The organism is Terriglobia bacterium (assembly GCA_020072845.1).
In the GTDB taxonomy this organism is placed as follows: Bacteria; Acidobacteriota; Terriglobia; order Terriglobales; family Acidobacteriaceae; genus JAIQGF01.
In genome coordinates, this window is record JAIQGF010000004.1 from 105,316 (window position 1) to 317,507 (window position 212,192).

The following is a 212,192-nucleotide window of genomic DNA, read 5'->3' on the forward strand; positions in this document are numbered from 1 at the left end:
ACCTGCCGCCGGTCGAGAGCTACAACGTGATCGGCGACCTGAAAGGCAGCGAGCATCCCGAGCAAGTGGTGATCGTCTCCGGCCATCTCGATTCCTGGGACCTGGGCACGGGCGCGATTGACGATGCCGCTGGCGTGGCCGTCGCCATGCAGGCGGCGCAGGTCATGAAGCAACTCGGGCTGCGGCCCAAGCGCACCCTGCGTGTCATCGCCTGGATGGACGAAGAAGGCGGGCTGCTCGGGGCGCGCACTTACGTCAAACAGCACGCCGCCGACATCGCCAATCATTTCGCTGCCGTGGAAAGCGATCTTGGAGCTGGGCACGCCATGGGCGTTAATTTTGCCGGTCCGCCGCAACTCGAACCCCTGCTGCGTCCCGTGGCCGCAGTGCTGCAAAGTTCAGGCGCAGGTACGCTGCGCTCGGCCCAGGACGTCGGGTCCGACATTTCGCCCCTCACCGCCGCCGGTGTGCCCAGCTTCAGTCCCATCCAGGATGCACGTTTCTATTTCGATTACCACCACTCCGCCGCCGACACCCTGGACAAGATCGTCCCGCGCGAGTTGCAGGAGAATGCCGCCGTCATGAGCGTCCTGGGCTACGCTCTGACCAACATTCCGGTTGACTTGCCGCGGTCGGCGCCGCGTTAAGCCCTTGCCGGGAAGTGTGCGTGGGCACCGTCTGCGGTAGGGGGGACGAAAGAAATTCGGGGCGGCCTCACGACCGCCCCGTCGCCTTGCTCGCGCAAGCGGAATCAGAAGGTGTACTTCAACGAAATAGTTCCAACGTTCGCGTGGAAATCACGAGGAGTGGTTACCCTGAGCAGTGCCAAGGCTGGGACCTCGTCCTTCGAGTTGTAGTCGTAGTAGTTCCACAGGCCCTTGAACTGGACTCCCTTGGCAACGTCAAAGGCAATCCCTAAATGAGCCTTGTGCCAGTTGATGGCCTGGGGACCGAGAGGCTGGTCCGCGAACGGACCGGGGTAGGCGCAGCCGACGTTGACACCCGCTGCTGATTTCACTTGCGTGCCTGCAGTACACGCCACGGAGTTGCCAGCGATCGGCGGTACGTTGCCGAACACGTCTCCCATCACTTGCAGAGATGCTCCCGTATCGGGACGCAGCCAGTTGGTGCGCCCGTTGTCGCCAGTAACGTCGTAACCCAGGGTCAGCGTCACGTGCTTGACCGGCCGGTAGGAAATGTTTGCGTAGCCGGAGTTCGTTCTCTCCAGATAGTCCAGAAGCAACGCCCACGACTGGGTGCCGGTAGCACACGCGTTAGCCGCTGTTGGAGCCGTGAGACCGGCGGGCGTCGACCCGGCGGGGGCGAACGAGGTGGCGGCTAAGGGCATGCAGGTCGTCGACTCGATATGCTGGTCCAACAAAGTCCACCCAAGATCGAAGGTGAACTTCGAGTTGGGGTTCAGACTCAGTCCGAGGGTGTAGTAGCGCCAATGGTCTTTGTGGCCGTAGAAAGGCCCGAGCACGCCCGCGGCCGGAAACAGCGAAGTGGTGGTGTTTTCCACGGTCTCTGATGGGGCAAAGCTATTGTGCGACTCGACGAAATGCATGCCGCCATTCACGCTCATCCAAGGATTCACCTTGATTCTGCTGTAAACCCGGGCCCGTTGCTGGTTACGCGGACTGATGTCGGTGAAGGAGTTGTCGGCACTCAGCAACTCCAGATCGCCATTGATCCGCCATCCTTCGGTCGGACGAAGAACCGCACCGAACAGAAGCGTGTGCTGGTTGATCTGCTCGGTGTCAACGCCGGCGCCTCTACTCAGGGTGGTCGTGGCACAGGTAGCAGGGGAGCCGGTTAGTTGGCAGACATTAGTAATGGTTGTGGTGTTGGTGAGGAAAATGTTGGGAGGGGGGGTGAGGCTGGCGCCGGCGGCGGTAAGGCCAGTGCCCGTGTTCAGTTCACGACGCCCGTAGCGATACCCGGCGTAGGCGCTGAACCAACGACTCTGCTGCCAATTCAGCTTCACCGTGTTGAAATACGAGCGCTCACCGATGAGCGTCCCGTAACTGGTTATGGTCTCGAAGTTTCCACTCGCGGCACCTGAAACAGTCGCGCCCGAATTAACGGCTGTAATCAGAGCCCAAAGGGGCGACCCTGCGGCGTTGCAAGCGGGCAGGAATGCACTCAGCAGAGTGCTGCCGGAAGCGTGGCTGCAGCTAAACGTTGTCAGATTGAGAGCGCCCGGCTGGCGCCAGTTCACCCAACGGAACTTGTCGGAAACGCTCCAATGCTTGCCGAGGTGGTAGGTCACGCCCAGGTCGGCGTTGGTCGAAACCCGGCTGGTGCTCGCCGGACCCGTCAACAAAGTGGGGGCTGAGCCGTAGTAGAACTCCTTAAAGTTCAGGAAATCGGAGCTCGACGAACTGTAGATGCCACTGGCGGCGATATCCAGGTTGCGGAAGTAGTTCGACGCGAACGACAACTGCCCGGTCGGAATATCGGTGCGGACGTTACCACTCTTCGTCAAGCGCAAGGCAGCAGCGGTACAGGCCGTGGTGAGGGCGAACACAGGAGGAGGGCCGGCGCTGGTGATGCACGCCGGGTTCAGCGTCGACGGTAAGAAATTCAGGCCAATGTCAACCGGGAGCCCACTGGCGCCGAGCACGAATCCAGGATCGTTCTGGTAGGCAAAGTCGTTTTTGTCGTGCTCGTAGAATACGTCGGCGCTGAACGTGGTCCGCGGAAGCATCTTCAGGTCCACACCGAACTGGTAACGGTCGGAACGCCATCCGGAGTCCTCGGTCAGAATCGTGACAAAGGGTTGGCCGGCAGTGGTGTCCATCGTTCCACTGGTGTTGTTGCGCGCGTAACCGAGGCGGAAGCTAATGGCCGACTCCGGCAACACCGTCAGCAGGAAGTCGCCCATGTTGCGCGTGGTGGTTTGCAGGTGCGGACTATCGGTGTACCACGGCAGGGAGGATGCGGTGACGGCCTGCGCGCAACCGGCGGCACATGTGGTGACACCCGCGTTCAGGTTCAGCGGATTGGCGAACAGGTTGTAGTCGAAGTAATTCTTGTCGCGCCGGTAGAGGGCGACGAAGTTGTACCACTTGTTCTTCGCGATACGCAGGCGGGCCAGGTTTTCCGGGTCGCCGCCGAATCCGAAGCTGCTCATATACAGGTTGTCGAAGAGCACGCCCGCATGATTCTTCGATTGCATGGACAGTTCCTGGCCGAGAATACGCGGACCGGTCCCCAGGTTGACGAAGGTGGAGTACATCTGCGGATTGCCGTCGGCGCCCACGATGTGGCCCCCGAGTTCGATGGACTGGCGCACGGTGTAGCCGCCCCAGTCTTGGCCCTTGTCGTCCTGGTCCTGCGCCAGGACGAAGAGCGGCAATACTGCCATCAGGAAGGCGACAAGAATTGCATGTTTCCGGTTCATAGGTCCGCTCCCATGCGACGGCTCTTCCCCCAGAAGGAGAGGCCGTGGCGAATTCTGATTTCGTTTTGCCATGGTTGTTCTCCTTCCTTCACCTGCGAAGAGTCGTGCTGACGTTGGAGCCGTGAATGCTCGCGTGGCACATGATGCAAGTCTGCACTCTCGGATTGGTGTGCGGGCCTTGCGGGATTTGGACATGGCACTGGAGGCAAAGTGTGTCGACGCGCGCGGTGAGCAACATGCGCGGATAGACCGAGGAGTGCGGGGTGTGGCAGGCCATGCAGCCCTCAACCCGGACGGGTTCGTGCTCAAAGACGAACGGTCCACGTTTGTCGGCGTGGCACTTGTAGCAGACCAGGTCCTGATTGGGCGCTGACCGCACTTGGCGATCGCGCAGCGCGCCGTGCACATTGTGGCAATCGGTGCACTTGATCAAGCCCTCGTCCACGCGATGGCGGAACGTCTTCTGGAAATCGGCCCTCTGTTCCGTGTGGCACGAGTAACACAGCGCGGGCTGCTTGCTCGCCAGTAGATATTCCGTCTTGGTGTGGTGGATGGAGTGGCAGCTCGTGCAACTGACGCCGTTCTCGTTGTGCGGTGAACGCATGAATTCGCGCTGTTCAGGCTTGGCTTCGTGGCAGGTCAGGCAGCGCTTGGTGATGTCGTTGCTCTTGGCCCCGACGAAGGTGAAGATCTTGGTCTTATCACCGCCGCCTTCCACGTGCGCCGCCCCCGGACCATGGCACGCTTCGCAACCGTGCGCGCCGTGGGTCATCTTGGTTTCCTGTGTGGTAATCCAGTGCGGCGACGACTCGAATCCCTTGTACAGTTCGTCGTGGCACCCCTGGCAGGTGGTCGCGCCAACATATTGGCCCGAATCGGCTCCCTGCGCGGATGGCATTGCGGCTTTAGCTTTGTCCTGCGCGGCATTGGCGCTCAACGCCAGAGCCGCAACAAAAGCAAGTAGGGCTGCTGTTCGAAATCTCATGGCCGGCTTCGCCTGCCCCCTTTAGGTGAAATTCGCTGGTAAGTCCGGTTGTAACGGGTGCTGCAGGTGTCCAGGCCGCCGCTGCTGTCGTCAGGCTTGGACGAAGGTATTGTGGTCGCGGCCTTGGTTGGACAGCAGATAAATTAGCCCCCGTATTTTGTGGCGGTTCGGAGCGAGCAGCGGGAGTCGCCAGAAAAACGGCCGCTAGAGTACAGATCGCAACGACTGGAAGACGCCGAACCAGAGCTATGCGGCCCTGCGCGGGGAAGAACCTGTTTGGGGTCACAAGTTTCCTCCGTCATACTGCGGTTGTGCGGGCCCGTGCTGCGCTGTTCATAGAACCGGCCTGAGTATCTGTAGGTTGTCTGGCGACGATTGGGTGCGTCAAAGTGCGCCACCAACCCGGACAGGATAGACAATTTTCCGATATTGGGAAGTGATTTGAATCACACATTTAACATTATTTTTGCGGGCACCAAATGACCCGGGCATATGGCACAAAACGGGAGCACGCGAGGCCTTGAGCGGATGCGCTAGGATAACGGTCCGAATCACTGCCTTTAATTCGCGAACCGGACAGGCGAAGCATGGAGACGGCAGACGTAGTCATCGTCGGAGGCGGAATCGTCGGGTCGAGCATTGCCTACCACCTGACGGCGGCGGGATGCCGCAATGTGCTGGTGATCGAGCGCGGGACGTCGCTGGGTAAAGGCTCGACCGGCAAAAGCATGGGCGGCGTGCGGGCGCAGTTCGCCACGCCGGTCAACATCCAGATGTCGCTGTACTCGATTCCCTTTTACGCCGCATTCGAAGAGACGCTGGGATATCCCTGCGGCTACCGCGCGCAAGGTTACCTGTTCATGGCCACGCGAGAATCGCATATGAATTACTTGCGCGCCAACCTGGAGCGGCAAGTGGCGCTGGGATTGAAGACGGCGCGGCTGGTCTCGGCCGACGAGATCAGGACGCTGTACCCGCAGTTGCGCGGCGACGATATTGTGGGCGGGAGTTATTGCTCGACCGACGGATTTGTCGATCCCTACAGCGCGATGAATGGTTTCATGAGTTGGGCCGCGGACCACGGCGCGCGCCTTTGGAAAAATACGGCCGTGACGGAAATCAAAGTCGAGCGGAGGCGCGTCACGGCGGTGGAAACCACGCGCGGTACGGTTCAGACCAACACGGTGGTGAATGCCGCGGGTGCTTGGGCGGCCGAGATCGCGAGCCAGGTGGGAGTCGAACTGCCGGTCGTGCCGCTGCGGCGGATGCTGGTCCCGACCGAGCCGTTCGATCAATTCCCGCACACCGCCCCGATGATCATTGACATGACCAATGGCTTTCATTTCCGGCCCGAGTCGCTGGGATTTCTGCTGGCGTGGAACGATCCGGAAGAGACCCCGGGGTTCAAGACGGAATTCGAGCCGTCGTTTATTGAGAAGGTGTTGACGCGGGCGGCGGACCGCGTGCCCGTATTCGAGAATGTGGCGGTCAATCCCAAGCGCGCCTGGGCCGGACTGTACGAAGTGACCCCGGACCACCACTGTATCCTGGGCGCCGTGGACGAGGTGCGCGGGTTCTTCCTCGCCAATGGATTCAGCGGGCACGGGGTGATGCACGCGCCGTCGACGGGGAAAATCCTGAGCGACCTGATTTTGACCGGGAGCACCAGCGTGGTGAATCCGGAGTTGCTGAGCGTGAACCGGTTCGCGACGGGAAGACTCCTGGAGGAAACAGCGGTTCTGTAAGACAGTGGCCAGTGCATGAGGATTGCAGTTGATACCGGCGGGACGTTCACCGATTGCGTGTACCTGCGCGACGGGAAGGTTCACGTCCTGAAAGTCTTTTCGACACCGGCAAACCCGGCGGACGCCATCATTGGCGCGCTGCGCAAGATTGTTAAGGCTGGTGGCCAAACTTCGAGAAAGCAGATTCCTCGCTCCGCTCGGAACGACAAGCGTGAAGTTTTGGAGGTCCGTCACGGGACCACAGTAGGAACGAACACCCTGCTGGAGCGCAAGGGAGCGCGGGTGGCGTTCGTCACCACCGCAGGGTTCGAGGACACGATCGCCATCGGGCGGCAGGCCCGGCCGCGGCTGTACGACTGGTTTGTAGTTCCCGATCCGCCGCTGGCGCCGCCGGAGTTGCGGTTCGGCGCCCAGGAGCGAACGTCGGCAACCGGCGAGATTCTGAAGGCGCCGAGCGCGGAGGATCTGCAAACTCTGTGCGCTGCGGTGGCGGCGGCGCGGCCGGAGGCGGTCGCGATTTCGTTGCTGTTCTCCTTTGCCAATCCGAAAAATGAGCAGACGCTGGCCGCCGCGCTGCAAAAGCTGGGCTTGCCGATATCACTCTCGCACGAGATCCTGCCCGAATTTCGCGAGTACGAACGCGCGTCCACGGTGGTGGTGAATGCCTACCTGGCGCCGAAAATGGGGCGCTACATCAGCGGGCTGCAGCGGGCACTCGACGACGAGTTCGCGGGCGGGCGGTTGCAGGTGATGCAGTCCTCCGGCGGGATCGTCTCCGCACAGTTGGCCGCGAAAGAACCGGTGCGCACCGTGCTGTCGGGACCGGCAGGCGGCGTGGTGGGCGCGTACGCGGTGGCGCGCATGGCCGGATTCGAAAAGATCATCAGCTTCGACATGGGCGGAACCTCGACCGATGTGGCGCTGGTGGATGGCGGCGACCACCCCAGCGCGCGCCGGGGACCCCGGACCGAAGGCCTGCGCACCACCAACGAGTCGTTCATCTCGGGGCTGCCGATCAGTGTGCCGACGCTGGACATCCACACCGTCGGCGCAGGTGGAGGATCGCTGGCGCGGTTTGACGCCGGCGGCGCGCTGCGAGTGGGGCCGCAATCGGCCGGCGCCGATCCCGGACCGGTCTGCTACGGGCGCGGCACCGAGCCAACGGTGACCGACGCGAACCTGGTGCTGGGGAGGTTGGACCCGGAGTTTTTTCTCGGCGGAGAGATGTCGCTCGACGAAGCTCGCGCGCGCCAGTACCTGGAGCAGGCCAAGGGGCCGCTCGCGTCGGTGGAGGAATTCGCGGCGGGGATTGTGCGGCTTTCAGAAGCCGCCATGGAAAATGCGATCCGGGTCATTTCAGTGGAGCGCGGGCACGATCCGCGGGAGTTCACGCTGGTGAGCTTCGGCGGGGCAGGGCCGCTGCACGCCTGCGCGCTGGCGCGGGCGCTGAGGATTCCGCGTGTGCTGGTGCCGCAGATGCCGGGAGCGCTCTCAGCGCTGGGAATCTTGATGTCGGACGCGGTGAAAGACTATTCGCGCACCGTCATGCTGGCGCCGGAAGCAGCGCGGCTGGAGCGATATTTCCGCGAATTGCAACAGCGCGGCGAAAAAGAGATGCGCGCCGAGGGACTGAAGGCTCTGGCCATGCGTTATGCGGATGTGCGCTATGCGGGGCAGGGATTCGAATTGAGCGTGCCCTTCGGGCGCGATTTCGTGAAGCGCTTTCACCAGGCGCACCGGCGGCGCTACGGATACGCGGACGAGCAGCGGCGCGTGGAAGTGGTCAACGTGCGTGTGCGCATGGTCGCGTCCAGCGAACCGGTGCCGTTTCCCAGGAAGAAGGTCGCGCCCGGCAACGGCGAACAGGCGGTAGTGAAGCAGGGGCGAGTGGTGTTCGACGGACGCACGTCGAAGGCGCCGGTGTACGAGCGCGCGAGTTTGCGGCCCGGCGACACCTTTGCGGGCCCGGCGATCGTGGCGGAGTACAGCGCCACCACGGTGCTGCCGCCGCGATGCCGGGCGCGGGTGGACGAGCGCGAGAACATTGTGATCGAGGTGCGGTGATGGCGCGGGCGAAAAAAGTTGATCCCATCGAGCTGGCGATTTTCCGCAGCGCGTTTCATTCCATCGCGGAAGAAATGGGCGCGACGCTGCGGCGGACCGCGTTTTCGCCCAACATCAAGGAACGCCGCGATTACTCCTGCGCCGTGTTCGACGGCGCGGGACAGGTGATCGCGATGGGCGACCACATGCCGGTGCATCTGGGATCCATGCCGATGTCGGTCAAGGCCGCGGTGCAGGCGCTGGAGTTCGATCCGGGGGACATTGCGATCCTCAACGATCCGTACGCGGGGGGAACGCACTTGCCGGACATCACCATGGTGCTGCCGGTGTATGTGCGGAAATCGAAATCTCCTGCGTTCTACGTGGCGAGCCGGGCACACCATGCCGATGTCGGGGGGACGTACCCGGGCTCGATGGGACTGTGCCGCGAGATTTACCAGGAGGGCATCCGGATTCCGCCGGTGAAAATCGCGCACCGGGGCGAGATTGACCGCAATGTCATGGCGCTGCTGCTGTGCAACGTGCGCACGCCGGCGGAGCGCGAGGGCGACCTGACGTCGCAAATCGGCGCCTGCCGCGTGGGCGCGCAGCGGCTGGAGGAGATGACGTCGAAGTACGGGCTGGCGCGCGTGCACAGCAACATGCGCGAGTTGCTGGATTATTCCGAGCGGCTGGTGCGCGCGGAACTCGCAAAGCTGCCCGCGGGCGAGTTTGCCGCGGAAGATTTCATGGACGATGACGGGGTGAGCGAACGCCCAATCCGGATTCGCGTCACGCTACGCATCGATCCGCGACGTAAGCATGCGCAGGTGGACTTCACCGGCACCGACCCGCAAGTCGCCGGGAGCATCAACGCGGTCGAGGCGATTACTTATTCGGCCACGTACTACGTCTTTCGCTGCCTGCTCGGCGACGACGTGCCCGCGACCGCGGGGATCATGCGGCCGATCGAGCTGATCGCGCCGCCGGGCACGAGTGTGAATGCGCGGCCTCCGGCGGCGGTGGCCGGCGGCAACGTCGAGACCTCGCAACGCACGGTGGACGTGCTGCTGCGCGCACTGGCGCAGGCGGCGCCGGAGCGCGTGCCGGCAGCGAGCGCGGGGACGATGACCAACGTGACTGTCGGCGGTATTGATCCGCGCAGCGGACAGCCGTTCGCGTATTACGAAACCACCGCCGGCGGGATGGGGGCGCGGCCCGGGATGGACGGCGTGGGAGGCGTGCACACCCACATGACCAACTCGCTGAACACGCCGGTGGAGGCGCTGGAGTATGCGTATCCATTCCGCGTGCGGAAATATGGATACCGGCGCGGCTCCGGCGGCGGGGGCCGGTACCGCGGTGGAGATGGCCTGGTGCGCGAGATCGAGTTGCTCACCGATTCGCAGGTCACCATCCTGGCCGACCGCAGGAAATTTGCGCCCTATGGCCTGGCGGGCGGCGAAGCGGGCGCGACCGGCAAGGCCTCGCTGATCCGCAACCACGGCCAGACGGAAGAACTGCCGGGCAAATGCAACCGCGAGGCGCGTGCCGGCGATGTGGTGAGGATTGAAACACCGGGTGGGGGAGGTTGGGGAAAACCGGTGGCGGGTGGTTAGTGGCTGGTAGCTGGTGAAAATATGCCGCTTTCGGCGGTTCCGCGCATCTTAGTTATCCGTGCCCTGAGTGTGGGGAAGCTATGGCGACACGCGGAATCGAAGCCGGGGAGAGCACGCGAGCGCTGGCGCGCCAGTACTCCGAGGTGCGTGCGACCACGGTGCGGCTGGCCGCGCCGCTGTCGGCTGAAGACCAGATGCTGCAGTCCATGCCCGAGGCCAGCCCGGCCAAGTGGCACCTCGCGCACACCACGTGGTTCTTCGAAACTTTTCTCCTGACACCGCACGCACGGAACTACCGCCCGTTTGACGGCCGCTTCCGCCAGCTCTTCAACTCCTATTACAAGCAGGTGGGCGGACATCCGTATCGCGGCGCGCGCGGGCTGATGTCGCGTCCGTCATTGGACGAGGTGCACGCCTATCGCCGGGGCGTGGACGAGGCGATGCTGGCGCTGATCGAGCGCGCCGGCGATCCCGTGCTCGCGCTGGTCGAGTTGGGATTGAATCACGAGCAGCAGCACCAGGAATTGATCCTCACCGACATCAAGCACGCGCTGTGGTCGAGCCCGATGCGCCCGGCGTATCGCGCGCGGCCGGCACAACTGAGTTCCCCGGCAACACAGGTCCCAGACCCGTGGGACACGAGGTCGTACATTTGGCAAGAGTTCAAGGGCGGGATTCACCAGATCGGGCATGCCGGCCAGGGATTTGCGTTCGACAACGAAGGGCCGCGGCACGAGGTACTGTTGCGGCCGTTCCGCATCGCGTCGCGCGCGGTCACCAGCGGCGAGTGGCTGGAATTCATGGCCGACGGCGGATATCGAAATCCCGCGTTGTGGCTCTCGGACGGCTGGGACGCAATCTGCGCACAGAACTGGGAGGCGCCGCTGTACTGGGAGCGCCGAGACAAAGAGTGGTGGCAGTGCACCATGAGCGGCACGCGGCGCGTCGAGGAAAGCGAGCCCGTTTGTCACGTCAGCTACTACGAAGCCGACGCCTACGCGCGCTGGGCGGGAGCGCGTCTGCCCCTGGAAGCAGAATGGGAAATCGCGGCCGATAGGAACCCGAGCCGCGGAACCATGCTGGAGGATGAGGTGTTTCATCCGCGGCGAACTCGAGTCGCAGACTCGAGCCACGCACTTCAGCAGATGTTTGGCGACGTCTGGGAATGGACGGCCAGCCCCTACGTGGCCTATCCCGGATTTCGTCCGGCGCCCGGCGCCCTCGGCGAGTACAACGGCAAGTTCATGTGCAACCAGTTTGTGCTGAGGGGCGGGTCGTGCGCGACGCCGTCGGGCCACATCCGCGCGACCTATCGAAACTTCTTCCCGCCGCAGGCGCGGTGGCAATTTTCAGGAGTGCGGCTTGCGAGCGATAGCGACTGATCCACAACGATTGTCTGCGATCGCGGCCGACGTGCTGGCCGGCCTGCGTGCGACGCCGAAGACGCTGCCGCCCAAGCTGTTCTACGATGCGGCGGGTTCGCAGCTATTCGAAGAAATTACGCGCCTTCCCGAGTATTACCTGACCAGGACCGAAACCTGCATTCTGCGGGCGCAGGCGCGATCCATGGTGATGGCGGCGGGTCTGCCGCCCAGCGTCATCGAGCTGGGCGCAGGCACGGCAACCAAGACTCGCCTGATCCTTGCGGCCCTCGAGGCGCAGCGCGGAGCGGTGCGCTTCTGTCCGGTTGACGTGTCGGAAGCGGCGCTGGCGGAGGCGGAACAAAACCTGCATGCGCTGTGCGAGGTCACAGTAGAGCCGCTGATCGCGGATTACACCAGCAGCATGGACTTCATCGCCGACGTTCCCGCACCGCGCCTCATCCTCTATTTGGGATCGAGTATCGGCAACTTCGAACCGCTGCACGCCTCGCGGCTGATGGCCCGCCTGCGCGCGCGCCTGTCCGCCGGCGACACGCTGCTGCTCGGCACCGACCTGGTGAAGCCCGCATCGGTGCTGCTTCCCGCCTACGACGACGCCGCGGGCGTGACCGCTGCCTTCAACCGCAACCTGCTGGCGCGGATCAACCGCGAGCTGGGAGCAGACTTCGATCCGGAGTCATTCGCGCACGTTGCCCGCTGGAACCCGATGGCGTCGCGCATGGAGATGTACCTGGAAAGCCTGCGCGCGCAGGAGGTGGAAATACCGGCGCTGCGCATGCGCGTGCATTTTGCGCGCGGCGAAACCATTCACACGGAAAACAGCTACAAGTTCACCGCCACCATGGTGGACTCCATCCTGCAAAACGGCGGTTTCACGCGCGCCTGCACCTGGCTGGATCCGCGCCGCTGGTTTGCCGTGCACCTGGCAAGAATTAGCGGCTAGCCACAGAGGACACAGAGGAAAAACCTGGCCACGGATGTGCACGGATAAGCATGAAACCGTGTCCATCAGTGGCTGCCTCTTGGCTCCGCTTCGAGTTCCAAGCTTATTACCTTGGTCGCTAATAACATTGGTCGCCGAGTGTTGCTAACCCCCTCCCCCTCCCTCCACTAGAGATCAACAACTTACGCTCGGTATACCGAGGTTTGTCCCTCGGTTACCGAGAGGAAGAGGCAGTTACCGCGAAGGCAACTTTTGGCGGTGTTGGACCGCAGCAACTTGTTGGCACAGTTGCAAACAGCTGGCGACGGGCCACGATTGTCAAAGAGCCGGAAAGGCGCTGGACACACAACAACGCCTCGTGCCCTAGGGCACAAATGCATAGTAAGCGCGGCGTGGGTGAGCGTATGTGAGCCGGGTCACGGATGAATGTGACAAGCACTTGCGCGTTCGCCGCCCGATGGTCATTGCTGGTTCAGCCGGATGGCGACTTCGACGATCGGTTTTGCCCAATCCGGTGTATCGGGAGCACACGAACTGACGATTTTTCCGGCACGGAAATGAAGGACTGCCCTTGGCTGCGGAGCGATCTGCTTGGCGAAATCAGCCTCGAAACTATTGTCGTAGAGCCGAAGCTCGGTCAATTTTGGCAGTAGTCGGAGGAGATTCTCTCTGCTTCGCCGATATCGCTCTCGGATCTTCTGTTCCGGTATGTCATGCCCGCCGCGCACGACTCGGGCACGAACTCTCTCGATGTGAAGTTCCGGAGTCGCGAGGCACACAAACCACATTCGAACTTCGAGCCCTTGCTCCAGCGCTCGCGCCAGCAAGGAAGCGATGGTGCTGCCGCCGAGAGTAGTCTCGAAAGCGAATGTCTTCCGCTCCTGGATGACCCGTTCCAACAGGTCCCGGCCCATGTTCCAAGCGATGCTGTTGGCTTCCTGCCGGGACAGATGAGGATGTTGTTTCTGGAGCCGGTTGGCTTCGAGATCGGGATTGAAGTAATCGGCGCCCGACTGCAGCATCATGGCGCCCATGATGCTGCTCTTTCCGCCACCATTGGGGCCGGCGAGCACGTAAATGCAGGGCGTTCGCGGTGCCGGCGTGACATTCACCGGGAGCGGAATTGCTTCAAGGCCGCGCGACCGAGTTCGCCCGGAGACGCATCAAAGGCCGCTTGGATCGCTCGGCTAACCTTGGGAGTCTGCATGCGAGCAAGGCGAGCATCGAAATCGGCTGCCAGAGCAGTGAGATCGGGAGACGAAGCCCTGGCCAAAGCGCTGAACCGCTCGACAGACATGACGACAGCCTTGGGCGAGTTGTGCTTGGTGATGACGACGTCACGTCCCCGCATAACATCATCCAGAATGCTGCCGAAGTTGTTCTTCGCGACCGTGGCAGGAACGCGGGACGCCGTGTCGGGCGAGGCGTTGAATCCGGCATTCCCCCCGAGTGGATGGTGCTCTCTTCTCTTCTTCTGAAGGTGCTTCTGCGGCATGTGGCAAACCCTCTCCTGGGCCAATTATAGCTTAATTGTCTATATTAGCCAATATAGTTGAAATTTAACATATTCTGGAATTATTCGGTAGGGTGACGCGGCCCTGGGTTGAGGCGGTTTCTTTAAGGCGCTCCGCCGCAAGCGGCTGCGCGAGCCTTCGGCAGAGTGGAGTTGATTCGTTTCTGCTCCCTACCCCGGGCTTACGCCCGGGGCTACTATCTGCCGCCGCTGCGCGGCTGGTTTTCGGTGTAGGCATTCGGTGATTCCCACCCTTCGAAAGCCCCGAAGGGTGGGCCACCCGCGATTCCTGTTTTGTTGGGAAAAGAAAGGCGTCGGCCACCCGCCCCGCCTGATTGCCTATGAGTCCGATTTCGGCAACTTGTCTGCGTCCGCGAGAAACATAACTGCGCGAATGCCCGCCTCCTTCGTGATGAGGACGCCAGGGCCGTGTACCGGGTATTCAGTTCCGTCCTCATCGATCCATGACGCAGATTCCAGAAAAATGGTCGAGTCCTCCGCCTCGTCCGAGTAGCAACGGAGCCATCCTCGGATCATCCTTCCATCAACCAGTTCGACTTGAACTGTGCGACCGAGAGTGTGGAAGACATCACTCCACACCGACTTCCGGCTCGTTCGTTGTGTGAGGCCAACCCTCCGCAGCCATTCGGTCGCAACATCGCGGTTGACGGCCCATGCCGTAAAAAGCCCGAACGCGACCGCGTATCCAATGAGGACGGCTAATCTGGCGCGCTGGATCGTTACTGAATAGCGCATCGTCGCGGCATCTGTCCTGCCGGACCACGCCAGCGGCATTTCTGTCCCGAAGGTCAGCGCATAGAGGACGAAGATGAAGAAACTGAAGGTCAGGGCTTCGACTAGTTTGTCGAAATCCGTTTGCTTCGGCCGAGTACACAGACCTTGGACAATGCGCGCCGTCAGAAAGCCGGGTAACAGTATCAGCAGGACAGCAAATGCCTGCAAACCCTGCGGCATACGTCCCTACTTCCGATCCTTCGGTGGCGGCGGCACCTTTGCCGGTGGCGGTGGCACGTAGTCCGTAGGCACGGAAGGCTTGAAATTTGCGTTTTTGTCCGACATGTTACGATCTTGCCTATCGTGGGGCTGCGGCCCTTGTTTTTTCTCCAAGAGTGCTCCTCCATTCTTTTCTTTCGACGACTTAAACCGCATAATGCAGCAAACAAAAAGCGAATGCAAGGTGAATTTGCAGTACACTTGCCATGATACGTTGCGTCAAGTAACCAAGGGGATTTGCTTATGACCAACAAGCGTATTTTCGTTAGTTTTGCAAAAGAAGACATCCGGTATCGCGACCTTTTCTCCGCCATCACACAAAGGGTTTGTCAGTCAAACGGCCCCGTGCCGCTCGCTCGATGTTCGAAGCGTGTTGAACTCTCAGTTTAGCGGGTAAGGCAGGATGCTGAACCCTAGGAGGTAGGTCATCGTACGTCCTCCCCTGAAGTAGTCGGCCGCTCGTCTCTTTTCGAACACCGCCCCATTGCTTAAAGAAGAACGGGATATGTGCTCGTTCGCACTGCTCGCGAATCGAATATACCCACTCCGGTTGCATGGGTCGTGCACCAGGTCCGCTCTCACCGCCGACAATTACCCAGGAAATGCCTTCGAGTGGCACAGTTCCAAGGTCCTCAAGAAGTGGTTCGATCGAGAGAAAGCGAACAGCCGCCGGCACGGCTTGCAGGTCGGCGATTCGCGGAAAGCCGTGCTCGCGATCTTCAACGGAGACACCCCACCAGATGTGCGTCTCTGCGGCCGCTTCTCGTAATGCGCCGGAGAGCAAAAGGCACATGCGCCCCGATCGTTTTGTGAGCACCTGATAAGTATGCCACCGCGCTACGCGCATTACTGAAACCACGCTCAGCAGATATTGCTCCGGTACGCGCTCGTGAAACAGGTCGCTCATGGAATTGACAAATATCGCCTTCGGAGTAGCCCACCGGAGCGGATCTGCTAATTTCTCCGGCACCAAACGAAGATCGAAGCCTTGTTCGAATGGATGTCCTCTCACACCCCGAAAGCGCTCCGCAAATCTCTCGGCATAGCAGTGTTTGCAGCCCGGGCTGATTTTCGAGCAGCCCCGGACCGGATTCCACGTTGCGTCGGTCCATTCGATTTTTGTAAGCAACGCCATAGCTATTCCCAAGGCAAGCTTGGCTGGTCTGTTCCGTACTTCAGCACATCTTTCCAGAACCTGTACGCTATGTCGTTCCGCGAAAAAAGCGCGAGGTAATAGAGCAGCAGGTTCTTTTCGACCGATCGAACGAGTTTCATTTGGTCCAGCTCCTGGTGCAGGTAGTGCAGGGATTCCATGCTGCTCGCGAACTCAGCCGCAAGAAATGCTCTGAAGTCTTTCCGCCGTGCCCCGCTCTCCTTCCATCGTTTGCGCCACTGCGTATTCCCCAGGGCATCATCAATCTTCGTGGAGTTTCCGTCGACATAATGGTCGTAGTTGCGGTTCGCGTCCATGCCTACAGCAAGTAGGACGAGAAAGTCTACGTAGAACGAAGAGAGTGTCCGCAAGGTCTCGAACTTGATCCCGAAGTCAAATGGATCTACGAAACAAAGCGAAAGCACGGTGTTGCTTGCAGACGGTCGCGGAACGAGGGCCAAGATGCGTTCAATCTCCACGTCGCAGTCGCCGTTGACAAAGTTGATGTCAGCACTTGGCGCAATTCGATTAGCACGTGTCTTTAGCGCTTCGAACAATTCGGGGGCCTGCTCGCAAAAAATATACTTGTCGAACGGGTGCTGCACCGTGAGCGCTAATATCGGCGAGCCTTTTAGTACGGTCGACGTGCCTTGAATGCGACTGTAACCTGCGCCCGCGTATAGGTCGATGTAGACTCGCTTTCCCCACTTGTCTTTCATACCTGTCGCGAACAACTCGTCGTACATGGCGACGAGTCGGTACTTGGTCTCAGCCCACCGCCCGACCTCCTGGCAAATGAGCCCGTCGTCCTCGACCCGAAGCTTTTCGAGTGGCGTGCTCATTCTGCGTGATTGTACTGCGGCTTTGATCGCCGGTATGGCGCGGCAGCCAACTGATCAACAGTGCGCCGCATCGGGGCCGCCGTCCGTATCCTGAAATTGCCCCACCACAAAAACCCTGTTGGCTGGTATAGAATTCGGGCCAGTTCGCGAGGGGAGGCAACCATGGCGACCAGCGCAGTTTCAGCCGATCTGAAGAAGGTTTCCATCATCATCGGCGGCAAGCCGCGGATGTCCAGCGGCAAGACGGCCGTGCAGACCAATCCTGCGACCGGCGAGGCGGTGGCGCTGGTTCCTTACTGCACCAACGACGAGATTTCCGCGGCGGTGGAAGCGGCGCAGCAGGCGTTTCCCGCCTGGAGCCAGACGCCGGTGCTGCAACGCGCGCGCGTGATGTTCAAGTACCGTCAACTGCTGGAACAGCACGCCGACGAATTGATCCGCCTGTGCACGGAAGAAAACGGCAAGACGCTGGAAGAGTCGAAGGGCTCGTACCAGCGCGGCATCGAGTGCGTGGAATTTGCCGCCGGAGTGCCGTCGCTGACCATGGGCGAGACCGTGGAGCGCGTTGCGGCGGGCATCGACAGCGCGTTGCACCGGGCGCCGCTGGGCGTGTGCGTCGGCATCACGCCGTTTAATTTCCCGCTGATGGTGCCGCTGTGGATGTTCCCGCTGGCGATTGCGTGCGGCAACACCTTCGTGCTGAAGCCGTCAGACCGCGTGCCGCGTTCGGCGGTGCGCGCGGCGGAACTGCTGTGCGAAGCCGGACTGCCCGCCGGCGTCTTGAACGTGGTGCACGGCGCCAAAGACGCAGTGGACGCGCTGTTGGCCGATCCGCGGGTGAAGGCGGTCTCGTTCGTGGGCTCCAGCCCGGTGGCGAAGTACATCTACCAGACGGCATCGGCCAACGGAAAACGCGTGCAGTGCCTGGCGGGAGCGAAGAACCATTCCGTGGTGATGCCGGATTGCGACATGAAATCCACGGTGGAGTCCATCATGGCCTCGTCGTTCGGATGCGCGGGCGAGCGCTGCGTCGCCACCAGCGTTGTGGTCGCAGTAGGAGAGGTTGGCGACCGCCTGGTCAGCGAACTGGTCAAGGCCGGCGACGCCACGAAAATCGGCCCCGGCGACCGGCCCGGCTGCGGCATGGGCCCGGTGATTACGCCGGAGGCGCGCCAACGGATCGTCGGCTACATCGACGAGGGCGTGAAGCAAGGCGCGAAGCTGGCGCGCGACGGCCGCAAGGACTCCAGCGACGCGGAAGGCTATTACCTCGGCACCACCGTCTTCGACAACGTGAAACCCGAGATGCGGATTGCGCGCGAGGAAATTTTCGGCCCGGTGCTGTCGGTGATCCGCGCCCGCGACCTGGACCACGCCCTGGAGATCGTGAACCACTCCGAGCACGGCAACGCGTCCTCCATCTATACGAAGTCGGGCGCAGCGGCGCGGCACTTCTCGGCCAACACGCAGACCGGCATGGTGGGCGTGAATCTCGGCGTACCCGCGCCGGTGGCGATGTTCCCGTTCTCCGGCTGGAAGAACTCGTTCTTCGGCGACCTGCATGCCCTGGGCAAGGACGGCGTGCGGTTCTACACGGAAACCAAGGTCGTGACGTCGCGCTGGCCGGACTGAACGAGTTTCCAGTTTCTGGTTTCTAGTTTCTAGAGGTTTTCGGTTCTCGGTTTTCGGTTCTCGGTTAAACGCGGCAGGACCGACTACCGATAACCGAAAACCGACAACGCTTTCGCGGAGGGCTTATGCCTCGCAACGTGCGGTGTGGACTGATACAGGCGACGAACGTGCTCGGGCCGGATCAGCCGCTGGCGAAGATCAAAAAGGCGATGGTGGACAAACACCTGAAGATGATCGCGCACGCGGCCAGGCAGAAAGTTCAGGTGCTCTGCCTCCAGGAACTGTTCTACGGCCCATATTTCTGCGCCGAGCAGAAGGAGCGCTGGTACGAACTGACCGAGCGCGTGCCCGACGGGCCAACCACCAGGCTCATGCAGAAAGTTGCGGCGCAGCATCGCATGGTGCTCGTCGTCCCCGTCTATGAAGAGGAGATGACCGGGCTCTACTACAACACCGCCGCCGTGATCGACGCCGACGGCAAGTTTCTCGGCAAATATCGCAAGAACCACATCCCGCACTGCCACCCCGGTTTCTGGGAGAAGTTTTATTTCACGCCCGGCGACCTCGGTTATCCGGTGTTTCAAACCAAGTACGCCAAGGTCGGCGTGTACATCTGCTATGACCGGCACTTCCCCGAAGGCGCGCGCATCCTGGGGCTGAACGGGGCGGAGATCGTCTTCAACCCGTCGGCCACCGTCGCCGGCCTTTCCGAATATTTGTGGGAACTGGAGCAGCCGGCGCACGCGGTGGCCAACGGATATTTTGTGGGCGCGATTAACCGTGTCGGCGTGGAGAAGCCGTGGGCCATCGGCGAGTTCTACGGCAAGAGCTACTTCTGCAATCCGCGCGGCAAGATCGTGGCCCAGGCGGGCCGCGACAAGGATGAACTGGTGGTGGCCGACCTCGATCTCGACATGATCGAAGAAGTGCGCCGCACCTGGCAATTCTTCCGCGACCGCCGACCGGAGACGTATCAGCCGCTGACGGCGCAATCGGGACACGGGCGCACGGCCGCAGCGGCAGATTGAAAAAAGGCAACCGCGGATTTCACGGATGCACGCGGATCGCCGCGGATCTGAAATTGCTCAGTTCAGATCCGTGTAAATCAGCGTAAATCAGCGGTTAGTCTTTTCCGGGGATTCCTACTCGCGATTCCGTACATCCTCGCCGCACACGCCCTTCGAGTAAGGATTAGGTCCTCATGCGACGGAAAAGCGAGGCGGTCATTTTCGGGTACTTTGCGGGGGTGCTGGGCGTTGAAGTACTCTTGCATTTGCTTCTGGCGAGCCATGCCGTACCCGCCCTTAGTTCGTTCTATCTTTCAGAAAGCAAGCGGGACAGCATTACGACGCTTCTCGACAATTTTCTTCCAGGAATCGTCTTGGGAATCGTGAACGGATGGTACGCCTGGGAGTGGTCCGCCCGAAAACTCGTCGTGTCAACGATCCTTCTCTGCGGTGGCGTTGTGGCTTCGGAATGCTTGTATCAGCTCTTCTTCCCGCCTGGGAAGCTGTGGTGGTGGCCGCCGGAAGTGGGGGACGTTATTTTTCGAGTTGCGACAACTTCTGTGTTCCTCGGGCTGTTCACATACGCGGGTGTCCGAGGAAGAAGAAACAGCAAATAGTCTCCCGCTCGGCATAGCCGAAAGCCACGATTTCAGGCAGGCCAGGTGTGGCCCCGGCGAGGCGTCGGGACCTACGTTTTGCAACTGGGGTGCAGTTTCTGCCGATTCGATTTGCAATTTGCGCCACTCGCGATTCCGTGCATCCTCACCGCACGCGATCCCATCTCTTGATCAGGTGCAAGTTTTGCCAACTGACCACTAGAAGCCATCTCATAAATGCCTGAGCAGGACCAAGACGCACGCGAGTTGGACCATGCCAAGGAAGTTGGCCGCATGGTATTCCCAACGGGTGACCACGCGGCGGTAGTTGTGCAACCAAGCGAACAGCCGCTCGATGTGCCAGCGGCGCCGGTAACGGCGCAGCACACGGCCATCCTGGGTTGCGGGCCGGCTGCGCCGCAAGTTGTGGGGCGCAATCAGTTCGACGCCGTACTGCTGGCGCAGACGCTGATCCAGCGGATCGCTGTCGTAAGCCTTGTCCCCGATCAGTCGCGGCGGTGTGGCCCGGCAGAACCGGGCGCGGATGGTTTGCTCGACCAGTCGGCTTTCATGTGGCGAAGCACTGCTAATCCAGAGGGCGAGAGGAAGACCATGGCGGTCCGCAATTGCCATGATCTTGGTCCCTTTTCCGCGGCGCGTTGGACCAACACAATCGCCCCTTTTTTGGCACTGCTGAAGGAAGCATCGATGAAGGCTTCCTCCAGATCGAGGGCTCCGCGGAGCAGCAGATCTTCGGCCAAGGCGCGCAAAATGCGCTCCAGACGGCCTTCCCGCACCCATTGCTGGAATCGGCGATGGCACGTCTGGTAGGGCGGATACTCGCGCGGCAGGTCTCGCCAGCGTGCGCCCGTGCGCAGAATCCAGAGCACGCCGTCGAGCACCGCGCGGGCCTCGCGCCAGGGCCGACCGCGTCCGTCGGCTCGTCGCTTTTCGCGCAGCAGCGGCTTGATCACTTCCCACTGCGCATCGCTGAGGTGCATGCATTGGGTTTGCTCCAAGTCGCTGTTGCATCAAAGTGTTAAACCGGATTCCGTATTTATGAGATAGGTTCTAGCCACTACTTATGACAAAAGACAATTTATGACAAAAGAAAATCGCTCTCCTAACCAACCCGCGATGAAACAACGCCGCCTGGACCGCACCACGGAAATGATTTCCGCCATCGGCCTGGGGTGCATGGGCATGTCGGAGTTCTACGGCGCGCGCAACGACGACGAGAGCATCGCCACCATTCACCGCTCGCTGGATCTCGGCATCACCTTTCTCGACACTGCCGACGTGTACGGCATGGGTCACAACGAAGAGCTGGTCGGGCGGGCGATCAAACGCCGCCGCGGCGAAGTGTTTTTGGCCACCAAGTTCGGCAACGTGCGCGCCGCCAACGGCGACTGGATCGGCGTCAACGGCAGGCCGGATTACATCCGCCAGGCGTGCGACGCCAGCCTGAAGCGGCTCGGCATGGAAAAGATCGACCTCTATTACCAGCACCGCGTCGATCCCGAGGTGCCGATCGAGGACACCGTCGGCGCCATGGCCGACCTGGTCAAGCAGGGCAAGGTGCGGCACATCGGATTATCGGAAGCGGCGGCCGCGACCATCCAGCGCGCGCAGAAGGTGCATCCCATCGCCGCGCTGCAAACCGAGTACTCGCTGTGGACGCGCGATCCGGAAGCGGAAATCCTGCCGCTGTGCCGCGATACCGGGATTACGTTCGTGGCCTACAGTCCGCTGGGGCGAGGTTTTCTAACCGGGCAGATCAAGCGTCCGCAGGACGTGCCCGATGACTATCGCAAGAACATGCCGCGGCTGCAGCATGAAAACCTGCGCCGCAACCTGGAACTGGCGCAGCGCGTGGAGGAGATCGCCAAGCAGAAGGGCTGCACTCCGGCGCAGCTCGCGCTGGCGTGGCTGCTGGCGCAGGGCGAGTTCACCGTCCCCATTCCCGGCACCAAGCGGATCAAGTACCTGGAAGAGAACGCGCAGGCGGTGAACATCCCGCTTACGCCCCAGGACTTGGCGCGGATCAACCAGTTGCTGCCGCGTGGCGCCGCATCCGGCGAGCGCTATCCCGCGCACGCCATGAAGCGGGTCAATTTGTGATCTAGTGATTTGTGATTTGGAGCCTGCACCAGAACCACTCCTTGGATCACCTCAACGGTTTGTACTGCTTCGGGGTTCTGCTTAGCGCGTCAGGATAATTTCGGACCGTCCTGTTGCTCACTGGCTGGCTGCAACCCGAACTTCTCCATGCGGTAGATCAAAGTCTTGCGGCTGATGTTCAGATACTTGGCGGCCTGCGTTCGGTTCCAAGCGTATTTCTCCAAGGCGCGCAGAAGGAGTTCTCTCTCAACACCTTCAAGGTCGATACCATCGTCGGGCAACTTGAGGCCGATGCTTGCAATACGCGATTCGCTCCGCCGCATCTCGGGCGGCAAGTCTTCTTCTCGGATTACGTCGGTCTTGCCGAGCACCACCAAGCGCTCGATCACGTTCTCCAACTCACGAACGTTACCCGGCCAGCCATATTGCGAGAACTTCTCCATGGCTTCATCGGAAGCAGTGACGGCCGGCAAGTCATAACGCGACCGGAACTTCTGAAGGAAGTGTTGCACGAGTAGAGGAATGTCCTCCCGCCTTTCACGGAGTGGCGGTATATCAATCGTGACGACACTGAGCCGATAGTACAGGTCGTCTCGAAACTGGCCGTCCTCCACGAGGTTCTTCAGGTTGCGGTTGCTCGCGGCAACAATGCGGACGTTGACCTTGATGGGGCGCGGATTCCCGATCTTGTCGATTTCGCGTTCCTGGATGACTCGCAACAACTTGACCTGTAAGGTGAGCGGCAAATCGCCAACTTCATCGAGAAAGACTGTGCCCTCGTTCGCCGTCTCAAATTTGCCGGCTTTATCGGCGGTGGCGCCGGTGAAGGAGCCCTTGCGGTGGCCGAACAGTTCGGATTCAGCCAGCGTCTCGGGGAGCGCTCCGCAGTTCACAGTGATGAATGGCTTACCGGCACGAAGACTGTTCTGGTGGAGAGCCTTGGCGAGCAGTTCCTTGCCGGTTCCGGATTCGCCGGAGAGCAATACGGTAGAGTCGCGGCGGGCGACCTGGCCGGCAATCTCAAGCACATTGCGCATCTTGCGTGACTGCGCAACCATGTTGTCAAAACGAAAGGAGCTGCCGGCCAAGTCGCGCAGATAGCGGTTTTCATCCACCAACTGCTGCCGTTCGAGAGTCCGCCGGACCGTTACTTTGAGTTCGTCCGCATTCAGCGGCTTGAGTACGTAGTCGGCCGCTCCGAGCTTCATCGCCTCCACGGCGTCCGTGACTGTTCCGAATGCAGTGATCAGGATTACAGGCGCCTCGGCGCTCACCGCCTTAATCCGGTTGAGCAGGTCAAGACCGCTCATGCCGGGCATGCGAATGTCTGCAATGACCAGCGACGGGGCGTGCTGTTCAAAGGCCTGGAAACCGGCAACACCGTCGTTCGCTGTGACGGTGGCATACCCTTCTTCCTGCAACCAAAACTCAACCAAGCGCCGCTGGCCGGCGTCATCGTCCACAACGAGGATCACGGCCCTGGCGCTCACTTTTCTGTCTCCACTGTTTCCAGGAGTGCCGACTTTGTTGTGGGTAAAATCACACTAAAAGTCATACCATTTGCCGGATTACGGCGCGGCTCGATGTGGCCACCGTGCTGGGTTACGATCCTTTCGGCAATCGAGAGGCCCAGTCCCGTTCCTTCCTGCCTGGTGGTGAAGAATGGGTCGAATATTCTCTCCAAGTTTTCCTCGCCAATTCCGACTCCATGATCTTGAACTTCAAGCCGGATCCTGCAGTCCTCCGAGACAACACGGAGGACAACTTCACCGCCCTTCGGCATGGCCTGCACCGCATTGATGACCAGATTCAGAAGCACCTGCTTGATCTGTTCCGGGTCTAGGGTGATTGCAGGAAGATGGCCGGAGTCCTCGACGCGGATGGTCACGCCCGCCATTTTGGCGGTCTCTGCCGCAAGCTTGGCAACCGAATCGAGCAGCAGCATAGGGTCGCTGGTCAGCCGGCGAGGCGGTTGTGGCCGCGCGAAGTCAAGAAACCGGGTAACGATCCCTTTCAGACGATCGAGTTCGCGTTGTGCCAGTTCTCCGAACTCCTTCTTCGTGTCGGCCGGCAGTTGATCGCGGCGAAGAATCTGCACCGCGCCTTCAACCGAACCCAGCGGATTGCGAATCTCGTGTGCGAGGCCGGCCGACAACTCACCCATGGCTGACAGCCGGTCGGCGCGCCGGAGTTGGTCGAAGGATGCCTGCAATTCAGCGTTGGCTCCAGCCAGCTCATGCGCTACTTGTTCCGCCTTGTGGCGCTGCGCACGTTCGTGGTCCGCCAGAATGCCTGTCAAGACGGTGATGACGAAAAACATCCCGACCTCGACTTGTTGGGTTGCGCTGTATTCTGGATTCGCCCCCCACGACATCCTGATGTGCGGAATGTACAGAACGCCGGCGACAGCCGAGGCCAACACTCCGCCGCGCCAGCCATACCAGATCGCCATGAGCAGCAATGGTATGTAGTAAAGGCGCTGCAGGATGGGATGCGCCCAGATGTGAGTGGTTGGCGTTTCGTAGTGCAGCAGGGAAATCAGGAATATCGCCGCGAGCAACACCGCCACGCGCGCTGATAAATAACGGCGCATGAATTTGACCTGCCCAGGATTCTAGCACCGGAGATCGCTGCTTCGGTGCTGCCTCATTTCGTCCAGGCGTGCCCGAAAGGGCTCAATCTTCGGCCATTCGTCTCGCGCGCTTCTACTTCCAACCTGATGAAAATACGTTGTCGTTATGCCCGATCCCCGGTTGGCATGCAGCGTGCCCTTGTGTGAAGCGAGCATCGGACACGATGTCGAACGAATAAGAAATGAGAAGGCAAAGGAGCACTGACGTGAAAACCAACTATTACTTGGCCGCGCTGGCTACGATCATCCTGGCAATGGCCGGCTTGGCCTATGCGCAACAGGAATATTACGACGATTCTGGCGTCCACTATCTGGAGACGGCCCAGGTCACGTCCACGCCGGTAATTCACGAGCATGCCGGCAAAACCGGCAAGTTGAAGATCGCGACTCCAGCGAATTTGGGGGGAGTCACCTTGAAACCGGGAGAGTATCTCGTCCGCCACATCGACGCCGGCAAGGAGCACTTCGTCGAGTTCTCCCAGATGGTGGACAGCAATTTTGTGCCCGAGGGCATGTCGCCCTATCAAGAACAGGTCATTGCGCGCGTGAATTGCACGCGCGAACCGCTGAACACTGTGGTTGCTCGCACCGAACTGACGCCGAAGACGAACGGCACGATGGCAAGTTTGGAAATTCGCGGCGAAAAAGTCGGGCACCGGTTCTGAGCCGTCTGCAAGGGTTATGACCGGGTGCGCCCGCTGTCGAACCGGAGTCACAGCGGGCGCGCCGTCTATAATGGTTGGCTTGGAGTTCATGAGGTCACCGCTGAGCGTGATTTCCGTCACATCCCGAAGTACATCGCACGTTTACTATTTGTCCCGAAGGGTTGAATGACCTCGGTCTTCAAATTCGTAGCTCTGGTACTCGCAGTTGCGCTACTCGCCGCGCCGGCAGCAGCGCTGTCCACATGCTGGACCAGCTCTGATGAGGCACGGCACGGCTGCGTTCCCGACTGCGCAATGATGGCGACAATGAACGCCCATCATGCTGCCTACACAGTTCAGGCGGTCACAAGCGGCCCGTCTTGTTGTGACATCTCCTCAAGCAAACCCAATCCAAGCACGCAACTGCAAGTTCCGACTGACAGCTCGCGCACAGCAGTGACTCCGCCGCAATCGCCGGGTACGTTCGCCGCTGTGATCGTTCCGGCGAGATGCGACTCGCCCGCCTCGACGCCTCCTTTGCCTTCCGGATCGCCTCAGGCCGTACTCTGCACCTTCCTCATCTGATCCCGTCCCTTTTCTCTCGCGATCCATTCAGGCGCTGAAGCCTGTGTATCCAATCGCTGTTTAGTCAAAGAGAGATTGCGATGATCAAAAGAGGATTCATCCTCATCCTGATCGCCTTGGTCTCCGCTGCCTCGGTCGCGGCGGATGACGCTAGGGGGGCGAAGGTCACAGCACAGATCGTCAACGATCAAGCCGCACCAGCAGCCGATCAGGGCGTGCTGATATTAGACGACGCGGTCCGGACTGCACTGGCGAAGAATCCCGCGGTGCAGAGTGCCGCGCACACGACAGCCGCCCAGCGCGCCAAGGTGTCGCAGGCGAGAGCGCTGCCTGACCCGAGTTTCGGAATAGGCTGGATGGGCAATATCCAGCCGTTCAGCGTGCAGACGGGAGATCCGTCGAGCTACCGCGGCGTGAGCGCGATGCAGATGCTGCCGTTTCCCGGCAAGCGCAACCTGCGCGGGCAGATCGCCTCGAAAGAAGCCGATGCCAGCCAGTGGGATGTGGAAGCGGTGCGCCGGCGCGTTGCTGCCGACGTAAAGGCGGCCTATTACGACTACTGGTTTTACGACAAGGCGATCCGGACCACCCAGCAAAATCGCGACCTGCTAACGAAGCTGTCGCAGATCTCCGAAGCCCGGTACCGCGTTGGCAAAGGCATGCAGGCAGACGTCCTGCGCTCCCAGGTCGAGATCTCGATGTTGCTACAGAAGCTGACGGTTCTGGAGCAGCAGCGGGCCACAGCGCAGGCCCGGCTCAACGCACTCATGGCGCGCGGCCCCGATGCGCCGCTGCCGCCGGCAGCCGACGTTGCGAACCAGTCGCCGCTGAACTATTCCCTCGACGACTTGTACAAACTCGCCCGGCAAAACGATCCCGAGTATCAGCGGATGCAGAGGATGGTCGAGCGCAATCAGCTGGCCATCAACCTGGCGCAGAAGGATTCCCTGCCCGACTTGAGCGTCGGCTACATGTACCAGCAACGTCCGATGATGCCGGACATGCACGGGCTGACGTTCACGGTAAATATTCCGGTCTTCTACAAGACCAAGCAGCGCGAGGAAGTCCGGCAGGCAAAGGAAGAAGAGCTGAGCGCGTCGAGCGCCCGCGATAACCGGCAGAACGAACTCTATTTCGATCTGAAACAGAACTACCTGGCGGCAAAGGCCTCCGACAACCTTCTGAAGCTTTTCTCGCAAGGCGTGGTACCGCAATCTTCGCTCGCCCTGGAGTCCTCGATGTCCGCCTACCAGGTCGGCAACGTGGACTTTCTGACGGTCATTGGGAACTTCACGACGGTTCTGAATTACGAGACGGATTACTACCGCGAACTGGCGAATTACCAGACGGCGCTGGCTCGCATGGAAGCGCTGACCGGCGCTGAGCTGATCGGTGCGCAGTCGCTGCCTGCGACGAGCGCCCCGCAGCGGCGCGACAGCAAATAAGGAGCACGCAATGGTTCAGACAAAGAACACTTTCGTACGCATCGTTGCACTAGCAGCCGCGATCGCCGTTGTCCTCAGTGTCCTGTACGGCGGCAAGGTGACCGCCGCGTTTCAGCATGACCATGACCGACAGCAGGCCGCAAGCGGTGAGCGCAAGGTCCTTTACTGGTACGACGCGATGAATCCACAGCACCACTATGACAAGCCTGGAAAGGCCCCGGATGGCATGGACCTCGTGCCCATGTACACGGATCAAGCGACGCCACCTGCTCCAAGCGCCGCGGCCCCAGCGCCCAAAGACGAACGCAAGATCCTCTACTGGTACGACCCCATGCACCCACAGTACAAGGCCGACAAGCCGGGCAAAGCGCCGGATTGCGGCATGGACCTGGTGCCGAAATACGCCGAGGAGCAGACCACAACCATGGCCCCTGGCTCGGTGATGATCTCGTCCGAGAAGCAGCAACTGATTGGCGTTCGTACCGCTGAGGTGAAACGCGAGACCTTGATTCGTGACGTGCGCACGACCGGGCAAGTCACCGCCGATGAGACGAAGATTGCCCACGTTCACGTCAAGATCAACGGCTTCATCGAGAAGGTATTCGTCGATTACATCGGCCAGTTGGTGAAGAAGGGCCAGCCGCTATTTACGCTGTACAGCCCCGACCTGGTCTCCACGCAAGAGGAATACCTGATCGCCAAGCGCGGCGAGAAGACGCTCGGCGCTTCCGCATTCGCGGAGGTGGCGCAAGGCTCGGAGTCTCTGTTGCGCTCGACCCGCGAGCGCCTCAGGCTGTGGGACATCAGCGATGAGCAGATTAAGAAGCTCGATGAAACGGGACAGGTCAGTCGCACGCTCACCTTCTATTCGCCGATCGCCGGCTTCGTGACTGACCGCAAAGCCTTCCCGAATACCTCGGTGAACCCGGACACGGAGCTGTACACGGTTTCGGACTTCTCCACCATCTGGGTGAACGCGGACATTTTCGAGTACGAGGTCCCATTCGTGAAGATCGGCCAGCATGCGGAGATGCAGCTCAGCTACTATCCCGGCAAGAAATGGAACGGTCGCGTGTCGTTCATCTACCCGACCGTCGATCCGACGACGCGAACGGTAAAGGTACGCCTGGAGTTTCCGAATCCCGACTTCCAGTTGAAGCCGCAGATGTTTGCCGATGTCGCATTGAAGGTCAGCTACGGCGACCAGATCGTCGTTCCACAAGAGGCGGTGCTTGATTCCGGCAAGGAACAAACCGTGTTCGTGGCCCATAAGGACGGCTACTTCGAGCCGCGCAAGATCACGACGGGCGCCAAGCTGGACGGCAAAGTATTGGTGCTGTCGGGGCTCAAGGCTGGTGAGACCGTCGTCACCTCGGGCAACTTCCTGATCGATTCCGAGAGCCGGCTGAAGAGCGCCACGGGCTCGATGCAGCACTAACAGCCCCACAACGCGCAAAACCGGCGCGTTGCGGGGGCCCCGAACGGAGGAATGATGGCACGCAAATTTTCAATCGCTGCGTTGGTGCTGCTGGTGTTCGTCGCCGGATTGCTGATCGCCGGACAGTGGAGTTTGCATCGGCACTCGGAAGAGTTCTGCAACATCTGCGCGCGCCACATCAACCCCAAAGCGGGGGTGATTGCCGAGATCGGAACGCGGCGCCAGCGGGTGTGCTGTGCGCACTGCGCGGTGACCGAAGGTCTTCAGGAACACAAGCTGGTTCGGCTGATCGAAGTGACCGACTACGGCACCGGCCGCAAGCTCGATCCACGCCAAGCCTGGTACGTGGACGGCAGCCGCATCAACGCCTGCGCGCACGACATGACCCACCTCAATGAGATGAAGCAGGTGGAGAAAACCGCGTTCGACCGCTGCTCGCCAGGGACATTCGCTTTTGCCTCTCGTGGTGACGCCGACACGTTCGCTGCTAAGAATGGCGGGACGGTTCTCGCCATGAACGAAATGCTCGCCGGCGTTAATGCCGGGGAGGCAAAGCCATGATTGACCGCATTATCGAAATCTGCGCCAAGAACAAGTTCCTGGTCTTTCTCTTTATCGCCGTGGGCGTTCTGTTCGGCTGGCATTCGTTGAAGAACACCAAGATCGATGCCATCCCCGATCTGTCGGACACGCAGGTCATCGTGTACGCGAAGTGGGACCGCAGCCCGGACATCATGGAAGACCAGGTCAGCTACCCCATCACCTCGGCTCTGCTCGGCATGCCCAAGGTGAAAGACATCCGGGCCTTCAGCGACTTCGGGTATTCCTACGTCTACATCATCTTCGAGGAAGGCACTGATATTTACTGGGCTCGTTCCCGCACCCTGGAGTACCTGAACTCGGTTACGCCGAGGCTCCCCAAGGGCGTCAATGTCGAGTTGGCCAAGGACGCGACCGCGGTCGGCTGGGTCTATCAATACGCGCTCGTCGACGAAACCAGTCAGTACTCGCTTGACCAAATGCGCAGCTACCAGGACTGGTACTTGCGTTACGCGCTGCAAGCGGTGCCGGGTGTAGCCGAAGTCGCGCCCATTGGCGGCTTCGTGCGGCAATACCAAATCAACGTCGATCCCAACAAGCTGCTCGCCTACAAGATCCCCATAAACATGGTTGTGGATGCCGTACAGAGGTCGAACAACGATGTAGGCGCACGCCTTGTCGAGCAGACCGGCCGGGAATACATGGTGCGGGGACGCGGCTATATCAAATCGCTCGCTGATATTGCGAGTATCCCGCTGATGGTCAACCAGCAAACCGGTACCCCGGTGCTGGTGCGCGATGTGGCCACGGTGACCTACGGCCCGGACATGCGGCGAGGCGTTTCAGAGATCGACGGCAGAGGCGAAGTCGTCGGGGGCGTGGTGATCATGCGCTTCGGCGAGAACGCCCAGAAAGTAATTGAGCGCGTCAAGGCGAAGATCTCCGAGATTGAACCGACGTTGCCCAAAGGGCTGAAGATCGTGCCCACCTACGACCGCTCCGATCTGATCGACCGGTCGGTGGACAACCTGAAGCGCACGCTGTTGGAAGAGTTGATCATCGTCAGCCTGGTGATCCTGATCTTTCTGTGGCACTTCCCGAGCGCCATCATCCCGATCACCGCCATTCCGCTCACCGTGATCCTGGCGTTCATTCCCATCCAGATGTCGGGCATGACGGCCAACATCATGTCGCTGGGCGGCATTGCCGTGGCAATTGGGGCGATGGTGGACGCCGCCGTGGTCGTCGTCGAGCAGATTCATAAGAAGCTGGAACGCTGGGAGGCGGAAGGCAAGCCGGGGAATCGTTCGGCTGTGCTGCTGTCGGCCATCAAGGAAGTCGGTGGGCCCAGCTTCTTCGCCTTATTGGTGATTGCCGTTTCGTTTCTGCCGGTGTTCACGCTGGAGGCGCAGGAAGGACGGCTGTTCAAGCCGCTGGCATTCACCAAGAACTTCGCCATGGCGATTGCCGCCGTGCTGGCCATTACGCTCGTGCCGGCGACCGTTGGTTTGCTATTTGGACGCACACGTCCCTTCAGTTTCCGCCCGAGGTGGCTGGCCCGCATGGTGAGTGCCGTCGCCATAGGGAAGATACACAAGGAAGAGAACCATCCCATCAGCCGGCCCTTGATGAAGATCTACCATCCCGTGTGTGAGTTTGCCCTGGAGCACAAGTGGAAGACGATCGCAGTGGCTGTCATTGCGATGGCGCTGACCGTTCCGGTGTTCTTCAAGCTCGGCTCCGAATTCATGCCGCCGCTCGACGAAGGCACGCTGCTCTACATGCCGACGACGCTGCCCGGAATGTCGGTCACCGAAGCCACCAATCTGCTCCAGGTGCAGGACAAGATCATCAAGAGGTTCCCCGAAGTTGATCGTGTGTTCGGCAAAGCCGGTCGCGTTGAAAGCGCCACCGACCCGGCGCCGTACTCGATGATGGAAACCGTTGTCGTGCTCAAGCCGCAAACGCAGTGGCCAAGGCGTGAGCGGTTTTACTCGAAATCGGCGCCCAACTGGGCACAGAACATCCTTCGCCGCTTCTGGCCCGACCACAAAACCACGCAGGAATTGATCTACGGTCCGGGCGGGATGAATGAGGCGCTTTCGATTCCGGGTGTCGCCAACGCTTGGACCATGCCGATCAAGGCCCGCATTGACATGCTGACCACAGGGGTGCGCACCCCGCTCGGAATCAAGGTCCTGGGCTCCGACCTGGGCGAGATCGAAAAGATAGGCGAGCAGGTCGAGACCGCGCTGAAGAGCATCCCCGGCACGACCAGCGTGTTCGCGGAGCGCACCACCGGTGGCTATTTCCTCGATTTCGACCTCAAGCGGGATCAGTTAGCAAGGTACGGACTGAAGATTGATGATGCCAATGAAGTGCTGATGTCGGCCATCGGCGGCGAACCGGTCACGACGACGGTGGAAGGGCGCGAACGCTACAGCGTGAACGTCCGTTACCTTCGCGACTACCGTTCCGACCTGGATGCGCTCCAGCGGGTGCTGGTCAACACGCCGTCGGGAGCGCAGGTTCCGCTGGCGCAGCTCGCTGACATCTCGCTCAAGACCGGCCCCGGCATGATCCGCGACGAGAATGGCCGGCTGAGCGGCTATGTCTACGTCGACGTGAGCGGCCGCGACATCGGCAGCTACGTCACCGATGCGAAGAATGCGGTCCGGCAGAAGGTCGGTGTCCCTGCCGGCTATCAGCTGGTTTGGAGCGGGCAATACGAATCGATGCAGCGCGTAAAGGAACGGCTGAAGATCGTTTTGCCGGTCACGCTCTTCATCGTCTTCCTGCTGCTCTACTTCAACACCGGCTCCGCCGTGAAGACGGGAATCATCCTGCTCGCCGTTCCGTTCTCCGCCATCGGCGCCATTTGGTTCCTCTACTTGCTGAACTACAACATGAGCATTGCCGTCTGGGTCGGCCTCATCGCCCTGCTTGGCGTGGATGCCGAAACGGCGGTCTTCATGTTGCTGTACCTCGACCTCGCGTACCACGACGCGATCAACAAGGGGCAGATGAACAGTTGGGACAATTTAAAAGAAGCGATTGTGAACGGCGCGGTCAAGCGCTTGCGTCCCAAGGTGATGACCGTTGCCTGCATGCTCTTCGGCCTTCTCCCGATTATGTGGTCGGTGGGCGCCGGTGGCGACGTGATGAAACGCATCGCAGCGCCCATGATCGGCGGCATCCTGACCTCATTCCTGATGGAGCTGATGATCTATCCCCCGATCTTCGCCATCTGGAAGTGGAACTTTGAGGTGAAACCGGGACTAAAGAAGAACCAGCCGACGCAGCTCACACCGGAGCCGCAGCAAGAGGTGGTGCATGTTTAACGTACTTCATCGCCTCGTGGGACCCGTGCGCGCATTGATAATTCCAATGCTGTTGTCCGGAACGATCTGGGCGCAGGGGTCGCAGCCGGTGCCGGAATCTGTTCAGGCGCAGGACGTGTTCGCAGGGTGGCACGCCAGTCTCAGCGATGCTGCTGACAGGGCACTGGCGGCAGCGGTAGCCGACAAGCCATGGATGAAGACTCCGGAAGTGGCCGCGGGTGCCGCCGGCCGCTCATCAACCACGACGACGATCGACTCTCTCGTGCGGGTGCGCGCTGCTGTTCAGCGCGTCCAGCAACTCCGGCCGACGATAGAACCCATCCTCCGGCAGGAAGGTGTGCCCTCGGAGCTAAGCGCGATTGTTTTGGTCGAGAGCGGCGGCCAACCTACAGCACTCTCCCCCAAAGGCGCGCGCGGCCTCTGGCAGTTCATGCCGGGCACCGCGCGGCGCTACGGTCTGGCGGTTACCGCCGAGCATGATGAACGGATCGAAGCCGTGAAATCCACGCGTGCGGCTGCCCGCTATTTGCGCGACCTGCACCAGCAGTTCGGTGATTGGCAATTGGTATTCGCCGCCTACAACGCTGGAGAGCAGGCAGTGGAGCACGCGGCGGCGCGTACCGGCCAACACAGTTTTTCGAGCATCCAGCGCGCGCTGCCGAAGGAAACCCGCAACTACGTCCCCGCCGTATTGAATGCGATGGCAGTACTCGGCGGCAACCCGGAGGCAGCCTTGCGTGCCGTCAATTCCAGCAGGCCGCCAAATGCTCGGTTGCTCTACGCCTCGGCGGATGCTACCGAATAGACAAGCATTGCAGGCAATTATTATGGGCCGCTCAAGGGCGCCTTCCTTTTGTGACCTGGAGCACTACAATGGTAGCGGCACGAGCGTATGATTTGCCGCTGCAGCATGGGAAATCACCAAATCACGAACTGCTGAATCACCAATGATTAAGACCATCATCGAGCCCTTCCGCATCAAGAGCGTCGAGCCCATCCGCTGGACCACCCGCGAGCAGCGCGAGGAGCTGCTGCGCGCGGCGCACTACAACCTCTTTCTGCTTCCGGCGGAAGACGTGCTCATTGACCTGCTCACCGACTCCGGCACCGGCGCCATGTCCACCGACCAGTGGGCGGCCATGATCCAGGGCGACGAAAGCTACGCCGGCAGCAAGAGCTTCGACCACTTCCGCGACTCGGTGCAGGACATCTTCGGCTACAAGCATGTGATCCCCACCCACCAGGGCCGCGCCGCCGAGCGCATCCTCTTCCACGTCATGTGCAAGAAGGGCGACGTGGTGCCCAACAACACCCACTTCGACACCACGCGTGCCAACATCGAGTACGTCGGCGCCGAGGCGGTGGATTTGCCCATCCCTGAAGGGCGTCAGCCCTCGTTGCAACATCCCTTCAAGGGCAACATGGATGTCGGCGCGTTGGAGGAGTTAATCGCGCGCGTCGGGCGCGAGCGCATTCCGCTGGTCATGCTTACGGTCACCAACAACTCCGGCGGCGGCCAGCCGGTGTCCATGGAAAACGTGCGCGCCGTCAGCGCGGTCTGCCGGAAGCACGACATTCCGCTGTACTTCGACGCCTGCCGCTTCGCCGAGAACTCCTACTTCATCAAGCTGCGCGAGCCGGGATACGCCAACCGGGAGCCCAAGCAGATTGCGCAGGAGATGTTTCGCTGCGGCGACGGCTGCACCATGTCGGCCAAGAAAGACGGTATGGCCAATATCGGCGGCTTCCTGTGCACCAATGACGACCTGCTGGCGCAGCAGGAAAAAGATCTGCTCATCCTGACCGAAGGCTATCCGACCTACGGCGGTCTGGCGGGGCGCGACCTGGAGGCGGTCGCCGTGGGATTGCAGGAGGCGCTGCACGAGGATTACCTGCGCTACCGCATCACCTCGACCGGGTACCTCGGAAACCATATCGCTTCGCAGGGCGTACCCATCGTGCAGCCGCCCGGCGGACACGCCATTTACCTCGATGCGCGCGCGTTCCTCCCGCACGTTCCGCCGGAGCAATTCCCGGGCGTGGCGCTGGCGGCCGAGCTTTACCTGGAAGGTGGAATCAGGTCGGTCGAGATCGGCACGCTGATGTTCGGCGCGGCGGCGAAAATGGATTTGGTGCGGCTGGCAATCCCGCGGCGGGTGTACACCCAGAGCCACATTGACTACGTGGTGGAGATCATCCTGGAAGTGTGGCGCCGGCGCGAGCAAATTCGCGGCCTGAAACTGAGCTACGAAGCGCCCTTCCTGCGTCACTTCACGGCGAAGCTGGAGCCACTTGCGCTGGCAGTGGCGGTGAAGGCTTAGCCGCGGATTCCCGCGGATCAAGACGGATCGTGAATTGTTCCTTTTCCGATCCGCGTTCATCCGTGGAAATCCGCGGTTGATGCTGTACCATAGCCAGTTTTCATCCCGAGCCATTCATCTTCGGAGGACTAGCATTCATGGGCAAGATTCGCGTCATCCAGTACGGCGTTGGCCCCATCGGCGCAGGCATGGTGCGCCTGATGCTCACCAAGCCCGCCATCCAGATCGTCGGCGCCATTGATGTGGACCCGAAAAAAGTCGGCAAGGACCTCGGCACGGTCGCCGGCGCCGACCGCGAAATCGGCGTCAAGATAAGTTCCGACAGCAAGACCGTGCTGCGCTCCGGCGCCGACGTGGTCGTGCACACTACCTTGTCCCACCTGAAGTCGGTGGCCGGCCAACTCACCGACTGCCTTAGCGCCGGGCTGCACGTGGTCTCCACCTGCGAGGAGCTGTCGTACCCCTTCCGCAAGCACCCTGAACTCGCCAAGCATCTCGACGAAGTGGCGCGCCAGCACAAGGTCGTGCTGCTCGGCACCGGCGTCAATCCCGGCTTCGTGCTCGACAAGCTCATCCTGACGCTCGCCACCGCCTGCCAGAATGTGACGCACGCCAGCGGGCATCGCATCGTGAACGCCAGCAAGCGGCGCCAGCCGTTGCAGGCGAAAATCGGCTCCGGCATGACGGTGGAACTGTTCCAGGCGCAGGTGAAGGCCGGCGTCATCAAGCACCACGGCCTGCCGGAGTCGGTGGGCATGGTCGCCGACGGCCTCGGCCTCGAGGTTGTCAAGATCGAAGAAGTGATTGAGCCGGTGATTGCCAAAGAGCGCGTCAAGACCGACTATTTCGACGTCCCCAAGGGCAGGGTGGTGGGCGTCCGCCAGGTGGCGCACGGGATTTCGGCGGCGGGCCAGGTGAACGTGGACCTGAAGCTGGAGATGTACCTGGGCGCGCCCGATTCGGTGGACACGGTGAGCATCAAGGGCACGCCCGATTTGACCCTCACCGTGCCCGGCGGCACCCACGGCGACCTGGCGACCGCCGCCATCACCGTGAACTGCATTCCCGCGCTGTTCGAGATGCGTCCCGGATTGCGCACGTCGAAGGACACGCCGATGTGCTTCTTCCCGGGAGTGAGTTCGGCGAGTGGCAAGTGCCTTTAGTTGCTGCGGTGTAACTTGCGATAAGTGCCGCTATCGCCAGTTACCAGAAGCTTCCAGAACTCCTCCGCTTCAGCTGGCAAACGCTCTTTTCCCTTCGTGGGAGGAAAGCGCGACCAAAGCGTAAATACCCAGAGCCGTACCTATGGGAAATGCGGGCAAAGATACGGCGCCGATAACCAGCGCCAGAGGTCGGCCCCATTTTTTTCTCTTCCCGATACTCCAAGCAGCTACGCTGAAGAGAACCATGACCGTCAAGCCAATGCTAAGCAGAACAATGGCGAAGATTTTATTCTCTGGGTGTTTCTCAGTCGAGACTCCGGCATAACCGACTAACGCAAGAAAACCGTTCACTGTCGCCGCGGTGTAATAGAGCCACTTGAGAGTGGTCAACCGCCTCCGCGCTGTTGCCTGCTGAGCTCGAGCTATCAGGGGGGCCCGATCGGCCTCAAGACCTTCCCGCTGTAACGACGTCTGTCGCTGCACTTCATCGGGAGTAAAGCCGTGTCCGCAGAACCGGCAGACCACCGCCTCAAGCTGGATCCACTCAGCGCAACGCGGACACTTTCTCCGCGACTCTATCGGCGCGGGGGGTGACGGACGCTTGCGAGCTTCCCTGACCAGAGCCCACGTAAGTCCCAGTTCCTTTTGCAAACGGTACGACGGGCGACTGACGAGGGCGGAAACGACCAACAGAAGAAACAACACGCCTAGGCCGATTAGTGGTGCTGGCAAAAACAGAAAGAAGCTCACGACCATGATAATGAAAATTATTTTGGTTTTTGGCCTCGCGCGGATGACTGCTTCTTTCCACTCCGTGAACTTCTCGGGATCAACACCCGGAAACTCCGATGCTTGCAGCTCCTCGATGCTCCGCGTCCTCATAAAGCCTCGCTTCCTGCGGCCAAACACATCGGCTCGAGAGACGCTCCCTTTGCAGCGGGAACGGCAGCGGGCACGGAGGCTTGTTGCGAGAATGCCAGAGCGGCGAAGGCAGTGGCGACGAGGAGCAGCGATCGTGCAGGCATGTAGCCTCTTCAGGCCGGAATGCGAAATTGCCTTAGCGAAAGGATACGGCAGCGCGCAGGAAATTCAATCGTCAACAAGAGCCTGTTGAGGGAAGAGTTCCGGAATGGGCCTGCGTTTAATGTGCGAGTATGTGTGTGGAAGAGGTGATTGTCGATTATCGGCTAATCGCAAGTAACCCAAAAACTCCGCCGATTCGCCAGCACCCCCCTCCCCGCGATTTCCCTCCTCTTAGGCCCGCCCACGGCCCCCGCTATCGAAAAAACCGATTGCTCTAATCACAGAAACACGTGATATGCCTCACTGCCAATTCGCCCGTCGGGGGATGTAATCACCTGTTAAGCGGACGGCGCACGCGCCGCGAGGGACCCCTAATGAGTGACCAGCCGAAAGGCTCTAAGTACCACCTGCTCAAGTGCCCGCTGTGTGAAGGTCGCGGGGAACTACCTCAAAAAGAAATGTTGGACCGGCTGAAGGAAACCGACCTTGGCCATAAGCTCGCCAGCTACGTTGAGAATTTCATCGTGGCCGACGAACAAGCCGCCGAACCCGCTGAGCCCGAGTCCGTAAAAGCGGGCCAGCCCGATTTCAAGCAGCACGTTGACGTGTGGAACTGCACCCACTTCCTGTGGCGCCGCAGTCCGAAAGAGTGAAGCTGGTGTAACGCAGAGGGAAACCTATGGCGACGGAGACTGAAGTCATCCCGGAAATATTGGCCCAATTTGACCAGACGCGTTCCAGCCTGATTCCCATCCTCCAGGAAATTCAGAACAAATACCGGTACTTGCCGCAGCCCATGCTGCGCCAGGTCGCGCTCAAGTTGGACGTGCCGCTGCCCGACGTTTACCACGTCGCCACCTTCTACAACTGCTTCAGCCTGGAGCCGGTGGGCCGCAACCTGGTGCAGGTATGCCTGGGCACCGCCTGCCACGTGCGCGGCGCGCCCAAGGTACTGGACCGCGTGCTCACCGACCTGAAGCTGCCCGCCCCGGGCACCAGCGCCGACATGGAATTTACGGTGCGCACAGTGCGTTGTGTCGGCTGCTGCGGGCTGGCGCCGGTGGTGCGCGTCAACGACAGCACTCATCCGGCCATGACCCAGGCGAAGGTGAAAGGCATGCTGAAGAAGTATTACAGCAAGCCAGCGGTGAAAGCAGAAGCAGCGCAGTAGCGCGAGGACATCCGATGCCAAGGCTGAATTCAATCGAGCAACTGGAGAAACTGCGCGCCGAGTGTGTCGCCGGCAAAGATAAAGACGCGCAGCGTCCCTGCCTGACGGTCTGCGCCGGCAGCGGTTGCAGCGCCGCGGGCGCCGAAGACCTGCTGACCGCGCTGCGCAAGGCGGTCGACAAGGCCGGCATGCAGGACAAAATTGACGTCAAGAGCACCGGCTGCCACGGCTTCTGCGAGCGCGGCCCGGTCATGCTGGTCTGGCCCGAGGGCACTTTCTACAACCGGGTCACCGCCGTCAGCGCCGCCGACGTCGTCGCCAGCGTCTGCAACGGCCACAAGCCGGTCGAAAAACTGCTCTACAAGGACCCGGTCAGCGGCAAGAAGTGCCTGACGGAAGAGGAAGTCCCGTTCTACGCCCGCCAGACCCGCGTGCTCTTCGCCAACAACGGCCGCATCGATCCCAAGCAGATCACCGATTACCTGCGCGTCGGCGGCTACGCGTCGGTCGCGAAAGTTCTCGGCGGCATGACGCCGGAGAAAGTGGTGGAAACCGTCACCAAATCCGGCCTGCGCGGACGCGGCGGCGCCGGCTTCCCCACCGGATTGAAGTGGAGCCTGTGCCGCGCCAACGGCAAGCCTAACGGCCACGGCGAAATCGAGCGCTACATCATCTGCAATGCCGACGAAGGCGATCCCGGCGCGTTCATGGACCGCTCGCTGCTGGAAGGCAATCCTCACAGCGTGATCGAGGGCATGATCATCGGCGCCTTCGCGCTCGGGGCAAGGCAGGGCTTCGTTTACGTCCGCGCCGAGTATCCGCTCGCGGTCAAGCACCTCGATATCGCGCTCAAGCAGGCGGAAGAACTGGGCCTGCTGGGCGACAACATTCTTGGCACCGGGCTGAGCTTCCGCATCCGCCTGGTGCAGGGTGCGGGCGCATTCGTGTGCGGCGAAGAAACCGCGCTGATCGCGTCTATCGAAGGCCGCGTCGGGGAGCCTCACCCCCGTCCGCCGTATCCGGTCGAAAAGGGTCTGTTCGGCAAGCCCACGGTCATCAACAACGTGAAGACCTGGGCCTCGGTCGGCCACATCGTGAACCGGGGCGCCGACTGGTATTCCGCCATCGGAACGGAAAAGAGCAAGGGCACGATGGTGTTCTCGCTGGTGGGCAAGATCAACAACACCGGCCTGGTCGAAGTGCCCATGGGGATCACGCTGCACGAGATGATCTACGACATCGGCGGCGGCATTCCCAACGGCCGTTCGCTGAAAGCGGTGCAGATCGGCGGCCCCTCCGGCGGGTGTATTCCCGCCGACCTGGTGGACCTGAAGATTGACTACGAGCAACTCCAGAAGGCCGGCAGCATGATGGGTTCCGGCGGCATGGTGGTGATGGACGATTCCACCTGCATGGTGGACGTGGCCCGCTACTTCATGGAGTTCCTCGAAGAGGAGTCCTGCGGCCAGTGCTTCCCCTGCCGCCAGGGCACGCAGGAAATGAAGGCGATCCTGACGCGCATCTGCGAGGGGCGCGGCAAGGAAGAGGACCTCGACATACTGCAGGATCTTGGCTGGCTGATGAAGGAAACATCGCTGTGCGGCCTCGGCCAGACCGCCGCCAACCCGGTCCTGACCACGCTGCGCTACTTCCGCAACGAGTACCTGGCGCACATCCGCGACGAGGTCTGCCCGGCCAAGGTGTGCAAGAAGCTGATCATGTATGAGATCAGCCCGACCATCTGCGACGGCTGCGGCGCCTGCGTGAAGGTCTGCGCCGGCACCGCGATCCTTGGCGAAAAGGATCACGCCCACAAAATTGACCAGGCCAAGTGCACGAAATGCGGCGCGTGCATGGAAGTGTGTCAACCCAAAGCCGTGCTGGTTTCTTAGGAGCGATCTCGTGCCGAAGCTGAGGATCAACGGCATTTCGGTGGAAGTGGAACCCGGCACTACCGTGCTGGAGTCCATCCGCTTCCTCGGTCTTCCCATCCCCACGCTGTGCCACGACGACGGCCTGCGCGACATCGGCGCCTGCCGCTTGTGCGTGGTGGAAGTCAGCATGGGCGCCAACGGGCGTACCCGCCTGTTGAGTGCCTGTACGCTCCCGGCGCAGGACGGCATGGAGGTCCGCACCAACTCCGCCACCGTGCAGCGGGCCCGCAAGCTGCTGCTGGAGCTTTACGTCGCCACCTGCCCGCAGTCCAAGACCATCCAGGACCTGGCCAGCGAGTATGGCGTGCGCCAGTGCCGCTACGACACGCACAACGAGCACTGCATCCAGTGCGGGCTCTGTGTGCGCATCTGCGAGCAGCAGATGATGGCCGGCGCCATCGGATTCTCCGGACGCGGCCACCACCGCCGCGTCTCCCGACCCTTCGACATCACCAGCGACAAGTGCCGCCAGTGCGGCGCTTGCATCTATGCCTGCCCCGTCTGCGAACTGCGGTGCCAAGCCTCCACGGCCACCACCGCGCTGTGCAGCGGATGCCTGAATTTCGCGCCCGTCTGCTTCCAAAGCTACGACGACGCTATGTGCTTTCTGGAACCGTGCCATGCCTGCGAGCTGACCGGTCCGATTCGCAGTGAAGTCCCAATCAAGCTTCGCGCAGGAAAAAATTAGGAGAAAACCGATGACTTATACACGCCTCAACGCTTCCGCGGCCACGCTGACCAAGAACCGCACCGCAGACTCGGTTAGCTCGCTCAGCGGAATGTGCACCACCTGCATTGACGGGTGCATCGGGATGTGCGAGATCGGCAAGTCGGCCTACCGCGGCCCGGAGATGATCTACCCGCAGCCGTTCGGGATCATCACCACCGCCTCGCAGAAGGATTACCCGGTCGACCTGTCGCATTTCACCATCCTCGGGCGCTGCGCAGGCGCGTGGGGCTGCGAACCGGACAGCAACAAGGCGCTGTTCCCCAACGTCAACCTCGAGCAGACCATCGGGGCCGACAAGAAGAACGGCATCAAGTGCCGCCTCCCGTTCATCGGCGCCGCCATGGGTTCCACCAACGTCGCCAAGAACAACTGGCCGGAATACGCGGCCGGCCTGGCGATCAGCGGCGTGCCCATGGCCATCGGCGAGAACGTCACCGGCATGGACATGAACTCGCAGTTTGCCAATGGCAAGGTCATCTCCGCGCCCGAGCTGAAGTGGCGCGTGGATTCCTACCGCGACTGGCAGCTCGATGACTTCGGCGAGGTCATCCTCCAGGCCAACGTCGAGGACACCATGCTCGGCGTGCAGGAATACGCCATCAAGAATCTCGGCGTCAAATCGGTCGAGCTGAAGTGGGGACAGGGCGCCAAGGACATCGGCGGCGAAGTCAAGATCCGCGACCTCGCCAAGGCGCAGGAACTGCAAAAGCGCGGCTACATCGTGCTGCCCAACCCCACCGATCCTCTTGTCGTCGAGGCCTTCAAGCGCGGCGCCTTCCATGAATTCGAGCGCCACTCCCGCGTCGGCATGGTCACGCAAGATGGCTTCGTGAAGCGCGTCGAGGAGCTGCGCAAGTGCGGCGCCAAGCGCATCACGCTGAAGACCGGCGCGTATCGTCCCGAGGACACCGCGCGCGCCGTCAAGTACGCCTCCATCTGCGAGCTCGACCTGCTCACCGTGGACGGCGCCGGCGGCGGCACCGGCATGAGCCCGTGGCGCATGATGAATGAGTGGGGCATCCCCACCGTCGAGCTGCACTCGCTGGTCTACGAGTACTACTGCAAGCTGGCCAGCAAGAAGATGTTCCTGCCCGACCTGGCGCTCGCCGGCGGCTTCACCTTCGAGGATCAGATGTTCAAGGGCTTCGCCCTCGGCGCTCCGTTCGTGAAGCTCATCGCCTACGCCCGCGCTCCGCTGGCCGCGGCCATGGTCGCCAAGAACATCGGCAAGGCAATCGAAGCGCAGAACCTGCCCATCTACATCCAGCGCTTCGGCCTCGGCGTGGACGAGATCTTCGTCACCGCCCACGAGCTGCGCCACATCCTCGGCGACCGCTTCAAGAAGCTGCCCACCGGCGCCATCGGCGTCTACACCTACAACCAGCGGCTGGCACAGGGTCTGCGGCAGTTCATGACCGGCGCGCGCAAGTTCGCGCTGAAGTACATCACCCGCGACGACATCTGCAGCCTCACGCCCGAAGGCGCTCGCGTCAGCGGCCTCGACTACATCATGGACGTGGACAAGAAGCAGGCCGACGCCATTCTGTTCTCGAACGGCACCTCCAAGGCCGCCGGGAAGCATGTGGCACTGGCGGGCAAGAACGGCAAGGCACGGAGATAGGGACCGCTCGCGACGCGCTCAAAACAGGGACGCGCGAGCAAAGTGAACCCGGGGCGGCGCAGCCCCGGGTTTCTTTTTGACTGCGATCCTCAAGCCGCACGACGATCCACAGATGTTCCACGTAGAACATTTGTGGATAAGGTATCCTTAGCGGTTTGGCCTGGAGGCGCTGACCATGCCTGACGCGGCTGCCAGCACGCTGCACGACGCCGTCCGCCGGCTCTGGCCGGAGCTGGAGTGGATTCAGAATGTTGGCCTACGCGAGCGGGTCGCGCGTACTTGGGAGCGCGCCTTTGAGCTGTCGCCGCTTGCGCCCGACGACCTCAGCCGCATCCCCTTCACGCTGCTGGTGCCCAACTGCCCGGCGACTTTCATGGAGCACAAGCGCTGCGTGGTGCATATCGCGCGGCGGGCGGCGGAAGCCATGCGGGAACACATGGGGCGCGCGCTGGCCATCGACATGGACGTGGTGATCGCGGGCGCGATCCTGGCTGACGTCGGCAAGCTGCTCGAATACGAAAACGTGAACGGCAAGACGCGCCAGTCGAAGCGCGGCGAGATGCTAAGGCATCCGTTCACCGGCGTGGCGCTGGCGATGGAATGCGGCGTGCCCGACGCGGTCTGCCACGTCATCGCCGCCCATGCCGCCGAGGGTGACCTGGTGAAACGCTCCACCGAAGCCACCATCGTGCACCACGCGGACTTCATGGCGTATGAGCCGTTCAAGAATTTGAAGTAGTCGACGGTCGACGGCTGACGGTCGACACTTTGGACCTTTGCCGCCGTCGACCGTAGACCGTCGACCGTAGACGAGCCTATGACGATCACCGGACCCATCTCAAAATTCGCGGCCTCGCTGAAATTCGAAGACCTGTCGCCTGACGCGATCTACCAGGCGAAGCGTTTCCTCCTGGATTCGCTGGGGTGCGCGCTGGGCGGATACCGGCAGCATGACGTGATCATCGCGTTGCAGGTGCTGGACGAAATCGCCGGGCGCGGGCCGTGCACGGTGATCGGCAGCGGCAAGCGCGTGGACGCGGTGTCGGCGGCGCTGGCCAACGCGCTGATGATTCGCTGCATGGATTACAACGACATCTACTGGAAGCAGGACCCGTCGCATCCCTCCGACATTTTTCCCGCGGCGCTGGCTTGCTGCGAGCGCGCCGGGAGCGACGGGCGCGAGTTGATCGTCGGGCTGGTGCTGGGGCACGAGTTCGAGTGCCGCTTCTGCGAGGCGGCGTTTCCCGGCATTCGCGAGCGCGGCTGGCATCACGCCACGCTGACCGCGTTCGTTTCGCCCATCGTCGCCGGGCGCGCGCTACATCTTTCGGCCGAGCAAATTCAGCACGCCATCGGCATCTCGGCCTCGCGCCATGCCACGCTGGGCGCGGTCACGGCCGGCAAGCTGACGATGATGAAGAACACGGTGGACCCGATGGCAACGCAGTCAGGCGTGCTGGCGGCGCTGATGGCGGAGAAGGGCTACACCGGGCCCGAGCACGTGGTGGACGGCAAGGAAGGGCTCACGCATTGCTTCGGGCCGGAGTGGAAGCTGAACGTGCTCACGGATGGACTCGGCGAATCGTGGCGCATCACGCAGTGCGGGATGAAGTTCTTCCCCACCGAGGCGTTGACGCACGCGCCGATCTCGGCGGTGCTCGACCTGGTGCGCGAGCACGATCTCAAGCCGGAGCAGGTGGAGAAGGTGCACATCCGCTCGCTGGCGCGCGCCGCCGACATCCTGAGCGATCCCAGCAAGTACGATCCGCACACGAAAGAAACCGCCGATCATTCGCTGCCCTACGTGATCGCCGCCGCGCTGGTGGACCGGCAGGTGACGCCGGCGCAGTTCACGCCGGAGAAGATCATGGACCCGCAGATCCGCGCGCAGTTGCGCAAGGTGGAAGTGGTCGGCGATCCGGAGATCGAGAAAGTTTTCCCGGCGCTTCAGCGCGTGATCGTGACCATCCGCACGACCTCGGGACAGGAGTTCACCAGGCAGCTCGATTATCCCAAGGGCGATCCGCGGAATCCCTTGTCGGACGCGGAGATTGAAGAGAAGTTCGCGGCGCTGGCCGGCCCGGTACTGTCGCGCGCGGCGCAGAAGAAGGTGCGCGAGGCAGTGTGGAACTTAGAGAAGCTGGAGTCGGTCACAGCGCTAATGAAATTGCTGAAAGCGCGGCGAACGGCGAAGGAGAAGAGAACGGTCGAGCAGGCGAGCACGGCATAGAGAATGCATAGATCCTGAGCTCGCGCAAACCGGGCGCGAGCTCAGGATGACGCCGATCTAACATTCGAGCTGTTGAAAGAACGTAATGGGCCAGACAATCACTGAAAAGATCGCGCAGGCGCACCTGGCGGAGGGACCGAAGCGGCCGCTACGGACGGGCGACTTCGTCTCCATCCGGCCGAAGCACGTCATGACCCACGACAACACTTCGGCGGTGATGAAGAAGTTCAAATCCATCGGCGCGCGGAAAATCCACGACACGCGCCAGCCGGTGTTCGCGCTCGACCACGACATACAGAACCAGAACGAGGACAACCAGAAGAAATACCGCGCCATCGAGGCGTTCGCCGGCGAGCACGGGATCGATTTCTACCCGGCGGGCACGGGTATCGGGCACCAGATCATGTGCGAGCGCGGCTACGTGACGCCGGGCTCGTTCGTTGTCGCCTCGGATTCGCATTCCAATATGTATGGCGCGCTGGGCGCGGTGGGAACGCCGGTGGTGCGCACCGACGCGGCCGCCATCTGGGCAACGGGCGAGTTCTGGTGGCAGATTCCGCGCACCGTGCAGGTAGTGCTGGAAGGCGCGCTGCGTGAGGGCGTCACCGGCAAGGACGTGATTATCGCGCTGTGTGGCGCGTTCAATGTCCACGTGCTGAACGCGGCGGTGGAATTCAGCGGGCCAGGCGTAGCTTCGCTGTCGATGGACGCGCGTATGACCATCGCCAACATGACGACCGAGTGGGGAGCGCTGGTGGGATGGTTCCCGGCGGATGAGATCACCATCAAGTGGCTGCGCGAACGCAGAGAAGAACGGATCAGAAGAGGCGAGCCAGAGCGTTACACGGAAGAAGATTTGCGGCGGTGGGCGGAAGAATGCACACGCGAGGGCGCGTGTGCCACAAAACCAGATGCGGATGCCGACTATGCCGCGCGCATCACGCTCGACCTCTCGCACCTGACGGCGCATGTATCGGGACCCGATACAGTGCAGGAGATGACCTCGCTGGCGGAGCTCGAAAAGAAGAAAGTCGCGATCCAGAAGGCGTACCTGCTCTCGTGCGTGAACTCGCGCGTCGAGGACCTGGAAGAAGCGGCGCTGGTGCTGCTGGGCAAGAAGGTAGCGCCGTCGGTGAAGTTCTACCTGGGAGCGGCCAGCAAGCTGGTGAAGGAAGAGGCGGAGCGGCGCGGTATCTGGCGGACACTGGTGGAATCCGGCGCGCAGACGTTGCCGGCCGGATGCGGGCCGTGCATCGGGCTGGGCGTGGGATTGCTGGAGCCGGGCGAAGTCGGCATCTCGGCCACCAATCGCAATTTCAAGGGACGCATGGGATCGCGCGACGCGCAGTGCTATCTCGCGTCACCGGCGGTAGTAGCGGCGAGTGCGGTCGCAGGCTACATCTGCGGGCCGGAGGCGCTGAAACGGCCGCTGAATGAGCATGAAGACCGCAAGAAGCAAGGCGGCATGCTGGCGAGATACAAGAATCTGCAAGCTGGGCGCAAAACGGAACAGGCAAGCGAAACCGTGGAGATTGTTCCCGGATTTCCCGAGCGCGTTCGCGGGCGGCTGGTGCTGGTGCCCAAGGGCAATCTGAACACCGACGCGATTTATCCCGGCAGCTACACCTATCGCGACGATGTGACGCCCGAGATGATGGCCGAGGTGGTGTTCTCCAATTACGATCCGCAGTTTCCGCAGATCACGCGCGCTGGTGACGTGGTGGTCGGCGGCGCGAACTTCGGCACCGGATCCAGCCGCGAGCAGGCAGCAACCTCGCTGAAGGCGAAAGGATTTCCGCTGGTGATCGCCGCGTCGTTTTCGCAGACGTACCTGCGCAATGCGTTCAACAACGGGTTCCTGTGCATCGAAATTCCGGAACTGGTGAAGCGGCTGAAGGCGGATTTTGCGGCGCAGATCGCGGCCGGCGAGAAGACGATCATTCCGGGCGACGAGATCGAAGTGGACTTCACCATCGGGGCGGTCACATGGCGGGGTGACCAGTTCCATTTCCCGCCGCTGGGCAGCGTGCCACAATCGCTGGTTGTCGCGGGCGGGGTGGAGAATCTAGTGGCGAAACGCCTGGGCTTAGCGTGACGACAAAATCATTTCCGATTGTCGATTGTCGATTGTCGATTTCCAGCGCTCGCGGGTTTGCAATCGACAATCATCAATCGACAATCGGCAATTCTTTTAGGTGATCCATGGCGAAATACACGGTCGTATCCATGCCCGGCGATGGGATCGGGAACCAGGTTTTGCCTGAGGCGATTCGCGTGCTCGATGCGGTCGGCTTCGACGCGACCTACGTGCACGGCGACATCGGCTGGGAGTTCTGGAAGACACAAGGCAATGCCCTGCCCGACCGCACCATCGCACTGCTGGAAAAACATAAGCTCGGGTTGTTCGGCGCGATCACGTCGAAGCCGAAGAAGGAAGCGGACGCCGAGCTTTCGCCCGCGCTGAAAGGCAAGGGCTACACGTATTATTCGCCGATCGTGACCATGCGGCAGCGGTTCAACCTCGATATCTGCGTGCGACCGTGCATCGGGTTTCCCGGCAATCCTCTGAATTTCGTTCGCAAGAAAGTCGCCGGCGGATTTGAAGAGCCGCGGGTCAACGTGGTCGTGTTCCGCCAGAACACCGAGGGGCTGTACTGCGGCGTCGAGTGGACCAACCCGCCGGCGCTGGTGCGGCAGGCGCTGGAGTCGCACCCGAAGTTCAAGCCGTTCGCGGGGACGAAGGGCGAGGACCTGGCGATCTCGGTGCGAATCATCACGCGGCGCGGGGCGGAGGGCATTTGCCGCGCGGCGTTTGAGCACGCCAGGAAATACGGCTACAAGAACGTGACCATCTGCGAGAAGCCCAACGTGCTGCGCGAAACCAGCGGCATGATGGAAGAGGCGGCAAAGCAGGTGGCGAAGGATTATGCCGGCATTCCGCTGTGGTCCACTAACATTGACGCGCAGACGATGTGGCTGACCAAGAACCCGGAAGACTACGGCGTGATCGTCGCGTCGAACCTGTTCGGCGACGTGATTTCCGACGCGTTTGCCGGACTCGTAGGCGGGCTCGGCTTTGCGGCGAGCGGAAACATCGGCGACGAGGTCGCGGTTTTCGAGCCGACGCACGGATCGGCGCCGAAGTATGCCGAGCTGAATCCGCCGATCGTCAACCCGATTGCGATGATTCTCTCGGCGGCGATGATGCTGGACCATGTCGGGGAGCACGACAAGGCGGAGCGCGTGCGAGGCGCGATTGCTGCCGTCGTGAGTGAGGGAAAAGTCCGCACTTATGACATGATGCGCATACCCGGGGGCGCAAAGTCCATTGCGCAGGGCGCGGCAACAACGCCGCAGATGACGGATGCAATTTTGAAGAAGCTGAAGTCAGCGAAGGTTGGAACTGCGGCGGATTAGCTTATGGCTACAACAGCGAATGTGAACACGACGGCATTCGAGGCGGGCAGGAGCGGTCCGGACGTGCGCTCGGATTGCCGAGTCGTGTTCGTGCCTCGCTCCGCCGGCGGCATTGATATCGAGTTGCAATCAAAGGTCGCGGCGTACTACGGCGATTCGATTTTGACGCAGGCGCGGCAGGTGCTAGGCGATCTCGGAGTTGAGCACGCGCGGCTGCTGATTGAAGACCAGGGCGCGCTGCCCTTCGTGATCGCGGCGCGCATCGAGGCTGCGGTGCGGCGGGCCGGTTTGGGCGAGGGGCGGCGGTCACTGCCCGAACCAGTCACGCTGCCGGCGCCGTCGGCGCGCGATCGCCTGCGCCGGTCGAGGCTGTATCTGCCGGGCAGCGAGCCGAAGTATTTCATCAACGCCGCGCTGCATGCGCCCGACACGATCATTCTCGATTTGGAAGATGCGGTCCACGCCCATGAAAAAGATGCGGCGCGCGTGCTGGTGCGCAATGCGCTGCGCGCGGTGGATTTCGGCGCGTGCGAGCGCATGGTGCGCATCAACCAGCTCCCGCTCGGGCTGGCGGATTTGGACGAGGTGGTGCCGGAATCGCCCGACCTCATCCTGCTTCCGAAAGCCGAGCACGCCGCGCAGGTCACGGAGGTCGAACAGAGGATTGCGCGCGTGCAGTCGCGCTGCGGCGTACATCGCGACATCTGGCTGCTGCCGATCCTGGAGACCGCGCTGGGAATTGAGAATGCGTGGGCGATCGCAACTGCATCGCCGCGCAATGTGGCGCTGACCATCGGGCTGGAGGATTACACTGCCGACCTGGGCGTGGCGAAGACGGCGTTGGGGGCGGAGTCGCTGTACGCGCGCACGCGCCTGGTGAATGCCGCGCGGGCCGCCGGTTTGCAGGCGAACGATTCGGTGTACGGCGATGTTGGCGACCTGGAAGGACTGGCAACCTGGGCCCGCAACGCACGCGCGCTCGGGTTTGAGGGCATGGGGTGCGTGCATCCGCTGCAGGTCGCGGTGATTCACGAAGCGTTCGCGCCGACGCCGCAGGAAATCGAGCGGGCGCTGCGCATCGTGACGGCGTATGAAGACGCACAGGCGCGCGGGCTCGGCGTGGTGAGTTTGGGGTCGAAGATGATCGACGCTCCCGTGGTGCAGCGCGCGCTCAAACTGGTACAGAGGGCCGAGCGCATGGGGGTGGTCACGCAGGAGATGCGCGCTGCGGCGGCGGTGCGCGCGGCGGCGCCGCAAGCGGCATCGGAGGGCGGAGAGGGATGAGCACCACCGCGAGTTCGATTGAACTGGTCACCAACGCCGCCGGACGTGTGGTGCCGACGAACGTGAATGGCGCGCCGCAGCGGCCGTACGCGGGCGTCAACAACGATCATCCGCAGGGACGCAAGGCCGCGCAGCCGATCCGCACTGCCGCCGATTACCCGAGGAACGGCGACAAGCGCGTCGCGGATCTCGAAACCGCGTTGCGCCAATGCGGGCTGAGCGACGGGATGACCATCTCGACGCACCATCACCTGCGCGACGGTGACCAGGTTGCGCTGTGGGCGCTGCAGACGGCGGCGAAGATGGGCAGGCGCGAGCTGATGTGGTTTCCGAGCGCGTCATTTCCCGCGCACGCGCCGGTCATCGAGCTGATGGAAGCCGGCAACGTGCATCACATCGAGGGCTCGATGAACGGGCCGCTGGGCGACTACTGCACGCAGGGGCGGATGCGCGGCATGGGCGTGCTGCGCTCGCACGGCGGGCGCTGGCAGGCGATCCAGGACGGCGAGGTGCACATTGATATCGCGGTGATTGCCGCGCCCACCGCCGACGCGTTCGGCAACGCCAACGGATCGCACGGGCCGTCCGCCTGCGGGTCGCTGGGGTTCGCGCTGGCGGATTCGATGTACGCCGACCGTGTGATCGTGGTCACCGATAACCTGGTCGAGTTCCCCTGCGTGCCGTGGCAGATCCAGGGCAACAACGTGGATTGCGTGGTGCCGGTGGATTCGATCGGCGACCCGGCGAAGATCGTGTCGGGCACAACGCAGATTACGCGCTCGCCCGACCGGCTGCTGATCGCGCAGTACGTGGCGCAGTTCGTGCGCGACGCGGGCATCATGCGCCCGGGCTTCTCGTTCCAGGCAGGAGCGGGCGGCATCGCGCTGGCGTTCGCGGATTATCTGCGGCGGTACATGAAGCAGAGCGGCGTGCGGGCGCGGTTCGTGCGCGGCGGCTCCACCCGCTACCTGGTCGAACTGCTCAAGGAAGGGCTTACCGATTACATCCTAGACGGGCAGACCTTCGACCTGGACGCGGTGCGCTCCATCGCCAGCGATCCGCGGCATGTGCCCACCTCGCCGTTCACCTCGTACAACTACCACGGCAAGGGATTTTTCAATTCCCTGGTGGACGTGGTGGTGCTGGGCGCGACCGAGGTGGACGTGAACTTCAACGCCAACGTGGTGACCCACTCCGACGGCCGCCTGCTGCACGGCATCGGCGGCTGGCAGAACTGCCTGTTCGCGGGGTGCACCATCCTGGCAGTGCCCTCGTTCCGCGATCGCATTCCGGTGATTGTGGACCAGGTGACAACGCTCACCGGGCCGGGCGAGCTGATCGATGTTGTCGTCACCGAGCGCGGGATCGCAATCAACCCGCGGCGCAAAGACCTGCTGGATGCGATGAAAGGCTCCTCCCTTCCCATTCGTCCAATCCAGGAAATGCAGCGCGAGATTGAGAAGATCTGCGGCGGCAAACCGCAGAAGCCGCGCCTGACCGAGAAGCCCGTCGCGGTGGTGAAGTGGGTGGACGGCACGGTGCTGGACACGGTGTGGCAAGTCCGCACCTGAATTTTCCGCGCAGCAGGTTGCCCCCGCTCAAGGCGCTGGCGTAGTCTCCACTGCTTATGACAACTTCACCGCGATATCGCCACCGTGCTTTCGCGACCGCCGTCCTCTCTGCTTCACTGCTGCTCACCCCGGCGCTGCACGCGCGCTTCACGCTCGAACAGGTGATGGGTTCCCCGTTCCCCAGCAACTTGACCGCCGCCGAACGCAGTCCCCGCGTGGCTTGGGTATTCGACGAGAAGGGGGTGCGCAACATCTGGGTGGCGGAAGCGCCCAATTTCGCTGCACGCCAGATGACGCATTATTCGGCGGACGATGGCATGGCGTTGTCGAGCGTGCGATTGACGCCGGATGGCCGCACCGTGGTTTACGTGCGCGGCAGCGAGACCAACAAGAAGGGTGAAGTCGCCGACCCGACCAGCAATGTCCAGCAGCCCCACCAGGAAGTGTGGGCGGTGGATGCCGACAAAGGCGAACCGCGCCTGCTGGGCACGATGGAGTGCAACGAGGAAGACTGCGAAGACGCGCAGATTTCCCCGGACGGCGAACGGGCGGTGTGGTCCGGCGCTAAAGGGCAGTTGTGGTTCGCGCCGGTCTCGGGAGCGGAGAAGGCAAAGCAGCTTACCTACGTGCGCGGCGAGAACAGCAGCCCGCGCTGGTCGCCCGACGGCAAGCGCATCGCGTTCACCAGCAACCGCGGCGATCACAGCTTCATTGCGGTGTATGAATTTGGCGGCGACACACTGCGCTACGTGGCGGCCTCGGCCGATCGGGACATCATGCCGCGCTGGTCGCCCGACGGAACCCGGATCGCGTTTGTTCGCCTGCACGGCGCCGAACGCGGCCTGCCGATCATCCCCGTGCGTCCTGTGCCGTGGGCCATCTGGGTCGCCGATGCCGCGACGCTGGATGCTCGCGAAGTTTGGCATAGCACGAATGATGCCGCTGGATCCTTCCCCGAACTGGTAGCCGAGCAGGCGTTCATCTTCGCCGCCGGCAACCGCGTGGTGTTCGCCAGCGAGCAGGACGGCTGGGCCCACCTGTATTCCGTTTCCGACGGCGGTGGCAAGGAAACGCTGCTCACGCCGGGGCAGTTTGAATTCGAGGATGTGGCCCTCAGCACGGACAAAAAGTCGGTGATCTACACCTCGAACCAGGGAGACATTGACCGGCGTCACGTGTGGCGCGTGCCGGTGGAGGGCGGCACGCCGCAAGCGCTTTCGCGCGGCGAGACCATCGAATGGGCCCCAGTGGAAACCAGCGGCGGCAAGTTCGTGCTCTGCCTGGGCTCGACTGCAACCTCGCCGGCAATGCCGTACTTGCTTACGCCACAGGGCAGGCAGATGATCGCCAAACAAGCGCTGCCCGCCGATTTTCCCAGCGCAGAACTGGTCACGCCGAAGCAAGTGATCTTCAAATCAGACGACGGACTGGAAATTCACGGCCAACTGTTTGTCCCGCCGGGAAGGACGGCTCCCGGTCCGGCGCTCATCTTCACCCACGGCGGCTCGATGCGCCAGATGATGCTCGGCTTCCACTACATGTACTACTACCACAATGCGTACGCCGAGAATCAGTACCTGGCGTCGCTGGGCTACGTGGTGTTGTCTGTGAACTACCGCACCGGGATCATGTATGGGCGCGCGTTCCGTATGGCGCCGAAAACGGGCTGGCGCGGCGGAACCGAGTACAAGGACGTGGTCGCCGGGGCGCAGTATCTGCGATCGCTGCCGTACGTGGACGTGAACAAGATCGGCCTTTGGGGCGGCTCCTATGGCGGATATTTGACGGCGATGGGGCTGGCGCGGAACTCCGACCTGTTCGCCGCCGGTGTGGACATGCACGGAGTACACGACTGGTTTTCGGAGGCGCGGCACTGGCACCCCACGCTGGGCGAAGATGCGCCCGACTTGGCGGAGGCGAAGAAGCTGGCGTTGGAGTCGTCGCCGATCTCGACGATTGCGCAGTGGCGCTCGCCGGTGCTGCTGATCCAGGGCGACGACGATCGCAACGTTCCCTTCAACCAGACCGTGGACCTGGTGCAGCGCCTGCGCGCGCAGAAGACTCCGTTCGAAACGATCGTCTTCCCCGACGAGATCCACGATTTCCTGCTGTGGCGGAGCTGGGTGCGCGCCTACGCGGCGACCGCAGAATTCTTCGATCGCGTGTTGAAGCGCGGCGAGAAAATCGGCGTGCCGCACTAGCGGCGGGGGTTCAGCGGATCGTGCGGCGCGGTCGTGTAGCGGAAGCGGTATTCCGACTCCGCCTCGCCGGAATAAAACCGCGTGTTGAACTCCAGCAGCGGCACGTCGGTTGTGTGCACGCGAATTCCGGGCGCAGTCCGGTCCACCAGAACCTGGTCCCAGTAAATCTGGAGATTGGTCGCGATGCGGATGCGCCGCGTGCCCGGCGGCAATCTGCCGGTGAGGTCGGCAATGGTGGTGCGCGCCAGGCCCGCCGGGAAGCCCATATCCTCGACCACGCGCACCCAATCGCGCTCTTGTTGTCGTTCAATCCCTGGAGGGAGACGCGTACCGAGGAATTCTTATTGCCGCCGTCATTGCGCAATAGCACCGGCGGGCCACCTGCTTGCGTGATCAGGATGTCGTCATCGCCGTCGCCGTCGTAATCGGCGATGGCGAGCGCGCGGGGATTGGTGAGCAGAATCTTGTCGAGCCCGACTTGCGCGGTGACGTCCACGAACGCGGCGCCGGTGTTGCGCAGCAATCGGATTTCGGCGCGACCCGGCGCGGTTTCTCCGACCGCGACCAGGTCCATCCAGCCGTCGTTGTCGTAATCGAAGGCGGCGACGCCCCAGGCACGGACCCAGCGCAAATCGGCCAGCGACACCGGCTCAAAGCGCTTGCCATCCACGTTCCGCCAGAGGCTCAACCCGGGCGCGGCGCTGTGCGTGAAGGCCAGGTCCATCCATCCATCTTTGTTGTAATCGAGTACAGCGACACCTTTGGTCGCAGGCATGGGAGCTGCCCAGGGCTCAGACCCGGACCACCTGCCTTCACGTGGATTATTGAAAATGCGAGTCGGTGAACCGGTGACGAGCAAATCGATTGCGCGATCGTCGTTGTAATCGGTGGCTACGGCGGCGAAGCCGCCACCACCTAAACCGATTTCTGCGGTGACATCGGTGAATGTGCCATTGCCGTTGTTACGCCACAGCATGCTAGCGGTGCGGCCCGAGACGTAGAGACTGCCGGTAACGTATAGATCGAGGTCGCCATCATGGTCATAGTCCACCCACATCAAGCTGGCGACCCGGCCGGAGGCGGTGATGTGCAGTTCGCCGGTAACGTCCTTGAAAGTGCCATTGCGCTCGTTGTGGTACACGAGGACGCGACCATCCGCCACCTCACCTGAGATGGCGAGGTCCGGGAAGCCATCGTTGTCGTAATCACCGGCAGCACAACTGAGCGCGTGAAACGCGGGATCGAACCCCGCTTGCTGCGTGACGTCGGAGAAACGGCCGTTACCGAGATTGCGGTACAGCGTCAGCCCGCCCTGCCCACCACCGTCGGCGAGCAGTAGATCAGGACGCCCCTCGCCGTCGAAGTCGAAAAAACAAGCGCCCGAGCCGATTGTGTCCGGCAAGCTGGATTGCGGCGATTGCGTCCCAGCCGCAATTCCGGCTTACCGCTTGCGTCACCTGGCGATGAGCGCGCCCGGCGGGCAGCTTGAAGATGAGCGGCACGTGCAGGGTGGAGTTGTAGATGAAGAAGCCGTGAGTCTTCTCGCCGTGTTCACCCAGGCCTTCGCCGTGATCGCCCAGCAGTACGATCAAGGTGCGCCCGTACACGGCCTTGCTTTTGAGAAACGCGAGAATGCGTCCCAGTTGCGCGTCGGCAAAGGCGATCTCACCGTCGTAAGGATGCGCCTTGTAGGTCTCGCTGTAGGGCGCAGGCGGATGGTAAGGATGATGGGGATCGTAGAGGTGAACCCAGAGCAGAAAACGCTTCTGGTAATTCTGCACGAGCCAGCGCAACGCTTCGTCGACCACCTGGTCTGCCGGACGCTCCATGCTGTCGAGATTGGTTTCGAGCAGGCGATTGAAGTCGAAATGATCGTAGTAAAAATCGAAGCCGCGATTCAGCCCGAAGCGCGAATCGAGCACGGCGGAGGCAATCACCGCGCCGGTGGAGTATCCATTCTGGTGCAGGATGGAGGCGAGCGTCGGCTGCTCCGCGCCCAGGCGGTTGCCGCTGAAGTCGTGCATGCCGCTCAGCATCGGGTAGGTGCCGGTGAAAATCACGGTGTGCGACGGAAGCGTGATCGGAACCGGGGTGTAGGCCTGGCGGAAGAGCACGCCATCGCTGGCGAGGCTGTCAATGTTCGGCGTCCGCACCTGCTGATAGCCGTAGCATCCGACATGGTCGGCGCGCAGGGTATCAATGGTAACGATCAGGACATTGGGCTTCGCCTCCGCGCCCGCCCAGGCGGCGGTTGCGGCAAAACAGCACAGACAAGAGATCAGCGTGAACTGGCGGAAACGCATGCTGGGGAACACGGCAAGTGGCCCAATTATATATGCTCTCACTTGCCGGCAATCAGAACCACGGCGACCAGCGCTGCCATCAGGCCAACGATTTGCAGCCGCGAAAGACGCTCCTTCAGCACCATGCGCGCGAGCACGACCGTACTGGCCGGATAGAGAGAGGACAGCACGGCGGCCACATCGAGGCGGCCCCGTTGCGCGGCGGCGACGTACAGTGCATTGGCGCCGGAATCCAGAATTCCAGCCAGCAACATCCAACCCAGCGCGCCCCGCCCTGCCTTCCATGAGCGGCCGGCCAACAGGACGATTCCCAGCATGAGCAGACATGACGCCGTGCGGGCCGAAACCAGCGGCCAGAAGATGGAGCGTGATCCGGCCAGTTTCATGCACAGAAGAAAGCCGCCGAACCCAACTCCGGCGAGCACGGCCAGAGGCAGGCCTTTCGATTGCGTGGACATGCCATGGGGCGTGGCGATCAGCCAGATGCTGACCATGGCGAGCGCGATGCCGGCGATCTGGATGGCATGCGGCCGGCCTTCGGTACGGAAGCTGAACAGCAGCGGTACGAGCGCGGTGATCACTGCCGAAAGCGGCGCATTGAGACCCATGGTGCCGACCGCCAGCGATTGATAGAACGCCGCCAGCCCGATGCCGCCGACGAGACCTGCGACCGCTCCCCAGAGCAGCGCGCTCCAACCGGGAACCGGTTCGCCCGACAGCAGGGCCAGAGAGACCATGAACGCCAGTCCGGTGGCATGCGCGACGACCACGACGTGAAAGGCGTTGGCGGTTTTGGTGGCCATGCCACCACTGAAATCGCCGGCGCCCCAGGTGACGGCAGCGGAAAGGCTCAGAGTGGGAAAAATGAGGTTGGGCACGCGTCAGATCGTTCCGTGATTGAGGTACGGCAGTATAGCGCGCTGGGACGTGAACGGACGCGTTTGAGGCGACTGCCGCGGTTCAGGCAAGACCCCACTCATGCGTGCGGCCATGCTTTCAACGAGGGCCTCAAACCTACGCGCCGGGAGCGGGCAAGCTCCACAATTTCATATAAACATGTTCCGCCATATGACATTTGGAACAGAACCTGTAGAGCGCCTTCCTGCAGCTTGCAATTCATTGACTTATTTATCATTTACTGCTATCCGTTCCACCGTGGATTGGCAAACCGCGTGCTTCTCCACAAGTGAAAGTGTTAATGCATGTTCCTCAGCAGCGCTCCCAGTACAGGGTTCCTCAGTTTTTCCACGCTCATAAGAGTACTTAGGACTTGCGGGTTCGGGCCGTTTCACCGACAACCGGGTGAGGGAGGACAGTCAAGATGAGCACGAACTGGAATCGTTTCGCGTGCGTTTTTGCAATCATCGTGTCGCTCCTGCTGTGCGCATCGCCAGTCGCGGCGCAGCAGACGACAGGAAAGATCGTCGGCACCATCAGTGACCCCCAGGGGGCGGTCTTACCCGGGGTCACAGTAACCGTCGCCAATTTGGCGACCGATTCGAAAACCGTCACGCAAACCGACAAGGACGGTTACTTCCAGGCATTAAACCTGCCCATCGGTACCTACAAAATTACCGCCGTCCACAGCGGCTTCCGCGAGTTGGTCACGACCACAGCCCCATTGCAGATCAACCAGGCGATGCGGTACGACCTCCGCATGCAGATCGGGGCGCGCGAAGAAGTGGTGGAAGTTGGAAGCACGCCAGCCGCGGTGGAGACGGTGAATGCGACCATCGGGCAGTCGGTTACGTCGCGTCCCATCGTGGACATGCCGTTGAACGGCCGCAACGTCCTGGACCTTGCACTCTTGCAGCCGGGCGTGACGGAAGCCAACCCGGGCGCGGCTGACAATGCCCAGCAGGGAACTTTCGGGATCTCGGGCGGCAAGTCAGATTCGGTGACATTCCTGCTCGATGGCGGCCTCAACAATGACCTGCTCGGCAACGAGGTGGTCTACAACCCGAGTCCCGACACCGTCGCCGAGTTCCGCATTCTCAGCAGCAATTATTCGGCGGAATACGGGCGCAATGCCGGCGGCATTGTCAGCGTGGTCACCAAGTCGGGAACCAACACCCTGCATGGCAGCGCTTACGACTTCGTGCGCAACGACGCCTTCAATGCCAATAGCTTCTTCAATAAGCGCGATGGCCTGCCAAAGGAAATCCTGAAACGGAACCAGTTCGGCGGGACCCTGGGCGGCCCGGCCATCAAGGACAAACTGTTCTGGTTCGTCAGCTACGGCGGGCAGCGGCAGAGCAAGACGCAGACCACGACCGAGCTTCCAGTCTTCACGCCGGCAGAACTTACGGGCGACTTCTCCAAGTCCGGACCGGGCGGTACGCCGGACTTGACTGTGGCATGCTTTCTCGCTGGTTCGGCTCCCCTTCCAGTCGGTGCGTGCGGGTATGACGACGATGCCCATACCATTCCGCACGTGGCCGCTGCTCACCCCTTCTACCAGTCCAACGCGCTCTTGGCAGCGCAAGGGATCATCGATCCCACCAACATCAATCCGACGGCGAAAAAGTACATCGCGGCCGGCCTGGTTCCGACCTCCCCAAGCGGCGGCAAGATCGCGCAGGCCAGCAGCACCGACATCAACGATCAAGTCACGGCGAAGGTCGATTACGTGATCGGCGCCAAGGACAAACTGATGGCCACGCTCGGCTGGGGCCGGGCGCCCGTACTGAATCCGTTCAGTTTCGCGTTCGGATCTACGCCGGCGGATGCGTTCGGCTACGGCAGCACGGGGGACCATCGCCGCCGATTCGCCAACATCGCATGGGACCACACCTTCTCGCCCACCTTGTTGAACGAGGCCCGTTTCACGGCGCAGCGGGTGGCCATTGCCCAGGCCATTCCTGCCAGCAAGCTTCCGACCGCTGCCGATCTCGGCATCGGAACCACTCCGGATGAGTCCACCGGGCCGCCGATCATCGGCTTTTACCGCGGCTTGACGCTGGGATTCAGCCCGCAGGGTCCGACCAGCGAAGTCAACAACACCTATGCCCTGTCCGACACGTTGACCTGGGTGAAGGGCAAGCACACGCTGAAATTCGGGTTCCTGTTCTCGCCCTACCAGAACAATACCCATTACGATTTCTACGTGAACGGCGAGTTTGACTTCTACGGATCAACGGGCTGCATCGCGGGCTCGTGCAACGACTTCGCCGACTTCCTGTTCGGCTTGCCCGACGAGTACTACCAGTTCGGGGCGGCGCCTTCCAACATCCGCAGCCGCTCCTACCACGCTTTCGGACAGGATGAGTGGCACATTGCCAAGAACCTCGTGCTCTCGCTCGGCTTGCGCTACGAGTACAACGAGCCGAAGTACGACACGCAGGGCCGGTCTTTCTCGATTTGGCCCGGACATCAGTCAACACGCTTTGCGAATGCGCCCCTTGGGCTGACGTTCCCCGGCGACGCGGGCGCTCCGAGAGGCGCAAACTTACCCGATCGCAACAATTTTGCCCCGCGTTTCGGCTTTGCCTGGGATCCTTGGAACAATGGCAAGACCTCGGTGCGTGGCGGCATTGGCGTGTTCTATGACATCCTGAAAGGGGAAGATAACCTGCAGTTCAACGGCCAGGCCCCGTTCTTCGGGTACACCGACTTCAACTTCCCCGCCCTGGCGGGAAATCCCACCTCAGACCCGGGGTACTTTTCCCAGCCTTTCGCGGTGGCCGGTGTTGTCAACCCATTCCCCTCGAAGCCTCCCGCCGCCAACATCGACTTTGGCGCCGCCGGGTTCCTGCCGGCCGGCGGCGGCGGCGTGTACTTCGTCGATCGCAATCTGCGCACCCCGTACACCTACCAGTACAACCTCAGCATCCAGCATGAACTCGCGCCGAGGCTCGCCCTCGAACTCAGCTACGTGGGCAGTATTACCCGTAAGCAAACCGCGCTGGCCGATGCCAACCCGTTCATTCTCGGCACCAACAACCGCATCGTCAACACCCTGCCGGGAGTCGCGCCGGACTCGTTCAGCTACCTCTTAACGTTTGGCAACGTTGTCAACGCGAACTACAACAGCTTGCAGGCCAGTTTGACCAAGCAGCTCTCGACTAACCGCACCATCGGCACCAGCTACTTCACGCTGGCGTATACCTGGTCGAAATCCATCGACAATGCTTCCGGTTTCCGCAACGTGAACTCCGAGGTGCCGGCCTACAATCACGGGCAGTTCCGCTCCGTTTCCGATTACGACATCCCGCACCGCCTGGTGTTCAGCGGTGGCTGGGATCTTCCCCTCGATCACTGGGGAGGGCCGAAGCGGCTGGTTCAAGGCTGGAGCCTGTACCCGATCTTTTCCTGGCGCAGCGGGTTCCCGATTGACATCTTCTCCGGGTTCCCGACGCGGCGCACCGATCCGTCTCCTTCCGGCGCCGGCGACGGGGTGATAGTCAGGCCCGACCTGTCCGGTACCGGCGTGCCGACGTTCGATGCGCATAACGTGCAAACCTTCACCCCAGGAGGTACCGGCGTCGCGGCCAGGGGAAATTTCTGGTTCAACCCGGAGGTCTTGAATACCAACTATCCGGCCGGCGCGTTCACTTACGGCACTCTCCCACGGAACTTCTTCCGTGGCCCGACTCGTGGCAACCTCGACCTGTCGCTGGCGAAGAAGACCGCGATTGTGGGCGAGCGGCTGAACATCGAACTGCGGGCGGATTTCTTCAACATCTTGAATCACACGGAGTTCCAGATGCCGACGTTGACCTATGCCGACCCTGCCTTTGGCCAGGTCACGTCAACCTATGATCCGCGCATCATCCAGTTGGCGGTCAAGTTGACCTTCTAGTGAATCGGAGCGCATCACAAGGGCTGGGGTTTATCACCCCAGCCCTTTTTTCATGTACGGATTCACTTGCCGGAGGACTGGCGGCGCATCCAGTCGAGGAACATTTCCTCAAACGGCTTGTCGGCGGCGCGGATCAGGTGACGGACGCTGCGCCCGGTCACCAGGTGGCAAACTTCCTCGGCCAGGTTCTTGGCATGATCGCCGGCGCGCTCCAGCGTCTGCGTCATGAAAACCAGGTGAAAGCTCTGATGGCGAGGCTCTTTCTCGGGATTATCAATGTGGCGGACGAACAACAGGTTGCGGAGGCGGTCCATCTCGGCGTCGGCACGAAGGATGGCAAGCGCTCGCTGCAGGTCGCGATTGCGAAAAGCGGCCAGCGCGTCAGTCAGCATCTGCTCGAGCAGTTCGGCCATGCGCTTGAGATCGCCGCCGTCCTGCCCGCCAATCTTACCCGCGACCATGGGAGCGCGGTTGGCCACGTTGAGCAGCAGGTCGCCCACGCGCTCGAGTTCGAGAATGTATTTCAGGCAGGAGAGCAACTCCCGGGCGTCGGACTCGGAGGCGCCCGCAATTGCCGCGGTGACGCCCTCGTTAATCTGGCGATCGAGCTCGTCCAGCTCTTCCTCGCAGCCGCGAATGAAATCCAGCGCATCGGCGGAGCCGGTGGAGACGCCCGCCGCCGTCGCTGCGGCGGCCATGCGCGCCACCTCGCAGCCGCGCAGGGTCAACTCGCGCATCTGGGAGGCAGAAGGTCGGAGTTGCTCGGGGGATGTCGCCGCGTTCATCAGGTTCTCCAGGAAGTGCTTTCAGGGTTCACAGTATGCGATGCAATTGCCCGGGATAGGTCGCGGGAGGGAAATTCTCCCGCAGGTGCAGAGCCCAAATTGGAACGGGTCGGGTGACGAAGCGACGCCAGCTTGGGGTGATTGCTAGTTGGGCTTAGCGCCGTCGTCCATACCCGTACCATTCCCGCCCACGCGGGCGATCTCGATCAGGCTGCCGTCGCCGCGGGAGCGGACCTTGATGGTGATCATCCCCTGGTCCGTGCTGAAAACCATGCTGCTGTCGGCGCCGATCACGCGGATCGCCGCCTTGGGATACCGGCGCTGGTAAAACTCGAGGATCTTCTCCGGCGAAGCATCGCTTTCAAATTTCCCCGCCGCCACCTGCATGCCGCCGAAGCCGACCGCCGCACTGCCCTTGATGGCGCGCGCCCCGGGATAGAGGTCTACGCCGAGCTGCTTGGCCACCGCCGCCGGATCGTCGGCGGTGACGCTGCCGAACGGGGTGGTGACCACCGCCGAATTCGGGCCGGCCTCGACGCGCACTTTGCGCGCCATTTTCTTCAGCGCGAACACGGTTCCGATGGTTGCCAGCACTCCCAGCGCGATCACCACCACAAGAACAATGAGAACAATGCTCACCGCATTCCGGCCGGTGTTTTGCCGCGCTATGGACGCCGCCGGAGCCGGAGCCGGTGCCGCCGCGCTGACGCCGGCGCCACACTTCGGGCACACATGCGAAGCGGCCTCCATCCTCGCGCCACAAGCAGTACAGAAGGCCATGAATTCACCTCGGGATCAGTCCATGATAACTGAAGATTCCAACTGCCGGAGGGGCGCTAATGCCCAACCACGCCCAGGGAGCCACGGCTCACGTAATCGGTCATGGTCAGGGTCAGCAGGATTGCCAGCCAAAAGAACCCGGCCACGACGAAAACCCATGCCATCTTCTGGCTTTCGTAGCGAACGTGCATGAAGAACAGGACGACCAGCAGGGCCTTGATGGCCGCGATCGCCAGCGCGACGACGGTGCTCCACTCGCCCAGGTTGATGCGCGATAACCCTGCGGTCAGAATCATCAGCACCATCAGGGCGCCCCAAACCACAATGTAGATCTTGCGCGATACAACGTGCTCAGCCATGCGTTCTCTATGCCTTCTTGTGCGCGATCAGGTAGAGGAGCGGATAGAGGAAAATCCACACCACGTCCACGAAGTGCCAGTACAAACCGCTGACGTGCACCGGGTTGTGATACGCCGGCGAGTAGGCCCCTTTGGCCGCGTACCATCCGATGACGGCCAGCAGGACGATTCCGATGGTCACGTGCAGGGCATGCAAGCCGGTCATGACGAAATAGATGTAAAAGAACATCTGCACTGCCTGCGGGTCCGGTACCGCCAGCTTCCATAGTGCGCCGGGAACCGCGCCCTCCACGAAGTGCGCGTGGTACTCGAAACCCTTCAGCACCAGGAATGCCACGCCCATGGCGGAGGCGATCCACAGGTAGAGCCCGCATGTTTTGTTGTGCCCGGTCTGTACCGCATGCACTGCCAGCGCCACCAGCAAGCTGCTGCACAGCAGGATCACGGTGTTGATGGTGCCAATCCAGAAATCCATGTGTTCGCTGCCGATCACCCAGGCGTCGTAATGCGCGGTGCGATACACCAGGTAGGCGGCGAACAGCCCGCCGAAGAACATGATCTCGGTGACCAGGAACACCCACATGCCCAGCGTGGCGCTTTCGCGCTGCTGGTCCAGGTCGGCGAAATGGTGCCGCAGGCCGTGCGTGGCGGCTATGGCTCTATCGTGCAACAGGGACCTCCGACACGGTGGAGTAGTCGTACGCTTCCCAGGTCACCACCGGCGTTTCGAGGAAATTTTCGGTGGGAGGCGGCGAGGGCGTACGCCACTCCAGACCGGTTGCGCCCCATGGGTTATCGGAAGCCACTTCGCCGTAGCGCAGGGACCACAGCAGGTAAATCAGCGGCAGGACGTAGCCCACCGCCAGGATCGACGCGCCGGCGCTCGACATGACGTTCAGCACCTGGTACTCCGGCGGATACGAGTGATACCGCCGCGGCATGCCCAGGTATCCGAGCACAAACTGCGGGAAGAACGTCAGGTTGAATCCGATGAAGATGGTGGCGGCGGCGATTTTTCCCCACGCCTCCGGGTACATGCGCCCGCTGATTTTCGGCCACCAGAAGTGGATGCCGGCCAGATAGCCCATCACCGCCCCGCCGACCATGATGTAGTGGAAGTGCGCGATCACGAAATAGGTGTCGTGCACATGGACATCAATGCCCAGCGCCGCCAGGTAGAGGCCCGTCATGCCGCCCATGGTGAACAGCCCGATGAATCCCATGGCGTAGAGCATGGGCGTGGTCAGCGACACCGAGCCCTTGTACATGGTCGCCGTCCAGTTGAACACCTTGATGGCCGAGGGCACCGCCACGAAGTAGCTCAGCAGCGAGAAGACGAGCGCCGCGTAGGCCGAGATTCCGGCGACAAACATGTGGTGCGCCCACACCAGGAATCCCAGCACGGCAATCGCGATCGAAGCCAGCGCTACCGCCATGTATCCGAAGACGCGCTTGCGGGAAAACGTCGAGACCACTTCCGAGACCACCGCCATCGAAGGCAGGATCATGATGTACACCGCGGGGTGCGAGTAGAACCAGAACAGGTGCTGGAACAGCACTGGGTCGCCGCCCATCCTGGGATCGAAGATGCCGAGGTGGAAGGCCCGCTCCAGCGCCACCAGGGTGAGCGCGATCGCCACCACCGGCGTCCCCAGCACCTGAATGACCGAGGTCGCGTAGTGGCCCCAGATGTACAGCGGCAGGCGTCCCCAGGTCATCCCCGGCGCGCGCATGCGGTGGATGGTCACGATGAAATTAAAGCCGGTGAAGATGGACGAGAATCCCGCCAGGAAGATCGCCACAATCGCCGTGATCACTTGCGTGTTCGAGTAGGTGCTGCTGTACGGCACATAGAAGGTCCACCCGGTGTCAATGCCGCCGGTCAAAACCACGTACATCATCAGCCCGGCGCCGACGATGTACAGGTACCAGCTCGCCAGGTTGATCCGGGGAAACGCCAGGTCCCTGGCTCCGACCATCATCGGCACCAGGAAATTGCCCAGGGTGGCGGGAATCGACGGGATCAGGAAGAAGAACACCATGACGACCCCGTGAATGGTGAACATCTTGTTATAGGTATCCGACGACATCAGGTCGCCCGCTGGGGTCAGCAGTTCCAGGCGGATCATGGTGGCCGCGAAGCCGCCAACAAAGAACATGGCGGTAATGGAAAGCAAGTACAGGATGGCAATGCGCTTGTGGTCGGTGGTCAGCAACCACGACTTCACGCTGAAATCGGTGTTCAGGTAATTCTCGCGTTCGACCGCCGGTGCGGCAATGGTGGCCATGATGATTCGCCTTAACGACTCCTTGTTGCAGGGGCGGCCGCCCTCGGCGGCGCGGCCGGACGATGGCTCGCCGGCTCACGCTGCTCGGGTTGAGATAACGACCGGATGTATGCGACCAGGGACAACAACTGCTCCTCGTTGACGATCCCCTGGAACGTGGGCATGATCGGCTTGAATCCCGCCACTACCTTCGCTCCCGGATTGAGGATGGATTCGCGGATGTAATTGTCGTCAACCGTAACCGTGCGCCCGTCATCCAACAGCACCGGCTTGCCGTACGCGCCCACCAGGTTGGGTCCACGACCCTGGGTGTCGAAGCGGTGGCAGGTGGTGCAGCCGAGCTGTTGGAACAGCTTCTGTCCGGTCGAAGCCAGCGACCCTTCCGCGTTCCCGCCCGACAGCCACGCCTGGTAACTGGCTGGTTCCATGACCACCACCTCGCCGATCATGCCCGCGTGCATGGTGCCGCAGTATTGCGTGCAGAACAGGTGATAGCGGCCCGGCTGCGTCGTCTGAAACCACAAGGTTGTGTAGCGACCGGGCAGCACGTCCTGTTTCACCCGGAACTCGGGCAGAAACAGGCTGTGAATCACGTCCTGGGAAATCATCGTCAGCCGGATGGCGCGACCCAGGGGCACGTGCAGTTGGTCAATCTCGCGCTGGCCCTCGGGGTGCTGAAACTTCCACATCCACTGCTTGCCGACGACAAAAACCTCCTCCGCGTCCGGCGGCGGTTGCGCCCAGGTCATGTAAATCGACGCACTCCAAACGAACATGACCATGAAGATGCCGAAAGGGATCAGCGTCCAAATGGCTTCCAGAGTGTTCGATCCTTCGATCTGGGTGGCGATGGGGTTTCTGGCGCGCCGGAATTTCATCGCGAAGATGAAAATCAGCACGAAGATCATCACCGTGAAGAAGCCGGTCACGGCGATCATGAAGATCATGAGCGCGTCGGTTCGGTTCGCCAGGGTGGAGGCGCGCACCGGCCAGAACGGCAGGGTTTGCCACATAGGCTAACGCCCTCCCGTCCGCGCGGCGCGGTCGCGGGTGATCCGGTTGTCCCTGGGCTCGAGCTTGAACATCGCGATCAGGAATCCGCCCAGCAGCAATACCGTGATCGCGCCCCCGATCTGCATCACCCGCGAGATGATGGCGCCATACTTCCCGGTGCGCGGGTCGTAGTGGTAGCAGTACAACAAGACCTGGTCCACCACGGTTCCGATGTGTCCCTGCGAGGCTTCCACCATGCCGAGCCGCAGGTCCTTCGGCGAATACTCCACGCCGTAGTAGTACTGCGCGATCTTGCCCTGCGGCGTGAGCACCATGAGCGCCGTGGCGTGCGCAAACTGCTGCGTCTCTGTGTCCCACTGGTAATGGAATCCCACCGCCCTGGTCAGCGCCGCGATCGCCGGTTGCTCGCCGGTCAGAAAATGCCAACCCTGCTCCGCCCCCGGACGACCGTAGCGCCGCAGGTAGGTCGTCTTCTTGGCGCGCGCAAGTTCAGGCTGCTCGCGTGGATCGAAGCTGACCGTCACCACCTCGAATTCTTTGCCGATGTCGAATTTCAGCACGGAAAATGCGCTCACCATGCCGTTCAGCACTTCCGTGCACAGCATGGGACAGTCGTAGTACACCAGCGCCAGCACCACCGGCTTTTTGCCGAAGTAGTCACCCAGCTTCACCGCTTGCCCGCTCTCATCCCTGAAGGCGAGGTCCAGCGGAACCGGGGCATTCAGCTTCTGCTCGATCTCGATGTTGTTCAGGATCTGCGGCGGGGGCGTGGCCGGCGTCACCGCCGGCGGTCCCATCCCTTGCCCGGCCGCGATCACGCTTCCCAGCAGCATGCAAGGCGCAAGCGCTCTGCGAATTATTCCGACTGCACAAATCACGATCGCTCCCAGTCGTTCTCGGTTATCGGTTGTCGGTTTTCGGTAGGCGGCGACATAACCGAGAACCGAATACCGAGAACCGACGACGCTAACTCCTAACTGCCAACTCCTAACTACAGGTTCCCCTTTGGTTCCGTTCCTCCGCCGCCGCCGGCGAGCGTGCCATCGCCGCTCCCGAAGCGCGCACGGGGCGGCAGCACCGGTTGTGGTCGAACCGGGATGCCATTCTTCGCCACCGCCTCCATCGCCTGCTCGATCGGGATATGCCCTGTGCCCGCGGTATCCAGTTGCTTCTCGGTGGCGGCGCGGAACTTGTTCAGATCCCCGACCTCATCCGGCTGTAGTTGCGGCGCCGGAAAGATCAGCGCCGGGGTGCCTTTCGCGCTGGCCTGCGCGGAGGGCATGATGACGGCGGCGTTGCGCGGCGCCGGGGCCACCCGGCTACCGGCGAAGTACCGCTCCATCCCCCACGAAATCAGGTGAATCAAGACCACGGTAATGGCCAGCGCGATCATGAAATACACGATGCCGCGCGCGCTCAGGTCGCTGCGGTCGTACCTCGTCGACTTGTCTTCTGCTTCACTCATGCTGTTTGGCCAGCAACGCGGTCAGGTGCGGATCGTGCAGCGCCACCAGGGGCCGCCGTTTCAGGTTGTGAAAGAAGTACGCCAGCCAGAACGCAGACATCGCGATCGGGATAACCGCATCCAGCCAGCTCGCGTGCAATTTTGCCCGGCTGAAGTTGGGCTCGATGTTCCAGTACAGGTCGAGGTAGCGCATCGCGATCAGCCACACCGCAATCCACATCAGCTTGCGCGATTTCTGCTTCAATCCGCGCGACAGCAGCAGCGCGAACGGAATTGCGAAGTGCCCCACGATCAGCACCAGCCCCAGCGCGCGCCAGTCGCCCCGGATGCGGTCCGCGAACCAGTGGATCTCCTCCGGCAGGTTCCCCGACCACACGATCAGCCACTGCGAAAAACTGAAGTAGGCCCACAGCATCACGAAGGTGAGCGTCAGCTTTCCGTAATCGTGAAAATTGGAGGCCGTCAGCACCCGCGCCATCGGTTCGTGCGCCTTCAGCATGTGCCCGACAATCACCGCCAGGCACAGCGCGAGCAGCGCCTGTCCCACCATGAAGATCAGCCCGTAAATGGTGGAGGTGAATTCCGGCGCCAGCGACATCACCCAGTCCACCACCGCAAACGTCAGCGTCCAGCCGTAGACGATGATCCCCACCGCGCTCAGCGCCTGGAAACGCTTGTCCGGCGCGTGTTCCGGCGGATGGTCCTGCGCCTCCGACCACGCCAGCAGGAGATACGCCATCACGCCCCACGCCACGAAGAACAGGATTCCGCGCACCAGGAATAGATTCGGGTTCAGGTATCGCGACGCCTGGTGCGCCATGTGCTCGTTGCGCTTCAGTTCCTCCGGATTCGCCCACGGATAATTCATGTGCCGGTAGGCGCCGAGGACGATGGGGACGAACGCCGCCGCCAGCATCGGCAAGGTGCCCACCGCTGCTTCCCAGATGCGCCGCACCCCCACGCCCCAATCGCCGCCCGTCAAGTGCCATACCATCAGCAACGCCATCGCCCCCAGCGTCGGCCCGAGGCAGAACATGAACGCCAGCAGGTACGAGTGCATGGCCTGTTGCGGCTCGACGATGAACCCAATCACGGCCGCGATGGCGAACACGACCCCGACCAGGAGCGCGCGCCGCTGCAATGCCGGCACGATCGCAGGCGCCGTGAAGTCCCGATTCTCGATGGGCGCGTTGCTGCTCACTTCTTCCTCTCCGCTGCGCCGGGCGCTGCGTTCGCCGGCGCGTTCTGGCTGAGCTGCAGCGCCCGTATGTAGGCCGCAATCGCCCAGCGGTCCTGGGCGTTGACCTGCGCGGCATAATCCGGCATGGCGCCGAACCCGTTGCTCATGACGTCATAAAAATGTCCCAGCGGCGCCTGCCGCAGCCGCGGCTCGTGGAACGACGGCGGACGCCGGAAGCCGCGCTGCACGATCATTCCATTGCCGTCGCCCAGCCGCGAATGGCAGGGCGCGCAGTAGATGTCGAAACGCTCCCGCCCGCGTTCCAGCACTTCCCGCGTCGCAGCAAACGGCATCGCGTCGCCCGGCTTCCCGTTCATCATGCCGGTGTAAAGATAGGTGTCGTCGCGCAACTGCCCGCGCGCAATCGTGCCCGCAGGCGGCGTCCGCGACCCGCGCCCGTCGTCGAAGAAATCGCTGTGGCTCAAGGGCAGGATCTTGGGCTGGACATGCATGTCATTGCGGCACGCCACAATTGTGAGGCAGGCGATCACGGCAGCACCCATGCCGGCAAACCGCATGCGTCTGGTGGCGGAGCGACCGGGTTGTCGGTTGTCGGTTGTCGGTTGTCGGTCTATCACCGCCGATAGCCGATCACCGACCACCGATAACCGAAAACCGAGAACGCAATTCACCATTTCGGCGGCAGAGCCTGCATAAAGCCAATTTCGGAACTCGGCAGCGGCGTTAATGCGGCACCTCCGTGATGGTCCGCGGTTCCAAGCTCGCCAGGAACGTATAGGTCGCTTCACGATCGAATTTCGGGTCCACCGCCTCGATGCAAAGGAAGAACTTGTCGCGTGAGGCCAAGCTGAAACTGGGCACGTTGAAGAGCGGGTGATACGGCATGGGCAGGCCATTCATGGCCAGCATGCCGAAAGCCGCTGCCAGCCCGCCGAACAGGATGGTCATCTCGAAGCACACGACGATGAACGCCGGCCAGGAGTGCAGCGGCCGGCCTCCGACGTTCACCGGATAAGCGATCACGTTTATCCAGTACTGCATGGCATAGGCCGTCGCCAGCCCGAGAATTCCGCCGACCAGGCAGATCAGCGCCACGTTGTCGTGATGAAAGCCGACGGCCTCGCTCAGCCCCTCCACCGGGAACGGGCTGTAGGCGTCCATCTTGCGGTAGCCTTGCTGGTGCGCCTTGCGCGCCGCCGCCACGATCTCCGCCGGCGTATCGAACTCCGCCACTAACCCATAGATCGGCGTTCTCATGATTCCGACTCCAGCGGCGCCTTCGCCTCGGACCGGGGCAGCAGCGTCTTCATTTCCGCGATGGAAATCATCGGCATCACGCGGATGAACAGCAGGAAGCAGAGCGAGAAGAACCCGATCGTCCCGATGAAGGTCGCCCAGTCCCACCGCGTGGGCACGTAGATGCCCCACGACGACGGGAGGTAGTCCTGCGTCAGGCTGACGATCACGATCACGAACCGCTCCAGCCACATCGCCACCAGCACGACCAGCGACACCAACCACAGCAGCTTCGGCGTAAACCTCACCTTCTTGGTCCACAGCACGTTCACAAAGCCGACGTTGATCGCGATCAGCGCCCAGTACGCTGCTCGGTACGGACCGTGCATGCGGTTCCACATCAGGTGCTTGTCATAGAAGTTCCCGCCGTACCAGGCCATGAACGTTTCCATGACGTAGCCGTAGGCCACGATCAGGCCGGTGGCCAGCATGATCTTGGCGCAGTTGTCCAAGTGCCGGTCGGTAATCATGTCTTGCAGGTTGTAGACGGCGCGGATCGGGATGGCCAGGATGAGCACCATGGCGAAACCGGAATAGATGGCGCCCGCAACGAAGTACGGTGGGAAGATAGTGCTGTACCACCCAGGCACGATGGCGATGGTGAAATCGAAGCTGACCACGGTGTGCACCGAGAGCACCAGCGGCGTGGCCAGTCCGGCCAGCAGCAGGTATGCCGTCTCGTAGCGATGCCAATGCCGCGCCGATCCGCGCCAGCCCAGCGCCAGCATGGCATAGATCATGCGCGCCGCCCGGTTCTGCGCCCGGTCGCGCAGGGTCGCCAAATCCGGAACTAGGCCGATATACCAGAACACCAGTGAGATGGTGAAATAGGTGGAGACCGCGAACACATCCCAGACCAGCGGGCTGCGGAACTGCGGCCACGTGGTCATCGTGTTGGGATACGGAAACAGCCAGTAAAACAGCCACGGGCGTCCCAGGTGGAGCAGCGGGAACAGGCCCGCCTGCATCACTGCAAAAATCGTCATCGCCTCGGCGAAGCGGTTGATGGAATTGCGCCACGACTGCCGCAACAGCAGAAGGATGGCGGAGATCAGCGTTCCCGCGTGGCCGATTCCCACCCACCACACGAAGTTGACGATCGCCAGTCCCCAGGCGACGGGGTGATTGATGCCCCAGATCCCAACCCCCTGGTACATCAGGAAGCCGATGGCGTAAAACAGCACTGCCGAAAGCAGCCCAGCCAGGCCCACGCCCAGAAACCACCCCAGCGGCGTCTGCTTGGTCAGCACGATGGCGCTGATCTTGTCGGTGATGGTGGCGAAGGTGTGCCCCGGCTCCAGCACCGGCGGCTGGACCGCCATCGCCGCGGTTGGATCTTTGCTTTCCATCAGAAGTGCTGCTCCGGCTGCTGCTGCTTCGCTAGGTCCGGCATCTCCGGATTGGGGTTCAACACTGCGGCCAAATACGTCGTCCGCGGCCGCGTGTTCAGTTCCTCCAGCACGCCATAGTTGCGGGGATTCTCCTTCAACCGGCGCACTGAGCTGTTGGGGTCATTGATGTCGCCGAAGATGATGGCGTTAGCCGGGCAGACCTGCTGGCATGCAGTCAGGATCTCCTGATCGCGTACCCGCCGGTCTTGTTCTTCCGCCGCGATGCGGCCTTTGGTGATCCGCTGCACGCAATACGTGCACTTTTCCATCACGCCGCGGCTGCGCACCGTGACCTCGGGATTGCGCACCATCTTGGTCTGCGGCGTGTTCCAGTCCTGGAACAGCAGGAAGTTGAATCGCCGCACCTTCCACGGGCAGTTATTCTGGCAGTAGCGCGTGCCGACGCAGCGGTTGTAGACCATGTCGTTCAGGCCCTCGCTGCTGTGCACCGTCGCGCCGACCGGGCAGACGATTTCGCACGGCGCATCCTCGCACTGCATGCACGGAAGCGGCTCGAAGTACATCCGCGGGTTTGCCGGGTCGCCCTCGTAATAGCCGTCCACCCGCAGCCAGTGCATCTTGCGCCCGCGGAGGGTCTGGTTCTTGCCAACCACGGGAATGTTGTTCTCGGCCTGGCACGCGATGATGCACGCGTTGCATCCCACGCAGGAATTCAGGTCGATTTCCATTCCCCAGGCGTACTCGTTGTACTGGTAATCCGGGTACAGCGTGTCAGCGCGAGGCGGCGCAACATTGTTTTCGTGCGCGAAATTCGGGTTCTCCTTGTAGGTCTCCAGAGGCGCTGAGCGCACGATGTTGCGCCCCTCCAGCGCCTGATACCCCTGCAGCGACGCCACCTTGTACGTCGCCCCCGTCTTGCTGATCTTGGCTCCGCTGCCGAAGTTGGCCGTATCCAAGCACCGCACCTTGTAAGCGTTGAATCCATGGTCGTTGCCGGTACGCCCGGCGCGCGTGCGGCCGTAACCGAAGAATGCGGTCAGACAGCCGTCCGGTTGGCCGGGCTGCGGCCACAGCGGCGCCTCCACCTCTTTGCCGCGGAAGCTCAGCTTGACCACCGTCGTATCCTGACCTTCCTTCACCCCAAGCTTCTTCGCGTCCGCCGGGCTGATGTACACCACGTTGTCCCAGGTCAGCTTGGTGACCGGCTTTTCCAGTTCCTGCAGCCATCCATTGTTGGCGAATCGCCCGTCGTAGATGGTGGGATCGTGGCGGAAGATCAACTCGAACTCGTCCGGGTGGCCCACCCTTGTCGCTCCCTGGTTTGGAGCGACAGGGTGGGGATTTTCCATGGGCACACTCCGCAGCGTTACCTTCAGGTTTTTCGGCTTGAGTTCCGTGCCTTCCATGAAGCCGTCGTGCACCGCGCGCCGCCAGAATCCTTCGAAGTCAGCGCCCGTGTATTGCGACTTCCAGTACCCGCGGACTAGATCGTATGCCGATATATCCGGCTGGCCGTCGAACACCGCCAGCACCTCGTGCGCACTCCGCCCGCCGTACAGCGGCGCGATCAGCGGCTGCACGATGCTCACCATCCCGTTGATGGCGCGGGTGTCGCTCCAGTCTTCCAGGAAGTGCGCCGCGTTGACGTGCCAGTGCGCGTACACCGAAGTCTCGTTCTGGTAAATACCGTGATGGATGCGCAGCGGCACCTTGCCCATGGCCGAGGTGATGTCCAGGTCTGCCGGCGCATCGAAGACAGGGTTGCCGCCCAGGATCAGCAGCATCTGCACCTTGCCGGCGTTCATGTCGCCGACCAATTCCTTGACCGACTCGGCGTGGCTCACCGGGCCTTCCACCACCGCATCGGTATAGATCACGGTCGAGCCCGGCGCGCCCAGCGCTTCATTCATGGCGTGCGCCAGCGCGTGCACCACCGGCGGCTGGTATTCGCCCGGAATGATCACCGCCTTCCCGCGGTGCTTCTGCAGATCTTTCGCCAGCGCATCCAGCCACCCGTTGTGCTCCGGATGAACCTGGGGTCCGAAAGACTCGCCGAATCTGTTCGTCTGGGCAGTTGTTGCGTTCAAGCCCAGGCGCGAAGCCAGTGCCCGCGCGTATGGCTCCAGCTCCGAAGCCCGCACCGGCAGCCGGTGGTCCGCCTTGAATCCCGAAACCGAGGGCGTGCATTCAATGGCGTAGGTCCGGTTCATGCCCGCCGGATTGTCTGGGTTGCGCCGCTTCGCCCACTGGCGCGTGTGCATGGTGAATCCGGGAAAGCCGGCCATCAGGAAGTCGGCGTCGAGGGAGACCACGACGTCGGCGTTCTCCAGCAGGTAGCGCGTTTCCACCGGCTGCCCGAAGGCCATCTGCGCACCGCCGCGCGCGCCGTCGCGGTTCACCGGCTCCCACTGGTGCCACTTCATCTGCGGAAAATTCTTTTGCAGAGTCCGGATCTGCGCCAGCAGCGTCGGTGACGATACGGCCTGCGTCAGCAGGCGGAATCCCGCACCGCCCGCCGCCTTCTGCGCCGCCATGGGGCCCTGTACTGCGCCCACGAACGCCGGCCACGGCCGGACCTCGCCGCCATAGGTGCAGGTCTGCGACCGGTCAGGATCGTACAGATCGAGCAGCGCGCCCTGGGCGTACAGATCGGTGGCGCCTTGGCTCGCCGGATGTTCGGGATTTCCTTCCAACTTCGTCGGACGTCCCTCGTGGCTGCGCGCCAGCAGCGGCAGCGAGTACCCGCCGAGGTCCATGGCTGTGGCGTAGAACAGCGGGCGTCCGGGAATGATCTCCTCCGGCTGGCGGACGTAGGGCACAATGCTTTCCACCGGCAGCTTGGTGCAGCCGCTCAGCCCGGCCAGCGCCAGCGATGCGCTCATCAGCTTCAGGAAATTCCGGCGCGATCCGTCGCCGCCAACCCATTCGCTCGCCTGGCGCGGGAATTCGCGCTGCAGCAACTCGTCGAATCCCTTGCTGCCGGCCAGCTCTTCCAGGCAGCGCCAGTATTGCGGACCCTTCGCCGCCTCCAGTTTGGCGCGCACCTCTTCCAATCCGAGGCGCTTCTCGCCCGCGGCCTGAATCTGTACCAGCTCGTCTTGTCTTTCTTCTCCCATCCGCTTTTCGATTCGTTCCCAGTTACTAGCTACGAACCACCATGTACTCGACTCGCTCTTGCCATCGACCAACGACCATCGACCAACGACGCCTCTACCGATGACACGTATTGCAACTCGTAATGTCGGCCGCGCTGCGCAGCCGGTACTTCTTCACCAGGTGCGTCCCCAGTGAAATTTGGTCTGTGAACCTCTTCCCATCCATCTCCATAGGCGTGCGCTCGCTGGGCTGCTGGTAACGCATGTTGAAAACCTCCGCCCGCGGCCGCAGGAATTTTTCCGGCGCGCGGTGGCAGTTCAGGCACCACTCCATTTGCAGCGAATACTCCGCCGCCATCAGCGGCATGCGGTCCACCCGCCCGTGGCAGGATTCGCAGCCCACGCCCTTGTTGATGTGAATGCTGTGATCGAAGTACACGAAGTCGGGCAGTTCGTTAGCGCGCTCCCACACCAGCGACTTCCCCGAGCGGAAGCTCTCGCGCACCGGCGCCAGCATCTCCGCGTTCGTCCAGATCTGCGCGTGGCAGTTCATACAGGTCTTGGTCGGCGGGATCCCGGCGAAGCTGGAGACCTCCACCGAGGTGTGGCAGTAGCGGCAGTCGATGCCCAGGCCGCCGACGTGATGCTGGTGGCTGAAGGGCACCGGCTGGGTGCGCGCCACGCCGGCCCAGCTCGCGTAAGGCGAGCGCTGCAACTGTTCGGCGGCGAAGAAGAACACCGCCACGCCAATCACGGCGAGCGCGATCGACAACCACGAAATGGTGTTGGTGCTGCGGTGGAATACCTGGGGCATCTAATTGCCCGTCCCTCGCCTTGCTGGGCCGCGGGTTGACGACACCATGTAGCGTGACTCACGTCACGAAATCGTGTGATTGCAACAAAGCGATCCGCGAGCCTTCGCCGCCGCGCAATCGCCCCATGCCCGGAGTAGAAGCGTTGCGTGGCCAATGTTGCCGCCCCGCAAACGCCCTTGGTGCACCTTTAGGAGAGCCGCTGTCCCTATTGCCGCTACTCAAACCGACACTGCGAATGAAAAAAAGACCGGGTACTTCGATTACCGATTAACCGCCGATGCGCCGTGCGCATCGTACGGTTGTATTGACCCAGATGTTCCAAGACGCTCTCGCGCACCAAAATAATTTCATCTGCCATCCCCACGCACCGAATCTGATCCGGGCAGCGGCGTCCCTGAAGGGGGCCGCGGAGAGCGGGATTCAGCCAAAATTGTTGTCAAAGCGGTAAAGAACTAGGCGGGGCAGGTCGGACCAGTAACCAATTTCCGACTTACTTGTCATGCATCGTATCCGGCTGGTAGGATCACCAGCGAGCGAAATTATGGACACCAAACAAATCCTCACCCAACTGCATGCTGAACGTAACCGCATTGACCGCGCGATCGCTGCCATCGAAGCGATTCACTCGAATGGCGTCGCGCGGTCCGCATCCGCCGGGCCCCACAAGCGCCGGCGCCGCCGCATGTCGGCCGCCGGCCGTAAGCGCCTCTCGGAACTGATGAAGAAGCGCTGGGCGTCCGGAAAGATGAAGGGCAGAACCAAAGCCGCCTAGCGCGCATCAGAGGCGCTACTGCACGTTCATCACGAGCAGCTTTCTTTCTGTCATCTCCTCGATCGCGTACTTCAAGCCCTCGCGGCCGGCGCCGGAGTCTTTCACTCCGCCGTACGGCATCTGGTCCATGCGCCAGGTGGGTATGTCGCCGGCGATCACGCCGCCCACCTGCAGTTCTTCAAAGGCGCGGAAGATCAGGCGCGCATCGCGGGCAAACAGTCCGGCCTGCAGTCCCCAAGGGGAATCGTTGACGCGGCGGAGCGCGTCATTGAAATCGTCGTACGGCTCGACGGTCACCACCGGCGCGAACACTTCGAGACAGTTCACGCGCATGTTGGGCTTGGTTTCGGTGAGCACGGTCGGTGTAACGAATGGCCCGTTGCGATGGCCGCCGCACAGCAGTTTCGCGCCCGCGGCCACAGCCTCGTCGATCCATGCGACGGCGCGCACCGCGTCCGCTTCGCGAATCATCGGCCCGACATCGGTGTTCGGGTCGCGGGGATCGCCGAGCTTTAATTTCGCCGCGCCCTCGACCAGGCGCTCGGTGAACTTCCCCATGGCCTTGCGCTCGACAAAAATTCGCTGCACGGAAATGCAGGTCTGCCCGGCGTAGCCGAAGCCGCCGGCGACGCAACGATCGGCCGCCTGCTTCAGGTCGGCGTCGCCGTGCACGATGCAGCCGGCATTGCCGCCCAGTTCCAGCACGACGCGCTTCTTGCCCGCTTTCTTCCTCAGTTCCCAGCCGACGGCCGAGCTGCCGGTGAAGCTCAGCAGCTTGACGCGCTCGTCGGTGACCAGCGGCGCGGCGTCCTCGTTGCTGAGCGCGAGTACGTTGAGCGCGCCGTCGGGCCAGCCTGCCTGCTGCACCAGTTCGGCGAGCATCAGCGCGCTGAGCGGATCCTGCGGCGGCGGTTTCAGCACCATGGTGCAGCCGCAGGCGATGGCGGGCGCCAGTTTGTGCGCCACCAGGTTGAGCGGAAAATTGAACGGCGTAATGGCCGAGATCGCGCCCAGCGGAAAGCGCTTGACCATCCCCCAGCGTCCGGTGGCGGGGGGCGCGGTGTCCAGCGGCAGGACTTCGCCGGTGATGCGCGTGCTCTCTTCCGCCGCGATCTGGAAGGTCGAAATCGCGCGCTCCACCTCGGCGCGTGCCTGCTTCAGCGGCTTCCCTGCTTCCCGCGCCAGGACGTCGGCGAATTCGATGCGCCGGGCGATGAGGCCGTCGGCAACGGACCGCAGGACGCGCTGGCGCTCGTAAGCGGGGAGGCGGCGCGTGGTCTCGAACGCCTTGACGGCTGCCGCAATCGCCGCTTCGGCGTGCTGGCGCGTGCCGTACACGACGGTGCCGACCACCTCGCCATCATACGGAGCGCGGATTTCGCGGAGCTCTCCCTCGGAGATCCAGCGTCCGTCGAGGAGAAATCCAAAGGTCTTGACTGGGGTGAGTGTGGTGCTCATGGAGGGATTGTAATCCGCCGCCAAACGTGGCGTGGTCATTTCGAGCGCTTCGTCCCTGCTATTGGATGGTGACTTTCTTCAGTAGCCGCCCCACGCGCACCGTGATCTCGCCAGGAACTTTGACCTTCAAAATCGGCTCGGATCTGACCTCGTTATCCACCCGCACAGCGTTCTGCTTGATCTTGCGCAGACCATCACTGACCGAGCTTGCCAGCCCGGCGCGCGCCAGCAACTTATCCAGCCTCACCGCGTCGGCATGATTCCCCCCGGCAGCGACGTCGGCGTACGACACCTTCACGTGCTCTATGTCCTCCGGCGCCTCGTCGCGCTGGAACTGCTTCGCCCAATCCTCTTCCGCGCGTCGAGCCGCTTCCGCGGAATGGAAATCGGCGACGATCTTGCGTGCCAGGTCTTTCTTCAACTGCATCGGGTGCGCGCGCCCGGCAGCCGCATCGGACTTCAGGCGCTCGATCTCCTGCGCGCTCACGTCGGTCAGCAGCTCGTAGTAGCGCCACATCAGCGCGTCGGAGATGGACATCACCTTGCCATACATTTCCAGGGGCGGCTCGGTGATGCCGATGTAATTGCCGTACGACTTCGACATCTTCTGCACACCGTCGAGGCCCTCCAGCAGCGGCGTGGTCAACACCACCTGCGACGGCTGTCCATGGGAGCGCTGCAGCTCGCGTCCCACCAGCAGATTGAATTTCTGGTCGGTGCCGCCCAACTCCACATCCGCCTCCAGCGCCACCGAGTCGTATCCCTGCGCCAGCGGGTACAGCAGTTCATGCAGCGCGATCGGCTTTTCTTCCTGGAAGCGCTTATGGAAGTCCTCGCGCTCCAGCATCTGCGACACCGTGTATTTCGCCGCCAGCCGGATCCATCCCTCCGACCCCAGCTTGTCCAGCCACTCGCTGTTGTAGCGAATTTCAATTTTCTTGGGATCCAGGATCTTGTGCGCCTGCGCCAGGTAGGTCTCGGCGTTCTGGTTGATCTCCTCGCGCGACAGCGGCGGACGCGTGACCGAGCGGCCCGTGGGATCGCCGATCATCCCGGTGAAATCGCCGATCAGGAAGATGACCGTGTGCCCCATATCCTGGAAGTGTTTCAGCTTGCGCAGCACAACCGTGTGGCCCAGGTGAAGGTCGGGCGCGGTGGGATCGAGGCCGATCTTTACCCGCAGCGGCTTGCCGGTTTCGTAAGACTTCTTCAGCTTGTCGCGCAGCTCGTCTTCGCGGATGATCTCCGCCGCGCCCTTCTTGATGTAGGCGAGCTGCTCGTCAACGGGTCGGAACGCAGGCATAAGCAAACAAGATTACCGCAAACGACCCAAAGCAACGAAAACTAACCGCGGATTCACGCGGATTTTCGCGGATTGATTTTTCCTTTTTTCTTATCCGCGCTTATCCGCGTTGATCCGTGGTTAATTTCTACTTGCGCCCCGTGGAGCCGAAACCGCCGGCCTTCCGCTTCGACTCCGCCAGCTCTTCCACGACGCGCACTTCTCCGGTCAGCACAGGATAAGGAATCAGGTTGGCGATCTTGTCGCCGGCGTGAATCGTGGCCGGCCCATCGCCCAGATTTTCCATCAGGACCTTGATCTCGCCGCGGTAGCCGGAATCAATCACGCCGCCGGTCAGCACCATGCGCTTGGCAGCCATGGACGACTTGTCGCGCAGCAGCGCCCCCATGGGCCGGCCGTGATCGTCGGTGATCTCGATGGCAATCCCGGTGGAGACGACGCCGTGGTTCCGTCCGGAAACCGTGATCGTTACCGCCGCATAGACGTCGTATCCCAAGTCCTCGCCTGGGTGGGCAACGGTGGGCGCCTTCGCCGTGGGGACCAAGAGCTTCACTTTGAGCATGGGAACAGAATACGATGTCGCGCTTGTGACGCGAACCGCCGCCGCGAAAACGACATGAGTTCAGCCGTCCCTACGGGACTCCGGTGTGTGGCTGCACGGTTCCCGGCGCTGAAGCGCCGGGCTATTGTCATTCGCCCCTTCGGGGCTGGTTTGACGAGCCGGGGACATTCGCCCCTTCGGGGCTGGTTTGACGAGCCGGGGACATTCGCCCCTCCGCGGCTGGTTTCAAATTATCCATTCGCAGTGAGCGAGCGCCGGACATATGCCGCCAAACTACTACGGAACTGGCGCCGCCACCGCCTTCCTCTCCACCACGCGCCGGCCCGCGATCTCGTAATTGCCGCGCAGCACGATGTTGATCGCCTCGGTGTAGGCGAGGTGCTCCTGAACCAGGATCCGCGCCGCCAGCGAGTGATCGTCGTCCGTATCGAGCACCGGCACCGCCCGCTGCACAATGATCGCGCCGTGGTCGAGGTCCTCGTCCACGAAATGCACGGTGCAGCCGGAAACCTTCACGCCGTGCTCGATCGCCTGCTTCTGCGCGTCCAGGCCGGGAAACGAGGGCAGCAGCGACGGATGAATATTCAGAATGCGGTTGGGGAACGCGCGGATGAACAGCGGCGACAACAGCCGCATGTAGCCAGCCATGCAGATGAGGTCAACCTGCTTTTCGTTGAGTGCGGCCACCACGTCGGCGTCGTGTTCCTCGCGCACACGTCCCTTGCTGATGATGACGCGCGCGTCGAGGCCGAGCTGGCGCGCGTGCTCGATGCCCGGCGCCTCCGCGCGGTTGGAAATGACAATCGTAATTTCAGCCAGGATGCGGCCTTGCTTCACCGACTCCGCGATGGCGGCAAAATTAGTCCCGCGTCCGGAAAGTAAAATGCCGAGCTTTTTCATGCGAGGTATTTTGTAGGGATTTGGGTCAAAAATCTACCACCGAAGCACCGAGGTTCACCGAAAAAAGCCTCATCTTGAAAACGAGAAACTCGGTGGGACTCGGTGTCCTCGGTGTCTCGGTGGTGAAAACTCCTAGGTGTACAGCACTTTCCGCTCGCCCTTGACGATTCGTCCGATGGTGTACCCCTTCTCGCCGGCGCGTTCCAGGACGGTCTGCACTTTCTTGAACTTCTTGGGCGGAACCACCAGGATCATCCCGATGCCCATATTGAAAGTGCGCATCATCTCGTCCTGGGGGATGCTCCCGAGCTGTTGCAGGTGCTGGAAGATCGTCTGCACCGGCCAGGAGCCCATCTCGACCACCGCCGCCGTTCCCTTGGGCAGCACGCGCGGCAGGTTTCCGGTGATGCCGCCGCCGGTGATGTGCGCCATCGCCGACACGGCGTCGCCCTCCACCAGCTTCTTCAGCAACGGCCAATAGCTCTTGTGCACCCGCATCAGCTCGTTGCCGACCTTGTTCTTCAGCTCGTTGACATAGGTTTCCGGCGAGTAGTGTGCGATCTCGAACAGCAGCTTGCGCGCCAGCGCGTATCCGTTGGTATGCAGGCCGTTGGACGGCAGGCCGATCAGCACATCACCGACCTGCACGTCCTTTCCGGTCAGAACCTTTTCTTTGTCCACGACTCCGACAATGAACCCCGCCAGGTCATACTCGCCGTGCTCGTAGAAGTCCGGCATCTCCGCGGTTTCGCCGCCGATGAGGGCGCAGCCGTTGTGCTTGCACGCGTCGGCGATGCCGGCCACCACCCGTTCCGCGACCTCCGGGTCCAGCCTGCCGGTGGCGAAGTAATCCATGAAGAACAGCGGCGCGGCGCCCTGCACGGCGATATCGTTGACGCAGTGGTTGACCAGGTCGCTGCCGATGGTGTGGTGCAGGTTCATCTCAAACGCGACCTTCAGCTTCGTCCCGACCCCGTCCACGCTCGCCACCAGCACCGGGTCCTTGTACTTCTTCTTGTCGAGGGCAAACAGTCCCCCGAAGCCGCCGATCTCGCTGAGCACGCTCTTGGTAAATGTTTTATGGGCGAGGTACTTGATGCGCTGCTTGGCGCGGCCGGCGCGCTCCAGGTCAACCCCGGCATCGGCGTAAGTGACAGGCGTGCGGTTAGGACCGTTGTCGGTCAAGGCATTGACGTCCGTAAAGAGGGATTCAGAGCCGGGGTGAAAGCTTCATTCTAGCATTGCACACTGCCGCCGACGCGTGTCGCGGGACCTCGAGAATGCGCTCGGGCCGGGCGCGATGCGGCGTTCCGGCCACGTCAGGCCTCCGCCTACTTCAGCAGATACCCGGAGAAGTGATAGGCCAAGACTCCCAGCAGGCCCAGTGCCGTTGCTACGTATCCCGTATAGATCCAGAAATTCCGATTGCTTTCCGCCTTGGGCGCCGCCGACGGCGGGTTGTTGGGTGAAGTTACCTGCTCCATCCGGCCTCCAACTTCATGAAACTTCCCCGGATATTTCGGGGAACCTCGCTATGAGGCCCTATGACTGCTTGCGATCAATCCGCGCCCGCAACGGGAAGAATGAAGCTCAGGCACCCCGCATGAATGCAACGATCTTACTCCTGTTTCCGCGCTTTCGGCGCCGGAAAACCTCCGTATCGGATGCTTTTTCGAGGGCGGGGGGCGCAAACCTTTCGGCTTGGTACCGGGCACGCAACAAAAAACCCCGCAGCGCGCTACCGCCCGTCACATAGGTTTGTGACCACGCTTGCTCCCTGGCCGCCCTGGAAACGATTACACTTAGGGCCGCACCAACAGGAGATGCCGCCGCGATGGATCACGTGGCCCAAGCCGCTATGAAGACTTCCACCACCGACAAGGCGCACGATGTCCTTCACACCGAGGGCCATCCTCTCGACGCGCTCTTCCATCCCAAGACCGTCGCCGTGATTGGCGCCACCGAGCGTCCCGGCTCCATCGGACGCCGCGTCCTCTGGGCCCTTGTCAGCAGTCCCTTCGGCGGCACCGTGTATCCCGTCAGCAAGGACCGCGCCAGTGTCCTCGGCATCAAGGCCTACCCCAACGTCGCCGCCGTTCCGGAAGCGGTGGACATGGCCGTCATTGCCACTCCGGCCGCCACCGTGCCCGGCATCATTGGTGAATGTGTGCAGGCGGGCGTGAAGACCGCGGTTGTCATCTCCGCCGGCTTCAAGGAGCACGGCGAAGATGGCCTCGAACTCGAGCGCCAGATCGCCGACCGCATCCGCGGCACCCGCCTGCGCGTCGTCGGCCCCAATTGCCTCGGCGTCATGAACCCGCTTACCGGGTTGAATGCCACCTTCTCGCAACAGATCGCGCGCCCCGGCAGTGTTGCGTTCCTCAGCCAGAGCGGCGCCCTCTGCACCGCCATTCTCGACTGGAGCCTGCGCGAATTGGTCGGCTTCAGCGCCTTCGTCTCGGTCGGCTCCATGCTCGACGTCGGATGGGGCGACCTGATTGACTACCTCGGCAACGACACTGGCACCCAGTCCATCCTCATTTACATGGAATCGATCGGCGACGCGCGCACATTTCTCTCCGCCGCGCGCGAGGTCTCGCTCAACAAGCCGATCATCGTGATCAAAGCCGGCCGTACCGAAGCCGCCGCCAAGGCCGCCGCCTCCCATACCGGCGCCATGGTCGGCAGCGACGAAGTTCTGGACGCCGCCTTTCGCCGCAGCGGCGTGCTCCGCGTCCACTCTATCTCTGACATCTTTTACATGTCGGAAGTCCTGGCCAAGCAGCCGCGCCCACGCGGCCCGCGTCTTGTCATCCTGAGCAACGCCGGCGGCCCGGGCGTGCTCGCCGCCGACGGTCTCGCGGCCCAGGGCGGCGAACTCGCCGAGCTTTCCCCCAGCACGCTCGAACAACTCGACAAGATCCTGCCGCCGCACTGGAGCCACGGCAATCCCATTGACATCCTCGGTGACGCCGGACCCGAGCGCTACGGTAAGGCGCTGGAAATCGCGCTCAACGATCCCAACGCCGACGGCATCCTTGTCCTGACCGCGCCCCAGGGCCTGGCCGAGCCGACCAAAATTGCCGAACTGCTGAAGCCCTACGCCACCTCGACCGGAAAGCCGATCCTGGCTTGCTTCATGGGCGGCGCGGAGATCGTCGCGGCCAACGAAATCCTCAACCGCGCCGGCATTCCGACCTTCCAGTTTCCCGACACTGCCACCCGCGCTTTCACCTACATGTGGCGGTGGAGCTACAACCTGCGCGGTCTCTACGAAACTCCCGTCCTGCGCAGCCAGACGGAGCAGGAGCCCGACCGCGCCACCGCCGACCGGCTGATCCAATCCGCGCGCCAGGCCGGCCGCTCGCTGCTCTCCGAAGCCGAATCCAAGCAAATTCTGGCCGCGTATTTCATTCCCACGGTTACTACGCGCGTCGCCGCGACCGCCGACGAAGCCGTCGCGCACGCCGACGCCATCACCTATCCCGTCGTCGTCAAGCTGCACTCGCTTACCCTGACACACAAAACCGATGTCGGCGGGGTTCAGCTCGACCTCAAGGATGCTGCCGCCGTTCGCGCCGCTTTTCAGACCATCGAGAACGCCGTGGGCGCCAAGGCCGGCCGCCAGCATTTCCTGGGCGTCACCGTGCAGCCCATGATCTCGCGCGACGGTTTCGAGCTGATCCTCGGCAGCAGCATTGATCCGCAGTTCGGCCCGGTGCTGCTGTTCGGCCGCGGCGGCCAGTTGGTGGAAATCGAGCAGGACAATGCTCTCGCGCTGCCGCCGCTCAACACCACGCTCGCCCGCCGCATGTTCGAGCAGACCAGGATCTACAAGGCGCTCCAGGGCGTGCGCGGCCTGCCCCCGGTGGACCTGGCGGCGCTGGAAACGCTGATGGTGAATTTCAGCCGCCTGGTCGTCGACCAGCCATGGATCAAGGAGATCGACATTAACCCGCTGCTTGCCTCCGGCGACCGCCTCCTCGCCCTGGACGCGCGCGTCGTCCTCCATCCCGCCGACACCCGCGAAGACCAGCTCCCGCGTCCCGTCGTCCGCCCCTATCCGCAGCAGTACGTCAGCGATTGGACAATGAAAGACGGAATCCAGGTCACCATCCGGCCCATTCGTCCCGAGGATGAGCCGCTGATGATCGACTTTCACGGCCGCCTCTCCGACCGCAGCGTTTACCTGCGCTACTTCCAGCCGCTGAAACTCACGCAGCGCACCGCGCACGAGCGCCTCACGCGGATCTGCTTCATTGATTACGACCGCGAAATGGCGCTGGTCACCGAGTTCAAGCACCCCGACGGTTCCAGCGAAGTCCTTGCCGTCGGCCGCCTCAGCAAGCTGCACGGCACAGAAGGGGCCGAAATCGCCGTCCTGGTTCGCGACGAGTTCCAGCACCGCGGTCTCGGGACCGAAATTGTCAGCCGCCTATTGCAGATCGCCCGGGACGAAAAGCTGAAGTACGTCGCCTCCACCATGCTCGGCGTCAACCGCGAGATGCGCGCCATCTGCAAGCGCCTCAACTTCCAGCTCAGCGTGGACATGGAAGACGACCTGGTCAACGCACGGGCGACGCTGACGTAGTCCGCAGGCCTTCGACTGGACGCGTCGTGTCACCGATGTTCACTGGGCACCGGCCACTGGCCACTGGCCACTATTTGCGATACAACTGACCTATCCCCATGAAGCTCCTCGCCGTAATTCTCCTCCTCGCGTCAGCCGCTTTCAGCCAACAGCTTCCCGCGGCGCCTAGCACTGCAAAAATGGAAGACAAGGCCGCCGACTACTCGCAGGAGGCCTACGTCGTCGAGTCCCAGCGCACCGTGTACCGTTTCGAAAACGACGGCACCGGGCGCAAAGAAATGACCGCCCGCATCCGGGTGCAGACCGAAGCCGGCGTCGAGGTGTTCGGACAGCTCATCTTCGGCTACAGCTCCGCCAATGAATCTGTCCAGATCCCGTATGTCCGCGTTCTCAAGTCCGGCGGCGTCGTGGTCACGGCGCCGGCCTCGGCCATTCAGGACCTCAACCCGCCCGTGGCTCGCGAAGCGCCTGTCTACACTGATTTTCACCAGAAGCACGTCACCGTTCCCGGCCTGCGTCCGGGCGAAATTCTCGAATATCAGGTCGTCACCATCACCCACACGCCGCTGGCTCCCAACGAATTCTGGATGGAGCACCGCTTCCTCGACGCCGGCGTCATTCTCGATGACCAGCTCGAGGTCAGTATCCCGCGCAACCGCGCCGTCAAGCTGAAGACCAGCCTTGGCCACGACGCGACGATCAGCGACGAAGGCGAGCGCCGAATCTATCGCTGGTCTTCTTCTCACAAACAGCGCGACGAAGACGACGTTGACAAGAAGAAACGCCGCCGCGCCCAGCCCGAGCAACCGGACGTGCAGATGACCACCTTTGCCTCCTGGGACGCCGTGGGCCGTTGGTACGCCGGACTGGAACGCGACCGCCGCGCGCCCTCGCCCGAAGTCCGCGCCCGCGCCGAGGAACTGGTGAAGGGCCGCAACACCGAGATGGAAAAGCTGCAAGCCATCTACGATTACGTCGCCAAGAATTTCCGCTACGTCAGCCTGTCGTTCGGGGTTGGCCGCTATCAGCCGCACTCCGCTGCCGAAGTCCTCGCCAACCAGTACGGCGACTGCAAAGACAAGCACACGCTGCTGGAAGGGCTGCTCGACTCGGTGGGCATTCACGCCTCCTCCGCGCTCATCAATTCCAGCCGCAAAATCGATCCTGACCTGCCTTCGCCCTCGCAGTTCGACCACGTCATCAGCGTGGTGCCAATCGGCAAGGAAATGGTCTGGCTGGATACCACCACGGAGATAGCGCCCTTCCGCCTGCTCACCTACAACCTGCGCAAGAAGAAAGCGCTGGTCATCCCGCCCAGCGGGGCGGCCCAGCTCATGGAAGCCCCCGCCGACTCGCCCGTGCCGAATACGCAAGTCATCGAGACCGAAGGCAAGGTCAGCGATCTCGGCAAGCTCACCGCCCATGTGCGCCTCTCCTTCAGCGGTGATAGCGAGCTGCCGTTGCGCGTCGGCTTTCGCCAGGTGCCGAACGCGCGCTGGAAAGATCTGGCCAAGGTGGTGGCGCAACTCGAAGGTCTGCGCGGCGACGTCACCGAACTCAAAGTGGACGATCCTACCGACAACCGCGGCCCGTTTCACCTCGAGTTCGATATCGCGCAGCCCAACTTCCTCGACTGGTCCAAGCACCAGTCGCAACTCGATCTTCCGCTGGCCCGGCTGCGCCTTCCGGATCTCTCCGAGTCCGACGAAAACTCCGCTGAGCCCATCGAAATCGGCGCGCCTGGCTCCATCACCGTCCGCCTGAAAATCCAGTTGCCCGCCACCTTCAGCGCGCGCGCCCCGCTGCCCTTCGAGATGAAGCGCGATTATGCCGAGTACCACGCGGTGTACGACCTGAAGGGCAACAGCTTCACCGCCGAGCGCTTCATCAACCTGCGCGCGCGCGAAATTCCTGCCGCCCGCCTGCGCGATTACGCCGCCTTCCGGCGCGCCGTCGTCGCCGACGAGGCCCAGCAGCTTGCCCTCGACAATACTCAGCAGGGCACGCCCAAGCCGCCCGAGAACGTCAAGTCCGAAGAGCTCTACGAGGCCGGACTCAGCGCTCTGCAGGCGCAGAACTTTCGTGGCGCCGCCGACCTGCTGCAGCGCGTCGTCGAACTGGAGCCCAAGCACAAATCCGCATGGAACGACCTGGGCAACGCCTACCTGGCGCAGCGCCGCACCGCCGACGCCATTGCCGCATTCCAGAAGCAGATCGAAATCAATCCCTTCGACGAGTTTGCCTACAACAACCTCGGCCGCGCCTGGTGGGAGAAGCGCGACTACGCCAAGGCCGCCGAGGCGTTCCACAAGCAGATTGAAGTCAACCCGCTCGACAAATTCGCCCACCGCAACCTCGGCATCATGTACCTGGAGGAGCACAAGGACCGGGAGGCGCTCCCCGAACTGGAAAAGGCGACGTCCATTAATCCGCAGGATGCGCAGGCGTTCATCAGCCTGGGCCAGGCGCAACTCGACCTCGGCGACGACGCCAAGGCCCTCGCCTCGTTCGATCGCGCCGTGCAGATCGCCCCTGCGCCCGGCGCCTGGAACAACATCGCGTACCAGCTCAGCCTCAAGGGCGTGCACCTCGATCTGGCGCAGCAGTACGCCGAATCAGCCGTCGCCTCCACCGCCGCCGCCCTGCGGAATCTCAATGCCGACAGCATGCAGTTGGAGCAGCAGGCGCTCGTCATCTCGCTGGCGGCGCAGTGGGATACCCTGGGCTGGGTCCATTTCCAGCGCGGCCAGCTCGATCAAGCCGAGCAATTCATCCGCGCCGCCTGGCTGCTCGGCCAGCACGGCGAGGTCGGCGACCACCTCGCTCAGGTCTATGAAAAGCGCGGGGAAAAAGAAAAAGCCATCCAGACCTATGCCCAGGCTCTGGCCGCGTACAAGCCGCTGCCCGAGACGCGCCCGCGGCTCGCCGCCCTGCTCGCTGGGAAACCGGACAGCGCGTCCACGGCGGCGGATCAGACTGCGGAAAAGGCGGTGAAGAAAGCCGCGAACAAGACCGCGGGCGATAAGGGCGCGGTGCAAAGCAAGATGCTGGACCTGAAGATTGACGGCCTGGTGGACAAGGCCCGCCGCGATCTCGAAGCCTTGCGCACCGTCGGGCTCGGCCCTCTGCTCCAGGAATCCGCCCAGGCCGATTTCTATCTCGTGCTCGGCCCCGGTGCGAAGGTGGAAGAAACGCGTTTCATCAGCGGCAGCGACAACCTCAAGCCGTTCGCCGACGCCCTGCGCCGCGCCAAAGTTGAATTCACATTCCCCGACACCACGCCCACCCGCCTGCTCCGCCGCGGCACCCTCTCCTGCGTTCCCGCCGGCGGCTGCAACTTCGTCCTGCTACCCGCCGATGACCTCTCCGGCGCACAATAGTTCAACCGTTAATGCGCGCCGCCGCCATCCTCGGACCGAAGGCCACCCTGCGCGAACTCCGCCGGTTTCAAGCTCCTGGGGTGGATATTGCCGCCATTTCCGACCTGCATGCCGATGCAGCGTTGGACGCCGTGCTGATCTTCGGCGGCGATGGCAGCGTTCACCGGCAATTGGCGGGGGCGGTGGCTTCGCAAGTGCCGGTGCTCTGCGTTCCTGCCGGCAGTGGCAACGATTTCGCGCGCGCTCTGGGCCTGGGAACCGTTCGCCAGGCACACGCGGCATGGCGACGGTTCTGTTCCGCAGCGGACAACGTGCGTTCTATCGACGTCGCGCAAATCACACTCGGCGCCGGCGCCCGCAACTCGCAACTCGAAACTCAGAACTCGCTCTATTGCTGCGTTGCCGGTGCGGGCCTGGATTCGGAGGTCAATCGCCGCGCCAACCGCCTGCCCTCGTGGCTGCGCGGCCATGGCGGTTACGTCTTGTCGCTTCCCGCCGCGCTGTTGGCTTTCGAAGCCCCGGAGGTCACGCTTGAACTGTTCGATTCCGACAGCCGGAGCCGCTTTCACCAACCGGCAACGCTGGTCGCCTTCGCCAACGCGCCCTCGTACGGCCACGGCATGCGCATCGCCCCGCGCGCGCGCCTCGACGACGGCAAACTCGACGTCTGTTTCGTCCGCCGCACCTCCAAGCTGCGGCTCCTCCGTCTTTTTCCCACCGTCTTTTCCGGCGCGCACCTGTCGCTCCCCGAAGTCGAGTACGCGCAGTGCTCGGCGCTGAGAATCGAGAGCGAGCGCCCGCTCGACATCTTCGCCGACGGCGAGTTCATCGGCTGCACCCCGGCGGAAGTCCGCGTATGCCCGCGCGCGCTCCGCGTCATCGTGCCCTGAACCGCATCGCGCCTTTCAGTGCCAAATAGGGTCGCTGTTCCGATTGAGGATTCAGATTCTATCCAACATGAACATGCAGCATTCGCAGGCAGCCAGACATTCAGTGCCAATTGGGGTTGCTGTTCCGGTTGAGGATTCAGCTTGTATCCAACATGAAGATGCAGGATTCACAGGCAGCCAGACATTGAATAATAACGACAGGTCAGCAGCCAACGGGAACCTGAGGTGACTTCATGTCAGAACCTCGGCGTGGAATCGTGGTGGAAAGCGAGATCACCGCACCCGACCATGCCTGGTTAGCACGGGTGTCAGCGTGACTATCTGCAACCGCGATCGCGCACTGTGCTCCTCGGCTCTTGACACCGGCCGTGCGCCGAAATCTCCGCTGGCAGGAGGGAACCTTTGAGACATTTTCACCTGAAGTACTTCCCTCGCACCGGGAAGCCGACGATAAAGTACGGCGCTTCGTTCTTCTCCGAAATTGAAGCGGTGCAAGCCGCCGGATTGGCCAATGCCACCCGCGGCGCCGAGGCCGGGTACTACAGCATCCAACACTGCCTTCGCGGAGCCTGCGGGCCCGAGCCTCCGGACATGGAAATTGCGCGGCGCCCCACGCCTGCTGCGCCGCCGCGCGCCCCCGCGTCCGATGGCCTCCCCGGGATGTTAAACTAGCGCCTTCTATGGCGAACGGTGGCCGATCGCGAACGGGACTGTGGGTGCTGATCGGGGGTGGAGCTTTTTTCATCTTCGTGCTGGCGGTGTACACGCTGGTGTACCTGACCCTCCGCGGCCAGCCGGGCACGCAATACGTCGTCACCGGCAGCGGGGACAAAATCGCGGTGGTGGAGATCGAGGGCGTCATCCTCGACCCGCAGCCCACGGTGCGCGACCTGAAGAAATTCGGCGATGACAGCTCCATCAAGGCCATCATCGTCCACCTCAACACCCCCGGTGGAAGCGCCGCCGCTTCGGAAGAGATCTACAAGGAGGTGCGGCGCATCCGCGACGAGAAAAAGAAGCGGATTGTCGCCGACATTGCCATCGTGGGCGCCAGCGGCGGCTATTACGTGGCTTCCGGAACCAACAAGATTTTCGCCAACGATGCCAGCGTGGTCGGCTCCATCGGCGCCATCATGGATTGGTACAACTACGGCGACCTGGTGCGCTGGGCCAAGCTCAAGGAAGAGGTCATCAAGTCGGGCGAGTTCAAGGATACCGGTGATCCCATGCGTGAGCTGACCCCGGCCGAACGAGCCTACCTGCAGGGTATGGTCAACAATATGAAGGACCAGTTCGTCGCCGCCATCGCCAGCGGACGCGGCCTGAAAGTCGAGGACATCGTGCCGCTCGCCGATGGCCGCGTCTGGACCGGCCAGCAGGCCATGACGCTCAAGTTGATTGACCAGATCGGCGACTTCGAAGCGGCGGTGAAGGACACGGCCAACGCGGTGGGCATCAAGGGCGAGCCCTCGCTGGTTCGCCCGGCCAAGGACCGCCACAGCCTCCTCGACCTGGTTTTCGGAGACGCCTCCGCCTGGCTGCCCGACCGCGCCAAGCTCCTGCAAAAGAATCCCGGCTTCTATTTTCTCTGGAAGTGAGTACCACGAATCCGGTACATTCAAGACGGGTCCAACCTAGAGACGGCCTCGACTTGCGCAAACCGCGTACGATCTGAGATGTTATGCGTTCCTAACCCACAGGGAGAGAGATCATTATGACCAAAGCCGACCTCATCGATGAAGTGACGCGGCTGGCGGAACTGACGCGCAAGGACAGCGAGATCATCGTCGAGACCATCTTCGACAGCATCGTGCGCTCGCTCCGCACCGGCGACAAGATCGAGATCCGCGGCTTCGGCAGCTTCCGCACCCGCCAGCGCAAGCCGCGCGTCGGACGCAATCCCAAGACCGGCGACCGGGTTGAGGTTCCGGCCAAGAAGATCCCCTTCTTCAAGCCCAGCAAGGAACTCAAGGACCTGGTGAACACCGGTCATAGCGGCGGCGGCGCGGTGATCACCCCGCCTAGCGCGAGCTAGGAAAATTAAGAAGTAAGAAGTCAGAAGTAAGAGAAAAACCTAAGAACGGTAAACGCCGCGTGCGTCCGTGTCATTCTTCATTCTGACTTCTTAATTGCTATCGCCCCCACCATCCTGCCCGTCACTCCCTTTTCCCTGCGGTGGGAGAACAGCAAGTCCGTCCGGCAGGACGTGCACAAATCCGAAGTCCAGATGTTCTCCTGGCGCACTCCGGCTGCCAGCAACTGGCGCCGGTTCGCCTCGACCAGGTCCAGGTGAGGGGTTCGCGGTGGTTCCCCGTGGCCCGGCGCACGCATGTTCATGAACAGCAGCGGATACTTCCGCCGCACCGGGTCGGACGAAAAGACCTCTTCGAATAGATCGCGGACATACTCAAACTGCGACTCAAACTTGTCCCGCAGCTCTTCGCTAACCTCATAGCAGCAGCGGTGAATTCCCGGACCAATCGCCGCCTTCATGTCCGCGGGATCGCTGCCGAATTGGCGCCGGAATTCGCCCACTCCCTTCTCGACAACCCGCGCCAGCGTGCCGCGCCAGCCGGCATGAAACGCGCCCACCGCGCGCCGCACGGGATCGGCCATCAGCACCGGAAGACAATCGGCAACCCGCACCGCCAGCACGATCCCCGGCCGGTTGGTGACCAGCCCATCACCTTGCAGGGGCTGCGCCGGAAGCTCATCGACTCGGTGAATCACGCTGGAGTGGACCTGCCGCATTCGAATCATCGGCCAAAGTGTGTGGCGCGGGTCTTCGACCCGCGTACCCGGGCTGGAGGCCCGGGCCACACTCGCGCCGTCATCGCTCGCTCCGATGGCTTGAAGAAACAAGTCGCGATTGCGTTCGACGGCTGCGCGACTGTCCTGGGGCGTGATGCCCAGATTCAGCGCCTGCCCGCCGTAGGCTTCCGACACGCCGCCGCACCGCGTGCTGAACCCGTGCAGGAGCCAGGGAATACCCGCCAATGTGTCCGACCTGAGTATGCTCAGGTCATCAATCCGCTTCTGTGACTTTGTCCGCGTCGCCATCCCACTCACCACTTAAATTACCAACTTACCAAATTACCCAATTACTAAATCGGCTTTCCTGCCGCCGCCCGCCTCATTTATAGTTTCTCATTCGCCATGTACTCCGATTTCCGCTGTGTCGAACGCTGGTCGGGAAAGGAAATCCACTGCATGTACCAGGCGCTGATCGTGGCCATCGCCACGCGCCACGCCGATGCCGTGGATATCAAGTTTCTGGTGGACGGCCATCCCGTATGGATCGCGCTGCCGCATCCCGCCTGGGTGGAGTACCACCAGCGCACCGGCAAGATTCTCACCGACCCTCTCGCCGTCGAGGCCGCCGGTTATTACCTGAAATGGGCGGTTGAGGCGGGCGAAAACGGCGGCCGCGAAATGCACACCCTGAGCGTCGCCGAGACTTTGCGCCACGTTGACGCCGTTCTCGAGGCCGAACGCGCTGCTCTCCAGCGCTAGTCATCCGCCGAAAATGGTACGGCATCACAGTTCAGAGTGACCGCGGGCACATCGGTACCGCCGTCCCTTCCTCACAATCGTACTTTTACCCGTCGTGCCGGGGCGTGTTGATCTGCTGCACGGCGCAATTCTTTTGAAGTCGTCCCGCGGTTGGTGCACAATACTTGATTCGCGGGTCGAAGGAGACGCCATTATGTCCAGTCCTACGATGGAAGCAGTTGACGTTACCGGCGGCGAGATCAGGAATCGCAAGCTGGCCGCCTGGGTCGAGGATGTCGCGCAGTTGTGCAAGCCCGACAAGGTGCACCTCTGTGACGGCTCGCCCGAGGAATACCAGGCGATGCTGCGCCTCATGATCACCGGCGGCACCGCCATCGCCATGAATCCACAGAAGCGCCCGAACAGCATCTTCGTGCGCTCCAACCCCGCCGACGTCGCCCGCGTGGAAGACCGTACCTTCATCTGCGCCAAAACCAAGGACGAAGCCGGCCCCACCAACAATTGGGAAGATCCGGCGAAAATGAGGGAGCGGCTCACCCAGCTTTACAAGGGCTGCATGACCGGCCGCACCATGTACGTCATTCCCTACAGCATGGGCCCCATCGGCTCGCCCATCGCCAAAGTCGGCGTCGAGATCACCGATTCGCCCTACGTCGTCGCCAACATGCACATCATGGCGCGCGTCGGCACCCGCGTCATGGAAGTGCTCGGCGCCGACGGCGAATTCGTCAAGGGCCTGCACTCCGTCGGCGCACCGCTCGGCCCCAACGATCAGGATTCTCCCTGGCCGTGCAACGGCGAACACAAGTACATCTGCCACTTCCCCGACACCCGCGAAATCTGGTCCTTCGGCTCCGGCTACGGCGGCAACGCCCTGCTCGGCAAGAAGTGCCATGCGCTCCGCATCGCCTCCGTGCAAGCCCGCGATGAGGGCTGGATGGCCGAGCACATGCTCATCCTCAAGCTCACCAATCCCGAGGGTCAGGTGAAGTACGTCACCGGCGCCTTCCCCTCCGCCTGTGGCAAGACCAACCTCGCCATGCTCATCCCCACCATTCCCGGCTGGAAGGTGCAAACCATCGGCGACGACATTGCGTGGATGAAGTTCGGCGCCGACGGCCGCCTCTACGCCATCAACCCCGAAGCCGGTTTCTTCGGCGTGGCGCCGGGTACCAGCATGAAGTCGAATGCCAACGCCATGCTCTCGGTCACCAAGAACTCCATTTTCACCAATGTCGCCCTGACGCCCGACCTGGACGTCTGGTGGGAAGGCATGACCGATCAAAAACCCGCCGAGCTGACCGACTGGCTGCGGCGTCCGTGGACTCCGGAATCCGGCCGCAAGGCGGCGCATCCCAATGCGCGCTTCACCGCGCCGGCCAGGCAGTGCCCGGTGATCGCTCCCGAATGGGAAGATCCCAAGGGCGTGCCGATTGATGCCATCCTGTTCGGCGGGCGCCGCTCCAGCATCGTGCCGCTGGTTGTCGAATCATTGGACTGGCAGCACGGCACCTTCCTCGGCGCCACTGCCAGCAGCGAGACCACCGCCGCGACCACCGGCAAGGTCGGCGTCCTCCGCCGCGATCCCATGGCCATGCTGCCCTTCTGCGGATACAACATGGGCGACTACTTCGGCCACTACCTCAGTATCGGCAAGAAGGCGGGCGCGAAGCTGCCGAAGATTTTCTACGTCAACTGGTTCCGCCAGGACGAAAACGGCAAGTTCCTGTGGCCCGGCTACGGCGAGAACAGCCGCGTCCTACGGTGGGCTTTCGAGCGCTGCGCCGGAACCGGCAAAGCGGTAGAAACGCCGATCGGCCGCATGCCGTCGCCGAATGACATTGACACGCGCGGCCTCGACATTCCGGCCGACAACCTCGCCAAGCTGCTGAGCGTGGACGTGGACGGCTGGCTGGCGGAAGTGCCACTCATCCGAGAACACTTCGCAAAGTTCGGCTCCCATTTGCCGCAGGGCATGAAAGAGGAAGTCGACAAGCTGGAAGAGCGGTTGAAGAAAGCGAAGGGATAGTTTCAGTTTCAGTTTCAGTTTCAGTTTCAGGTTGCAAGAGGGCAGCGCGAGCTGCCCTCTTTTATTTGTTCGTCGACGGTGGCTCACATCTGCTTGGTTTTGGCAGATGTGGGTCTTCTCGCGGTTACCAATGTAATCACTCTCCACCTGCAAGCTGCGCCAACCATCGCGTTCTCTCCTCGAAAGCCAAGGAGAGCAACCCGCATGAAACGCAAACTCGCGATCACCGTAACCGTTCTGCTGACGATGTGCTTCCTGGGAGCGGCGATGGTTACCGCCATTCCCGCCCAACCCGCCGACGAAGGCGCCTCCGGACCCGCGCTCACCATCTACAACCAGAACTTCGCGGTCATCCGCCAGCCGCTCCACCTGGAACTGCATCCTGGCGTCAACGAGATCCATTTCACCGAGACCACCAGCTTCCTCGAACCTGATTCGGTGATGCTGCGCGACCCGCTCGGCCGCCGCCAGCTCCAGGTGCTGGAGCAAAACTTTCGCAACGACCCGGTTTCGCAGGAACTGCTGCTCTCCATGTACGAAGGCAAGACGATCCAGTTCCGCGTCAAAGACGACAAGATCGTTCCCGGCAAGATCATCCGCAGCGGATACGTGCCGCGCATCTACGACTATCGCAACGCTTACGCCAATCAGTACGCGCAGGGCGGGACGCAGCCCATCATCGAGGTGGACGGCCACCTGCAATTTGGATTGCCGGGCCAGCCGCTGTTTCCCGCGCTCGGCAGCGACACCGTGCTCAAACCGACGCTCAACTGGCTGCTCGCCACCGACAAGCCCGGCAAGCTCGACGCCGAACTGTCCTACGTCTCCGGCGGCATGCGCTGGGAGGCCGACTACAACGTGGTCGCGCCGGAGTCGGGCGACGTTCTCGACGTGATGGGCTGGGTCACGCTGGATAACACCAGCGGCAAGACGTTCGAGCACGCGCGCGTCCGCCTGATGGCCGGCGACGTCAACAAGATCGCGCCGGGGATGATGGCCATGAGCGCGCCCAGGTCGATGGCGAAAATGGCCGACGAAGTCATGCAGCCCGCCGTCACCGAGCGCTCCTTCGACGAATATCACCTCTACACCCTGGAGCGCGCGGTCACCCTGCGCGATCACGAAACCAAGCAGGTGGAATTCGTGCGCGCCACTGGCGTTCACTCCCAACGGCTGTACGTCTACGACGGCGCCAACATCAATTGGAACCAGTACCGCGGCTGGTCGTTCGAGAACATCCGCAACGACCCCAGCTACGGCACGCAGTCCAACCCCAAGGTCTGGGTCATGCAGGAATTGAAGAACTCGAGCGCGAACCATCTAGGCATGGCGCTGCCTCGCGGGCGCATGCGCTTCTACCGCCGCGATGAGGACGGCCGTCTCCAGTTCACGGGCGAGAACCTGATTGACCACACGCCCAGCGATGAGACCATCCGCCTCTACACCGGCAACGCTTTTGACGTGGTGGGCGAGCGCCGCCGCATTGACTACCGGGTGGACAACTCCAAGAGGACGATTGACGAGTCCTTCGAGATCAAGCTGCGTAACCACAAGAAGGAAGCGGTGTCGGTGCGCGCGGTCGAGCACCTCTACCGCTGCAACAATTGGGAGATCGTCAACCGCAATCACGATTACCGCAAGCTGGACTCGAGCCAGATCGAGTTTCCGGTCGTCGTCCCCGCCAATGGCGAGGTCACGATCACCTACGCAGTGCACTACACGTGGTAGGCGCTCGTGGCGGGAATCTATTCCTCGGTTGCCCCACCCTTGTCTCGCCCGATTTTGGCGAGACAGGATGGGGCATTTACACTGACCACTGACCACTGACCACTGGCCACTGGCCACTGACCACCATGTTTGCCCGCAAGGTCCACGTCGAGTACGAATCCAACGGCCGGCGCCAGCCCGCGCCACTGAAGTGGCTGGACAGCTTCGCCATGCGCAACTTCACCAACGACCAGGTCTTCGACGACACGCTGCCGACGGCCGATGGCGTCATCGAAATCGGCGCGCGCGTGCCGCTGGACCGCCTGAAAATGGCGATGGAGGATTGGTTCCGGCGCAAAGGCTATCTCGCGAAAGATGCAGCCCTGCTGGTGAGCGAATCCTAGCGGGAGTGCCTCGGGTGGGCGGGGGGAGTGTTTAGGGTCGCGCTGTCGATCCCGCCTTCGGTGACCTTCAGCAGCATCAATACCTTGTCATCGGTGTGGACGCCGCCGAAGGAGAAGGCGTTCACCTCTGCGTGCACCGCCGCAATGATCTGATCCGCCGTCTTGTGGCGGTTGCGCGACACGCACTCGGCAAGCCGCTCGCTGCCGAATTCCTCTTCCTCCAGGTTGCAGGGTTCGGTGATGCCGTCGGTACACAGAACGAGGATGTCGCCCGGCTTCAGCTTGGCCGAGCCGCGCGCGTACTCCGAGTCGGGGAAAAGTCCGACCACCGTGCCTCCCGCATGCAGCAGGCTGTACTCGCCGGTCTCGCCGTTCACGATCACCGGCGGCACGTGCCCGGCGTTGATGTAGTGCAGGCCGTTGCGGCGCGTATCGAGCAGCCCGAGGAAGATGCTGAGGAACTTCTTGGACTTGGTGTCGTTGCAGATCATCTCGTTCAGCGACAGGGCCAGCACTTCCAGCGAGTGCAGGTGCGTGACCAGCGCGCGCAGGGTGGCCTGGAGGTTCGACATCACCAGCGCCGACGAGACGCCCTTCCCTTCCACGTCCGCGATCACCAGCAGCAGCGTCTGCGGCCCGAGGCTGAGGAAGTCGTAATAGTCGCCGCCGACTTCAAAACACGGCGTATTGGAAACCGCCAGCTCGTAGCCGGGGATCACCGGCGGCGCGTCCGGCAGCAAACTGCGCTGGATGCCGCGCGCCATTTCCAGTTCGCGCTCCATGCGCTCCTTTTCCAGCGCAGCGCGGTGCAGGCGGGCGTTTTCCAGCGCCATCGCCATGTGGCCGGAGAGTTTCTCCAGAAAATCCTGGTCTTCGGCGGTGAACCTGCCCACCGTCGTCTGGTTCAGAAGCTGGATGACTCCGACAATCCCGCCGCCCTTGTGGCGGATCGGCAAACACAGCAGCGACTTGGTGCGATACCCGGTCTTTTGGTCGGTGCTGGGATCGAAGCAGGAGAGCTGGTACGCGTCCTCGACGTTGATGGGATCGCCCGAGGCCGCCACCGTGCCGGCCACGCCCGTGCCGAAGGGCAGGCGAATCTCCTGCTTCTCCAGGCCCATGGCCACGATGGACCAGATCTGCTGGCGCTCCTTGTCCACCAGGAAGACGGTGCCGCGGTCGGCGTTCACCTCGGCGCGCGCGATTTTCAGGATCAGCTCCAGCAATTCGGCCAGATCGAGCGTGGAATTCAGCAGGCGCGTGGCTTCAAACAGCGCCGAAAGCTGCTTGATGGTCTTCTGGTATTGAATTGCGGTTGCAGTCGCTGATTCCACGCTCACCTGTCCCCGGAGGGTGCCGCTACTATATTCAGGAGGAATGGGGTTGTAAACAGGTTCTCGGTTTTCGGTTCGCGGTTCGCGGTTCGCGGTTCTCGGTTCGCGGTTCTCGGTACTCGGTACTCGGTACTCTCTACCGAGCTTTGCGAACCGCCTCGGGACCGAAAACCGATAACCGTAAACCGAAATCCTATTTGTCGTAATGCAACATCGAGACCACTTCGTATCCCGCCAGCTTGTCGCGCCCCTTGAGGAAGTCCAGCTCGACGATGAAGCAGAGACTGGCGACCTTGCCGCCGAGAGATTCGACCAGCTTGGTAGTGGCCCTGGCAGTGCCGCCAGTGGCCAGCAGGTCGTCCACAATGATCACGCTCTGCCCGGGCTGAATGGCGTCCTTGTGCACTTCCAGGGTGTCGCTGCCGTACTCGAGGTCGTAGGTCCATTTGGCGGTTTCGGCGGGAAGCTTTTTCGGCTTGCGCACGGGAACAAAGCCGGCATTCAGGCGATAGGCGAGCGCCGGGCCGAAGATGAAGCCGCGCGCCTCGATGCCCAGCACCAGGTCGACGCGCCGCCCGATGTAGCGCTGGCCGAGGCTGTCCACCAGCTTGGCAAAGCCGACCTTGTCTTTCAGCAGCGTGGTGATGTCATAGAACAGGACTCCGGGTTTGGGAAAATCGGGGACCTCGCGAATCAACTGCTTCAGGAAATCGCAATTCGACAGCGACGACTCCGCTTGCGGCATGGTCACCAGGCTCCTTCGATGCGGAATGTATGCAGCCCTTCCACCGGCTGGGCCTCGGATTCCTCGACCTCGTCTACGCGCGCGGACCGCGGGCCCTGCTGCAGCCGGCGGCAGAGGTTGGAAAGCTGCTCGCGCGTTCCGCTGGCCAGCACCTCGACGTTGCCGTCGAAGGTGTTGCGCACCCAGCCGTAAATGCCCAGCGTGTGCGCCTCGCGTTCCACGAACCAGCGGAAACCCACGCCCTGCACGCGTCCGCGGACGACATAGCGGCGTGTTTGAAGTTGCGGCTTCGCCTCGGATGCCATGGTCAAACGCGCGAGTATCTCACAAAGAACGTCTTCGGTTCACGGTTGTCGGTTAGCGGCGAGTCCAGGCGTTGACAACGCTTTGCGGCGCACCGAAAACCGATAACCGACAACCGAAAACGTTCAGGCCCGTGACAGATACGCTCCTTCGCTGGTGTCCACGCGGATTTTCTCGCCCTCGTTGATGAAGGGCGGCACCTGCACCACCAGGCCGGTTTCGGTTTTCGCCGCCTTGGTCACGTTGGTGGCGGTGGCGCTCTTCAGGCCGGGCTCGGTTTCGACCACGGTCAACTCCACGGTTTGCGGCAGCTCCACACCCACGGCTTTGCCGTCGAAGAATTCAACCTGGATCTGCAGGTTGGGGATCAGGTAGTCCACCGCGTCGCCGAGAATGTCTTTGGTGAGGTGCGTCTGTTCGTAGTTCTCGGTGTTCATGAAGTAATAGGCGTCACCATCGTTGTACAGGTATTCCATCTGGACTTCATCCACCGTAACTTTTTCGATGGCATCGCCGGAGCGGAAGCGGTGTTCAAACATGGCGCCGGTGCGCAGGTTGCGCAGCTTGGCCTGGATGAAGGCGCGCAGGTTGCCGGGGGTGCGGTGCTCGACGCTGAAGACGCCATGCAGGTCGTTGTTGTGCTTGATCACCATGCCCGGACGCAGTTGGGTGGCTGGAATCGCCATGCTGGTACGTTTTCCTCCGAATCTCTCGTATTGGAAGGCGGAATCCGGCGGCGGGAGCGCCGGCTGGTCACAGCGGACCTCAGCCCTCGCAAGGCCAACATTGGATTGTACCTTAGCGTGGCGAAGGTGGGAAATTCCGGCGCCATTCCACAGGACTATTTCCGGGCGCAGACAACGCCCGGCGCGAAGCCCATTTCTAACTCAACAGCTCGTCCCATGCGGAACCCAGGAAAGACCGCGCGCAATGCGCCGGGCGAGCTACAATCATCGCTTGCGGATGCGCTGAGAATTCAAGGAGGGGTGCCCATGACTGACCAAGAACGTACTGGTGACTATCAGCCTTCGGACCGCAGCTCGGTAGGTCTTGCCGTTACCTTCCTGTTTATCGGGCTGGGAGCAGGCGCACTGGTCGCGCTGTTGTTTGCTCCCAAAACCGGCAAGCAGATTCGGCGCGAACTTCGGCGCAAATACGAGAATGCCAGGGACGTGATTGAAGATTGGCAGGAGCAGGCCGGCGACGTGATCGAGAAAGGCTCGGATTGGGCCAGCAGCGCCAAGGATTGGGCCAACACCGCTAAGGAAACCGCCCGGGAGAAGGTCGCGCCGTTTGCCAAGGCGGTGAAAAGGTAGTTTTTGGTTTGCGGTTCTCGGTTGTCGGTCATCGGTTCTCGGCAAAGGCGCTCCCGCAAAAACCGAGAACCGAAAACCGAAAACCGTGAACCCAGCGAAAAGAAAGCGCGGGCCAAAACCCGCGCTTCGTTCCTGTAGATCTGCTCGCCGTCAGTACAAGCGGAAATTCACTTCCACGTTGATCTGCACCGCCACCGGATTCCCGTTCAAACGGGCCGGCTCAAACTTCCATGTGCGGACAGCTTCCATGGCCTTCTCGTCGAGGCCCATACCGAGGGTGCGCTGCACTTTGATATCGCGCGGCCGGCCATCGGGTCCCACTACCACCCACAGCACCACTGTCCCCTGGTACTTGGCTTTGCGCGCCTCTTCGGAATACTCCGGGTCGGGCGCGTAGAGCGCTTTCGGCGCGCTGACGCCGCCGCCCACGCGGTACGGACCACCGCCGATGCCGCCGCCCCAACCGGGGCCGACGCCCGGACCGCGTCCGGAACCCACGCCTCCGCCGCTGCCGCTGCCGATACCGCCGCCGCTGCCGGTGCCGTTCGATGGCGGCCCGAGCACGTTGGAAAGCGGGTCGCCCAACTGGCCGGTCTGCGGCAGCTTGATGTCCGGCGGAACCACGACCGTAGGTTCCATGGGAAGCTTGGGGTCGTTGTTGCGGATCACCACCGCCGGGGGAGTGAACTGCTCGCGCGACAGCTTGGGCAGTGCGCCCTTGGTCGCCGCCAGCTTGTCGCGGTCGCCGCCGCCCCCACCACCGCCAGCCTTGTTTGCCGAAGGCGGCAGGATGTAGGGACTGATGTCGGTGACTACACCGGTCACGGTCGCCTTGATTTCCTGGCGATGACTGACGACGTACGTAGTCGAGATCACCAGGACCAAGGCCATGACCATGTGGAGGAGAAACGAGAGGAGAAAGTTCGTCGGTTTGGTGCCGTAGGTCGAGTACTCCAGCCCAAACAGCGCGGGCATGAAGTCGTGGGACGCAACGTCCGCGGGAACCTTAAGCGGTGTTTTGTTTACGGCAGATGCAGACATTCTCTCGCCTGCCAGTATAGACCTGAATCGGCTGCAAAGGTTTCACAAAAGTTTAGGCCGGCGGCACGCCGGGCACGAAGGTGGAGTCAGCGAAAGTCGGCTACAGTCGTCAGTCTTCAGTCGCCGGGAAGCAAAAGCCGCGGCCAAAGCGGGGTTCACTGAACTTAGTGGAATACCGAGGCGAAGAAAGACCGTACTTTGCCGAAGAAACCCTTCTTCTTGCGAGTCACCTCGACGACTATTGTCGGCGCCGGCGATGGCGGGATCGGATGCAATTCGGCCGGTCGCGGCAGCTGCGGATTGATGGGCAAGGGCGCCGCCGAGCTGAACCTCAATTGCACAACTTGTGCCAGCGGCGGCGGCTCGGGGTCGCTGGCGCTAAAAACAAAAGGCGCGTCCACCTCGACGTGAACGTCGTTCGCCACCAGCGCCGCAGCGCCGCCAGGAGCGGAAGCCGCTGGCTGTGGCGGATGCGGGGCGTCCAGGGGAATGGCCAACGACGGCGGAACAGGAGGCTTGCGCAGACTGAGGATGGAGGGAGCCTCCGGGACCGCAGCCGCCCGCACCACCGGCGGCGCACCCGGACACCCGCATTCGCCGACCACGTGGTAAACATTGGCCACCTTGCCGCGCTCAAAGATCACCTGCTCATCCGGCTTGAGCTCGTAGGTGCCGCCGCCCATCAATTCGGAGACGACCACCGTGGCGGCGTTGTTGGCCAGCGGGCGGATGCAGGTGTTGCCGCGCGCGTCGGCGCCAACCGCCACGTGAATCTTGCCCGGCCCGGCAAGCATGATGCGGAAGTCGGGCGTGAAAATGGCATCGGCGGGAGCTGAAGAAAGAGAATAGTCCGTTTCGAGAGCACCGCTATTCATGCCCAACATCAGGCCGTTCTGTGAACCGCTGATGGAGAGACTGGTGCGCGGGCAGACACGCACCTCGCCGCCGCGCGTCAGGCGGAGCAGCGCCGGCGCCTGACCCGCTCCCACCGAGGACCCGCTCATCACCTGCATGCCCGCGCCGGCCAGTTGCACGGCGCCCTTGACGCTGGCATCGGAAGCGAAGATCTCGCCGATCGGGGTCGCCTCCTGCGCAGCGCAGGGACCGGCGATGGCAATCGCGACGGCGCAGATGATCGCGAGGCGGTGTCGGCAAAGCATTGTAGCTATGGTAATCGGGCTGGAGGAGAAGTGAAAGTTGATGATGATGATCGAATGATTCGCGCGTGGCAGTCAGTTGTCAGTTGCGAGATCCGAATGCCGGCGCAGGATGGGCGGATTCCGAAACGCGGAGCTTACGGTTCGGCAAGAAATTCGTAACGCTCGATCACCGCAGCGATGCCGACCCGGCCGCCGGGTTCCTGCGCTTCCACGCGCACCACTTTGCCCTTGCAGTGCACGCGGATGCTTTCCGTGAGCGTGATTTCCGGAGGCAGCGTAAGCGTGAACTCGATCTCCGAACCTTCCGTAACGCTGGAATCCAGATAGAAACAGATACCGCGGGCGCTGACGTCGCGGGTATGCGCCGTCTTCTCTACGCCGGCGTCACTGAACTTGACGGTGACCGGAAGCCGCAGGGAGAAACGCCTGGTTGAACGCTGTTCCCTTTGGGGTTGAGCCATAGCTGCCCTCCGCAGCGTAAGCATCGCTGTCAGACATGAAACTGTCAAGCATTTCGCGCAGTGACCAAAGTCGCGGGGGTTCAAATGGGACGGCCTTCCCTTTGCGGCCTTGGGCGCCCCCGCAGGCTTATCTAACTGGTACTGGGTCAAAGCTGAAGGAAATTGCGCAGCAGATCGCGGCCGTGCTGCGTCAGCACACTTTCGGGATGGAACTGAACGCCTTCAATGGGATAGCGCCTGTGCCTCAGTCCCATGATGACCCGCGTTCCATTCTGGTCCACAGTATGAGCGCTGATCTCCAGTTCGCCCGGCAAGCCGTCCTCGGAGACGATCAGGGAATGATAGCGGGTGGCCTGCATGGGCGAGGGAACGCCGCGGAACACGGTGCGCCCGTCGTGCTCGACCTGGCTGGTTTTGCCGTGCATGAGGTGGGCGGCGCGCACCACTTTGCCGCCAAACGCCGCCCCAATCGCCTGGTGCCCAAGACAGACGCCCAGCACCGGGACCTTCCCGGCAAAATAACGGATCAGTTCGATACTGATGCCGGCCTCCTGCGGCGTGCAAGGGCCGGGCGAAATCAGGATGTGCGAGGGTTTCAGCGCTTCGATTTCGGCAGGCGTGGTCTGGTCATTTCGGCGGACAACAATGTCTTGCCCCATCTCGCCGAGATACTGGACGAGGTTGTAAGTGAAAGAGTCGTAGTTATCGAGTACGAACACCATAGTGATCAGTGCCAGTGGTCAGTGGCCAGTCGCTAGCGCCTCCTCAGGGGTCGGTTGTGGCTCCAATGACGAGAGCAGACCATTAATGATACGGCCTAGTTCTGCACAGTGCGTCAGCAACTCGCGCGCCTTGTCGGCGTTCAGGTACTCCAGTCGAAGCGCGATCTCGAGTTGGGTTTCCACTTCGAACAGCGAAGCTCGCGCATGCCCCAGGAACTGCTTGAATTCGCCGGTCGAGAGTCGCCCCTGCCCTTCTGCAATGTTACTGGGTATCGACACCGCCGCGCGCCGGATCTGGCTTATGAGACCATACAGTTCTTCCTTCGGGAATGACCGCGACGCACGATAAATCTCTACAACGAGTTCGACGGCCTTCTGCCAGGCGATCAGATGATGATATGAGCGAACCTTCATGGTGCCTCCCCGACCGCCATCATAGGTGCTCCATATAGGTTTGCAGCTCTGGACAAGAACACTACCCAGTATTCGTCGTTCCAAATTGGGTTTCGGTCTTACTGGCCACTGACCACTGACCACTGGCCACTACCCACGTGCCAGTTCGGCGGCCCGCACCAGCGCCTGCGCCTTATTCATCGATTCTTCAAACTCTCGCTCCGGAACGGAATCCGCCACGATCCCCGCTCCCGCCTGCACGTAGGCGCGCCGGCCCTTGAGCAGCATGGTGCGAATGGCGATGCAGGAATCGAGATTGCCGGCGAAATCGGCGTACAGCACCGACCCGCCATACACGCCGCGGCGCACCGGCTCCAACTCCTCGATGATCGCCATGGCGCGCACCTTGGGGGCGCCGGTAAGCGTGCCCGCCGGGAAACAGGCGGCAAAGGCGTCCAGGGCGTCAAGGTCACTGCGCAGTTTCCCTTCAATGGCCGACACCAGGTGCATGACGTGCGAGTAGCGCTCGACGTACATCAGGTCGCGCACGCGCACCGAGCCGTATTCGCTGACCCGGCCCAGGTCGTTGCGCCCCAGGTCCACCAGCATGACGTGTTCGGCGCGTTCCTTTTCGTCCTGGCGCAGCTTTTCTTCCAGGCGAAGATCCTCCTGCTCGTCGGCGCCGCGCGGGACGGTGCCCGCAATGGGGCGGTAATCGAGCTTGCGGCCGGCGACGCGCACCAGCATTTCCGGTGACGAGCCGAGCACGGTCATTTCGCCGAGGCGGAGGTAATACATGTACGGCGAAGGATTGACGGTGCGCAGCGCGCGGTAGATATCGAACGGGCGCGCCCCGGGATCGAACGAAAGGCGTTGCGACAGGACCACCTGGAACACGTCGCCGGCAGCGATGTATTCCTTGGCGCGGCCCACGGCACGCAGAAATCCGGCGCGCGTGGTCGAGGATTTCGGCTTGAGCTTTTTCGCGGGCGCGGTATGGGTGGCGGCGAGGTTCCGGCGCGGCACGCCGCGGGCGAGCCTGCGTTCCAGTTGCGCAATGTCGCGCACCGCGCGGTCGTAGGCGCGGCGCGGGTCTTCGCGCGACACGTCCGCCGAAGCGATGATGTGGATCTGGTGGCGGACGTGGTCAAAGGCGAGCAGGCGGTCGAAGAACATCAGCACACAGTCGGGTACGTGCAGATCGTCCTGGGCGCGCGCGGGAAGGCGTTCCAGGCTGCGCACCGTGTCGTAGGCAAAGTATCCGACCGCGCCGGCGGTGAAGGGCGGCAGTCCGGGTACGTCGGCGGGCCGGTGTTGACGCAACACTTCGCGCAGCGCCTGGAGAGCGCCGCCGCTGCGTTGCTCGCGATGGCGGCCGCGCTCCAGCACGACTTCGTCACCGTGACCGATGAGGCGCATGTACGGCCGCGCTCCCAGAAAGGTGTAGCGTCCGACCTTCTCGCCGCCTTCCACCGACTCCAGCAGGAAGGCATGCGGCTCGTTCTCGGCAACGCTGAGAAAGGCGGAGACCGGTGTCAGCAAGTCGGCGCTCACCGACTTCACCACCGGTACCAGGCTGGCGCTCTTGGCGAGGCGGAGAAATTCTCGCAAATCGGGACGGAGCATGAGTTTAGTCAAGGCCGTTCGAAACGGTTCTCCATTGCGGAAACAGCGATTATACGTGGGATGGCCGGCGCGGGTTGTGGCCCAACACTCCAGCAATTCGCTCGTATTGACTAATTGGGAACTGGGTCGTTCGTGCCGCTGCGCCGTTTGTCGCTCCCGCCGAAAACTGTCATATACTTGCGCCACTTATGCGCATTTGACCCGGATTCAGCGCACAACCGGGGACGCAGTCCTATGGCGTGAAGCACGCAAACCGGCATGCCGGGACGCAGGGCGAAGGCGCAACGGAGGCGCATGCACGTCAAGTTCTGGGGTGTGCGGGGCTCCACGCCGACGCCTCAACTGGAGAACATGCGTTATGGGGGCAACACCTCCTGCGTTGAGGTGCGCGTCAACGGGAGCGTGTATGTGTTCGATTGCGGGACCGGCTTTCGCAATCTCGGCAAGTCGTTGAGCAGCGAATACAGCGGCAAGCCGATCCACGCGCACATCTTCATCTCGCATTTCCACTGGGACCACATCCAGGGCATCCCCTTCTTCGGACCGCTGTACGAGAGCAAGGACAATTACTTCTTCTTTCATTCCTCCAGCCGCAGCCGCGGCCTGCAGCGCGCCATCGAAGAGCAGATGGCCGACCCCTATTTCCCGGTGGACATGACGGAGATGGCGGCGCACCGCAATTTCTACGACATCGAGGAAGACCGCATTGCCTTTGACGATGCCATCGTGCAATCCATGTGGCTGAACCACCCGCAGGGCTGCCTCGGATTCCGCCTCGAAACCAAGGAAGGCACGCTGGTGTACGCCACCGACAACGAACCCGGCCATCCCGTCTTCGATAAGAACGTGCGCAAGCTGGCCCAGGGCGCCGACATCCTGATCTACGACGCGCAATACCTTCCCGAGGAATATGAGGCCAAGAAACGTGGCTGGGGCCACAGTCACTGGCGCGAGGCGATCAACATCGTGATGGAGAGCGGCGCCAAGGAACTGGTGTTGTTCCACCATGACCCGGACCACAGCGACGAGTGCATCGATTCCATCGTCCATACCGCCCGCGAACATTACCCCAAGGTGCGCGCCGCTCAGGAAGGCATGGAAATCCAGCTCTAGCCGCTCAGCCTCAAGTCTCCGATTTGGGTTATCCCCGGCCATCTATGCGGGCTTTGACGCGCCTTTCGCACCTAAGAAGATGTGTCAGCAAGCACCCACGCCCGACAGATAGGTCCGGTGGAGTTGCGTAGGCGTGTACACTACCGCATATGACAGGGGAGGCGGCGGTCGCTTCGGTGGCTCTTGATCATTCACGACCGAGTGCGTGGGTTACCGGATACGACCTGATTGCGGACGAGTATTACGAGCCGCGGCACATCACATCACGGAATTTCGATGCTGCTACGCAAACATACTTTCGTGAGCAGCGTTTTCCGTTTCCAAGCGACGGCCTCGCCCTTGATGTGGGTGCCGGTCGGGGCAGACTCGGTGAATACTGCGGAATTTCACCGATGCAAATCCTCCAGCTCGATCTAGCTCCCGAAATGCTGCGGCTGCCCAGCCGCGAATCCGCTCTTGGCCGTATACAAGCAGATGCACTGGCATTGCCTTTTAAGACTGGTGTGTTTGCCATCGTTGCGGCATTCCTTTTCGATCCGTTTAACCAGCGACTTTTTTTCGAGCAGGTTAGCCGAGTTCTGAAGCGCGGTGGCGTGTTTGTCGGGACGATACCTCATTACGCATGGGGTGTTGCGCTCCGCTCATACAGAGGAAATGCCGTCGATGAAGCCGTGTTTGCACTCAAAACGGGCGAGAGAGTCTCCCAACCTTCCTTCCTGTCCCGACCGGAGGAACTCTCCGAACGTTTAGAAGGTGCGGGCCTGAGCGTTATCAAGAGTGAAGCACTCACGTTGCCACACGATGTTATTCGCATCTCGCCGGACATCGAGGCCGCTGCGAGGGTGATGGGTCAATCGGCTTACAACATTCCGATTGTGCAGGCTGTGATCGCGACGAGAGCATGAACAACCGCACTGTTGTTCTTTGGATTATTGAATTCGCATCGCTAACCGCAATCGCGGTAATTTTATCTACGGCAACGACCGTCGCGAAGGCTTGGGTCGCTCTTCCAGGAATCATCATCGTTGGCGTCAAGATTTTTGAATATAACGACAGCGTACGCGAGCGAATGAATGCCGTGCGCTACCAGTTGCAGATACTGCTCACGCTATTGCCTTCAGAGGGAGCGGCGGTGCGCGGCACATATCATCGTCCTACTCATCACTGGTATCGCAAGCAAACAGAATTAGTCCAGGCATTTGATTACATTCCGATTGGGGGCGGGGGTGGAAGATCATTTCCAATTGAAAAGGGCATTATTGGCAAGGTGTATAGCATTAAGGCTCCCCGTGTCGAGAATTTTGCGTCGGACGAGGAATACCGTACGCGCATGGTGAACGAATATAACTACACAGTCTCGGAGGTGGCGCAGCGAACGGCCGACCGCAGGTCTTACGTCTGCTTCCCGATCGTTAATGAAAACCACGAGGTGCTCGGCCTCATCTACCTCGATTCTGACACGCCTAATACATTCACACTTGACGCAACAAATGTTCGCTGGCGTGCCATCCGAGCTGCAGGAGAGACTATTCGCAGCAATCTGTTGAGCTAAAGTGGGGGCTAACCGGGTGCCCCAGATTTGCCCGCTCTTGGCAAATGTGGGCCTTTCGCCGTCATGGGATCGGCCCGCGCGATCTACTCGCTGTTCTCGCTCATCCAGTGGGCGAGTTCTTCTTCGCTCACACGGCCCGATGGCAGGTCCATGAACATCCGGTAGGCATCTTCCTCGCTGGCATTGATCTCGATGCCGTTCACGTCGAGAAATGCGAAGGCGATCACCAGCGCCGTACGCTTGTTCCCATCCGCGAAGGGATGGTTTTTGATGATGCCGAATGCATATGCAGCGGCGAGCCGCGCCAGCGATGGCTTTTTCTTTCCGTAGGCCAGCAGATTTCGGGGCCGCGCCAGAGCTGATTCCAACAAACCGACGTCGCGAACCCCGGCTGCCCCTCCAAACGTGACTAGCTGCATGTCGTGCAGTACCAGTGCCTCCAGGACTCCGATCCAGACCGGTTCCCTCATTCGGCCAGCTTTCGCAGCGCGTTGCGGTATTTCCGCGTGGCCCGCCGGCCCGCTTCCACGACCCTGGCAAACTCGGCCTTGTAGGGCGTAAGTTGCACGCCCCCCGGAGTCTCGCTGATGTACAGCGTATCTCCTTTCTCGATGTGCAAACGATCCAGAAGTTTCTTCGGAAGCACGATCCCTACGGAGTTGCCGACTGTTGTAACCTTCACCGTCGCCGCCATGCCGCACCTCGCCATATGGTTATAACAAACATTATAACACGACATTTGCCGCCAAACTGCGGCAGCCGGCAGTATTCCGTGCGGATGTTGTTGGCCACTACACAGCCCACCTTGCCTCCGCCAATCCACCCTCATATACTCGCTGGTTTGCCCGCCGCGGCATGTCACACCGGCGGCGGACTGCTGGACTTGGGAGAACTTCCATGACCACCATCACCATGGAGCAGGAGATCAATCCCTGGGAAGCGCAGCGCGCGCGCTTTGAAATGGCGGCGCACAAGCTCAACCTGGATCCGGGATTGATGAAGGTGCTGAGCCTTCCCAACCGCGAGATCATCGTCCACATCCCGGTGCAGATGGACAATGGCACCCTGGAAGTGTTTACCGGATTTCGGGTGCAGCATTCGATCGTGCGCGGCCCGGGCAAGGGCGGCATCCGCTACTCTCCCGACCTCACCCTCGACGAAGTGCGCGCCCTGGCGAGCTGGATGACGTGGAAGTGCGCCGTCGTCAACATTCCCTTCGGCGGCGCCAAGGGCGGCGTCATCTGCGATCCCAAGAAAATGTCCATGGGTGAACTGGAGCGCATGACGCGGCGCTACACCGCCGAGCTGATGGAATTCATCGGGCCGGAAAAAGACGTGCCCGCTCCCGACGTCAACACCAACGAACAGGTCATGGCGTGGATCATGGACACCTATTCCATGCACATGCGCCAGACCGTCACCGCGGTCGTCACCGGCAAGCCGCTCAACATGGGCGGATCGCGCGGACGGCGCGAGGCCACCGGGCGCGGCGTCATGGTGGTTTGTGATGAGGCGCTCAAAAAACTGAAGCTGAACCGCGACGAGACGCGGGTGATCGTGCAGGGCTTTGGCAACGTCGGGTCGAACGCCGCTCGCCTCATGTACGAGGCCGGCTACAAGATCATCGGAATCGTCGAGTTTGACGGCGGCCTCTTCAATCCCAACGGCCTGGATATTGACGCGCTCTGGGAATTCCGCTACCGCACCGGCAGCATCCACGGATTTCCCGGCGCCGAAGCCATGGATCCGCAGCAGCTCTTTGTCAGCGATTGCGACATCCTGGTGCCGGCCGCGATCGAAAACGTCATCACCACCCGCAACGCGGACCGCATCCAGTGCAAGATTTTGTGCGAAGGCGCCAACGGTCCCACCACCGCCGCTGCCGATGAGATCCTCGCCGAGAAGAGGATCTTCGTTATTCCCGACATCCTGGCCAACGCGGGCGGCGTGACCACGTCCTACTTCGAGTGGGTGCAGGACCGGCAGGGTTATTTCTGGAAAGAATCCATGGTCAACGAGCAGTTGGAACACATCATGCGCAGCTCGTTTGAAGACGTGGTGCGCTACGCCGAGACGCACAGCGTGAACAACCGCATTGCCGCCTACATGCTGGCCATCGACCGGGTGGCGTACTGCCTCAAGCAGCGCGGCATTTACGCCTAGACCGACGGACCAGGCCAAGGCTTTTCGTGTGTGTTGATTCACACACCTGTTTGTGTGATAATTTACCCCATGGCGACAAATCTGGGATTGAATGACAGGCTCGTCGATGAGGCCCAACGCGTCGGCGGCCACAAGACAAAGAAGGATGCAGTCAACGCCGCCTTGGAAGAATATGTGAGCAGGCGAAAGCAACTGAAGATACTCGAACTCTTTGGGAAAATCGACTTTGACCCGAGCTATGACTACAAGGCGGAGCGCCGCAGGAAACGGCGGTGAACGTGCTTGTGGACACGCCGGTATGGTCGCTCGCATTGCGCCGCGACGCGGGGAAGTTGAGCGAGTTCGAACGCGCTATCCGTCAGGATTTGGCCGACCTCACCGCCGACACCCGTGTGCGCATTGTCGGCCCAATTCGGCAAGAGCTCCTGTCTGGAATCCGCAACGCTGCTCAGTTCCGCGCCGTGCGCGATGATTTGCGCGACTTCTCCGACGAGCCGCTCTCGCTTGAAGACTGGGAAGCGGCCGCCGAGTCCAATAACGCCTGCCGCGCAGCGGGCATATCCGGTTCAGCCGTCGATTTTCTTTTGTGCGCGGTCGCGATTCGAAGGAACTGGGAGATATTCACTACCGACAACGATTTCCAACATTACGCACGCGTCTTGCCGGTGCGCCTGCGTGCTCAACCCCGGCAAAACTGAGCCGGATGTCCGCTTCCGCGTTGCTTTGCCCGCTGCGTAGGGGGATAATCTGGAATTGCTGTCCCCGGTCTGGTTGGCGTGCGCCGCACGTGCGGGTTGGGGACTGCATCTTGCGGTTCTGAAGTGAACCTGCCGAACTACATTACGCTCACCCGCATCTTCAGCGTTCCGGTGCTGATCTGGATCCTGTCCAGCAGCCGCTTCGCCGTGGGGGTGCATGGCGAGCGCGAACTGCTGGCCTCGGCCGTCTTTATCGCCGCCTCCATCACCGACGGACTCGACGGCTACCTGGCGCGGCGCCGTCATCAGATCACGACCATGGGCATGCTGCTCGACCCCCTGGCCGACAAGTTGCTCATCGCCGCCGCCTTCGTCACCCTGGTGCAGTTGAATCCCAGCGTCGTCCCGGCATGGATGGCGGTGGTCATCATCGGACGCGAATTCCTGGTCAGCGGCCTGCGCTCCATCGCCGCGCAGCAGGGCTTCACCATTGACGCCAGCGATCTCGGCAAAGTCAAAATGGTGGTGCAGATCGTGGTGGTGGTGCTGTGCATCCTCGACCACCGCTGGCTGCAGTGGGAATTCGGTCGCTACGTCTTTCCCCTCCACGTGCTGGCGCGCGTCGGCATCTGGTTCATGGTCACGCTCTCGCTGGTTTCCGCCATGGATTACTTCGCCGCGTTCTGGTCGAAGATCGACCGGCAGGTGGTACGCCGCCAACGGCGCGCGTTCATCCTCAGCCGCCGGAGAAAGCGTGATGTCGCAACCACTTAGCGACACTGCCGCAGAAACCGCTACCCAGCCCGCGCAATATTCGACGGAGGAGCGCGGCGCGCTCTTCGCCCTGGCACACCGTGCGATTGAGGCGCATCTGGCGGGTATCGAGTTGAAGGTGATTGCGCCTTCCGCCCATCTGGACGAAAAGCGCGGCGCGTTCACCACCTTGCATCTCCACGGCCAACTGCGCGGCTGCGTCGGCTTCGTCTTCCCTATCCTCTCCCTGTACCGCACCGTCGCCGAAACTGCGGTGGCGGCCGCTTTTAGGGACATCCGCTTTCCACCTGTGACTCGCGAGGAAGCGCCGCTGCTGAAAATCGAGATCAGCGTGCTTTCTCCAGTGCAGCCCATCCTCCCCGAGCAAATCGAGATTGGCCGCCACGGTCTCGTGGTCACCTACGCGACCCGCCGCGGCCTACTGCTGCCGCAAGTGCCGGTCGAGCACGGTTGGGACCGGCTCACCTTCCTGGAGCAGACCTGCGTCAAGTCCGGCTCTCCACCGGACGCCTGGCAGCGCGGGGCGGTCATCGAGGCGTTTACGGCGGAAGTTTTCGGCGAAATCTAATCCGTGGCTTCACCGCGGAGGCACGGAGACACGCAAGAGATTTGGTAATTTCGTAACTTGGTAATTTGGCAATTTTGCCGGTCGGCCCTGAGACATGACTGAGACCATGCTTCCAATTACCAATTTACAAAATTACCCAATTACGAGATCAGTTTCTCCGTGCCTCCGTGTCTCCGTGGTGAGTTAAGCTTCTCCTGTGCGCACGGTGTTTCATGTCGACATGGACGCCTTCTTCGTTTCCGTCGAGGAGCTTTTCGATCCCTCGTTGAAAGACAAGGCCGTCGTCGTGGGCGGGCAGCGTGACGAACGCGGCGTGGTGGCGGCGGCCAATTACGAAGCGCGCAAGTTCGGCGTGCACTCGGCCATGCCGCTGCGCACCGCCGCCAAGCTTCTGCCTGCCGATGCCGTGTTCGTGGATGGCCACCCCGGGCGGTATCGCGACTGCTCGCGGAAGGTCTATGAAGTTCTGAAGAAGTTTTCGCCTGCCCTCGAGATGGCCTCGATTGACGAAGCCTACCTTGATATGACCGGCACCGAGCGCCTGCACGGTCCGCCGCTGCGCGCCGCCCACAATTTGCACGCGGAGATGAAGGCCAGGACGCAGCTCAACTGCTCGATCGGGATCGGCTCGTCGCGGCTGGTCGCCAAGGTGGCTTCCGACCAGGCAAAGCGCAACGGCGTGCTGCACGTCCTGCCGGGCTGCGAGGCCGCGTTCCTGGCGCCGCTCGATATTCGTAAGATTCCGGGCGTCGGCAAGGTTACCGAGCACAAGCTGCACACCATGGGCATCTTCAAGGTCGGCGACCTTACCAAGCTCGACGAGGCGGTGCTCGAACAGCGTTTCGGCAAGTGGGGGCTGGCGCTGGCGGGCAAGGCGCGCGGCGAAGATGCCGGCGGCTGGTTCGATGCGGAAATCGGCGAGGACACCGGTCCCAAGTCCATCAGCCACGAACACACCTTCAACACCGACACCGCCGACCTGCAACAACTGGAATCCACGCTGGCTCGCTTGAGCGAAATGGTCGGACGCCGTCTGCGCGAGAGCCGCCTGTACGCGCGCACCATCCAGCTCAAACTTCGTTATCGGGATTTCTCCACCATCACGCGGGCACACACGCTGGCCGGCGCAACCCAACTCGATACGGAGATCATCGAGCAGGTCCGCGCACTCTTCCGCCGCAACTGGCAGCCGGGGCGCGAAGTGCGCCTGCTGGGCGTCCAGGCGTCGTCGCTGGAAACGGCTGAAGGCCAGATCGAATTGCTGGACTCGGATCGCCACCAGCGCTGGAAACAGGCGCTCTCGGCGGCCGACCGGATGCGCGACAAATTCGGCGAGTCGGCGGTCTCGCTCGCCGGCGGCATGCGTGGCGCCTTCCGCGAGCGCACCCATGAGAACCCCGCGGCACTGCCGGGAAAATCTAGAGCTGACGGTGAGAAGTAATTCAGTTCGTGAGTATTGCAGAATGGTCGGTATTGCAGTTTCTCGGCTCGTTACATCAAAAACTGACGCCCGCCGGCACGAGCCAGACTTCCACCGTTTGGGTACCGGCGCTGCCGGTACGTACCTCGAGGCGGGCGGGATCGATGCCTTTCTCGCGCACCAGATAGTCCTTGGCGTTGGCGGCACGCTGTTCCGCCACGCTTAGGGCGTCCGCTTCGTTGGGGTCAGCGTTGCCTACGATCACGCCGCGAGCACCCGCCTCCCGCTGCAGGCGGAGGGCGCAATCGTCGAGAATGGCCTTGCCTACATTGTCCACGCGCGTCGGACGACGCCGGTCCCGGCTGAATTCGATGCTGCCGCCCTTGCTGGCCTGCGGCGGCGGAGGTCGGAGCGAGACATAGACGACGGTGCTGGCGTTGGCGCTCAGGCCGCGGTCATCGGTACTGGTGCAGTTGATGGTGAGGGGCCCGGCCGGCGCGCCCGTCGTGTCCAGGGTAGTTTGCGCTCCGCTGGGCTTTATGCGGCCGCCGGAGGCGGTGAAGCCGTAAGTCAGAGGCCGGTTGTCGGGGCTCTGGCCTATGGCGGTGATGGTCGAAAGCTCACCCGACTTGACCGAGCTCGGGCTGGCGCTGCAGGAGACGGTGGGTGGATTCTGGGGAGCCTGGAGGGCCTGGGGCGGGCTGGGGGGCTGCTGGGTGGCCATGCCGGCTTCCAACTCCACCGCATCGCCGACTTCCACGCTTTCGAACGCGTAAGTGATCATCGCGGTCGCACTGGTCGGGGTGACGTTGAGCACGATCATCTCCGCCAGCGTGCGCCGGGGCAGTTCGGCATATTTCCCGCTCGTGGTCGCGGTCTTTGACTTCTGCGTTTCCTCGCTCTGCGTCACCTTATTTGACTGCGCGTCCACGTCGTTCATGGTCGATGGGTCATAGTTGCGGACGGCGCGAAAATAATCGCCAACCTTGACACCCTTGTCCGCACCGGCGCTGATATACACCTTCTGCCCGGTGCCCAGGATGTAGTCGAAATCCTTGGCCATCACGATGCGCGCGGTCACCCTGCCCGCGGTTGCCGGGAAGCGCTCCAACGCGGTGTTGGCGTGGTAGGCAACCGGCGACCTTTCCTGGAACGGCACGACGAGGTCGCCCGCTACGATCGGGGCACAACTGTATTCGACCTGAGCAATGACGGTCTTCTCCCGGATCGCGGTCACGCGCAGCCGTCCCAATTCCGCATAGGGCTGGCCCAAGGCTGAGATGGCGCCTGCCTGCCCCTCATAGGCCCGGCTTTTGTTCGGGTCGCGCAGTTCGCGAATCACCGATAACCGATAGCCTTCCTGCAATCCGCCGCCCTCCAGGAACACGATGTCGCCCTGGCGGAATTGTGTCTGATGCGGTGACTCGGCGCCGGCCACGATGTAGCTGCCCTTCCCGTGGCTCTCGTTGGTGATGAACCCCGAGCAGTACATGTCAGCGTAGCTCGGGGCCTGCACGCGCTCGGCCAGGTTGCTGGTCGCCCGCGCCGGGGTGGCTTGCTGTGAAAACGCCAACGGCGCACCCAGCGCCAACAGCAACGCTACGCTCTTCATAACGCCTCCTTCGCACGCAAAAAACGGCGGGGCCTGATCAGACACAATACCGCGAATCGAACGCTAGCAAACAGCTTACCGACGGTCAAGCACGGGCGTGTTTACCGTTTCGGCACTCCAGCGGCGCAATCCCGATTCCGGGGACGCAATCCTGTATTGCATCTGTTATGGTGCGCCTGTAATATGCGCATCCTCGGCTAAAATCTAGATGAATGTGGCAAGTCCCAGCTTCGTGCCGCGGCCGTTGCCGTTGCGCCTGCCGCGCGTATGCGTTCCGGTGGCGGGCGCTTCGGCGGCCGAAATGGTCGAGAAGGCCGAGACCATGGTGCGCGATAACTCCTTTCTGGAGTTCAGGTTAGATTACTTGAAAAACCCCGGCCTGGCGCTTCCGCAGGTCCGCCGGTTTCTCAGTTACCACCCGGGAGTGGTCGCCATCGCCACCTGCCGCCGGGGGGTCAACGGGGGCAAGTTCCGCGGTTCGCTGGCTGCCCAACTGGACGTGCTCACCAAGGCGGCCGCCAATGGCTGCCAGCTTGTCGACCTGGAATTGCAAAGCGCCTCCGCCATGAAGCCCGCCGACCTGGAGCGCCTGCGCGGCCGGGCATCGTTGATCTTGTCCTTCCATGACTTCCAAGCCACCAGGAAAATTGAGCAGACGTTCGCCAAGATGCAGCAGTTTGCCGCCGACTATTACAAGGTCGTCACCACCGCGACCACGCTGTTCGACAACGTGCTGATGATGAAGTTCCTGATGCAGACGCGCAACACGCATTCGGTGATCGGCGTCTGCATGGGCGAACAAGGCATCATCAGCCGCGTTCTCGGACTGCGCGCCGGCAGTGTCTGGACCTTCGCCGCCGCCAGCCCCGGCGAGGAAACCGCACCCGGCATGATGACCGCCAAGCTGCTGCGCGAGGTTTACCGCATCGAGCAGGTGGATGCCGCGACCAAGGTCTATGGGGTGGCCGGCGACCCGGTGTCGCACTCCTTGTCGCCGCAGATGATGAACGCCGCGTTTCGCCGCGAAAACGTCAATGCGGTGTACCTGGCACTGCACGCGAAAACGCTCCCCGATCTGCTGAAGTGCGTGCATGAGATCCCCATCCACGGCCTCAGCGTGACCATGCCCTACAAACAGCAGATTGTCGAACACCTCGACAACAGCGATTCGCTGACGCAGAAAACCGGCGCGTGCAACACCGTGGTGCGCGCCCAGGACGGCAAACTCTATGGCTTCAATACCGATGTCGCGGGCATCGTGCAGCCGGTGGAGCAGCGCCTGAACCTGAACGGCGCCCCGGTGCTGGTGCTGGGCGCGGGCGGCGCGGCGCGGGCGGCGGTGTTCGGGCTGAAGGCACGTGGGGCTGAGGTCTACATCCTGAACCGCACCCCGGCCCCGGCCCAGAAGCTGGCGCGCCAGGCGAAGGCGAAGGTGATCAAGCGCGGCGACCTGAAGAAGCTTTCCTTCGACGTCATCATCAATGCCACGCCGGTTGGCATGGGCAATGGCAAGGCTTCGCCGCTGAACGAGAATGAAATCAAGGCGAAGTTCGTCATGGACATGGTTTACGGCGCGGTCGAGACGCGCTTCCTCCGCCTCGCTCGTGCCCAGGGCGCCAGCGTGATTCCCGGCTGGGAGATGTTCGTGTATCAGGGGGCGCGCCAGTTCGAAATCTGGACTGGAAAGCCGGCGCCGCTCTCCGAAATGCAGAATGAGGTGCAGTCCGCCCTCGCCGCCCGCGCCCGCAACGGCAACAATCAGCGGAAAAAGTAGCCCTTGGGCGCATTCCTTCCGATTCCGATTCCGGGATGCACTAATTCAGTTGCTACCTGGGGCAGTCCGGGCTAAAGTAATGTCGTTGGGTAAACGCTCGCGCCCGATTTTTGCAGTACCTAGCCGTAGTTCCCATTTGTAGGCCCATACACCTACTGCGAAGGCGCAGTCTTTCGCCTCCGCCCAGCCCGGAGAATCGATATGGCATGGTACGCCTACTGCATTACCGAGCAAGACGCCTTTCTGACTAACGGCGCTCGCGCTCGCAGGCCCTTCACCGTAGCCGGCATGAAAGGCATCGCCGACTCTCCCATCCTGGCGTATCCCAGCGGCGACTTTGCCGTCATCGTCAGCGAGTATCAACGCACCGGCGACCTCGACCAGAGGGCGGTTTTGGAGCACGCGCGCGTGATCAGCGAGTGCTTCCGGAACACCACCGTGCTGCCCTTCAAGTTCGGCACCGTCTTCGACACCGACGATGCCCTCCGCCGCGCCGTCCGCGCCAATCGCAAGGCGTTCACCGAAAGCGTGGCCCGCCTGAAGGGCAAGTCCGAAATGCACCTGAAAGTCGTGGTTCATCGCCAGGCGCTGCGCGACGTGCTTCCCGACGCCACGCTTCCCTTGTCGGCCGGCAGCGAATATCTCTGCAAGCTGCGCGAGATTGCCAGCCGCGATCGCGAGCGTCAAAGCAAGGCGCGCGCCGTCTCCGTCCAGGTGCACAAGCTGTTTTTACCGCTGGAAGAGGAAGTCAGTTGCAAGAAGGTCGATTCCGGCGGCCTGCTGATCGATATTGCCCACCTCATCGATTCCAAGACGGTGGAGAAGTACCAGAACCGCTACAGCGCCGCCACGCGACAGTTGAAAGACTGCGAGGTCGCCATCAGCGGTCCGTGGCCGCCTTATCACTTCACTCCCGGCAAGTTGCGAACCGTGGGTGGGAACAGCTGACCGGGCCTTCTGTCGGGCGCGAACTCTAAGGGAAACCGATGGCTACATAACCGGGGCACTGCGTCCCGGTTTTGCTTTGCTCGCCCCGGAACGGGAATCAAGCCTGCCGCGGAATCGCGCCGCCTGTTGACGGCCCTCCGGTGCGCGCTTATCATCTTCAGTTTCACCCCTGCATTCTGGTGACTTCTGTGGGGGATAGAACGGGCCGCATGGACAAGAAGAAGGTCGAATACTTCAAGAAGAAGCTGGAAGAGCGGCAGCAGCAGTTGCGCAAGAACGTCTCGCGCACCGCGCAGGACGGTCGCGCCAGCGATCTCGATACCGCGCAGGATATCGCCGATCGCGCCGCCAGCTCCTACAACAAGGAGTTCCTCTTTCACCAGAGCAACAGCGAGCGCCAGCTCTTGCAGATGGTCGAGGGCGCCCTCTCCCGCATCCGCGAAGGCAGTTTCGGCCAGTGCATCTCCTGCGGCAAGGACATCAATCCCAAGCGCATCGAGGCCGTGCCCTGGACCCGCCACTGCATCGAATGTCAGGAAAAGCTGGAAAAAGGCCAGCTCGAAGAAGCCGCCGGTTAGCCGGTAATCTCACCCGCCGTCAATCTGAGCCAAGCGTCGCCCAGTCATCACTTCAGATCCGACAAGCGCGCGCTCGCGATCTGTGCTGCGGCGCTGTCCGGATTTTCCTTTTGCACCTGCTGATAGAGGTTGCGCGCGTCCTGCGGCTGCTTGGCCTCGTACACCGAGGCCAGCGCCAGTTGCGCCTGCGATTTCGCCACCGCGTTGGTCGGATGGTCGATGAGCTCTTTGTACAACGGCACTGCCTGCGCGTCCTTCCCCTGGTTGCGATACAGCGCCGCCAGCGCGAACTTGGCCAGCGCCGGCAAATCCGCCCCGCTCGCCTCGGCCACTTCCTTCAGCTCTTTTTCCGCCGCCGCCGCGTTGCCGGCGTCCTGGTCGGCCAGTCCCATGAAGTAGCGCGCCATCTCCGCCGAGCGCGTGTGGGGATATTTTTGCGCCACCTGCGCGAATTCCGCCCGGGCCGCCTTGGCCCGCTCCTGCGCTGAGGCAAACGAGGTTGTCTCCGGCGCCGCTGGCTCGCCCGACGAGGTCACCGGCGCGCGGTACACCTGCAGTGCGTGTCCCAGCGCAACCCCCGCCGACTCGTCCTGCTGCTGGAGGTACACCCAGCCGCCGAGAATGATCGCCAATACGGCCACCACCGCCACCGCGCCATAGACCAGCTTGGTGCGATGTGCGACCGCCCAGGAATACGTTTCCTTGGCGCCGGTCCTGAATTGATCTTCTTTGAGCTGATGTCTTGTGTAACTGCGCACGTTTGTTGGGTCCTTAACCGTTTAGGAGGGCTGCCGCACTGAGAAGTCCGGCAGACGGCCTGGAATTTCTGAGTCTAGCAGGGCCAATTCGGCAGCGTCAAACTTGAGGCGCTTAGGCGGCGTGAGCGCAGCGGGAGCCGCCTGCCGAAATCCCGAGGCGAAGCCGAGGGATCTCGCCGCTGGTGCTAATCTCTGTCGTTCCGCAACCCCCGTGTACAATCCCGTCTGCCTGAACCGCAAATCGAAATCCCTGTGACAACGCAACCGCGCATCGTGGTGATCGGCGCCGGGGCCTTTGGTGGCTGGACCGCCCTGCACCTGCTGCGCCGTGGCGCTCGAGTCACCCTGGTAGATGCCTGGGGCCCCGGCAACGCGCGAGCCAGTTCGGGCGGCGAGACGCGCATCATCCGCGCCAGCTACGGTCCCGACCGCATCTACGTGCATCTGGTCGCGCGCTCGCTCCAGCTTTGGCGCGAAAACGAGCAGCGCTGGCAGCGCAAGCTCTACCATCGTATTGGCTGCTTGCGCATGGTCGGCAGCGACGATCCCTACGAAAACGCAACCGTGCCCACCCTGCGTGAAGCGGGCGTGGCGTTCGATACGCTGCCACACGCCGAGCTGGTCCGGCGATTCCCGCAGATCAATTTCGAGGGCGTCGGGTGGGCGGTTCTCGAATCCGACGCCGGGTATTTGAAGGCCCGCCGCGCCTGCGAAGCTGTGCTCGAGGGCTTTCAGGCCGAGGGCGGAGAATTCCGCGCGCTGAGCGCCCAACCCGGCCGCATTGCCTCGGGCCACATGGCCGGCATCCGGCTCTCCGATGGAACTGCGCTCGAGGCTGACCAGTACGTCTTCGCTTGCGGACCGTGGCTGGGCGATCTGTTTCCCGATGTGATCGGCGATCGCATCAAGCCGACGCGCCAGGAAGTCTTCTTCTTTGGCACCCCGGCCGGCGATGGCCGGTTTACCGACGACAGCCTGCCGGTATTCATTGATCGCAGCGGCCCTCACTTCTACGGCATCCCCAGCAACCAGTGGCGCGGGCTAAAGCTGGCGGACGACGATCGCGGGCCGGTATTCGATCCCACCGCCGGCGACCGAACGCCCACCAACCAAGCCATCGAAGCGGCGCGGAGATATCTGGAATTCCGTTTCCCGGGAATGAAAGGCGCTCCGCTGGTGGAAGCCCGAGTCTGCCAGTACGAGAACAGCCGGGACGGACATTTCATCGTGGATCGTCACCCTGACGCGCCGACGGTGTGGCTTGTAGGTGGAGGCTCCGGCCACGGCTTCAAGCACGGGCCGGCTATCGGCGAGATGGTCGCGGGTCTAGTGTTGGACGACAAACCACCCGAGCCGTTCTTTTCGCTTGCCCGCCGCGGCATGTAGCGACAAGAACGTCCGGTGTAGCGAAACGGTAGACCTTGGACGGGACCTTGGCTTTTGGCTCTTAGCTAACCCGCGCGACCACGGAGGAACCTCGCCACGATGGGACTTGACCCTGAATAACGAATAGACGTATTCCTGTATAGGAATGACAACGACCAGGAAAGAAACGAGCAGGATCAAGGCAGAAAACAGCAGTGGGAATGTCTTTGCCGACCTCGGTCTTCCCCATCCGGAACGGGAGCTGTTGAAGGCCAAACTCACATTGCAGATTTACCGGCTGATCAAGCAACGTGGACTGACGCAAACCGAAGCGGGAAAGATTCTTGGCATCAAGCAGCCTCACGTATCCGCCCTGATGCGGAACCGCGCCGGGGCCTTCTCGGTCGAGCGCCTGATGGACTTCCTCACTGCCCTCGGGCAAGACGTAGAAATCACGCTAAAACCGACGCGCAAAGAACATGGGGAAGTGTCTGTGGTGGCGTGACGCCAAGCTCCTGCGTCCTTTAGGGTGCTTCGACCTTGCCCATCCTTCGCCCTGGAGTTACCCACACCTCGGTTATTCAAACCGCAGGGCTTCGATGGGATCCAGGCGTGAAGCCTTGCGCGCCGGATAGAAGCCGAAAAAGATGCCCACCGCCATGGAGAAGATCACGGCGGCCACGATGGCCATGGGCGAGATCAGCACCGCCCAGCCCAGCGTCTTGGTGATCACCAGCGACGACCCCACCCCGAAGAAAATTCCGATGGCGCCGCCGATCAGGCTGAGCACCACCGACTCGCTCAGGAACTGGCGCTGCACGTCCTGCTCGGTGGCGCCGATGGCGATGCGGATACCGATCTCGCGGGTGCGCTCGGTCACCGACACCAGCATGATGTTCATGATGCCGATGCCGCCCACGATCAGCGACACGCCGGCAATGGAGGCCAGCAACAGGGTCATGACGCGCGAAGACTGGTCGGCGAGTTCGGCCACGTCGGCCAGGTTGCGGACGAAGAAATCGTCATCCGTTCCCGGGCGGATGCGGTGCCGGTCGCGCAACAGCGAGGTGATCTGCTGCTGGGTGGCATAGGTCGCGGGCTGCGAGGTCGCCGAGACCAGGATGTACTGCAGCCAGTCCTGGCCGGTGATCTTCTTCTGCAGCGTGGTGATGGGAATGGCGATGAAGTCGTCCTGGTCCTGGCCCATGCCGGACTGGCCTTTGGCGGAGAGCACGCCGACCACCTGGAAGGGCAGGGTGCCGATGCGGATGGTGGCGCCGATGGGGTCGCTGGCGCCGAACAAGTTCTGGCGCACGGTGTTGCCGATGACCGCGACGTTGGCCGCCTGCGTCACATCGTCCTGCGAAAAACTGGAACCGGCGACCATCGGCCAGTCGCGGATGTCGAAATACGGCGGCTCGGTACCCGTAAGCCGCGTGTACCAGTTCTGATTTTCGAACACCACCTGTGCGCTGAAACTAGCGCCGGGCGCGGCCATGGCGATGGTGGGGATTTCGCGCTGCATGGCCTTCATGTCTTCGTAGACCAGGGTCTTGGTCTGGCCCCAGCCCATGTGGAGGCCGCCGCGCGTCACCGTGCCGCTGGAGACGAACAGCAGGTTGGTGCCCATGGAGGCAATCTGGTCCTGCACCTTTTGCTGCGCGCCCTGGCCGACGCCGACCATGGCGATCACAGCGCCCACGCCGATGATGATGCCCAGCATGGTGAGCACCGAGCGCATCTTGTTGCGCGCCAGCGCCCGGAGAGCGATTTTCAAAGTGGCTGCGAAATCCATAATTACTCTCTCAGTCTATCGGTCTTTCAGTCTGCCGGTCTATCGGTCTGTCGGTTGCTTTAGCCGAACGACTGATAGACCGAGCGACCGATGGACCCGTTAGTCTTCCAACGTCGGCATCTTCAATAAAACATCCGCGGCGCGGGGCCGATTCTGGACCGCGTCGTCGCGGCGGATCTTGCCATCGCGAAAGACCACGATACGCTGGGCGAAATTCGCAATGTCCAGTTCGTGCGTGACCAGCACGATGGTCAGGCCCTGGTCGTTCAGCTCCTGGAAAATCTGCATGATCTCGACCGAGGTGCGGCTGTCGAGGTTGCCCGTGGGCTCGTCGGCCAGCAGGATCGACGGCTGATTCACCAGCGCGCGCGCAACCGCCACGCGTTGCTGCTGGCCGCCGGAAAGCTGCGACGGGAAGTGATCCATGCGGTCGCCCAGGCCCACCAGCTTCAGGGCCCGCTCGGCGCGCGCCGCGCGCTGGTTCTTGTCGAGGCGCGCATAAAGCGTCGGCAGCTCGACATTCTCCAGCGCGGTAGTACGTGCCAGCAGGTTGAACCCCTGGAACACGAACCCGAGTTCGCGGTTGCGAATGGCGGCCAGCGCGCTCTTATCGAGTTCGGAGACGCCGGTGCCGTTGAGCAAATAGCGCCCGCTGCTGGGCGTATCGAGGCAGCCCAGCAGGTTCATCAAGGTGGATTTGCCGGAGCCGCTGGAGCCCATGATGGCGACAAACTCGCCGCGCCGGATGTCGAGCGAGACGCCGCGCAGGGCGTGGACCTTGGTCTCGCCGAGGTCGTAGTACTTGTGCACGTCGGCAACACTGATGACGAGATCCTTCACCTCGGGTTGCGTGGTTGCGAGATCGGGTTGGAGTACGGATGCCATATTGGTTCTCGGTTATCGGTTATCGGTTGTACGCCGTTAGTCATTTGTCATTGCTCGTTCGCGGTTCCGTTTTGGCCAACGACCATCAACCAACGACCGTGTTTACCTTCCGCCCACGCGCGGTGCGCTCCCCATGCCAGGGGCGGAACCGCTGCTTGCGCTCGACGGCTTGGAGGTCGTCGCGCTGCCGACCACCAGCTGCTCGCCCTGACTGATCGAGCCGTGCAGGACCTGCACGACCTCGGTGAAAGTGTGGTCGGTGATGCCGGTCGCGATCTGCACCGGTGTGAGCTGCTTGTCGGCCGTGAGCTTCCACACGATCGCAGTGTCCGGCGCTGCCGGACGCGGTTGCGATGGACCGCTTGCGCTGGCAGCTTTACCGGCGCCCTGTCCCTTGCCCTGACGCGCGGAAGCTTTCGGCGTAATGCCGGCTTGCTGCTCGAGCGCGGCCATCTGGTCGGCGTTCAGGCCAGGCTGGAAGCGGAGCGCGCCGTTGGGGACCTTCACCACGTTGGTCGCACTGGCCACCGGAATCGTCACGTAGGCGGTCATGCCCGGAAACAGCTTGGTGTCGGGGTTGTCGAAATCAATGATGGTGTTGTAAGTCACCACGTTTTGCACGGTCGTGGCGTTCATGCGAATCTGGGAAACCACGCCGTGGAAGGTGTCGCGCGGAAAGGCATCCACCTTGAAGGTGATCGGCTGGCCGACCTTGATCTGCCCGACGTCGCTCTCGTCGGTGGCGGCATAGACCTGCATTTTCGTGAGGTCCTGCGCGATGTTGAACAGCGTCGGGGCCTGTAATGAAGCGGCGACGGTCTGGCCGACATCAATGTTGCGCGCTACCACGGTGCCGTCAATCGGGGAACGAATGATGGTGTGATCCAGGTTGGTCTGCGCCACCGAGACGGCGGCGGCTTTTTGCGCCACCTGCGCCCCGGCCTGCGTGACCTGTGCCTGGGCGGCGCTGACCGCGGCCTGCGCGGTATCCGCATTGGCCTTGGCCAGGTCGAGTTGCTGCTGCGCCACCACGCCTTCCTTGGCCAGCGCGGCATTGCGCTGGTAGTCGGCGGCGGTCTGCTCGGCGGTGGCCTGCGCCTTCACCAGGTTCGCTTTGGCGGCGGCGAGGTTTGCCCGAGCATCCTGGAGATCGGCCTGCGCCTGCAGCAGCGCGCCGCGGAAGAGCGAGGGATCGATCTCCGCGATCACCTGGTTGTTCTTCACGTGCGAGTTGAAGTCGGCGGCCAGCTTCGCGATCGTCCCGGAAACCTGCGACCCGACCTGCACGGTGGTGACGGCGTTGATGGTGCCGGTGGCTTCGACGACGTCGTGAATGTCGCCGCGCTCGACACTGGCAGTGAAATACTGCGGCGACGGCGTACGTCCGAAATCGAACGCCGCAAACACGCCGACCGCGATGACCAGCGCCGCGATGACCGTCCATTTGTTCTTGAGGTGTTTCATATAAGTTCTCCGCATGCTCACTAGATGGAACACGGATCGGAACCGGGCAGGGGTAAAGAGTCGGTCACGCGGGAGTAAAAGTTTGTAATTACAGGAGGTCGATCGGTCTGTCTGTCTATCGGTCGATCCGTTGCGGGTATCGGTTGTGCTGAGCGACCGACAGACCGATCGACCGAGAGACTAAGAATAGCGGAAGGGCGGCCCCGATTCGCCCGTTCGGAGGAGCAACTGGGGGCCGGCCAATCCGCATGGTCAGCAACTGGTATAGGAGGCACCATCCAGCCGCTGGTACAGGCGCCCGGGTCTTGGGCGAGCGCCGCTGCTTGCTAACAAGTTAAACTCGACACGCGGGTTGGAAAGGTAAAGAGTGCGTCAAGGCGAGTAAAAGTTTGTAAAGGCAGTAGCTAGGACTTCGCGTTGGTAGTTAGCTGAATCGAAGACGGCAAGGGCAGATATGGAACGCGTGCTGATTATTGACGACGACGTGGAACTCTGCGAGCTGGTGGCGGAATACCTGACGCCGGAGGGCTTTGAAGTGGACGCCGTGCACAACGGCGAAGAGGGCCTGAAACGGGCGCTCTCGGGCGAGCATGTCTTGGTGGTGCTGGACGTGATGCTGCCGGGCATGAGCGGGCTGGAGGTGCTGCGGCGGCTGCGGCCGGAGTCGCGGGTTCCGGTGCTGATCCTGACGGCGAGGGGCGATGACGTGGACCGCATTGTCGGCCTGGAGATCGGCGCCGATGATTACCTGCCGAAGCCGTTCAACCCGCGCGAGCTGGTGGCGAGGATCCGGGCGATCCTGCGGCGGACGCAGCAACCGGCGTCACCGCCGCTGGAGAAAATCACGGTAGGCGACGTGGAACTGGACCCCGCGGCGCGCATGGTCCGCCGCGCCGGAGAGCCGGTTGAGCTGACTTCGGTGGAGTTTGGGATGCTGGAAGCTTTGATGCGGGCGTCGGGGCAGGTGGTCACGCGCGACCAGTTGGCGCAATCCGTTCTCGGACGTAAATTCATGCCGTACGACCGCAGCATTGACATGCACGTCAGCAAGCTGCGGAAGAAACTGGGCGAGAGCGACGGGACCGAGCGGATCAAGACCATTCGCGGCGTCGGCTACGTGTACACGCGGCCCAGCGAGGGAGACCGCTAAGTGCGCAGCCTTTTTCTCAAGATTTTCCTCATCTTCTGGATGACGCTGGTGGTGGTCGGCGCGGTGCTGATCTACACCTGGGGCATCCAGCCGGAGGTGATCGTATCGCGCTGGCGCGGCGCCACCAGCGATGCGGCGGCGCTCTATGCGCAATCGGCGGCGGAGGAGTTGGACCGCTACGGGATGGTGGCGCTGAATAATTATTTCCAGCGTCTGGAGGCATCGTCGCACATACGGGCAGCGCTGTTCGACGAAAACGGGCAGCCGATCGCGGGCAAATCGTCGAAGAGTATGCGCGACCTGGCGCCGCATGCCGGACTAGGCGGCGAGCCGGCGTTCACCATCCAGGGCTCGACGGCCTTGGCGGCGCAACGCACCACCGGACCCTCGGGGCGGGTTTACATCCTGGTGGCGGAGATGCCGCGCGGGCCGGTGGGGGCCGTGCGCCGGCTGGCGCGGGCGCAGATCGAGCAGTGGGCCGCCGCCATTCTGCTTTCAGGATTGATCTGTTACCTGCTGACCCTGTACCTGACGCGTCCCATCCTGCGGCTGCGGCAGGCGACACACGCGCTCTCGTCTGGCGACTTGAGTGCCCGCGCGCCGGCGAAGTTGGAGCGGCGCCGCGACGAGCTGGGCGAACTGGTGCACGACTTCAACCAGATGGCGGACCGGATTGAGCTGCTGATGACCAGCCAGCGGCACCTGATCAGCGACATCTCGCACGAGTTGCGGTCGCCGCTGGCGCGGCTCAATGTGGCGCTTGGCCTGGCGCGGCAGCGGGCGGGCGCCGAAGCCACCTCGTCGCTGGACCGGATTGAACGCGAAGCCGAACGGCTGAACGAGATGATCGGCAAGCTGCTCTCGCTGGCGCGCATGCAGGGCGCGGCCGGGCCGCCGGAACAGTCGCGGGTGCGGTTGGACGAGATCGTGAAGGAAGTGGCGGAGGACGCTCAATTCGAGGCGCAGGAGCGGAACTGCGCGGTGCGCGTGGTGGGCGACATCAAGTGCACGGCCGTGGGCAGTCCGGAATTGCTGCGCAGCGCCGTGGAAAACGTGGTGCGCAATGCGGTGCGTTACAACACCGCCGGGAGCGACGTGGAGATCACCCTCGCCAACCGGGAATCGAGCGCCGAGATCACGGTGCGCGATCACGGTCCGGGCGTACCGGATACGGAGCTGCAAAATCTGTTCCGTCCCTTTTACCGCGTCGCCGACGCGCGCGAGCGCGAAACCGGCGGGGTTGGACTTGGCTTGGCCATTACAGACCGCGCCGTCCGGCTGCATGGCGGAACCATCGAGGCGGCCAATGCGCCGGGTGGCGGGCTGGTGGTGAAGATCCGCGTGCCGGCGCAGTTTAACGGTGGCTAGCGTCTGGTGGCCGGTTCTTCACTGAGATTTCCGCACAGGCAATCGTGATGCGGATCACACCCACTTTTTCCATCACAGGAAGGCGTATTGGAGATTCCATGACGGGGTGATGCAGGTCACTGCGGGTGGGGCGGTGCGGACCGAAAATCGCCGTAGCGAGCGGGTGTGTTCGCGGGCAAGGGGCCCGCGCCACATCGGTTGCTCTGCGGGGCCGGCACATGAGAGCGAAGACTGCCACGATCGCGCTGGGCATCCTGCTGGGCGCAGCGCTGGGAGTTGGGTCTTATACCTTCATTTACGCTCGCGGCTACTCCTATCTTTCCAACAATCCCGCGGCGTGCACCAACTGTCACGTGATGAAGGAGTATTACAGCGGGTGGCAGAAAGGCAGCCATCACGCGGCCGCGAAATGTAACGACTGCCACACCCCGCCCGGCCTGCTGGCCAAGTACGCCACCAAGACCTCGAACGGATTCTTCCACTCGCTGGCATTCACGTCGGGACGATTCCCGGATTCCATCCAGATCAAGAATCGCAACCACCGCGTGACGGAAGAGGCCTGCCGCAATTGTCACCAGGACGTGGTGGCCGCGGTGGAGGGCACGCATCGGGAAGCGGCGCAGATGAGCTGCATCCGCTGCCATGCCTCCAGCGGACATTCGGAAGCGGTGGCTTCCACCAACACTTCTCTTGAAGGGAACCTGCCATGAGCAATGAAAAAGAAGCGCTCATCAACAAGCGGCTGCTGACGATCACGGTTGTGCTGGCGGCGATCGCCGCCCTCGCTGCGACCGGGCTGCTGGTGAACATTTTCGAGCACCGGCAGGAGGCGAAGCACCCGTTCTTCAAGACGGTGGAGTTGAGCGACAAAATCGACGACCCGGCGAAGTGGGGCACGAACTTCCCCATGCAGTACGGCCTCTACCTGCAGACCAAGCAGGAGGCGGCGACAAAGTTCGGTGGCGACGAGGCGGAACTGCGCTCGCCGACGCCGGAAGATCCGCGGCCGACGGTATCGCGCTCCAACCTGGTGAAGGACCCGCGGCTGAAGGTGATGTGGGCGGGATACGCGTTTTCGGCGGATTATCGCGAGCGCCGCGGGCACGAATGGATGCTGGCGGACCAGACTTACACCGGGCGGCAAAAGTTCGCCAAGCAGCCGGGCACGTGCCTGAACTGCCACGCCTCGCTGTACAAGGTGTACCTGGAGCAGGGCGAAGGCGACATTACCAAGGGCTTCGACAAGATCAACCACATGCCTTACGCCGAGGCCGTGAAGCTGGTCAAGCATCCGGTGGCGTGCATTGATTGCCACGAGCCGAACACCATGCAGTTGCGCATCTCGCGGCCGGCGTTCATTGAGGGCATCCGGGCGCTGAAGGCTTCGCAGGGCGTGCCCGACTACGACGTCAACAAGCAGGCCAACGTGCAGGAATTGCGCACCTACGTGTGCGCGCAGTGCCACGTCGAGTACTACTTCAAGGGACAGGAAAAACGGCTGACCTTCCCGTGGTCGAAGGGCGTGGCGGTGGAGAAGATCGTCCAGTTCTACGACGACGAGAAGTTCAAGGCGCAGCATCCGGAGTTCGAGTTGTGGAGCCAGGGTATCCACGCCCGATCGAACGTGGCGTGCGCCGATTGCCACATGCCGTACCGGCGCGAGGGCGCGCTGAAGATCAGTGACCATCACGTGCGCAGCCCGTTGCTGAACATCAACCGCGCCTGCCAGAGCTGCCATCACTGGGACGAGAAGGAAATCAAGGCGCGCGTGGAGGAGATCCAGACCCGCTTCTTCACCGAGCGCAATGTGACCATGGACGCACTGATGGACCTGATCCGCGACATCAGTGCGGCCAAGAAGAACGGCGCCAGCGATGCGGAACTGGAGAAGGCGCGCGATTATCAACGCAAGGCGAGCTTCTATCTCGACTTTGCCATGTCGGAGAACTCGATGGGCTTCCACGCGCCGCAGGAGTCCACGCGGGTGCTGGCCGAGGCGATCAACTTCTGCCGTCTGGGGCAACTGTCGCTGCGGACCACGGTCTCGCCGGCGCAGCAAGCTCCTCTACAAAAAGCGAATTTGCAGTCAGCTCCCAGCCAGGGAAGTAACTGAAGCATTGCACATCGGTGTCCAAGCCCGGCAGAAGATCGCCGGGCATTTTTGTCGTTGTCAAAAGCTCAGGTCTCAGGCTGACAACTGGCAACTAGTTCGCGTGGTGGTAAGCTATTGACCCGTGGCCAAACGAACTTTCAGTCTGGACGAAGCGCACGCCCTCCTGCCGGTGCTGGAATCCCTGCTGCGCCGCGGCATGGAAGCCAAAAAGCAGGTCGAGGAGATCGAGGCCGAATTCCAGGAACTGAACCATCGCATTTTCCTCGCCGGCGGCTCGGAGATCGACGTCGTCAAGTACGGCCGCCGCCGCGCCCAGTCCGATAAAGCGCTGCAACACCTCAAGGATTGCCTGGCTGAGATTGAGGCTACCGGCGTCCAGGTGAAAGACATGGATACCGGCCTGCTCGATTTTCCCTGTGTGGTGGAAGGCGAAACCATCCTGCTGTGCTGGAAACTCGGGGAGGAGCGCATCACCCATTGGCATGGCACCGAGGAAGGCTTCGCCGGCCGCAAGCCGATTGACCAGCGCATCGCCCGCGCCAAAGGCAAAGTCAACTAGCCTTTCTGCCACCCGGGCGATTGAACCTACTCCATCTTCCGACTGCGCGCAATCCGAGCAGCTAGCTAACGCCAAGAAGCGCTAAGGCGAAAAAACGTCTTGGCGCCGGCAGCATCGTGGTCTTCGATGCCGTAAAATACGCGATGCTGAAAGGGGTGAGGGATGAGCAAGGTACGTGTACTGGTAGGCACCCGCAAGGGCGCGTTCGTGCTTTCGTCGGACGCGAAACGTGCGAAATGGGAAGTCAGCGGCCCGCATTTTGCGGGCTGGGAGATTTACCACGTCAAGGGATCGCCCGCCGATCCCAACCGGCTGTATGCCTCGCAATCCAGCGGCTGGTTCGGGCAGGTGATCCAGCGCTCCAACGATGGCGGCAAAACCTGGGAGACGCCCGGCGGCGAAGCGATACCGAAGCCGGGCGAGATGCCCAAGGTCAGCAATAAGTTCGTCTACGACAGTTCTCCCGAAACCGGCAAGCCCCTCGCCACGCACCAGTTTTACGACGGCACGCAGAAACCCTGGGAGTTCAAACGAGTCTGGCACCTGGAGCCGTCGCTGACCGATCCCGACACGGTGTACGCGGGCGTCGAGGACGCAGCGTTGTTCCGCTCCTCCGACGGAGGACAAAGCTGGCACGAACTCGCTGGACTGCGCGGCCACGGCACCGGTCCCCGCTGGCAGCCGGGCGCAGGCGGCATGTGCCTGCACACCATCCTGCTCGATCCCAGCAACCCACAACGGATCTTCATCGCTATCTCGTCGGCGGGCGCTTTCCGCACCGACGATGGCGGCAAGACCTGGAAGCCCATCAACCAGGGACTGCGATCGCAATATATTCCCGATCCGAATGCCGAGGTCGGCCACTGCGTTCACCGCATCGCCCTGCATCGCTCCCGTCCCAACACGCTTTTTATGCAAAAGCACTGGGACGTCATGCGCAGCGACAATGCCGGCGACTTGTGGCATGAAATCAGCGGGAACCTGCCCACCGACTTCGGGTTCGTCATTGACGTGCACGCGCACGAGCCGGAGACCATCTACGTCATCCCCATCAAGAGTGACTCGGAACACTTTGTCCCGGATGGCAAACTGCGCGTCTACCGCAGCCGCACCGGCGGAAACGAATGGGAGGCGCTCGCCAAAGGTCTGCCGCAAAGCGATTGTTATGTGAACGTGCTGCGCGACGCCATGGCCGTCGATTCGCTCGACAGGTGCGGCATCTATTTCGGCACCACCGGCGGGCAGGTGTACGCCTCCGCCGATGCCGGTGACAGTTGGGCGCCCATTGTCCGGGATCTTCCGGCCGTGTTGTCGGTCGAGGTCCAGACGCTGCCATGATCCGCGTCGTACTCCCGGCGCACCTGCGGACGCTGGCGCATGTTGACGGAGAAGTGAAGCTGGAAATACAAGGGCAGGCCACGCAGCGCTCGGTGCTGGACGCGCTCGAGGCCCGCTATCCGATGTTGCGCGGAACCATCCGCGACCACGTCACCCAAGAGCGCCGTCCGTTCTTGCGGTTCTTCGCCTGCGAGGAGGACTTGTCCCATGAGTCGCCAGACGCCCCGCTGCCCGCCGCGATCGCGAGCGGCAAAGAGCCTTTTCTGGTCATTGGCGCCATCGCCGGCGGTTAGGGGCATTCCCTCAAGCCGCGACCATGGATTCCAGCGCCAGGCGATCGTGGATGATGAAGGTGGCGCCATTCTGTTCTACCAGGTGCCCCCTCTTGAATGCCGCCAGGGTGCGCGTGACCGTCTCGCGCGAGGACCCGATCATCTGCGCCATCTCCTCGTGAGTCAGACCCAGCTTCATGCGGTCGGGCTGTTTGGGACTGCCGTTCTTGTCGAGATTCTCCACCAGGAAGCGCGCCAGTTTTCCCCTGGCTGACTCGGCCAGCATCAGGTTGCGCACCTCGCGGCAGGTGAAGCTGTATTCGCGGCTCAAGTTCTCCGCCAGCCACAGCGCCAGTTCGTTGTGCTCATGCATCAGGCGCAAGATGTCGGCTCGCTTCACAAAGCTGATCTCGGAGGCTTCCAGGGTTTCCGCCGTCGCTTCATAGGCGTGACCTGCCACCGATGCGCCGATGCCCAGCACCTCGCCCGCCTCGGCAATCCGCAGTATCAGCGTCTTGCCATCGCGGGAGCAGACAGAAAGCTTCACCCGCCCGCGCAGCACCATGAACACGCCGCGGGGAAGCTGTTCTTCGACGAACAGCACAGCCTCGCTTGGATAGCTGGTGGTGAACTCCAGGCTTTCCAGCTCATTGACTAACTTTGCCGGCATGTCGCGGAAGATGTCGCGAAGCGTGTTGGTCGTCTTGTTTACGGTCGCGGTGGTTTTGGTAACGGTTGCAATGGCCATGTCCTCACCCCTCGCTAGGAGAGAAGTGCACTTGGGAGGCCATGCCTCGGCAATCTGAAAAACAACCGGAGGGGGAACTCCTGGGCGTCACAAAACAAGCCAGTTACACGTTAAACCGGCCTTCGCGGCTGGGCGTTCGCGGAAGTTCCTGCCGGCACCTTGTCACATCCAGGTGGGTTATTTCGCACAGCTCTGTGTGATCTTGAGCACCTGCCGATCCCCGCGCCTCTATTTCTGCTCCAGCAGTGCCCGCATCTGTGCGCCCAGGGCTTCAGCGGTAAACGGTTTGGCCAGCAGGCCGGTGCCAGCGCCGATGTCGCCATATTGAGAGATCACGTCGCCGGAGTATCCCGACATCAGCAGCGTCCTGATCTGCGGGCGCATAGACACGATCTTGTCCCGCAGCGTCAGCCCATTCATGTCCGGCATCACCACGTCGCTCACCAGGAGATCGATTTCATGCTTGCGTGCGATCTCGATGGCGGCATCCGGTCCGTCGGCCACCAGCACCGTGTAGCCCATGCCGCGGATCATCTCGGTTGTGACCTTGCGCAGCAGCGCGTGGTCCTCGACCAGCAGAACGGTCTCGCTGCCGTGAAATGTGGCCGGGGAGCGTCGTGCGGCGGCTGCCTCGGCGCGGTCGTAAACCCGCGGGAAGTAGATCTTGAAAGTCGTGCCGATTCCCGGCTCGCTGTACAGCCAGATGTGGCCGCCACTCTGGTGAACGATGCCGTAGACGCTGGCCAGGCCGAGGCCGGTCCCCTTGTCCGGAGACTTGGTAGTAAAGAAAGGTTCGAAGACGCGCGCCTGCGTCGCCTGGTCCATGCCTTTGCCGGTATCCACCACCCCGAGCACCACGTACTCTCCCGGTTGCACACCGGCATGGGCCTTGCAGTAAATTTCGTCCAGGTGGGCATTGCCGGTCTGAATGCGGATTTCACCGCCGGCCGGCATGGCGTCGCGTGCGTTGATGACCAGGTTCAACAGCACTTGCTCGATCTGCGTGCGATCCAGCTTGGCCCGGCCCAACCGGGGATCCAACTCGATGCGCAGGCGTATGTCCTCGCCGAGAACGCGCACCAGGATCTTCTCGGTTTCTTTCACCACCGCATTCAAGTCCAGGACGGTCGGTTGCAGCACCTGGCTGCGGCTGACCGCCAGCAGGTCGCGAGTCAGCGTCGCCGCGCTGCCGGCTGCCTGCAGGATGCCATCAATCCTCTCCCGGGCCGGACCCGCAGGGTTATCCGTGAGCAACATGTAAGCGTAGCCGGTGATCACGCCCAGAAGGTTGTTGAAGTCGTGGGCTACGCCCCCCGCCAGGCGGGCGACGGCTTCGAGCCGTTGCGCTTTCTGGAACTGTTCTTCGAGCTTGCGCCGCTGGGTGACGTCTTCCGCCACCACATCCATGTACTCGGGGCCGGATTCCTCGCTTCCTCGCCGGCCTGACAGTCTGACAAACAGAGGGCTGCCGTCCTTGCGCTTCCACTCCACTTCCAGGCCCTGGAAGTGGCGTTGTTGGCGGGTCAACTCCAGGTGGGCGAGGCGGTCGGCGGGATCGCGATACACGTCGTCGCCAATGCTCAGGCGCAGCAGTTCGTGTTCATGTTCGTAACCCAGCATGAGCATCAGCGCCGGATTCACCGCCAGGAAGTGATCGTCCTCCACCTCGGAACGGTAAATTCCGTAGGGTGCGTGTTCCACCAGCGAGCGATAGGCCTTTTCCGCCTCCAGGCTCCGGTTCAGCTTCCACAGCGCTTCCTCGCGCTCTTTGCGCTCGGTCACGTCTCGAATGGCCGCGATCACCATCGAACTGGTCCGCGTCTTCAGCGGACTGAGGCTGATCTCGACCGGGAACTCGGTGCGGTTCTTCCTCAGCCCGTACAAATCAAGGCCGGTGCCCATGGGCCTTGCCCGCGGATTATGCTCGAACGATTTCCTGTGATGAGGATGGTTCTGGCGGAAGCGCTCGGGAATTAAAATCTCAATCGGCTGTCCCGTCAACTCCGTTGCGGCATACCCGAACAGCTCCTCGATTTGCGCATTGGCCAGGACGATCCGTCCGCGCTCGTCCACGATCGCCACCGCGTCCGGTATGGCGTCAACGAAGGCTTCGAACTCGGCCTCGATGATGAGGGAGAGTGGATTCATGGGCCCTCACGATTGCCGCAACGACTTGCAGTGCAGGCGGTGAAGACTAGCGAATTGTGGACCTGGCGGTCAAGAATACCACCGCCGTCAACCCTGGTTCCAAGCGGCGGAGGAAAACCATCCTAGGCAGGGCCCGGAATTAAGGCAGACGGCTTAACTATGCGGGTACGAAATCCGGCGCAACAGCGGCGCGCGGTCGGGGTTTTGTTAGACTTCTAGCGAGTGTTGCAATGAAAATCACGCGTAGTCTCCCCCTCGCTTTGTGCGCAGCGCTGTTCATGTGGGCCGGCTGCGGCGGCCACGAATTCTGGGTGACCGTCAACTCGACCCCCACTCCAACTAACCCCACCGGGGCAGTGCCCAAGTTTGCCTACGCCGCCAATTTCAACGCCGGCGGGGCGGGCAGTGTGTCCGCCTACACAATCAACAGCGGAACCGGCGCCTTGACTGCGGTGAGCGGATCGCCCTTTGCCGCGGGCACCGGTACGGTGGCGGCAGGCGCTAATTCGGCCGGAAATTTCGTCTACGCCGCCAACCAGGGCGGTGGCGTTTCCGCCTTCACCATCACCCGCGCCGACGGCACGCTGGTAGCTGTCAGCGGGTCGCCCTTCACCACCGGTACCACGCCGGTATGGGTGGCCGTGGATCCTGGCGGCCGTTTCGTTTACGTCGTGAACGGCGGTTCCAACGACATCTCGGGCTTCGCCATCAACTCGAGCACGGGCGCCCTGACCGGGTTCAGCTCCACCTTCCCCGTCACCGCCACGCCGCTGCGCGCGACCGTCGATCCTTTAGGCCGCTTTCTTTACGTGGCGCTGGGAACGGGGGGAACGGAAATCTTCAAGATCAACAGCAACGGGACACTGGCAGTGGTGCGCACCGTCCCGGCCGCGCCCTGTGCCGCCTCTGACGCCGTTGCGCTCGATGCCAGCTCCCGCTTCGTCTTCGTCGCCGACGGCTCGACCGGCATCTGCAATTATGCGGTGAACGCCAGCTCCGGTGACCTGATGCTGATCACTTCGACCATCATCCCCGCCGGCACCAATCCGGTGGCGGTGGCGGCCGGCGCCAACGGCAAGTTCCTGTTCGCCGCCAACAACGGCTCGAGCAATCTTTCCGGCTATGTCATCAACGCCGACGGCTCGCTGACCGCGATGTCGGGCTCGCCGTTTTCGGTCGGCAGCGCGCCCGTGGACGTGACCGTGGATCCCTCCGGCGCGTTCGTTTACGTTGCCAACTTCAGCGGAAATTCGGTCTCCGTCTTCACCGTCAACAGCAGCAATTCCCTGTCGTCGGTGGGCACGGCGACCGCGGGAACGAACCCGAATTCCGTCGTGACCACGCAGTAGGGCAGTTTGTCAGTAATTCAGTTCGCCGGTGTCTCAGTAGTCCAGTGCGTCAGTTCGCCAGTCGCCCAGTACAATTGCCAGTTCCCTAATCCTCCGATTGAGCAACTGACATACTGAACTACTGAGAAACTGCTCCAATGACCGACATCAAGACGATTGGCATCTCCACCGGCGGCGGCGATTGTCCTGGCCTGAACGCGGTCATCCGCGCGGCCACGCGCAGCGCCATCCTGCAACACGGCTGGCGCGTCATCGGCATCACCGACGGCTTCGACGGCCTGATCTGGCCGGAGCGCTCGCGCGAGCTCACCATGGAAAGCGTCAGCGGCATCCTGCCGCGCGGTGGTACCATCCTGGGCACCACCAACCGCGGCAATCCCTTCAAGTACAAGTCGGTCGAGAACGGGCAGGAGGTAGTGCTTGACCTGGCGCCGAAGGTCATCGAGAACGCGCGCAAGCTCGGCATTGACGCCATCATCGTCATCGGCGGCGACGGCACGCAGGCGATCGGCCTGCAATTGTTCCGCCAGGGGCTGAACGTGGTCGGCGTGCCCAAGACCATTGACAACGATCTCTGCGCCACCGACGTCACGTTCGGCTTCGACACCGCTCTCCACACCTGCACCGACGCGATTGACAAACTGTTCAGCACCGCGGAATCGCACCATCGCGTCATGGTGGTCGAAGTCATGGGCCGCGACGCCGGGTGGATCGCCCTGGAAGCAGGCCTGGCCGGCGGCGCGCACGTCATCCTCATCCCCGAAATCCCGTTCGACATCCGCAATGTCTGCCAGTTCATCCTCAATCGCGACGCCGGCGGGAAGAAGTTCACCATCGTGGTGGTCGCCGAAGGAATCAAGCCCGGCTCTGACCTGAAGGCGCGCTTCGAAGAGGAGAAGCGGAGGTATCCGCGCGCCGGAGCGGCCGGCAACCTGATCGGCGACGCGCTCGGCATGTGCACCCGGAAGGACGTGCGCGTCACCGTGCTCGGCCACGTGCAGCGCGGCGGGTCGCCGTCACCCTTCGACCGCATCCTGAGCACGCGCTTCGGCGCCGAGGCGGTGGAATTGATCGCGCGCGGCGATTTCGGAAAGATGGTCGCCCTGCGCGGGGCGCGCATCGAGACCGTGGACATCGCCGAGGCGATCGGCGCCATGAAGCGGGTCGATCCCCAGGGCGAGCTGGTGAGAGTCGCCAAGGCCGTCGGCGTTTGCTTCGGGGATTGACAGGGTTGGAGCGCGTTCGCCCTCGAACGCGTCGTACCTACTTTTTGAACAGATTCTCGAACGCCTTGCGCGCATCGTCGGCGCGCATGCCGGCGCTCGAGGTTTCCTTTTCCACCGTTTCGCGCAGGCCGAAGAACTTGCACGCGTTGCGTGTGTCCTTGCGCGAGACGCGCTCCGTGACCGGCTGGCGGCACTCGAAGCGGCTGGCGGGATCGAAGTGCGCGCACTGTTTGCAGGAGTGCAGTTCGAAGCCGCACTTGGGACACTGTCCCACCGGATCGGTCACCATGGTCAGCACAGTTCCGCACTGGGCGCAGCGGGACACGGTGCGCGTTCCCGGCATGTTGAGCGCGCGCGGGCCGAAGGTCTCGTCCTTCTTCAGGCGTGGTGGCTGGCGCGGGCCGCGCGATTCCGGCTTGTCGCCGCCGCGGTCCTTGTAGCCGGGCTGTCGGTATTTCTGGTCTGACACACTGACCTCCTGTCGGCACACGCCCTGGCAGGTAATGGAATGGGATGGGAAACGGAAGCTGCGCACAGTGTAGCGCGAGCGGGCGGGAAAATCACCTTGAGGAAATCCACAGACCCCGGCGGCGTTTCGGCGACCCTGCAAGGGCGGCCGGCCGCGGCGACTTCCCTGGCGCAAAAAATTAAGCGTGCGCGACGTAGTATGTGGGGTGAGGATGGCAACGTCGCGCACGCATTCAGTTGTAGGTGCACACTAACAGCGGGGCGGATGCCACGCTAGTTCATGCGTCATGCTTGCGTGTGACCCGTGTCACAACAAGAATGTTCATCGAAGCCGCGGGAGGGCTACGGTATGGGCGCGGCGTTCTTCACCTGGAACTTCGATCGTGGCGTGCAGGTGGTGTATCCCACCGGCACGGTGACATCCGAATTGCGGCTCTCACGTGCGTGCCGATAGCTGCTCACGGTGTAGCAGACGTTGTCTTCGACCTCAGCAGGTACCGGTCGGCCCCGCCGCAACCCAACGAATGGCACAGCAAACTTGCGCATCTTGGGATGCGGTTGAGTGGCGAACGTCGGATCCTGCGACCATTGGAACTGGATTCGCGGCGTGTCCGGCTTGGCTGGAAGGTCAAACCTGCGAGCGTACACGCTTAAAGGAACACCAGAGCGTTGGGCAACTCCGGGAATTGCCGAGACAAGGATCAACAGAACGAGGACTACAATTCTGTCGGCGCGCATCGGGCACCTCCGCACCCCGATTCTAACTCGGCGGCAGCCGTTGGGCACACGAATCCTACCACGTTCGTGTAGTATGCATGCGCAAGGTAGTGGAGGTTGGCATGCATTCCATGCGGCTTGTTGTTCCCGTTCTCATGATGTCATTGGTTGTGGCCGCCGTGGCCCAGACTTCCTCGCCGACGGCGACCTTTAAGAGCCGTACCGACCTGGTCCTGGTGCCAGTGGTGGTCCACGACAAGCAAGGAAAGCACGTATCGGGTTTATCAGCCGCCGATTTCACTTTGCAGGACGACGGCGCAAAACAGAATCTTGCCTCGGTCGAAGAAGTCGCTAGCGACTCCTCGCCGGCAGCGCCCCCGCCCGAACTTGCGGCCGACGTAAAGCGCGGCGTCTTGTTCACCAACCAGGTGGCGAGGTCATCGCAGCCGAAGACAATCCTGATCTTCGCCGTGGACTTGTTGAACGCGCCGTTTGTGGATACCGAAATGGGGCGGCGGGCGATGTTGAGCTTCGTCGCCTCGCACATGAGCCCGAATGTGACTATGGGCCTGGTGACGATTGAACCGGGGCAGGTCCGGTTGCTGCACGCCTTTACCACGTCGCCCACGGTGCTCAGCGCCGCACTGCAGAAGGTCACGGCAGTGACCAGCACGCCGGCGACCCAAGGCACTCTGGAAGCGCAGCAGACTGCGCTGCAGGACCTGCAAGCTGTGACCCAGACAGAGGCCGGCACCATGGCCAACTTCATCGCCGGCCAGCGCGCGCAAATGTCGCAGGCTTATCTGGCAGCGACGGCGGCTCGCAATGATCAGAACATTGCGAGCGCGCTGGAAGCCCTGCGCCAGATTGGGGCCTGGGTGGCCGGCGTTCCCGGACGCAAGGTGCTGGTGTGGCTCACCGGCAACATCCCGTTCATATCCGGGCAGGGGGTGATGGCCTTGGGCAAGCTGGGCGTCGAGGAGTACGAGCGCACCATGAAAGCGCTGGCCGACGCCAACGTGGCGGTGTATCCGGTGGATGTGCGCGGCGTGGTGCCATCTTCCATGTACTCCGCCCGCTATAAAGACCCAGGAATGCAGCAGCAGCTAACCATGGCCGAATCCATGGATGGTTCGCCCAGCGGCATCGCTCGCCGCAGCCAGTCCCTGCAAGTCGGGGTCGTGCACATCGAGGACGCGCATGAGGCCATGAATTACATAGCCAACTTGACCGGTGGCAGGGCCTACTACAACCGCAACGACATTCCTCGCGTGCTGGACGACGCGGCCGCCGACTCCTCACGCTACTACATGCTCAGCTACTACCTCGACCGCAGCCACGCCAAGCCGGGATGGCACAAGCTGAAGGTGAGCGTCCACCACCAAGACGCCACGGTGCACGCCCGCAACGGCTTCTTTCTGGACAAGCCGGCACAGGAGGGTTCTGCGTCCGCCAAGCAGCAGGATGAAAGCACGGCGCTCGCCTCTCCCTTCGAATACACGGCTTTGCCCGTCAACCTGAAATGGATGGATACGGTCCCCCGCGGCGATAAGCGCCATGTGCGCTTCGAGGTGTATATCCCCCCTTCCTCCGACCTCATCGGCACGGACCGCAACACTCTGGACTTGGATGTGATTGCGACCGCCCTTGGTGGAAACCGCGAGGTAGCGGGGCAATCCTCGAAAAATATCAAGTCGCAACTCAAGCCGCAGGCGCAGCAGCAGATCCAGAATTTCGGGTTGACTTACGTGAGCGATCTCGACCTGAAGCCCGGCGAGTACGCCGTGCGTCTGGTGGTGCGCGACAACCTCACCGGGCGGCTGGGGAGCGTCACGGCTCCGCTGCGGGTCGTGCCGTAAGCCGCCGGCTTGCTTCAGGCTGGATGGTTCGGGACCTGGAAGCGTGGGCAGCCGGAGGCCTGCCCGATTCCTATTTCGGTTCCAATTTGTCCTTACGGTTCTTTCTGGCTGAGCAGCGTGGCGCTGTGTGTACCATGTAAGCAGTTACTTACTTAGCGGCTCCCCTAGGCGACCTCTCGGCTAGTGTGGCTGCGCAACTTCTGTGGAAGTGCCCGATGCGCAACGCACTCTCCTGCTTCGCGCTCGCCGCTTGCCTAGTCGCCGTTGCGCCTCTGGTTGGCGGACAAACGCCGCCAACGACGCCCACCTTCAAGAGCCGCGCCGATTTGGTGCTGGTGCCGGTGATTGTGCGCGATAAGCACGGCAATCACGTTCCCGGGCTGACCGCCAAGGATTTCGTTCTGCGCAAGGATCGCGAGGCGCAACGCATTGCTTCGGTGGAGGAAATCACGGCCGACACGACAACGCCGTTGCCGGTCATGATGCCCGAATCCGTTTTCACCAACCAATTCTCCAGCCCGCAACAGGCAAAGGAACTGGTGATCATCGCCCTCGACCTCATCAACACGCCGCAACTCGATCTGGACACGGCTCGAAAGGCGGCCCTGAAATACCTGGCCACGCAAATCCGCCCTAACCAACTGGTCGGCCTGGTGACCATCGAACGTGGGCGCGTACGCCTGCTGCACACTTTCACGACTTCTCCCGTGGTACTGAACGCGGCGTTGCAACGCGCGACGGAATCAACGACGGCCGCGATAGTGGCAGGGTCGGCAAGTCAAGTGCTGTCGCGGGCTGAGGAAGAAAAAGTGCAGACGGAGGCCGCGGGCATCGCCGGGATGATCGCGCAGGCACACGCACAAATGGACACTGCGATCGCGCGAGTCAATACCGGCCGGTTGGAGCTCGACGTCAAAGCTACCCTGGATTCCCTGCAGCACATCGCGATGTGGGTAGCCGGGCTGCCGGGGCGGAAGGTGCTGATCTGGATTACGGGAGATATTCCTTTCATCACCAATCAAGGCAATGTGGTACTCGCGCGCGTCACGCAGGAGGACTACGGACGGGCCATGCAGGCGCTAGCGGACGCCAATGTTGCTGTTTACCCGGTGGACGTTCGGGGACTGCTGAACTACGACTTTGCAGCCAATTCTTCCGTCTACCTTGGACCGGGCTCCGACGTTTTCGACCGCATGATGAGGGGCGGGATCAATGGGCCGACGGATCTGCCGAGCAATCATTTCGTATTCAACGATTTCGCCGATGTGACCGGCGGCAAGGCGTTCTATAACAACAACGATATCGCCAAGCTGTTAGAGCGCGCGGCGGCCGATTCGACGCGCTACTACATGCTGAGCTTTTACCTGGACCGCAACAACTTGAAGCCGGGCTGGCACAAGATCGAGGTCACAGTAAAGCGAACGAATGCGACCACGCGAGCGCGCAAAGGATTTTTCGTGCCGAACGGAAAGGAAGACACTCTTGCGTTGCGTCAGGCCAACGAGAACCTTGCCATCGCGTCGCCCTTCGAATACACCGGCTTGCCGATCATCATGAAATGGAAGGACGCGGTGGCGTCGGGTGCGACACAGAAGATTGCCTTCGAGATATCCATTCCGCCTGCCGCAGGATTGGCCGGCGAGGATGATCGCAATGCCCTCGACCTGGATTTTCTAGCAGTAGCCACGGGTGCGGACGGCAGCATCGCCGGGCGATCATCGCGGACGTTTCGCACCGTTCTCAAGTCGGAAGCCCAGCAAAAGGTGAAGACGTACGGCGTCACTTACGTGGGCGATCTCGACCTCAAGCCCGGCGAGTACGCCGTGCGTCTGGTGGTGCGCGACAACCTCACCGGAAGGCTGGGGAGCATCACGGCGCCGCTGAAGGTCGCGCCGTAAACATCTCGACCACGGCATAGCACAGCAGCAGCAGCATAAGCGGCTCCAGCACGTGGCGATAGCGAACCTGGTTGTACGTCAGGTAGTAGGGCAGGGGATACAGCAGCAGGGAGGCGAAAAACAGCGGCCAGGCGCGCAGCCGTCGCCGGTGCGCCATCAGCATGGCGGACAGGGTCAGAAAACTGAACGCGGCAAAACTCCACGGCAGCCAATAGCGGGCCATGGCCGGGCGGTACCCCATGGCGCTGCCGTCCCAGAAATACGCCGCGCGGCGGGCGGTCAGCTTTACGAACCCCCACGGGGATTGCCGCACCCACACGAGCGCGTCCTGCAATTTCCAGCTCACGTACGCCGGTTCGCCCATGGCCCGATAGCGCGCGAGTTCGTCAGGGTTGCCGGCGGGATGCTGGCCATTCCACCCTCGCGGCGAGGCGTAGCGCGCGTTTCCCAGCCAGAATTCGAAACCGAAGTTGCTGCGCAGGAACGCCCATTGCCCGAAGACCACCCGGTTGCGCACCAGCCACGGCGAGATCACCAGGAGGCACGCAGCTAGCGCCAACAGCGCGGGCTTGACCCATTTCCCGCCGGCGCGATGGATTTGAAATCCGCACCACACCAGCGATGCCGGCAGCAGCGGCAGCAGCACCGGGTTCACCAGCAACGCAATTCCCCAAAGCGCCCCAAACCCAAGCCACAGTTTGCCGGAGGCGGGCTCCGACAGCCGCAGCGCGTACCAGAACAGGCAGGTGAACAATAACGTGCTGAGCGAGATCTCCCACACCCAGCTTACGGCCCACTTGCTGAACCACGGGAACCCCGCCCAGAGCAGCGCCGCCACGAATCCGGCGCAGCGTCCGACGGTACGCGCGGCAATCCCCAGGATCGGAAGGCAGGTCAGCGCGGAAATCAGGCTCTGCAAAATGAGCAACGCCACCGCCGCATTGGTGCTGAAAACACCGAACCAGGCAAAGAACAGCGCGCACAGATACGGATAGACCGGCGCAACCCACGATGTCGGCCCGGTATCAGCAGCGCCGAAGGGAGAGCTGAAGCCGCGGCCTTCGGCAATGGAACGGGCGATGTTGGTGGTTTCGTTGAAGTACGAGTATTCGTCAGCCCGATAGCGTTCGAACAGATAGGTGTGCGCCGCCAGCATGAAACCGATGCGCACCGCGAAGGCGAGCACCACCAGCCACAATGCCGGAGAGCGCAGCCAGGCACGCCCGGGCGGCACACGCAAGCCTGCTTGGGATGGCGCGGATTCCAACGATTCACTCTGGGTGGTCATTCCGGGTTCGTGGTTGCAGCCTACCACGGAACGGAAGCGGGTCAGACGTGAACCAGATCACCACGGAGGCACGGGGTTCCTGGTGATCGGGTGATCGAAAAACCGAATCGCCGATCACCAGATCATCCGATCACCAGATCACCCGATTCTAGCGGGCGTGCTCGTAGGCGTGGGCAAGGCGAATCACGGTAGATTCGTCGAAGTGCCGGCCGAGAATCTGCAGGCCGATCGGCAGGCGGTCGCGCGACTCGCCGCAGGGCACGCTGATGCCCGGCACGCCGGCCAGGTCTGCGGTGACGGTGTAGATGTCGGCAAGGTACATGGAAAGAGGATCGTCCGATTTTTCGCCCAGCTTGAACGCCGGCGTGGGCGAAGTGGGCGTGACGATGGCGTCCACGCGCTGGAAGGCCTGTTCGAAATCGCGCGCCAGCAGCGTGCGCACGCGCTGCGCTTTCAGGTAGTAGGCGTCGTAATAGCCGGCGCTGAGCACGTAGGTGCCGAGCACGATGCGCCGTTTGACCTCGGCGCCGAAGCCCTGGTCGCGCGACAGGCGGTACATCTCCGCCAGCGTGCGCGCCTGTGGCGAGCGATAGCCGTAACGCACGCCATCGAAGCGCGCCAGGTTGGACGACGCCTCCGCGGTGGCGATCACGTAGTAAGTCGGGATGGCGTAGCGCGTATGCGGCAGCGAGATGGGCACGATCTCGCATCCGATCTGCGCCATCGTCTGAATCGCCGCTTCCACGGCGGCGCGAACTTCGGGATCGAGTCCTTCGCCGAAATATTCTGTTGGTACGCCGATCCTGAGTCCGCGCACCGGCTTTTCGATTTCCTGCTCGTAATTCGGCACCGGGACTTCGGCGGAGGTGGAATCCAGCGGGTCGCGTCCCGCAATGTGCTTCAGCAGGATGGCCGCATCTTTGACGGTCTTGGTGAGCGGGCCGATGTGGTCGAGCGAGGAGGCGAAGGCGATCAGGCCATAGCGCGAGACGCGGCCGTAGGTCGGCATCAGTCCTACCACGCCGCAGAACGAAGCCGGCTGGCGAATGGAGCCGCCGGTATCGGAGCCGAGCGCGGCCACCGACATACCCGCCGCCACCGCTGCCGCCGAGCCGCCCGAGGAACCGCCGGGCACGCGCGCCAGATCGCGCGGATTGTGCACCGGGTAGTAGCCAGAGTTTTCGTTGGACGAGCCCATGGCGAACTCGTCGCAGTTGGTCTTGCCGAGCACGACCGCGCCGGCGGCTTCCAGACGCGCGACCGCGGTGCAGTTGTAGGGCGCAACAAAATTGCTCAGGATCTTGGAGCCGGCGGTGGAGCGCACGCCGCGCACCACCATCACGTCCTTAATGGCGATGGGCACGCCGGCCAGCGGCGGCAACGGATCACCCTTGTCGGCGATGGCGTCAATCTGCGCCGCTTTCTCGAGCGCGCGCTCGCGGGTCAGCGTCAGGTAGGCGCCGATCTTCTCGTCGGTGGCTTCGATTTTCTTATAGAAGCTCTCGGCCAATGCGACAGCCGAGGTCTGCCGCTCCAGAACGGCGGTGCGGGCGGAGGCGATGGTGAGGAGGTCAATATTCATGAAATTCTAATCGGTGACTAAACCGTCCATCCATGCACGCGAGCGTTCTCCAGTGTCTCCGTCGAACTGCTCCAGGAGCTTCGCGGAGCTGACATCGTGCAACTCGCAGTGGGGCGCGGAATTTCCATGGACGGTGTTCGTACAGAATGCCACCTGCTTTCCTTCCATCCGAAAGCGCCAATCAACGATCATCAAGCCGGGTTTGAGTCGCTGGATGATTTTTCCGTCCCTGTAGATCACGAGCGTCAGCGGGATTGGATAGGAGGTACAGCAGTTTGGAAATTCAGCTAGCCACCCGACGGTCTGATCATCGCCGGCGACCTGAGGTGAGCTGAATGCGACCTGGTCTTTCTCTCTGCTGGCTTTCGTGTCGTGTCCCGCAGCATCAACCAGGTGCAGCGCGCCTTCAGAATCTACGTACACATGCACTATAGATCCCCGCTTGCCGCGCGCGCTCATTGCCGCCGGTTGTGACAACAGCACGGCTATCAGAAAACCCAGGATCACCGGACCCGCGTTTATGTGGTGTCGCAATTTCCAACCGCTTTGCACCAGGCTCATCTTTCAATAACTTTTGGAACCTTAAAGAACGCGCCATCCGTTTCCGGCGCGTTCTCCATCACCACCTCGCGCGGCAACGATGGTTTTGTTCTGTCCTCGCGCATGGCGTAGGCGAAGCGCGCCGTGCCGCTCTTGCTCTCGTCAATGCCGTAGCGGTCGGAGGTCTGCGCCATCGGCTCGACGTTGGACGTGTCGAGCTCGTTCAGGCAATCGACATAGTCGAGAATCGAGTTCAGGTCCTTGACCATGCGCGCGCGCTCGTCGGCGGTGAGCTCCAGGTTGGCCAGTTCGGCGACGTAGAGGACGTCTTGCTCGGTTATCGGTTGTCGGTTATCGGTCATCGGTTGTCAGATCCGGTCAACTGCTGGTGCGCTTGGCAACACCGGATTCCTTTGCAGTCACGAACTCGATGCGCCTGACCTTGGCGAATTGGTTGAGCGTGGCGAGATACCTGGGCACAAGGTTGACCAACTCGTTGTGCCACAGGGCATCGGGCACCTCGACGTTGAGCACGCCATCGGCGTAGCTGAGGGCCCGGGTACGGGCGGCAACGGCGGCGCCGCAGGCCAGCGGCCATCCCAGGATCGCCGCTTCCCCCGCCGGGGCGCGACGGATAGCGTCCACGACGATCTTCTGCAATCCATCGCGTGCGCGCTCCATCCAGCCTCCTCCCCGCAAATCAAGACCATGGATTCTACCACTCGTCACGCGCCGGTGATTACCCCCGTAATTTGCGCGATTTTTCCTGCGGCGTAGGATGCGTTGCGGGGGGCGGACCCATGAACCATACGCACAAGCCACCGACCCGGGCAGAAGCGATCGACACTCGTGTGTGGGATCTCCTAACCGTTGCCCTGTTCCTGGGTCTTTCGGCGATGGCGTGTTTGTGGCTCACGCCCCGGTAGAAAACAACTGAATCGGACTGGCCGGCAGCGCCGCAACTTGGGGGAGGAGCGGCGTGGCCGGCAATCCGAGGTGATGGCACGGCCCGCGCCGTGCCTTTTTATTGCCACACCTACGCCGTGCTGCTTACTTTCGGTCAATGCCCAATGAGCCGGTACTGCGTCTAAAGTAAGATTGTGGCGGCGACGCACCTGGGCCACGATGATCGCGGGGGGTGGGCCATGCCAAGCACCCGCGCTCACGATCCGCGAACGCCGCTGAACGAAACCCGCATCTGGGACTACATCAGCTTTGCCCTGCTGGTAATGCTGTCCCTGCTGGTCTACACCTGGCTGGAGCCCCACTAGCCGGTCTGCGACAGCGGAAACTCGCGCCGCACCAGTTCCACCGCCTGTTCGCGGCTGGTGGCGCTTCCTTCCAACTGCGCGTCCTCCACCGCGGAGAGAATTTCCCGGAACCTGGGCCCGGGAGGGTAACCCATGGCCAGCAGGTCGTGGCCGGTGAGCAGCGGCTGCGGCCGGATCTGTTCCGGCGGAGTCTGCTCAATTTTCTGCCGCAGAAATTCGTAGATGCCAAGGTCGCCGTGGCTGGCAAGGCAGTCAATGCGATGCATCTCCAGGTGCTCGGCGAACTCCGGCTGCCGCATGAAACGCTTGAGGGTTGAGGGCTTCATGTCCAGTGCGTCGGCAAAGCGCATATGCTGGCCGACGAGCACGGCGATCTGGCGGGTGTCGTCGCTGGACATGCGCAGGCGGCGCGCGATGTCTTCCGCCATGGCAACGCCGACCTCCACGTGATGGTCGAAGCGGATGCGATCCGGCGCCACGCGAAACGTCGGCGGCTTGCCGACATCGTGCAGCAGCGCGCCCCAGGCGAGCGTCGGCGACGTATTGGGCGGCAGCATTTCCAGCATCAGCAGCGTGTGCACCCAGACATCGCCCTCGGGATGAAACTCCGGCGGCTGCTCCACGCCTTTCATCCTTTCCACTTCCGGCAGGACCTCATGCAGCAGGCCGGTTTCGCCCAGCAACTCGAAGGCGCGGCGCGCGCGGCCCTCGGTGAGCATCTTGGTAAGCTCGTCGCGGACACGTTCGCGGCTGACCTGCGCGATCTGCGGCGCCAGTTGCTGGATGGCGCGCAGGGTGTCGGGATCAATCCTGTAGCCGAAGCGGGCGGCGAAGCGCACCGCGCGCAGCATGCGCAGGTTGTCTTCCGTGAAACGCTTCTCCGGCGCGCCGATGGTGCGGATGAGCTGGTGGTGCAGGTCGCCGAGGCCGCCGACGTAGTCGAGCACCTGGTTGGTGATCGGGTCCAGCAGCAGTCCGTTGATAGTGAAATCGCGGCGCTGCACGTCCTCGCGCGGATCCTTCGAGTAGGTGACCTGGTCGGGATGGCGGCCGTCGGTGTACAGGCCGTCGGAGCGGAAGGTGGCCACCTCGACCGTCGTCGGGTGATCGGGAGATCGGGTGACCGGGTGATCGGCAACCACGGAATCAGCGGGGACCAGCACGACACCAAACCGCGCTCCAACCGCCCAGGTCTTGGGGAAAATGCGCATGACCTCTTCGGGACGGGCGTCGGTGGAGACGTCGTAGTCGGCGGGCTCGCGTCCCAGCACCAGGTCGCGCACACATCCGCCGACGAGGTACGCCAAGTAGCCGCGTTCGCGCAGGGTGCGCACGATCTCGAGGGCGGCGGACTTGGCAGCATCAGACATAAGGGTCTATCGGTCTTTCGGTCTTTCGGTCTGTCGGAATGGCAACCAACGACCGACAGACTGATAGACCGAGAGACCCTATGCAACGCTCCATTGCGCCGCATGATCCTCTAGTATAGAGACATGCCCGACGCTTACATCCTGGGAATCGAGAGCTCCTGCGACGAGACCGCAGCGGCTGTCGTGCGCTCGGGCGAGCAGGTCATCTCCAACGTCGTGCTCTCGCAGATCGCCACCCACCGGCCCTACGGGGGCGTGGTGCCGGAATTGGCGTCGCGCGAGCACTTGCGCGCCATCCTTCCCGTGGTCCGCACCGCTTTGGCGGAAGCCGGGCGCAACTACGAAACCGTGGATGCTATCGCGGTCACGCGCGGTCCCGGACTGGCGGGCGCGCTGCTGGTGGGCATCAGCTTCGCCAAGGCGCTGGCGTTCGCGCTCGACAAGCCGCTGATTGCGGTCAATCACCTCGAAGGCCATATTCATGCCGTGCTGCTGGAGGAGCGCCAGAAGGGTAATCGCGAGATGCGCTTCCCGGTGCTCGCGCTGGTGGTGTCAGGCGGGCACACGCATCTGTATCTGGCCGAGCAGCGCGGCGCGAGCTGGACTTACCGGAACATCGGCCGCACCCGGGATGACGCCGCCGGCGAGGCTTTCGATAAAGTCGCCAAGCTGCTGGGGCTGGGCTATCCCGGCGGGCCCATCATCAACCAGCTGGCGGCGCACGGCAATCCCCAAGCGGTGAAATTCACCTTTGCGCAGATCAAGCACAGAGACCGCCAGGATCGTGTGGCCCGGGTCTCCGACCCGGGAAATCAAGGGTCAGAGACCCGTGCCACATTTGATTTTTCCTTCAGCGGCATCAAGACCGCAGTCTTGCGCTACGTTGAGACGCACCACATGCAGCGCGTAATTGACGCGCGCATGGCGGCGCTGGCTGAAATTCTCCACCCGGCGGCCGCTGACGTCCTGCGATTCAGCGATCCCATGACGCTCGACCTGGTGGCTTCGTTTCAGAACGCGGTCGTCGGGGACCTGGTCGAGAAGACGCTGGCGGCGGCGCGCGAGTACGAGGCCGCCACGCTGTTCGTCACCGGCGGTGTGGCCGCCAATAGCGAGTTGCGAGGCCGATTTGAGGAGCAGGCGGCGCAGGAAGGTCTGCCGGTCTTGTTCCCTTCCCGCCCGCTCTCCACCGACAATGCGGCCATGATCGCCGCCGCGGCGTATCCCAAATTTCTCGCTGGTGATTTTGCCGAGCCCGAGCTCTCGGCCGAGGCAGGACTGCAACTGCGCTAGCTAGGTGACGGCCGTCTTTTGGCCCAGCGTCAGCTCCAGCGCCTTCCCAAGCTGTTCCTCGATGTCGATGTCCTTGAAGATGACGTAGTTGGCGCGGCCTTCGGGTTTCATCTCGCTGGCGCTGCGCCGGCCGGCCAACACGACCAGCGGGATGCGCGCCATCCTGGGATTCGCCTTGACCGCGGTAATCAGTTCGCTGCCGGTCATCTTGGGCATCATCAGGTCGGTGACGATCAGGTCCGGCAGCACGCTGGCGAGGATGTGCATGGCTTCCACGCCGTTGGCGGCCGAGGCCACCGAGAAGCCGCGCTGCTCCAGGAACCGGCACACGGTATGCCGGATCAGCATGGAATCGTCCACCACCAACGCGATCTGTTGTGGCATTGACTGCATCTTCAACCTGCGCGGCCATGCTGCCCGCCTGGGCAGCCAGACGGCTGGGAGTGCCTGGGGAGGTAACTGCTGAAAAGTATCAAAGTGCGTGGGACGCGGCAAGATAACAACGCGAGTACCTACATTACTTCAGTACCAGGCCGTCGTATCACAAAAGGATAAAGGCCCAGCCCTTGCACCTAGTCTCCCGTCCCTTCTACCGCAGGCAATTGCGCCACCGGTGCGTCAGCCCCGGCCTTGGTTTTGATCTTGGCGCTGGTAACCAGAGCCACCGCCGCGACGATGATCACGGAGCCGGTCAGAATATAGGCATCCACCGTCTCCTGCAGCACCAGCCAGCCCAGAAAGACGGCCACCACGGGGTTGACGTAGGCATAGGTAGCCACCTTGGGCATGGGGACGTTTTGCAGCAGCCAGATGTAGGCGCTGTACCCGACCCAGGAGCCGAACACGATCAGGTAGGCAATGGCGCCAATGCCCGATGCGGTCCAATGAGCGCGCGCCGGCTCGCGCAGGGCAAACGCGAGTGTGAGATTCAGCGCGCCGGCGATGGCCATCTGCCATCCGGTCGCGGCGAAGGCGTCAATGCCCTCCTGCCAGCGCTTGGAGAGCGCCGATCCCAGCGCCCATGCGAACGACGCCACGGGCAGGGTAAGGGCGGCCAGCAGCACGCGCCGGTCCAGAGGATTCGACGACATCTCGCGCAACTTGGGCCACAGCAGCACCACAATCCCGCAAATCCCCAACAGCAGGCCGACGATTCCGCGGCGCGAAACGTGGTCGCCGCGGAACATCCAGGTGTCGATCAACAGGAACCACAGTGGCGTCATGGAAACGATCAGCGCGGCCAGCCCGGTGGGCACCACTTCCTCGGCACGCGCCAGAATGGGGTTGGCGACGGTCAGCAACAGCGCCCCAATGATGCCCAGCCGAACCCCTTCGCCCAGCGTCACCCGGATGCGGCGGCCGCTGAGCGCGCACCAGAGGAGCATCAGCAGGCCGGCGATAAGAAACCGCGTGCCGGTCATCAACAGCGGCGGAATGTGCTCCACCGCGATGCCGATGCCGAGGTAGGTCGAGCCCCAGAACACGTACACCAGCGCAAACGCAAAGGCGACGCGAAAGCGGTGCTGGCGCGAGTGGGGCATAGTGGAAGTGAAAACTTACGATAGCAGATCGCCCTGACGCGCCGGGGCTGGCGCCATTTACTTCTGACTTCTTAATTCCGACTTCACTTTCGTAACTTCACCCTTCGTCCCGGGGGTTACGCCAGACATGCAGCGGGGCTATAATACTGTTGAGTAATTTCATGTCGCGCCTGCTGCATCACGGAAAGATCAAGGCCGCGCCGCCCTGCCGTTTGCGCATGATCCTGACTCGTCCACGCGCCGGGCTGAACCTGGTTCCATCCCATTCCCGCCCCAATCTGTTTGGCGGCGACTAAGCGACTTTCCTCCGCCTTCGCCACTCCGAACCAACCCAGCTTCGTTCGCCACGCAGCACTCATCGGAGGAAGTCATGTCGAGCACAGTTACTATCCCGTCCGGACCCCACATTCGCACCACGCTGCCCGGGCCGAACGCCCTCCGCATCCTGGAAGGCGACAAGACCTACATCTCGCCGTCGTACACGCGCTCTTATCCGCTGGTCGCCAAGCGCGGCCGCGGCGTTGTCGTCGAAGACGTGGACGGCAACGAGTTCCTGGACTTCTCTGCCGGCATCGCCGTAACCTCCACCGGCCACTGCCATCCGGAGGTGGTCGCGGCCATCCAGCAGCAGGCGGCGGAATTGATCCACATGTCGGGGACCGATTTCTATTACGAGCACATGATCACGCTCGCCGAGCGCCTTTCGGCGGTCGCGCCCATGAAAGGCCCGCACCGCTTCTATTACGGCAATTCCGGCGCGGAGGCGGTCGAGGCCGCCATCAAGCTGTCGCGCTATCACACCAAGCGGCAGAACATCATCGCCTTCTACGGCGCCTTCCACGGCCGCACCATGGGCGCGCTGTCGTTGACCTCCTCGAAGGTGCAGCAGCGCCGCCGCTTTTTCCCGCTGATGCCCGGCGTGACCCACGTTCCCTATCCAAACGTCTACCGCCGGCCCCAAGGCACGGACCCAGTGGAGTACGCGGTGGAGTGCGCGCGCTTCATCGAGCAAAAGGTGCTGAAGACCACGCTTCCTCCGGAGGAAGTGGCGGCCATTTTCGTGGAACCCATCCAGGGCGAAGGCGGCTACGTTATCGCGCCGCCGGAGTTCCTGGTCGAACTGCGCCGCATCTGCGACCGGCACGGCATCCTGCTCGTCGCCGACGAAGTGCAGTGCGGCTCCGGGCGCAGCGGCAAGTGGTGGGCGATCCAGCACGCCGGGGTTGAGCCCGACATCGTCTGCATCGCCAAGGGCATCGCCTCCGGCATGCCGCTGAGCGTGATGATGACCAAGCAGGACATCATGGACTGGGTGCCCGGCTCGCACGCCTCCACCTTTGGCGGCAACCCGGTGTGCATTGCCGCGGCTTTGGCGACGATGAACGTTCTGGAGCGCGAGGCAATCGCCAACGCCGACAGCATCGGCCGCCACATCATGCAGCGCATCAGCGCGTGGCCGCAAAAGTACGCCATGGTTGGCGATGTGCGCGGACGCGGCTTGATGATCGGCGTCGAACTGGTCACCGACAAGCAAAGCAAAGCGCCCGCCGGAGCGGCTCGCGACAAGGTCGTCGAACTGGCCTTCGAGCGCGGCTGCCTGTTCCTGGGCGCCGGAGAGAATTCCGTGCGCATCTGCCCGCCGCTGATCATCACTCGGGAGCAGGCCGATATCGGGCTCGACATCCTGGAAGAGTGCATTCGCACCGTGGACAAGAATGCCGACCAGCCCGGCAAGTAAGGAGATTGCCGAATTGCGGAATTTGAAATTGCGAATCGAAAAAAATCAGCCCGGTAATCTACCGGGCTTTCTTCAATAGCGGTCCGACCCAATTCCGCATTTCCGCAGTTCGGCAATTCCGCAATTACTGAATTTCTAGCATCCTGTCCAGTGCCACTCGCGCCCAGCGCTTCACCTCGTCCGCGACCTGGATGCGGTTCACCACGTTGCCGTCCACCAGGTTCTCCAGCGCCCAGCACAAATGCTGCGGCGAGATACGGAACATGGTGGTGCACAGGCAGCCGGAATCGTCGAGCGTGATCACCATCTTGTCCGGCGCCACTGCCTTCGCCAGCCGGTTGATCAAATGAATCTCGGTGCCAATGGCGAACTTCGAGCCCGCCGACGCCTGCTCCACCATCTTGATCAGCTTCTCGGTGGAGCCGATCCCGTCGGCCTTGCGGCAGACCTCCAGCCGGCACTCCGGATGCGCGATGACTCGAATGTCCGGATACTTGGCGCGCACTTTATCCACGTGCTCCGGCAGGAAGCGCTGATGCACTGAGCAGTGTCCCTTCCAAAGGATCACTCGGGCGGCGCGCAGCCGGTCTTCGTTCTTGCTCAAGCCGCCCTGCGGCAGGAACGGGTCCCAGACGACCATGTCGCTGAGCGGGATTCCCATCGCGTCGGCCGTGTTGCGGCCCAGGTGCTGGTCGGGCAGGAAGAGGATTTTTTCGTTCCTGGCAAATCCCCAGTCAAAGGCGCCGCGCGCATTGGACGAGGTGCACACCAGGCCGCCGCGCTCGCCGCAAAACGCCTTGATCGCCGCCGTGGAATTCATGTAGGTGATCGGCGTCATGCCGTCGCCCGCGTCGCTGGTCAGGCCCATCCCGGCCAGTTGTTCCCAGCAGTCTTCCACCTGGGTGATTTCGGCCATGTCGGCCATGGAGCATCCGGCGTTCAGATCCGGGAGCACGACCACCTGGCCGGTGCGGCCGAGCACGTCGGCGCTCTCCGCCATGAAATGCACGCCGCAGAACACGATGAACTGCCCGCGCGCCTGCGCCGCTATTTTGGAAAGCTTGTAGGAATCGCCGGTGTAATCGGCGAAGCGGATGACTTCGTCACGCTGGTAATGGTGTCCGAGGACCACGCAGTCTTCGCCCAGCGTCTGTTTGGCGGCGGCGATGCGCTCGTCCATCGAGGAATCCGGCAGGACAAGATAACTGTCCAGCCTGCAACTGGAGCTGGTTGCGGTTGCCACTTTTGAACTCGCCTTCAGTTCCGCGCGTTGAGCGCGTGGAACGGGGATGTTGAAAGCATCCTTCGGCTCCAGTAGATCCACTGCCCGGTTGCTGGGCCCGACCTACGGGGTTGTTGAAGCCGCTGGTTGTTTCTATGCCTACCTTACAGATGCGCCGCTGAGCCAAAAGCTTCAGCCCGCAGCACGCGCACATGCGGGGAGGCAATTTTCAATTGTGCATCCGGAGGATGGCCGGCGCAAGTCAAAACGCCCGCCGGCATAAACGCCGGTAACCATCGGAGATAGCGAACATTGGGACTGGCTTTACTTCCCGGGCGCTTTGAAGTTGACCACGATCGTATTCTCGATTTCGATGGGAACGCCGTTGAGGCGGAAGGGCTCGTAGCGCCAGCGTTTCACCGCTGAGGCTGCCGCCTGCGCCAGCAGCGCGTCACCCCTGACGACCTTTATTTGCGTGACTTTCCCTTCCTTACTGATCGTGGCTTTCAACACGACCTCGCCATTCACTCCCACCGCCGAGTCGGGATAAACCGGTTCGTAGCGTTTCAGCAACTTGCCTCCGGTCAATTCCGGTATCGCCGTTTTGTCGAGGGTGGGTGGCGCGACCGGTCCTGACAGCACAGTGGAGATCTCCGACGAGCCTGTCGGACGTCCCAGACCCATGGCCGGAGGCGCTTCGGGAACCGCTTTCGCCACCTCGGTCACCGCCGGCGCTGGTACCGGCTCGCGAGGGGCTGGAACGGGTCGCGCAGCTGCATTTTTCGCCGCCGCGGACGGTTTCGTCGCGTGCGTGGAGCCAGCCGGGATCGGCCTTTTCGCCACGGGCACGGTATTCATCGGGACCACTGCGGGAGGAGGCGCCGTGGGAGTACTGGACGCCGGGAAGGGTGAGGGCTTGTTGACTACGGGCTTGGTTAGCCTGACTTCGCTGTCCATGGGCGTGCCTCTGGGAGGCGAGATAGCCCGCCACACTTGCCAACCGCCCACAATCAGCACCGCCGCCAAAATGCCCGCACCGGTTAGCCTCAGTCTCCACGGCGACGGTATTTGCGCCGGCATGTTCGCCAGCATCGCGTCGCGCATGGAAGCCGGGCCCAGCATGTCGGCGGCTTCATCCTCCTCCGGTTCCAGCGGCACGGTGCGATCTCTCGCGGCCGCCGATGCCGCCATCGCGGCCGCGCCCATGGCTCTCATGACGGCAGTCGGCACCGGCGAGGGCGTTAGCTTGTCCGGCGGCGCTGCCAAACTGTGTGTTGCCGGGATTTCTACCGCTGGCCTGGTTGCCAGCTCTTGCCGGATTGCCGGCGCCGACGCTGGCGCCACCGCCGTTTCTCCTGCCGGACGACCTGGCTTGGGAGCTTCCACCGGCGCCGCAACGGGCGGAGGCGGCGCGGGGAGCTTCACCGGAGCGAGGACTTGCGGCGTTGGTACGGGACGCGCCACCGGGGCCGCGACTGGCGGAGCCGGTGCGGGACGCGCCACGGGCGCGACCACAGCCGGACGCGGCGCGGCACGATCCACCGGCGCCGCCATTGGCGGAGACAGCATGGGCGCAGCTGCCGGCGCCGCCTTCGCCACGTTTCCCGTGCGCGGCTGCGGCAAAGACGATGGCGCCGCCGCCACCGTTCCCGCACCTGCCGGAGTTGCCGGCTTCGTCACCACCGGCGGAGGCAGAGGAGCAATCCCCTCCTTGACCGTGAGAATGTCCTCCATCATCAGCGGGGTTTCTGGCTGCACGCCCGGTTCCGCAATCAGCGGTTGCAGCGTCGCCGCCGCCATCAGTGCTTGCGGGCCCCTGATCGAGGACGCTGCCGGCTCCGGCTGCCGAACGGCAATTCCCGCCACCAGGTCCGCAACCCGCCGCAGCAACAGTACGTCGCTGCTCTGGAACGCGTGCGCGCGTGAGGAGAACGCCTCCAGCACTCCCGCAGGACGCCCCTGCACGCGGACGGGCACAATCACCATGGAGCGCAATTCAAGTTTGCGGCAGACCAACCTCTCGGCCCGTGGATCGGTCTCCGTATCCAGGCAGCGCACGATCTCGCCGGTGCGAATGGATTCTCCCGATAGCCCCGAGTTGGGATCCAGCCGGGCGCCGATGGCGGGCGCGTTGCCGCTGCTGGCGCGGCACACGACGATGACGCCGTCTTCGAGCGCGATCGCCGCCCCGGTCGCCCGGGTCACGTTGCGCACGCGTTCGACGACCAACGCCAGCGCCGCGTCGCCTTCCAGCTTGTCCGTCGTCAAGTCGCGCCGCAGGGCGGCAATTTCATCGCGCGTGTACGGCGCAGGCCAGGCCGGCAGCGCCGCGTTCAAACCGGGCGCTACCGCCGGCCGCCGGTCGCGCGAGAGCCATTGTGCCAGGTGCACGCGGCCCAACTCCGCGATTTCCTCGAACCGTATTCCCAGCCGGCCGGAGCTGTCGGTCCAGGCGATGCTGCCCACCGCGTCCACACGTCCGCCGGTTTCCGGCAATTCGAATTGCAGCGAGGTGGTGGCGCCCATGGGCGCGCTGGAAAGCGCTTGCACGCCCATGCCCTGTTCGCTCAGGTCGAGCACCAGAGCGCCGCTTTGGAATGCGAGATCGACGGTGACCAGGTGCGAGTCCACGACGTTCTGCCGCATTGCTACACGGCGGTCGTGTGTCCCTGAGTCCCCGCCCGGTTTCGGGGTTTCCACTGGTGAGGTGCCCATCCGTAATTACCCTGCCTGCGAGTCTGCTGCTCCGCCGTTAGGGAAACTGCCGGATTCCAACCGCCGGACCCAGAGTGTCCGCGGGCTTGGCTGCAACTGCTGCCGCCGATACCCGCGGTGCGGTCCCGGCACTGGCCACAGATCTCACCGTGTCCAATTCGTTGTCGTCGGCGAGCAAGCGCGCCGCCACACGCAACGCTTCAATGTCTCTCTGCAATTGTTGTATTTCGTTTTCCTTCTGGCGCAGCACTTCGTAAATGTTTTTCATATGGGAAACATCCGATCGGGGCTTCGTAGCCTTGCCGGTCTGTTCCTACTGTACCCCGAGTTTGGTCCCAGTGAAATACAGAAAATTCACAAACCTCAAACCGTCGGCAGGCAGGTTCGGAGGCCGGATCGTGAAGCGATCCGGAAAGCCTGGAAACGCAAGGGGGTGGGCCGCCAGGCAAGTAGAAGCACCTAGGCGGCGCTTATCCGCCGATATGGACCATGGTGCGCGATGCCGGCACAAATTCCGGCTCGCCGATATGATGGCGCGCTTCCTTGTGCTGGATCACGCCGCGGATGTAAGCCACCATGTCGTCATCGGAGCCGCCGCGGCGGAGCACCGCCGCCAGGTCGTGGTCGAACACGGAAAACAGGCAGGTGCGGATTTTGCCGTCGGAGGTAAGCCGCACCCGGCTGCAGTGCCCGCAGAACGGGTGCGAAACCGGAGCAATGATCCCGATCTCTCCCCGGCCGTCGTCGAAGCGGTAGCGACGCGCCGTCTCGCTGCGCTGACGAGGAATTTCCACCAGCCGGCGGAATGGGGCCATGCGCTCCAGGATCTCTTCCAGCCGCACCACGATCTCCGGCGACCACACCCGCTCTTCTTCCAGCGGCATGAATTCAATGAACCGCACCACCACGCCTTCTTCGCGCGCGAACTTGCCGAAGGCGGGGATCTGGTCGTCATTGAAGCCGCGCAGGAGAACGCAATTGACCTTCACCGGATCCAGCCCCGCCCGTTGCGACGCGCGTACTCCCGCCAGCACCGCTTCGAATCCGTTGGGTACGCGTGTGATGCGCGCGAATCGCTCCGCGTCCACCGCGTCCATGCTGACCGTGACCCGGCGCAGCCCGGCGTCTTTCAGCGGCTGCACCATCTCGGCCAGCAGGTGGCCGTTGGTGGTGAGGGCGATATCCAGCGATTCGCCGTCCACGGTGCGCAGCCGCGACAATTCCTGCACCAACTCGAGCACGCCGTGGCGCAGCAGCGGCTCACCGCCGGTAATGCGCACCTTGGTGATCCCCAGCGAGGTGAAGACGCGCGCCATGCGCAGGTAATCGGCAATCGGCAGTTCGGCGTAGAGCGCGCCCTGGTTGCCGGTGCGGCAGTACACGCACTTGTAATTGCAGCGGTCGGTGATGGCGATGCGCAGATCGGTGATGGCGCGCCCGTGCTTGTCCCGCAGCCGCGTGCTCTGCCCGACCTCAGCGATCGCCGCCATGCCGTAGCTCAAAACTGCAAACTGGTAACTGCTGAAACTGAAACTCGAAACTGAAACGGTTCGGCAGGCTCGCGTGACAGCCGGATGCTGTCCACTGGAAGGCGTTTCCTTTCCAAGTGGCCCGCTCGCAGGATGAGCGGACACGGGAGGCGCCGGCGTTTCCACCTGCACCCTGATCCCGGTCAACCGATCGCTACCGGGAGTCGCCGCCTTGACCAGGGTATGCCCGAAGGTCCAAGCGGTCGGAAACCACGCACAAGATTATAGACGGGTTCGTCAAGACGCGGCGCAAACTTCTGAATTTTGTCGCGCAAATGAAAACCCGGGCTGGTTGCCCGGGTACAAGGCTTCCCTCGCTGAGATCTTACTTGGCTGACAGCGGGGTTTGCGGGGAATTCGTGGTTTCGTAAACCAGCAAAATAGCGCCGGCGCCAACAGCGGCTAAGACAATCGCCGCCGTTTTGCCCGAAATCCCGCCCCCGGAGCCGCCGGACGCGCCCGGGGTCGCGCCACCTTGCGGCGGCGCTGGTGCGGGGTCGGGAACCGATGTCGTGTTGCCTTCCGCCACCGTCTTCGAACTGCTGCCGTCGGAAACCTTCACCGCACCGTGCAGCGCGGCAATCATCACTTGGCCGCCACCACGGACCACCCGGTAGCTGGTGCGCGCTTGCGCCGCGGGAGCAATTGACAGGCGCTGCACCTGGGTTTTCATTCCCTTGTCGGTGGTCACCACCGCCGCACCCGACCCGAGCCGCAGCACGTCACCCTCGTATACCAGGGTCGTCAACGGTCCAACCATGACCGTGCTGCCTTCGGCCGTCAATCTCACGGCGCCGTTCGCAGGCGTCTGAATGCTATCCCCGGCGAACACCGCCGATGACCGCTCCGCCCCCACGCCGTTCAGCATGACCGTGTTCGTCGCATACATCATTGCGGCATGCGTTTCGGCGGACATCGTGGCCGCGGGCAAGATCACGGCGAGCATGCCGGCCAGAATCTTCCCTACAACTCGATTCTTCATCGCGCTCCTACCCTACCTGGCGGTATCGTACTTCGGTCCGAAATCCAGGGCAACGCTTATTCGCCCTGCGTACCTAACGGGTAATTACCTAAGAACAGATTGTTTGCTCGTCACGACTTATCCTTGAATGGTACTAAGGTAACCTCACCCGAGACGTGCATTCCGTTCCTCCCTCCACCTCGAAGCGCCGTTTTCTCCAATAAAAATCAGCATTGCACGGTTGCCGTCGCCGCCGCGCTCCTTCCCCGCGACGGCCAAACCAGAGCTCTGGCTCAGCCGCGAGCGGTCGCTGTTCATCCGTTGCGCAAACTCGCAGTGTCGATCGCGTGCCTGTGCGCCGGAAAAAAGTTGTGGAAAACAGTTGTGGAAAGTCTCAGGGGGGAATTGCTGATTGGGCGATTTGCGCTCACCCGATCGGCTCATCGGCAAATCGCCAAATCCACCGCGATTCCCGCGCCCGCGATACCATGGATGCGGTGCCCACCGCAACCACGCTTTCCGACCTGATCACCCGCGCCGCCCGCGCCGCCGGATTTGACCTCAGCGGTGTCGCCCCCGTCAGCCGCTTCCCGGAGCTCGACTACTTCCCCGCTTGGATCGCCTCCGGCCACGCCGGCGAAATGCGCTACCTGGAAACCCGCGGCGAGTCCGGCGCACTCAAGCGCGCCTCGCTCGCCGAGGTCGCTCCCTGGGCACGCTCGGTCATTGTCTGCGCGCTGAACTACAACGCCGACCGGCCAAAGTCCACCGATCCGATTGCCGATGGCCGGCCGCCGGCCAGCCACGCCTGGATCTCCCGCTACGCCTGGACCGAGGAGGACTACCACGACTCCGTCCTGCGCCGGCTGCGCACGGTGGAGACGAAGTTGAAAGAACAATCGCCGGCAGCAGAGGCGCGCTGCTACGTGGATACAGGCCCGCTGGTTGAACGCGTGTGGGCGCGCTACGCCGGCGTGGGATGGCAGGGTAAGAACACTTGCATCATGAACCAGCGGCTTGGGTCGTGGATTTTTCTCGGAGTCATCCTCACCTCCCTCGAGCTCGAGGCCGATCTTCCCGCGCCCGACCGCTGCGGCACGTGCACCCGGTGTATCGACGCCTGTCCCACCCATGCTTTCATCGCTCCTTACCAGCTTGACGCCACCCGCTGCATTTCGTATCTCACCATCGAAAAGCGCGGTGACATTGCCGAAGGCCTGCGCCAGGGCATGGGCCGCAACGTTTTCGGCTGTGACATCTGCCAGGACGTTTGTCCCTGGAACCGTCGCGCCCCCGTGTCCGCGGCGCCGGAATTCACGCCTCGCGAAAACCTGGTGAATCCCGCGCTCGAGTGGCTGGCGGCCATGGACGAAGACGAGTTTCGCCAGACCTTCCGCCGCTCGCCGGTGAAACGCGCCCGGTACAACGGCCTACGCCGGAACGTAGCCATCGCCATGGGCAACAGCGGCGACCCGCGCTTCCTGCCGGTGCTGGAAAAGCTGGCGGCCGATGCCGATGGCATCGTTGCCGAACACGCGCGCTGGGCGCTGAAGAAGATCAAGTCTGCGTAATCGTCAGTTCACAGTTAAGTGTGCTCTCGTCTTCCGGCTCACCCAGAGATCAAGAGCACAGTTGAGACAGTACCCGCCCCGACAAGCAGGAAAAGGCAACACAAACGGCGCTGGAATAAGCGGAGTTGCTGTGCAAAGATCGGCGGCGTAGCAATCGCCAAAGGCAAACTGACCGCCGTACCTGAGGGCATCGTGGACATCCCGGTTCAAGGCTACCTAGCCAAGCTGAGACTCCTAGAAGAATCTGTGGGGGCCGCGACAACATACAAGATTCTTGATCCGTTTCATTGGCGCGTGGGTGGCGACATCATCGCTGTTCAATACGCCGCGAGTACCATCGCTTCTTTCCTCGGACTTGAAGGGTTGACGTTCATCGTTGGCATTGTTCAACAGCAGAAAGATACAGCAGCGCACATCCAACTGGAACGCGGCCAGTCGGAAGTCTTCGTCGAATTGTCACCGGGCGTTCTGGGCCACGATTCAGCAGTGCTGGCGACTCTTGCTCACGAACTGTCGCACAAGTTTCTACATGTGCATGGGATAACGTGTGGCTCGAACCCTTACGAGCATGAGGTGCTGACCGACATTACTGCTGTCTATGTTGGCCTAGGCAAGCTGATGCTGAACGGGTGCAAGTCGGAAACGGTGACGTATACAGTGGACGGTAAGAGTAGTGACACATTTTCGGTGGGCTACATTGATCGCCACCATCTCGCTTTCGTGTACCGGGCGGTTTGTGCCATGAGAAAAATACCGCAGTCTAGTTGGGCGGCGGGACTGACTGGCGAGTCTCTTGCAGCGATTCGGCTAGTAGAAACGTCATATGGACAATCTTTCGACGAATCTCTGTCGGGTGCTGATGGGCGCGGCGCGAGCGCTGATGCACTTCGCAAGAAGGTGACATCGCAGCAGGAAATGCTGACTTCATCAGATCGACAAGTCCGGCTATCACGCGAACATTACCTCACGAGCATTGCCGCTGAACTGAACGCCACGCACCAAGAATTGTCGCGTGCTCTCCATCTGATTTCCGAACTTAGACGGCAAAACGGGGTCAACCCGCACGTCTGGTTTCTCGACGCAGTTCAAAGGCTAGACGCTGTTAGTTCACTCACAGCAAGGGTAAGCGAAAAGCGAGCATTTACAAGACCATTCACAAAGGCGCTGGAGCACATCTGCTCAGACTTGGAGAAAGTCGCAGAGCCAGTTAAAGCCGATAACGTACAGGAGATAATTACCTGCCCTGTTGACGGCGCTCGCCTTCGCGTTCCAGTTGGACGCCCGAACTTGGAAGTTACGTGCCCATCCTGTAGGTATCGATTCTTGACCGACACGAGGCGCAGAGCCGTCTTCCGAGAGGAGTCACGTAATGGCTTGTCGGCAATCAAGAGTTGGTTCCGGCGAAAGTAAGCATCTGCGATGTACTCTGTTCGAGGCAGTTCTCGACATCGAGCAGAGGGACGACAAGATCTGCCGACGAGACGACCTGTGGAGTGCGACGGCCAGCGATGGCAAAAGCAAAAAGGCCCGATTCGCGCTCGGGCCTTTTGTTGAACAGAATTTGGAGACTTGGGCGACTCCCCACTAGAGTGCAGCGCAGGGGTTTGCTCAAATGCAAAACGAATGTCCACGCTCTTTAGCACCTTGGAAGCGATAGTCGTAATACTGATTTGCATTTTGCAATTCACGAGGATCTTTCAATACCCGGCGGGAAAATGGGTTGTGCTCTCTCTTGCGCTTCTTGCATGTGCTTGTGCCGTGTTATCCGGACTTTTTTCCCATCGCGAAGCGCGTGAACGTGAGCAACGAGAACGCGAGCGCGATGAACGTTTTGAGAAATTACTCGCCTTTGCGTCCGAACCATTGGCACCTTCGTCTCTGCCAGAGAAACTGGAGCAGGCCATGTACGACTTGTTCGCATTCCTCAAAGAAAAGGGCCCATTGCCGGATGCTGGCATAAAGCCGTGGATGAGCACACGCGAAAAATTGAGGCTTAGTTGGCCTGTGGCACGTAACTGGGCAAATTCCATCGCATTCGGTTATGAACGCCGCTTCAGGCAATCAGTGCAGGACTTGTTGGCGGAGGTGAGGGAGCGCGGCTTTGATCCCGCCATTGCGGATCACGAATTGAATCCTCCACACGGCCATAGCGCCGATAGCATACGCGCCCTGGCAGAGAAACTTGGCTTGCTCGCCCCGAAAATCAAGCAGTCCGAGAACGGAGTTGAGAAGCCTCAATAATGAGCGATCTGAAAGCCTTGGCTCAGGCGGCGGTTCCGGTTTTCATTGCCACGCCGAGCAACCCTTGGTTCTTGTCGTTCCGAGCGGGCGGAGCTTGTCCCGAGCGACAGCGAGGGAGCCCGCGGGGAATCTGCTGTGCTGCCTTTTCGGTAGCCGCCTGGGATCTAGGGGTTGGGCGCCAAGGTGAGCATCATTTGCTATGTAAGTAATTACTTACTACAAGGCACAATTTACACCTGTGCACTGCCGCGTCTAGCTACCAACATACTTGTTTTTAGTTGTTTACACATTGGAAACCACGCTGCACTCCAGCTTCCAAGTTGTGCAGGTTGGGCCCAGGCTCAGCCGGGAGGTAGGACATGAAATCCACCGTGATCCGGACCGCGATCGTATCCTCGGTGATCACCGCGGTACTGGTATCGGCACTTGGTTTGTGGGCAGTCCCGAAGCTCATGAATCCGCAGACCGCCCAGGCCCAGGACCAGGACAGCGTTTTGCAGCCCGCGGTTTATAGCGCGGCGGCGGCGCAGCCCAGTGACCAGCCGGTGCTGAACCCGCGGCCGGGCGCACGGCGCGCTTCGACCTCGACCTACAATGATTCCACCCACGCGAATAACCCGACGGTGCGCGATGCCTACGGCGAGCCCGTCCACCATCACCGCACCACCGATCAATCGGCCCTGATCGTGGCTGGTTCCGCGGGTACGGGTGCTGCCATTGGCGCGATCGCCGGCGGCGGCAAGGGCGCGGCCATCGGCGCTATTTCCGGCGGCGCGGCCGGTTTCATTTACGACCGCCTGACCGCGAACAAGTAACTGCGGTCAGCCTGAGCGGCGAAAGGATCGCAGAAGCAAACGGCTCTCACTTCAGGCGCAAGCCGAGTCGGATATGTGACGCCGGCCAGGCTTACGCCTGAAGTTTTCGCTGCGCCCGCGCGTCTGAATCCTTGCGCCCGGTGAGCGCGTAGGCCGCCGCCATGACGATGAGCGGGTCCAGGGGATGGCGATAGCGCGCGTGCGGCCGCGTGATGTAGTACACGAATGGAATCGTCACCAGCGCCGCAACAAACAGCCAGCGGGTCTCCAGCTGATTGCGGAATGCGCGCCGCAGGCCGATGATCATCAACACTGTCATCCCGGTGCAGAACACAACGAATGCGGGATCGAAAGGTTCGTCGGCATCGAAGTCTTCCCTGATCGGGTGCTCCGGCATCCCCCAGAATCCCGTCCATGTGTAAGAAACGCGCCGCAACGTCTGGCGCGCCACCCAGCCGGGGTGCGCGGCGATGAATGCCAAGGCATCGCTCTTTTTCTTTTCCATGTATCGCGTTTCGCCCAGCCGGCGGAATTGTTCGGCCTCGGTGGGATTGCTGAATGGATGCGCCGCCTGCTCCGTCCAGAACGATGTGTCGCCGTTGTTCCCGATCCAGACCTCCAGCCAGAAGTTGTCGCGCAGCGGAACCAGCCGGTGAAAGGCGCTGTAATTCCTCACCTCCCACGGAAGCAGGACAACCACCACCGCCAGCGTGGCAAAAATGACGGCCTTGCGCCATCCTGGGATGCCGAGCGAGCTCCGCCGATAACAGGCGTACCCGGCCAGAACCGGAAACAGGATCGCGATGGTTGGATTCGTCAGCGCCGTTACGCCCGCCAGCAGCCCGAAACCAATCCATGGCGCCGGGCCCTGTGTTCGTTCCAGTTCCAGCGAAATCCACAGCAGCAGCGCCAGCAGCAGCGTCGTCAGGCACATGTCCCAGATCATTCCTGCCGAAAGCAGGACGGCATAGGGGAACAGCGCCCAACCCCACGCTGCCGCGTTGGCGGTCTTCTGCCCGAAACAGCGTCGGGCGATAAAGAAAATTGGTACGCAGGTGAACGCCGAGAACAGGCTATCGAGCGACAGCAGCACGATTGCAGAAGCCTTGGTGAAGATTCCGCACAGCTTGAATACTTCCGCGGCGAGGTACGGATATACCGGCCCCATCCATGCGGTCGGGCCGGTTCCCGGGAAGAGCGGATCGCTGAAGCCGCGACCGGATGCAATCGCCCGTGCGATCCGTCCGGTCTCGTACCCGAACGGCCAGTGATCCGCCCTGGGATTCAGTTGTCCGGGGTAAAGGAATGCCACCACCACAAGCCGCAAGACCAGCGCCAACAGCACTGCACCTGCCAGCGTGTGGCGGATGCCAGCACTCGACGTTGCGGGCGGAAGAATCGCGGTTTCGCGGGCGAGTTCCTGCACGAGCAGTGCTCCAAGCTACCATACATCGCCCAACAATGAAAAACCCTCCCAGCCGTGCCGGGAGGGTGAGATCCGGGTGTCCCCGGGGTTGCGCGCTTAGCCGCGGACGACGTTGGCCGCCTGGAAACCTTTGGGCCCCTTCATCAAGTCGAACTCCACTGTTTCGCCCTCATTCAAAGTGCGATAACCGTTTTCCTGGATGGCGGAGAAATGCACGAACACATCCTCCCCGGTGGACCGCTGAATGAAGCCATACCCCTTGGCTCCATTGAACCACTTCACTGTACCCTTCTCTCTCACAACAGCTCTCCTTTCGAGTCTGCACAGGTGAGTAATCTCCCTCGCGGCGGCGGCTACACGCTGGCCATCAGGCGCCCGTTCACCGTGGCGGGAGTGGCAAGGGCCGAGCGGGCCGGCAATTCGAGGCCGCGCACAGGGAAAGGGCCCCCGCCTGCGCCGCCTGCCTGGGACGGGCGGCGCAGCTCGGGAGCCCAGAACTCTTGATGCGTCGAATCCGACTGCAAGCACCTACACATCAACCCAAATCCTCATGCGCGCCTCGCTCTCTTCGGCCGCCAAGACGGAGGTGAATCCGGCTCTGGCAGCGCTTTTCGCGCGGCGACGAAGGTTTTTCCCGGGTGAATCGCGACGCTCTTTTCGCCTGAAGCCCGCAGCCCGCAGCCTGAAACCTGTTCAGTGATAGCATCCGACTATATGGCCTCCGAACCGCGCGCCACCGCCGAACCCCCGGCCTCCGCCACTGCAGTTGAGGCGACCCGGCCCGTCATCCTCCCGGACAGGGGCGCCGCCGGCCTGCCAGCCGTAATCCGCCAGATCGTGCCCACCGCGAAATTCCTGATGCGCACTGAGGTCCATACCTTCGCCTTCTCCGTCGCGGCCAATGCCATCCTGTCATTCTTTCCTTTCGTCGTCCTGCTCCTGGTGGTCACCCGGCGCGTTTTTCATTCGCAAATGATGTACGACACCCTCGTCCGCCTCCTGCGCGACTACCTGCCCAGCAGCCAGGACTTCCTCATTCGCAACCTGAAGGCCATGGCGGGGGCGCGCCGCGGGGTGCAGATCTTTTCCGTCGTCATGTTGCTGATCACCTCGACCGGCATCTTTCTGCCGCTCGAAGTCGCGCTCAACCACGTGTGGGGATTTGCCAAGAACCGCTCATATGTGTGGAACCAGGTAGTGTCGCTGCTGCTGGCCATCGGATGCGGTCTGCTGGCGCTGCTCTCGATCGCGCTGACCGCCGGCAACACGCTGCTGCTGCAGCACGCGCTCGGCGCCACGTCCTATTACGGCTGGCGCGGATGGCTGGTCGCCCACATCTCCCAGATCGTGATGAAGGTCTTCGCCAGTGCCGCCAGCATCGCCATCTTCTTCCTGGTTTACTGGGTCCTTCCCAACGGCAAGGTGCCGGTTCGCGCCGTGCTGCCGGCCGCCTTCATCACCGGCCTGTGCTGGGAGCTGGCCAAGTACGCCTACGTGGTCGCGCTCCCCTGGCTGAATTTCCAGGAAGTCTACGGGCCGTTCTCCATTTCGGTCACGCTGATCTTCTGGGCCTTTCTTTCCGGCCTGCTGCTGCTTGGGGGCGCGCACCTGTCGGCCGCCGGACGCGAAAACAGCCCCGAGTCCTAGTCCCGAGTCTTACAAACAATTCACGAGGTAGTTTTTTCGAATTCCTGCCCGCTTATCTCCAGGCCAGCATCCCGGATCACTGCGGAAAGAACGCGCACGTCGCGCGACATCCCGCGAAGTGCCACGGCGATCTCCCTTACGGAAAATCGGCCTGCTATTGCGAGATAGATTGCACCTCGGTTGCCCGGCAACGCAACTGCGATAACGGTGTCCTCCGCGGTCCATGAAACCGGGATCTTGCCGCCGACTTCGGTGATGACGGTGATATCGCCATCTCCGAGCCATTGCGCGCCGTCGAGCATTTCAGCGAACACCCCGACAGTCGTTCTGCCTGGCAATACGTGGCGACGGACCAGTTGGACGACGGCCAGCCTGCGGTGCGCCACCGGCATGGATGCGTCATTCGCAATCCCGCTCCAAAACGAGGGGAGCTCAACCACTGCCCCGAGAAGCTCGCCGGCTTGGCCTATCTCAGCTTCGCTGGCGTCGGCTCGCTTGAACTCTTCAAATGGATCTCGCACGACTAGGTGGTGTCTACCTTGGTTGTCTTTGTTGCCGCTTTGTCTTTGCTACAGCAATCCCAGGTCGCTTTCAGGGTGTGGGAGATCGAACCAGTCCCTCCGCTCAACGTCGAAGCACTCGTCGTCGTGGGCAGGATATAGCCGGGCGCTTTGTTCGTCACTTTGAAGCTACTCGGCAGGGTTAGGCCGTCGTAAAACTCTGCTGTCCCTTTGACCGTAACGGATCCCTTCGTATCGCTTCCGGGACCGGGGGTACCGTAGGTATCATCTTTAACGTCGCCCTTTTCAGCGTAGGTTGTGACCTGCTGGTCCTTGTGGATTTGCCAAGCTTCCCATACGGGATACCACCCTGGCTGCAGCCCGCCTTTCCTAGGGTCAAACGCTTTGTTACTGCAGTCCTTGACGTTATAGGGTAGCTCTACTTTCTGCACGACCCAGCCACCTTTAGTTGTTTTCTTGTCAAGCTCCCACTGAATGACCCACTTGAACCCGCCGCAGTCACTCGCGGTCGGAGCTGATACCGTCTTCTTGGTCAGTTTCGGCGATGTGGCGGCGGCAGCGCCTCCGCCCGCGGGAGCCCCAGCATCCGGCTTAGCTCCTGGCTTAGCTTTTGGCCCACCGTTCCCGGAAATCTCCATCCAAGGCTCTTCATCGGCGAGCGGAGTAGCGGGCTTGCCAGCGGTGCTGGTGATGATAGGAATTCGGCTGAAATCGTGACCGGATCGTGGAAAGCCGGTAACAGTGGAGTCTGCCTTTCTAGTTTCCGCTCGATCGAACAGCCGGTGCACGGCTTGATTCCCAATTGTGCGCTGTAAATGAAGGATCGAGTTCGCCTCTGGGCTGTGCCCTAAGTGTTCCCGGGAGGGTGTTGGAGGCTTGGTAGATGCGGTCTGCCTAGTCGACTTCCGTTTCTCAGCGAACGAACGCATGGCTAGTCCCCTTCCCCTCGATCCTCAGATGCTAAACGGGCCGGTTAGCATTGTATTGGCAAACAAGTGGTTGCGTCTCTCCCCCAGTCTCGGCCGGCGGACGCCATACCGCGGACTGCCGGGAATCCCTTTTCTAAACCGGCGGAGCGGCCCTGTTTCCCATTACGGGACCGTGTCACGCCGGAAAGTGCCGCGCTTCACAGACCCTGGCGCCATGCGCTGCCTAAAATCGGCTTTCCCCTAAGGTGCCCGGTTTCCGAGATTTTATATCGTGAGCCGATATATATGCTCGACCGTCCTCCTGGCGCTTCTGCTCGTGCCCCTGGCGTCGGGGCAGGATACTCTTGACCTGCGCCGGCTGGCCCACGATGCCGGCATCATCTTCATCGGCACGGTGCAGAAGATCGAACCGGTAGCCTCCGCCGCCCCCGGTGACATCGGCGTGGTGCGCATCACCTTCCTGGTCGAGGACGCCCTGCGCGGCGCCACGGCCGGCGAGCTGCTCACCGTCAGTGAATGGGACAGGCTCTGGACCTCGGGCGACCGCTACCGCGTCGGCGAAGAACTGCTGCTGTTCCTGTACCCGCCCTCGGAGAACCTCGGTCTCACCTCCACGGTGGCAGGCACGCGCGGGCACATCTCGCTTGCGGATTCGCCGCTTTCGATGGCGGCCGTCGCGCAGCAGATTGCCGATGAGCCATCCTTGGGCGTGCCGCCGGAGCCTTCCCCACACAACCCGGTTCGATCTTCCCGGCCGCCGGCGCGCGCGCCAGTCGCGGAATGACGATGCGAATCCGGGTGCTCACCCTCGCCGCGCTGCTTGCCCTGGCGCTGCCCATCGCGGCCCACGCCGGCGGGCCGTTGTACGTCGCCGGCAGCGGCTTCAATTCCGGCGCCGCGGGAACGCCCCTGAGCTGGTCCGGCGGGCAGATCTCGTACTACACCGACCAGGGCGATCTCAGCACGCTCCTGCGCCAGGCGGACGCGAACACCTTCGTCGCCGGCGCCTTCTCGCTCTGGACTTCGGTACCCACCGCGGCGCTCGCCGCCACCCGCGCCGGTCAACTGGATGAAGACGTCAGCGGCGCCAACGTCACGCGCTCGGGCGGCGTGCTCAGCATGCCCGCCGACATCCAGCCGACCTCCGCCAAGCCGTTCGCCATCGTCTATGACTTCGATGGCCTCGTCATTGATGCGCTGCTCGGCACCGGCGCTTCCGCGGCGCAGAATTGCGCCACCAACGCCGTGGTCGGGGGACCCGACCGCTTCACCGCCGACGCGCACATTGCGCATGCGCTGCTCATCGTCAACGGAAATTGCGCGCGCATCTCCACCGACCTGCCGCTGCTGCGCTACGCCTTGGCGCGCATGATCGGCCGCGCGCTCGGTCTCGACTGGTCACAGCTCAACGACAACGTCTTTACCGGCTCGCCGCCCCCCACCACCGACGACACTGCCGGCTTCCCCCTGATGCATCCCGAAGGCGCCTTGTGCGGCCGTTCCTACGGATGCGCCTACAACGCCGACCAGCTCCGCATGGACGATCGCGCGGCCATTTCGCGGCTCTATCCCGTGACCTCCGGCAACCTGACGCAGTTCCCGGGTAAAACGGCATTCGCCTCCTCCACCGCCCGCATTCGCGGGCGCGTCCTGTTCCCCGGCTGGGACACCGCGCCCGGCGACGGCATGCAGGGCGTTAATATCGTTGCACGATATATTGATCCCGTGACCGGCGCGGCGTCGCATGCCGCGACCGCGTCGTCCCTCTCGGGCTTCCTGTTTCGCGGCAATGCCGGCAACGAGATCACCGGGTTCACCGCCGCCACCGGGGAGCGGTTCGATCACTGGGGATCCGATGACCCGGCGCTGCGCGGTTTTTACGACCTCGCGGGCCTGGAAATTCCAACCGGCTCGAACAGCGCGCGATTCCAGCTCACGGTCGAGGCCATGAATCCGCTCTATACCGGCGCGCTGGCCGCCGGCCCGTATAAGTTGTCGCAGGTCAGGCCATCGGGAACGTTTGCGCCGCTGGTGCTCACCGTGAATCGCGGCGGCGACCTTGTCCAGGACATCGTCATGCAGGGCGCCGCCTCCGTGCCGCTGGACAGCACCGAGCCGCATTCGTTCGCGCAGCCGGCGGCCATTCCCGGCGCCGGCCACTGGACCGCGTCGCTCGGCTACTACGGCGACTTCGACTGGCACGCCTTGCACGCCAGGTCCAATCGCAGCTTCACCCTCGACATCACCGCGCTGGACGACGCCGCCGCCGCGACCACCTCCAAGGCACTGCCCGTGATCGGCCTGTGGGCGCCCGACGCCGCCGAATCCGACGCGCCGCTCGCCGCTCAAACCTGGTTGAACGTTGCCGGCGTCACGACACGCCTGCGCGCCACGCTTGGCTCAGCCGGGATGTACAAGCTCGCCATTGCCGATGCCCGCGGGGACGGCCGCCCTGACTTCCGCTACTGCGCCCGCCTGCTCTATGCCGACGACGTCTCCCCGGCGCAGGCCGCCGCCGGCACCGTGCTGCGCATCACCGGCATGGGATTCGTGCCGGGCATCAACGTCACCGTCGGCGGCGCCTCCGCCGCCGTCCTCTCCTATGCCGTGGATGAGTTGCTGGTTGCGGCGCCCGCGCTGCCCGATGGCGTCAACGACCTCACCCTCACCGACCCTGCGACCGGCGCCACCGCCGGCATCCCCGGCGCCATCACCTACGGCGGTGGCGGGGGGACAACGCTGCAATTGCTGCTCGGCTCTAATCCGCCGGTTCCGGTCGGGGTCATGGCGCCCAACCCATTTCGCGTGCGGGTACTCGCCGCCGACGGCGTCACGCCCGTCGCCAGCGCGTCCGTGACCTTCACCGCACCGGGCTCCTCGGTGTCGTTGCTGCCGTGCAACACCACCGCGTGCCTCGTCGCCACCGACGGCGCTGGCGAAGCCGACATCTGGATTTTGGTGAAGGCCGCGGGCCCAACCACGATTAGCGCATCTCTCGCCAACGGGCAGACAACTTCGGCCACGGTCAACGGCGTCAGCGGCTCGCTGATGATCTCGGCGGTGCCGCCGAGAATCTATGTCGCGGCGAACACCACCGCCTCGGTGCCGCTGCTGGCGCGGGTGGCCGGAAACGGCGCCGCGCTTCCCGGACGCCTGGTGGAATTCCAGGTCATGCTCGGTTCCGGCTCGCTCACCTCGACCACCGCCACCACCGATTCCGCCGGCGAAGCACGCTCCACTCTTGCGGTCACAAACCTCGCGTCGGAAGTGCGCGTGAGTGCCTGCGTCGGGGTCGCGCCGCAGACCGCGTGCGATATCTTCTATGTTTACCCGGTCGGCGGTGCGCAGTTGCTCAAGGCGGGCGGCGACGAGCAGTACTTGCCTGTTGGACAAATATTCGCGCCCGTCCGCGTCCGCGTGTCGGATAACAACGTGCCGCCCAATTCCGTCGCCGGCATGGCGGTTCACTTCTACATCGCCGTGTATCGCGATCCGGGCAGCGGATCCGTGCAGCAGGCAGGCGAAGTCGTCACCGGGCATCGTGCGCAGCCGATCGTGATTTCCAGTGCCGACGTGACCGTTGATTCCGACGGATGGGGCCAGGCGAGCTACACACCGGAGATCGCCGCCGCTTGGGGCGCGGTGCAGGTTGATATCCAGGCCAGCATTGCGAACGGGCAGACGGTCAGCTTCACGCTGCACACGCTGGGGAGCACCACTCCAAATGGATCCGCCGATCGGACCTCGCCGCTCAGATCGAGATCAGCGGAGCGGTGAAGAAGGTTGTCGGTTATCGGTTTTCGGTAACAACTGCGCGAAGATCTCGTTTTACCGAGAACCGACAACCGTAAACCGACAACGCCTTACTTCTTCAAATACGAATCCACCCATTCCCCAACCGTTTTCCACCAGAGCTGCGAATTCTGCGGCTTCAGCACCCAGTGTCCTTCGTCGGGGAAGTACAGCATCTTCGACGGCACCTTCAGACGCTGCAGCGTGGTGAACAACTGGAATCCCTCCGAGACATCCAGCCGGTAATCGCGCTGCCCATGCACCACCAGCGTCGGCGTCTTGAAATTCTGCGCGAACATGTGCGGTGACCATTTGTCGTACATGGCGCGGTTGGTCCACGGAGTGCCCTTGAACTCCCACTCGGGAAACCACAACTCCTCGGTGGTGCCGTACGCCGACGCGGTGTTGAACGTTCCGTCGTGCGACACGATGCACTTGAAGCGCGTGGTGTGGCCGAGGATCCAGTTGGCCATATACCCGCCGAAACTGGCGCCCAGCGCGCACTCGCGGTCCTTGTCCACGAACGGATATGTCTTCTCCACGTAATCCAGCCCAAGCATCAGGTCCTGGTACGGGCGCCCGCCCCAGTCGCCCTGGATGGCCTGCGTAAATTTCTGCCCGTAGCCGGTGGAGCCGGTGAAGTTGATCATCACCACCACGTAGCCGCTGGCGGCCATCAACTCGGCGTTCCAGCGGTACGACCACGAATCTCCCCACGCGCCCTCCGGCCCACCGTGGATGAGAAACTTCACGGGATATTTCTTCGAGGCATCAAAATTCGGCGGCTTGACCAGGAAGCCTTGCACATTCTGATTCGCCGCGCCCGTGAACCAGAACGGCTCCAGCGGCTGCATGGAGACTTGGGAGAGGACGGCGTCGTTGATATGAGTTAGTGCGTCTGCGTCACGATTGTCAGTTCGCGGCAGTGCCACACGATAGATTTCGTTCGGTGCACGGACCGACATTCTGGTGAAAACGATTGCCTTGCCATCTGGAGTGATCGCGACATCATCATTGTGTCCGCGAACGATCAGGGCACGGCCGCGGTTAGCATTGGGAATAATGTTTTGGAAAAAGATTGGTGACTCGCCCTCGTCCTCCGCTGTCAGCAGAATGAGCTTCGAGTCGGGCATCCACGTGAATGAACCGACCCACCGGTCAAAATCGCGACTGGTGCCCTTTGTGAGGCTCGTTAGCAACCCCGTCTTGCGGTCGTACAGCACCAACTGGAAGCGATCGCTCTCGTACCCCGGCGTCTCCTGCATGCGCCACGCGATGTATTTCCCATCGGGCGAATACAGCGGCGTGGAATCCGACCCCGGCGAGGTGGAAATCTTCTTCGGCGCGCCGCCCGCCACCGGCACCACGAAGATCTCGTTGTTGGTCGAGGCCGCCCCGACCTCGTCAATGTTGCTGGTGAACGCCACCTCCTGCCCGTCGGGCGAGAAGGCGTACATGTCCTGCCCGCCGAGGGAAAACGGCGGCGCGTCGTGATCCCCCGGCGTCAGGTCGCGCGCTGTGGTGCCCCACATCTGCCCGGGTTTGGCAGATGTGGGTTCCGCCGCCGGCTGAACGAAAATGTGCGTGCGCTTATCGCCCGTGTAGTTCGACCAATGGCGAAAGAAGAGCCCGCGAAAGATCGTGGCCTGCACCTTCGACTTTGTTTTCTGCTCGTCGCGCTGCTGGTTGCAGGCATCGTCCGGGCAATCAGGATACACGTCGGAGGTGAACAGGATGTACTTCCCGTCCGGCGACCACAGCTCTCCGCCCGCTTCGGTCGAAATGCGGGTGATCTTCTGCGGCGTGCCCAGCGCGACCGCCGCCGGATCGAAATCCGCCACCCACACCTGCGCGCCGCCTTCTTTCGCCGAAATGAACGCGATCTTCTTCCCATCCGGCGACCAGCGCGGCCGGTCCTCACCCGCGGCGTCACTCGAAATCTGCTTCGCCTCGGGTGCCCCATCCTTCGCGCCAGCGAAGGGTGGGTTGAGCGGCACCACCCACAGGTGCGGCGTCTTCTTGTTCTCCTTCAGGTTGACCTCGACCGCGCTGAACGCCACCCACTTGCCATCGGGCGAGACCACCGGCTCGCCCACGCGCTTCAGGGCCATCATGTCTTCAAAGGTGAACGGGCGCTTCTGCTGTCCCCAGCCCAACCCCGCCACCAGCATCACCAGGATGATCACGCGACGAATCATTGCCGTGCCTCCCGACAAAACGGACAAGTGTAGCAGGGCTTACTGTCTGCCTAACGTTCAGGGGTCGGATACAATGGAGAAGTAGTATCCGAAACGGGAAGCTATCGCCGCCAGATGGCGCGAGAATGATGAACACGGAGTCACAGAGACACAGAGGAAGAAGGCAACAATTGCTCCTCTGTGACTCTGTGTCTCTGTGTTATTCGGTTGCCGACGAAAGCCGACAACCGTTCTCGCGCATCTAAATGAGCAGGACGCAAACGCAACTTTCCCGCGTATCTCGGGGTTGTTCCAATCGTATGAAACGAAAAGTCTCCCGCATCGCATTTCTTGTTGTCGCCCTGGCACTGCCGCTGCTGTCGCTCGCCCAGGAAGGCCCGTTGAATCCGGCGGAGCCCAAAGGCATCACGGTGGACCAGATCATCCAGCGCTTTGCCGCCAAGGAAAAGGAATTCAAGCAGGCGCGCGACAACTACACCTACCGCCAGGACGTGAAGGTCCAGACCGTGGACGGCAACACTGTCACCGGCGAATTCCAGGAAGTCTTCGACGTCGTCTTCGACGACAAGGGCCGCCGCCTCGAACAGGTCAAGTTCGCGCCACAATCGACTCTGGAGAACGGCGGGATTCGGATGTCCAGTGAAGACTTCGCCGACATCCGTCACCGTCTGCCCTTCGTCCTCACTTCCGACGAGATTCCCGAGTACCAGATCTTGTACGCGGGCCAGCAGCAGGAGGACGAGCTGCACTGTTATGTCTTCGACATCGCGCCCAAGACCATCGAGAAGAACAAGCGCTACTTCCAGGGACGGATCTGGGTCGATGACCGCGATTTCCAGATCGTGAAGACCCACGGCAAGACCGTGCCCGACATTCGTCCGGGGAAAAAGGGGGACGAGAACCTGTTCCCTGCTTTCACCACCTGGCGCGAGCAGATTGACGGCCGCTACTGGTTCCCTACCTACACCAAGGCCGATGATTTCCTGCACTTTTCCACCGGTGACATTCACATCCGCGAGATCGTGAAGTACATCAACTACAAGCGTTTCGGCGCCAATGTGAAGATCACCTACGAAGGCCAGGAACTGCCCAAGGGCCAGGGCGATCAGCCACCGCCGGGCCAGCCGCAGGCGCAGCAGCAGAAGCCGCCGAAATAACAGTTTTGAGTTTCTGGTTTCTAGTTTCTAGTTTCTAGAACCGGAGAACAGCAGGGCAGCGGAACGATCTCGCTGCCCTTTTCCATTAACTACCGAGCCCTTCACGCCGCGACCGCACTGCCGCATCCCGTTTCGGGAAGTGCGCCGGATCGGTGAACCGGCACATGAATTCCTGCCAGTCGGCGGCCGCCGCCGCTCCCACTTCGATGTAGCTTGGGACGAGCGGGAAAAACCAACGATGCAGCCGACACGAGCCCTCACCATCACGGCGCTTTTCTGCATCCTGTGCGCCCCGTGGCTGGCGCGGGGACAGACCGGCGCCGGGGATGACTTGACCTCCCTCACCATCGAGGAACTAATGCGCGTGAAAGTGTTCAGCGCCTCGCGCCACCTGGAGGAGGCGCGCGCCGCGCCGGCGGCCGTGACTGTGGTCACCGCCGAGGAGATCGCCACCTTTGGCTGGCGCACGCTGAGCGAAGTCCTGAACAGCGTGCGCGGTTTCTACACCGCCTATGACCGCAACTATTCCTACCTCGGTGTGCGCGGATTGCTGCGGCCCGGCGACTACAACTCCCGCGTTCTGTTTCTCATCAACGGCCACCGGATCAACGACAATATCTACGACAGCGCCTCGATCGGCACCGAATTCCCTTTGGACATGGACCTGGTGGAGCGCATCGAGATCGTGCGCGGTCCGGGTTCCTCCCTGTATGGAACCGACGCCATCTTCGCAGTGGTCAATGTCATCACCCGCAAGCCCCGCGCTCCCTTCCAGGTGGAGGTGGCGGGGAGCGACGCTTCGTTTCTCAGCCGGACCGGACGCGTAACCCTCAGCCTGGAGCACGGCCGCGCCTCGGCCTTGGTTTCCGGCAGCCTGTACCGCAGCGACGGCCATGAAGTCCTTTACTATCCGGAGTTCTCCTCCATCAACGGCGGCCGCGCCATCGATGCCGACGGTGACTCCTTCGGGCACCTCTTTGCCGACCTGCGTTACAAGGATTTTCGCCTGCAGGGACTCTTGTCCGAGCGCAGAAAAACCATTCCAACGGCTTCCTTCGGCACCCGCTTCAACGATCCCGGCACCTGGACCCGGGACACGAACGCTTACCTTGATTTCAGCTATCACCACGATTTCGCCGCGCGCACCGAGCTCACCCTGCGCACCTACTACGATCACTACCACTATCAAGGTGAGTATGCCTACAGCGAACCCGATGGTTCCGGCCGCTACTTGAACGCGGACGATGCCCTCGCCGAATGGGCCGGCGTCGACTTCAACCTCGGGCGCGCCTTGGGCCGCCACCGCATCAGCGTGGGCGCGGAGTACGAATACAGTTTCCGGGCCAATCAGGATAATTACGACATCGGCGTCGCCTGGTACGTCCATGACCGCCGCAATCCCTGGCGGGCGGCCACCTACGGCGAGGCCGAACTCAAGCTCTTATCGACCCTGACGGTGTCGGCCGGCGGAAGGATCGACTACTTCGGCCACTTCGGCGCCACCGCCAGCCCTCGCCTTGCGGCCATCTACCAGCCGAATTCACGGACCACCGTGAAGTACATTTTCGGCCGCGCATTTCGCGCCCCCAATGCCTATCAGGCCTATTACGCGGATGGATTCAGCGTCGAGGCCAATCCCGGGCTTTCGCCGGAAACCGTGCTCTCGCACACCGTAATGCTGGAGCGGACCGTCACCTCCTGGCTGCTCCTCAGCGGCGGCCTCTTTCACAATTCGATTGGCAACCTGATTGACGTCACCACCGATCCCGCCACCGGGTTGGCGCAATTCATCAATGTCGGCCACTTGACGGCGCGCGGGCTGGAGTTTGAAGCGCGGGCCGGGCAGATGTCCGGCTTCAACGTTCGCGCCAGCTATACGGCAACCGATGCCCGCGATCCCACCACCGGGTCACGCCTGAACAATGCCCCGCTGCACCTGGCCAAACTGCACGGGCGGGCGCCCCTTGCCGGCAAGGCCATCGTGGGGCTGGAACTGCTCTACGCCAGCGCGCAAAGGAGCTACAAGGATGCCCGCGTCTCTCCGTCGCTTCTGACGAATCTTACCGTCTCCAGCCGCCCCTTGGGCCAACACTGGGAGTTCTCCGCCAGTTGCTACAACCTGTTCGACCGCCGCTGGTATTCGCCCCCCGCCCCGGAGCACGTACAAAGCGGCATTGAACAGGACGGGCGCGCGTTCCGCGTCAAGGTGGTTTATCGCTTTTCCACCGCCCCGGAGCTGCAGCGGTAATGTGTGCCGACTATCAGCGCGACAAGGGGCCGCAGGCCTGTGCGCAGGCCGTGCAGTGGCAAGGCCTTGCACAACTGGGAGATCTGCGTTATCGGATCGGTGAGAGGCGGTCTGGGTGATGGTTCTCGCTCACCCGATCGCCGGATCAATAGAAGAGGTACTTCCGCCACTTCGCGTCGGAATGTCCCAGCAGCCGCATGATGTGCCGGCTGGTATGCAGGTTGAACGCTCTCGGCTCGCGGATCAGCTTCATGTTCGCTTCCATCGGAAGCTGGTTCCCCTTGCGCCGGTTGCAGGTGTGGCAGCAGGCCACCAGGTTTTCCCAGGTGGACAGCCCTCCGCGCGACCGCGGCACCACGTGGTCCAGCGTCAACTCGCTGGAGCCCAGCACCGCGCCGCAATACTGGCAACTGCTGCGGTCGCGCAGCAGGATGTTCTTGCGCGACAGCGCCCGCGTCTGATGCGGAATGCGCCGGTATTCCAGCAGGCGGATGACCGACGGCACGCGGATGGTGAGGCGCGCCGCGTGCAGAAAGTGCCCGTTCTCCTCCTCGGTCATGGCGACGCCCTTCAGCACCAGCACGATCGCGCGTCGCGCCGCGCACACATTGATCGGCTCGTAGGACGCGTTCAGCACCAGCACCGGCGTGTGCATCACTCCGTGCCCGTTGCCCTCGTGGACAGACGGCGGCGCCGCTTCCAACATCGGCCTGCGATGCGCGTGACCCGGTATGTGTCCTTTCCCGCCTGACATAAACCCTAGTCGCCAGTCTCCAGTCGTCAGTCTCCAGGGATTCTCTTTCTGCCGCCTGGCGACTGGAGACTGGGAACTTCTACGCCTGCGCTACCACCGCTTGCGGCTCCTCAAATTCCGGCGCCACCCTCTCTGCTTCCGGCTTCAGCACCCGAACCACGGTCGCAACGAAAACGCGCCCGGCCCCGGCGCGGCGCAACACGCGCGCGCACTCCGACACCGTGCTCCCGGTGGTGAATACATCGTCGACCAACAGGATGTCGCGCCCGCTGATCGGGTCGCCGCGCACCACCTGGAACGCCCCGCGCACGTTGTCCCGCCGCTGCGATGGCGTCAATCCCGTCTGCGATTCGGTGGCCCGATGCCGCACCAGCACGGTGGTGTTCAGCTTTACGTCCAGCGCCGCCGGCGTCAGCTTGAGCATGGCGCGCGCGATCAACTCCGACTGGTTGAAGCCGCGCTGCCGCATCTTCGATGTGTGCAGCGGCACCGCCATCACCACCGGCGGCTGCGGCCCGAATGCCTCCGCCAGCTCGGCCACCACTTCCGCCAGCATCCGTCCCAGCAGATTCGCCGCCGGACGCACCCGCTCGTACTTCAGCAGATGGACCAGATCGCGCAGTCCGCCCTCATTGCTGCCGTAAGCCACGGCGCGCGTGAACGCCGGCTCATTCTGCATGCACATCAGGCACAACGATGGTGGGGCATCCTGAGCTTGTCGAAGGACGCCCTCGCGTGTCTCCTGGTGCAAATGCCGGCTCATCAGCCGCTCGCCGCAGGCGGCGCAGCGCGGTCCCTCAATCGGCCGGATGTCCGCCAGGCACGCCTGGCACACCGGCAGCCGCGATAACCGCGTCAGCGGCGCCTGGCACAGCCTGCAATGGGAGGGGAACAACACCGACAACAATCCGTCGGCTAGGGAAAAAACAAAAGAGTGCCCTTGCTCAGCGGGTTCCTCGACCGACCGGGTTAGGTCTCCGCTACTGCTGAAGACGACCCTCCTCGCGACCGCAAGCCCAGGGCGGGCCTTCGCGTCAACTCTGTCAGTATAGCCGCTTAGTCGGCAGGCATCAACGGCCCGGTCTGCCACCGCTGCATCGTTTTGCACAAAATTAATCTGAGCCCGAACGGAGGATGCTGTTCGCGATCACCCGATCAGCCGATCGCCAGATCACCCGATTCGGGCCGCAACCCCGCGTCTAACGCGCTCCGCGCGCTTCCCACCCGTCCCGCTGCCAGCGTAGAATCTTCGTTCGCGGGGTCCCCCGGCAGGCCCGCATGTTGGCCTGCTGGGGTGATCGGGTTGTCATCCGGCTTCCCCCGTGCTACGTTGCGCGGTCTTCATTTCTAACGCTGGAATCTGAATCGAGGATTCATGAGCACCATGACCACCAATCAGGCGCCGCCGAAAAAGTTCCAGCCCTTCGTGCCGCCGACCATGCCGATGCCCGAGTTCACCGCCCGCGCCGTCATTCTCGGCCTGCTGATGACCGGTATTCTCGGCGCCGCCAATGCCTATCTCGGCCTCCGCGCCGGCATGACCATCGCCGCCACCTATCCCGCAGCGGTCATCAGCATGGCCATTCTTCGCCTGATGAAGGGATCGATTCTCGAGGAAAATATCGCGCGCACCGTCGGTTCCATCGGCGAATCCGTCGCCGCCGGCGCGGTCTTCACCATTCCGGCTTTCGTGATCGCCGGCCTCTGGCGCGACTCCGCCGGCAACCCCGTCCTGGGCGTGGACAAGTACTGGCAATCGGTCGCGCTCATGGTGATCGGCGGCACCGTCGGCATTCTGTTCGTCACCTTGCTCCGCCGCGTCATGGTCGAGGACCCCGAGCTGCCCTTCCCCGAATCCGTCGCCGCCTCGGAAATTCACAAGGCCGGACAGCAAGGCGCCAAGGCGGCCAAGATTCTTTTCGCCAACATGGGATTCGGCGCGGTGATGTACTTCCTGAGCCAGATCAACGTCTTCTGGTATGTGCGCACCATCCTGGTGAGGATTCCGACCATGGCGAGCGGTCTGCGCATCGGCCGCGCCGCCGCTGCACCCGTGGTCGCCACCGGCGGCATGACTACTTTCGACACGCCTGCCATCAGCCCCGCCTATCTCGGCGTCGGCTACATCATCGGGCCGCGCCTCGCCGCGCTGAATTTCGCGGGCGGCGTCGTCGCCTGGGGCCTGCTGGTTCCATTGCTAGTTTACTTTCTCGGACCTGGCATCCAGGCCAGTTTGCCCGCGGGCGCGGCCATGGACTGGGCCGCCCTGGCCAACAACATGTGGTTCTCCATCGTGCGCCCGATCGCCGTCGGCGGCATGCTGGTGGGCGCCAGCTTTACCCTGTTCCGCATGCGCAAGCAGCTCGGCATCGGCATGAGCCGCGCCGTCTCCGACCTGAAGAAATCCGCCGCCGCCCATGAAGTCGCCGACCGCACCGAAAAGGACCTCAACGCCAAGGTCGTTTTTCTGGGCGTTGCCGTCGTGCTCGTCGCCATGATCGCGCTCTACTGGTTCTTCATCTCCGGCGCGGGCAACATGCCGGGCGGCAAGATCATGACCGGCGCCGTCGTGGCCGCCGTCGTCATGATCGTTCTCGGCTTCTTCTTTGCCGCCGTCTCCGGCAACCTGGTCGGCATGATCGGCTCTTCCAACAACCCCGTCTCCGGCCTGACGCTGTGCACCCTGGTGGTCGCAGCGCTCATGATGGTCGCCCTTGGCGTCGGCGGAACGGGCGGCGTGGCGGCGGTGCTCGGTGTCGCCGCGGTGGTCTGCGTTTCCTCGGCCGTGGCCGGTGAAATGTTGCAGGACCTCAAGGTTGGTCACATCCTCGGCGGCACGCCTTCGCGAATGCAGATCGGCGACATGTTCGGCGTCGTCGTCGCCTCGCTGGTGCTCTTCTTCCCGCTGATGATTCTCGACAAGGCTTACCATTTCGGCAGCGCCGCCCTGCCCGCCCCGCAGGCCGGACTCATGGCCATGCTCGGCCAGGGAATCGTCGGCGGTAACATGCCGTGGCCGCTGGTCGTCGTCGGCATTTTCATGGGATTCGCGCTCATCATGGTGCAGGTCAAAAGCCCCATGCTGTTCGCCGTCGGCATGTACCTGCCGCTGCAGACCACCTTCGCCATCTTCGTCGGCGGCGTCATTCGCTGGATCACCGACCTGCTGCGCGACCGCCGCGGCTACAACGACGCGCAGAAAGCTCGCGTCGAAAACGCTGGCGTGCTCACCGCCTCCGGCCTGATCGCCGGCGAAGCGCTCTGCGGATTGGTGATCGCCTCCATCGTCGGCACCGGCCATACCATGCTCGACGTCAAGATCGGCAACGGTTGGATCTCCGGCCTAATCGGCCTGGCGCTCCTGGTCGCGGTCATGATCAAGGTGCCGCTGGCCAACGCCGGCAGCCCCGACGAGCCCGCGCCGCCGACCGCAATTATGTAAAACGCTTAGCCACAGAGGACACAGAGGAAAACAGAATCTAAGGGACAAGACGAATCTAGACGGCTGTCATCCAGAGCGAGGGCGTACGCCCGAGTCGAAGGCCCCCGCGGTCGCTTGGAGTTGCGCTCAGGTTTGAACGCACGGCATTACATTCATAGCCTTTTCCTCCGTGTTCCTCCGTGTCCTCTGTGGTTTGCTTTTCATGTCCATCGCGCAAAATCTCAATGCCGTCCGCGAGCGCATCGCCGCCGCCGCCCGCCGCGCCGCCCGCTCCCCCGACGACATCGCGCTCATGGCGGTCACCAAGACTTTCGGCCCAGACGCCATCCGCGCCGCCTACGATGCCGGCCAGCGCCTCTTCGGCGAAAATCGCGTCCAGGAATTCGCGGAAAAGGCTCCCGCGCTCCGCGATCTCGCCGACGCCGACTTCCACATGATCGGCCACCTGCAAACCAATAAAGCCGGCAAAGCGGTCGAGGTTTTTTCCGCGGTGGACTCGGTAGACTCCCTCCGCCTCGCCGAAAAACTCAACGCCGCCGCCGCAACCGCGCGCAAGCGACTGCCGGTGCTCATTGAACTGAACCTCGGCGGCGAGGAAAGCAAAAGCGGGCTCAATCCCGTTTCGCTGGATTTCGGCGCGCTGCTCGAATCCGCCGCGCGCCTCGACCACCTCGACTTCCGCGGCCTCATGACCATTCCGCCCTTCACCGCAGACCCGGAAGGCTCGCGTCCTTTTTTCCGCCGCCTGCGCGAAATCCGCGACAACATTGCCCGCCGCAATCTTCCCGCCATCCGCCTCGATACACTTTCCATGGGCATGTCGCACGACTTCGAAGTCGCCATCGAACAAGGGTCCACGTGCGTGCGCCTCGGCACCGCAATCTTCGGCGAACGAACAGCCAAGGCTTAACCACAGAGGACACAGAGGAACAGCAAACAACTATATGAGTGTCATTCCGAGCGAGGACGCACCAAACAACCAGCGCGCCCGCCTTTGGCGCGCGGGTTGGCGCGTCCGAGTCGAGGAACCTGCTTTTCTTCAGGCGAACCGATATCCGCTCGCGCGCGACGAAAATCTCTGTATCAGCCTTCATTCCTCGATTTCCTCCCCTTCCTCCGTGTCCTCCGTGGTAAAAACCGCCTGTGATCCCGATCAACGACACTGCATCCGGCGCCACCTTCGCCGTCCACTTGCATCCGCGCGCGAAGAAGAACGCCCTCACCGGCACGCTCGGCGACGCGCTCAAGATCTCCCTAACCGCGCCCCCCATCGAAGGCCGCGCTAACGAAGCCTGCATCGAATTCTTCGCCGATCTTTTGAAGCTGCCGCGTTCCTCGATTACCATAGCCGCGGGCCAGACCAGCCGGAACAAGGTGATTCGCGTCACCGGCCTCAGTGCAGCGGAGGTTGAGCGACGGTTGTGGAGCGCGCATTAGCGGGTTTTGAGTTGTGAGTTCTGAGTTGTGACCGAACACTCAGAACTCACAACTGACAACTCACAACTGAGGTCGAGGAGAACGCCTTGAGCTTTGCGCAGCGCTTGCGCGAGATTCGCACCGGCTTCGAGCGTCCCTTCTGGGTCGCCAACATCACCGAAATTTTTGAGCGCCTCTCCTACTACGGCGCGTTCTCGTCGCTCGCTCTCTACCTGCAGGAACAACTCAATTTTTCCACCCAGCAGACCGGCACGCTGACCGGCATCTTCGGCGGGATGGTCTGGTTCCTCGCCATCTTCGGCGGGGCCACCGCCGACCGCCTCGGGTTCCGCCGCGCACTTTCCGTCGCTTACCTCATCCTTGCCACCGCGTATTTTCTGATCGGCTCCATCGGCGCGCCCTGGCTGGCGCCGGCGCGGAACGCGGTGCCGCTGGCGCTTTTTGTCGGCTTCATCCTGATGCTTCCCGCGCTCGGCGTTTCCCTGGTCAAGCCGTGCGTCGTAGGCACCACCGCGCGCGCCTCGAAGGAAAACGTCCGCTCCATCGGCTACTCGATTTACTACACCATGGTGAATATCGGTGGCGCGGCCGGACCCTACGTCGCCTCCTGGTCGCATCGTCACCTGGGACTGGCGAACGTGTATCGCGTTGCCGCGGTCAGCGTCTTCGCCATGTTCTTCGTCGTTCTGATCTTCTTCCGCGAGCCCCGCAAGGCCGGCGATGCCCCTCCGCCCTCCATCGCCGAGGTCGCGCGCAATTTCTGCGTCGTACTGGGGAACTACAAACTGGTTGTGCCCGTGCTGCTGGTTGCGCTCGCGCTCGGCGCAGCTTCGCTGCTCGCCGGCTTCACCGTTCCCTGGTGGATCTGGGCCGTGCTTCTCGTCGTGGTGCTCGCCGGTATCAGCCGCTTCATGTGGTTCCTGGTTTTGTTCACCGGATACTGGGTCGTGTTCTGGCAGCAGTACATCAGCCTTCCCGGCTACATCCACGGCTATATCGATCCCCGCGCCGACGTCGAGCTGATCCTCATCACCGACGGCCTCACCGTCATCGCGCTCACCCTGGCGGTGAATTACCTGACCAGCCGCATCCCCGCATTTCAGGCGGTGATCCTCGGCACCGTGATCACGTCGGTTTCCTGGGTGATCCTCGCATTGCGTCCGACCGTCTGGGGCGCGGTGCTCTCGTTGTTTGTCCTGGCGCTGGGCGAGATCATCCAGTCGCCGCGTTATTACGAGTACATCTCGCGCCTCGCGCCGCCGGGCCAGCAGGGTACCTACATGGGATTTGCTTTTCTTCCCATCGGCATCGGGTCTCTGATCGGCGGATGGTTCGGCGGACGACTCGTCCACCACTACGGCGAAGTCCTGCACCAGCCCAGGCGAATCTGGTTCGCCGTTACCGCAGTGGGCCTGGCAACGGCGGTGGTTTTGGCGATCTATAACAAGATTGTCCGCCCCGTTCAGGCCAACGAATAACGCAAAGCAATTTTGCGGGCGTCATCCTGGGCCCGCGTGCTGGAGCCTGCCCTGACCCCGAGTGCGGCCGAGGGGGCGAAGGGGTGCGAGTCTCGGGATCTATGCATTTTTCCAACCTTAGCGGCTTTCGATACAAAACTTTACAAAATTCGCGTTACTCTCCGAGTCCTTTTGTTTGCTGCCGGGTTTGGCTGAGCTTAGGATAGGTGGTGATGCCTCAGTTTCTGCTGTTGATCGCAATATTGGGGCTGGTGAGCTCGACCGGCTTTCTCCTGCTGGTCATGGTGGCCGCGTTGCGCTTCCGACAGCGCGCCCGCAGGGCCGACGCCGCTCCCTGCCTCGGCGATCAGGAACTTCCGCCCGTCAGCGTGATCAAGCCCGTGTGCGGCCTTGAGCCCTTGCTCGAACAGAATCTGGAATCCTTGTTCCAGCAGGACTATCCCACATTCGAGTTGATCTTCGGCGCGCGCACCGCCGATGATCCCGCCATCGCCGTCGTCAACCAGCTTCGCCGCCGCTATCCCGAAGTCAAGGCGCGCTGCGTCTTTTCCGGCGACCCGATCTGGCCCAACCCTCGTGTCTACTCCGAGCATAAGATGATCGCCGCCGCCGAATACGACTACCTCGTCATCGGCGACAGCGACGTCCGCGTCCCGCGCGACTATCTTCGCAACATCGTCGCCCCGCTGCGCGATCCCGAGGTCGGCCTGGTCACCTGTATTTACCGCGGCAAGCCGAGCGGTGGCGCCTGGTCTCGCCTGGAAGCCGCCGGCTTTTCCGTCGAGCTCACCTCCGGCGTGCTGGTTGCCGACCTGCTCGAAGGCATGAAGTTCGCGCTCGGCCCGACCACCGCCACCCGCAAGGACGTGCTCGCCCACATCGGCGGGATTCGCGTCCTCGCCGACTATCATTCCGACGATTACGAAATCGGCCGCCAGATTGATGCTGCCGGATATCGCGTTGTCCTCTCCCACGTCGTCATTGACCACATCACCCTGAACCGTGCCATGATCAGCCGCCAGATCCGCTGGATGCGCAGCACCCGCTTCTCGCGTCCCGCCGGTCACATCGGCAGCGGGTTGACCTTCGCCACGCCGTTTGCGCTGCTCGGTTTCATCGTCGCCGCCGCCTGGGGATACTGGACGCTTGCCTTGACCCTGCTCGCCTGGGGCATCGTCAACCGCTGGGTGCAGGCGCTGGTGGTCGGCTGGGGCGTGGTACGCGATCCCGAAATCTGGCGTTACCTCTGGTATTACCCAATCCGCGACCTGCTGGGATTTTTCTTTTGGATGGCCAGCTTCACCGGACGCAACTTCACCTGGCGCGGCGAACCCTACCGCTTCGGTCCCGGCGGACGCGTCGTCAGCCTGCGCCATGCTTCCCCGGCGGAACCCTCCTCTCACGCCGCTCCCGTCGGACCCGCCGGATCGGACTAATCAGTTCCGAGTTTCAGTTTCAGTTTCAGTTTCAGTCGTTCTCCGATTTGTCATTCCGACCCTGAGCGAAGCCGAAGGGGCGGAATCTGCTGTTCTGCCTTGGCGACCTCCGCGTCCTTTGCGGTCCAATGTTTTTGTAAATCGACAATCGACAATCGGCAATCAGCAATGGTCTTGGTTTCCACCCACAACTCAGAACTCCCAACTTTGTTAAACTGCCCAGTTTCCTGGAGCCACCCATGCGCACACGCATCGCCGCCTTTATTCTCGTCGCCACCCTCGCCGCCCACGCCCAACAGGGGCGGTCGCAGTTTCCCAACGACGTCCGCTACCAGATGGACGTCGCCGCCACCAAGATCCTCGCCACCACCGGCGTGCCCAGCGCCTCCATCGCGGTGGTGAAGGACGGCCGCATCGCCTACCTCCAGACCTACGGAGAAGCGCGCCTGGAGCCGCGCACGCTGGTCAAGCCGTCGATGCGTTACTCCATCGGCTCCATCAGCAAGCAATTCACCGCCGTCGCCTTGCTGTTGCTGCAGGAGCAAGGCAAGCTCTCGCTCGACGACCCTGTTGGCAAGTTTCTCCCCAACCTCACCCGCGCCAACCAGGTCTCGGTCCGCCAACTGCTCACGCATACCTCCGGCTACCAGGACTTCTGGCCGCAAGACTACGTCATGCCCATGATGCTCAAGCCTACGACCGCCGAAAAAATCATGGACACCTGGGCGCGCAAGCCGCTCGACTTCGAGCCGGGCACGAAATGGCAGTACAGCAACACCGGCTACGTGATCGCCGGCGCCATCATCGAGAAAGTCACCGGAAAATCCTACTTCCAGTTCCTGCGCGATCACATTTTCACGCCGCTGAACATGGCCAGCGTGGCTGATTTCGACCAGCACGGCATCGCCCCGGCCGATCCCACCGGCTACCTGCGCTATGGCCTCGGCCCCGCGCGCGTCGCTCCCGATGCCGGCGCAGGCTGGATGTTCGCCGCCGGCGAGCTCGCCATGACCGCCGAAGACCTCGCCAAGTGGGACATCGCGCTGCTCGAGCGCAAGATCATGAGCCCCGCCTCCTACAAGCAGTTCGAAAGCGAAACCGTGCTCGCCAACGGCCTGGGCACGCAGTACGGGCTGGGCGTCTCCGTGCGCTCCGAGTCGGGACATCGCGCGCTCTCGCACGGCGGCGAAGTCTCCGGCTTCACCGCCACCAACACCGTGTTTCCCGACGACAACGCCGCCGTCGTCGTGCTCACCAATCAGGACGCGGCGAGCGCCTCCGGCGACATTGCCAAAAAGCTCGCCACCCTCGCTCTCCAGGACGCCGACACGGCGCGCAAGCTGGAGCAGGCGCGCCAGATCTTTGCCGGCCTGCAGCATGGAACCATCAACCGCGCGCTCTTCACCGACAATGCCAATTTCTATTTCAGCGAGCAGGCGCTGAAGGATTTCGCCTCCAGCCTCGGGCCGCTGGGCACGCCCACCGATTTCACCCAGACGAACCAGGCGCTGCGCGGCGGCATGGTGCTGCGGAGTTACCAGGTGAAGTTTGCCAACAAGACCGTGCGCGCCTGGACCTTCGAAATGCCCGACGGCAAGCTGGAGCAATACCAAGTCGCCGCCGCGGACTAACGGTTGGAGCGCGCTCGCTCTCGAGCGCGAGCAGCGCGGACCCAGATTCACTCTGGACACGTCAGTGAGGAGCGCCCGGCGTGGATGCGTCGCGTTCCGCCTCCGCTTTCACGTGCAGCAGCACGCGCATGTGAATGCGGTGAACGATATAGTCCGACCACATCCGCCAATACGGCTGCGGCCAGAAGTAATTCTGGTACCAGGTGGTGCCTTCGAGGCGCGTCCGGCCGCCGGCCAGCGGCACCAGGCGAAACTGTCCGCTGCGCGACCGCATGTAGTTTCGTTCCAGGTGCGGCGGAGTAATCTCGGCGAAACTCAACTCGCGCATCGCCACCGGCTGCGCCACCACGTCAAAAGCCAGCAAGCGCCCTTCGTCCCACTTGGTGATCGGCTCAACGAAATCGCCGGTTGAAAAGCGGCAGTAACGTACGGCGCCGATACCGCGCCCGCGGATCACCGCCGAAGTTGGATAGGCAATCCCGGTGCGAAATAGCATTTCTTGCGGCGGCACCAGCGGCGGGAACGTGACCACGTTGCGCCACACCGTTTCCGCCGGAGCATTGATCTCCACTGCTGTCGTGACGGCAAGCACCGGCGGCCTGGGATTCACCGCATTTTCGATGAACATGGCGAGCGGCAGCACCAGCACCCATGCGGCCATCGTCGGTGGAGATTGCGGCCTCTCTCGGAAAGCCTGAATGTTCCATGCCAGCAGCGCGCCCGCTGTCGCCAGAGTTAGTGCTAACGGCAGCGCCATCAGCAAGCAGACCACTCCTTCAAAGCCGAGGCCGAACAGGGCAACGCCGAGACACAGGACTGCAAGTAATGCGACGCCGACCGTCGCATCCCAAGCCCGACGCTGGTTGTAGTTGAAGATCGTTGCCGAGACGAAGCCAATGCCGAACGGAACACCGAGAAACAAGCCCGCGCCGTATAGCCTCAACCCGCCCACGCTCAGCAGGACTAGCAGCAAGGCAATCGCGATGGAAAGCAGCACGCCCAGCGCCGCGCTGGCCGTCGCATTACGCGGCCTAACATCATTCTCGAATCTTGCGGGCGGCACGCCGGCATCCTTGACGGTCTCCGGCAGCAGACACAGCGAAAGAAAAAACGCCAGGTTCACCACCGGTACGAAGAACAGGAATACCCAGGACGTCTTGCGGCCAGCAGAGCGCAACCGCCGCATTGTCAATGCAATTCCTGTCCCAAAAAACGGCAGGGCCACCGCCGACAGCGTCAGGTACATATGCTGGTTGGGCGTGTGAAACGGCGAGGCCTGCCGTGTGGGGAAGAAGTAGTTCAGGACATGCCACGTCTGGCCGTAGAGCGAGGCGATCCAGCGATCGATGGCGTACTTGATCGCCAGCAGCGCTGATCCCGCGACCAAATACTGCGCTCTTGTCACCCCGCCGTTCCAGGTGAACAGCCAACGCAGAAACCGCCAAGCCCTGAAGTCTGTGCTCATCGCATCTCTCCCCTCGCGCCGGTTTGCGCTTGCCCCACCCTTATCGCTCCCGGGGTTGGAGCGATAGGGTGGGTTCGCTCAATCCCGCGTCCTTGAGCACGCCGAGAACGTGCCGCCGCAGGGGGCGCAGCAACGGAAATCTCGCCAGCGACAGCATGCGCACCACCAGGGTGACCGAGCCGTCAATCAATTTGCGGGTGCGCTGCGCATTTGGCGACCCGTCATATAAAAAAAAGAGCAGGATCCCCATGTGCATCGCCCATAGCAGCATGGGCAGGAGGTCGGCGAGATCGTGCGGCAGGCGCTCCGCCTCAACCGCGCGCCGGAACAGTTCCATGCATTCCGCGCGCAATGGCTGCGTCGCTTTCCCCAGGAACGACAGCGGGTGCTCCGGGTCGCCGGTGTAGCGAAATAGCGCGCCCAGCAGCTTGCGGTCGTCCTGCAGAATGTCGATCTTGGTGTGCAACACCGTCGAAAGCCGCTCCTCCAGCGTCGCGGCGCGCGGGAGTTCTTCTTCCAGCATGGCGGCGTGGCGCGACTGCACCTGATCGTAGTAGGCGGCGACCAGCGCCTCCTTGCTGGGGAAGTAGTAGTACGCAAGCCCGAGCGCCACGCCCGCGCCGGCGGCCACGTCGCGCATGGTGGTCGCGTCGAATCCGTGTTCACGGAACAGCCGCAGCGCGTGGCCCATGATTTGCTCTCTCGCTGCTTCGCCCTTGGCCGACTTCTCGCCGATTTTGAACATGTTCAAATATTAGCCTGCAGCGAGCCGTCGTGTCAATCGAAATTTGAACATGTTCAATAAGCGCCGGAGTTTCAACTACCTGCCCCCTCCGTACCCCCATGATCATGTCGGAAGAGGACAGAACTCCCATGTCTAGCGCATTCGTGGACATTCCGGGTTTGCGACCGCAAGCCCTGAAATGCCGCTCGTACGCAATCCGACATCACTTGCTACAATGTCGAAAAGCCCAGCGAGTGAAGAATGATCCATTTTCCTGTTCCTGAGGCGCTCACCTTCGACGACGTTCTTCTCCTGCCGGCGCGCAGCGATGTGGTGCCCGCGGCGGTCAACACCCAGACCCGCGTCACGCGCAACATCACGCTCAACATTCCCCTCATCAGCGCCGCCATGGACACCGTCACCGAGGCACAGATGGCGATCGCCATGGCGCAGCAGGGCGGCATGGGCATCGTCCACCGCAATTTGACGATCGAGCAGCAGGCCGGCGAAGTGGACAAGGTGAAGCGCTCGGAAAGCGGCATGATCGTGGACCCGATCACCATGTCGCCCGACGACAAAGTCAGCGACGCGCTCAAGGTGATGGAGCGCTACCGCATCTCGGGCGTGCCCATCACCAAGAACAAAAAGCTGGTCGGCATTCTGACCAACCGCGACCTGCGCTTCGAGACCCGCACCGACATTCCCATCAGCAAAGTGATGACCAAGGAAAACCTGATCACCGTGGCGGTCGGCACCACGCTGGAGCAGGCGGAGCAGATCCTGCACAAGCACCGCGTCGAGAAGCTGCTGGTGGTGGACGACAAGTACACGCTCAAGGGACTGATCACGGTCAAGGACATCCAGAAAAAGCTGAAATACCCCAACGCCGCCAAGGACAATCAGGGACGCCTGCGGGTGGGCGCGGCCATCGGCGCCACCGGTGATTACCTGGAGCGCGCGCAGGAACTGGCGCGGGCCAAGGTGGACGTGATCGCCATTGACAGCGCGCACGGCCACTCGACGCGCGTGCTGGAAGCGATCAAGACGGTGAAGGCCAAGCTGCCGGAGGTGGAGCTGATCGCCGGCAACGTCGCGACCTTCGACGGCGCCTGCGAAGTGGCGCGCTCGGGCGCGGACGCGGTGAAGGTGGGAATCGGGCCGGGCTCGATCTGCACCACGCGCATCGTCACCGGCGCGGGCGTGCCGCAGATCACCGCCATCGCCGAGGCGTTCCGCGCGGTGCGCGACGCGCAGATTCCGGTGATCGCCGACGGCGGCATCAAGTACTCCGGCGACGTCACCAAGGCGCTGGCCGCGGGCGCCAGCGTGTGTATGATCGGCTCGCTGTTCGCCGGGACCGACGAGAGTCCGGGCGAAACGATTTTGTACCAGGGCCGCACCTTCAAGGCGTATCGCGGGATGGGCTCGCTGGCGGCGATGTCGGCGGGCGGGAGCGAGCGCTACTTCCAGGAGTCGAGTCCCGGCGATTCCTCGGTGCCGGTCGGCCGCGAAGATGCCGACGGCAACCGCCTGGCCAAGCTGGTGCCGGAAGGCATCGAGGCGCGCGTGCCCTATCAGGGGCCGCTCTCGATGATCATTTACCAGCTCGTCGGTGGCCTGCGCTCCGGCATGGGTTACACCGGCTCGGCGTCCATTGCCGACCTGCAGCAGAAAGCGCGCTTCGTGCGCATCAGCAACGCCGGCATGCGCGAGAGCCACGTGCACGACGTGGCCATCACGCGCGAGGCGCCGAATTACCGCGTCGAATAAATGAACAAGCCTGTTGGCCGCGCCTGGATTCCCGCGCTGCTGTGGCTGGCGGTAATCGCCTTTGAATCCACGTCGCTGATGTCGGCGGAAAACACCGGACATCTGCTTCTTGCCATCGCCCGGTTTTTCGATCCGCGAATCACGCTTGCGCAATTGCAACTGCTCAACGCGGTCGGGCGGAAAATCGGGCATTGTGTCGGCTATGGAATCCTCAGCCTGCTGATGCTGCGCGCCTGGTGGGCAACCCTGACGCTACCGCGCTCGGCCACGCGCCTGCCCTCGTGGTCGGCAATGGTGACGGCGTGGAGCGCGCGCGCGGCCGTGCTCGCGCTGCTGTCGGCGGCGGCCGTCGCCAGCCTCGATGAGTGGCACCAGGTGTTCCTTCCGGGAAGGACCGGCACGATCCGCGATGTCGCGCTGGATACCACGGCTGCGGCATTCGTGCAGTTGTTGTTCGTCGCCGTGCGTAAGGCGAGAGGGAAACAAGAAGCAATTAGCAATTAACAGGTGATGGTGACTGCCTAATTGCTAATCGCTTTCGCAGTTTCGCCGCGATCCGTGGAAGAAGAATAGAGCGCGTCCGAAAGCGAACGCGCTCCATTGTCGGTCAAAGTCAGCGCAGCTAGAAGCCGCTCGGCGGCGTGGGCGGCGGCGGGCCGGGCTTGCCGCCAGGGCCGCGGTGCTGCCGCATCTCCTGCCACTGCTGTTGCTGTTCCGGCGTGAGCAGCGAGTTCATCTGGGACATGGCGCCCTGGTGAATGTCGCGCATCTTGGCCTGCTTCTGTTCCGGCGTCAGCGTGGTGTCGTTGCGCACCGCCTGCGCCTGCTGCCGCGAGGACTTCAGGATGGGCTGGATCTTGGCGCGCTGGTCGTCGGTCAGATTGAGCTGCGCCAGGGGTCCCCTTCCGCGGCCCATACCGGCATACTGGCTACGCAGTTGCTTCATCTGCTGCTGCTGTTCCGGCGTGAGGGCACCGAGGATCTGCTGATGGGTGGAGGCGCGGAGTTGCCGGAACTTGTCGCGCTTCTGCTCCGGCGTGAGCGAGGTGTCCTGCTTGATGGACAGCGCCTGCTGGCGCCCGGCCTGCGTGAAACCCTGAATCTGCGTCTTCTGCTGGTCGGTGAGGTTGAGTTGCTGCGCCATGCGCTCGAAGCCGCCGTTGTGCCGGGGCATCATCTTGTGGGGAGCAGCAGCGGCGTCATCGCTCGGCGCAGGCGCGGTTTGCGCAGCCATCGCGGCGGCGAGAAGGAGGGACAGCAGGGCGATAGAAATTCGGGTGAATGCCCGCATGATTTCGGTCTCCTTGGAATCGGGACTTAATGATAGGAACCGATCAGGCGGGGAAAAGTTGTGGGGAAAGCGAAAGGGGCGAGTTCGGAATGGGAAATGTAGTCGGTAGTCCGGTAGTCGGCAGTCCGGAACCGCACTACGGGCTACGGACTACCGACTACGACTTACTCTTTTTCGCCCTTGGATTCGCCTTCGGCCGGAGCTTCGGCGGGAGTAGCCTGGGCTTCGGCTTCTTCCATCGCCTTCTTGGTTTCTTCGCGGCGCTTGGCGCGGGCTTCGGCGCGCTTGTGCTGCTTGGCGGCGATGGCTTTCTCGCTGCCGATCAGCTCGACAAACGCTTTCTCGGCGCCGTCGCCCTTTTGCCATCCGGTGCGGATGATGCGCAGGTAGCCGCCGTTGCGGTCGCCCATGCGCGGCGCGACGGTGTCGAACAGCTTGTCGACGGCGGCGCGCGTCATCAGGTAGGAGGCGGCGAGTCGGCGGGCGGCAACGTCGCCGCGCTTGCCGAGGGTGATCATCTTCTCGACGTGCGGGCGCATGGCCTTGGCCTTGGGTTCGGTGGTTTCAATGCGCTCTTCCAGAATGAGCGAGGTGACCAGGTTGCGCAGCAAGGCGCGACGGTGGCTGGTGTTTCTTCCCAGCTTCTTGCCAGCTTTTAAATGACGCATGATTCCGATCCTTAAAAGGTTTCAGTTTCAGTTTCAGTTTCGGCAAAACCCAACCGAAACTGAAACTGAAACTCGAAACTGCTATTGCTGATGCTCGAAGGCGCCGATGCCGGCGGACTGCTGCGGCAGATTGACGGCTACGGCGTTGCCGTGCTCGTCGATCTTCATGCCGAGGCTGAGCCCCATCGAGGCCAGGATTTCCTTGATCTCGTTGAGCGACTTGCGGCCGAAATTCTTGGTCTTCAGCATTTCGGCCTCGCTCTTCTGCACCAGTTCGCCGATGGACTGGATATTGGCGTTCTTCAGGCAGTTGTAACTGCGAACGCTAAGCTCCAGCTCCTCGACGGAGCGGTTGAGGTTCTCGTTGCGAATTTCCGGCTTGCGCTCGTCGGTGGCGGCGGTGGTCTCCATCTCCTCTTCGAAGTTGATGAAGATGTTCATGTGGTCCTTCACCAGCTTGGCGGCCAATCCAATCGAGTCGGCCGGGCTGACGGAGCCGTTGGTCCAGACCTCGAGCGTGAGCTTGTCGTAGTCGGTGATCTGGCCCAGGCGGGCAGCTTCCACCGTGTAGTTGCACTTGCGCACCGGCGAGTGCACCGAGTCGATGGGAATGAAGCCGATGCCCAGGTCCTCTTCGAAGTTCTTGTCGGCGGAGATGTAGCCGCGGCCGCGCTTGAGGCGCATTTCCATATCGAGCTTGCCGCCTTCGCTGACGGTGGCGATGTAGACGTCCTTGTCGAGGACTTCGACGTCGGCGTCGGCCTCGATCATGCCCGAGGTGACCACGCCCGGCTGGTCGGAGCGCAGGTAGATGGCCTTGGGGCCTTCGCCGTTCAGCTTGAATGGGACCTGCTTGAGGTTGAGGATGATGTCCGTGGCATCCTCCACCACGCCGGGAATGGACTGGAACTCGTGGAGCACGCCTTCGATCTTGACGGCGGTGACAGCCGCGCCCTCGATGGAGCTGAGAAGCACGCGGCGCAGTGCGTTGCCGATGGTGGTACCGAAGCCGCGCTCAAAGGGCTGCGCCCAGAAGCGACCGTACTTGTCGGTGAGCGTTTCGGTGTCAGCGGCCAGGCGCTTGGGTTTCTGGAAGCCTTTCCAAAGCATGTGCATTGTTCTCCTCCGGCCATGCGGCTCAATCGCGGCTTCCCTGCCGGCCCCGGCAGGATCAACGCCACGAAAGGCTGATCTGGCACGAATGGGGGCCAAAAAAGTCTATGTGTCTGTCGGTCTATCGGTCGGTCGGTCATTGAGAGACCGAAAGACCGATAGACCGAACGACCCAGTTACAGTTACTTCGAATACAGTTCAACGATCAACTGTTCGTTGACCGGCATATTGACGTCTTCGCGCTTGGGGATCGCAGTGACGCGTCCCTTCATGTTCTCGCGGTCCACCTCGAGCCAGTTCGGCGCCGGCTGATGGCTGCTGTACTCGATCGAGGAAGCGATGATGGGCAGCTTCTTGCTGGACTCGCGCACCGCAATCTCGTCGCCGGCCTTCACCTGGAACGAGGGAATATCGACCTTGCGGCCGTTGACCTGGATATGTCCGTGGCGCACCAACTGGCGCGACTGGCGGCGCGCGGTGGCGAAACCGAGGCGGTAGACGACGTTGTCGAGACGGCGCTCAAGCGCCTGCAAGAGCAATTCGCCGGTGACGCCCTTGGAACGCGTCGCTTTCTCGTAGTAGTTGCGGAACTGGCCTTCGTTGGTGAAGTAGATGCGCTTGGCTTTCTGCTTCTCGCGCAACTGCAGGCCGTATCCGACGATCTTCGCCTTGCGGTCCTTGCCGTGCTGGCCGGGGGCGAAGTTGCGGTTTTCGATGGGACATTTATCGCTGAAGCACTTTGCCCCTTTGAGGAAGAGCTTGGTGCCTTCGCGGCGGCAAAGGCGGCAGACTGCACCTGTATATCGAGCCAATGTTCTTCTCCTTTAGAGATCGGTTTACGGCATTGGCAGCCTTCTTCCCGATCAAAAATTTGTTTGAGTAATTTGTAATTGGTAATTTGAAACCGGCCTAGCGCGCGGCGGCGACTTTGGCCAAATTACAAATTACGAAATTACAAATTACAAATTAAACGCGGCGCCGTTTCGGCGGACGGCAGCCGTTATGCGGAATCGGGGTGACGTCCTTGATGTTGCGCACCTCGATGCCGGCGGCGGCCAGGGCGCGGATGGCCGACTCGCGGCCCGATCCCGGCCCGCTGACCCGCACCTCGACCGAGCGGAGGCCGTGCTCGCGTGCCAGGTTGGCGGCGGTGATGGCGGCCTGCTGCGCGGCGAAGGGCGTGCCCTTGCGCGATCCGCGGAATCCCAGCGACCCCGAACTCTTCCAGGAGAGCACGTTGCCCTCGCTGTCAGCGATGGTGACGATGGTGTTGTTGAACGACGCCTGAATGTGAGCGATCCCAAAGGGAACGTTCTTGCGCTCACGCTTCTTGAACTTCTTGGTCTTGCCTTTTTTCGCCGGCGCTCCGGCGGTGGTTTCTGCTGCTGCTGGTTTCGCCATTTCGGTTCTCGGTTTTCGGTTATCGGTTGTCGGTTCTCGGCACGTCGGTCCCGGCTCTCGAGTTGCAACAACCGAGAACCGCGAATCGATCACCGATTACGTCTTGGCCGCCGACTTCTTCTTGGCGGCCACGGTGCCCTTGCGCGGGCCCTTGCGGGTGCGCGCGTTGGTGTGGGTGCGCTGACCGCGAACCGGCAGGTTGCGGCGATGACGGAAGCCGCGGTACGAGCCGATTTCGATCAGGCGCTTGATGTGCATGGAGACGTCCTTGCGCAGGTCGCCTTCCACGTTGCCCTCGCCCTCGATGACCTGGCGGATGCGGTTGACCTCTTCTTCGTTGAGGTCCTGCACCTTCTTTTCGCCATCCACGTTGGCGGCCGCGACAATCTTGGCGGCGCGCGGGTGCCCGATGCCGTAGATGTAGGTCAGCGCGATGCGCGTGTGCTTGTTGCGCGGAAGATCCACGCCGGCAATTCTGGCCATAAAACCTCTTGTCGATGGTCGATGGTCGATGGCCGATGGCCCGGAAGCCAACGACCAACCGACGACGACGGATTATCCCTGGCGTTGTTTATGTTTCGTGTTTTCGCAGATCACCCGCACCACGCCCTTGCGGCGGATGACCTTGCACTTGTCGCAAATCTTCTTGACCGAAGCCCGTACCTTCATGACAGTTTCCAGTTTCCAGTTTCTAGTTTCCAGAGCCAGAGGCCATGGAACGCAAAACCTACTTGTATCGGTACACAATCCGCCCGCGGGTGAGGTCGTAAGGAGAAAGCTCCACCGCGACCCGATCGCCGGGCAAAATGCGAATGAAGTTCTTGCGCATCTTTCCGGAAACATGCGCCAGGACCTGGTGCTTGTTTTCCAGTTCGACCTTGAACATTGCATTGGGCAGGGGCTCGATGACCACCGCCATGACTTCAATCGCGTCTTCTTTACTCATTCAACTCCAAAACAGCTTTTAGCTCTTAGCTGTTAGCTTTTCTGGCCACTGGCCACTGACCACTATGACGTCAAAATTACCGGCCCGTTTTCGGTGACGGCGACGCAATGCTCGAAGTGGGCGCTGAAGCTGCCGTCTTCGGTCACTGCGGTCCACTTGTCGTCGAGCACGCGGGCGCCGGGCGTGCCGGCGTTCACCATCGGCTCGATGGCGATCACCATGCCTTCGCGCAAGCGGGCGCCGTGTCCGCGGGTACCGTAGTTCGGGACCTGCGGGTCTTCGTGCAGCCGCGTCCCGATGCCGTGCCCGACAAACTCACGCACCACGCTGAAACCGTTGGCTTCGACCAGTTCCTGCACCGCCGCGCCGACGTCGCCCACGGTGTTGCCGATTTGGGCGGCGGCGATGCCGCGGTACAGCGACGCTTCCGTGACTTCCAGAAGCTTCTGCACTTCGGGAGCGAGCTTCTCGCCCACCGGGACGGTGATGGCCGCGTCACCGTAATAGCCGTCGAGCACGACGCCGCAATCAATGGAGACGATGTCGCCTTCCTTGAGCAACCGCTTCGGCGACGGAATGCCGTGGACGATCTCCTGGTTGACCGACGTGCACAGCACGCAAGGGTAATCGTAATACCCCTTGAAGGCCGGCTTGGCGCCCAGTTCCTTGATCTTCTTCTCCGCCGCCCGCTCCAGGTCCATGGTGGCGACGCCGGGCTTCACCATGGCGCGGACCGTGTCGAGCACCTGGCGAACGATGCGGCCCGAGGCGCGCATCTTGTCCAGCTCGGACGGCGATTTACAAACGATGGCCATCAATCACTTTCAACGCCTCGGTGGTGACGGCGTTCATGTCCTGGTCACCATTGATCTCGACCAACTGCCCCTTGGCCTGGTAATAATCGGCGAGAGGCAGGGTTTGCCGCTCGTAGGCCTTGAGACGTTCGGAGATCACTTCCTCGCAATCGTCACGGCGTGTAACAAGCTTCGCGCCATCGACGTCGCAGAGGTCAGCAACGCGGGGAGGCTGGAAGTACACGTTGTAAATGCGCCCGCAGGTGGGACAAGAACGCCGGCCCGTTAGCCGGCGCAACAATTGATTATAGCTCACCTGGATGCTGATCACAATCGGGAGAAGCTTGCGATCCCCTTGATTTTCAAAGCGCTTATCGGCCAAATAGCCATCGAGCCACTGGGCCTGCGCAACCGTGCGCGGATAGCCGTCGAGAATAAACCCGCGAGCCGTGTCAGGGCGCGCCAGGCGCTCGGCGACCATGTTATTGACCAGGTCGTCCGGAACCAACCCGCCGCTATCCATGATGGCCTTGGCCGTCTTGCCGAGCTCGGTGCCGCGGTCGCGGTGGTCGCGGAGCAGGTCGCCGGTGGAGACCTGCGGGATGGCATAGCGCTCGACGATGGTTTTGGCCTGCGTTCCTTTGCCGGCGCCCGGGGCGCCCAGCAGGATGACCGGGCCGACGGTGGGGAGCGATTTGTTCACGGCAGCGCTTTCCATGTTTCACGTTTCGAGTTTCACGTTTCACGTTCTCCGGTTCCGCGTGTCAATAGGGACCATGACCACGTGAAACGCGAAACGTGAAACCTTGAAACTGGTGTTAGGCCCACGTCCTGCGGCCGCGGATACGCCCGCTGCGCGGGGTAAAGCCTTCGTAATGGCGCATGATCAACTGCGCTTCGACCTGCTGCACGGTGTCCATGGCGACGCCGACCACAATCAGCAGCGACGTGCCGCCGAAGTAAAAGGTGACGCCCAATCCGTTGGTGATCCAGGCCGGGAGCTTTTCAAAAAACGCGCCCATCGCTCCCGGCAGGTGGTTCAGGTGAATGCCGGCGATCATCCATTCCGGGATAAAGGAGATGATGATCAGGTAGAACGCGCCCACCAGCGTGATGCGGGTCAGGATCTCGTTGATCGAATCCGCCGTGCGCTTGCCGGGCCGAATGCCGGGAATGAACCCGCCGTACTTCCGCATGTTGTCGGCAACCTCGTTGGGGTTGAAGACGATGCTGACGTAGAAGTAGGCGAAGAAGATGATCCCGATAGCGTAGAGCAGCGTGTACAGCGGCTCGCCCCAGGAGAGCGCGCGCAGCAGCGGCCCGAAATAACGGTTGTCGCGCAGGAAAAAGCCGGCAGTCTGCGGCAGGGTCAAAAGCGACGAGGCGAAGATCACGGGCATGACGCCGCCGGAATTGACGCGCAGCGGCAGGTGGGTGGAGCCGCCGCCCATCACCTTGCGTCCGACCACGCGTTTGGCGTACTGCACCGGGATGCGGCGCTCGCTGCGCTCGGTGAAGACGATGAAGGCGACGACGGCGATCATCAGCACGATCAGGATGATCACGGCGGGCGCGGTGAAGGCGCCCCAGGCGTCGGTGCGAACCTTGTCAACCAGGTCGGCGATGCCGCGCGGCAAACCGACGACAATGCCGGCGAAGATCAGCAGCGACATGCCGTTGCCGATACCGCGTTCGGTGATCTGCTCGCCCAGCCACATGATGAAGACCGAACCGGTGGTGAGTGTGAGCACGGTCATCACAACGAATCCCCAACCCGGGTTAGTGACGAAGGCCACGCCACCGGAGGCGGTCTGGCGCTCCAGCGTGATGGCGATGCCGAACGACTGCATGGCGCTGAGGATCAGCGTCAGGTAGCGCGTCCACTCGGTGATCTTCTTGCGCCCCAGTTCGCCTTCCTTCTGCAATTTCGCCAGCGGCTCATATACCACGGTCAGCAATTGCAGGATGATGGAGGCGGTGATGTAGGGCATGATGCCCAGGGCGAAGATGGTCAGGCGGCGAAGCTGGCCGCCGCTGAACAGGTCCACGAAGCCGAGGAAGGTGCCGCGGTTCTGCTCGAAGAACTGCTGCAACAAGTCGGCGTTGATGCCCGGCGTCGGGATGTGCCCGCCGAGGCGGTACACCGCCAGCAACCCCAGCGTGAACAGGATGCGCTTGCGGAGGTCGGGAACGCGAAATACGTTGGATAGCTTTTCCAGCATAAGACCCTTGTCGTTGGTCGATGTCGAAGCGCTCGAGGGCGAGCGCGCTCCATCAACTCGCTAAGCTTGCTTCTTCTGCTTGCCGGCGCGCTTCTGGGCGCGGGCGGCTTGGAACCTGTTCTTCACCGGAGCAGGCTCCTTGATTTCGATGACGGTCGCGGTACCGCCGGCAGCCTTAATCTTCTCTTCCGCCGACTTGGAAAACTTGTGCGCGTGCACGGTAAGGGCGGATTTCAGATCGCCGTCGCCGAGAACCTTCACGCGTTTGTTCCTGCCCTTGACCAGGCCGCGGGTGCGGAGCAGGTCGGGCGTGACGTTGCTTTCGCCGAGGTCGGCGAGTTCGGAAAGATGCACGATCGAGTACTCTTCGCGGAAGATGTTAAAAAAACCGCGCTTGGGGAGGCGGCGGTGCAGGGGCATCTGGCCGCCTTCAAAGCCGCGCAGGATGCGGGCGCCGCTGCGCGAACGCTGTCCCTTGTGTCCGCGGGTGGAGGTCTTGCCCATGCCCGAACCCATGCCGCGGCCGACGCGCTTGCGGTTTTCGGAGGAGCGTTTGGGTGCTCGTAAATTCGATAAATTCATTTTTAGCTCTCAGCTCTCAGCTATCAGCCGGTCTATCGGTCTGTCGGTCGGCAAGGATCCATAGACCAAAAGACCGACAGACCTATCCGTTTACTACCTTCACCAAATGCGGCACTTTGGCGACCATACCGCGAATGGAGGGCGAATCTTCGCGCTCAATCACCTGGTTCAAGCGGGTGAAGCCGAGGCCGCGAACGACCTTCTTGTGCTTCGCCGGCGCGCAGATGGCCGAACGTACCCACTTGAGATGCAGGGTACCCTTGTTCGAGTTCGTCTTCGTTTTTGCCGGAGTCATCACAGCTCCTGTGCCGTCTTGCCGCGCATGGTGGCGACTTCCTGGCGATCGCGCAATTTCTTGAGCGCGTCAAAGGTGGCCTTGACCACGTTATGCGGGTTGGTGGTGCCGATGGACTTGGTCAGCACGTTTTGGATGCCGGCCGAGGTCATGACGGCGCGCACGGCGCCCCCGGCGATGACGCCGGTGCCTTCCGGGGCGGGCTTCAGCAGCACCATGCCGGAGCCGAAGCGTCCGAGAACGGTGTGCGGGATGGTGGTCTGGTTGATGTTGACCCGGACAAGATTTTTCTTGGCCGCCTCAATCCCCTTGCGGATCGCCTGCGGCACTTCCTTGGCCTTGCCGGCGCCGTAGCCGACCACCGCGGCCGAGGGATCACCGACCACCACCAGCGCGGCAAAGGACAGGTTCTTGCCGCCCTTCACAACCTTGGTGACGCGGTTGATGGCGACGACCTGGTCCTTGAGCTGGTAGTTGCCGGCGTCGAGTTTTCTCTTCACGGTAGCGATTGCCATTGGTATCTCGATTCGTCTAACTCGTCTTCGGTTATCGGTTGTCGGTGATCGGTCGGCGCCGGTTGAACCGACAACCGAAAACCGAGGACCGATAACCTTTCAAAACTGCAATCCGGCCGCGCGGGCGGCGTCGGCCAGGGCCTTGATGCGCCCGTGGTAGAGGTAGCCGCCGCGATCGAAGACGACCTTGGCGATTCCCTTCTCCTTGGCGCGCTCGGCGACCCGCTTGCCGACTTCCTTGGCGGAGGCGACGTTGCCGCCGGTGCGCTTGCTGGCCTTGGCGCCCTCGACTGTGCTCGCCGACACCAGTGTCTTGCCGTGCAGGTCGTCAATGACCTGGGCATAGATGTGGTTGAGCGAGCGGTACACGTTGAGGCGCGGGCGCTCCGGGGTGCCGACCATCCGCTTGCGGATGCGGTCGTGAACCTTGGAGCGGGACTGATTTTTCGAAGTCGTCGTCAGCATTGTTTCTTTCCATTTAGTGATTTAGCGATTTCGTGATTGAGTGATTTGCGGATCGCGTCGATATTCGCTGCTTCCGACAAAATCATTCAATCACCAATCACTCCATCGAATTTACTTCGCCCCCGTCTTTCCAACCTTCTTCTTCAGCCGCTCGCCGGCGTAGCGCACGCCCTTGTTCTTGTACGGGTCAGGCGGACGCAGGGCACGCATTTCGGCGGCGACCTGACCGACCTTCTGGCGGTCAATGCCGCTGACGCTCAGGCGCGTCTGCTTCGGGTCCACGGCGACCGCGATGCCGTCGGGCAGCGGGTACTCGATGGGGTGCGAGTATCCCAGCGTAAACACCACGACATTTTTGGTCTTCAACTCGGCGCGGTAACCGATGCCGACGATTTCCAGATCGCGGTTCCAACCCTTGGTGACGCCCTCGACGGCGTTGTTGATGAGCGCGCGGGTCAAGCCATGGAGCGCGGACTGGTGATCGGTTTCGCGCTGGGCGACCAGATGCCCGTCCTGCTGCGCCACCGTGATGCCCTGCGGGACGCGGGTTTCCAGCACGCCCTTCGGCCCCTGGACCTTGACCAGGTTGCCTTCGATGGAGACCTTCACCCCTTGCGGGATGGCAATCGGCTTTCTTCCAATTCGTGACATATTAGCTCTCGGCTCTCGGCTGTCGGCTCGCGGCTGGTTCGGCCGGCTTCCAGCGTCAAATCGTTATCAGTTATCGGTTCTCGGTTATCGGTTTCCGTAGTTGTCAGTTTCGAGTACCGATAACCGACAACCCTCTTCAGTAAATCTCGCACAAGATCTCGCCGCCCACGCCCTGCTTGCGCGCATCGCGGCCGGTCATGACTCCCCGCGGGGTGGTCAGGATGTTGATGCCCATACCCCCGAGCACGCGCGGAATCTCGTCGTGTCCGACGTAAACGCGGCAGCCGGGACTCGACACCCGTTGCAGGCGCGAAATCGCGGCTTCGTTGTTGTTGCCGTACTTCAGGTAAACGCGCAACACCTTGCGGCCTTCTTCCTCGGTGGCCTTGAAGTTCGAGATGAAGCCCTCTTCCTTGAGGATGCGGGCCAACTCAAGCTTCAGCTTGGAGGCAGGGACGTCCACCTTTTGCTGGCGGGCGCGAATGCCGTTGCGGATGCGGGTCAAGAAATCTGCGACCGGATCGGTCAAACTCATTGTGTTACTTCTCCTTTGCCCGTTCGCTCCCAATCGCTTGGGAGAACCAGCGGCAATGCGTTGCTGTCGATGGTCAATGGCCGATGGTCGATGGCGACCAGGGCCGCGACCGCTTCCCTACCAGGACGACTTGGAAACGCCGGGGATCTCGCCCCGCAGCGCCAGGCCACGAAAGCACAAGCGGCAAATGCCGAACTTGCGCAGGAATCCGCGGGGACGCCCGCAGATCTGGCAGCGGTTGTGCTGCCGGGAGGAATAAATTCGGCCCGTCCCCTTGCATGGGAGACAAGCTTTCCCCTCCAGTTCGCGTTTCCCTCGACAAACCGGGCATGCCTTTCCCGGCGTCCTCGCGTCCTTCACTCGTTTTGCGGTTGTAGCCATGTATCTCCTCGGCGCGTCGCGCCTCGGTCAAGGCTAAAGCCTTGACCTACCCGATTCTCTTCATGCGCGGAAGGGCATGCCGAAGCCCTTCAGCAGGGCGCGCGCCTGGTCGTCGGTGCGCGCCGTGGTCACGATGGTCACGTTCATTCCCCTCGACTTGTCCACCTTCTCGTAGGAAATCTCCGGGAAGATGAGCTGGTCGCGCAGGCCGAGCGTGTAATTGCCGCGGCCATCGAACGACTTGGTGGAGACGCCGCGGAAATCGCGCACGCGCGGCAGCGCCACGTTGATCAGCCGGTCGAGAAATTCGTACATGCGGTCGCCGCGCAGCGTGACCATGACGCCGATGGGCATGCCCTCGCGCACTTTGAAAGCGGCGATGGACTTCTTCGCCTTGGTGATGACCGGCTTCTGGCCGGCAATCTGCTGCAACTCGGCGGCAGCCGGGTCGATCACCTTGGCATTCTGCGTTGCTTCACCGACGCCCATGTTGACCACGACCTTGTTGATCCGCGGAACCGCCATGGGGTTCTTGAGTTCGAATTCCTTCATCAGCGCGGGCGCGATTTCCTTCTCGAAGCGGTCGCGAAGACGCGCCGTGGAACGGCTGCTCGCCTTGGGGCGCTGCGGCTTGCCGTCGCCCTTGGCCTCCAGGGCGGCCTCGGCCGGTTTGCCCTTGGCCTTGCCGTCGCCTTTCTTGCCCGGCTGCTGCTGCGGCTTTTTCTGTTTCTCGTCTGCCATGTCCTCTTCTACTTCCTCTCACGGTTTCGGAGTGGGTACCGGTTCGTGAGGTGTTCATTTCGTAATTTAGTAATTTAGTAATTTTGTAATTTACGGGTTCAGCGGCAGTTCCGCGTCCCCAGCAAACTACAAATTACGAAATTGCCAAATTACCCAATTACCAAATCTCACTTCTCCAGCGTCGTGCCGCACTTGTGGCAGACGCGAACTTTGCGGTCGCCACGCGCTTCGTGGCGGATGCGCACCGGACCGCAGGCGCCGCAGATCAGCATCACGTTGGAGATGGAAATCCGGCTCTCCTGCTCGGCGATGCCACCCTTGACGTTGCGCTGCGGGTTGGGGCGCACGTGCTTTTTCACCATCATGACGTGCTCGACCAGGACCTTGCCCTCTTCAGGGAAGACGCGGAGCACGCGGCCCTGCTTGCCCTGGTCGCGGCCGGTGATCACCTTCACGGTGTCGTTGCGGCGGATATCGCTGTGTACTCTTTGCATGACGTTTCCTGTTTCAGCCGTCCCTACGGGACTGGCTCATTCAATTCCGCTAACCACCCGGCACTAAAGCGCCGGGCTATTATCAATCACCCCTTCGGGGCTCACGCGCCTTGCGCCATGAGCCGTGAGCCTGGAGCCTGCTACAGCACTTCCGGAGCAAGCGAGACGATTTTCAAAAATTTCTTCTCGCGCAGCTCACGGGCGACGGGGCCGAAGACGCGCGTGCCGACCGGCTCGTGCGCGTCGTTGATCAGCACCGCGGCGTTCTGGTCGAAACGAATGTAGGTGCCGTCGCGGCGACGGTGTTCCTTGCGCGTGCGCACGATCACCGCCTTCACCACCGTGCCCTTTTTCGCCGTGCCGTCGGGCGAAGCTTCCTTGACGGCGGCGGTGATGACATCGCCGAGTCCGGCGCTGAGCCCGGTGGACCCGCCCAGGGGGAGGATCATCTGCAGCTTGCGCGCGCCGGAGTTGTCGGCGACTTCCAGCATGCTTCTCATCATGACTGCCATGTTCAATCTCCCATCAATCACTGCGCGGCGCCGGGAAGTCCTTCCTCGCCGGGCGTGACCGCCTCGGGTCCGACCAGCTTGGCGCGGCGGATGACATCTTTCAGGCGCCAGCGCTTCAGCTTCGACAGCGGGCGCGTTTCTTCCAGGCGGACAACATCGCCGACGTTGGCGGTGTTTTGCTCGTCGTGCGCATAGAAGCGGCGCGAGCGGGCGACGACGCGGCCGTAAAGATGGTGCGACTTCTTGCGCGTGACCTCGACGATGATGGTCTTCTGCATCTTGGTCGAGACCACGTCGCCGACCAGCGTCTTTTGGGCTGACTTTCTCTCGCTTGCGGTGTCCGGCATTATGGCTTCTCCGTCGCGGCCATCTGGCGCTGGCGCGCGATGGTCTTCACGCGCGCAATGTCCTTGCGCAGGCCGCGGATCTTCTTCAGGCTTTCCGTCTGGCCCATGTTGAGCTGGAACTTCAGGCGGAAGAGCTGATCGTTGAGCTCGCGCTCCTGCTGCTTGAGTTCGGCTTCGGTCAGGTTTCGAATCTTTTCTGCGTCCATATCAATTCTCGTTGTCGGTTATCGGTTGTCGGTTGTCGGTTCGTTCGGCTCACGTCTTACCGAGAACCGAAAACCGAGAACCGACGACCTTCAATGCGCTCCGGCGCCATCGCGCTGGACAAATCGCGTCTTCAACGGCAGTTTGTGCGAGGCCAGACGCATGGCTTCGCGCGCCTCGGTCGGGGTGACGCCTTCCATCTCGAACAAAATCTTGCCGGGACGGACGACGGCGACCCAGTGGTCGGGAGCGCCCTTGCCCTTGCCCATACGGGTTTCGGCCGGCTTTTTGGTGACCGGCTTGTCGGGAAAGAGGCGCAACCAGATTTTTCCGCCACGCTTGACGAAGCGCGTCATGGCAATACGGCTGGCTTCGATCTGGCGGTCGGTGATGTGGCCGCACTCCATGACCTTCAGGCCGTAAGTGCCGAAGGACAGCTCGCTGCCGCGCCAGGCCTTGCCCGCCATGCGGCCGCGTTGCTGCTTGCGGTACTTCACTTTCTTTGGCATCAACATAAATCAACTCTCAGCTATCAGCTCTCAGCTTGCAGCTTGTTTCCTCACGCTGTCCGCTTCGCGCTGACCCAAAATTCTGTTCGTCACCAACTTGTCCGCCCTCGCGACATCAGCTGACCGCTGATAGCTGAGAGCTGACAGCTTTCCTAAAACGCGCCCGCGCCCTGCGGCTCGCGCTTCTTGGCGGGCAGGATTTCGCCCTTGTAAACCCAGCACTTCACGCCGATCACGCCGTAGGTGGTGCGCGCCTCGGCAAAGCCGTAATCAATGTCGGCGCGCAGCGTGTGCAGCGGCAGGCGTCCCTGCAGGTACCACTCGGAACGCGCGATTTCGTTGCCGTTGAGGCGCCCGCTGACGCGCACCTTGATGCCCTTGCAGCCGAAGCGCAGGGCGGAATCCACCGACTTGCGCATGGCGCGGCGGAAGCCGACGCGCTTTTCCAGTTGCAGCGCGATCGATTCGGAAACCAGTTGCGCATCCAGCTCGGGCTTGTGCACTTCCTGGATGTCGATGTAGACATCGCGGTTGGTGCGCTTCTGCAGTTCGCCCTTGAGCTTGTCGATCTCCGCGCCCTTGCGGCCGATAATGATGCCCGGCCGGGCGGTGCGGATGATGATGCGCAGCTTGTTGCCGGGGCGCTCGATCTCGATGGAGCTGACGCCCGCCGACTTGAGCTTGTCCTTCAGCTCATTCTTCAGCTTGACGTCTTCCAGCAAGAACTTGGCGTAGTCGCGGGTCATGAACCAGCGCGACTTCCACGGCTTGGTGTAGCCGATGCGGAATCCGTATGGATGGACTTTTTGTCCCATAGTTCCTCTTTGCTAGCTGTCAGCTATCGGCTGTCAGCTTTCAGCGAAAACCTATCTCTTTTTCCCCTTACCCGCGAACTTCTTCGCGGGAGGCTTCTTCTTGGCAAGCGGCCGGCGCGCCGGTTTGCGGGCCGGAGCGGCGGCGTGGGTTGCTTCCGCCGCCTCCGCCGAGGCGCCGTTGCGGTTCTTCTCCGCCAGCGTGATCTCGATATGGGTCATGCGCCGCTGGTAGCGGTAGGCGCGTCCCATGGGAGCGGGGCGGATGCGCTTCATGCGCGGGCCTTCGTTGGCGATGGCGCGCAGCACGAAGAGGTTGTCCACATCCACGTCCACGCCCTTCTCCGTGCTCAGGTAGTTGGCGTTCTCGACGGCCGAGCGCAGCACCTTCTGGACGTCGGGCGCGATGCCCTTCTTGGTGAAGGTGAGGGTGTTCATCGCGTCCTCGACCCGCCGTCCCTTGATCAGGTCGAGGACCAGGCGCGCCTTCTGCGGCGAAACGCGCACGTATTTTGCCGAGCTTCTGAATTCCATGTTCGTCTCTCTACGCCTTCGGCGCCGGCGCTGCCGGCGCTGCCGGAACGATGGCTCCCGGGCCTCCAACCACGCCGGCAGGTCTGGCGGCAACTTCGGTGGCGGCCTTCATCGAGTGTCCCTTGAACTGGCGGGTGAAGCTGAACTCGCCCAGCTTGTGCCCGACCATGTTCTCGGTGATGTACACCGGGATGAATTTCTTGCCGTTGTGCACCGCGATGGTGTGACCCACCATCTCGGGGATGATGGTCGAGCGCCGCGACCAGGTGCGCAGCACCTTCTTCTCGTTGCGCTGGTTCATTCCCTCGATGCGCTGCGCGAGGTAACCGTCAATGAACGGACCCTTTTTTTGTGAACGCATAATCTCTCGTTTCCTTTGACCGATCCTTCGACTCGGCTCGTTGCGCGAGCCTCGCTCAGGATGACCGCGCGCGGCTCCGACGCCGCGCCAACGCGGTCATTTGCCTTTGCGGTTGACGATGAACTGGTCAGTCCGCTTGTTATTGCGCGTTTTGTAGCCGCGGGTGGGCTGGCCCCACGGAGTCACGGGGTGACGTCCGCCGGAAGTCTTGCCTTCGCCGCCGCCGTGCGGGTGGTCCACCGGGTTCATGGCGACCCCGCGGTTGTGCGGGCGCTTGCCGAACCAGCGGGTGCGGCCCGCCTTGCCGATCGAAATGTTCTCGTGGTCGAGGTTGCCGACCTGGCCGATGGTGGCCATGCAATCCACCGCGACCTTGCGCGTCTCGCCCGAGGGCAGCTTGAGCAGCGCGTAGTCGCCTTCCTTGGCGACCAGTTGCGCGGCGGCGCCGGCCGAGCGCGCCATCTGCGCGCCTTTGCCGGGACGCAACTCGATGTTGTGCACCGTGGTGCCGGGCGGAATATTACGCAGCGGCAGCGCGTTGCCCACTAGGATGTCGGCTTCGGGGCCGCTGAGAATCTTGGCGCCCAGCTTGAGGCCGTCGGGCTGCAGGATGTAGCGCTTCTCGCCGTCGGCGTAGCTCAGCAGCGCGATGCGCGCCGAGCGGTTGGGGTCGTACTCGATGGAAGTCACCACCGCCGGAATGCCCGCCTTCTCGCGCTTGAAATCGATGATGCGGTACTTGCGCTTGTGCCCGCCGCCCCGGAACCGGCTGGTGATGTCGCCCTGGTTGCGCCGCCCGCCGGTGCGTTGCTTGGACTCGGTCAGCGCCTTGTGCGGCCGGTTGGTCGTGAGCTCGTCATTGACCAGCGTCGTCTGGAAGCGCAGCGTCGAGGTTACCGGTCTGTATGTTTTGATCGCCATAATCAGCTCTCAGCTTTCAGCTATCAGCTTTCAGCTTGTTACTGCTCCGGGACAATGTTCTTCCAGCCCCGGGGGTACCGTCTCGCCGTCAACCCGCCATCACTCGCTGATAGCTGACAGCTGACAGCTCTATAAGTTTTGCGCGTACTCGGGCATCTTTTCGCCCGCCTTCAAGCGCACGTAAGCCTTCTTCCAATCGGGGCGGAAGCCGGTGAACTTGCCGCGACGGCGTTCCTTGCCCACGAAATTGGCGGTGCGCACCGAATCCACCTTCACCTTGAAAATGGACTGCACCGCTTCCTTGATCTCGGTCTTTGTCGCCTTGGAAGCGACCTGGAAAACCAGCGTGGCTTCGGTCTCTTTCACGCCCAGGCCCTTCTCGGTGATGATCGGCTTGCGGATGATCTGGTAGGCCGATTTCATTATGCGACCTCCTCATGCCGGCGCTTGCTCACCGACTTCTTGAGCGAGTCCTGTAGCTTCTCCAGCGCGGGGCGGGAGAAGATGGCGCGGTCATAGCGCAGCAGGTGGTAGGGATGAACTTCGTTACCCCGCACCAGCTCCACACCGTGCAGGTTGCGCGAGCTGAGTTCCAGGTTGCGGTTCTCGCGCGCGCCGTCCACCACCAGCGCCGTGCTCTCCACCTTCAGCGCATCGAGCGTCTTGCGGAAGGCGTTGGCCTTGACCTCGGCGAGTTCGAAGTTCTCCACCACGGTCAGCTTGCCGTCGGCAAACTTGGATGCCAGCGCCGAGCGCAACGCGCCCAGCAGCTTCTTGCGCGGGAAAGCGTAGTCATAGGAGCGCGGCTGCGGGCCGTGCACCGTGCCGCCGTGCCGCCACAGGGGCGAGCGGATGGAGCCTACGCGGGCGCGTCCGGTGCCCTTCTGCCGCCACAGCTTTTTGCCCGATCCGGAGACCAGCTTGCGGTTCTTGGTGGCATGCGTGCCGGCGCGCTGGGCTGCGCGGTAGTGCCGCACCGCCTCCCAGATGAGGTCTTCGTTGACTGCTCCGAAGACTTCGTCGGCCAGCTCAAAGCTGCCGGTCTTTTCGCCGCTCAAATTGAGTACGTCTATCGTAGCCATTTTTCGCTCTCAACTATCAGCTCTCAGCCATCAGCCTGTGCGGCTGAAGCTGCGTTAACTCTTCTTCTTCGTGGCGCGCTTGGAAGCCTTCAACGGATCAACCGTGCCGCTGCCGGCGAATCCGCGGCGCTCGCGCGGCGGCCGTTTCGACTTGCTGATGACGACGTACGCGCCGTTGGGTCCGGGCACGGCGCCCTCGACGACGAGCAGGTTTTCGTCCTTGTCAATTCCGAGTATGCGCAAATTGCGCGTGGTGACGCGCGCGTTGCCCATGTGACCGGCCATGCGCATCCCGGCAAACACGCGCGACGGGAAAGCGGAGGAGCCGATCGAACCGTTGATGGTGAACATGGAACCGTGCGAACTGGGGCCGGCCCGGAAATGGTGGCGCTTGACGACGCCGGCGAACCCGCGTCCCTTGCTGGTGCCGGTCACGTCCACGAAGCGCTCGCCGTCGAAGATGTCCACCAGCACGCGGTCCCCGACCTTGGTCTGGTCGCCGTCGCCGGTGGCGCCATCCACCGCAATGTCGATTTCCTTCATGAACTTCACCGGCGGCAGATTGTTCTTGCCGAAGTGGCCGCGCATGGGCTTGTTCAGCCGCGTTTCCTTGACGAATTCCACCAGCCCGATCTGCGCCGCTTCGTAGCCGTCCTTGTTGCCGGTCTTGCGCTGCGTGACGACGCAGGGTCCGGCTTGCAGGACGGTCGCCGGGCGCACGTCGCCGTTGCTGTCGAACAACTGCGTCATGCCGACTTTCTTACCGAGAATTCCGTTGATTGCCATTTTTCCTATCCCTCATCATGCCCGCGCGGTTTGCGCCGTCGGCACTGTAGGGCTCTCAGCTATCAGCTCTCAGCTTTCAGCCGGATTGGCTGATAGCTGATGGCTGACGGCTGATAGCTACTTATGTTCCTTCCCAAACGCCTTGATCTCCACGTCCACGCCGGCAGGGAGGTCGAGCTTCATGAGCGCGTCCACCGTCTGCTGCGTTGGCTCGAGGATGTCGAGCAGGCGCTTGTGGGTGCGGATCTCAAACTGCTCGCGCGACTTCTTGTCCACGTGCGGGGAACGCAGCACGCAGTACTTGTTCTTGACCGTGGGCAGAGGAATCGGGCCCGCGATTTGTGCGCCGGTGCGGCGCGCGGTTTCCACGATCTCGCCCGTGCTCTGGTCGAGCACGCGATAGTCGTAAGCCTTCAGCCGGATCCGAATTCGTTCTTTTCCAATCATGGTGTCATCTCAAAGAGCGTGCGGCTGGATGCATGCCGTCCGTGTTGTGTCGTCCCTACGGGACTCCGGTTCTTATGAACTTCAGCCGTCCCTACGGGACTGGCTCCAATTTCCGCTGCCCAACCCGGCACTGAAGTGCCGGGCTACTTTCATCCGCCGCTTCGCGGCTGGTGTGGGCCTCACATAGAGCATCTGCCTTCTACGCAGAGGGTCTTAGGTTCGGCCCCCTTAGTCGTTCAGATCACCCGATCGCCGGATCACCCGATCTAGGAAATAATCTCCGTCAGCGTGCCCGCGCCGACCGTGCGGCCGCCTTCGCGAATCGCAAACCGCAGCCCCTTTTCCATCGCCACCGGCGTGATCAGCTCGATTTCCAGGTTCACGTTGTCCCCCGGCATCACCATCTCCGTGCCCGCCGGCAAGTGCGCCACCCCGGTCACGTCGGTGGTGCGCAGGTAAAACTGCGGACGATACCCGTTGAAGAACGGCGTGTGCCGCCCGCCTTCTTCCTTGCTCAGCACGTACACTTCGCCCTTGAACTTGGTGTGCGGCGTGATCGAGCCCGGCTTCGCCAGCACCATGCCGCGCTCCACGTCTTCCTTCGGCGTGCCGCGCAGCAGCAGGCCGGCGTTGTCCCCCGCCATGCCTTCGTCCAACTGCTTCTTGAACATCTCCACGCCCGTGGCCACCGTCTTGCGCGTCTCGCGGAACCCCA

197 protein-coding genes, 1 pseudogene and 1 riboswitch (1 of these 199 running past the window's edge) are annotated in these 212,192 nt (G+C 62.4%); of the genes and pseudogenes, 87 read left to right on the top strand and 111 right to left on the bottom strand.

The window, feature by feature from the left end; translation table 11 throughout:
* A protein-coding gene (locus tag LAN70_03795; GenBank protein MBZ5510271.1) for a M20/M25/M40 family metallo-hydrolase crosses the window boundary here: on the top strand, window positions 1-647 show its 3' portion. 796 nt of this gene lie to the left of the window's left edge; the window shows 647 of its 1,443 coding nt (coding positions 797-1,443); the start codon falls outside the window, past its left edge; its stop codon occupies window positions 645-647.
* A 104-nt stretch (window positions 648-751) separates the two neighbouring features.
* Here the strand turns inward: LAN70_03795 and LAN70_03800 are convergent, their stop codons facing one another.
* Window positions 752-3,406, bottom strand: coding sequence for a hypothetical protein (locus LAN70_03800; GenBank protein ID MBZ5510272.1), 2,655 nt, complete (start codon window positions 3,404-3,406; stop codon window positions 752-754).
* 88 nt (window positions 3,407-3,494) lie between these two features.
* Entirely contained in the window at window positions 3,495-4,304 is an 810-nt protein-coding gene (locus LAN70_03805; GenBank protein ID MBZ5510273.1) for a DmsE family decaheme c-type cytochrome, read from the bottom strand.
* Between the two features lie 674 nt (window positions 4,305-4,978).
* Between LAN70_03805 and LAN70_03810 the strand changes: the two genes are divergently transcribed.
* The 5 genes from LAN70_03810 (at window position 4,979) to egtD (ending at window position 12,123) form a co-directional block, all read left to right on the top strand.
* Window positions 4,979-6,136: an FAD-binding oxidoreductase gene (locus LAN70_03810; protein ID MBZ5510274.1), complete on the top strand. Its 1,158-nt coding sequence runs from the start codon at window positions 4,979-4,981 to the stop codon at window positions 6,134-6,136.
* 15 nt (window positions 6,137-6,151) lie between these two features.
* The gene (locus tag LAN70_03815) at window positions 6,152-8,200 is read left to right on the top strand and encodes a hydantoinase/oxoprolinase family protein (GenBank protein MBZ5510275.1); all 2,049 of its coding nucleotides are present in this window, start codon (window positions 6,152-6,154) and stop codon (window positions 8,198-8,200) included.
* A complete protein-coding gene (locus LAN70_03820) occupies window positions 8,200-9,798 on the top strand; it encodes a hydantoinase B/oxoprolinase family protein (GenBank protein MBZ5510276.1) in 1,599 nt (532 codons plus the stop codon). Before LAN70_03815 ends, LAN70_03820 begins: the two co-directional genes overlap by 1 nt.
* Window positions 9,799-9,878: 80 nt before the next feature.
* On the top strand, window positions 9,879-11,180 hold the full coding sequence (gene egtB, locus LAN70_03825; protein MBZ5510277.1) for an ergothioneine biosynthesis protein EgtB: 1,302 nt from the start codon (window positions 9,879-9,881) through the stop codon (window positions 11,178-11,180).
* Window positions 11,170-12,123: an L-histidine N(alpha)-methyltransferase gene (gene egtD, locus LAN70_03830; GenBank protein MBZ5510278.1), complete on the top strand. Its 954-nt coding sequence runs from the start codon at window positions 11,170-11,172 to the stop codon at window positions 12,121-12,123. The genes egtB and egtD overlap by 11 nt, the downstream gene beginning before the upstream one ends.
* 461 nt (window positions 12,124-12,584) lie before the next feature.
* Here the strand turns inward: egtD and LAN70_03835 are convergent, their stop codons facing one another.
* From LAN70_03835 to tcmP, 5 genes are all read right to left on the bottom strand, one after another.
* The gene (locus tag LAN70_03835; GenBank protein ID MBZ5510279.1) at window positions 12,585-13,235 is read right to left on the bottom strand and encodes a zeta toxin family protein; all 651 of its coding nucleotides are present in this window, start codon (window positions 13,233-13,235) and stop codon (window positions 12,585-12,587) included.
* On the bottom strand, window positions 13,232-13,618 hold the full coding sequence (locus tag LAN70_03840; GenBank protein MBZ5510280.1) for a type II toxin-antitoxin system Phd/YefM family antitoxin: 387 nt from the start codon (window positions 13,616-13,618) through the stop codon (window positions 13,232-13,234). Before LAN70_03840 ends, LAN70_03835 begins: the two co-directional genes overlap by 4 nt.
* 357 nt (window positions 13,619-13,975) lie before the next feature.
* On the bottom strand, window positions 13,976-14,611 hold the full coding sequence (locus tag LAN70_03845; GenBank protein MBZ5510281.1) for a DUF6338 family protein: 636 nt from the start codon (window positions 14,609-14,611) through the stop codon (window positions 13,976-13,978).
* A 352-nt stretch (window positions 14,612-14,963) separates the two neighbouring features.
* Window positions 14,964-15,785, bottom strand: a complete 822-nt coding sequence (locus tag LAN70_03850) for a phage Gp37/Gp68 family protein (protein MBZ5510282.1) — start codon at window positions 15,783-15,785, stop codon at window positions 14,964-14,966.
* A 2-nt stretch (window positions 15,786-15,787) separates the two neighbouring features.
* On the bottom strand, window positions 15,788-16,645 hold the full coding sequence (gene tcmP / locus LAN70_03855; GenBank protein MBZ5510283.1) for a three-Cys-motif partner protein TcmP: 858 nt from the start codon (window positions 16,643-16,645) through the stop codon (window positions 15,788-15,790).
* A 162-nt stretch (window positions 16,646-16,807) separates the two neighbouring features.
* On the opposite strand from tcmP, the gene LAN70_03860 reads away from it, so the two are divergent.
* The 3 genes from LAN70_03860 to LAN70_03870 all read left to right on the top strand — a co-directional run bounded on the left by LAN70_03860 (window position 16,808) and on the right by LAN70_03870 (window position 19,901).
* Window positions 16,808-18,277 (top strand): CoA-acylating methylmalonate-semialdehyde dehydrogenase, encoded by a 1,470-nt coding sequence (locus LAN70_03860; protein ID MBZ5510284.1) that lies wholly within the window; start codon window positions 16,808-16,810, stop codon window positions 18,275-18,277.
* Window positions 18,278-18,402: 125 nt separating this feature from the next.
* On the top strand, window positions 18,403-19,305 hold the full coding sequence (locus LAN70_03865) for an acyltransferase (GenBank protein ID MBZ5510285.1): 903 nt from the start codon (window positions 18,403-18,405) through the stop codon (window positions 19,303-19,305).
* Window positions 19,306-19,478: 173 nt separating this feature from the next.
* Window positions 19,479-19,901: a hypothetical protein gene (locus tag LAN70_03870; GenBank protein MBZ5510286.1), complete on the top strand. Its 423-nt coding sequence runs from the start codon at window positions 19,479-19,481 to the stop codon at window positions 19,899-19,901.
* A gap of 210 nt (window positions 19,902-20,111) precedes the next feature.
* On the opposite strand, the pseudogene LAN70_03875 reads toward LAN70_03870, so the two are convergent.
* Window positions 20,112-20,881, bottom strand: a pseudogene (locus tag LAN70_03875) (IS5 family transposase).
* A 136-nt stretch (window positions 20,882-21,017) separates the two neighbouring features.
* Between LAN70_03875 and LAN70_03880 the strand changes: the two are divergent.
* Window positions 21,018-22,001, top strand: coding sequence for an aldo/keto reductase (locus LAN70_03880; protein ID MBZ5510287.1), 984 nt, complete (start codon window positions 21,018-21,020; stop codon window positions 21,999-22,001).
* Window positions 22,002-22,090: 89 nt separating this feature from the next.
* Here LAN70_03880 and LAN70_03885 read toward each other — a convergent pair whose 3' ends face one another.
* Entirely contained in the window at window positions 22,091-23,491 is a 1,401-nt protein-coding gene (locus LAN70_03885) for a sigma-54 dependent transcriptional regulator (protein MBZ5510288.1), read from the bottom strand.
* Window positions 23,488-24,594, bottom strand: coding sequence for a sensor histidine kinase (locus LAN70_03890; protein ID MBZ5510289.1), 1,107 nt, complete (start codon window positions 24,592-24,594; stop codon window positions 23,488-23,490). Before LAN70_03890 ends, LAN70_03885 begins: the two co-directional genes overlap by 4 nt.
* A 245-nt stretch (window positions 24,595-24,839) precedes the next feature.
* On the opposite strand from LAN70_03890, the gene LAN70_03895 reads away from it, so the two are divergent.
* The 8 genes from LAN70_03895 (at window position 24,840) to LAN70_03930 (ending at window position 36,110) form a co-directional block, all read left to right on the top strand.
* Window positions 24,840-25,298, top strand: coding sequence for a hypothetical protein (locus tag LAN70_03895; GenBank protein ID MBZ5510290.1), 459 nt, complete (start codon window positions 24,840-24,842; stop codon window positions 25,296-25,298).
* Between the two features lie 644 nt (window positions 25,299-25,942).
* The gene (locus tag LAN70_03900; GenBank protein ID MBZ5510291.1) at window positions 25,943-27,307 is read left to right on the top strand and encodes a TolC family protein; all 1,365 of its coding nucleotides are present in this window, start codon (window positions 25,943-25,945) and stop codon (window positions 27,305-27,307) included.
* 10 nt (window positions 27,308-27,317) lie between these two features.
* Entirely contained in the window at window positions 27,318-28,745 is a 1,428-nt protein-coding gene (locus LAN70_03905; protein MBZ5510292.1) for an efflux RND transporter periplasmic adaptor subunit, read from the top strand.
* Window positions 28,746-28,799: 54 nt separating this feature from the next.
* Window positions 28,800-29,306, top strand: a complete 507-nt coding sequence (locus tag LAN70_03910; protein MBZ5510293.1) for a nitrous oxide reductase accessory protein NosL — start codon at window positions 28,800-28,802, stop codon at window positions 29,304-29,306.
* A complete protein-coding gene (locus tag LAN70_03915; GenBank protein MBZ5510294.1) occupies window positions 29,303-32,626 on the top strand; it encodes a CusA/CzcA family heavy metal efflux RND transporter in 3,324 nt (1,107 codons plus the stop codon). Before LAN70_03910 ends, LAN70_03915 begins: the two co-directional genes overlap by 4 nt.
* Complete coding sequence (locus LAN70_03920; protein ID MBZ5510295.1) at window positions 32,619-33,431, top strand: lytic transglycosylase domain-containing protein; 813 nt, start codon at window positions 32,619-32,621, stop codon at window positions 33,429-33,431. The genes LAN70_03915 and LAN70_03920 overlap by 8 nt, the downstream gene beginning before the upstream one ends.
* Window positions 33,432-33,576: 145 nt before the next feature.
* Window positions 33,577-34,947, top strand: a complete 1,371-nt coding sequence (locus tag LAN70_03925) for a tryptophanase (GenBank protein ID MBZ5510296.1) — start codon at window positions 33,577-33,579, stop codon at window positions 34,945-34,947.
* A 137-nt stretch (window positions 34,948-35,084) separates the two neighbouring features.
* Window positions 35,085-36,110, top strand: coding sequence for a dihydrodipicolinate reductase (locus LAN70_03930; GenBank protein MBZ5510297.1), 1,026 nt, complete (start codon window positions 35,085-35,087; stop codon window positions 36,108-36,110).
* A gap of 69 nt (window positions 36,111-36,179) precedes the next feature.
* Here the strand turns inward: LAN70_03930 and LAN70_03935 are convergent, their stop codons facing one another.
* A complete protein-coding gene (locus LAN70_03935; protein ID MBZ5510298.1) occupies window positions 36,180-36,992 on the bottom strand; it encodes a zinc ribbon domain-containing protein in 813 nt (270 codons plus the stop codon).
* Between the two features lie 599 nt (window positions 36,993-37,591).
* On the opposite strand from LAN70_03935, the gene LAN70_03940 reads away from it, so the two are divergent.
* The 12 genes from LAN70_03940 (at window position 37,592) to LAN70_03995 (ending at window position 53,292) form a co-directional block, all read left to right on the top strand.
* Window positions 37,592-37,786 (top strand): hypothetical protein, encoded by a 195-nt coding sequence (locus tag LAN70_03940; protein ID MBZ5510299.1) that lies wholly within the window; start codon window positions 37,592-37,594, stop codon window positions 37,784-37,786.
* Window positions 37,787-37,812: 26 nt separating this feature from the next.
* Complete coding sequence (locus tag LAN70_03945) at window positions 37,813-38,304, top strand: NAD(P)H-dependent oxidoreductase subunit E (GenBank protein ID MBZ5510300.1); 492 nt, start codon at window positions 37,813-37,815, stop codon at window positions 38,302-38,304.
* A gap of 14 nt (window positions 38,305-38,318) precedes the next feature.
* Entirely contained in the window at window positions 38,319-40,196 is a 1,878-nt protein-coding gene (locus LAN70_03950) for an NADH-quinone oxidoreductase subunit NuoF (protein MBZ5510301.1), read from the top strand.
* Window positions 40,197-40,206: 10 nt separating this feature from the next.
* Window positions 40,207-40,926, top strand: a complete 720-nt coding sequence (locus LAN70_03955; protein MBZ5510302.1) for a (2Fe-2S)-binding protein — start codon at window positions 40,207-40,209, stop codon at window positions 40,924-40,926.
* Between the two features lie 10 nt (window positions 40,927-40,936).
* The gene (locus tag LAN70_03960) at window positions 40,937-42,589 is read left to right on the top strand and encodes an FMN-binding glutamate synthase family protein (GenBank protein ID MBZ5510303.1); all 1,653 of its coding nucleotides are present in this window, start codon (window positions 40,937-40,939) and stop codon (window positions 42,587-42,589) included.
* A gap of 175 nt (window positions 42,590-42,764) precedes the next feature.
* Window positions 42,765-43,328 (top strand): HD domain-containing protein, encoded by a 564-nt coding sequence (locus LAN70_03965; protein ID MBZ5510304.1) that lies wholly within the window; start codon window positions 42,765-42,767, stop codon window positions 43,326-43,328.
* A 78-nt stretch (window positions 43,329-43,406) separates the two neighbouring features.
* Complete coding sequence (locus tag LAN70_03970) at window positions 43,407-44,819, top strand: MmgE/PrpD family protein (protein ID MBZ5510305.1); 1,413 nt, start codon at window positions 43,407-43,409, stop codon at window positions 44,817-44,819.
* 85 nt (window positions 44,820-44,904) lie between these two features.
* The gene (gene lysF / locus LAN70_03975) at window positions 44,905-46,914 is read left to right on the top strand and encodes a homoaconitase (GenBank protein MBZ5510306.1); all 2,010 of its coding nucleotides are present in this window, start codon (window positions 44,905-44,907) and stop codon (window positions 46,912-46,914) included.
* Between the two features lie 107 nt (window positions 46,915-47,021).
* A complete protein-coding gene (locus LAN70_03980; protein MBZ5510307.1) occupies window positions 47,022-48,236 on the top strand; it encodes an isocitrate/isopropylmalate dehydrogenase family protein in 1,215 nt (404 codons plus the stop codon).
* A gap of 3 nt (window positions 48,237-48,239) precedes the next feature.
* Window positions 48,240-49,520 (top strand): citrate lyase ACP, encoded by a 1,281-nt coding sequence (locus tag LAN70_03985; GenBank protein MBZ5510308.1) that lies wholly within the window; start codon window positions 48,240-48,242, stop codon window positions 49,518-49,520.
* Entirely contained in the window at window positions 49,517-51,091 is a 1,575-nt protein-coding gene (locus tag LAN70_03990) for a citrate lyase subunit alpha (GenBank protein MBZ5510309.1), read from the top strand. Before LAN70_03985 ends, LAN70_03990 begins: the two co-directional genes overlap by 4 nt.
* Before the next feature lie 56 nt (window positions 51,092-51,147).
* On the top strand, window positions 51,148-53,292 hold the full coding sequence (locus tag LAN70_03995) for a prolyl oligopeptidase family serine peptidase (protein MBZ5510310.1): 2,145 nt from the start codon (window positions 51,148-51,150) through the stop codon (window positions 53,290-53,292).
* A gap of 10 nt (window positions 53,293-53,302) precedes the next feature.
* Here the strand turns inward: LAN70_03995 and LAN70_04000 are convergent, their stop codons facing one another.
* The 3 genes from LAN70_04000 to LAN70_04010 are packed head-to-tail and all read right to left on the bottom strand — an operon-like array spanning window position 53,303 to window position 56,473.
* Complete coding sequence (locus tag LAN70_04000) at window positions 53,303-54,694, bottom strand: VCBS repeat-containing protein (protein MBZ5510311.1); 1,392 nt, start codon at window positions 54,692-54,694, stop codon at window positions 53,303-53,305.
* Window positions 54,633-55,637 (bottom strand): sulfatase, encoded by a 1,005-nt coding sequence (locus LAN70_04005; protein ID MBZ5510312.1) that lies wholly within the window; start codon window positions 55,635-55,637, stop codon window positions 54,633-54,635. The genes LAN70_04000 and LAN70_04005 overlap by 62 nt, the downstream gene beginning before the upstream one ends.
* Window positions 55,634-56,473, bottom strand: coding sequence for a DMT family transporter (locus tag LAN70_04010; GenBank protein ID MBZ5510313.1), 840 nt, complete (start codon window positions 56,471-56,473; stop codon window positions 55,634-55,636). Before LAN70_04010 ends, LAN70_04005 begins: the two co-directional genes overlap by 4 nt.
* Before the next feature lie 443 nt (window positions 56,474-56,916).
* Here LAN70_04010 and LAN70_04015 point away from each other — a divergent pair, with 443 nt between their 5' ends.
* Complete coding sequence (locus LAN70_04015; protein ID MBZ5510314.1) at window positions 56,917-60,396, top strand: TonB-dependent receptor; 3,480 nt, start codon at window positions 56,917-56,919, stop codon at window positions 60,394-60,396.
* A gap of 62 nt (window positions 60,397-60,458) precedes the next feature.
* On the opposite strand, the gene LAN70_04020 is transcribed toward LAN70_04015, so the two are convergent.
* The 14 genes from LAN70_04020 to LAN70_04085 form a co-directional block, all read right to left on the bottom strand.
* Window positions 60,459-61,181 carry a phosphate uptake regulator PhoU gene (locus LAN70_04020; protein MBZ5510315.1) on the bottom strand — a complete coding sequence of 241 codons (723 nt, stop codon included), beginning with the start codon at window positions 61,179-61,181 and terminating at the stop codon, window positions 60,459-60,461.
* A gap of 144 nt (window positions 61,182-61,325) precedes the next feature.
* A complete protein-coding gene (locus LAN70_04025; GenBank protein ID MBZ5510316.1) occupies window positions 61,326-61,820 on the bottom strand; it encodes a hypothetical protein in 495 nt (164 codons plus the stop codon).
* Between the two features lie 197 nt (window positions 61,821-62,017).
* A complete protein-coding gene (locus tag LAN70_04030; protein ID MBZ5510317.1) occupies window positions 62,018-62,320 on the bottom strand; it encodes a cytochrome C oxidase subunit IV family protein in 303 nt (100 codons plus the stop codon).
* Between the two features lie 7 nt (window positions 62,321-62,327).
* Window positions 62,328-62,990, bottom strand: a complete 663-nt coding sequence (locus LAN70_04035; GenBank protein MBZ5510318.1) for a cytochrome c oxidase subunit 3 family protein — start codon at window positions 62,988-62,990, stop codon at window positions 62,328-62,330.
* Window positions 62,980-64,608 (bottom strand): cytochrome c oxidase subunit I, encoded by a 1,629-nt coding sequence (gene ctaD / locus LAN70_04040; protein MBZ5510319.1) that lies wholly within the window; start codon window positions 64,606-64,608, stop codon window positions 62,980-62,982. The genes LAN70_04035 and ctaD overlap by 11 nt, the downstream gene beginning before the upstream one ends.
* An 11-nt stretch (window positions 64,609-64,619) precedes the next feature.
* Window positions 64,620-65,621: a cytochrome c oxidase subunit II gene (coxB, locus tag LAN70_04045; protein MBZ5510320.1), complete on the bottom strand. Its 1,002-nt coding sequence runs from the start codon at window positions 65,619-65,621 to the stop codon at window positions 64,620-64,622.
* A 3-nt stretch (window positions 65,622-65,624) separates the two neighbouring features.
* Window positions 65,625-66,455: an SCO family protein gene (locus LAN70_04050; GenBank protein ID MBZ5510321.1), complete on the bottom strand. Its 831-nt coding sequence runs from the start codon at window positions 66,453-66,455 to the stop codon at window positions 65,625-65,627.
* A 158-nt stretch (window positions 66,456-66,613) separates the two neighbouring features.
* Window positions 66,614-67,087 (bottom strand): hypothetical protein, encoded by a 474-nt coding sequence (locus tag LAN70_04055; protein MBZ5510322.1) that lies wholly within the window; start codon window positions 67,085-67,087, stop codon window positions 66,614-66,616.
* Window positions 67,080-68,288: a hypothetical protein gene (locus LAN70_04060; GenBank protein MBZ5510323.1), complete on the bottom strand. Its 1,209-nt coding sequence runs from the start codon at window positions 68,286-68,288 to the stop codon at window positions 67,080-67,082. The genes LAN70_04055 and LAN70_04060 overlap by 8 nt, the downstream gene beginning before the upstream one ends.
* Window positions 68,285-68,845, bottom strand: coding sequence for a cytochrome c (locus LAN70_04065; GenBank protein ID MBZ5510324.1), 561 nt, complete (start codon window positions 68,843-68,845; stop codon window positions 68,285-68,287). The genes LAN70_04060 and LAN70_04065 overlap by 4 nt, the downstream gene beginning before the upstream one ends.
* Window positions 68,846-69,011: 166 nt before the next feature.
* Window positions 69,012-69,545, bottom strand: coding sequence for a DUF3341 domain-containing protein (locus LAN70_04070; protein ID MBZ5510325.1), 534 nt, complete (start codon window positions 69,543-69,545; stop codon window positions 69,012-69,014).
* Window positions 69,542-70,933 (bottom strand): polysulfide reductase NrfD, encoded by a 1,392-nt coding sequence (nrfD, locus tag LAN70_04075; GenBank protein ID MBZ5510326.1) that lies wholly within the window; start codon window positions 70,931-70,933, stop codon window positions 69,542-69,544. Before nrfD ends, LAN70_04070 begins: the two co-directional genes overlap by 4 nt.
* Window positions 70,933-74,052, bottom strand: a complete 3,120-nt coding sequence (locus LAN70_04080; protein MBZ5510327.1) for a TAT-variant-translocated molybdopterin oxidoreductase — start codon at window positions 74,050-74,052, stop codon at window positions 70,933-70,935. Before LAN70_04080 ends, nrfD begins: the two co-directional genes overlap by 1 nt.
* Window positions 74,053-74,146: 94 nt before the next feature.
* Window positions 74,147-74,845, bottom strand: coding sequence for a cytochrome c family protein (locus tag LAN70_04085; protein ID MBZ5510328.1), 699 nt, complete (start codon window positions 74,843-74,845; stop codon window positions 74,147-74,149).
* Between the two features lie 542 nt (window positions 74,846-75,387).
* Between LAN70_04085 and LAN70_04090 the strand changes: the two genes are divergently transcribed.
* The gene (locus LAN70_04090) at window positions 75,388-75,618 is read left to right on the top strand and encodes a hypothetical protein (GenBank protein ID MBZ5510329.1); all 231 of its coding nucleotides are present in this window, start codon (window positions 75,388-75,390) and stop codon (window positions 75,616-75,618) included.
* Window positions 75,619-75,633: 15 nt separating this feature from the next.
* Here LAN70_04090 and LAN70_04095 read toward each other — a convergent pair whose 3' ends face one another.
* The 6 genes from LAN70_04095 to LAN70_04120 form a co-directional block, all read right to left on the bottom strand.
* Window positions 75,634-77,076: an aldehyde dehydrogenase family protein gene (locus tag LAN70_04095; protein ID MBZ5510330.1), complete on the bottom strand. Its 1,443-nt coding sequence runs from the start codon at window positions 77,074-77,076 to the stop codon at window positions 75,634-75,636.
* 58 nt (window positions 77,077-77,134) lie between these two features.
* Window positions 77,135-78,379 carry a tyrosine--tRNA ligase gene (gene tyrS, locus LAN70_04100; protein MBZ5510331.1) on the bottom strand — a complete coding sequence of 415 codons (1,245 nt, stop codon included), beginning with the start codon at window positions 78,377-78,379 and terminating at the stop codon, window positions 77,135-77,137.
* A 127-nt stretch (window positions 78,380-78,506) separates the two neighbouring features.
* Complete coding sequence (gene dut, locus LAN70_04105; protein MBZ5510332.1) at window positions 78,507-78,941, bottom strand: dUTP diphosphatase; 435 nt, start codon at window positions 78,939-78,941, stop codon at window positions 78,507-78,509.
* A gap of 276 nt (window positions 78,942-79,217) precedes the next feature.
* A complete protein-coding gene (gene purN, locus LAN70_04110) occupies window positions 79,218-79,841 on the bottom strand; it encodes a phosphoribosylglycinamide formyltransferase (protein ID MBZ5510333.1) in 624 nt (207 codons plus the stop codon).
* Between the two features lie 132 nt (window positions 79,842-79,973).
* The gene (purM, locus tag LAN70_04115; GenBank protein MBZ5510334.1) at window positions 79,974-81,026 is read right to left on the bottom strand and encodes a phosphoribosylformylglycinamidine cyclo-ligase; all 1,053 of its coding nucleotides are present in this window, start codon (window positions 81,024-81,026) and stop codon (window positions 79,974-79,976) included.
* A gap of 146 nt (window positions 81,027-81,172) precedes the next feature.
* Window positions 81,173-81,325: a hypothetical protein gene (locus LAN70_04120; GenBank protein ID MBZ5510335.1), complete on the bottom strand. Its 153-nt coding sequence runs from the start codon at window positions 81,323-81,325 to the stop codon at window positions 81,173-81,175.
* Window positions 81,326-81,699: 374 nt separating this feature from the next.
* On the opposite strand from LAN70_04120, the gene LAN70_04125 reads away from it, so the two are divergent.
* The 6 genes from LAN70_04125 to LAN70_04150 all read left to right on the top strand — a co-directional run bounded on the left by LAN70_04125 (window position 81,700) and on the right by LAN70_04150 (window position 90,737).
* Window positions 81,700-84,432 (top strand): bifunctional acetate--CoA ligase family protein/GNAT family N-acetyltransferase, encoded by a 2,733-nt coding sequence (locus LAN70_04125; GenBank protein ID MBZ5510336.1) that lies wholly within the window; start codon window positions 81,700-81,702, stop codon window positions 84,430-84,432.
* 98 nt (window positions 84,433-84,530) lie between these two features.
* Window positions 84,531-87,812 (top strand): DUF3857 domain-containing protein, encoded by a 3,282-nt coding sequence (locus LAN70_04130; GenBank protein MBZ5510337.1) that lies wholly within the window; start codon window positions 84,531-84,533, stop codon window positions 87,810-87,812.
* Between the two features lie 11 nt (window positions 87,813-87,823).
* The gene (locus LAN70_04135; protein ID MBZ5510338.1) at window positions 87,824-88,702 is read left to right on the top strand and encodes a hypothetical protein; all 879 of its coding nucleotides are present in this window, start codon (window positions 87,824-87,826) and stop codon (window positions 88,700-88,702) included.
* Between the two features lie 402 nt (window positions 88,703-89,104).
* Window positions 89,105-89,374, top strand: a complete 270-nt coding sequence (locus LAN70_04140; GenBank protein ID MBZ5510339.1) for a hypothetical protein — start codon at window positions 89,105-89,107, stop codon at window positions 89,372-89,374.
* 8 nt (window positions 89,375-89,382) lie between these two features.
* Window positions 89,383-90,300, top strand: coding sequence for a signal peptide peptidase SppA (sppA, locus tag LAN70_04145; GenBank protein MBZ5510340.1), 918 nt, complete (start codon window positions 89,383-89,385; stop codon window positions 90,298-90,300).
* Window positions 90,301-90,416: 116 nt separating this feature from the next.
* Complete coding sequence (locus LAN70_04150) at window positions 90,417-90,737, top strand: integration host factor subunit beta (protein MBZ5510341.1); 321 nt, start codon at window positions 90,417-90,419, stop codon at window positions 90,735-90,737.
* A 77-nt stretch (window positions 90,738-90,814) separates the two neighbouring features.
* Here the strand turns inward: LAN70_04150 and pgeF are convergent, their stop codons facing one another.
* Window positions 90,815-91,762, bottom strand: a complete 948-nt coding sequence (gene pgeF, locus LAN70_04155; GenBank protein ID MBZ5510342.1) for a peptidoglycan editing factor PgeF — start codon at window positions 91,760-91,762, stop codon at window positions 90,815-90,817.
* Window positions 91,763-91,858: 96 nt separating this feature from the next.
* Here pgeF and LAN70_04160 point away from each other — a divergent pair, with 96 nt between their 5' ends.
* The 4 genes from LAN70_04160 to LAN70_04175 all read left to right on the top strand — a co-directional run bounded on the left by LAN70_04160 (window position 91,859) and on the right by LAN70_04175 (window position 96,355).
* The gene (locus LAN70_04160) at window positions 91,859-92,215 is read left to right on the top strand and encodes a hypothetical protein (GenBank protein MBZ5510343.1); all 357 of its coding nucleotides are present in this window, start codon (window positions 91,859-91,861) and stop codon (window positions 92,213-92,215) included.
* A 208-nt stretch (window positions 92,216-92,423) separates the two neighbouring features.
* Window positions 92,424-94,244, top strand: coding sequence for a phosphoenolpyruvate carboxykinase (GTP) (locus LAN70_04165; GenBank protein ID MBZ5510344.1), 1,821 nt, complete (start codon window positions 92,424-92,426; stop codon window positions 94,242-94,244).
* A 204-nt stretch (window positions 94,245-94,448) separates the two neighbouring features.
* The gene (locus LAN70_04170; protein MBZ5510345.1) at window positions 94,449-95,972 is read left to right on the top strand and encodes a hypothetical protein; all 1,524 of its coding nucleotides are present in this window, start codon (window positions 94,449-94,451) and stop codon (window positions 95,970-95,972) included.
* A 125-nt stretch (window positions 95,973-96,097) separates the two neighbouring features.
* Window positions 96,098-96,355: a hypothetical protein gene (locus LAN70_04175; GenBank protein MBZ5510346.1), complete on the top strand. Its 258-nt coding sequence runs from the start codon at window positions 96,098-96,100 to the stop codon at window positions 96,353-96,355.
* On the opposite strand, the gene LAN70_04180 is transcribed toward LAN70_04175, so the two are convergent.
* The 4 genes from LAN70_04180 to efp all read right to left on the bottom strand — a co-directional run bounded on the left by LAN70_04180 (window position 96,352) and on the right by efp (window position 99,423).
* Window positions 96,352-97,689, bottom strand: coding sequence for a SpoIIE family protein phosphatase (locus LAN70_04180; GenBank protein MBZ5510347.1), 1,338 nt, complete (start codon window positions 97,687-97,689; stop codon window positions 96,352-96,354). The two genes, LAN70_04175 and LAN70_04180, sit on opposite strands and share 4 nt — an antisense overlap.
* A gap of 193 nt (window positions 97,690-97,882) precedes the next feature.
* A complete protein-coding gene (locus LAN70_04185; GenBank protein ID MBZ5510348.1) occupies window positions 97,883-98,434 on the bottom strand; it encodes an adenine phosphoribosyltransferase in 552 nt (183 codons plus the stop codon).
* 2 nt (window positions 98,435-98,436) lie between these two features.
* Window positions 98,437-98,739, bottom strand: coding sequence for an acylphosphatase (locus tag LAN70_04190; protein ID MBZ5510349.1), 303 nt, complete (start codon window positions 98,737-98,739; stop codon window positions 98,437-98,439).
* Window positions 98,740-98,862: 123 nt separating this feature from the next.
* Entirely contained in the window at window positions 98,863-99,423 is a 561-nt protein-coding gene (gene efp / locus LAN70_04195; protein MBZ5510350.1) for an elongation factor P, read from the bottom strand.
* Between the two features lie 117 nt (window positions 99,424-99,540).
* On the opposite strand from efp, the gene LAN70_04200 reads away from it, so the two are divergent.
* Window positions 99,541-100,053 (top strand): YtxH domain-containing protein, encoded by a 513-nt coding sequence (locus tag LAN70_04200; GenBank protein MBZ5510351.1) that lies wholly within the window; start codon window positions 99,541-99,543, stop codon window positions 100,051-100,053.
* A 150-nt stretch (window positions 100,054-100,203) separates the two neighbouring features.
* Here LAN70_04200 and LAN70_04205 read toward each other — a convergent pair whose 3' ends face one another.
* From LAN70_04205 to trpE, 6 genes are all read right to left on the bottom strand, one after another.
* Window positions 100,204-101,094 carry an energy transducer TonB gene (locus LAN70_04205; protein MBZ5510352.1) on the bottom strand — a complete coding sequence of 297 codons (891 nt, stop codon included), beginning with the start codon at window positions 101,092-101,094 and terminating at the stop codon, window positions 100,204-100,206.
* 164 nt (window positions 101,095-101,258) lie between these two features.
* The gene (locus tag LAN70_04210; GenBank protein MBZ5510353.1) at window positions 101,259-102,254 is read right to left on the bottom strand and encodes a hypothetical protein; all 996 of its coding nucleotides are present in this window, start codon (window positions 102,252-102,254) and stop codon (window positions 101,259-101,261) included.
* 134 nt (window positions 102,255-102,388) lie between these two features.
* Window positions 102,389-102,715: a PilZ domain-containing protein gene (locus LAN70_04215; GenBank protein ID MBZ5510354.1), complete on the bottom strand. Its 327-nt coding sequence runs from the start codon at window positions 102,713-102,715 to the stop codon at window positions 102,389-102,391.
* 146 nt (window positions 102,716-102,861) lie between these two features.
* Window positions 102,862-103,437 carry an aminodeoxychorismate/anthranilate synthase component II gene (locus tag LAN70_04220; protein ID MBZ5510355.1) on the bottom strand — a complete coding sequence of 192 codons (576 nt, stop codon included), beginning with the start codon at window positions 103,435-103,437 and terminating at the stop codon, window positions 102,862-102,864.
* An 18-nt stretch (window positions 103,438-103,455) separates the two neighbouring features.
* Window positions 103,456-103,851, bottom strand: a complete 396-nt coding sequence (locus tag LAN70_04225; protein ID MBZ5510356.1) for a four helix bundle protein — start codon at window positions 103,849-103,851, stop codon at window positions 103,456-103,458.
* A gap of 129 nt (window positions 103,852-103,980) precedes the next feature.
* A complete protein-coding gene (gene trpE, locus LAN70_04230) occupies window positions 103,981-105,456 on the bottom strand; it encodes an anthranilate synthase component I (GenBank protein ID MBZ5510357.1) in 1,476 nt (491 codons plus the stop codon).
* A 258-nt stretch (window positions 105,457-105,714) separates the two neighbouring features.
* On the opposite strand from trpE, the gene LAN70_04235 reads away from it, so the two are divergent.
* From LAN70_04235 to LAN70_04245, 3 genes are all read left to right on the top strand, one after another.
* Complete coding sequence (locus LAN70_04235) at window positions 105,715-106,569, top strand: MBL fold metallo-hydrolase (protein ID MBZ5510358.1); 855 nt, start codon at window positions 105,715-105,717, stop codon at window positions 106,567-106,569.
* Between the two features lie 176 nt (window positions 106,570-106,745).
* Window positions 106,746-107,474 (top strand): class I SAM-dependent methyltransferase, encoded by a 729-nt coding sequence (locus LAN70_04240; protein ID MBZ5510359.1) that lies wholly within the window; start codon window positions 106,746-106,748, stop codon window positions 107,472-107,474.
* Window positions 107,471-108,121 carry a hypothetical protein gene (locus LAN70_04245; protein MBZ5510360.1) on the top strand — a complete coding sequence of 217 codons (651 nt, stop codon included), beginning with the start codon at window positions 107,471-107,473 and terminating at the stop codon, window positions 108,119-108,121. Before LAN70_04240 ends, LAN70_04245 begins: the two co-directional genes overlap by 4 nt.
* A gap of 83 nt (window positions 108,122-108,204) precedes the next feature.
* Here LAN70_04245 and LAN70_04250 read toward each other — a convergent pair whose 3' ends face one another.
* Window positions 108,205-108,591: a type II toxin-antitoxin system death-on-curing family toxin gene (locus tag LAN70_04250; protein ID MBZ5510361.1), complete on the bottom strand. Its 387-nt coding sequence runs from the start codon at window positions 108,589-108,591 to the stop codon at window positions 108,205-108,207.
* Window positions 108,588-108,815: an AbrB/MazE/SpoVT family DNA-binding domain-containing protein gene (locus tag LAN70_04255; protein ID MBZ5510362.1), complete on the bottom strand. Its 228-nt coding sequence runs from the start codon at window positions 108,813-108,815 to the stop codon at window positions 108,588-108,590. The genes LAN70_04250 and LAN70_04255 overlap by 4 nt, the downstream gene beginning before the upstream one ends.
* 203 nt (window positions 108,816-109,018) lie before the next feature.
* Between LAN70_04255 and LAN70_04260 the strand changes: the two genes are divergently transcribed.
* The 6 genes from LAN70_04260 (at window position 109,019) to dinB (ending at window position 113,765) form a co-directional block, all read left to right on the top strand.
* Window positions 109,019-110,284 (top strand): Glu/Leu/Phe/Val dehydrogenase, encoded by a 1,266-nt coding sequence (locus tag LAN70_04260; GenBank protein ID MBZ5510363.1) that lies wholly within the window; start codon window positions 109,019-109,021, stop codon window positions 110,282-110,284.
* A gap of 69 nt (window positions 110,285-110,353) precedes the next feature.
* Window positions 110,354-110,560 (top strand): type II toxin-antitoxin system VapB family antitoxin, encoded by a 207-nt coding sequence (locus tag LAN70_04265; GenBank protein ID MBZ5510364.1) that lies wholly within the window; start codon window positions 110,354-110,356, stop codon window positions 110,558-110,560.
* Window positions 110,557-110,982, top strand: coding sequence for a PIN domain-containing protein (locus LAN70_04270; protein ID MBZ5510365.1), 426 nt, complete (start codon window positions 110,557-110,559; stop codon window positions 110,980-110,982). Before LAN70_04265 ends, LAN70_04270 begins: the two co-directional genes overlap by 4 nt.
* 123 nt (window positions 110,983-111,105) lie before the next feature.
* A complete protein-coding gene (gene pgsA / locus LAN70_04275; GenBank protein MBZ5510366.1) occupies window positions 111,106-111,756 on the top strand; it encodes a CDP-diacylglycerol--glycerol-3-phosphate 3-phosphatidyltransferase in 651 nt (216 codons plus the stop codon).
* Window positions 111,740-112,324, top strand: coding sequence for an AmmeMemoRadiSam system protein A (gene amrA / locus LAN70_04280; GenBank protein ID MBZ5510367.1), 585 nt, complete (start codon window positions 111,740-111,742; stop codon window positions 112,322-112,324). Before pgsA ends, amrA begins: the two co-directional genes overlap by 17 nt.
* Before the next feature lie 196 nt (window positions 112,325-112,520).
* Window positions 112,521-113,765 (top strand): DNA polymerase IV, encoded by a 1,245-nt coding sequence (gene dinB / locus LAN70_04285; GenBank protein ID MBZ5510368.1) that lies wholly within the window; start codon window positions 112,521-112,523, stop codon window positions 113,763-113,765.
* 55 nt (window positions 113,766-113,820) lie between these two features.
* Here the strand turns inward: dinB and LAN70_04290 are convergent, their stop codons facing one another.
* Complete coding sequence (locus LAN70_04290; GenBank protein MBZ5510369.1) at window positions 113,821-115,356, bottom strand: hypothetical protein; 1,536 nt, start codon at window positions 115,354-115,356, stop codon at window positions 113,821-113,823.
* Window positions 115,357-115,570: 214 nt separating this feature from the next.
* On the opposite strand from LAN70_04290, the gene aroE reads away from it, so the two are divergent.
* The 3 genes from aroE (at window position 115,571) to LAN70_04305 (ending at window position 118,656) form a co-directional block, all read left to right on the top strand.
* Entirely contained in the window at window positions 115,571-117,130 is a 1,560-nt protein-coding gene (gene aroE, locus LAN70_04295; GenBank protein MBZ5510370.1) for a shikimate dehydrogenase, read from the top strand.
* Window positions 117,131-117,331: 201 nt separating this feature from the next.
* On the top strand, window positions 117,332-118,078 hold the full coding sequence (locus LAN70_04300; GenBank protein ID MBZ5510371.1) for a GvpL/GvpF family gas vesicle protein: 747 nt from the start codon (window positions 117,332-117,334) through the stop codon (window positions 118,076-118,078).
* Between the two features lie 209 nt (window positions 118,079-118,287).
* Window positions 118,288-118,656: a TraR/DksA family transcriptional regulator gene (locus LAN70_04305; GenBank protein ID MBZ5510372.1), complete on the top strand. Its 369-nt coding sequence runs from the start codon at window positions 118,288-118,290 to the stop codon at window positions 118,654-118,656.
* Between the two features lie 47 nt (window positions 118,657-118,703).
* Here LAN70_04305 and LAN70_04310 read toward each other — a convergent pair whose 3' ends face one another.
* The gene (locus LAN70_04310; protein ID MBZ5510373.1) at window positions 118,704-119,414 is read right to left on the bottom strand and encodes a tetratricopeptide repeat protein; all 711 of its coding nucleotides are present in this window, start codon (window positions 119,412-119,414) and stop codon (window positions 118,704-118,706) included.
* A 252-nt stretch (window positions 119,415-119,666) separates the two neighbouring features.
* Between LAN70_04310 and LAN70_04315 the strand changes: the two genes are divergently transcribed.
* Both LAN70_04315 and LAN70_04320 read left to right on the top strand, forming a co-directional pair.
* Complete coding sequence (locus LAN70_04315) at window positions 119,667-120,800, top strand: FAD-dependent oxidoreductase (GenBank protein MBZ5510374.1); 1,134 nt, start codon at window positions 119,667-119,669, stop codon at window positions 120,798-120,800.
* 145 nt (window positions 120,801-120,945) lie between these two features.
* Entirely contained in the window at window positions 120,946-121,284 is a 339-nt protein-coding gene (locus tag LAN70_04320) for a helix-turn-helix domain-containing protein (GenBank protein MBZ5510375.1), read from the top strand.
* 72 nt (window positions 121,285-121,356) lie between these two features.
* Here the strand turns inward: LAN70_04320 and LAN70_04325 are convergent, their stop codons facing one another.
* The 3 genes from LAN70_04325 to LAN70_04335 all read right to left on the bottom strand — a co-directional run bounded on the left by LAN70_04325 (window position 121,357) and on the right by LAN70_04335 (window position 124,923).
* Window positions 121,357-122,574 (bottom strand): ABC transporter permease, encoded by a 1,218-nt coding sequence (locus LAN70_04325; protein MBZ5510376.1) that lies wholly within the window; start codon window positions 122,572-122,574, stop codon window positions 121,357-121,359.
* A gap of 99 nt (window positions 122,575-122,673) precedes the next feature.
* Window positions 122,674-123,459 carry an ABC transporter ATP-binding protein gene (locus LAN70_04330; protein MBZ5510377.1) on the bottom strand — a complete coding sequence of 262 codons (786 nt, stop codon included), beginning with the start codon at window positions 123,457-123,459 and terminating at the stop codon, window positions 122,674-122,676.
* Between the two features lie 102 nt (window positions 123,460-123,561).
* Window positions 123,562-124,923: an efflux RND transporter periplasmic adaptor subunit gene (locus tag LAN70_04335; GenBank protein MBZ5510378.1), complete on the bottom strand. Its 1,362-nt coding sequence runs from the start codon at window positions 124,921-124,923 to the stop codon at window positions 123,562-123,564.
* Between the two features lie 454 nt (window positions 124,924-125,377).
* Here LAN70_04335 and LAN70_04340 point away from each other — a divergent pair, with 454 nt between their 5' ends.
* The 7 genes from LAN70_04340 (at window position 125,378) to LAN70_04370 (ending at window position 131,744) form a co-directional block, all read left to right on the top strand.
* Window positions 125,378-126,073 (top strand): response regulator transcription factor, encoded by a 696-nt coding sequence (locus LAN70_04340; protein ID MBZ5510379.1) that lies wholly within the window; start codon window positions 125,378-125,380, stop codon window positions 126,071-126,073.
* The gene (locus LAN70_04345) at window positions 126,074-127,441 is read left to right on the top strand and encodes a HAMP domain-containing protein (protein MBZ5510380.1); all 1,368 of its coding nucleotides are present in this window, start codon (window positions 126,074-126,076) and stop codon (window positions 127,439-127,441) included.
* A 218-nt stretch (window positions 127,442-127,659) separates the two neighbouring features.
* Complete coding sequence (gene nrfH, locus LAN70_04350; protein MBZ5510381.1) at window positions 127,660-128,151, top strand: cytochrome c nitrite reductase small subunit; 492 nt, start codon at window positions 127,660-127,662, stop codon at window positions 128,149-128,151.
* On the top strand, window positions 128,148-129,554 hold the full coding sequence (locus tag LAN70_04355) for an ammonia-forming cytochrome c nitrite reductase subunit c552 (GenBank protein ID MBZ5510382.1): 1,407 nt from the start codon (window positions 128,148-128,150) through the stop codon (window positions 129,552-129,554). Before nrfH ends, LAN70_04355 begins: the two co-directional genes overlap by 4 nt.
* Window positions 129,555-129,675: 121 nt before the next feature.
* Window positions 129,676-130,113, top strand: a complete 438-nt coding sequence (locus LAN70_04360) for a DUF2203 domain-containing protein (protein MBZ5510383.1) — start codon at window positions 129,676-129,678, stop codon at window positions 130,111-130,113.
* A gap of 162 nt (window positions 130,114-130,275) precedes the next feature.
* On the top strand, window positions 130,276-131,451 hold the full coding sequence (locus tag LAN70_04365; protein MBZ5510384.1) for an exo-alpha-sialidase: 1,176 nt from the start codon (window positions 130,276-130,278) through the stop codon (window positions 131,449-131,451).
* The gene (locus tag LAN70_04370) at window positions 131,448-131,744 is read left to right on the top strand and encodes a MoaD/ThiS family protein (GenBank protein ID MBZ5510385.1); all 297 of its coding nucleotides are present in this window, start codon (window positions 131,448-131,450) and stop codon (window positions 131,742-131,744) included. Before LAN70_04365 ends, LAN70_04370 begins: the two co-directional genes overlap by 4 nt.
* A 10-nt stretch (window positions 131,745-131,754) precedes the next feature.
* Here LAN70_04370 and LAN70_04375 read toward each other — a convergent pair whose 3' ends face one another.
* On the bottom strand, window positions 131,755-132,471 hold the full coding sequence (locus tag LAN70_04375) for a Crp/Fnr family transcriptional regulator (GenBank protein MBZ5510386.1): 717 nt from the start codon (window positions 132,469-132,471) through the stop codon (window positions 131,755-131,757).
* 228 nt (window positions 132,472-132,699) lie between these two features.
* Complete coding sequence (locus LAN70_04380; GenBank protein MBZ5510387.1) at window positions 132,700-134,619, bottom strand: PAS domain S-box protein; 1,920 nt, start codon at window positions 134,617-134,619, stop codon at window positions 132,700-132,702.
* A 230-nt stretch (window positions 134,620-134,849) separates the two neighbouring features.
* On the opposite strand from LAN70_04380, the gene LAN70_04385 reads away from it, so the two are divergent.
* Window positions 134,850-135,968: a lactonase family protein gene (locus LAN70_04385; GenBank protein ID MBZ5510388.1), complete on the top strand. Its 1,119-nt coding sequence runs from the start codon at window positions 134,850-134,852 to the stop codon at window positions 135,966-135,968.
* Between the two features lie 137 nt (window positions 135,969-136,105).
* Entirely contained in the window at window positions 136,106-137,194 is a 1,089-nt protein-coding gene (locus tag LAN70_04390; GenBank protein MBZ5510389.1) for a 6-phosphofructokinase, read from the top strand.
* Between the two features lie 37 nt (window positions 137,195-137,231).
* Here the strand turns inward: LAN70_04390 and LAN70_04395 are convergent, their stop codons facing one another.
* Both LAN70_04395 and LAN70_04400 read right to left on the bottom strand, forming a co-directional pair.
* The gene (locus LAN70_04395; protein MBZ5510390.1) at window positions 137,232-137,663 is read right to left on the bottom strand and encodes a hypothetical protein; all 432 of its coding nucleotides are present in this window, start codon (window positions 137,661-137,663) and stop codon (window positions 137,232-137,234) included.
* A 341-nt stretch (window positions 137,664-138,004) separates the two neighbouring features.
* The gene (locus LAN70_04400) at window positions 138,005-138,400 is read right to left on the bottom strand and encodes a hypothetical protein (protein MBZ5510391.1); all 396 of its coding nucleotides are present in this window, start codon (window positions 138,398-138,400) and stop codon (window positions 138,005-138,007) included.
* Window positions 138,401-138,477: 77 nt separating this feature from the next.
* On the opposite strand from LAN70_04400, the gene LAN70_04405 reads away from it, so the two are divergent.
* The gene (locus LAN70_04405) at window positions 138,478-140,238 is read left to right on the top strand and encodes a VWA domain-containing protein (protein ID MBZ5510392.1); all 1,761 of its coding nucleotides are present in this window, start codon (window positions 138,478-138,480) and stop codon (window positions 140,236-140,238) included.
* 215 nt (window positions 140,239-140,453) lie between these two features.
* Window positions 140,454-142,136, top strand: a complete 1,683-nt coding sequence (locus LAN70_04410) for a VWA domain-containing protein (GenBank protein MBZ5510393.1) — start codon at window positions 140,454-140,456, stop codon at window positions 142,134-142,136.
* Here the strand turns inward: LAN70_04410 and LAN70_04415 are convergent.
* The 6 genes from LAN70_04415 to LAN70_04440 all read right to left on the bottom strand — a co-directional run bounded on the left by LAN70_04415 (window position 142,108) and on the right by LAN70_04440 (window position 148,187).
* Complete coding sequence (locus LAN70_04415; protein MBZ5510394.1) at window positions 142,108-143,424, bottom strand: glycosyltransferase family 39 protein; 1,317 nt, start codon at window positions 143,422-143,424, stop codon at window positions 142,108-142,110. The two genes, LAN70_04410 and LAN70_04415, sit on opposite strands and share 29 nt — an antisense overlap.
* A gap of 148 nt (window positions 143,425-143,572) precedes the next feature.
* Complete coding sequence (gatA, locus tag LAN70_04420; protein ID MBZ5510395.1) at window positions 143,573-145,006, bottom strand: Asp-tRNA(Asn)/Glu-tRNA(Gln) amidotransferase subunit GatA; 1,434 nt, start codon at window positions 145,004-145,006, stop codon at window positions 143,573-143,575.
* Between the two features lie 6 nt (window positions 145,007-145,012).
* On the bottom strand, window positions 145,013-145,567 hold the full coding sequence (locus LAN70_04425) for a hypothetical protein (GenBank protein MBZ5510396.1): 555 nt from the start codon (window positions 145,565-145,567) through the stop codon (window positions 145,013-145,015).
* Complete coding sequence (gene gatC, locus LAN70_04430) at window positions 145,564-145,908, bottom strand: Asp-tRNA(Asn)/Glu-tRNA(Gln) amidotransferase subunit GatC (GenBank protein MBZ5510397.1); 345 nt, start codon at window positions 145,906-145,908, stop codon at window positions 145,564-145,566. The genes LAN70_04425 and gatC overlap by 4 nt, the downstream gene beginning before the upstream one ends.
* 16 nt (window positions 145,909-145,924) lie before the next feature.
* The gene (locus LAN70_04435; protein ID MBZ5510398.1) at window positions 145,925-146,227 is read right to left on the bottom strand and encodes a DUF721 domain-containing protein; all 303 of its coding nucleotides are present in this window, start codon (window positions 146,225-146,227) and stop codon (window positions 145,925-145,927) included.
* A 586-nt stretch (window positions 146,228-146,813) separates the two neighbouring features.
* Window positions 146,814-148,187 carry a CCA tRNA nucleotidyltransferase gene (locus LAN70_04440; GenBank protein ID MBZ5510399.1) on the bottom strand — a complete coding sequence of 458 codons (1,374 nt, stop codon included), beginning with the start codon at window positions 148,185-148,187 and terminating at the stop codon, window positions 146,814-146,816.
* A 123-nt stretch (window positions 148,188-148,310) separates the two neighbouring features.
* Here LAN70_04440 and tsaD point away from each other — a divergent pair, with 123 nt between their 5' ends.
* The gene (gene tsaD / locus LAN70_04445) at window positions 148,311-149,480 is read left to right on the top strand and encodes a tRNA (adenosine(37)-N6)-threonylcarbamoyltransferase complex transferase subunit TsaD (protein MBZ5510400.1); all 1,170 of its coding nucleotides are present in this window, start codon (window positions 148,311-148,313) and stop codon (window positions 149,478-149,480) included.
* Here tsaD and LAN70_04450 read toward each other — a convergent pair whose 3' ends face one another.
* Both LAN70_04450 and LAN70_04455 read right to left on the bottom strand, forming a co-directional pair.
* On the bottom strand, window positions 149,481-149,864 hold the full coding sequence (locus LAN70_04450) for a response regulator (GenBank protein ID MBZ5510401.1): 384 nt from the start codon (window positions 149,862-149,864) through the stop codon (window positions 149,481-149,483).
* A gap of 188 nt (window positions 149,865-150,052) precedes the next feature.
* A complete protein-coding gene (locus tag LAN70_04455; protein ID MBZ5510402.1) occupies window positions 150,053-151,021 on the bottom strand; it encodes an EamA family transporter in 969 nt (322 codons plus the stop codon).
* Window positions 151,022-151,391: 370 nt separating this feature from the next.
* On the opposite strand from LAN70_04455, the gene LAN70_04460 reads away from it, so the two are divergent.
* Window positions 151,392-152,759, top strand: coding sequence for an acetyl ornithine aminotransferase family protein (locus tag LAN70_04460; GenBank protein MBZ5510403.1), 1,368 nt, complete (start codon window positions 151,392-151,394; stop codon window positions 152,757-152,759).
* A gap of 124 nt (window positions 152,760-152,883) precedes the next feature.
* Here the strand turns inward: LAN70_04460 and nadA are convergent, their stop codons facing one another.
* The 5 genes from nadA to LAN70_04485 form a co-directional block, all read right to left on the bottom strand.
* Window positions 152,884-154,002, bottom strand: coding sequence for a quinolinate synthase NadA (gene nadA, locus LAN70_04465; protein MBZ5510404.1), 1,119 nt, complete (start codon window positions 154,000-154,002; stop codon window positions 152,884-152,886).
* Between the two features lie 303 nt (window positions 154,003-154,305).
* A complete protein-coding gene (locus LAN70_04470) occupies window positions 154,306-156,627 on the bottom strand; it encodes a TonB family protein (protein MBZ5510405.1) in 2,322 nt (773 codons plus the stop codon).
* 106 nt (window positions 156,628-156,733) lie between these two features.
* Complete coding sequence (locus LAN70_04475; protein ID MBZ5510406.1) at window positions 156,734-156,964, bottom strand: hypothetical protein; 231 nt, start codon at window positions 156,962-156,964, stop codon at window positions 156,734-156,736.
* A 202-nt stretch (window positions 156,965-157,166) separates the two neighbouring features.
* Entirely contained in the window at window positions 157,167-158,186 is a 1,020-nt protein-coding gene (gene moaA, locus LAN70_04480; GenBank protein MBZ5510407.1) for a GTP 3',8-cyclase MoaA, read from the bottom strand.
* 89 nt (window positions 158,187-158,275) lie between these two features.
* A riboswitch (molybdenum cofactor riboswitch) is annotated at window positions 158,276-158,446 on the bottom strand.
* 104 nt (window positions 158,447-158,550) lie between these two features.
* Window positions 158,551-159,207, bottom strand: a complete 657-nt coding sequence (locus LAN70_04485) for a hypothetical protein (GenBank protein ID MBZ5510408.1) — start codon at window positions 159,205-159,207, stop codon at window positions 158,551-158,553.
* 467 nt (window positions 159,208-159,674) lie between these two features.
* On the opposite strand from LAN70_04485, the gene queG reads away from it, so the two are divergent.
* The 4 genes from queG (at window position 159,675) to LAN70_04505 (ending at window position 163,813) form a co-directional block, all read left to right on the top strand.
* Window positions 159,675-160,757, top strand: a complete 1,083-nt coding sequence (gene queG / locus LAN70_04490; GenBank protein ID MBZ5510409.1) for a tRNA epoxyqueuosine(34) reductase QueG — start codon at window positions 159,675-159,677, stop codon at window positions 160,755-160,757.
* Window positions 160,758-160,949: 192 nt separating this feature from the next.
* Window positions 160,950-162,167, top strand: a complete 1,218-nt coding sequence (locus LAN70_04495) for a hypothetical protein (protein ID MBZ5510410.1) — start codon at window positions 160,950-160,952, stop codon at window positions 162,165-162,167.
* A gap of 213 nt (window positions 162,168-162,380) precedes the next feature.
* Window positions 162,381-162,998, top strand: a complete 618-nt coding sequence (locus tag LAN70_04500) for a hypothetical protein (protein ID MBZ5510411.1) — start codon at window positions 162,381-162,383, stop codon at window positions 162,996-162,998.
* 359 nt (window positions 162,999-163,357) lie between these two features.
* Entirely contained in the window at window positions 163,358-163,813 is a 456-nt protein-coding gene (locus tag LAN70_04505; GenBank protein MBZ5510412.1) for a hypothetical protein, read from the top strand.
* 91 nt (window positions 163,814-163,904) lie between these two features.
* Here the strand turns inward: LAN70_04505 and LAN70_04510 are convergent, their stop codons facing one another.
* The gene (locus tag LAN70_04510; protein ID MBZ5510413.1) at window positions 163,905-165,239 is read right to left on the bottom strand and encodes a glycosyltransferase family 39 protein; all 1,335 of its coding nucleotides are present in this window, start codon (window positions 165,237-165,239) and stop codon (window positions 163,905-163,907) included.
* Between the two features lie 96 nt (window positions 165,240-165,335).
* Window positions 165,336-165,539 (bottom strand): cold-shock protein, encoded by a 204-nt coding sequence (locus tag LAN70_04515; protein ID MBZ5510414.1) that lies wholly within the window; start codon window positions 165,537-165,539, stop codon window positions 165,336-165,338.
* 414 nt (window positions 165,540-165,953) lie between these two features.
* On the opposite strand from LAN70_04515, the gene LAN70_04520 reads away from it, so the two are divergent.
* Window positions 165,954-166,886, top strand: a complete 933-nt coding sequence (locus LAN70_04520) for a YihY/virulence factor BrkB family protein (protein MBZ5510415.1) — start codon at window positions 165,954-165,956, stop codon at window positions 166,884-166,886.
* Between the two features lie 20 nt (window positions 166,887-166,906).
* Here LAN70_04520 and LAN70_04525 read toward each other — a convergent pair whose 3' ends face one another.
* Window positions 166,907-167,278 (bottom strand): hypothetical protein, encoded by a 372-nt coding sequence (locus LAN70_04525; GenBank protein MBZ5510416.1) that lies wholly within the window; start codon window positions 167,276-167,278, stop codon window positions 166,907-166,909.
* Between the two features lie 131 nt (window positions 167,279-167,409).
* Window positions 167,410-168,195: a hypothetical protein gene (locus tag LAN70_04530; protein MBZ5510417.1), complete on the bottom strand. Its 786-nt coding sequence runs from the start codon at window positions 168,193-168,195 to the stop codon at window positions 167,410-167,412.
* Between the two features lie 412 nt (window positions 168,196-168,607).
* On the opposite strand from LAN70_04530, the gene LAN70_04535 reads away from it, so the two are divergent.
* Together LAN70_04535 and LAN70_04540 are read left to right on the top strand one after the other, a co-directional pair.
* Window positions 168,608-169,120 (top strand): hypothetical protein, encoded by a 513-nt coding sequence (locus LAN70_04535; GenBank protein MBZ5510418.1) that lies wholly within the window; start codon window positions 168,608-168,610, stop codon window positions 169,118-169,120.
* Window positions 169,117-172,113: a hypothetical protein gene (locus LAN70_04540; GenBank protein ID MBZ5510419.1), complete on the top strand. Its 2,997-nt coding sequence runs from the start codon at window positions 169,117-169,119 to the stop codon at window positions 172,111-172,113. Before LAN70_04535 ends, LAN70_04540 begins: the two co-directional genes overlap by 4 nt.
* A gap of 86 nt (window positions 172,114-172,199) precedes the next feature.
* Here LAN70_04540 and LAN70_04545 read toward each other — a convergent pair whose 3' ends face one another.
* Window positions 172,200-174,326 carry a S9 family peptidase gene (locus tag LAN70_04545; protein MBZ5510420.1) on the bottom strand — a complete coding sequence of 709 codons (2,127 nt, stop codon included), beginning with the start codon at window positions 174,324-174,326 and terminating at the stop codon, window positions 172,200-172,202.
* Window positions 174,327-174,625: 299 nt separating this feature from the next.
* Between LAN70_04545 and LAN70_04550 the strand changes: the two genes are divergently transcribed.
* Window positions 174,626-175,483 carry a hypothetical protein gene (locus LAN70_04550; GenBank protein MBZ5510421.1) on the top strand — a complete coding sequence of 286 codons (858 nt, stop codon included), beginning with the start codon at window positions 174,626-174,628 and terminating at the stop codon, window positions 175,481-175,483.
* Between the two features lie 238 nt (window positions 175,484-175,721).
* Window positions 175,722-177,731 (top strand): TonB-dependent receptor, encoded by a 2,010-nt coding sequence (locus LAN70_04555; protein MBZ5510422.1) that lies wholly within the window; start codon window positions 175,722-175,724, stop codon window positions 177,729-177,731.
* 145 nt (window positions 177,732-177,876) lie between these two features.
* On the opposite strand, the gene LAN70_04560 is transcribed toward LAN70_04555, so the two are convergent.
* Both LAN70_04560 and LAN70_04565 read right to left on the bottom strand, forming a co-directional pair.
* The gene (locus LAN70_04560; GenBank protein MBZ5510423.1) at window positions 177,877-178,386 is read right to left on the bottom strand and encodes an HNH endonuclease; all 510 of its coding nucleotides are present in this window, start codon (window positions 178,384-178,386) and stop codon (window positions 177,877-177,879) included.
* A gap of 178 nt (window positions 178,387-178,564) precedes the next feature.
* The gene (locus tag LAN70_04565; GenBank protein MBZ5510424.1) at window positions 178,565-179,383 is read right to left on the bottom strand and encodes a ComF family protein; all 819 of its coding nucleotides are present in this window, start codon (window positions 179,381-179,383) and stop codon (window positions 178,565-178,567) included.
* A 546-nt stretch (window positions 179,384-179,929) separates the two neighbouring features.
* Here LAN70_04565 and LAN70_04570 point away from each other — a divergent pair.
* The 6 genes from LAN70_04570 (at window position 179,930) to LAN70_04595 (ending at window position 187,909) form a co-directional block, all read left to right on the top strand.
* Window positions 179,930-181,927: an oligopeptide transporter, OPT family gene (locus LAN70_04570; protein MBZ5510425.1), complete on the top strand. Its 1,998-nt coding sequence runs from the start codon at window positions 179,930-179,932 to the stop codon at window positions 181,925-181,927.
* A 202-nt stretch (window positions 181,928-182,129) separates the two neighbouring features.
* Entirely contained in the window at window positions 182,130-182,837 is a 708-nt protein-coding gene (locus LAN70_04575; protein MBZ5510426.1) for a YggS family pyridoxal phosphate-dependent enzyme, read from the top strand.
* Window positions 182,838-183,070: 233 nt separating this feature from the next.
* Window positions 183,071-183,364 carry a DUF167 domain-containing protein gene (locus LAN70_04580; GenBank protein MBZ5510427.1) on the top strand — a complete coding sequence of 98 codons (294 nt, stop codon included), beginning with the start codon at window positions 183,071-183,073 and terminating at the stop codon, window positions 183,362-183,364.
* Between the two features lie 86 nt (window positions 183,365-183,450).
* Complete coding sequence (locus LAN70_04585; GenBank protein ID MBZ5510428.1) at window positions 183,451-184,842, top strand: MFS transporter; 1,392 nt, start codon at window positions 183,451-183,453, stop codon at window positions 184,840-184,842.
* Between the two features lie 212 nt (window positions 184,843-185,054).
* Entirely contained in the window at window positions 185,055-186,278 is a 1,224-nt protein-coding gene (gene hpnI / locus LAN70_04590) for a bacteriohopanetetrol glucosamine biosynthesis glycosyltransferase HpnI (GenBank protein ID MBZ5510429.1), read from the top strand.
* Window positions 186,279-186,517: 239 nt separating this feature from the next.
* Window positions 186,518-187,909, top strand: a complete 1,392-nt coding sequence (locus LAN70_04595; GenBank protein ID MBZ5510430.1) for a beta-lactamase family protein — start codon at window positions 186,518-186,520, stop codon at window positions 187,907-187,909.
* Between the two features lie 61 nt (window positions 187,910-187,970).
* Here the strand turns inward: LAN70_04595 and LAN70_04600 are convergent, their stop codons facing one another.
* Complete coding sequence (locus tag LAN70_04600) at window positions 187,971-189,374, bottom strand: hypothetical protein (GenBank protein ID MBZ5510431.1); 1,404 nt, start codon at window positions 189,372-189,374, stop codon at window positions 187,971-187,973.
* A gap of 40 nt (window positions 189,375-189,414) precedes the next feature.
* A complete protein-coding gene (locus LAN70_04605) occupies window positions 189,415-190,125 on the bottom strand; it encodes a TetR/AcrR family transcriptional regulator (protein MBZ5510432.1) in 711 nt (236 codons plus the stop codon).
* 234 nt (window positions 190,126-190,359) lie between these two features.
* Here LAN70_04605 and guaB point away from each other — a divergent pair, with 234 nt between their 5' ends.
* Window positions 190,360-191,868, top strand: coding sequence for an IMP dehydrogenase (gene guaB / locus LAN70_04610; protein ID MBZ5510433.1), 1,509 nt, complete (start codon window positions 190,360-190,362; stop codon window positions 191,866-191,868).
* Entirely contained in the window at window positions 191,869-192,372 is a 504-nt protein-coding gene (locus LAN70_04615; GenBank protein ID MBZ5510434.1) for a VanZ family protein, read from the top strand.
* Between the two features lie 118 nt (window positions 192,373-192,490).
* Here LAN70_04615 and LAN70_04620 read toward each other — a convergent pair whose 3' ends face one another.
* From LAN70_04620 to tuf, 33 genes are all read right to left on the bottom strand, one after another.
* Window positions 192,491-193,159, bottom strand: a complete 669-nt coding sequence (locus LAN70_04620) for a hypothetical protein (protein ID MBZ5510435.1) — start codon at window positions 193,157-193,159, stop codon at window positions 192,491-192,493.
* A gap of 164 nt (window positions 193,160-193,323) precedes the next feature.
* The gene (gene rplQ / locus LAN70_04625) at window positions 193,324-193,827 is read right to left on the bottom strand and encodes a 50S ribosomal protein L17 (GenBank protein MBZ5510436.1); all 504 of its coding nucleotides are present in this window, start codon (window positions 193,825-193,827) and stop codon (window positions 193,324-193,326) included.
* An 81-nt stretch (window positions 193,828-193,908) separates the two neighbouring features.
* Window positions 193,909-194,937: a DNA-directed RNA polymerase subunit alpha gene (locus LAN70_04630; protein ID MBZ5510437.1), complete on the bottom strand. Its 1,029-nt coding sequence runs from the start codon at window positions 194,935-194,937 to the stop codon at window positions 193,909-193,911.
* 185 nt (window positions 194,938-195,122) lie between these two features.
* Entirely contained in the window at window positions 195,123-195,752 is a 630-nt protein-coding gene (gene rpsD / locus LAN70_04635) for a 30S ribosomal protein S4 (protein MBZ5510438.1), read from the bottom strand.
* A 154-nt stretch (window positions 195,753-195,906) separates the two neighbouring features.
* Complete coding sequence (rpsK, locus tag LAN70_04640; protein MBZ5510439.1) at window positions 195,907-196,341, bottom strand: 30S ribosomal protein S11; 435 nt, start codon at window positions 196,339-196,341, stop codon at window positions 195,907-195,909.
* A gap of 96 nt (window positions 196,342-196,437) precedes the next feature.
* Window positions 196,438-196,824, bottom strand: coding sequence for a 30S ribosomal protein S13 (gene rpsM, locus LAN70_04645; GenBank protein ID MBZ5510440.1), 387 nt, complete (start codon window positions 196,822-196,824; stop codon window positions 196,438-196,440).
* Between the two features lie 72 nt (window positions 196,825-196,896).
* The gene (gene rpmJ, locus LAN70_04650; GenBank protein MBZ5510441.1) at window positions 196,897-197,010 is read right to left on the bottom strand and encodes a 50S ribosomal protein L36; all 114 of its coding nucleotides are present in this window, start codon (window positions 197,008-197,010) and stop codon (window positions 196,897-196,899) included.
* 58 nt (window positions 197,011-197,068) lie between these two features.
* Window positions 197,069-197,287, bottom strand: coding sequence for a translation initiation factor IF-1 (gene infA, locus LAN70_04655; protein ID MBZ5510442.1), 219 nt, complete (start codon window positions 197,285-197,287; stop codon window positions 197,069-197,071).
* A 62-nt stretch (window positions 197,288-197,349) separates the two neighbouring features.
* Window positions 197,350-198,102, bottom strand: a complete 753-nt coding sequence (gene map, locus LAN70_04660; GenBank protein MBZ5510443.1) for a type I methionyl aminopeptidase — start codon at window positions 198,100-198,102, stop codon at window positions 197,350-197,352.
* Window positions 198,086-198,799, bottom strand: coding sequence for an adenylate kinase (locus LAN70_04665; protein MBZ5510444.1), 714 nt, complete (start codon window positions 198,797-198,799; stop codon window positions 198,086-198,088). Before LAN70_04665 ends, map begins: the two co-directional genes overlap by 17 nt.
* A 100-nt stretch (window positions 198,800-198,899) precedes the next feature.
* Complete coding sequence (gene secY, locus LAN70_04670; GenBank protein ID MBZ5510445.1) at window positions 198,900-200,303, bottom strand: preprotein translocase subunit SecY; 1,404 nt, start codon at window positions 200,301-200,303, stop codon at window positions 198,900-198,902.
* Window positions 200,304-200,363: 60 nt separating this feature from the next.
* Window positions 200,364-200,885: a 50S ribosomal protein L15 gene (gene rplO / locus LAN70_04675; protein MBZ5510446.1), complete on the bottom strand. Its 522-nt coding sequence runs from the start codon at window positions 200,883-200,885 to the stop codon at window positions 200,364-200,366.
* Window positions 200,886-200,967: 82 nt separating this feature from the next.
* Entirely contained in the window at window positions 200,968-201,180 is a 213-nt protein-coding gene (gene rpmD / locus LAN70_04680; protein ID MBZ5510447.1) for a 50S ribosomal protein L30, read from the bottom strand.
* On the bottom strand, window positions 201,180-201,695 hold the full coding sequence (gene rpsE, locus LAN70_04685; protein ID MBZ5510448.1) for a 30S ribosomal protein S5: 516 nt from the start codon (window positions 201,693-201,695) through the stop codon (window positions 201,180-201,182). The genes rpmD and rpsE overlap by 1 nt, the downstream gene beginning before the upstream one ends.
* Before the next feature lie 99 nt (window positions 201,696-201,794).
* Window positions 201,795-202,160 carry a 50S ribosomal protein L18 gene (gene rplR, locus LAN70_04690; protein MBZ5510449.1) on the bottom strand — a complete coding sequence of 122 codons (366 nt, stop codon included), beginning with the start codon at window positions 202,158-202,160 and terminating at the stop codon, window positions 201,795-201,797.
* Between the two features lie 111 nt (window positions 202,161-202,271).
* On the bottom strand, window positions 202,272-202,811 hold the full coding sequence (gene rplF, locus LAN70_04695) for a 50S ribosomal protein L6 (GenBank protein ID MBZ5510450.1): 540 nt from the start codon (window positions 202,809-202,811) through the stop codon (window positions 202,272-202,274).
* Between the two features lie 136 nt (window positions 202,812-202,947).
* The gene (gene rpsH / locus LAN70_04700) at window positions 202,948-203,346 is read right to left on the bottom strand and encodes a 30S ribosomal protein S8 (protein ID MBZ5510451.1); all 399 of its coding nucleotides are present in this window, start codon (window positions 203,344-203,346) and stop codon (window positions 202,948-202,950) included.
* Between the two features lie 117 nt (window positions 203,347-203,463).
* Window positions 203,464-203,727 (bottom strand): type Z 30S ribosomal protein S14, encoded by a 264-nt coding sequence (locus LAN70_04705; GenBank protein ID MBZ5510452.1) that lies wholly within the window; start codon window positions 203,725-203,727, stop codon window positions 203,464-203,466.
* Window positions 203,728-203,787: 60 nt separating this feature from the next.
* Window positions 203,788-204,468, bottom strand: a complete 681-nt coding sequence (gene rplE / locus LAN70_04710) for a 50S ribosomal protein L5 (GenBank protein MBZ5510453.1) — start codon at window positions 204,466-204,468, stop codon at window positions 203,788-203,790.
* 167 nt (window positions 204,469-204,635) lie between these two features.
* Window positions 204,636-204,962, bottom strand: a complete 327-nt coding sequence (rplX, locus tag LAN70_04715; protein ID MBZ5510454.1) for a 50S ribosomal protein L24 — start codon at window positions 204,960-204,962, stop codon at window positions 204,636-204,638.
* Window positions 204,963-205,102: 140 nt separating this feature from the next.
* On the bottom strand, window positions 205,103-205,474 hold the full coding sequence (gene rplN, locus LAN70_04720) for a 50S ribosomal protein L14 (GenBank protein ID MBZ5510455.1): 372 nt from the start codon (window positions 205,472-205,474) through the stop codon (window positions 205,103-205,105).
* A 17-nt stretch (window positions 205,475-205,491) separates the two neighbouring features.
* Entirely contained in the window at window positions 205,492-205,821 is a 330-nt protein-coding gene (gene rpsQ / locus LAN70_04725) for a 30S ribosomal protein S17 (GenBank protein ID MBZ5510456.1), read from the bottom strand.
* Window positions 205,821-206,027 carry a 50S ribosomal protein L29 gene (rpmC, locus tag LAN70_04730; protein MBZ5510457.1) on the bottom strand — a complete coding sequence of 69 codons (207 nt, stop codon included), beginning with the start codon at window positions 206,025-206,027 and terminating at the stop codon, window positions 205,821-205,823. The genes rpsQ and rpmC overlap by 1 nt, the downstream gene beginning before the upstream one ends.
* A gap of 90 nt (window positions 206,028-206,117) precedes the next feature.
* Complete coding sequence (gene rplP / locus LAN70_04735; GenBank protein ID MBZ5510458.1) at window positions 206,118-206,540, bottom strand: 50S ribosomal protein L16; 423 nt, start codon at window positions 206,538-206,540, stop codon at window positions 206,118-206,120.
* Window positions 206,541-206,686: 146 nt separating this feature from the next.
* Window positions 206,687-207,349, bottom strand: coding sequence for a 30S ribosomal protein S3 (rpsC, locus tag LAN70_04740; protein ID MBZ5510459.1), 663 nt, complete (start codon window positions 207,347-207,349; stop codon window positions 206,687-206,689).
* A 51-nt stretch (window positions 207,350-207,400) separates the two neighbouring features.
* Window positions 207,401-207,880, bottom strand: a complete 480-nt coding sequence (gene rplV, locus LAN70_04745) for a 50S ribosomal protein L22 (GenBank protein MBZ5510460.1) — start codon at window positions 207,878-207,880, stop codon at window positions 207,401-207,403.
* A gap of 10 nt (window positions 207,881-207,890) precedes the next feature.
* Window positions 207,891-208,244, bottom strand: a complete 354-nt coding sequence (rpsS, locus tag LAN70_04750; GenBank protein ID MBZ5510461.1) for a 30S ribosomal protein S19 — start codon at window positions 208,242-208,244, stop codon at window positions 207,891-207,893.
* A gap of 93 nt (window positions 208,245-208,337) precedes the next feature.
* Window positions 208,338-209,162 (bottom strand): 50S ribosomal protein L2, encoded by an 825-nt coding sequence (gene rplB, locus LAN70_04755; GenBank protein MBZ5510462.1) that lies wholly within the window; start codon window positions 209,160-209,162, stop codon window positions 208,338-208,340.
* Between the two features lie 129 nt (window positions 209,163-209,291).
* Complete coding sequence (locus LAN70_04760; GenBank protein ID MBZ5510463.1) at window positions 209,292-209,585, bottom strand: 50S ribosomal protein L23; 294 nt, start codon at window positions 209,583-209,585, stop codon at window positions 209,292-209,294.
* A complete protein-coding gene (gene rplD, locus LAN70_04765) occupies window positions 209,585-210,244 on the bottom strand; it encodes a 50S ribosomal protein L4 (GenBank protein ID MBZ5510464.1) in 660 nt (219 codons plus the stop codon). Before rplD ends, LAN70_04760 begins: the two co-directional genes overlap by 1 nt.
* Before the next feature lie 54 nt (window positions 210,245-210,298).
* Entirely contained in the window at window positions 210,299-211,030 is a 732-nt protein-coding gene (gene rplC, locus LAN70_04770) for a 50S ribosomal protein L3 (protein ID MBZ5510465.1), read from the bottom strand.
* Window positions 211,031-211,147: 117 nt separating this feature from the next.
* Window positions 211,148-211,474 (bottom strand): 30S ribosomal protein S10, encoded by a 327-nt coding sequence (rpsJ, locus tag LAN70_04775; protein ID MBZ5510466.1) that lies wholly within the window; start codon window positions 211,472-211,474, stop codon window positions 211,148-211,150.
* A 269-nt stretch (window positions 211,475-211,743) separates the two neighbouring features.
* Window positions 211,744-212,192: elongation factor Tu (gene tuf, locus LAN70_04780; protein MBZ5510467.1), on the bottom strand; the 449-nt coding region annotated here is incomplete at its 5' end.

Bases quoted from the DNA above. Each gene is read 5' to 3' on its own strand.
- LAN70_03800 (MBZ5510272.1), bottom strand. From the start codon at position 3,406: ATGAACCGGAAACATGCAATTCTTGTCGCCTTCCTGATGGCAGTATTG.
- LAN70_03805 (MBZ5510273.1), bottom strand. From the start codon at position 4,304: ATGCCATCCGCGCAGGGAGCCGATTCGGGCCAATATGTTGGCGCGACC.
- LAN70_03810 (MBZ5510274.1), top strand. From the start codon at position 4,979: ATGGAGACGGCAGACGTAGTCATCGTCGGAGGCGGAATCGTCGGGTCG.
- LAN70_03815 (MBZ5510275.1), top strand. From the start codon at position 6,152: ATGAGGATTGCAGTTGATACCGGCGGGACGTTCACCGATTGCGTGTAC.
- LAN70_03820 (MBZ5510276.1), top strand. From the start codon at position 8,200: ATGGCGCGGGCGAAAAAAGTTGATCCCATCGAGCTGGCGATTTTCCGC.
- egtB (MBZ5510277.1), top strand. From the start codon at position 9,879: ATGGCGACACGCGGAATCGAAGCCGGGGAGAGCACGCGAGCGCTGGCG.
- LAN70_03840 (MBZ5510280.1), bottom strand. From the start codon at position 13,618: ATGCCGCAGAAGCACCTTCAGAAGAAGAGAAGAGAGCACCATCCACTC.
- LAN70_03845 (MBZ5510281.1), bottom strand. From the start codon at position 14,611: ATGCCGCAGGGTTTGCAGGCATTTGCTGTCCTGCTGATACTGTTACCC.
- LAN70_03850 (MBZ5510282.1), bottom strand. From the start codon at position 15,785: ATGGCGTTGCTTACAAAAATCGAATGGACCGACGCAACGTGGAATCCG.
- tcmP (MBZ5510283.1), bottom strand. From the start codon at position 16,645: ATGAGCACGCCACTCGAAAAGCTTCGGGTCGAGGACGACGGGCTCATT.
- LAN70_03860 (MBZ5510284.1), top strand. From the start codon at position 16,808: ATGGCGACCAGCGCAGTTTCAGCCGATCTGAAGAAGGTTTCCATCATC.
- LAN70_03865 (MBZ5510285.1), top strand. From the start codon at position 18,403: ATGCCTCGCAACGTGCGGTGTGGACTGATACAGGCGACGAACGTGCTC.
- LAN70_03870 (MBZ5510286.1), top strand. From the start codon at position 19,479: ATGCGACGGAAAAGCGAGGCGGTCATTTTCGGGTACTTTGCGGGGGTG.
- LAN70_03880 (MBZ5510287.1), top strand. From the start codon at position 21,018: ATGAAACAACGCCGCCTGGACCGCACCACGGAAATGATTTCCGCCATC.
- LAN70_03890 (MBZ5510289.1), bottom strand. From the start codon at position 24,594: ATGCGCCGTTATTTATCAGCGCGCGTGGCGGTGTTGCTCGCGGCGATA.
- LAN70_03900 (MBZ5510291.1), top strand. From the start codon at position 25,943: ATGATCAAAAGAGGATTCATCCTCATCCTGATCGCCTTGGTCTCCGCT.
- LAN70_03905 (MBZ5510292.1), top strand. From the start codon at position 27,318: ATGGTTCAGACAAAGAACACTTTCGTACGCATCGTTGCACTAGCAGCC.
- LAN70_03910 (MBZ5510293.1), top strand. From the start codon at position 28,800: ATGGCACGCAAATTTTCAATCGCTGCGTTGGTGCTGCTGGTGTTCGTC.
- LAN70_03915 (MBZ5510294.1), top strand. From the start codon at position 29,303: ATGATTGACCGCATTATCGAAATCTGCGCCAAGAACAAGTTCCTGGTC.
- LAN70_03920 (MBZ5510295.1), top strand. From the start codon at position 32,619: ATGTTTAACGTACTTCATCGCCTCGTGGGACCCGTGCGCGCATTGATA.
- LAN70_03930 (MBZ5510297.1), top strand. From the start codon at position 35,085: ATGGGCAAGATTCGCGTCATCCAGTACGGCGTTGGCCCCATCGGCGCA.
- LAN70_03935 (MBZ5510298.1), bottom strand. From the start codon at position 36,992: ATGAGGACGCGGAGCATCGAGGAGCTGCAAGCATCGGAGTTTCCGGGT.
- LAN70_03940 (MBZ5510299.1), top strand. From the start codon at position 37,592: ATGTTGGACCGGCTGAAGGAAACCGACCTTGGCCATAAGCTCGCCAGC.
- LAN70_03945 (MBZ5510300.1), top strand. From the start codon at position 37,813: ATGGCGACGGAGACTGAAGTCATCCCGGAAATATTGGCCCAATTTGAC.
- LAN70_03950 (MBZ5510301.1), top strand. From the start codon at position 38,319: ATGCCAAGGCTGAATTCAATCGAGCAACTGGAGAAACTGCGCGCCGAG.
- LAN70_03960 (MBZ5510303.1), top strand. From the start codon at position 40,937: ATGACTTATACACGCCTCAACGCTTCCGCGGCCACGCTGACCAAGAAC.
- LAN70_03965 (MBZ5510304.1), top strand. From the start codon at position 42,765: ATGCCTGACGCGGCTGCCAGCACGCTGCACGACGCCGTCCGCCGGCTC.
- LAN70_03970 (MBZ5510305.1), top strand. From the start codon at position 43,407: ATGACGATCACCGGACCCATCTCAAAATTCGCGGCCTCGCTGAAATTC.
- lysF (MBZ5510306.1), top strand. From the start codon at position 44,905: ATGGGCCAGACAATCACTGAAAAGATCGCGCAGGCGCACCTGGCGGAG.
- LAN70_03980 (MBZ5510307.1), top strand. From the start codon at position 47,022: ATGGCGAAATACACGGTCGTATCCATGCCCGGCGATGGGATCGGGAAC.
- LAN70_03985 (MBZ5510308.1), top strand. From the start codon at position 48,240: ATGGCTACAACAGCGAATGTGAACACGACGGCATTCGAGGCGGGCAGG.
- LAN70_03990 (MBZ5510309.1), top strand. From the start codon at position 49,517: ATGAGCACCACCGCGAGTTCGATTGAACTGGTCACCAACGCCGCCGGA.
- LAN70_03995 (MBZ5510310.1), top strand. From the start codon at position 51,148: ATGACAACTTCACCGCGATATCGCCACCGTGCTTTCGCGACCGCCGTC.
- LAN70_04015 (MBZ5510314.1), top strand. From the start codon at position 56,917: ATGAGCACGAACTGGAATCGTTTCGCGTGCGTTTTTGCAATCATCGTG.
- LAN70_04020 (MBZ5510315.1), bottom strand. From the start codon at position 61,181: ATGAACGCGGCGACATCCCCCGAGCAACTCCGACCTTCTGCCTCCCAG.
- LAN70_04030 (MBZ5510317.1), bottom strand. From the start codon at position 62,320: ATGGCTGAGCACGTTGTATCGCGCAAGATCTACATTGTGGTTTGGGGC.
- ctaD (MBZ5510319.1), bottom strand. From the start codon at position 64,608: ATGGCCACCATTGCCGCACCGGCGGTCGAACGCGAGAATTACCTGAAC.
- coxB (MBZ5510320.1), bottom strand. From the start codon at position 65,621: ATGTGGCAAACCCTGCCGTTCTGGCCGGTGCGCGCCTCCACCCTGGCG.
- LAN70_04050 (MBZ5510321.1), bottom strand. From the start codon at position 66,455: ATGCTGCTGGGAAGCGTGATCGCGGCCGGGCAAGGGATGGGACCGCCG.
- LAN70_04055 (MBZ5510322.1), bottom strand. From the start codon at position 67,087: ATGAGTGAAGCAGAAGACAAGTCGACGAGGTACGACCGCAGCGACCTG.
- LAN70_04065 (MBZ5510324.1), bottom strand. From the start codon at position 68,845: ATGCGGTTTGCCGGCATGGGTGCTGCCGTGATCGCCTGCCTCACAATT.
- LAN70_04070 (MBZ5510325.1), bottom strand. From the start codon at position 69,545: ATGAGAACGCCGATCTATGGGTTAGTGGCGGAGTTCGATACGCCGGCG.
- nrfD (MBZ5510326.1), bottom strand. From the start codon at position 70,933: ATGGAAAGCAAAGATCCAACCGCGGCGATGGCGGTCCAGCCGCCGGTG.
- LAN70_04080 (MBZ5510327.1), bottom strand. From the start codon at position 74,052: ATGGGAGAAGAAAGACAAGACGAGCTGGTACAGATTCAGGCCGCGGGC.
- LAN70_04085 (MBZ5510328.1), bottom strand. From the start codon at position 74,845: ATGCCCCAGGTATTCCACCGCAGCACCAACACCATTTCGTGGTTGTCG.
- LAN70_04090 (MBZ5510329.1), top strand. From the start codon at position 75,388: ATGGACACCAAACAAATCCTCACCCAACTGCATGCTGAACGTAACCGC.
- LAN70_04095 (MBZ5510330.1), bottom strand. From the start codon at position 77,076: ATGAGCACCACACTCACCCCAGTCAAGACCTTTGGATTTCTCCTCGAC.
- tyrS (MBZ5510331.1), bottom strand. From the start codon at position 78,379: ATGCCTGCGTTCCGACCCGTTGACGAGCAGCTCGCCTACATCAAGAAG.
- dut (MBZ5510332.1), bottom strand. From the start codon at position 78,941: ATGCTCAAAGTGAAGCTCTTGGTCCCCACGGCGAAGGCGCCCACCGTT.
- purN (MBZ5510333.1), bottom strand. From the start codon at position 79,841: ATGAAAAAGCTCGGCATTTTACTTTCCGGACGCGGGACTAATTTTGCC.
- LAN70_04120 (MBZ5510335.1), bottom strand. From the start codon at position 81,325: ATGGAGCAGGTAACTTCACCCAACAACCCGCCGTCGGCGGCGCCCAAG.
- LAN70_04125 (MBZ5510336.1), top strand. From the start codon at position 81,700: ATGAAGACTTCCACCACCGACAAGGCGCACGATGTCCTTCACACCGAG.
- LAN70_04130 (MBZ5510337.1), top strand. From the start codon at position 84,531: ATGAAGCTCCTCGCCGTAATTCTCCTCCTCGCGTCAGCCGCTTTCAGC.
- LAN70_04135 (MBZ5510338.1), top strand. From the start codon at position 87,824: ATGCGCGCCGCCGCCATCCTCGGACCGAAGGCCACCCTGCGCGAACTC.
- sppA (MBZ5510340.1), top strand. From the start codon at position 89,383: ATGGCGAACGGTGGCCGATCGCGAACGGGACTGTGGGTGCTGATCGGG.
- LAN70_04150 (MBZ5510341.1), top strand. From the start codon at position 90,417: ATGACCAAAGCCGACCTCATCGATGAAGTGACGCGGCTGGCGGAACTG.
- pgeF (MBZ5510342.1), bottom strand. From the start codon at position 91,762: ATGGCGACGCGGACAAAGTCACAGAAGCGGATTGATGACCTGAGCATA.
- LAN70_04160 (MBZ5510343.1), top strand. From the start codon at position 91,859: ATGTACTCCGATTTCCGCTGTGTCGAACGCTGGTCGGGAAAGGAAATC.
- LAN70_04165 (MBZ5510344.1), top strand. From the start codon at position 92,424: ATGGAAGCAGTTGACGTTACCGGCGGCGAGATCAGGAATCGCAAGCTG.
- LAN70_04170 (MBZ5510345.1), top strand. From the start codon at position 94,449: ATGAAACGCAAACTCGCGATCACCGTAACCGTTCTGCTGACGATGTGC.
- LAN70_04175 (MBZ5510346.1), top strand. From the start codon at position 96,098: ATGTTTGCCCGCAAGGTCCACGTCGAGTACGAATCCAACGGCCGGCGC.
- LAN70_04185 (MBZ5510348.1), bottom strand. From the start codon at position 98,434: ATGCCGCAAGCGGAGTCGTCGCTGTCGAATTGCGATTTCCTGAAGCAG.
- LAN70_04190 (MBZ5510349.1), bottom strand. From the start codon at position 98,739: ATGGCATCCGAGGCGAAGCCGCAACTTCAAACACGCCGCTATGTCGTC.
- efp (MBZ5510350.1), bottom strand. From the start codon at position 99,423: ATGGCGATTCCAGCCACCCAACTGCGTCCGGGCATGGTGATCAAGCAC.
- LAN70_04205 (MBZ5510352.1), bottom strand. From the start codon at position 101,094: ATGTCTGCATCTGCCGTAAACAAAACACCGCTTAAGGTTCCCGCGGAC.
- LAN70_04210 (MBZ5510353.1), bottom strand. From the start codon at position 102,254: ATGCTTTGCCGACACCGCCTCGCGATCATCTGCGCCGTCGCGATTGCC.
- LAN70_04215 (MBZ5510354.1), bottom strand. From the start codon at position 102,715: ATGGCTCAACCCCAAAGGGAACAGCGTTCAACCAGGCGTTTCTCCCTG.
- LAN70_04220 (MBZ5510355.1), bottom strand. From the start codon at position 103,437: ATGGTGTTCGTACTCGATAACTACGACTCTTTCACTTACAACCTCGTC.
- LAN70_04225 (MBZ5510356.1), bottom strand. From the start codon at position 103,851: ATGAAGGTTCGCTCATATCATCATCTGATCGCCTGGCAGAAGGCCGTC.
- trpE (MBZ5510357.1), bottom strand. From the start codon at position 105,456: ATGCTCCGTCCCGATTTGCGAGAATTTCTCCGCCTCGCCAAGAGCGCC.
- LAN70_04235 (MBZ5510358.1), top strand. From the start codon at position 105,715: ATGCCGGGACGCAGGGCGAAGGCGCAACGGAGGCGCATGCACGTCAAG.
- LAN70_04245 (MBZ5510360.1), top strand. From the start codon at position 107,471: ATGAACAACCGCACTGTTGTTCTTTGGATTATTGAATTCGCATCGCTA.
- LAN70_04250 (MBZ5510361.1), bottom strand. From the start codon at position 108,591: ATGAGGGAACCGGTCTGGATCGGAGTCCTGGAGGCACTGGTACTGCAC.
- LAN70_04255 (MBZ5510362.1), bottom strand. From the start codon at position 108,815: ATGGCGGCGACGGTGAAGGTTACAACAGTCGGCAACTCCGTAGGGATC.
- LAN70_04260 (MBZ5510363.1), top strand. From the start codon at position 109,019: ATGACCACCATCACCATGGAGCAGGAGATCAATCCCTGGGAAGCGCAG.
- LAN70_04265 (MBZ5510364.1), top strand. From the start codon at position 110,354: ATGGCGACAAATCTGGGATTGAATGACAGGCTCGTCGATGAGGCCCAA.
- amrA (MBZ5510367.1), top strand. From the start codon at position 111,740: ATGTCGCAACCACTTAGCGACACTGCCGCAGAAACCGCTACCCAGCCC.
- LAN70_04290 (MBZ5510369.1), bottom strand. From the start codon at position 115,356: ATGAAGAGCGTAGCGTTGCTGTTGGCGCTGGGTGCGCCGTTGGCGTTT.
- LAN70_04300 (MBZ5510371.1), top strand. From the start codon at position 117,332: ATGGCATGGTACGCCTACTGCATTACCGAGCAAGACGCCTTTCTGACT.
- LAN70_04305 (MBZ5510372.1), top strand. From the start codon at position 118,288: ATGGACAAGAAGAAGGTCGAATACTTCAAGAAGAAGCTGGAAGAGCGG.
- LAN70_04320 (MBZ5510375.1), top strand. From the start codon at position 120,946: ATGACAACGACCAGGAAAGAAACGAGCAGGATCAAGGCAGAAAACAGC.
- LAN70_04325 (MBZ5510376.1), bottom strand. From the start codon at position 122,574: ATGGATTTCGCAGCCACTTTGAAAATCGCTCTCCGGGCGCTGGCGCGC.
- LAN70_04330 (MBZ5510377.1), bottom strand. From the start codon at position 123,459: ATGGCATCCGTACTCCAACCCGATCTCGCAACCACGCAACCCGAGGTG.
- LAN70_04335 (MBZ5510378.1), bottom strand. From the start codon at position 124,923: ATGAAACACCTCAAGAACAAATGGACGGTCATCGCGGCGCTGGTCATC.
- LAN70_04340 (MBZ5510379.1), top strand. From the start codon at position 125,378: ATGGAACGCGTGCTGATTATTGACGACGACGTGGAACTCTGCGAGCTG.
- nrfH (MBZ5510381.1), top strand. From the start codon at position 127,660: ATGAGAGCGAAGACTGCCACGATCGCGCTGGGCATCCTGCTGGGCGCA.
- LAN70_04355 (MBZ5510382.1), top strand. From the start codon at position 128,148: ATGAGCAATGAAAAAGAAGCGCTCATCAACAAGCGGCTGCTGACGATC.
- LAN70_04365 (MBZ5510384.1), top strand. From the start codon at position 130,276: ATGAGCAAGGTACGTGTACTGGTAGGCACCCGCAAGGGCGCGTTCGTG.
- LAN70_04370 (MBZ5510385.1), top strand. From the start codon at position 131,448: ATGATCCGCGTCGTACTCCCGGCGCACCTGCGGACGCTGGCGCATGTT.
- LAN70_04375 (MBZ5510386.1), bottom strand. From the start codon at position 132,471: ATGGCCATTGCAACCGTTACCAAAACCACCGCGACCGTAAACAAGACG.
- LAN70_04380 (MBZ5510387.1), bottom strand. From the start codon at position 134,619: ATGAATCCACTCTCCCTCATCATCGAGGCCGAGTTCGAAGCCTTCGTT.
- LAN70_04385 (MBZ5510388.1), top strand. From the start codon at position 134,850: ATGAAAATCACGCGTAGTCTCCCCCTCGCTTTGTGCGCAGCGCTGTTC.
- LAN70_04390 (MBZ5510389.1), top strand. From the start codon at position 136,106: ATGACCGACATCAAGACGATTGGCATCTCCACCGGCGGCGGCGATTGT.
- LAN70_04400 (MBZ5510391.1), bottom strand. From the start codon at position 138,400: ATGCGCGCCGACAGAATTGTAGTCCTCGTTCTGTTGATCCTTGTCTCG.
- LAN70_04405 (MBZ5510392.1), top strand. From the start codon at position 138,478: ATGCGCAAGGTAGTGGAGGTTGGCATGCATTCCATGCGGCTTGTTGTT.
- LAN70_04410 (MBZ5510393.1), top strand. From the start codon at position 140,454: ATGCGCAACGCACTCTCCTGCTTCGCGCTCGCCGCTTGCCTAGTCGCC.
- LAN70_04415 (MBZ5510394.1), bottom strand. From the start codon at position 143,424: ATGACCACCCAGAGTGAATCGTTGGAATCCGCGCCATCCCAAGCAGGC.
- gatA (MBZ5510395.1), bottom strand. From the start codon at position 145,006: ATGAATATTGACCTCCTCACCATCGCCTCCGCCCGCACCGCCGTTCTG.
- LAN70_04425 (MBZ5510396.1), bottom strand. From the start codon at position 145,567: ATGAGCCTGGTGCAAAGCGGTTGGAAATTGCGACACCACATAAACGCG.
- gatC (MBZ5510397.1), bottom strand. From the start codon at position 145,908: ATGACCGATAACCGACAACCGATAACCGAGCAAGACGTCCTCTACGTC.
- LAN70_04435 (MBZ5510398.1), bottom strand. From the start codon at position 146,227: ATGGAGCGCGCACGCGATGGATTGCAGAAGATCGTCGTGGACGCTATC.
- LAN70_04440 (MBZ5510399.1), bottom strand. From the start codon at position 148,187: ATGTCTGATGCTGCCAAGTCCGCCGCCCTCGAGATCGTGCGCACCCTG.
- tsaD (MBZ5510400.1), top strand. From the start codon at position 148,311: ATGCCCGACGCTTACATCCTGGGAATCGAGAGCTCCTGCGACGAGACC.
- LAN70_04450 (MBZ5510401.1), bottom strand. From the start codon at position 149,864: ATGCCACAACAGATCGCGTTGGTGGTGGACGATTCCATGCTGATCCGG.
- LAN70_04455 (MBZ5510402.1), bottom strand. From the start codon at position 151,021: ATGCCCCACTCGCGCCAGCACCGCTTTCGCGTCGCCTTTGCGTTTGCG.
- LAN70_04460 (MBZ5510403.1), top strand. From the start codon at position 151,392: ATGTCGAGCACAGTTACTATCCCGTCCGGACCCCACATTCGCACCACG.
- LAN70_04470 (MBZ5510405.1), bottom strand. From the start codon at position 156,627: ATGCGGCAGAACGTCGTGGACTCGCACCTGGTCACCGTCGATCTCGCA.
- LAN70_04475 (MBZ5510406.1), bottom strand. From the start codon at position 156,964: ATGAAAAACATTTACGAAGTGCTGCGCCAGAAGGAAAACGAAATACAA.
- moaA (MBZ5510407.1), bottom strand. From the start codon at position 158,186: ATGGCGGCGATCGCTGAGGTCGGGCAGAGCACGCGGCTGCGGGACAAG.
- LAN70_04485 (MBZ5510408.1), bottom strand. From the start codon at position 159,207: ATGAAGAATCGAGTTGTAGGGAAGATTCTGGCCGGCATGCTCGCCGTG.
- queG (MBZ5510409.1), top strand. From the start codon at position 159,675: ATGGATGCGGTGCCCACCGCAACCACGCTTTCCGACCTGATCACCCGC.
- LAN70_04500 (MBZ5510411.1), top strand. From the start codon at position 162,381: ATGTCCACGCTCTTTAGCACCTTGGAAGCGATAGTCGTAATACTGATT.
- LAN70_04505 (MBZ5510412.1), top strand. From the start codon at position 163,358: ATGAAATCCACCGTGATCCGGACCGCGATCGTATCCTCGGTGATCACC.
- LAN70_04520 (MBZ5510415.1), top strand. From the start codon at position 165,954: ATGGCCTCCGAACCGCGCGCCACCGCCGAACCCCCGGCCTCCGCCACT.
- LAN70_04525 (MBZ5510416.1), bottom strand. From the start codon at position 167,278: ATGCCGGTGGCGCACCGCAGGCTGGCCGTCGTCCAACTGGTCCGTCGC.
- LAN70_04540 (MBZ5510419.1), top strand. From the start codon at position 169,117: ATGACGATGCGAATCCGGGTGCTCACCCTCGCCGCGCTGCTTGCCCTG.
- LAN70_04545 (MBZ5510420.1), bottom strand. From the start codon at position 174,326: ATGATTCGTCGCGTGATCATCCTGGTGATGCTGGTGGCGGGGTTGGGC.
- LAN70_04550 (MBZ5510421.1), top strand. From the start codon at position 174,626: ATGAAACGAAAAGTCTCCCGCATCGCATTTCTTGTTGTCGCCCTGGCA.
- LAN70_04555 (MBZ5510422.1), top strand. From the start codon at position 175,722: ATGCAGCCGACACGAGCCCTCACCATCACGGCGCTTTTCTGCATCCTG.
- LAN70_04560 (MBZ5510423.1), bottom strand. From the start codon at position 178,386: ATGCACACGCCGGTGCTGGTGCTGAACGCGTCCTACGAGCCGATCAAT.
- LAN70_04570 (MBZ5510425.1), top strand. From the start codon at position 179,930: ATGCCCGAGTTCACCGCCCGCGCCGTCATTCTCGGCCTGCTGATGACC.
- LAN70_04575 (MBZ5510426.1), top strand. From the start codon at position 182,130: ATGTCCATCGCGCAAAATCTCAATGCCGTCCGCGAGCGCATCGCCGCC.
- hpnI (MBZ5510429.1), top strand. From the start codon at position 185,055: ATGCCTCAGTTTCTGCTGTTGATCGCAATATTGGGGCTGGTGAGCTCG.
- LAN70_04595 (MBZ5510430.1), top strand. From the start codon at position 186,518: ATGCGCACACGCATCGCCGCCTTTATTCTCGTCGCCACCCTCGCCGCC.
- LAN70_04600 (MBZ5510431.1), bottom strand. From the start codon at position 189,374: ATGAGCACAGACTTCAGGGCTTGGCGGTTTCTGCGTTGGCTGTTCACC.
- guaB (MBZ5510433.1), top strand. From the start codon at position 190,360: ATGATCCATTTTCCTGTTCCTGAGGCGCTCACCTTCGACGACGTTCTT.
- LAN70_04615 (MBZ5510434.1), top strand. From the start codon at position 191,869: ATGAACAAGCCTGTTGGCCGCGCCTGGATTCCCGCGCTGCTGTGGCTG.
- LAN70_04620 (MBZ5510435.1), bottom strand. From the start codon at position 193,159: ATGCGGGCATTCACCCGAATTTCTATCGCCCTGCTGTCCCTCCTTCTC.
- rplQ (MBZ5510436.1), bottom strand. From the start codon at position 193,827: ATGCGTCATTTAAAAGCTGGCAAGAAGCTGGGAAGAAACACCAGCCAC.
- LAN70_04630 (MBZ5510437.1), bottom strand. From the start codon at position 194,937: ATGCTTTGGAAAGGCTTCCAGAAACCCAAGCGCCTGGCCGCTGACACC.
- rpsK (MBZ5510439.1), bottom strand. From the start codon at position 196,341: ATGGCGAAACCAGCAGCAGCAGAAACCACCGCCGGAGCGCCGGCGAAA.
- rpsM (MBZ5510440.1), bottom strand. From the start codon at position 196,824: ATGGCCAGAATTGCCGGCGTGGATCTTCCGCGCAACAAGCACACGCGC.
- rpmJ (MBZ5510441.1), bottom strand. From the start codon at position 197,010: ATGAAGGTACGGGCTTCGGTCAAGAAGATTTGCGACAAGTGCAAGGTC.
- infA (MBZ5510442.1), bottom strand. From the start codon at position 197,287: ATGAGTAAAGAAGACGCGATTGAAGTCATGGCGGTGGTCATCGAGCCC.
- map (MBZ5510443.1), bottom strand. From the start codon at position 198,102: ATGGCCATCGTTTGTAAATCGCCGTCCGAGCTGGACAAGATGCGCGCC.
- LAN70_04665 (MBZ5510444.1), bottom strand. From the start codon at position 198,799: ATGGAAAGCGCTGCCGTGAACAAATCGCTCCCCACCGTCGGCCCGGTC.
- secY (MBZ5510445.1), bottom strand. From the start codon at position 200,303: ATGCTGGAAAAGCTATCCAACGTATTTCGCGTTCCCGACCTCCGCAAG.
- rplO (MBZ5510446.1), bottom strand. From the start codon at position 200,885: ATGAATTTATCGAATTTACGAGCACCCAAACGCTCCTCCGAAAACCGC.
- rpmD (MBZ5510447.1), bottom strand. From the start codon at position 201,180: ATGACTCCGGCAAAAACGAAGACGAACTCGAACAAGGGTACCCTGCAT.
- rpsE (MBZ5510448.1), bottom strand. From the start codon at position 201,695: ATGGCAATCGCTACCGTGAAGAGAAAACTCGACGCCGGCAACTACCAG.
- rplR (MBZ5510449.1), bottom strand. From the start codon at position 202,160: ATGCTGACGACGACTTCGAAAAATCAGTCCCGCTCCAAGGTTCACGAC.
- rplF (MBZ5510450.1), bottom strand. From the start codon at position 202,811: ATGTCACGAATTGGAAGAAAGCCGATTGCCATCCCGCAAGGGGTGAAG.
- rpsH (MBZ5510451.1), bottom strand. From the start codon at position 203,346: ATGAGTTTGACCGATCCGGTCGCAGATTTCTTGACCCGCATCCGCAAC.
- LAN70_04705 (MBZ5510452.1), bottom strand. From the start codon at position 203,727: ATGGCTACAACCGCAAAACGAGTGAAGGACGCGAGGACGCCGGGAAAG.
- rplE (MBZ5510453.1), bottom strand. From the start codon at position 204,468: ATGGCAGACGAGAAACAGAAAAAGCCGCAGCAGCAGCCGGGCAAGAAA.
- rplX (MBZ5510454.1), bottom strand. From the start codon at position 204,962: ATGCAAAGAGTACACAGCGATATCCGCCGCAACGACACCGTGAAGGTG.
- rplN (MBZ5510455.1), bottom strand. From the start codon at position 205,474: ATGGCAGTCATGATGAGAAGCATGCTGGAAGTCGCCGACAACTCCGGC.
- rpsQ (MBZ5510456.1), bottom strand. From the start codon at position 205,821: ATGCCGGACACCGCAAGCGAGAGAAAGTCAGCCCAAAAGACGCTGGTC.
- rpmC (MBZ5510457.1), bottom strand. From the start codon at position 206,027: ATGGACGCAGAAAAGATTCGAAACCTGACCGAAGCCGAACTCAAGCAG.
- rplP (MBZ5510458.1), bottom strand. From the start codon at position 206,540: ATGTTGATGCCAAAGAAAGTGAAGTACCGCAAGCAGCAACGCGGCCGC.
- rpsC (MBZ5510459.1), bottom strand. From the start codon at position 207,349: ATGGGACAAAAAGTCCATCCATACGGATTCCGCATCGGCTACACCAAG.
- rplV (MBZ5510460.1), bottom strand. From the start codon at position 207,880: ATGGAATTCAGAAGCTCGGCAAAATACGTGCGCGTTTCGCCGCAGAAG.
- rplB (MBZ5510462.1), bottom strand. From the start codon at position 209,162: ATGGCGATCAAAACATACAGACCGGTAACCTCGACGCTGCGCTTCCAG.
- LAN70_04760 (MBZ5510463.1), bottom strand. From the start codon at position 209,585: ATGAAATCGGCCTACCAGATCATCCGCAAGCCGATCATCACCGAGAAG.
- rplD (MBZ5510464.1), bottom strand. From the start codon at position 210,244: ATGGCTACGATAGACGTACTCAATTTGAGCGGCGAAAAGACCGGCAGC.
- rplC (MBZ5510465.1), bottom strand. From the start codon at position 211,030: ATGGCAATCAACGGAATTCTCGGTAAGAAAGTCGGCATGACGCAGTTG.